Genomic DNA, 230,686 nt, shown 5'->3' on the forward strand with positions numbered 1-230,686 from the left:
ATGGAAGCCTGGCCCCGCTGCCTCGAACGCCTCGAAGCCGAATTTCCGGTCGAAGACGTACACACCTGGTTGAAACCGCTGCAAGCCACCCAGCGCGATACCGTGACGGTGCTTTATGCGCCGAACGCGTTCGTAGTCGAGCATGTGCGCGAGCGCTACCTGGGCCGGATCCGCGAACTGCTGTCGTATTTCGCCGGCAGCGAGGAAGTCAGCCTGGAAGTGGGTTCGCTGCCGCGCGTGGTCACCGCGCCCGCGCGCGAGGCCGACATCACCGTCGCCGCGCCGCGGCCGGTGGCGCCGCCCGAACCCTTCCAGGGCAATCTCGACAATCACTACACCTTCGATAATTTCGTCGAAGGCCGCAGCAACCAGCTCGGCCGCGCCGCCGCGCTGCAGGCCGCGCAGAAACCCGGCGAACGCGCGCACAACCCGCTGCTGCTGTACGGCGGCACGGGCCTGGGCAAGACCCATCTGATGTTCGCCGCCGGCAACGCCATGCGCGAGGCCAATCCGGCCATGCGGGTGATGTACCTGCGTTCGGAGCAGTTCTTCAGCGCGATGATGAAGTCGCTGCAGGACAAGACCATGGATCAGTTCAAGCGCCAGTTCCAACGCGTGGACGCGCTGCTGATCGACGACATTCAGTTCTTCGCCGGCAAGGACCGCACCCAGGAGGAGTTTTTCCACACCTTCAATGCGTTGTTCGACGGCAAGCAGCAGATCATCCTGACCTGCGACCGTTACCCGCGCGAAGTCGAAGGCCTGGAGCCGCGGCTGAAATCGCGCCTGGCCTGGGGCCTGTCGGTGGCGATCGAGCCGCCGGACTTCGAAACCCGCGCCCAGATCGTGATCTCCAAGGCCAAGGAACGCGGCGCCGCGATTCCCGAGGAAGTCGCCTTCCTGCTGGCCAAGAAGATGCGTTCGAACGTGCGCGACCTGGAAGGCGCGCTCAACACCCTGACCGCGCGCGCCAACTTCACCGGCCGCGCGATCACCGTCGAGTTCGCCCAGGAAACCCTGCGCGACCTGCTGCGCGCGCAGCAGCACGCGATCGGCATCCCCAACATCCAAAAGACCGTGGCAGACTACTACGGCCTTCAGATCAAGGACTTGTTGTCGAAACGGCGTACGCGCTCGCTCGCCCGTCCTCGTCAGGTCGCCATGGCGCTGACCAAGGAACTGACCGAGCACTCGTTGCCGGAGATCGGCGATGCCTTCGCCGGCCGCGACCACACGACCGTGCTGCACGCCTGCCGCCAGATCCGCACCTTGATGGAAACCGACGGCAAGCTGCGGGAAGACTGGGACAAGTTGATTCGCAAGCTCAGCGAGTGAGGCCGGTCGGGTTGAGGGCGTTGGGTGATTCGGAAAGAACGAAAGACGAGTTGATCCGCGAGCTCAGCGAGTGAAGCTGGCTGGGTTGAAAGTGTTGGGTGATTCGGAAAGAACGAAAGACAAGTTGATCCGCGAGCTCAGCGAGTCATGACGGCTGCATCGCTGCCAGTCAGTGATTCGGAAAGAACGGTGGATAAGTAAGCTCAGCGAGTGATCGGCTTCAGGCCAGAGCGCTGCTGTGGTTGTACAAGTAAGAATGTAAAAGCACGTCGATTCGATAGTCTGAGGCCGAAGCCTGCGTTCGCTGAGAACTGCGGCGTCGACCCGGAAACGAAACGACGGTGTTGCGGCATGTTGGAACGGTGGCTCGGACGCTGCGTTTGCGCTCACCCATCGGGATCGCAGGACAGCAGCGGTTGAGGTTCGTTCGCGATGTTGTTTGGTGGTACGCGGCGACCCGTGGTTCGCGATAAGACCGGATGCCCGTCATCCGTTGCCCATTCGCCGAACCGATCGCTGCGCCGCGGTTCGCCGATGTCGCTCGTTCGCCGCGGTGGTCCAGCGCGACGAGGGACAAGGTAATCCGTAAGCTGCGCTGGCGAAAGGCACAACTTGGGGGATCAAACTCGTACAAACTGTGGACAACTTTGAGGCCGCCGCGAGGCGCGCAATCTATCCACAGGTTGCACCCGCCCTACCAAGCCAGTTCTACCCGCTTTTGAAGTACCGAAAAAACCATATAGATCAAAGGTTTAAGGCAGTTCTCCAACGATTTTCGCTGCTCCACCGCCACTAAGCTTTTGATTTATACATCTCTTTAGTAATTGGGTTTGAGCCCACCGATGGGTTTGCGCCCACAGACGGCCAAGGGGTCCGCATGCGTTTCAGTCTGCAACGCGAAGTCTTTCTCAAGCCGTTGGCCCAAGTGGTCAATGTCGTCGAACGCCGGCAGACCTTGCCGGTCCTCGCCAATCTGCTCGTGCAGGTCAAGGACGGGCAGCTTTCGCTGACCGGTACCGACCTGGAAGTCGAAATGATTTCCCGCGTTGCGGTCGACGATGCGAAGGACGGCGAGACCACGATCCCGGCGCGCAAGCTGTTCGAGATCATTCGAGCCCTGCCCGACGGCAGCAAGGTGACCGTCAGCCAGGCCGCGGAAAAGATCACGGTTCAGGCGGGGCGTTCGCGCTTCACCCTGGCCAGCCTGCCGGCCAACGACTTCCCGTCGATCGATGAAGTCGAAGCCACCGAGCGCGTGCGCGTGCCGGAAGCGGCGCTGAAGGAACTGATCGAACGCACCGCGTTCGCGATGGCCCAGCAGGACGTGCGCTATTACCTCAACGGCCTGTTGTTCGATCTGCGCGAAAACAGCCTGCGCTGCGTGGCCACCGACGGTCACCGTCTGGCGCTGTGCGAAGCGGCTTACGAGGGCGGTTCGCAGACCAAGCGCCAGATCATCGTGCCGCGAAAGGGCGTGCAGGAACTGCAGCGCCTGCTCGAAGGCGGCGATCGCGAGATCGAGATCGAGATGGGCCGCGGCCACATCCGGGTCAAGCGCGATGATGTCACCTTCACCAGCAAGCTGATCGACGGCCGTTTCCCGGATTACGAAGCGGTGATTCCGATCGGCGCCGACAAGGAAGTGCGGATCGAGCGCGAGGTGCTGCGTGCTTCGCTGCAGCGCGCAGCGATCCTGTCGAACGAGAAGTACCGCGGCGTGCGCATCGAGGTGACCCCGGGTCAGCTCAAGATCAGCGCGCACAACCCGGAACAGGAAGAAGCGCAGGAAGAAGTCGAAGCCGACACCAAGGTCGACGACCTGGCGGTGGGCTTCAACGTGAACTACCTGCTCGACGCCCTGACCGCGTTGCGCGACGAGCATGTGGTGATCGCGCTGCGCGACGCCAACTCCTCGGCGCTGGTTCGCGAAGCCTCGAACGAGCGTTGCCGCCATGTGGTGATGCCGCTGCGGCTCTGATCCACGGCATCGGACTGGGTTTCACGACCCGGTTCCACGTGGAACATCACACGCCCGGCTTGTCCGGGCGTGTTTGTTTTTCGGGAACGGGTCGCGACAGCTTGTCTGCCGGCTACGCAGACCTTTGCCGGTCGCTGCGGCGACGACGGGACCAGTTTCTGCCGCCGATTGGTCTGTTTGCTGGGCTCGTGATCGGGCGAGTGTTCGCACGGGCCAGCGTTCTTGCATGGCGACGAACCTGGCCGAGAGAGCTTTTGGCTCTCGGGTCGGCCCCAGTCGGCCTTCCGCGGTTTGCGAATAACGACTCGGTCGGCGGAGCTTTCGCCCGACCGCCCGACGTAGCAACGCATCAGTCGGCTCCAATACACCGGATTGGCCGGTATCGGCGTCGCCTAGCGCCTTGGCGACCCCGGACACGGCTTTTCTGCGATGATCCTGCTCCGCTCCCGCCCCCGAAATTCCGCCGAATCGTGGTTTTCGGGGTGTCTGGCGCGGTCCGCGCCCTTCCCCGAGCCCTTCTGCGATGATCCCGCGATGCATGTAACCCGCCTGGACCTGCGCGGATTCCGGCGTTTCGCCGACGTCAGCCTGTCGCCGCAGCCCGGGATCAACCTGATCACCGGCGAAAACGGCGCGGGCAAGACCAGCCTGCTCGAAGCCCTGCACCTGATGGCTTACGGACGCAGTTTCCGTGGGCGGGTCCGCGACGGGTTGATCCGCGCGGGCGATCCGGCGCTGGAGGTTTTCGTCGAATGGCAGGAACTGCGCCGCGACCAGAAGCGCAAAGCTGGGATGCGGCATTCGGGCCAGGATTGGACCGGGCGGTTGGATGGATCGGCGGTCTCCCAGCTTGGCGAACTGTGCGCCGCCCTGGCGGTGGTCAGTTTCGAGCCCGGCAGCCATGCCCTGATCACCGGCGCGGCGGAAATTCGCCGCCGTTACCTGGATTGGGGTTTGTTCCACGTGGAACCGGACTTCACTCCGCTGTGGCGGCGTTATACCCGGGCGTTGAAACAGCGCAACGCCCTGCTCAAGGCGCGGGCTCGCGACGGCCAGATCGATGCCTGGGATCATGAGCTGGCCGAGGCCGGCGAGCCGCTGACCCGGCGCCGTCAGCAATATCTGGATCAGTTGCAGCCCAGATTCGCCGCGTTGGCGACGGATCTGGCGCCCGCGCTGGGCGAAGTGCGCCTGGATTACCTGCCCGGCTGGCGCCGCGAGGAGTTTCCGCTGGCCGATGCCCTGCTGCTGGCCCGGGATCGCGATCAGTTGGCCGGTTACACCTCGGTCGGCCCGCACCGGGCCGATTGGCGGATCGGATTCGGCGGTTTGCCGGGTCGCGAGGCTTTGTCGCGCGGCCAGGCCAAGTTGACCGCGTTGTCGGCCTTGTTGGCCCAGGCCGAGCATCACGCGGCGGTGTTGGGCGAGTGGCCGGTGGTGGCGCTGGACGATCTGGCCTCGGAGCTGGATCGCAATCACCAGCGGCGGGTGTTGGAGCGGTTGTTGGCGTCGCAGGCGCAGGTGTTCATCACCGGGACCGACGATCCGCCGGCGTTGGCGGGAATGCAGGTTGAACTGGCTAGGTTCCACGTGGAACACGGGGAGTTGGTGGATCGGTAAGCGTGGGAGTTCCACGAGCGGTTTCACGAGCGGCGGTCGGGAATGGGTTCTTGCCTCGCTTCCCGCAGGATTCGCGAGTCGAAGCCTTGCGTCTGTTCCACGTTATCTAGTGGTGCTTCCTAAAGCCGCATGGGTAGCGCCGGTAGGGACGTGAGGTGGCGTGGTTCTCCCGCTTGCAGCCGGTGGCTTCATTGGCGGGCATAGCCAGCCTGCGAAGTCGCTTGATTGGCGCGGTCGCGGCTCGCGCCGCTCCTACAGAAGGCTGTCGTGTTCCACGTGGAACACGGGCGGGCGACGGGTTTAAAACGGCGTTTGCAGGCCGCATCTATGGGGTGGGACCGAATCGCCGGCCCGGCCTTGCGCGCAGCGCCTGCAGCGCGTTCCAGGCCGCCATCCGGCCCCTTTCGACGGCTCGGGACCCCCCGCCCGCCTGCTATACTTCAATCACTTATCTTCTGTGTCTCGACGCACCCGGCGGCCCCGCCGGAGCCCGCGTCGATCGGAGCCTGTTGACGCAATGACCAACACCGAGCACGACCCCTCGACTGAATCGGCCACCGGTTCGACCCCGCCGCAAAGCGCGCAAACCCCGCAGACCTACGACTCGAGCAAGATCACCGTCCTGCGCGGCCTCGAGGCGGTGCGCAAGCGCCCGGGCATGTACATCGGCGATGTCCACGACGGCACCGGCCTGCATCACATGGTCTTCGAGGTGGTCGACAACGCGATCGACGAGGCCCTCGCCGGCCACGCCGACGATGTGGTGGTGACCTTGCACGAAGACGGTTCGGTCTCCTGCTACGACAACGGCCGCGGCATCCCGGTCGATATCCACAAGGAAGAAGGCGTGTCGGCGGCCGAGGTGATCCTCACCGTGCTGCACGCCGGCGGCAAGTTCGACGACAACAGCTACAAAGTCTCCGGCGGCCTGCACGGCGTGGGCGTATCGGTGGTCAACGCGCTGTCCGAGCACCTGTGGCTCAACATCTGGCGCGACGGTTTCCATCACCAGCAGGAATACGCGCTGGGCGAGCCGATCTACCCGCTCAAGCAGCTGGAAGCCTCGACCAAGCGCGGCACCCTGCTGCGCTTCAAGCCGGCAGTGGAAATCTTCACCGATGTCGAGTTCCACTACGACATCCTGGCCAAGCGCTTGCGCGAGCTGTCGTTCCTCAACTCGGGCGTCAAGATCACCCTGGTCGACGAGCGCGGCGAAGGCCGCCGCGACGTGTTCCAGTACGAGGGCGGCATCCGTTCCTTCGTCGAGCATCTGGCTCAGGTCAAGACGCCGCTGCACCCGAACGTGATCTCGGTGTCGGGCGAAATGAACGGCATCACCGTCGACGTGGCGTTGCAGTGGACCGATTCCTATCAGGAAACGATGTTCTGCTTCACCAACAACATCCCGCAGAAAGACGGCGGCACCCACCTGATCGGTTTCCGCGCCGCGCTGACCCGCACGCTGGCCACCTACATCGAGAAGACCGGCGCGGCCAAGCAGTCCAAGATCGCGCTGTCGGGCGAGGACATGCGCGAAGGCATGATCGCGGTGCTGTCGGTCAAGGTGCCCGATCCGAGCTTTTCCTCGCAGACCAAGGAAAAACTGGTCAGTTCCGAGGTGCGCCCGGTCGTTGAGAACACGTTCGGTACACGTTTGGAGGAGTTCCTGCAGGAACACCCCAACGAAGCGCGTGCGATCACCAGCAAGATCATCGAGGCGGCGACCGCCCGCGAAGCCGCGCGCAAGGCGCGCGACCTGACCCGCCGCAAGGGCGCGCTCGACATCGCCGGCCTGCCCGGCAAGCTCGCCGACTGCCAGGAAAAAGACCCGGCCAAGTCCGAACTGTTCATCGTCGAGGGCGACTCCGCGGGCGGCTCGGCCAAGCAAGGCCGTAATCGCAAGACGCAGGCGATCCTGCCGCTCAAGGGCAAGATCCTCAACGTCGAACGCGCGCGTTTCGACCGCATGCTCGGCAGCGCCGAGGTCGGCACCTTGATCACCGCGCTGGGCACCGGCATCGGCAAGGACGAGTACAACCCGGACAAGCTGCGTTATCACCGCATCATCCTGATGACCGACGCCGACGTCGACGGCTCGCACATCCGCACCTTGCTGCTGACGTTCTTCTACCGGCAGATGCCCGAGCTGATCGAGCGCGGCCACATCTACATCGGCCTGCCGCCGCTGTACAAGATCAAGCAGGGCAAGAACGAAATTTATCTGAAAGACGACGCGGCGCTGGACCAGTACCTGGCCAACAACGCGGTCGAAGGCGCGGCATTGATTCCGGCGACCGGCGAGCCGCCGATCGAAGGCGCGGCGCTGGAAAAACTGCTGCTCGCCTACGCCGGCGCGCGCGAGACGATCGCGCGCAACTCGCATCGCTACGATCCCAACGTGCTGCAGGCGCTGATCGATTTCACTCCGCTCGATACCGAACACCTGCTGGCCAACGTCGATGAGCGGCACGAACTCGACGCTCTGGAAAAGCGCCTCAATCAGACCGGACTGGGCAAGCCGCGCTACGCGCTGCAGCTGCATCCGGCCAACGAGACGCGTCAGGCGGCGCTGCTGGTCACCCGCACCCACATGGGCCAGCAACTGATCCAGGTGCTGCCGTTGTCGGCGTTCGAAGGCGGCGAACTGCGTTCGCTGCGCGAGGCCGCCTCGATGCTGCACGGCCTGGTGCGCGAAGGCGCGCAGATCATTCGCGGCAATCGCGCGCAGCCGATCAACAGCTTCGCCCAGGCGCAGGCCTGGTTGCTCGAGGAAGCCAAGAAGGGCCGCGCGATCCAGCGCTTCAAGGGCCTGGGCGAGATGAACCCCGAGCAGCTGTGGGACACCACGGTCAATCCCGAAACGCGCCGTCTGCTGCAGGTGCGCATCGAGGACGCCGTGGCGGCCGACCAGATCTTCAGCACTCTGATGGGCGATGTGGTCGAACCGCGCCGCGAGTTCATCGAGGACAACGCGCTCAAGGTCTCCAATCTCGACGTCTGAGCCCGCCGCGGGTCAGGACACCGGCGACGCGCGCGAGCGCGTCGCCTCCGCGCCGTCGTCGGCTCTCGCGCCGCCGACCGCGCCATCGGCGCGAAAAAACGCCTCCACCCCACTCCCGCGGTTTGCCGGAGTTGGCGGTTTCCTTGTCGATCTTTTGCTATCCATCGTTCTGATGGCGGCCTTGTCGCTGCTCGGCACCGCGCTGTGGGGTTTCGCGCAGGGTCTGGGCGGGTCGAATTCCGCGCAAATCGGCGCCGACTCGGGCGCGATGATCGTCATCAGCCTGATCGCGACCGCCGCCAGCGCGCTGTTGGTCTACTACTTTCGTCGAAGGTCCAGCGCCGCCGAACGGGCCGCGTCGTGGCGCGCGCTGTGGCGGATGTCGACCTGGGGCTGGATCGCCCTGGCGGTGATCGCGTGCCTGACGTTCAACGCGCTGATCGGCGGGTTCGCGCAACAGCGCGGCATCGAAATGACCCCGACCAACATGGTCCTCGGCGACGCGATCCGCGCCTATCCGGTGGCGTTGCTGATCTTCGCGGTGGGGCTCGCGCCGGCGTATGAAGAATTGTTGTTTCGCCGCGTGCTGTTCGGACGCCTGTGGGCCGCGGGCCGGCCCTGGCTCGGCCTGGCGCTGAGCTCGGCCGCGTTCGCGCTGCTGCACGAACCGCCCGGACTGAGCGCGAGCCACGGCTGGAGCATGCTGCTGCTGTGGGCGGTGTACGGCTTCATGAGCCTGTGTTTCGGCTGGGTTTATTACCGCAGCGGCAGCCTGTGGGCGGCGTATGCGGCACATGCGATCAACAATTTGATCGCGGTGGCGGCGGTGCTGGCGAGCAGCTGAGTCACAGGCGCGAAGCGGTTTCGCGGCGGCCGGTTCGCCGGGCGAAAACCGGAATTGACGAAGTGTTAATCCACGCGGCGCTACAAGGTCTGATTGCTACGGGGAAAGCTCGCATGAAACGTATCCTGCTCGGGGTGTCGATCGCGCTGATCGCGACCGCCTGCGCCACCACCATCTCGCCGACCGGGCGAACCCAGCACGTCGGCGCGGTCTCGCAGGCCCAGCTCGACCAGATGGGCGCGCAAGCGTTCGCGGATGCCAAAAGCAAGCAGAAACTCAGCACCGACGCGCGCAAGAACGCCTACGTGCGCTGCGTGGTCAGCTCGATCACCCAGCAGCTGCCGCCGAACTGGCAGGCGAACTGGGACGTGGCCGTGTTCGTCGACGAATCGCCCAACGCCTTCGCCCTGCCGGGCGGAAAAGTCGGCGTGAATACCGGCATTTTCACCGTCGCCAAGAACCAGGATCAGCTCGCGGCGGTGATCGCCCACGAGATCGGCCACGTCGTCTCGCGCCATCACGACGAGCGCATCACCCGGCAGATGGGCGCGCAGACCGGCCTCAACATCGTCGGCAGCCTGCTCGGCGCGCGTTACGGCGAAGGCGCGGCCAGCGCGACCGGGCAACTGGGCGGCGCCGCGCTGCAGACCGCGTTCCTGCTGCCCGGATCGCGCACCCAGGAAAGCGAGGCCGACGTGGTCGGCCAGCGGCTCATGGCGCAGGCCGGTTACGACCCGCGACAGGCCGTGAATCTGTGGCAGAACATGATCGCGGCCAGCAGCTCGCGCCCGCCGCAATGGCTGTCCACCCACCCCGACCCGCAATCGCGCATCCAGGAACTCAATGCCCGCGCCGGCGCCCTGATCCCGGTTTACGAACAAGCCCGCGCGGCCGGCCGTACGCCGAAGTGTGGATGAAAGCGAATTACTGAACAGTGGTTCAGACCCGTATCGCGTCGACCCGAGTTTCTGTTAGGTTGGCGGCCCCTTGGCCTTGCGCCGTTCCGCCGCAAGGCCCCCGGTCCGCGGCCGCTGAGTCTCTTAGAGGTGAGTCCATGAACAAGCAACCCACCCGCAACAGCACCCTGCTCGCCGCCGCTATCGGCGCGGTGCTGGTGTTCGGTGCCGTGTCCCAGGCCACCGCCCAGACCGCCTCGGAGCGTTCGGCCCAGCGCCGCGCGGCACGCGAAAGCAACAAGACCGCCGGCGCGCCGGCCAAGGTCGAGAACCAGTACCCGAACGCGACCCGCACCGCGCCGGACGCCAAGGCCTCGTCCAAGGGCGGCGCCAAGCTGCAGAAGATGATGGACGCGTTCGACAAGGAGAAAGCCGCCGATGCGCGCGCCCAGGCCGACGCGATCATCGCCGACACCTCGCTCAACGCCTACGAGCGTTCCTTCGCCGCCCAGATCGGTTTCCAGGTCGCCTACGACGCCGACGACAACAAGGCCGCGATGGAGTACCTGAAGAAGGCGATCGAGATCAACGGTCTCGACAACAACAGCCACTTCGACCGCATGTTCGTGCTGGCCCAGTTGCAGCTGCAGGAAGAGCAGTACGCCGAGTCGCTGGTCACCATCGACCGCTTCCTCAACGAATCCAAGAGCACCAAGCCCGAGCACCTGATCATCAAGGGCAACGTGCTGTACCGCCTGGAGCGCTACCCGGAAGCCGCCACGGTGATCAAGCAGGCGATCGACGCCTCGCCCGAGCCGAAGCCCGAGTGGCAGAACCTGCTGATGGCCACCTACGTGGAAGGCAACCAGGGCGCCGAAGCGGCCAAGGTCGCCGAGCAGATCGCGGCCAAGAACCCGAACGACAAGCGCGCGCAGATGAACGTCGCCGCGGTCTATTCGCAGGCCGACATGCTCGACAAGGCCGCCGCCGTGCTCGAGAAGATGCGCGCCGCCGGCCAGTTCACCGAAGACAAGGATTACCGTCAGCTCTACTCCACCTACCTCAATCTGGAAGGCAAGGAGAAGCAGGCGGCCAGCGTGATCACCGAGGGCCTGGAAAAGGGCATCCTCAAGCCGGATTACCAGGCTTACGTCGCGCTGGCGCAGTCGTACTACTTCTCCGAACAAGCGGGCAAGTCGATCGACGCGTACAAGAAAGCAGCCCCGCTCGCACCCGACGGTGAGACGTATCTGAATCTCGCTCGCGTGCTGTGGTCGGAGGACCGCATTCCAGAGGCTAAGGAAGCCGCCAAGCAGGCGATCGCCAAGGGCGTTAAAAAGCCCGACGACGCCAAGAAGATTCTCGCGCTGAAAGGCAAGTAATTTCGGCAAAGAGAGCCTGACCGCGCTTGGAACCTGTGACGCGGTTTGGTATATGCTAGGAGGTTCGCGCGACTGGAAACGGTTGCACGAACCGAACGATGGCCCGAGGCGCCCCGGCGTCCGGAAACACCTCCCGAGCTGACGGCATGACGCAAGACCTCGAACTCCAAGTTAGGAATGATGACGACCGCGAAGGTTTGAACTGGGCACGTATTGCCGGTATCACCTGTGCGATCGCCGTGCATGCCGCGGCGCTCCTGCTGTTGCTGGCCCCGATGACGCCGCCCGCACAGCAGCAGGAAGAAGAGCAGGTGACGATGGTCAACATCATCAAGCCGCCGCCGCCGCCCCCGCCGCCGCCGCCGCCGCCGCCGGACCCGCCGAAGCCGATCACGACGCCGCCGAAGGAACTGTCGCCGCCGCGACCGACTCCGACGCCGCCGCCGCCGGATCAGCCGCCGGTCGAGAATCTGGACCCCAGTCCGATCGATCCGCCCGCGCCGCCGCCGGCTCCGCCCGCGCCGCCGGCCGCCGCCAGCGATATCAATTCGGGCGTCGATCCGTCTTCGCGCCGCCTGAACCCGCCTAAGTACCCGCCGACCGAAGCCCGCCAGGGCGTGGGCGGCACGGTGGTCCTGGTGATCAGCATCGATGCCCAGGGCAACGTGCTGGACGTGCAGGTCGAGAAATCCAGTCGCAACCGCAACCTGGACCGCGCGGCCATGGATGCCGCACGCAAGTGGCGCTTCAACCCGGAAGTGCGCAACGGTCAGCCGATCGCCAGCCGCGTCCGAGTGCCCGTCGATTTCGTCCCGCCGAACTGATCGGGTTCCACGGACAGTTGTAAGTCGCATTAAGTAATACGTACTACCTTCTTTCCTTTCCACGACATTCAAAGGTAAGCGTCATGCTGCAGCAAACCACCACCGCCGCCGCCGGAGGCTCTAACGCTGAAGCACTTCAGCAGATGAGCTTCTCGCATCTGTTGCAAAACTTCGACGCCGTTGGCTGGATCGTGTTCATCACGCTCACGCTGATGTCGGTGTTGTCGGTCTATTGGATCGTCATCAATTTCGTCAAGAACCTCCGCCTGCGCGGCAGTTCCGACCGCGTCGTCAGCACGTTCTGGGAAACCCCGAACGCGCAGGACGCCATCCGTTACATGGAAGAGCAGTCGCGCAGCGAGCCGTTCTCCAAGATCGCGCTCGATGCCGCTCAGGCCGCCGCGCACCACCAGCGTCACGAAGGCTCGCGCCTGGTCGAGTCGCTGAACCGTTCCGAGTTCGTCGACCGCGCCCTGCGTCAGGCCGTCACCCGTGAGAGCTCGCGTCTGGAAGCCGGTCTGACCGTGCTCGCCACCGTCGGCTCGACCGCTCCGTTCGTCGGTCTGCTCGGCACCGTGTGGGGTATCTACCACGCCCTGCTGCGCCTGGGCGCCAGCGGCGAGTCCTCGATTCAGGCCGTGGCCGGCCCGGTCGGCGAGGCGCTGATTATGACCGCGATCGGTCTGTTCGTCGCGATCCCGGCGGTGTTGGCGTACAACTTCTTCGTCCGCCTGAACCGCGTCACGAACAACAAGTTCGACACCTTCGCGCACGACCTGCACGACTTCTTCGCCACCGGTTCGCGCGTCGGCGAAGTGGCGAGCAAGCGCTAAGCAACACACGCCTTCACTTTTAGCGTAGTTGGAGTTCGGACATGGCCTTCAGTACAGGCAACGACAACGGCCCGATGGCTACCATCAACGTCACGCCCCTCGTGGACGTGATGCTGGTGCTGTTGATCATCTTCATGATCACCGCACCGCTGATGACCCATAAGGTCGAGATCAAACTGCCCGAAGCCACCCTCGCCAAGCCCGAGGAGCCGTCCAAGGTCACGCCGATCACCGTGGCCATCCAGGACAGCGGCGCGATCTACTGGAACGATGAGCCGGTCACCATGGATCAGCTCGAAAGCCGTTTGTCGGTTGAGGCGCAGAAAACGCCGCAACCGCCGATCAACGTCCGCGGCGACCGCACCACGAAGTACAAGGTCGTCAATTCGGTGGTGACGGTTGCGCAGCGGCAAGGCATGCGCAAAGTCGGCTTCGTCGCGATCAAAGAACGTTAATCGGAGAACAGTCCCATGGCTTTCAGTAACAACTCCGATAGCGGCGCGATTTCCGACATCAACGTGACCCCGCTGGTCGACGTGCTGCTGGTGCTGCTGATCATCTTCATGGTCACGGCACCGACGGTGTCTTACCCGATCGACGTCAACCTGCCCCAACCGACCAGCGTTCCGCCGCCCGTGACGCAAGAGCCGCCGCCGCCGATCCAGCTGCGGATCGATGCGACCGGTCAGGTGTTCTGGAACAACAACCCCACGCCCATCGCGGCGATCCCGGGGATGATGAAGGAAACGGTGCAGCGCGATCCCACCAATCAACCTCTGCTAGAAATCGACACCAACGAGGATGCCGAATACGGCACGCTCGCCAAGGTGCTGGCTTACGCCAAAAACGCAGATATGAAAAAGATCGGTTTCGTCCAGAAGTAATTCCGTCCGGAACCGACGCTTACCGTCGTGAGAACGCCGCCCATTGGGCGGCGTTTTTTTATGCGTGCCGGCTTCGTGCCCGTGGAGCGGATCGCCGACGTGCGGGTTACGTCTTGCGCGGATAACTGTGACGGGATTAACGTAAAGCCGGGCACCCCGCCCATGGAGGGAGATGCATATGGCCGGCTCCACCTACTCCGCTTCCGCCTATTCCGGCGACGCGCCTGTCGCCGAGATCAACGTCACCCCGCTGGTCGATGTGCTGCTGGTGTTGCTGGTGATCTTCATGGTCACCGCGCCCGTGCTGACCGGCAATTTGAACCTCGGCTTGCCCGTTCCCGGGCCGCAACGCGACACGCCGCCGCCTCGGGCCGAATTGATGGTGCAGGCCAGTGGCGCTTTTACCCTCGATGGCCAGACCCTGACCCGCGCGGAGTTGCCGGTGGCGCTGAAGGCCTTGGTGCAGGCGGCGCCGAACACGGTGGTCGAGGTCGGTGCGAATGCCGATGCCGACTATCAGGCGTTCGCGCACGCGCTGTCGGCGGCGCGCGAGAGCGGGGTGCAGAATATTTCCACTCGCTGATTGATCGCGGTTTGCGAGGCAGCGGCCGTCCCGGTGGGGCGGCCGTTGTCGTCTGAGGCGACGCGATGGAGTGGGGTCGAGGGTTGCGCGGCGTTGAAGGCAAACCCCTGCCCGCTTTTCAATGCAGCAAGCTTCGGTTCGGGGTGGCTCGCGAAGGATTGCGCTCGGTTGTAGTCGAAGGCAGGGGCCACGACTTCGTCGCTTGCGTCGTGGTTGTGGTGGCGCGGTCGCGGCTTGCGCCGCTCCTACAGGGAGGCCATGGGGCTCTCACACGAGCTTGGATTTCTGCGCGGTGGTGTTTCGCGGTGTAGTCGGCTTAAGCGCGGGAGCTGCCGGGATGATGGATGGCATGAATGCCGCGATCGTCGAAGTTCGGCGTGGAACATGCGCTCGACGTCGACGACGAAAAACCCTGGAAATCCAGGCATTTCAGCGATAGCGCCGCGAGTGCGGCGAGCCGATCAGCGCCGCGGCAAGAGCTCGACGTTCAACCCGCTTTCGCGATCACGTCCAGATACGCGCGCACCGTCGCGTCGAGGCCGGCGTACAGGGCTTCGCCGATGAGCGCGTGACCGATCGATACTTCGAGCACGTTCGGAACGCCATGCAGGAAGGCGCCGAGGTTGGCCTGACTCAGGTCGTGACCGGCGTTGACGCCGAGGCCGACGGCCTGGGCGCGGCGCGCGGCGGTCGCGAAGGCTTGCAATGCTGCGTCGATATCGCCGTGAGCGAAGGCGTCGGCGTAGGGACCGGTGTACAGCTCGACCCGGTCGGCGCCGAGTTCGGCCGCGCGCTCGATGCCTTCGCGGTCGGCGTCGGCGAACACGCTGACCCGGCAGTCCAGTTCGTGCAGTTGCGCGATCAAGGGACGCAGCGCGTCGGCATCGCGTTCGAAATCGAAGCCGTGGTCGGAGGTGAGTTGATCGTCGCCGTCGGGGACCAAGGTGACCTGCGCGGGCCGGGTGCGCCGGCACAGTTCGATCAGGCCCGGATAGCCGGCGCGCGGCGGCGCGAACGGATTGCCTTCGATGTTGAACTCGACCGCGCGCGCCTGGGTGAGTTCGGCCAGCGCGTACACGTCGTAGTCGCGGATGTGCCGCGCGTCGGGCCGCGGATGCACGGTGATGCCGTGCGCGCCGGCGTCCAGGCAGGCCTGCGCGGCGCGCGATACATCGGGTTCGCCGCCGCCGCGCGAATTGCGCAGCACGGCGATCTTGTTGACGTTGACGCTCAGGACGGTCATGGCTTCAGCCTAACCCGCCGGCTTGAATGCGGCGAGTGCGCAGTTTGGCCGCGCGCGAGGGCACGACCGACGAGTGATAGCGACGGGAAAAAGCAGGCGGATCGATCGCGGCCGGAGCGCGGCCGTGCGCTCAGCGCTGGGTCGGTTCGGACTGCGACGAGGCGGCGAGCTTGCGCGCCTCGGCCTGCTCGCGCAGACGGCGCAGTTCGACCGGATCGATGATCACCGAGACATCGCGGCTGGTGTTGTCGAGGCGACGCGCCAGCAGGCTCATGACGCCGGCGATCATCAGGCCGAGCGCCGCCAGCAGGCCGACGGCCATCAGTCCCGGCGAGGTGGTCTTCAGCGCCAGGCCGAAGGCGGCGATGGCCAGCAACAGGTAAACCCAAGGCATTGCGGCGTGCTCCCTGACGAATTCGATGACCGCTCTGCGCGCCCGCCCGCTTCGCTGCGAGCCCGGCGCGTGGACCTCGGCGGGCCCGGTTCGAGTGTAGCGCGGCGCGGTGGCGGCGGCAGCTGGGGCGATCCCCGGCTGCGACGGTCGGCACAACGGCGGGTAAGAGCGGTTTGCCTGAACGGCCCGGACCGGGACCGGCGGGCGCGAAACCGGTTCGCGGGTACCGCGTCGCCGGGGCTGTCTCGCCCGCGGTCCGCCTTATCCGAACCGTGTTGGCGGGACGCGGCGCATCCCTGTGTAGATATCCACAAAGGCGTCTATCGGTTCGACCTACGGATCCACACCGGGAAATTGCCGGCCGAATAATCCACAGCCCCGGCTTGCGACGAAGGTCAGACCGCCGGATGCTTTTCCCGAATCCCGAATCCCGAATCCCGAATCCCGAATCCCGAATCCCGAATCCCGAATCCCGAATCCCGAATATCAAAGCAACGGCGACACCAACCGGGCCAACGCCTCGGGCAAGCGCGTACGCCACAGCGAGCGCTCGCGATCGCTGCGCGCCCGCGGCGCGCGCGAGCATTCCTGCTCGATCAGCGCGGCCAGTTCGCCGGCCAGGGTCGCGTTGTAGAACATCACCGAGATCTCGAAGTTCAGGCGGAAGCTGCGGTGATCGAAATTGGCGCTGCCGATGATCGCCATCTCGTCGTCGCACAGCAGCGCCTTGGTGTGCAGCATGCGCGGGCCGTACTCGTGGATCTTGACCCCGGCCTCGAGCAATTCGTCGAAGTACGAACGCGCCGCGTAGGTCACCAGCCGGCTGTCGCTGAGCTTGGGCACCAGCAGGCGCACGTCCAGGCCGCCGAGCGCGGCCGAGGTCAGCGCCATGCGCGCGGCTTCGCCGGGCACGAAGTACGGTGTGACCAGCCAGACCCGCTTGCGCGCGGCGTGGATCGCGCCGACGTGGACGCGATGGATCGCTTCCCAGCTCGAATCCGGCCCGGAACTGACCACCTGCGCGGCGATCGTGCCCTGCACCGGCGCGGCGTTGACGTGGCGGATCGGCGGCTCGCCGGTGGCGTAGCACCAGTCCTCGGTGAACACCAGTTCGAGCTCGCGCACCACATCGCCCTCCAGGCGCAGATGCAGGTCGCGGTAAGCGTCCTCGCGCAGGCGTTCGTCTTCCTCGTCGGTGATGTTGATGCCGCCGGTGTAGCCGACCCGGCCGTCGATCACCACGATCTTGCGATGCGTGCGCAGGTTCAGCCACGGCCGCCGCCACAGCCAGCGCAGCTTCATCGGGTGGAACCAGGCGACCTGCGCGCCGGCATCGATCAGCGGCTGGATGAAGCGCTGCTTGGTCGCGCCCGAGCCGACCGCGTCGAGCAGCAGCCGCACCGTGACCCCGGCGCGCGCGCGTTCGATCAGCGCATCGCGCAGCGCGGTGCCGGTGCGGTCGGGTTGATAGATGTAGTACTCCAGATGGATGCGCTCGCGCGCCTGGGCGATGTCGGCCAGCAGCGCGGCGTACTTGGCGCCGCCGTCGATCAGCAGACGCGCCTGGGTCGCGGTGGTCGGCGGCAGCCCGGTGGTGGCCTGGCCGAGCCGGGCCAGTTCGATCGCCTCCGGCGACGGGGTCAGCCCCGGCGGCGGCGCCGGCAGCGCCGCGCGCGCGCGCACCCGGCGCATGCGCTGGCGATGGATGCGTTGCGGGCCGAAGAAGTAATAGATCAAAAAGCCCAGGTACGGCAGCGCGGCCAGACTGATCAGCCAGCTGATGGTCGCGACCGGCTCGCGCTTTTGCAGCACGATCCACAGCCCCAGCCAGACCAGATAGAGCGCCCAGCCGGCGGTGAGGTACACGCCCAGGTAGGGAATGCTGACCAGGGTTTGCCACAGCTCGGACACGTCGGGCTCCATCGGGGCGATCGCTGCGGCGGTCGCCGGCGTGGGCTAAGGCTAGCCCGCCGGGGCATGAGCGCAAAGTGTGCAATCGGGCCGTGCAACTCCGGGCGCGCGTGGCCGCTCGGGATGAGCGCCGCGAACGATCGCAATGGCGACGGCGCGGGGCCGGTCTCGCGGGCGATCCAGGCGCGGCATGCCGGGATCGCAACTGCCTCCGCGCCGGTGCGGACCGACGATCGCCCGCGTCGCCACGCCACGGTTCGATCGCGTTCGTCGGCCGGGCTCGCGTCCACGCGTCGCTGCGACTACTGTTGCGTCCATCCCGTCCGCGCCGCTTGCCGGCGCACCCACCCATGGAAGGCCGTCATGAAATACCGTCTGCTGTTCGTGCTCGCCCTGGCCGCGTTGCCCGCCCTGCCCGCCTTCGCGCAGAAACCCAATCGCAGCATCAGCGTATCGGGCGCGGCCGAAATCAAGGTCGCGCCGGACGAAGTCCTGCTCAATGTCGGGGTCGAATCGCGGCACCCGCGGCTCGAGGAGGCCAAGCGCCAGAACGACGAAAGCATCGCCAGCGCGCTGGCCTTCCTCAAGCGCAACGGCGTGCCCGACAAGGACGTGCAGACCGACTTCATCACCATCGAGCCCGAGTACGAACGCGACGATTCCAGCCGCTCGGCGCTGGAGCGATCGCGGGTGGTGCCGCTGCTGTACACCGTGCGCAAGAGCATCGGCATCCGCCTGACCCGGGTCGGCGATTTCGACACCTTGCTGTCGGGCCTGCTCGGCAACGGCGTGCAGTACATCCACGGCATCGAATTCCGCACCTCGCAGCTGCGCAAGCACCGCGACGCCGCGCGCGCGCTGGCGATCCGCGCGGCCAAGGAAAAAGCCGATGCGCTGACCTCCGAACTCGGCGTCCGCCGCGGCGAGGCGCAGACGATTTCGGAATCGTATTCGGGCGGTTGGTGGCGCAGCGGCGCCGGCTGGGGCGGCGGCGGCGGGCAATTGATGCAGAACGTGGTCCAGAACGCCGGCGGCACCAGCGGCGACGACGGCGCGACCTTGGCGGTCGGGCAGATCAGCGTGAATGCGTCGGTGGATGTGACGTTTGCTATCGAGTGATTGCGGTCGCTCGCCATCGCCTTCGCCGCATCGATTCATCGTCGCGACTTCGTTCAAATGCGACACGTCGTCATTCCCGCGACGGCGGAATCCACGAGTCTCGTCGATAGCTTCAAGTCGTCATTCCCGCGAATGCGGGAATCTACGAGTTTCGTCGACAGTTTCAATTCGTCATTCCCGCGAACGCGGGAATCCAGGGGCTTTCGGGCGAAAGGGTCTGGTATTTCGACAGTCGCGATGATCGCGATGTCGCATGCATATCGTGCGGTCTGGCGCCATGCATGCGTCCGAGACTTCACGGGTTTTCGCTCGAAAAGCCCTGGATTCCCGCCTTCGCGGGAGACGGTCATGGGGACGCTCGGCATTCAAGGCGCCGTAGCGCTGATCTACGCTTTTGCGCGCGCGGGCGACAGCGTCGGCATCGATTTCGGGACCGACCGTTCAATGCAGAGAGCTGAAACGATCCGGCCGCCTCGCTACTGTGTACGGGCGGTCAGCCGAGCAGGCCGCAATCGATCCACCCGGTCATACTTATCCACATCCACGCATCTACCATTCACCCATCCCCCGCTCGTTCGCCCCGCATCGCCTCGCACCCCACGTCGCACCCGCTGAGACACCCCCGCCCTACCCTGCGCTCATGGATTCGGCTCGCAAAACCCAGGTCTCGCTCCAACCCACCGCGTTCAAGGGCCGCGGCTCGGCGTCCTACGTGCCGGGGCGGTATGCCGTCACCACCGCGCACGGCGAGGACGACGGCTGGGGTTCGGTGTACGTCGACGACGGCACCAGCGCCCGCCCGGAAACCCAGGTCACCGAAGAAACCGCGCGCAGCATCATCAGCCGCAACGATTCGCCCGATATCGCCTTCGGCCAGTCGATCAATCCCTACCGCGGCTGCGAGCACGGCTGCGTCTACTGCTTCGCCCGGCCCTCGCACGCCTATCTGGAACTGTCGCCCGGGCTGGACTTCGAAACCCGTTTGTTCGCCAAGGTCAACGCCGCGGAGCGATTGCAGAACGAACTCGCGCGCCCGGGCTATCGCTGCGCGCCGATCGCGCTGGGCATCAACACCGATTCGTATCAGCCGATCGAGCGCCGCTTCCGCATCACCCGCGGGGTGATGGAAGTGCTCGACGCCTGCTCGCATCCCTTCAGCCTGATCACCAAGAACGCATCGATCGTGCGCGACGTCGAACTGCTCGCGTCGATGGCGAAGCGCGGCCTGGTGTCGGTGTATTTCTCGGTCACCACGCTCGACAACCAGCTGTCGGCGAAGATGGAGCCGCGCGCGTCGGCGCCGCACTCGCGGCTCAAGGCGATGCGCACCCTGGCCGAGGCCGGCGTGCCGGTCGGGGTGATGGTCGCGCCGACGATTCCGATGATCAACGACGGCGAACTCGAACACATCCTCGCCGCGGCGCATGAGGCCGGCGCGCGCGCCGCGGGCTACGTGGTGCTGCGCCTGCCGCACGAACTCAAGCAGGTCTGGCGCGAGTGGCTGCAACTGCACTACCCCGATCGCGCCGCGCACGTGATGAGCCTGATCCAGCAGATGAGCGGCGGCAAGGACTACGACAGCCGTTTCGGCCAGCGCATGCGCGGCGAAGGGCCGTTCGCGCAACTGATCGCGCAGCGTTTCCAGAAAGCCTGGCGCCGGCACGGATTCGGCCGTCTGCCGGCGCTGGACACCAGCCGGTTCGTCGCGCCGCGCAAGCCGACGCCGCAGCTGGAGCTGTTCTGACGATTCAACCTGTTGCCGCGCGCCGTCGTTGCGCGCGCGCGGCGGCGACCGCGGCATCGCCACGGCAAGCGCGATCTACCCCGACTTCGCCCCGCCGTCGGCAGGCGGTTCCGGGCGCTGATCACCCGCGTCGCTGATGCCCGGCACGCAGCGTCGCGCGTAGCCGAGCTGGTCGGCCAGCCGTCGCGCCCAACGCCGCGTCGGATCGGCGCCGCCGACGTGTTCGGCGAATCGGGCCGGCAGATAGTCGTGGTGTTCGAGCTCGGACAGCGCGACCCGCGTGCTCGCCGCGCAATCGCTGCCGGGCCCCAGGTGGCGTTCGCAATACGCCAACTGCTGGCCCAGCAAGGTCAGCGTCTGATCCTTGCGGCACGAGCTCAACGCGTAGGAAGCGCGATACAGCAACGCCTTGCTGGCCACCGAATGCATGGTCGGGCGGATGTGGTCGCCGCGCTCGATGTGCGCGATCACCTCGGCGAACAAGCCATCGGCCTGGGCGTCGCGCCGGCGCCGGACGAGCAACTGGGCCAGGGCGAAATCGCTGACCAGTCGGATGTTGGCGTGAGGCGGGAAATATTTACGGTTCTCGATCTGGCCGTCGATCAACAGGCGCTCGGCATGCTGCTGCGCGGCCTCGCCCGGTTGTTCGGCGAAGGCCAGGGCCAGCTTGGTTTTCTCCAGCGGCATCGGGATGTCGGTTTCCTTGCCGGTGCGGATCACTTCTTCGAGCATGCCCACGCCTTGCTTGAACGACTCGGTGTCGCTGGCATCGCCGCTGAAGACCAGTTTGATCGCCAGGTTGTACTTGGCGCGCAAGCTGCGCTCGTGGGTCGGGCCCAGCGTCGTTTCCAGCAAGGTGTTCGCCGCGCGCGCCTTGGCGATGGCGGCGCGGCCATGCCCGAGCACGGCATCGTTCTGCGATTCCTGGCGCAGCAGTTCGGCGTACTCGGGATGCTGCTCGCCGTAGGTCGCCACGATGATCGCGCGCGCGCGCGCCGCCGACTGCACCGCGGCGGACAGGTCGCCGCACAGGTACTGGGCTTCGGACGCGAGCACCCAGGCGCGACCGGTTTCCGGGTGCCGTTCGCCGAAGGCGCGGCGGCGATACGCCAGCAACTGTTCGGCCTGCGCTCTGGCCTGCAGGTCCAGATCGTTTTTCAGCAGCGTATGCACCAACTGGAAACGCGCGGCGTCGGCGAGCAGGGGATTGCCGCGTTCGGTCATGGCGATGGCCTGCTCCAGATCGCGCTCGGCGGCCCGAAGCTGGTACTCGCGCGTGCGCCATTCGCCGCGCAAGGTCAGCAGTTCGGCGACCGAATCGCGCGCGGCCGGGCCCAGCGCTCGCGCGTCGGCCAGGGCCGATTCCAGCATCGCCATCGCGCCGTCGTCGTCGGCCAGCCCCCATTTGGCGCGCGCCAGCTCGGTCTGCAACGCCAAGCGGCGCATGCGCGTGGCGGCGTCGCGCGCGTTCTGCAACGGCCGCAACGCTTGACTGGCGAGCACTTCGGCGCGGTCGTAGCGCGCCTGCAGATTGAGCAGCGAGGCCGACGCGGCGTCGACGCCCGGATCGTCGATGCCGTGTTCGCGCAACAGCCGTTCGGCCTCGTCGATCAACGCTTGCGCATGCGGGTAGTCGCCGATCACCGTATAGCTGCGCGCGAGCACGGCCAGGCCGCGCGCGCGCACCGCCGGTTGATCGTGCGGGCACAGACGGCGCAATGCGGCTTCGGTCGCGATCAGGTTCGCGCGCGACACGAACGGCAAGCGGCCCAGGCCGGAGGTCGAGGCGATGCCGAGGCGCGATTCGAACAGGCGGTCCAGGGCCGCGGTCGCGCGCGCCGTTTCCTGTGCGCGCTGTTCGCGCCAATGTGCGTAAGCCCAGCTTGCGGCGAGCGCGAGAATCAGCAACGCCAGCGCGACGGCGATCGTTCGCCGATGGCGCGGCGATCGCGGCGCGCCGCCGTCGTCGCCGGCGGAATCGCCCGCGTCGGGCTCAGCGCGCGCGTTGCGCACAAGGATCATGCATGCCGCCTAATGCAGTGACTTCGACAGACGAATCGAAGATCCGACGTTGATCGATCCGATCGCGTTCGATCCGGCCTGGATCGATCGAACCATCGCAGAGCGAACATGCGGGCGAACGCATGGAGTGGTTTTAACATGCATACAGAAGAACTCAATTTGGCACGCATGCCTTGAAACGGCTTTCTTATGCTGGATTCGCGCGACTGAAACGGCAACCACTACCAAAGAATGGGGTTCGATTTCACGGCGACATCGCCAATACCGAGGCCCGCTGTCGTAGGTATCGAGCCGCATGCGGATGGGAGGACATCGCGGCGAACGATGGCGCCGCATCGCGATGCGGCGTCATCGGTCATCGGGTCGAATGTGTTCGCCATCGATGCATCGGCAGGCATCGCGCGAATCGGCGACCGATCCGCATCAACCCGCGCAATCAGGCGTGAGTACAGTTTCGTTCGTTACCGTTTCGCGAGCGCCGCTGTCGGTCGCATCGTTGCGGATCGTCGGCATCGCCGGCTCATGCGCCGAAGCATTGCCGAGCAACGCCAATACCAGTGCGGCGATCGCCGCGGTCGCCGCGGCCAGGCCGTACATCAGCCAGGCGAAGGCCTGGTCGTAGCCGCGGACGAGTTCGGCCGGATCGAGTTGCGGCAACAAGCCGTGAGCGCGCAGTGCATCGCCGGTGGCCAGACGCTGCGCGGCTTGTGCCAACACCGCGCCATCCACCGTCGTCGTGCCGCCCAGGCGCAGTTGCAGCAGACCGGCCAGGGCGGCGGCCACGACCGCGATCGCGATGCCTTCGCCCGACACCCGGCTGGCGCCGAATACGCCGGCGGCCATGCCGGCGCGTTCCTTCGGCACCACGCTGATCGCCAGGCCGTCCATCAAGCCCCACGGCACCGCCGAGCCCGCGCCGATCAACAGCATCGGCGCGACCAACCCGGCGACCGAGCCATCGGCTGCCTGCAGGCCCACCCAGACCAGACCCGCCGCGGCCATCAGCAAACCGATCGCGCACAAACGCCCGGCGGCGATGCGATGGCTCAACACCGCGGCGATGAAGGGCACGACCAGCATCGGCGCGGACAGCGCGATCATCATCAGGCCGGCGTCGAGCGCGCTGAGTCCGTGGATGCCGATCAGCCGCACCGGCAACACAATGATCAACGCCAGATAGCAGAACCCGGTGCCGATCGGCAGCAACTGCGCGCCGACGAAGCGCGGGTACTTGAGCAGGCTCAGGTCGAGCATCGGCCGCGCCGCGCGGGTTTCCACCCGCACGAACAGCGCCAGCATCGCGGCCGAGCCGAGCAGGGCGGCGAGCACCCACGGATCGCTCCAGCCGCGTTCGGGCGCTTCGAGCACGCCGATGGTCAGCAACGCCAGCATCGCGGTCGAGCTCAGGCTGCCGGGCAGGTCCAGTTTTGCCGCATCGGGGTCGCGCGATTCGCGCATGCGCGGCACGCCGAACACGGTCGCCAGCACCGCGATCGCCAGACTCGACAGGAACACCGCGCGCCAGCCCTGGGTCTGGACCAGCCAGCCGGCCAGGCTGGGGCCGAACGCCAGGCCCAGCCCGAACGCGGTGCCGAGCAGGCTGAACGCGCGGATCCGCGCCGGCCCGTGGAATTCCTGCGACAGCGCGGCATTGCCGCCGGCCAGCGCCAGCGCCGCGGCGACGCCTTGCAGCACGCGCAAGGCATTCAACGTGAGTAGGTTCGGTGCCAGCGCGAGCAGCAGCGACACCACCGCGTAGGCGACGATGCCGATCGAGAACACCCGCTTGCGGCCGTAGGTGTCGGCCAGGGTGCCGGCCGCCATCAGGCAGCTGCCGAAGGCCAGCATGAAGGCGTTGGTCATCCAGTTCAGCGCGATCGGGCTGCCGCCGAGTTCGGCGGCGATGGCCGGGATCGCGACCGGCGGCGCGGTGAAGCTCAGTGGCAAGACCAGGCCGGCCAGGCACACGGCGCCGAGGATCAGGAAACGGTCGTAGCGGCCGGGCAGGGCGGCCGCGGGGAGCGGGGAGGGCATGGGAAGGTCGCGTCGGGGGCTGGAAACCAGGGTAGCCGCGCCGCAATCGACGAAAAACACCGGCTTGGGCCGGTCTTTGTGGAATGATTGGATGTAATGGGCGGGAATCGGGAATTGGGAATCGGTAGAGCCAAAGCCGACCTGACCCGACCCGTCGCCGCCGCTCTCCGATTCCCTACTCCCGATTCCCCATTCCCGGCCCCATGGACAAACTAGCCAGCCTGCAAGCCTTCATCCGCACCGCCGAGACCCGCAGCTTCGTCGCGGCCGGGCGGCTGATCGGGGTGTCGTCCTCGGCGGTGGGCAAGAGCGTGGCCAAGCTGGAACAGCAGCTCGGTGTGCGCCTGCTCCAGCGCAACACCCGCAACGTGCGCCTGACCGAGGAGGGCCGCCAGTTCTACGAGCGCTGCCGGCCCCTGCTCGATGAGCTGGCCGAAGCCGAGGCGATGCTGACCCACGCCATGCAGGCGCCGCGCGGACGCCTGCGGGTCAGTCTGCCCAACGCGGGCTATCGCTTCCTGCTGCCGGTGCTCGGCGAATTCCGCCGGCGCTATCCCGAGGTCGAGCTGGACCTGGACTTCAACGATCAGCTGGTCGATGTGATCGAAGGCGGCTTCGACCTGGTGATCCGCAGTGGCGACATGCCCGACTCGCGCCTGCGCGCGCGCCGGCTGGGGCCGTTCTGTTTCATGCTCGTCGCCTCGCCCGAGTACCTGGCGCGGCGCGGCGAACCGCGCGCGCCGGCCGATCTGGAAGCGCACGACTGCATCCATTTCCGCTTCGCCAACAGCGGCAAGGTGCAGGAATGGTCGCTGCGCCTGGAGCCGGGCGAAGCGCCGCCGCATCTGCCGGCCTCGCTGGTGTGCAACAACAGCGAAGCCGCCGTGCTGGCGGCGCTGCACGGCTGGGGCATCGTCTACTCGGTGGATTTTCTCGTGCGCGATTACTTGGCCTCGGGCCAGCTGCGCCGGGTGCTGCCGGGGTTCGAAACCCAGCGCGGGCAGTTCTGGGCGCTATGGCCGGCGCACCGGCACGTGTCGCCGAAGCTGCGGGTGTTCGTGGATTTTCTCGATGAGCATTTGTTTGTGCAGGGGGCGGTGGTTTGAGGGGACGGGCTTCGGCGTCGACTCATTGCGCTTATCGGTATTTGCCATGAACGTACCCACGGCCTTGCGATTCGCCCGCGTTCCCCCCAGCCGTCATTCCCGCGAACGCGGGAATCCAGCGACTTTCGTGCGAAAGAATTTGAAGTCGAGTCTGTGTTGCGTATGCCGGTGCCTTGCGCAAGTCCACAAAACGCATCGGCATCGCAGGTTCGCGAAAGTCACTGGATTCCCGCGTTCGCGGGAATGACGGCTGACAGAGGCGAGGGCAGGCGAGAAGGCGACTATCGCCGTGAGGATGCGGTTGCCAACAAAGCCCAGGGCCTGTCATCGCAACGACAGCGGCGCGGCCATATGACGAATGTAGTAACGACATTGATGCCGTCGCATCGTCACCAAGCGGTTACCCGCAACGCAGCGCGCACCTTCACCGCAACCTCCGCTCCGCCTCTTCCCCAAACCCCCGCCGATACGACGTCGGGTTGGTTCCCACCGAGCGCGCGAAACGATCGCGGAACGTCGTCGCCGAGGCGAAGCCGACCTGCATCGCGATCTGCTCGACCGACAGGTCGGTGGTTTCCAGAAACTGTTGCGCGCGGCGGATGCGCGCGATCAGCAACCACTGCAAGGGCGTGGTGCCGGTCTGTTCGCGAAAACGCCGGTTGAGCGTGCGCGTGCTGATCGCCGCGCGCCGCGCCAGCTCGTCGATCAGCAACGGCCGGTCCAGGTGCTGCTCCATCCAGCGCAGCAACGGCGCCAGCGACGCGTCCGATTGCGGCGCCTCGTGGACCACCAGCGGCGAGTGATCGGCGCCGCGTTCCATCGGCATCACCGCCCAGCGCGCGGCGGCGGCCGCGGCGGCCGCGCCGCAGTCGCGCCGGACCAGGTGCAGGCACAGGTCGATGCCCGCCGCCGATCCGGCCGAACTGAGAATCCGGCCGTTGTCGACGAACAACACGTCCGGATCGACCCGCACCTGTGGATAACGCTCGGCGAGTTCGACCGTGGTCGACCAATGGGTGGTCGCGCGCTGATCGTCGAGCAGGCCGGCCTCGGCCAGCACGAAGGCGCCGGTGGAGATCGAGGCGACCCGCGCGCCGCGTCGCGCGGCCGCGCCGATCGCGCTCAGGGTCGCCGGCGAGATCGGCGCGCGCCAGTCCGACAGGCCCGGCACGATCACGGTGTCGGCTTGATCGAGCGCGGCCAGGCTGTCGGCGAGGATCAGCTCCAGCGAGCGCGTCGTGATCCGTTCGGTTTCGGCGCAGATCCGCACCTCGTACGCCGGCTCGCCGTCGGCGCGGCGAACCGAGGGAAACACCAGGCCGGGAATCGACAGCTCGAACGGCAGGACACCCTCTACAGCAACGACAGCGATCCGATGCATTAACGGCGACTTCGTGGGGTGGGGGATGCCCCGATTCTAGCCACGGCTCCGCGGCCGCACCGGGGACCGCGGCCGCAGCTTGGGCGATGGCCGGAAGCAGGCGCAATCTGGCGGTTTCGACGCCATCGGCGCGGCGCCGGCTGGTGCGCGCGCGCGGGCTCGACCACAATGCGGCGTGTAGGCACAAGCGCGCGACACCGCGCCGCCGTCAGGAAGACCCGTCAAGGCCCGGATGCCGCAACGCCGCCGTCACCCACTTATCCACCGCCGCTGCCCGCGCCTGTTCTGGGTCCCGGCTGCTGAAGCCACATTCGTGTGCGAGGTGGGATCGCGCCATTCCAGCGATGCCGCCGCGCCGGTTCGAGCCGGCGCCAGGCGATCGCCGCCGCGCGCGCCCTCCGGGTCATCCCACTTCGTCCCGATCGATGCGGCCGCCGCGCCGCGAGGAATCCTCATGCCTTCCCGTTCCGCCGCGATCCGCCGCCTGTTCGCCCTGGCCCTGACCGGTTTCGCCCTGCTCGCCGGCAGCGCGCAGGCCGCCGGCTTCGACTGCAAGCGCGCCCGCACCACGGTCGAAATCAGCATCTGCGCCGATCCCGGGCTGTCGCGCCTGGACAGCGAAATGAACGAGCTCTACCGCCAGATCCAGTCCGAGACCGCCGGCGTCGACGGCGAAACCGGCCGCCGTATCGATCCGATCGCCGCCGAGCAACAACGCTGGCTCGCGCGCCGCAACGCCTGCGTCGACCGCGCCTGCCTGGATCGCGCCTACCGCGATCGCCTCGCGCAGATGAAGCGCGACTGGTCCGACGCGCTGCAACCCTCGGCCAGCGCGCCCGGCCCGGCGGTGTACCGCTACGAGCGTCATGGCGACTTCAAGGTCTTCATCGCCGATTTCCGCCGCGCCGTCGCCGCCGGCGATCGCGCCGCGGTGGCGAAGATGACCGCGCAGCCGTTCCTCGACTACAGCCAGGGCGAGAGCTGCCTCGACCGCCCTGAACCCTGCGACGCCGAGCAGCGCAGCCACGACGCCAGCGCGAGCAACGAACGCGAAGTGATCGGCCTGTACGACCGCATCATCACCGCCGCGGTGCGCTCGGCCCTGCAGGCCAACAAGATCCGCGCGTACTCGCAGCGCATCGACGCGGCCAAGGACGAAAACGGCGAGGTGCAGGTGCCCGGGCCGATCGGGCCGGGCGAGTACCTGCTCGACAGCGAGGACGTGTACGCGCAGCGCGTGTTCAAGAAAGTCGGCGGCGTTTACAAGTTGCAGCGCGTGCCGTTCTATTCGTAAGCCGAACGCCGCTTCGCGCGCCGCGCCGCTTCGCGCGTGATCGATTTCGTTTTTCACCCAATGATTTCCAACGAGCCCGCCATGTCCGCAACGCCGAACCCGATTCGCCTTCGATCGCTTCTGAGCACACGTGCCGCGTCGCTGGCGCTGTGCCTGAGCCTGTGCGGCGCCGCGCAGGCCGCCGCGCCCGCCGCGACGACGTCGCCGTTCGACGGTTACTGGCAGACCTGCGAGCGCTACCAGGGCGAGGAGTACTGCGAAAGCCTGCAACTGAGCCAGCAAGGCGCGACGATCCGCGCGGCCTGGAACTGGCGCGCCAGCCAGACCGGCGGCACCGACCTGCTCGTCGGACGCATCGAAAATGGCCGCGCCGTGTTCGACACGCCCGGCTGCGAAGTTACCTCCGACAATGAATGCCGGCCGAAGCAACAGGCGCGGCCGACGTTGATGGTATTGCTGCGTTGCGGGCGCGACCTGTACTGGGTCCACGATCGCAAGCGCGGCTGCGCCGAGGTGAAAGCGAGCGAGCGCTATCGCCGCGTCGAGCCCAAGGCGCTGGCCGCGGACGTGGTCGACTTCGCCGGCTACGACTTCTTCCGTCAGCCTTGATCCATTACCGCGCTCGCCGACGCCCAGTCCAAGGACCTCTACGCATGCGTTTGAACCGTACCGCTTTCCGCCTGACGACCCTCGTCGCCCTCGTCGCCTTGCACGGCGCCGCCCAGGCCGCGTCGCCCGCGCCGCGGCCTTCGTTCGATTGCGCCCGCGCGGGCAGCGAAGTCGAACGCGCGATCTGCGCCGATCCGCGACTGGCGCGCGCCGATGCCGAACTGGCGCGGGTCTACCGCGACAGTCTGGCCGGTCTGGATGCGCCGGCCGCCGCCGCTTTACGCGATGAGCAGCGCTGGTTCCTGCAGATACGCGACGCGGGTTACGCCGATGCGGCGGCGCCCGAGAAAGCCGAGGAGTTGCGCAGCACGCTCGACTATCGCAGCAAGTATCTGGGTCAGATTCAGGCGCATCCGGCGCCGGGTTTGGCCGGCCGCTGGCGCAACATCGCCGGCGAAATCGAAATCCGTCGCGACGCGAAAGGCCGCTGGGACGTGCAGGCCAACGCCGCGCATCCGCTCGACGGCCGCTGGGTCTGCGACGCCGCCGGCCGCGACCGCGGCGAGGCAGACGCGGCGAGCGTGCATGTCGACGACGACGACAGCGTGCTGAAGCTGGAGCGCGCGGGCGCGACCTTGCAGGTGACCGCGCTGAATGCGAAGGGCGAGCGCTTGACCACGCCCGATTACTGCGGCCACAACGGGTCGCTGGAAGGCACCTACTTCGCGATGCCGCCCGCCAAACGCTGAGCCGCCTTCACCGCGCGCGGCCGCTGTCGGCGCCGCGCCGCATGCATCGATGCGTGAATCTGCAATGCCGGTTGGCGGCCTGGAGCGAGGCCGCGTGCGAGATCGACGCACCGCTGCGCGAGGCGCGGATCGTGCGATGCGGACCGAGGCGGCGCGGTATGTGGAGAGCGAAGCCGTCGAGGCTCGATCGGTCGCGCAGGCTTACCCGTAGAGACCTGCTCGATCGCGCAGGCCCACAAGCTACGCGTGCAGGTCACGCAATCCTCCTGTAGGAGCGGCGTGAGCCGCGACCGCGGACGCATGCGGGGTTTCGCGGTCGCGTCTTACGCCGCTCCTACAGTCGCTTTCGGCCGCATCTCGGTGTCTGATTTCATGGATGGTCGATGCGGCCCCAACGCGCGCAAACAAAAAGCCCCCACGCCATTGAGACTTGCTTAATCGCGCCGACTTACAAGCTACGCGTGCAGGTCACGCAATCCCCCTGTAGGAGCGGCGCGAGCCGCGACCGCGACCTCGCGGCATCGACGCATGCAGGTTTCGCGGTCGCGGCTCACGCCGCTCCTACAGTCGCCTTCGTCCGCATCCCCGCGTCTGACGTCATGGATGGTCAATGCGGCTCCAACGCTCGCAAACAAAAAGCCCCCCACACGCCGTCAAGACTTGCTCGATCGCGCAGGCCCACAAGCTCCGCGTGCAGGTCACGCAATCCCCCTGTAGGAGCGGCGCGAGCCGCGACCGCGACCTCTCAGCAGCGACGCATGCGGAGTTTCGCGGTCGCGGCTCACGCCGCTCCTACAGTCGATTTCGGCCGTATTCCCGGCACCTGACATCATCGTTGGTCGATGCGGCCTCAACGCGCGCAAACAAAAAGATCCCCACGCCGTTGAGGCTTGCTTGATCGCGCAGGCTCACAAGTACCGAGTGCAGGCCACGCAATCCCCCTGTAGGAGCGGCGTGAGTCGCGACCGCGACCTCGCGGCGACGACGCATGTGGGTTTCGCGGTCGCGGCTCACGCCGCTCCTATAGTCGCTTTCGGTCGCATTCCCCGCGTCTGACGTCATCGATGGTCGATACGGCCCCAACGAGCGCAAACAAAAAGACCCCCGCGCCGCAGCGCGGCGCGAGGGTCGAACAACCACCAAGCCGGCTTGGGACAAGCCGGCTCAAATCAGAGCACGGGTAACGCTCAGTTCTTGCAACGCGCCGCGGTCGAGCCTTCCGGCAGACCGACGTTGACCGCTTCCCACGCGCACGCCACGGTCTTGACCGCGCTGGCCTTGAGCAGGCCGCGATCGACCAGGTCCTGCGCCGCGGTCTGGGTCGCCACGCGCGCATCCGGGTAGCTGGCCTGCGAGGTCAGGTACAAGGTGTTGGCGCGGTACCAGATCTGGCCGGCGACGGTCGGGGTCAGGCCCTTGAGCCCGGTCGCGCCGTTGCACACCAGATCGGAGGGCAGCACGGTCTTGCGATGCGACTTGGGCACCTTCTGGCCTTCGGCCAGCAGGTAGAAGAAGTGATTGCCCACGCCCGAGGTGTAGTGCGGATCTTCCTCGGTGAAGCCGCCGGCCGGATAGCAGTCGAACGAACCGTTGCCTTCCTCGTCGGCGTCCAGGCTCGGCTTGAACATGTAGCGCAGCGGCACGCCGCTGAGCATCACGTTCTCGCCGATCAGGTAATCCGGCGGATCCTTCGGGCTGTTGTCGAAGAACTCGACCAGGGTGCCGTGGATGTCGGAGGTCGCTTCGTTCAAGCCGCCGGCGTCGCCCGAGTACATCAGGCCCGAGGTCGCCTGGGTCACGCCGTGCGACATTTCGTGGCCGGCCACGTCGAGCGCGACCACCGGATTGGACAGGCCGTAATCGCCGTTGCCGTAGACCATGCGCTTGGCTTCGCCGTCCCAGAACGCGTTGGTGCCGCCCACGTCGATGAAGAAGAAGTAGGTGAAGGTGACATTGACGAAGCTCTGCACGCCGAGGCTGTCGCCGAAGATGCCGACGCGGTCGTAGAACTTCTTGTAGTAGTCCCAGGTCTTCGACACGCCGTAATGCGCTTCCACGCCGGTGCGCTCGATGTTGGTCATCTGCTCGTTGCCCCAGACGTTGTCGGCATCGAACATCGGCGGCGCGGTGAAATCGCCGCCGCCGAACACCAGATCGACGACGGTGCCGCCGGTGTTGTGCACGGTGCCGCCGCCGCGCTGGTCGTCGCGCAGCAGATAGCCCGCGCCGCGGCCGTCGCTTTCTTCCGCGCCGACCTTGCTGGTGGAGATCGGCACCTTGCCGCGGGTGATGGTGAAGCCTTCGCCCTGCGCCGCTTCGGCGGTGTAGATGCGGCTGTCGCGGCCGAGCAGGCCGCCGTTGTCGGCATCGACGTAGATCAGATCGTGGACCGGACGCTGCGCCTTGTTGAGGCCGCGGAAGGTCACTTCATAGGCGAGCTTGGGCTCGTTGTTCTGGGCGAAATACACCATGCGCGAGGACGGCTTGTCGATGAAGCGGCCGGCGAAATGCACGCCGGCATCGGCGATCGCCTGCGCCGACGACAGCTTCGGCGTGGCCGCGCCGCCCTGGCCGAGCTTGAGGTCCATGGTCTTGCTGACCGAGGTCAGCAGGCCGCCCTTGAGATGCGCGACCAGATCGCCGCCGATCACCGGCAGGCCCTGGTAATCGCGGTTGAACCGCACGTGCTGGCTGCCGTCGGCTTCGACGATCAGATCGCGCGGCACATAGCGCTCGGCTTCGATCGCGGCGCGATCGGCGCCGGCCAAGGCCTGCGCGCCGGCGCTTTGCAGTTTCTGCGCCTGCAGCAGTTCGCGCGCGCGGGCCACCGCCGGGCTGAGTTCGAGCTGCGCCGACGGCGTGCTGCCCGAGGCGGTCGCATAGGCGCTGCGCGCCGCGCTCGACGAGGCGGTGTTGGCGTTGGCGTGCGATGCGGTCTGCGCGGCGGCGTCGCCGCGATCGTGCGCGCTGGCGTTGGCGGTGCTGGCATTGCTGTCGCGTTGCGCGGTGACCAGCGCGGTGGCGGTGGTGCCGGTGATCGCCAGCAGGATCGAGGCGGTCAGGATGCGTTGTTTCATGGACATGCGTAGCTCTCCGAGTCATGCAACAAAGAATAAAAAGAGAAGCAAATCGCCGCGGCGCGATCGTGGTCGCGAACGGCGTTACTGCACAACGGCAGGGATATCGATGCGACTGCGACGATGCGATCGACCGCGGACTTCGCTGTCGCTTCGTCAGCATTCCCCATGCATCCGAACGCTGCCCGACCGCACACCCCCCACCTTTTCCACACGCGATGTGGTCATGGAATGTGCGAAATGGGATGCGCGTCAGAAGTCGTCGAACGCTCGCATGCGCGCGGATGAAACTTAGTAACAAGTCTCGATGCGCGATGTGCGGCGATGGATTGCGCGCGGATGCGCGCGTGTGCGCGCGAGCGCGAGGAGCGCGGCGCGTGGCGTCGCGTAAAGAATGCTTAAGACGCCGGGTAAAGGCTGCTTACGGCGACAACCAGCCGCGTACGTCCGCGGAGTTCGCCAGTTTCAACGCACCGATCGGCGTGTTCCAGGCGAAGTCGTCAGCGCGACTTGGAAAAGCGCGCACCGCTCAAGACCGCGGCAGGGATTTGCGGGCGGTTCGTGCAAGCTCGGGCAGTGCCGCTTTCAGCAGCGGGTGAGGGCGCTCATGTCGTTGCGATGCGAGCAAAGCGAAGAACATCGGGGCCGAATGCCTTGCCGACAAATCTTCGCGGCGCTCATCTGCAACGCCGGCGCGCAGGCCTTGGCCGTGCGCCTTAGCGCGGCGGCGCCGGCATGATGTGCGACAGGTAGATGCGGCTGTCTTCGAAGATGCGGATCGCCACCGGCAGGCCGAGCTGCACCGACAGATGGAAGGCTTCGCTCTTGGCCGCGGCCGACGCCGCGGCCGGGTTGTCGAAACGTTCGTCGGCGACGTCGCACGACAAGGTGCGTCCGAGGTAGGTGGATTCGTTGAGTTGCACGGTGTACGGCATCACGGTGACCAGCCTTGTCGGACGAATCGGAGTTGCCCCGGCCCAGCTTGACCGCTTGCTCAAGGCGGCGACCCATTCCTTTGCTGAGCGGCGTCCGTTGCCGGCGCATAAGTCGTGCTGCCGGGGCGGAGATAAGGTGACTTAACCGTTCATGGTTTGCCCTAGGGGGACCACGAGATGCGGCGTAGGAAATTTCCTACGCTGGGGTAGGGCGTTGTGTGGCGTTGCGGGAGGGTTGTATGCGCGGGTAGCCGGTGGTGACGCCGCAACGTGCGGCTTCGCGGTCGCGACTTGCGTCGCTCCTACAGGTCGCCCAGGTGGGAGCGGCGCGAGTCGTGGCCGCGCCACTCGCATGAACCGTGGCTGTAAGCCGCCGGCCACCCACGACTTTCGACGGATTCTGGCGCCCGATCGATCGCCTAGCGTCGCAGCTCGTTCTCACGCGACCGCGACCAGGACGGCGCCGATGCCCGCCATTGCCAGCACCCAGCCGGTTTCGCGCCGCCTGCCCGCGTTGCGCGACCGCATGCGCGGTTCGCGCCGGTGGCGGGGCTGGCGCGTGCGCTTCGCCTGCGCCGCGCTGCTGTGGTCGGTCGGCTGCGCGGGCATCGCCATCGCCCGCGAAACGCCCGCGTCGCGATCCGCGCCGAAGTCATCGCCCGCGTCCGCGCCGAAGCTTCACCCGGGTCGCGACCCGGGCCGCGCGATCCAGCGACGCCCGAGCGTCGCGCCCGCTCCTGCCGCCGCGGCGCGACGCGAATCCCTGCATTGCCCCGGCCTGTCCTCGCGCAGCAGCGAAACCCAGCGTCAGTCGCGCCGTGGCGCCTGCCTGCGGCGGGCGCAGGCTCAGGAAAAGGCCGGCCAGAACGGACCGTCAAGCCACAGCCAGCGCGCCATCCAGGCGCTGACCAAGGCGATCAGCGTGGTCAGGGGCAAGCCGATGCGCAGGAAATCGCCGAAGCGGTATTGACCCGGACCGAGGATGAGCAGGTTGCCGTGATGCCCGATCGGAGTCAGGAACGCGACCACCGCGCCCAGCGCGGTGCACACCACGAACGGCGTCGGCGGCAGGCCCAGCGACTGCGCCAGCGAGATCGCGATCGGCCCGAGCAGCACCGTGGTCGCCGCGTCCGACAGGATCTGGGTCAGCAGCGCGGCGGCGGTGAACATCACCAGCAGGATCATCAGCGGCGACCAGCCCGCGATCACGTGCAGCATGCCCTGCGCCAGCAATTGCGCGGTGCCGGTCTGCTCCATCGCCACGCCCAGCGGGATCACCCCGGCGATCATCACGAAGATGCGCACGTCGATCTCGCGATAGGCCTGTTCGACATCGACGCAGCGGGTGGCGACCATCGCCACCGCGCCGAGCAGGAACGCCAGCGGCGCCGGCAGCCATTCGGTCGCGGCGGTGAGCACGGTCAGCGCCAGGATCGCCAGCGCCAGCGGCGCGCGGATGCGCCGGCGCGCTTCGCCGGCGAACGGCACCAGCATCAGGAAGCCGTGGTGCGCGGCCAGTTCGGTGAAACGCGCCGGCCGGCCCCACAGCACCAGCAGATCGCCCTCGCGCAGGCGCGCGTCGGACAGGCGCGGCGCGACCGCGCCCTGCTGCCGCCACAGGCCGGCGATCACCGCATGGAAGCGGCGGGCGAAATCCAGTTCGCGCACGCTGCGGCCGATGAACTCCGAACCCGGCGCGACCACTGCCTGGACCAGCTGCGGCTCGCCGTCGCCGTCGGCGTGTTCGCCGAAACGCTTGATCGCGTTGAGATCGAGGCCGGCGTCGTCGTGCAGCGAGGCCAGCGCGTCGGCCGAGGCCTCGACCAGCAGGATGTCGCCGCTGATCAGCGGGCTGCTCGGGCCCAGGTCCTGACGGCGCTGGCCGTCGCGCAGCCAGCCGGTCATCACGAAGCGGTCGCCGAGCGCCTTCTGCAATTCGGCCAGCGGCCGCGTGCTCCAGCGCGAGCCGTCCACGATCACCAGTTCGGTGCGGTAACGGTCCAGGCGCAGATAACCGTCGTCGCCGTGCTCGCCGCCGCGCTTGGGCAGGAACCAGCGCGCCGCCAGCATGTACAGCACGCCGATCGCGATCAGGGCCAGGCCGATCGGGGTGATCGAGAAAATGCCCAGGCCCGGCGAACCGGTGCGTTCGAGCAGGTTGTCGGCGAGCAGGAAGGCCGGCGCACTGACCAGGGTCAGGGTGGTGCCGAGCGAGGCCGCGAACGACATCGGCATCAGCAGGCGCGAGGCCGACAGCCCGCGCGACTTCGCGAACCGGGTCAGGATCGGCAGCATCATCGCCGTGACCATGACGTGGTGGGTGAACGAGGACAGCGCCGCGACCGCCGGCATGGTCACCGCGATCGCGCGGCCCTCGCCGTGCCCGGCGGCGCGACCGATCCACTGGCCCAGCCGCTCGGTGATGCCGGTCGCGGCCAGCCCGCCGGAAATCACGAACACCGCCGCGACGATGATCGCCGGTTCGCTGGCGAATCCCGACAGCGCCTGCTTGGAATCGAGCACGCCGGTCAGCACCAGCGCCAGCAGGGTCAGCATCGCCGTGACGTCGACCCGCAGCCGCTCGCTGACGAACAAGTACAGCGCTGCGCCCAGGATCAGCAGGAAGGCGATTTGCGAAAAGTCCATCGCCGCATTGTGCAAGACTTGGCCGTGTCGACGCCGTATGCGCCATCCACCGGGCCGTCACGACGGGTTTGGGTACACTCCGCGGTCACCCCGCCCGAGCCATGCCGCACTACGCGATGAGCCTGCCGCACGCCCCGAGCAACGCCCCCAAGGCCGGAGACGACCGTTTCCGCCAGGCGATGACGGCATCGAACATCGGCATGGCGATCGTGTCCATCGACGGGATCTGGCTGGAGGTCAATCCGGCGCTGTGCGCGATGCTCGGTTACCGCGTCGACGAACTGCGCGGCCACCACTACAGCGAAGTCACCCATCCCGACGATCTGGCGATCAGCCAGCATCTGGTCGCCGCGCTGGTCAGCGGCGCGCTGGCCTCGGTCGACGAGCACAAGCGCTACGTGCATCGCGACGGCAGCGACGTGTGGGTGCAGCTCAACGTCGCGGTGATGCGCGACGAAGACGGCACCGCGCAATATTTCATCTCGCACATGCGCGACATCCGCGGCGAACGCGAGGCCGGCATGAAGTTGAGCGCGCGCGCCGAGGAACGCAGCGCGCAGCTCGACGCCTCGCACCGGCAGCTGCAGTTGTTCGCCGATGCGGTCGCTCACGACCTGCGCGCGCCGCTGCGCTCGATCGAAAGTTTTTCCGCCCTGCTCAACGAACGCGCGGCCGAGCGCCTCAACGAAACCGACCGCGACTACCTGGCGCGGATCCGCGCCGCGGCCTCGCGCATGACCGGGCTGCTGGCGGCGTTGACCGAGCTGTCGCACGTGACCCGCACGCAGATGCGGATCGCGCCGGTCGACCTGAGCCTGCTCGCCGACTGGGTCGGCGCCGAGCTGCAGGACGCCGACCCGCATCACCGCGCCCAGATCAGCGTCCAGCCCGGCCTGCAGGTCGAGGGAGATGAGCGCCTGCTGAAGCTGATGCTGAACCAATTGATGCACAACGCCTGGAAATTCACCTGCGAACGAAGTGCCGCCCGGCATGCTGCCGCGCAAGCTTCAGCCCAGCCGGCCGGCGAGCCCGAACCGGTCCGCATCGAGGTCTTCGGTGAACGGTCCGGCGACCGGTTGGTGCTGTCGATACGCGACCAAGGCACCGGATTTGACATGCGATATGCTCACAAATTGTTCGAACCGTTCCAGCGCCTGCACGGGCCGGATCAGGGCGGCGGTCACGGCCTCGGGCTGGCGATCGCCTGGCGCGTCGTCGAGCGCCACCGCGGTCAGATGCGCGCCCATTCGCAGCCCGATGCGGGCAGCACGTTTACCGTAGAACTGCCCGTCGTGTCCGCGGGCGAGGACATCCCGAATGCATAAGGAAATCCTGCTGGTCGAAGACAACCCCGACGATGTCGAGCTGACCCGGCTCGCCTTCGACGAGGCCAAGATCGCCAACAGGCTGGTGGTGATGGGCGACGGCGCCGAGGCGCTGGACTACCTGTTCGCCCGTGGCCGCTATTCCGATCGCGATCCCAACGATCTGCCGTCGATCGTGCTGCTCGACCTCAACCTGCCCAAGGTCGACGGTCGCGAAGTGCTGCAGGCGATCCGCGCGCACGAACCCACCCGCACCCTGCCGGTGGTGGTGCTGACCACCAGCACCGAGCCGTTCGACGTCGAGGCCAGTTATGCGCTCGGGGTCAACAGCTATATCCAGAAGCCGGTGGATTTCGAGCAGTTCGTGTGGGCGGTGAAGCAGGTCGGGTTGTATTGGCTGGTGTTGAATCATCCGCGCAATCCGTGAGGACGGGGCGGGGCGCGGAAGCTTTAAGAGCAAAAGCTAAGAACAAAAGCTAAGAACAAAAGCTAAGAACAAAAGCTAAGAACAAAAGCTAAGAACAAAAGCGAATCCCCCCTGGCCCCCCTTTTGCAAAGGGGGGAACCCCTTGCGGCGAAAGCTCGGCGACCGGAGCCTTTTACGATTCCCGATTCCCGATTCCCGATTCCCGATTCCCGATTCCCGATTCCCGATTCCCGATCGGAATCGCATCGATAAGACGCCTTCAAGCGCGTGAACGAACGCCACCAAGCGCGGCAATGAGCCCACTTTGAAAAAGGGGGCGGGCGCCCGGCGAAAAACCGTCGCGGCGACAGCACCCTCAGCGCCGGGGGATTTGCTTCACCCCAGCGCGCGCCTCATCCCACGCATCCCCCGCGCGCAATCACCCCGCGTACAACCGCTCGGCGCGCTGAAACAAAATCCAGCTGGTCGCGATGTACTTATCCCCACCCTTGGGCCGATTGCCGCGATGGGTGTGGGTGAACGCCGCCGGCGCGATCAGCAGGTCGCCCGCGCGCGGCGCGATCTTGCGGCGCTGATAGAGGAATTCGGTTTCGCCTTCCTCGAAGCCGTCGTTCAAGTAGATCGTCCACAGCACGTGCCGGTGCAGCGTCTCCGCGCTCTGATCGCGCGGGTACAACTCGCAATGCCAGTACGGATAGCCGCCGCGGTTGGCGGTGTACCGCTGTAGGTTGATCGCGCCGGGACGGAACACGGTCTGCGCGATCGGCGACAAGGCGTTGTCGTCCATCTCGGCCACGCGTTCGGCGGTGAGCCGGTGACGCTTGCCGTCGGCGCTCGGCGCTTCGAGCATCAGCGGCGCGATCATCGTGTGGGGATAGCGGCGCAGGTACTGCAACAGGCCGCGGAACACCGCCAGGTTCAAGGCGAGCTCCATGTCCTTCCAGCCTTCGCGGCCGGTGATGGTGAGATCGCGGCTGTCCTTGAGGTCGGGCATCACCCCGCCGCCGACCCGGCCCGGCTCGCTGTCGCGGCTGGCGTCGAAGCGCTGCACCAGCGTCGCGCATTGCTCGCGCGTCAGCGCCTGTGGATAGACCTCGATGAAATCGGCGGCGCTGGAGTCGGTGGTCGATGACATGGCGTTGATGGCTGGAAGAGGGCGCCCCGGGCCGGGCCCAGGGGAAGGCGGGCATCGTCGCACGCGCGCCCCGGGTTGCAAAAACGCAACGCCACGGCACGTGAGCGCAAGAACGGTCAACCAAACCGCCAAAGGCCCGACGCAGCAAGCCTGAGCGGTGAACGGTTCATCCGTTGACGCTGCGCAGCATGTCCGCGTTCAGCGCCGCGCTGCGTAACCGCGGCGCAACGTTTTATCGCCCAAGTCGCCGAAGTGTTTTCGGGATTCGGCCGAAAAACCAGAAATTTCAGCCACTTGGAAGCTTGGCACGACTCTCGCGTAGGTCCTCTCGCGCCGCTTCGACTGCCCCCGAAGCGCACGCCCTGAGTCCTCGCTTCGGAGTACGTCGTCATGTTCGCCATCCCCCGTCGGTTCGACCGCACCGCGCTGCAGCGGGCGATAAGCGCCGCTTTGCCCCGTGCCGTCGCGGCGCTGTTCGCGCTCGCCGGTCAAGTCCACGCCCAGGACGCCGCGCCGAACGCGAACCCGAGCGAGGACCCGAGCGAGGACCCGAGCGTGGTGATCGCCCGCACCGTCCACCCGCGCATCGCCTACCGCGCGCTGCCGGCGCAGGACAATCCGGTACGCACCCAGGCCACGACGTTCCCGGCGCAGATCTTCCACGGCACCCTGGAACGCTCGCTCGCACCGTTGATCGGCGACGCCGAACTCGATCAGCACGGCTCGGCCGGCCTGAGTCCGGCGACCGCCACGCAGGCGTTGACCGGCCTGCTGGTGCCGGCCGATGCGATGGGCGCGGCCAATCCGAATGCGATGCTCGGCGGTTCGGCTTCGGCGCCGCCGATGGGCCCGACCATGAGCGTCGGCGGCGCGGTGAAAAGCGCCACCGCCGGGATCGGCGACCTGGTCACGGGCAGCGTCATGCAGGCCCTGGCGCCGCAAGTCGCGCCGACGCAGGGGCCGGGTCGATGAGCGCGCGGCTGCGTCCACAGCGGCTGACGCCGTTCGGCTTGGCGGCGTGCCTGTTGGCGACCGCGATCTGCAGCGACGCGCGCGCCGCCGAGCCGACCGCGCCCGCAGGCAGCGACCGCGCCCGCATCGCCGATGCCGCCCGCGGCCTCGACGGCCGCGCCGCGATCAACCAGACCGCCGGCGCCGGTAACGCGCAAGCCAATCTCGCCGCGTTCGCGCTCTCGCCCGATGGCCTCGCGCTGGCATCGCTGCATGCCGACCAGCGCATCGGCGAGACCGACATCGATATCGATGCTGACGCCGCACACATCGCCTCCGGCCGCGCCGCATCCGCGCGCATCGACGCGCACGCCGTCGCCGACAGTCGCGGCCTGCTGCAGTTGAACCAGAGCGCGGGCACCGGCAATCGCCAACTCAATGCGTTCGCGCTGAGCAACGGCCGCATCGCGACCGGCATCGTGGTCGCCGGACTCGACGATGCCGCGCTGGCGTCGGTGGCCGGCGCGACGACCGACGACGCCTACAGCGCGAACGCCGCGCCGAGCCTGCGCGAGGCGGTCATCGCCGACGACGCCTTCCGCGGCGGCCAGGGCGTGCTGCAACTGAATCAGACGGCGGGGACCGGCAACGCGTCGGTCAACGCCATCGTGCTCCAACTGCCCGGGGGCGTTCCATAGAAAAAACGGCAGATCGCAAGGTCCAAACCACCACTACCAGGAGTCCGACCCATGAACGTTCAATTCACTCTGCTGGCCCTCGCCCTGAGTCTGACCATCGCCGCGCCGGCCTACGCCGAAGGCGACGATGCGCAGATCCACAGCTCGACCCGCATCGGCAACAGCATCGACGTGTCCGGCAAGGTGCATGTGAAAGGCAAGATCCGCGTCGCGTCCGAATCGGCGGCGACCGTGGATCAGGATCAGATCACCGACAGCAACGAATCGTGGGGCGACGGCGATCACACTGCGCACCTGGGCGGCAACGCCTTGTCGGATGCGCAGGGCAACATCGGCGCCAACGTCGCCGCCGGCGTGGGCAACGCGCAGGCCAACGATACGGCCCTGTCGGCGGTCGACGGCGAGAAGGTGTTCGCTTCGGCGATGACCTTCAACAGCCAGGGCTCGAGCTACAACTACGCGTACTCCTCGCAGCAGGACACCGAATACCGCGCGACCCTCAACGGCGACGCGCTGTCCAACGCCAAGGGCAACATCGGCGTCAACGTCGCCGCCGGCGTCGGCAACGCGCAGAGCAATGCGATGGCCGCCTCGGTCAACAGCTCCGGCACGATCGCCAAGGCCGCCTCCGACAGCGAACAGGATGCGTGGTTGAACGAACTGGCCGCCAATTGCGACCTCGACACCTTCGCCACTCTGTCCGGCAATGCCTTGTCCGGCGCGCAGGGCAACATCGGCGCGAACGTCGCCGCCGGTGTCGGCAACCTGCAGCACAACGGATTGTCGATCGCCACCGCGTCGTGCGGCAGCTGCCAGTGATGCGTGCGCGGCCGCGGCCCGCGCCGCGGCCGCGAACGTCCCGCATTGCATCCGCTTCCCTGAGGAGAACGCACATGAAACTGCACACCACGTTGCTGGCGATCGCGCTGGCCTCGGGCATCGCCCTGCCGGCCCTGGCCGAAGGCGACGATGCCGTCATCGACAGTTCCACTTACGTTGCCAACCAGATCGACGTATCGGGCCGGGTCAAGGTCCGCGGCAAGATCCGCGTCGCATCCGAATCGGCGGCGACCGTCGATCAGGACCAGACCACCTTGCTCAACAGTTCGCTCGGCGACGGTGATCACGACGCGCACTTCGGCGGCGATGCGCTGTCGGATGCGCAAGGCAACATCGGCGCCAATGTCGCCGCGGGTGTCGGCAACGCCCAGGCCAACGACACCGCGCTGTCGGCGGTGGACGGCGAAAAAGTGTTCGCCTCGGCGATGGTGTTCGGCAGCCAGGCCAGCCTGGGCAACTACGCCACCACCAACACCGATCACACCTATTACGACGCCACCCTCGACGGCAACGCGCTGTCCAACGCCAAGGGCAACATCGGCGTCAACGTCGCCGCCGGCGTCGGCAATGCGCAAGGCAACGGCATGGCCGCATCGGTCAACAGCTCCGGCCGCCTGGCCATCGCGACCGCCGACAGCGAACAACTGGCGATCTCGAACCTGCTCGACAGCGACGGCCGTCGCCTGAGCCTGGACCTGTACGCCTCGCTCGACGGCAACGCGCTGTCCGGCGCGCAGGGCAACATCGGCGTCAACGTCGCCTCCGGCGTCGGCAACCTGCAACACAACGGCCTGTCGATCGCGACCGCGTCGTGCGGCGCCTGCGCGCCACCGCCGCCGCCGACCTGCGGCAGTGGCTGCGGCGACTGAATCGCGTTCCACCGCAACCACCACGGTGGCCGTGACGCGGCCACCGTAGTTCCCGCTTCGATCGCGCAACGTCCAGGTGCCGTCCCGCCATGACCGTACATCGAGCCTCGCTGATCGCCGCTGCCATCGCCATCGCGACCCTCGCCGCGCTACACAGCGGCGCCGTTCGCGCGCAGCGCCCGGACGACAGCCGCGCCACGGTCGACCTGACCCGCCTGACCGGCAACGGCGGCATGCCGGTGTTCAAGCCGATGCGCACGCTGCGCGATCTGCGTTACCGCGAACTGCTGCGCCAGCGCTACGACTTCAGCTGCGGCTCGGCGGCATTGGCGAGCCTGCTGCATTACGGCTACGGCCTGGACGTCAGCGAGCCGGAGCTGATCAAGAAGATGATGGTCGGGGTCGATCCCAAGGAAGTGGTGCGCAACGGTTTCTCGATGCTCGACATGAAACGCTACGTCGAGAGCATCGGCATGCGCGCGCACGGCTTCCGCATCGACGCCGATGTCTTGTACCGCTTGCAGATGCCGGTGATCGCGCTGCTCGATCTCAAGGGCTACCGCCATTTCGTCGTGGTCAAGGGCGCGGCGGGCGGGCGGGTGTTCGTCGCCGATCCCGCGCTCGGCCACCGGGTCATGCAGGAAGCCGATTTCGTGCGCGGCTGGAACGGCATCGTGCTGGCCGTGGTCGGCGACCAACCCATGCGCGCCGATTCCTATCTGGTCAACAGCCGCAGCTCGCCCGCGCTGCAGCGACGCGTGGACGCGCTCGATCGCGTCACCGCGCCGCCGCGCGTGGTCGAGTTCGGGCTGGTGATCACCGATCTTTTTTGACGTCGTTTCGCACGTTTCGAGGTGTCCGATGAACTGTCCACGACTCCCCCCGACGCTGTTCTCGGCCCTCTTGGCAGCGGCGGCCGCGTTGCAACCCGCGGCCGCCCTGCCACCTTTGAAAGCTCATGCGGTGACCGCCCATGTCGTCGATGACGCCACCCTGGGCACGATCAGCGGCAAATACTTCGGCGCGCAGATGCTGGTCGGCCTGCGCGTGGACCTGGTGTCCAGCCTCAACACGCCGCAGCACGGCACCGCCTTCGCCAGCGGCTCGTTGCTGGTCGAACGTCGCGGCGGCGGTTTCGAGGTTCAGGTCGATGCGCGCAGCGGCGCCGATGCCGGCAACGCGACGGTCGCCGCGGGCGCGGCCGACGCGAACGCGAGCGGCGCCGAGTCGGTGCAGGTGCGCGGCATCGGTCAGATCGCGCAGATCGCCGGCGACGACAATCGTTTGGGCAACCTGACCTCGATCGGATTCGTCGATCGCGTCGATGCCTCCGGCTTCAACGGCCAGTCGCACAGCCAGGCCAGCGCCGGCGCGATGAGCGCGCGGGTGACCTTCCTCGATGGCGGCGCGCGCATCGCCGTCGACGGCCCCGGCGCATCGCTGCAACAACGCCTGGATCCCGGCGCCAGCGGCGGCATCGCCCAGCTCGGCCGCATCGCCGGCAACGGCGTGGACGCGAGCAATCGCATGCAGCTGCAGATCGTGACCTCGGCGATCACTCCGGAACTGAGTCGGCAACTCGGCTTGCAGCAGGCGTTGGACAGCCTGCGCGCAGTGCCGCGCTGATCGTCTTCCCTCCCTCTTGTCACGGACGCCGAGACCATGCGCCCTCTGCTCGCCCCACTGTCCGTCGCCCTCGCGCTCGCCCTGAGCGCGCCGGCCCACGCCGACGAAGCCGCCACCGATTTCAAGTCGCTGCACCAGCGCATGCTCGACATGAGCCGCGAACTGGCCGCGCAGAAAGCCGAGATCCAGCGGCTGCGCGGTCAGGTCGACGAGCTCGAACTGACCCAGCGCGGACGTGGCCTGAGCGGCGCGCCGCCGTCGCCCGCGCAGCAAAATGAGGCGACCGACAACGCGCGCGATGTGGCCGAACAAGCGCAACGCAAGGCCTCGGCGACCGTCGCGCGCGACGAAGACGACGACGCGCCGGTGCAGGTCGGCCAGACCCAGCGCGCCGAGGACGCGCAGCGCCGCGAACAGGAAAAAGCCCTGGTCGTGCGCGAACACGCGCCGCTGTTCGAACGCAAGTTCACCCTCGACACCGGTTTCAGCTACAGCTATTACGACCGCCGGCAACTGGCGTTGAGCGGCTTTCTGGCGCTGGACGCGATCTTCCTGGGCAGCATCAACCTGGACCAGACCAAGGCCAGCGTCGGCACGTTCGAGCTCAGCGGCCGCTACGGCCTTAGCGACCGGCTCAGCATCGAAGCCAGCCTGCCGTACGTCTACCGCGACTCGCGTTTCGTCAGCGGCGGCGCCGGCGGCGCGTCCAGCGTGGTCAGCGAAGTGCGCATGCGCTCGCAGGGCATCGGCGATGCCAGCATCGCCGCGTACTACCAATGGGTGAAGGAATCGCAGCGCTGGCCCGACATCGTCACCAGCCTGCGCGTGCGCGCGCCGACCGGACGCGACCCGTTCGGCCTGAAACTGATCCAGCCCGACGGCGACAACAACAACCTCAACATCCCCGAGGATCTGCCGACCGGTTCGGGCGTGTGGGCGGCGACGGTCAACGTCTCCGCGCTGCGCACCTACGATCCGGTGATCCTGTTCGGCAACATCGGCTACACCTACAACCAACCGACGAATTTCGACGACATCTCGCCGGTGGCCGAGCAGGTTTCGCCCGCGCGGGTGGAACTGGGCAACAGCATCCAGCTCAGCGGCGGCCTGGCGATCGCGCTCAACGATCGCTCCGCGGTGAGTTTCGCCGTCGCCACCGCCGTCACCGGCGCCACCCACCTGACCGCGCCGGGCGGCGAAAAACGGCGCGTGCCCGGCAGCTCCAGCAACTCGACCACCTTCAATATCGGCGCGAGCTACGTGCTGCCCTCGGGCTGGACGCTCAACGGCCAACTCGCCGCGGGGCTGACGCCGGATGCGCCTAACTTCGTGTTTTCGATGCGCGGGTCGCGGTCGTTTTGAGCGAAGCCGCCCGCATGCGCGCAAGCGCGGGCGGGTGAGCGGTGGCTAGGAGCAGGCCCGGGTGAAATACACTAGGCACAAGGACAACGTAAGGACGCGAAATGCCGAGCGAAGCAAGAATTGCGCTGGACAAGAATCTGGAAGACATCAAAAGCCTACTGTCGCTTCATGGCAATGGAAAAGACGCGGTCGATACGAGCGCGGACGGGATCGAGGTGCTCAATCGCTCGGCCATCGTGCTCCTGACGTCGTTCTGGGAAGCCTATTGCGAAGATATCGCCGCCGAAGGGCTGCAATGCATCGTGGACAACGCGAAGAACGCCGATGCCCTGCCGAAGGAAATAAAGAAAGTCATCGCCAAAAAGCTCAAGGAAGATGCCAACGAACTGGCGCTGTGGTCAATCGCCGACAAGAAATGGCGGGATGTTCTTGGCAGCTACATGGCGGAGCTTAAAGAGGCCAGAGACCGAAAGCTCAATACGCCAAAGTGGGAACGGATCGATGATCTGTTTCGGTCGGCGGTGGGACTGTCGGATATTTCCAAAAACTGGAAAGTGGACGGAAAGCTCAGCGTCGAGGATGCGCGCAAGCAACTGAATGCGTATGTCGAGCTTCGCGGTGAGATCGCGCATCGGGGAAACACGAAAACGGCCGTTTCGAAAAAACAGGTGACGGACTATCTCAGTCTTGTGAAGACCATCGCGTCAAAGACCGGCGGAGCCGTCAAGAAACATGTCTATGCTGCCTGCAAGGTGAAGCTTTACTGAGAACAAGCGATCGTAAGATCCGCAGCGATCCGGATCTCCGATTATGGTTTGAGGTTCGACGGGTGTCTGGCGGTCACGCGCTACGCAGCCGCGGCCAAGCCAGCGTTCGACGATCGAGAAGATAACCAAAAAGCAACGGGCTCACCGCGAAATCGAGCCCGTTGCTTTTAGTTGGCTCAGCCTCGGGACGCGAACGGGCCTCTCATACTCCGAACCACCGATCCTTGATCTCCTCGCAAGCCGCGCCCAGATCGCCGAGCCGGCGCTTGTTGGCTTTCGGCGCGCTCAGAATGCTGCGCGTGGCGATATCGACGACGTAGCAACGATCGGGATTGACCGTGCCGGGCGCCGACAGGTTGTGTTCCAGATGCGCGCGCAGCGCGGTGGCGACGTAGGCGGCGCTGCGGCCGTCCAATGGCTGGGTGCGGGAGAAGTGCAGCTTGACGCAGCCGACGACCTCCTGCGTCGCCGGGTCCAGCAGCAGCGCTTCCGGACGCATCACCACTTTTACTCCGGCCAGTTCGAGCCCGTCGCTGGAAAAGGTGTCCACGCGCACCGCGGTCAGCGCGCCGAGCTTGATGTCCTCGCAGATATCCAGGAACGCGGTGATCGCATGCGCCGAATGTATGCGGTCCTGGACCGCGAAGTCGCCGCCGTCGGTGTTCTCGCGCAGCGCTTCGGCCGCGGCCAGCGCGGCCGCGTCGTCGACCATGTTCGAGGCGATGTGCTCGGCGATCACTTCGCGCGCGTCGCGGTAGCGGGTGGATTTGAACAGCGGCGGGTTCTTCTGGTCCTTGACGATCTGCCGCCGCCGCGTCGGCGTGGCCATCATGTATTCGCCGAGTTGATTGACCGAAATCCTTGGCTTCATCCCTGACTCCCCAGTCTTGGTTAGTCCGGAAATTATGGGTGATCGCCGTCACACGGCCTGAGATTCCTCATCGGCTTCGTCCTCGCTGCCGCGCATGCCCAGACGTTGCATCAGCCGGTACAAGGTCACCCGCGACACGCCCAGTTCGCGCGCCGATTCGCCCAGGCGACGGCGGTTGCGGTGCAGGGCGCGTTCGATCGCTTCGCGGGTGGCGGCGTCGCGAGCTTCCTCCAGGGTGACCGGCAGGCCGTCGCCGGCATCGTCGATGTGCAGGTCGGCGGCGGTGATGTAGCGGCCTTCGGCCATGATCACCGCCTGGCGCACGCGGTTGATCAGTTCGCGCACGTTGCCCGGCCACGGGTGGCGGTGCAGGGCCTGGCGCGCGCACGGCGAGAAGCCCTTGATCCCGCGCGAGGTTTCCTGGGCGTAGCGCTGCAGGGCGTGGTCGGCGATCAGGTCGATGTCGCCGCCGCGTTCGCGCAGCGGCGGTTGTTCCAGACGCAGCACGCACAGGCGATGGAACAGGTCGGCGCGAAAGCGCCCGGCGGCGATGGCGTCGTCGAGGTCGTGGTGGGTGGCCGAGACGATGCGCACGTCGACCGGAATCTGTTCGTGGCCGCCCAGGCGCTCGATCGAACCTTGCTGCAGGAACCGCAGCAGCGAGGCCTGGCTGTCCATCGGCAGGTCGCCGATCTCGTCGAGGAACAAGGTGCCGCCGTTGGCCATCTCGATGCGGCCGAGCTTGCGCTGCTGCGCGCCGGTGAAGGCGCCGCGTTCGTAGCCGAACAGTTCGGACTGGACCAGGTTGTGCGGGATCGAGCCGCAGTTGATCGCGACGAAGGGATGGCGCTGGCGGTGCGAGTGGCGGTGGACCGCCATCGCGGCCAGTTCCTTGCCGGTGCCGGTTTCGCCGGCGATGAACACCGGCGCGTCGGTCGCGGCGGCCTTGTGCAGGCCGCGGCACAGGCTGCGGATGGGCTGGCTCTCGCCGATCATGCCGTCGACGCCGCCGGCGCCGATGCTGTCGGCGTCGTGGCCGCAGGCCAGCGCGGCCATGCCGTAGGCGTGGCCGATCACCGTGTGCAGCACCGCTTCCGGGCACGGCAGGGTGACGTAGTCGTAGCAGTAGTCGCGGATCAGCCGGCGCGCGTGTTCGTCGTCGAGCTGGGCCGCGGCGATGCCGGCGATCCAGCCGGCGTTCTGGGTCGCCAGGGCCGGGCCGAGTTCGTCCAGATCGCGGGCGTCGAAGCCCTCGCGCAGGTCGATCAGCACCGCGTGCGGCAGCTGCGGCTGGGACTGCAGCATGCGCAGGGCGGTGCGCGCGTCGGCGGCGCGGCGCAGGGTCCAGCCCAGGGTCTGCAGCGGCGCCAGCGCATGCATGCGGCCGGCCCCGCCGGGGCTGAGGTAGATCAGCTCGCGCGCGCCGTCGCCGCGCGAGGCGATCGAGCGGGCGGCGGCATGACGGCTGTTGGTACGACGACTCCCCAAGTCGCCGCGAGTGGTGTTGGACATTGGAGCTTCCCCGCCGGCGCAAATGCGCCAGCACCTGCAAGTCCTTAGGCAAACGCGGGGCGCGGCAAAAGCCGGTCATCGGCGGCCGGTGCGGCGGGCGCGGCGCGTTTAAGCGACCGCGCCCGGGTCCGGGACGCACCGTACGCGCGCGAACAGCGCGCTTCGTCTTCAGTCGGCCGGTGGCGGGTCAACCGGTTGGGCGCGCGCGAGACATCGAGGTCCCGCCGGGACGGCCCGATAGCGCGCGCCACGAAAGCGCGATCCGGCTCAGCCCTGCCCGGCGTCGTACTCGTGGTGGTAACGCACCGCGGTTTCGACCTCGCTCTTGCTGCCCAGGAACACCGGCACGCGCATGTGCAGGCCGGTCGGTTCGACCTCGAGCATGCGCTGGCGTCCGGTGCTGGCCGCGCCGCCGGCCTGTTCGACCAGGAACGCCATCGGGTTGGCCTCGTACATCAGCCGCAGCTTGCCGCCCTGGGCCGCGCACTTGGCGTCGAGCGGATAGCTGAAGATGCCGCCGCGGGTCAGGATGCGATGCACGTCGGCGACCATCGAGGCCACCCAGCGCATGTTGAAGTCCTTGCCGCGCGGACCTTCCTTGCCGGCCAGCAGATCGCCCACGTAGGCCTGCATCGGCGGCTGCCAGTGGCGCTGGTTGGACATGTTGACCGCGAATTCCTTGGTGTCCTCGGGGATCCGCATGCCGCGCGTGGTCATCACGAAGCTGCCGACTTCGCGGTCCAGGGTGAACGAGTGGGTGCCGTTGCCGATGGTCAGCACCAGCATCGTGCTCGGGCCGTAGGTGGTGTAGCCGGCGCAGACCTGTTCGCTGCCGGGCTGCAGGAAGTCCTTGTCGGCGGCCTGGGTGACGCCGTCGGGGCAGCGCAGCACCGAGAAGATCGTGCCGACCGAGATGTTGACGTCGATGTTGCTGGAGCCGTCGAGCGGATCGAACAGCAGCAGGTAGTTGCCGCGCGGGTAGACGTCGGGGATCGGGTGCGAGGTGTCCATTTCCTCCGAGGCCAGGCCGGCGAGGTGGCCGCCCCAGGCGTTGGCTTCGAGCAGGATCTCGTTGCTGAGCACGTCGAGCTTCTTCTGCGCCTCGCCCTGGATGTTCATGCTGGCCTGTCCGGGCGTGCCGGCCTCGCCGAGCACGCCGCCCAGCGCGCCTTTGCCGACCGCGATCGAGATGGTCTTGCAGGCGCGGGCGACCACTTCGATCAGCAGGCGCAGGTCGGGGTTGATGCGCCCGGCGCGCTGTTCTTCGATCAGGTAACGGGTCAGGGAGATGGGGCTGGTGCTGGGATTGAGAACGGCGGACATGGCTCGGGGCGGTGGCGGCGAGGGCCGCCATTGTCGCCGATGCGGATGACCGGCCGGGCGGCCGCCGCGCGACGCGTTCAGTTTTTTGCGGGTGCGAGCGAGGCCGGGTGGGCCGGTTGCGCGCCGGGGCGGCCGCCGCGTTCTGGCTTGGCCTGGACGGCGTGCTGCTCGCGGTGGGGCCGCTAGGGCCTGCCCCAGACTGAGCGCACGGCGCATCGAAAACGCCGGTCGTGCTGTCGGGATGCTGCTGTGATCGGAGCATCCTGATTGCGATCACGACCTGGCCTGCCCGGCATGCGAACCGAAACGTGTCGATAGCGGCGGTTGCCTTCTGCACTGCTATCTTGCAGCCATCGAACCGCACAGGCCCCACGGGACCTTGGACGCATGAAACTGGCGGAGTACAACCGGCTGAGGGCGCCCACCGATTCCGGTCCGCTGCTTGCCTGGATCGCGATTGTCATCGCCCTGCTGGGCAGCCTCGCGCAGTCGACCATCGTCGTCGTCGCTTCGGTAGCCATCGCGATCTTCATTCTGGTGGGGCTGAGCGTGCGCTCGGTTCGGCGACTCAACAGCGCCGATCAATTTCGCTGCCCGACCTGTGGCAACACGCCGCACCAATGGGTGGCCCCCGACCCGTCCGACGACAGGGTATGCACCAACTATCAGACCGACGTGTGTCTCCACTGCCGATCGGATCTGCGCCGGCCCGAAGATAGCAGTGCATGACATCAGGCGGCGGGCCTGTGCTTGAAGGGGATGCGGAGGGGACGCGCGCCGGGTGGAACGCGATCGCCGCGCGGCCGTGAACGCGCGCGGCGGGCCGCGCTCAGTTCTTCGGCCCGCAGGTGGCGTCGTCCGGGTCGGCGGCGGGGCGGTCGGCCAGCTGGATCGAATCGGCTTCGCGGCGCAGGTGGCGTTCGGTCACGCCGAAGCTCTGGGCGACCTCGCGCTGGCTGCGCCCGGCGCGCACCGCGGCGCGGATCGCGACCCGGCGCAGGCCGACGAACACGCCCCAGGCCGAGGGGATCTCAATGGTGCCGGCGGCGCTGGCGCGGTCGAGCAGGCGCCGGTGGGTGGGCGCGTCCAGGGCCACGCCCAGGCGCACCGAACACGCGGTGCGCCCGCGCGGCAGGTACAGCCGGCGGCCGCCGTGGCGGCGCACCAGCCGCAGCATCGCGGCGAACCCGCCGAGCGCGGCGACCTCGGCGGCGACCCACGGCAGCGAGGCGAGCACGGTGATGCGGTGGTCTTCGCAGAACCGGCACAGCGATTCGAAATCGGCCGAATCCGGCGACGGCAGTCCGGCGAAGTAGGGATGGGCGAGGGCGGTGGTATCGCCGGCGTCGGTCCGCGGGCTGGGGGGATAAGTCATGCCAGTCAGAACGCGGGGTCGGGGTGGCCGTGAAGGGGCGCGGCCTCGCGCGGCGTGGGAATGTCTGGTTCGATCCGGTTGCGATGGCGTGGGCGATGAATCGCCGCATCGGTCGGGCAACGGTGGCGCGATCGCGATGAAGTCGCGACGGATGCATTGCGCGCCTCGGCCATCGCGACCATCGCAGCCTCCGGCTTGAGGCGCCGGCCCGATATCGCGATCCAGCCGACACCGGGGCCTGCGTTCAAACACGTCGGCGATGTACGGCGCGCGCGGTCGTCGCGCCGCGCGCGCGCCTCGGCCGCGGATTCACGAACCCGCTCGCGAAGCGTTTGTACAGGCAACCCGGTTCGCAGCGCGGGCCGGTCCCGCCTCGTGTTTCCATTACCTCATTGGAGTCCGCCATGATCCACGCCGCCTCGCGTCGCGTCCCCACCGTCCGCCGCGTCCTCGCCGCGCTCGCCGTCCCGCTGGCCCTGTGCGCCGCGCCGGCGTTCGCGCAGGTCGCCTGCACCAACATCAACACCGTGCAGATTTCGTCCTCGCCGCTGATGAACAACGAATACGGCGGCCATCTCAACGCCCACATCCGCGGCCAGGTCCCGCCGCAGGGTTTCACTCAATACAACCGCACCCTGTTCCGCGACGCGCAGGACTGGAACGAGGCCTACAACACCCTGGCCGCCCAGAACCCGCCGCTGTACTGCGCGCAGAATCCGCAGCCCGACGCCGAGGCCGCGCGCGATCTGCCGATCCAGTTTTTCTCGTACCAGTGCACCGCCGCCAACGCCGCCGGCGTATGCACCGCCGGTCGCGAAATCCAGACCAATACGGTGCGCGTGGTGATGCGCTTCATCAACCGGCGCTGGGTGCTTTACACCGCGTATCCGATTCCGCGCTGAGGCTCGTGCCCGCGCGACCGGGCGTTTGACCACGCACCCGCGCGCGGCGTCCTGCCGCGCGAGGGCGCGTCGGCGCCCGACGCGAGCGACACGCAGGACCGCGCGCGGCGCGAATCCACCCGCGCCGGCAACGGCCGCCGCGCGGCCAGGCGCTACCATGCACGCACCCGAGCTTTCGCCGATCGTGTGCCCGAGTCCGCGCCCCGCCGCAAGATCCTGCATGTCGACATGGACGCGTTCTACGCGTCGGTGGAGCAGCGCGATGCGCCGGAACTGCGCGGCCAGCCGGTGGTGGTGGCCTGGCGCGGCGCGCGCTCGGTGGTGTGCGCGGCCAGTTACGAGGCGCGCAAGTTCGGCGTGCGTTCGGCGATGCCGGCGGTGCGCGCCGAGCGTTTGTGTCCGCATGCGGTGTTCGTGCCGCCGGACTTCGTGCGCTACAAGGCGGTCTCGCGCCAGGTGCGCGAAATCTTCGCCCGCCACACCGACCTGATCGAGCCCTTGTCGCTGGACGAAGCGTATCTGGACGTCACCACGACCAAGACCGGATTGCCGTCGGCGACCGCGACCGCCGAGGCGATCCGCGACGCGATCCGCGAGGAAACCCGGCTGACCGCATCGGCCGGGGTGGCGCCGAACAAGTTCGTGGCCAAGATCGCCTCGGACTGGAACAAGCCCGACGGCCTGTTCGTGGTCAAGCCGCATCAGGTCGAGGCGTTCCTGGCGCCGCTGCCGGTCGGGCGTTTGCCCGGCGTGGGCAAGGTCATGGAGGCCAAGCTGGCCGAACTGGGCGTGAGCATCGTCACCGACCTGCGCGCGCTCGGCGCGCTCGCGCTGGAGCAGCGCTTCGGCCGCTGGGGCCGGCGCCTGCACGAACTGGCGCACGGCATCGACGAGCATCCGGTCGAACCGGAGCGGCCGACCCTGCAGATTTCCTCGGAAGACACCTTCGAACGGGATCTGCCGCTGAGCGAGGTCGAGACCGACATCCGCCGCCTGGCCGGCAAGACCTGGGCCGGCTACCAGCGCGAACTGCAGCGCAACCCGGGACGGATCGCGCGCACGGTGGTGCTCAAGCTCAAGACCTCGGACTTCCGCATCCTGACCCGCAGCCTGACCGCGCCGCACCCGCCCAGCGGCGAAGCCGAGCTGGCCGACCTCGCCAGCGCCCTGCGCGCGCGGGTCGATCTGCCGGCGCAGACCTTGTACCGGCTGGTCGGCGTGGGCCTGTCGGGTTTCGTCGATGAAGACGAGGACGCGGCGATGTTGCAGACCGATCTGTTCGATGGCGAAGACGACATCGACGATCAGTAACCCGACACGCCGCGAATACCGCCGAAAGCGACTGTAGGAGCGGCGCGAGCCGCGACCGCGACCTCTCGACGACGACGCATGCGAGGTTTCGCGGTCGCGGCTCGCGCCGCTCCTACAGGGAGATTGCGTGACCCGCACGCGCGGCGTGTAGGCCTGCGTGACCGATCAAGCCTGGGCGACGTCGCTTTCCATCCGCATCACATACCGCACCGCCTCGATCCGCACCGCCTCGATCCGCACCGCGCGCAGCGGCGCATCGAGTTCGCGCGCGGCTTCGCTCCAGGCCGGCGACTGGCATTGCAGGTTGAGGCAGCCGAAGCGCTGGGCGGCGTCGAGCGCATGGCGCAGCAGTTCGGTCTCCACGCCGCGATCGCGGCCGGCCGCGCGCAGGTAGGGCTCGTCCAGATGCAGGCAGTAGGCGCGTTCGAGCATCGAGAAGCCGGCGGTCGCGCTGGCGTAGCCGACCACCGCGCCGTCGATTTCGGCGATCCAGGCCCAGGCGCCGAACGGCGGCTCGAACAGCACCTCCAGCAGTTCCAGCGGCTGCGCGCGCGGCGGGCCGTAGGGACGGCGCTCGAGCGCGCGGTTGCCGGCGTGCTCTTCGCACAGGGCGATCAGGATCGGCGCATCGGCGCGGACGACGGGACGCACCACCAGCCCGGGGGCGGGTAAGAGGTGGACGGCGGCGGTTTCGGATACGGCGAGCGGGGCATTCATCGCGGAGGTCCGGGACAGGGGAGGAAGGGGCTGCGCCACGGCGCATAAGCGCCGTGACGGGATCGATCGCCGGTACGGCCGCATGCCGGCCACAGGCGTAGCATCGACGCCGCGGACCGGTGGCCAGGCCAGAGCCCGCCAATGCGCGACGGCGCGGCGGCGGCGCGGTCGGCGGCGATCATGGCAACGGCGTCGGAGCGAGCATGCGGGACATCGTGCGCGCCGGCTTTTAAGAAGTTTTTAATCGTGCGTGGGCATTGTGCAAACGACGATGCGACCAGGTGACGCAGTACTGGGTATGAACATTTTGTTGGTGGAAGACGACGCGATGCTGGCCGAAGCGGTGCGCGCGGGACTGACCCACGACGGCTGGTGCGTGGAGTGGGTCGCCGATGCGCCCTTGGCCAAGACCGCGCTGGTCGATCACAACTTCGACGCGGTGGTGCTCGATGTCGGCCTGCCCGGCGGCTCCGGCCTGGGCGTGTTGGCGACCCTGCGCAACCGCTACGACGCCACCCCGGTGCTGATCGTGACCGCGCGCGACAAACTCAGCGAACGCATCGCCGGGCTCGATGCCGGCGCCGACGACTACATCGTCAAACCGTTTCAGCTCGACGAGTTGTGCGCGCGCCTGCGCGCGGTGATGCGGCGCAGCCAGGGCCGGGTTTCGCCGGTGCTCAGCTGCGGCGCGGTGGTGCTCGATCCGGCGCGGCGGCTGGTCACCCGCGACGGCGAGCCGGTCGCGCTCAGCGGCCATGAATTCCGCACCTTGATGCTGCTGCTCGAACGCCAGGGCCGGGTGGTCACGCGCGAGCAACTGGAAGAATCGGTGTACGGCAGCTCCGGCACGATCGAGAGCAACACCATCGCGGTGTACGTGCATCAGCTGCGGCGCAAGCTCGGCGAGCAATTGATCGTGACCGTGCACGGTTACGGCTATCGGATCGGCGGAGTGTCGGCATGAGCGCGATCGGCGGCGGCGGCACGCCGACGACGAACGACGCCGGCGCGCCCTCGGCCAGCGAGCACGAGGAAAGCCGCCGCGCGCGCTGGTGCGAACTCGAAGCGCGCCACCGCGCCTGGCACGAGCGCCACGACGTGCGCTTCGACGGCGGCCGTTCGCTGCGCTGGACCCTGACCTGGGTGCTGATCAAGACCGTGCTGCTGGCGTGGTTCGTATGGTTGGCCTGCCAGGTGTGGCAACTCAGCCGCGAGCATTCCGGGATGCTCGACAACTCGCTGCGCGAGATCGCCGAACAGGTGCTCGCCTCGATGCCCGAAGGCCTCGAACGCCTGCCCTCGCGCGATCCCAAGCGCGCCATCGTGCCGGTGAGGGCGGACCAGAAGATGAGCTTCCAGGTCTGGGCGCAGGGCCGCAACGTGGTGTATTCCGCGTCGGCGCCGTTGCAGCCGTTGAACCCCGCGTTCAAGGACGGCTTCGCCCGGCGCATGATCGATGGCGAGCGCTGGCAGGTGTATACGCTCAGCGATGCGCGTCGCGGCCTGATCGTGCAGGTCGGCCGCACCAAGCGCATGGCGATCCAGGAACTGCAGGGCTGGATCATCGGCAGCCTGTTCGCCGCGGCGCTGATCCTGGTGTTGTTCGGATTGGCGACGTGGAAGGTGATCGGCATGGCGCTGCGCCCGATCACCGCGCTGCGCGACACGCTGAAGGGCCGGCCGCCGCTGGACCTCACCCCATTGCCGACCCAGGCCCTGCCGGCCGAGTTCCGGCCGCTGGTCGACGCGTTCAACGATCAGCTCGAACGCGTCGACGCCGCGGTCCAGCACGAGCGCCGCTTCATCTCCGACGCCGCGCACGAGTTGCGCACGCCGCTGGCGGTGCTCAGCACCCATGCCGAACTGGCGCTGCGCGCGACCACATTGGAAGAGAAGAACGCCGCGTTGCTGCGGCTCAACGCCGGCGTGCAGCGCAGCGCGCGCTTGTCGGAGCAGTTGCTGGACCTGGCCCGGCTCGACGCCGGCGCGGAGACGGTGCGGCTGGCGCCGCTGGATCTGTCCGACCTGATCGTGCTGGTGATCCGCGATTTCGAAACCCTCGCGCGCGAACGCCGCCAGCGCATCAGCCTGCGCGCCGGCCCGGCGCGATTGCTTGGCGATGTCGATCAGCTCGGCATCCTGCTGCGCAATCTGATCGACAACGCGGTGCGCCATGCCGGCGCCGACGGTCAGGTCGCGGTGTCGTGCACCGCCGAAGCCGACGGCACCGTGGTGCTGCGCGTGGCCGACAACGGCATCGGCGTGGCGCCGGAGGATTGCGAGCGCATCTTCGACCGTTTCTACCGCGCGCCCGGCAGCCCCGAGGGCGGCAGCGGCATCGGTCTGTCGCTGGTGGCGCGGATCGCCCAGACCCATGGCGCGAAGATCGAATGCGGGCTGGGACTGGAGCGCGGCGCCGAGGACCCGCGCGGGCCGGGGCGCGGGTTTGAGGTGTGTGTGCGGTTTCCGGCTGCGCCTTTGGTGGCGTAGCGATCTGACTGCAAAAGCAAATCCCCCCTAACCCCCCTTTTTCAAAGGGGGGAACGCATTGCGGCGATCTGCCACGACATCGCGCAACCTTCCTATCGGTTCCCCCCTTTGAAAAAGGGGGGCCAGGGGGGATTTGCTTTTAGCCGCAATCGCGACGTTATCCCGCAATTGCGATTCCACGCCCCGCCCCATCCCTACTGACAACAAGCTGGCAGCAGCCCCCGCCCACCATGCCTGCGTGCGATCGGCACAGTGGGGAGCGCGCGATGGACCGGCAACGACGAACAATCCTGCAACTGAGCGCCGGCGCGCCCATCGCCGCGCTGGCCTCGCGCCTGCACGCCGCGGCGCCGAGCCCGGCCGCCGCCGGCCAATCAGCAGCTGACGCGAACACCGCGGCCATCGACGGCCCCCACGACTTCGATTTCTATTTCGGCCGCTGGCAGGTCCACAACCGCCGCTTGGCCAAGCGCCTGGCCGGCAGCAACGATTGGATCGAATTCGACGCCACCGACGAATGCCGCCCGGTGCTCGGCGGCCTGGGCAGCGTCGATCGCTACCGCACCGACTGGAACGGCGGCATCGAAGGCTTCGCCCTGCGCCTGTACCGGCCGCAGACCCGGCAATGGCTGGTGTATTGGGCCAGCGACCGCGACGGCGTGCTCGAAGCTCCGCTGACCGGCGGCTTCCAGGGCGGCGTGGGCGTGTTCGAAGGGCTGGAAGCGCACGACGGCGCGATGTTGCCCTCGCGCGCCACCTGGTCGCGGATCCAGACCGATAGCGTGCACTGGGAACAGGCGCTGTCGCCCGACGGCGGCCGCAGCTGGGAAACCAACTGGGTCATGCGGATGACCCGGATCGCATGAAACGCCGCGCACAACCGCATCGCCACGAGACCGACGCCATGAACGACACCAGCGCGCGCCACGACGGCCGCCACGATTTCGACTTCCTGCACGGCCGCTGGCAGGTGCATAACGAACGCCTGAGCCAACGCCTGGCGGGCTCGGACGATTGGGAGATCTTTCCCGCGCAGCAGACCTGCGAGCCGGTGCTCGGCGGCCTGGGCAACGTCGACGCCTTCCTCAGCGACTGGAACCGGCCCGGCGCGCAGGACACCTTCCAGGGCATGACCTTGCGTCTGTTCAATATCGAACAGCGACAGTGGAGCATCTGGTGGGCCGGCAATCACGACGGCGTGCTGGAACCGCCGGTCAGCGGCGGTTTCGAACGCGACAACGGCGCGCTGCGTGGCGTATTCAATGGCGAACTGGAGCACGACGGGCGTCCGGTGATGGCCCGCTTCGTCTGGAGCGACATCAGCGCCAACACCGCGCACTGGCATCAGGAATTCTCCGCCGACGGCGGCAACAGCTGGGAAACCAACTGGCATATGTGGATGCGCCGCAGCGACGAACACGGCCGCCTGCTGCACGAGGACGCGGTGATCGAGCTGCGCCAGTACCGCATGCAGCCGGGCCGCCGCGACGACCTGATCGAGTTGTTCGAAAACGAATTCATCGAATCGCAGGAAGCGGTCGGCATGCACGTGATCGGCCAGTTCCGCGATCTCGACCACGAGGATCGCTACACCTGGGTGCGCGGGTTTCCGAATCAGGCATTGCGCGCGGCCTCGCTGAGCGCGTTCTACTTCGGGCCGACCTGGAAGCGTCATCGCGATGCGGCCAATGCGACCTTGCTCGACAATGACGACGTGCTGATGCTCAAGCCGGCGTGGCCGGGCGCGGAGTTCGCGGCCGCGGCGCGGGCGCGCGAACCGCGCGGCAGCCGCGCGCTGCCCGATGCGGTGGTCACGATCGGCATCTGCGCCTTGAATGCGCCGGCGCAGGACGGGTTCGCCGACCTGTTCCGTCAGCGTTTCGCGCCGTTGCTGAGCGAACACGGCGCGCGCTTGCACGGCGTGTACGTGACCGATGCCTCGCCGAACGGATTCGCGCGCCTGCCGGTGCGCGAGGGCGAGTCGGTGCTGGTGTGGTTCGCCGGTCATGCAGGCGCCGATGGCATCGCGCGCGTGCAGGCCGATCCGCGCTGGCGCGCGCTGCTGGCCGACGCCTTGCTCGGCGACCTCAAGCAGGCGCCGCAATGGCTGCGTCTGTCGCCGACCGCGCGCTCGGAGTTGCGCGGATGAGCGCGTGGCGGGGATCGCGACGTTCTGCGCGCCGCAACGGGGCCGGGACGGACTGGGACGAGCGCGCGCCAGCGCTTGAGCCGGCGCGCGCGGCGCGGGATCATGCCGCATGCGCCGCGCCGACCGACTGTTCCTGCTGATCCATGCCTTGCGCGGCCGCCGCCATGCGATCACCGCCCAGCAATTGGCGCAGACCCTGGAGGTCTCGCTGCGCACGATCTACCGCGACGTCGCCGACCTGCAACGCTCCGGCGTGCCGATCGAAGGCGAGGCCGGGGTCGGTTATCTGCTGCGCAAGGGCGCGGACATCCCGCCGCTGATGTTCAGTCCCGACGAGCTCGAAGCCCTGGTGGTCGGCAGCCGTTTCGTGCACGCCTTCGGCGGCGAGCGCCTGGGCCGCGGCGCGACCGCGGCCCTGCTCAAGATCGAAGCGGTGCTGCCGGCGGAGCTGCGCGCGCGCAGCGAACGCACGCGGATCTTCGCGCCGCAGCTGGGCAACCGGATCGAATCCAGCGGCCTGATCGATGCGCTGCACGGCGCGGTGCTGGAGCAGCGCGTGCTGCGATTGCTGTACCGCGACGGCGAAGCGCGCGCGAGCGAACGCGACATCGAACCGCTGTGCCTGTCGTTCTGGGGCGGCAGCTGGACCCTGGGCGCATGGTGCCGACTGCGCGAAGACTTCCGCAGCTTCCGGCCCGATCGCATCGTCGAGTACGCCGCCACCGGCGAGGCTTTCGTCGAAACCCGCGAACGGGGCCTGCACGGGTATTTGCGTTCGGTCGGGGCGCAGGGGTTGGACGCTGGGTAAGTCGAGGTATGCGGCGGGGTACGATCCGCGATGTGCGATCCACGATGTCGTTACCAGCCAGCCATCGATGCGGTCGCCTTTATCGCCATCGCCATCGCCATCGCCATAGGCCATCCGCGATCGGCGACCGCCAACCCGTCGAGTCGCAAGCGCCGAATCCCGATCGGCACGCGTCAATCAGCCCACTTTGAAAAAGGGGGCGGCGCGTTGCGTCGGCTGGATGTCCAGCAATAACCAGCCGCGCGGGGGATTCGCTTTTCGCGCGAAGTGGCATCGATCAAGCGAATCAACCCACCCTCAATCAAAACTGATGTACCTGTCGCATAGATACTGAAATGCATCGCGATCCGGTGTGAGGGGACGACCTCAGCGCCAACCCCCACCCTCACCGAATCGCCACCGCCTCCAGCCGCGCCAGCTTGTCGGGATTGCGCATGATGAAGATGTCGCGCAAACGATCGTCCTCGTCGTAGCCGAAACTCACCGCCGCCTCGATCTTGCCGGCGCGTTCCAGGATCACCCCGCGCGAGCCGTTGAGGTCGACAAAGGTCCAGCGGTCGTCGCGGCAGGCCGGATGCAGCACCTGCTCGATGAAACCCAGCACCGCGTCGCGGCCGTGCAGCGCCTGCGCCAGCGCGGTGACCTTGCCGCCGCCGTCGGCGCGCAGGGTGATCTGTTCCGACAGCAGCGCCGCCAGCGGCGCGGTGCGGCCCTCGCTGAGCGCGGTTTCGAACGCGGCCAGCAATTGATCCTGCTGCTCGGCCGGGGTGACGTGGCGGACCTTGGCCTGTTCGACATGGCCGCGCGCGCGTTGCACCAGCTTGCGACAGGCCGCTTCCTCGATATCGAGGATGCGCGCCACGTCCGGATAGGGCTGATCGAAGATCTCGTGCAGCAGATAGGCCGCGCGCTCCTTCGGGGTCAATCGTTCGAGCAGCAGCAGGAACGCGGTCGACAGCGAGGACGCGAGCGACAGTTGCTGCTCGGGCTGGCCGGCGGCTTCGGTGTGGATCGGTTCGGGCAGCCACGAGCCGACGTAGTCCACGCGCGTGCGGTGCGCCGAGCGCAGCAGGTCGATGCAGCGGCGGGTGCAGGCGGTGGTCAGCCAGGCGCCGGGGTTGTCGATGGTGTCGCGATCGGCCGCCTGCCACTTCAGGAAGGTGTCCTGCACCGCGTCCTCGGCGTCGGCGCGCGAGCCGAGGATGCGATAGGCCAGGCCGGTGAGCATCGGCGCGGATTGGGCGAACAGGCGGGCGTCGTCGGAGGCGGTCATGGTCGGTGCGGTGGGGGAGCGGGGGAATGATAGGGGTTGGGGTGTGGGGCGTTTGAGTGCGTGGTCGGTGTTGTGGATGTCCGACGGGTTGGGCGGATCGCTGTTTGCTTGATCGGGGATGAAGTTGCGCGGCGATTGCGGCCCTCACCCCAGCCCTCTCCCGCTTGCGGGAGAGGGAGCAAGGCGGTGCTCAGTGCTTGGAGACCTGCAGGCGGTTCCACAGGTTGATCATCATCACCACCGAGGTGATCGTGCCGATCTGCTTGTCGTCGTAATGCGCGCGCAGCTCGCCGCGCAAGTCGCCGTAATCGGCGCTCGCATCGATCGTGGTCAGCGCTTCGGCCCAGGCCAGGGCGGCGCGTTCGGCGGCGCTGAAGTCCTCGACGTGGCGCCACACGATCAGGCGGTCCAGGCGGTCGTTGCTCTCGCCGTCGGCGCGCGCCTCGCGCAGGTGCATCTTGATGCAGTACGCGCAGCCGTTGATCTGCGAGGCGCGCAGCTGGATCAGGTGATAGATCGCGCGCGGCAGGCTGTTGGCCTCGATCGCGCCCTGGATCGCGGTGTGGACCTTGCCCAGCTGGGTCAGGATCTCGGGGATTTCGCGTTCGTACTTGACCGCTTCATTGGTGCTCATGGTGATGTCCTCTCGGGGTTGGGATTGCCTACACCCTGAGTGACGATCCACCCCGCCGGCCCGTGACATGCCCGGCGAAAAAATTTCGCGGCGACCCGCTCCGCGCCCTCACCCACCCCAGGCCGGGCGGCCCAGCGCTCAGATCACCCGCAAGGTGATCGCCTTCAACACCGCGCGGGTGCGATCGCGGGTGTCGAGTTTTTCCAGGATCACCGACACGTAGTTCTTCACCGTGCCCTCGGCCAGGAACATCGCCCGGGCGATTTCCTTGTTCGAATAGCCGCCGGCCATCAGCCGCAGCACCGACACCTCGCGTTCGGTGAACAGCGCGCGCGGCGCGTCGTCGGCATGGTAGCGGTAGCGCGCGCGCACCGGCTCGGTGCTGACCGGCTGCAACAGGGTTTCGCCGGCGGCGACCCGCGCGATCGCGTCGCGCAGGTCCTCGGGCGCGGCGTCCTTGAGCAGAAAGCCCTGCGCGCCGGCTTCGGTCGCGCGCAGCAGCAGGTCGCTGTCGTCGAAGGTGGTCAGCAGCAGCACCGGGGTGCGGTCGCCGCGTTCGCGCAGTTTGACCAGCGCCTCGATGCCGTCGAGGCCGGGCATGCGGATATCGCTGAGCACCACGTCGACCGGTGTGTCGGCCAATTGATCGAGCAGCGCCTGGCCGTCGTCGGCCTCGAACGCGATCGTCAGGCCCAGGCGTTCTAGCAGCGCGCGCAAGCCCGCGCGGACCAGCATCTGATCATCGGCCAGGGCCAGGCGGATCGGCGTGGAAGGCGTCATGCGGGGCTCGTGGCGGTGCGGGCGGTCAAGGGAAAGCTCGCATCGATGTGCAGCCCGCCGCGCGGGCCGACCTCGATGCCGGCGCGGCCGCCGGCTTCGGCGATGCGTTCGCGCAGGCCCGACAGGCCGTTGCCTTCGCACAGCGCGCCACGCACCCGGCCGTCGTCCTCGATCCGCAGATGCATCGCGGTCGCATCGCGATCGATCCGCACCGTGACCCGCTCGGCCTCGGCGTGGCGCGCGCTGTTGGTCAGCGCTTCCTGCACCACCCGCAGCAGGGTTTCGGCCAGCGCCGGGTCGGTGATTTGCACGTCGTCGGCGATTTCCAGCTGCAGTGTCGGCTTGGGGATCGGCGCGGCCAGCGCGCGCAGCGCGGTCGCCAGGTCCAGCCCGCGGGTGTCGCGCAGCGCCTGGACCACGCCGCGGATGTCGCCGAGCAGTTCGCCGGCCAGTTGCTGCGCGAGCAACACCTCGCGGCGTTGCGCGAAATCGTCTTCGGCGGCGAGCACGCGCAGGTTCAACATCATCGCGGTGAGTTTATGCCCGGCCACGTCGTGCAGCTCGCGCGCCATGCGCAGGCGCTCGGCGTCGCGCGCGCTGTCGGCCAGCAGGGCGCGGGTCGCGAGCAGGTCGGCGTTGACCAGGGCCAGGCGGTCGCGCGCCTGTTCGGCGCTGCGCGCGTAATGCGCGATCAGCGCGGAGAAGGATTGGAAGCCGGCGAAAATGATGGTGATCACCACCGGCGCGGGGCTGCCTGCTTTCAGCAGGATCAAATACAGCGCCAGATTGATCGCGATCGCCAGCGCGATCAGCACGCGCGGCGGATACACCATGGCCAGCTGCGCGACCAGGATCACCAGCAGCGCCGGCGCGGCGCCGCCGCGCGAGGCGAACAGGCACACGGTCAAGGCGCCGGCCGTTTCCAGCGCGAACAGCAAGGCCCGCCAGCGGGCATGGCGGGCCTTGAACGCATCGTGGGCGAGAAAGCAGATCGCGAACACGATCATCGCCGTCCACAGCACCGGCGAACCCTTGTCCTCGTTGAAGCGCAGCGACAACGCCACCGCCAGCCAGGTCAGCACCGCCGGCAGGTTCATGGGTTGCAGCAGGGTCTGGCGCAGCAGCGAGGTCATGCCGGGCATGCTGCGGCGCGGCCACCGCGCTGGCAATGGCTCGCGCGCCGAAAGTGACTTCCGGCAGGTGCAGGTGGTGACCGCCGGGACCTGCCGCGGCGCCGCGTCCGGCCGAGCATGAGCCTGCCCCGGCCCGGTCCGCCGGGTTGGGAATGGATGACATGGAATCGGCTTACGCAATCGTTAAATACCTGCACATCGCGATCGGCGCGGCGGCGCTGATCGGCTTCTGGACGGCCGGCCTGGCGCGCAAGGGCGGCACGCTGCATCGCCGCGCGGGGCAGGTGTTCCTGCTGGCGATGACCGGCATCGTGATCACCGCGGTGCCGATGGCGCTGTACACGCTGCATCGCGGCCATCCGAACACGGCCGCGTTCCTGGGCTATCTGACCGTGATCACCGCGACCGGCACCTGGGCCAGTTGGCGCGCGATCGTCGACAAGCGCGACGTGTACCGCTACACCGGCGCGGTGTTCACCGCGCTGGCGGTGCTGTCGATCGCCTCGGGCGCGGCGATGCTGGCGCTGGGCACGAGCATCCGCGCGCCGCTGTTGATCGGCTTCTCCGTCGTGGGCCTGTATACCGGCTCGGACATGCTGCGCAAACGGCGCCGGCGCGAGCAACTCGCCGCGCGGCCGCGCTGGTGGTTGGTCGAGCATTACACCGCGATGATCGGCAATGGCATCGCCGTGCATATCGCTTTTCTTGGCATCGGCCTGCCGCGCTTGTTGCCGATGGTCGATGGCGCGGCGCTGCATTACCTGGCGTGGTTCGGCCCGCTGGTCACCGCGATCGGCGCCAAGCTGTGGGCCGATCGCCGCTGGGGCCGCGCGGCGACCGCCAAGCCTGCGTCCGACAAAACCGCGCCGCGTCCGGCGCCGGCGCGCGCGAAGACCGAGCCCGCGTAAACGCGGTACAACCCGCGCGGCATCACCGGCGAAGCACATCCCGCGCGAAAGCGACAGTGGCGACGGTTGTGCCGATGGCCGTGTCGAAGTTGCAACCGTTGCGGCGAAGCTTGCATCACAAAGGCAGTCCTCCCGTCACGGCCCACGATATGAACCGAGTCATCGTTCGTCCCGCCCAATGGCTGACCGCGCCGCTGCTGGCCGGCGCCCTGTTCAGTGCGCATGCGGCCGAACCCGCCGCGACCGCCGCCACTACCGCCGCGGCTTCCGATCAGCGTTGCCACGTCGGCGCCTACCGGCTCGACGACGGCAGCGTGGTCGCGGTCACCCAGATGGACAAGCCCACGCAGTTGCGCTGGCGTGCGTTCGACGGCCGCGTCGGCAAGCTGAGCTGGGAAAACGGCCGCTGGGTCGGCACCCGCGGCTGGACCGATCAGCCCGACCCGGTCGCGGTGTCGTTCGGCGATTGCAGCGACGAAGGCATCCGCTACGACGGCCACGCCGGCAAGAAACTCAAGTTCGACATCGTCGACACCAAGTTCGAAGGCAAGGGCGTGAACCTGCGCGGCCGCTTGGTGCTGCCGCAGGGCAAGAGCAAGGTGCCGGTGGTGGTGCTGGTGCATGGTTCGGAAAACTATTCCGGCGTGGATTCGTACTTCCAGCAGTACATGTTCCCGGCCGAAGGCGTGGGCGTGTTCGTCTACGACAAGCGCGGCACCGGCGGTTCCACCGGCAAGTACTCGCAGAATTTCCACGACCTGGCCGACGACGCGTCCTCGGCTCTGCGCGAGGCGCAACGCCTGGGTAGCAAGCGCATCGGCCGGATCGGTTTCCACGGCGGCAGCCAGGGCGGCTGGGTCGCGCCGCTGGCGGCGAGCAAGACGCCGCAGGCGAGCTTCGTGTTCGTCGGCTTCGGCCTGACCGACGGTGTGCTGGCCGAGGACCGCGACCAGGTCGCGCTGGACCTGCGCGCGGCCGGTTTCGGCGATGCGGAGACCTTGCGCAAGGCGCGCGAGGTCAGCGACGTCACCGGTTTGATCGCCTCGACCAGCGGCAAGCGCGGATACGACCAACTCGATGCCTTGCGCAAGAAGTACCAGGGCGAGCCGTGGTGGAAGGCGCTCAAGGGCGAGTACAGCGGCTTGATCGCCTCGCACACGCGCGAGGAAGCGCTGGCCGAACTGGCCAAGTTCGATTTCGAAGTGAGCTGGGATTACGACCCGATGCCGGTGCTGCGCAGCCTGAAGACGCCGCAGCTGTGGATCGTCGGCGGCGACGATGTCGAAGCGCCGTCGGCCGATACGCAAAAGCGCCTGACCGAGCTGGGCGAAGCCGGCCGTCCGATCACCTCGGTGGTGTTCCCGCAGGCCGATCACGGCATCCTGGAATTCGAAAAGGACGCCAAGGGCGAGCGTAAGTACACCCGCATCGCGGAGGGGTATATCCGCATGCAGCTGGATTGGATCAAGCACGGGACGTTGAAGGGCTGGCCGTATGGGCAGGCCAGGCAGTTGGCGGGGCCGAAGTAATTTCGATCAGCAACACCGCTTGTCTCCCTCTCCCGCTTGCGGGAGAGGGCTGGGGTGAGGGCAAGCACGAAGCGTGATCGCAACGACGCGCCGATGGCGCCCCTCACCCTAACCCTCTCCCGCAAGCGGGAGAGGGAACTGTTCGCGGCGATTGGATAAACCCCAACCCCCGTTACAGTTTCACGTCACCCATCATGCCGATTCGTCATGACGAAGTTCCGCTTCGTCAGCGCCGCTTTACGAAGCGGTAACCCCGCCTTTACGCATGCACTCACGCGATCCACTAGAACGGTGACTCCTCAATCGCGTCGCGGAGCCCAGTCATGCGGATCACCATCGTCGGAGCGGGTTTCAGCGGCAGCGCGCTCGCCAGCGAACTGGCGCGGCAAGCCGGGCCGGGCGTCGAGTTGTGTCTGGTCGGCGTGGCCGACAGTTATGGTCGCGGCGTCGCCTACGGCGAAGCGCGGCCCGAGCATCTGCTCAACGTGCGCGCCAGCGATCTGGGCGCGACGCCCGATCAGCCCGGCGGTTTCGCCGATTGGCTCAACCTGACCGATCGCGCGCGCGGCAGTTATCTGCCGCGTCTGTTGTACGGCGAATACCTGCACGCGCAATTGCAGACCGCGGTCGCCGGCAGCACCGCGGGCTTCAGTCAGATCCGCCACGAAGCGATCGCGGTGGAACGCGCGTCGGCCGGGTTCCGCGTGCATCTGGCCGACGGCAGCGATTTCGTCAGCGACCGGGTGGTGCTCGCGGTCGGCGCGCTGCCGCCGCAACCCTTGCCCGGGGTCGGCCCGCGTCTGGCGATTCATCCCAGTTACCTCGGCTGGCCGTGGCAGGACGGGGCGATCGATGCGATCGCGCCGGATGCGCGGCTGCTGATCGTCGGCACCGGCCTGACCATGGCCGACGTGGTGGTGACCTTGCAACGGCGCGGCCATCGCGGGCCGATCGTCGCGCTGTCGCGGCACGGCCTGTTGCCGCGCGCGCACGGCGAGTATCCGCCCGAAACCATCGCGCTGCCGCCAGCGGTGTTGCAGGCGCTGGAGACGCACGCGCCGCGCGAACTGCTGCGCGCCTTGCGCACCTTGTCGCCGGTGGTCGCCGACTGGCGCAGCCTGATCGACGCGCTGCGGCCGCACCTGCAATCGTTCTGGCACGGTATGCCCACGCCGCAGCGCGCGAGTTTTCTGCGCCATCTGCGTTCGTACTGGGAGGTGGCGCGACATCGGATCGCGCCGCAACTGGCGCAGGAGTTGCAGGCGCTGCAAGACAGCGGGCAGTTGCGGATCCGCGCCGGCCGCCTGCTGCGCGCGCGCCGCGGCGACGACGCGGTCGAGGCGCTGATCCGCGAACGCGGCGGCACCACCCTGCGCAACGAGCACTACGACCTGTTGATCCGCGCCACCGGCCTGGACACCGATGTCGAACGCAGCACCCATCCCTTGATCGCGCATTTGCGCGAATCGGGTCTGGTCGCGGCCGATCCGCTGGGCCTGGGCCTGAAGACCTCCGATCGTTTCGAAATCCTCGACGCCAAGGGCGGCGCGGTGCGCGGGTTGTTCGCGATCGGGCCGCTGCTGCGCGCGCAGCTGTGGGAGATCACCGCGGTGCCCGAGCTGCGCAAGGCGGCGCGGGATCTGGCCACGCAGTTGCTGGCGAGCTCGTCGTCGGTGCGCGCCGCGCCGCGGGAGCGCGCGGCGATCGCCTGATGCGGCGGTTCGCGCGCGCCGCGATCGGTCGATAAGGCGCCGATCGCGTCGTATCGCACGGACCTTGTACGGGCCGGCGCCCACGCGCACCGGCCGCGAGTGACTTCCGGCAGGTCGAATCGGTGACCGCCGGGACTGGGGCGCGGGCGTCGCGCGAACGAGCATGGTCGACATACAGCAGCGAGTCCTCGTCCACCGCATCCGCGCCGGACGCGGACTTGCCGCTACCGCCGCCACGCTCCGCCGCCGAGATCCCGCCATGAACGCCATCCTGCAAGGAACCCCGGTCTGGGTGTTCGCCCTGTTCTTCGTCCTGGTCTGGCTCGGCGCCAAGCGCCTGCGTCCGCACACCACGCCGCTGGCGCGGGTGTGGACGGTGCCGGCGATCTTCATCGTCTGGGGCTTGTCGGGATTGGCCGCGCACAACGGCGCATCGCTGCAGATCGCCGCGCATTGGCTGCTCGGCGCCCTGGTCGGCGCGGCGTTGGGGGCGTGGTCGCTGTCGCCCGGGCGCCTGCAGTTCGATCATCGCAACCGGTTGGTGCGCCAGCCCGGCAGCGCGCTGCCGTTGCTGCGCAATCTGGCGATCTTCTTCGGCCATTACGCCTTGCAAGTGTTCGCGGCGACCCATCCGCAGATGCGCGACAGCGCGATGAGCTGGGATCTGTACGTGTCGGGCTTCAGCGCCGGCTTCTTCATCGGCTGGGCGATCCGCTTCGTGCTGGGATTGCGGCGTGCGCCGCAGACGGATCTGCTGGTCGGCGCGGTTTGAGATCGGGCTGGCGCCGGCCGGCGATGTGATTTCGTCGATGTCGGAACGAACCACGTCGTAGTCGACGCCGCCGCCGCAAGCCCCCGCGATTGCGCAACAACGCAAACGTCAGCGTCGCAGTTCGTGCTTCGCAAAGACTGCAATGCGATGCATGTCGCGGTGAACAGGCGTGGCCCCGACACGCTTTGCTCACAGCGCCGCAGCGCTCACGACCGGACCCACAAGCGCGCCATCAAACCTCGACCGTCGCCGCATACGGCCGTTCCACCGGCAGCAGCGCCTTGGCCTCGTCCAGGCGATCGGCCTGGACCAGCGCATGAATCCGATGCGCCAGCGGCGTCACCTCTTCGATCCGGCGAGTCCATTGATCGGCATACCGCGGCACCGCCTCGCCGCTGAGGCCGATCTGGATCGCGCGGTACGGCAGCGCGCCCAGGCGCAGGCTGCGTTCGGGGTCCCATTGGATGCGCACCGGCGTGGCCTCCTTGTAGCGCTTCCATTCCGAAGCGCTCATCGACGGATCCGGATGCGAGGGGCAGCTGTGGGCCAGCGCCCATTCGAAGCCGGCGCGGTCGAGGTCGATGGCGAGGATGCGGCGCTGGTTGTCGTCTTTGTAGCCCCAGCCGGCGCGGTACATCATCCACAGGAACGAGGGCTTGATCCAGGTCATGCGCGAGCGCGAGAACGGCGCGACGAAGCGGCCGTGGGCGAGCGCGGCGTCGGCGATCTGGTCGCAATAGGCCTGGTAGACGCGGATCGTGGTGTCGTCGTGGACGGCGCGGATCTGCTGGTAGGGGATCTGTTGATCGGGAGCCGCGGTGTCGCCGCGGGTTGAGGCCGCACCCATGTGCGGGGTCTTGCTCGGGTTGTCGTCGTTCATTGCGCGAAAGTCTAGCGCGCATCAACCGAATGTAGGAGCGGCGTAAGCCGCGACCGCGACATCGCCCCTACATCGGTGCCGACGTCGTAGCTGCGATGTCGCGGTCGCGGCTTGCGCCGCTCCTACAGAGGGAAACGGGACTAGACGTCGCCGTCCTGCAGCCAGCCTTCGCCGTTGCCGCGCTGGAACACGCTGTCGGTCGCCAGCACGTCGCCGGCCGGGATCGAATCCTGCGTGGCCAGGCGCTGATAGATCGGGGTGAAATCCGGCTCGGTCGCGCGCATCAGCTGTTCGAAGCTGTCGATGACGAAGTAGGTCTTCTGGAAGGTGTCGATGCGGTAGCGGGTGCGCATGACCCGCTCGAGATCGAAACCGATCCGGTTCGGTGCCGGCGATTCCAGGCTGTGGATCGATTCGCTCTTGGACGAGACGATGCCGCTGCCGTAGATGCGCAGCCCGTCGGCCTGCTTGATCAGGCCGAATTCGACCGTGTACCAGTACAGCCGGGTCAGGTGCACCAGCGCTTCGGGATCGATGGCGTGCGCCTTCACCCCGCCGCGGCCGTAGGCTTCCATGTAGTCGGCGAAGACCGGATTCATCAGCAGCGGCACGTGGCCGAACAGGTCGTGGAACAGGTCCGGTTCGCTGAGGTAGTCGATCTGTTCGGGCTTGCGGATCCACCAGGTCACCGGGAAACGGCGGTTGGCCAGGTGATCGAAGAAGGTCAGCTCGGGCAGCAGGCCTTCCACGCCGATCAGCTCCCAGCCGGTGTGCGCGCGCAGCACCCGGTTGAGGTCGTCGAACTTCGGAATGCGGTCGGGCGTCATCTGCATCGCGCGCTGCGCGGTCAGGAACTCGTCGCTGGCGCGGCCGATCAGCACCTGCTGCTGGCGCTCGAACAGCTGCGCCCACACCGCATGGTCCGCGCTCGAATACGACGCCCACGGCTGTTCGACCACGGCGGTCGTATAGACCGGCACATAGCCCTTGTCGGTGAGTTGGTGTTCGACGCGTTGCGGGGTGGCGGGGTTCATGGCGGTGTCGCTCCTGGGCCCGGGCAGTGACAGGCCGGGGTCTATCGACTTTAACCGCGCTCAGGCGCAATTAGCTTGCGTTGTTGCGTGTCCTGGCCGGTCTGGCGCAAGATTGTTGCGTCATAATCCGAAAGGGCGCTGAAAATGGCCACCGTCGAACTGGACCGTACCGACATCGTCGTGCTGGCCGAATTGCAGCGCAACGGCCGCCTGACCAATGCCGAGCTGGCCGAGCGCGTGCACCTGTCGGCCTCGGCCTGCCTGCGCCGGGTGCAGCGGCTGGAACGCGAAGGGGTGATCTCCGGTTACCGCGCCGAGGTCGACCCGGTGCGGCTGGACCTGGGCCTGCAGGCCTTCGTGCGGGTGCGCCTGGGCCGCCACGACAGCGAGGCGGTCGGCGCCTTCGCCGAGTTCGTCGAAACCTGGGACGAGGTGGTCGCCTGCTACGCGCTGACCGGCGACATGGACTATCTGCTGCAGATCGTGGTGCGCGACCTGGAGCATCTGTCGCGCTTCCTGCTCGACCGCCTGCTCAACCAGGCCGGCGGCGCCGACATCAATTCCAGCCTGGTGCTGCGCACGGTCAAGGCCTTCAAGGGCCTGCCGCTGCCGTCGCGCTGACGGCAGCGGCGGCGCCGGATCAGCCCGCGTGGGCGCTGCGTTCGGGCGCGGTTTCGCTGGGTTGTTCGTGCTCGGGTGCGTCGGCGGGTTCGGAATGTTCGACCGGCGGCTGGTCGATGTCGAGCGGGACTTCCAGGCGATCGTTCGTGTCCTGATCCGATTCGCCCGCGGCGCCGGCGCCGCCGAGCAGATCGATGCGATCGCCGCTGGCGTCGATCGCCAACTCGATCAGCGAGTACGTCCAGCGATCGGCCTCGCGCTCGCCCTTGATGTAGACGCGGCCGCTGCCCTTCGGGCCCTTGAGCGGCATCGACAGATCGGCGTGGCCGCTGGAATTGTCGGTCTGCAGGGTGCCGTTGATCATCATGCCCGGTTCCAGCGGCGTGCCGAGCGCGGCGACCGCGGCCGGATTGGCCTGCGCCAGCGCGATCGCGTGGCGGACCGGTTCGCTGGAGCCCATCAGGCTCGACACGCCCTTGATGCCCAGACCGATCAGGCCGAACAGCAGCAGCCCGGCGAGCAGGATCACGGTCAGGCAGCCGGTGGGCACGAACCATTTCCAGTTACGACTCCACCAGCCGGGGTTGGGACGGTCGTTCATCGCGGACTCCTTGTGATCGATAGGCGGGCAGTGTCGCTGCATGTGGGGTGGGATGCCACCTTTGGGGAATGGGGAATGGGGAAACGGGGAACGGGTGACGGGCGAACGATGCGTGCATCGGCCTGAGTGGCGTGGCGAAACGCGTTGATGCAGTTAGGCGCGGAAGTAACGCTTGGTGCATCGACACCGCCAAGCGCGACATCACCGCATGCGCTAACAACTCCACCCGAAGGATTCCCCCCTTTGAAAAAGGGGGGCAGGGGGGATTTGCTCTTGCTCGCACGTCGCCGTTGACCATCAAGGCGACAGCAACAGCAACAGCAACAGCAACAGCAACAGCAACACCAACAGCAAATCCCCCGCGCTACCAACAGCATCGGTTCTTCGACCTACGCCGGGCGCTGGCCCCCTTTGTCAAAGGGGGCGAAAGACCGTGGCTTCGTTGTTCGGGCCCGCACATCGCGTGGCCGTGCGATCGCTCACGACCGGTCAAGACATTTCGCTATTGATCGAACGCGGTGAAAAATCGTGGCTCGTGGCTTAGGCACGTCTGGGACGTCTGGGTCGCTGATGCATTGAGACTTTCGACCATTAGACACCGATGGTGACGTCGTTTCGCTAGCCCGAAAATTGTCAGATCGTCATTCCCGCGAACGCGGGCTCTGCTTTACTTCGGCGGAGCCGAACATCCAGTGACTTCGAGCGTTCTCGCACGAAAGGCCGTGGATGTTCGGCTCCGCCGAAGTAAAGCAAAGCCCGCTTTCGCGGGAATAACGGTAGGAGGTACGTCGGCGCGTGGAAGTACGTTACTTCGGATGACTTGCGTAACCAACAGGAGGGAGCGCTACGCTCTTCCCGATTCCCGATTCCCGATTCCCGATTCCCGATTCCCGATTCCCGATTCCCGATTCCCGATTCCCGATTCGCCCAACTCAACCAATCGCCGCCAACGCCGCCGCCCGCGCATGCAGCGCCGTGGTATCGAACAACGGCACGTCCACATCCGCCGGACCGATCAGCAAGCCGATTTCGGTGCAGCCCAGGATCACGCCCTGCGCGCCGCGCGCGGCCAGTTCGGCGATGATCCGCCGGTACGCGGCGCGCGATTCGTCGCGAATCCGGCCCAGGCACAGCTCTTCGTAGATCACTTTATGCACGAGCTCGCGACCGTCGTCGTCGGGCACGATCACGTCCAGGCCGTGCCGCTCGATCAGCCGCTGCCGATAAAACGCCTGTTCCATGGTGAAGCGCGTGCCGAGCAAACCGATCTTGGTCAGACCGGCCGCGCGGATCGCCGCGCCGGTCGGGTCGGCGATGTGCAGCAGCGGCAGGCCGCTCGCGGTTTCGACCGCGTCGGCGACCTTGTGCATGGTGTTGGTGCAGATCACCAGCAGCTCCGCGCCGCCGTCGCGCAGGCTGCGCGCGGCGCGGCCGAGCAGGGCGCCGGCCGCGTCCCAGTCGCCGGCATGCTGCAGGCGTTCGACTTCGGCGAAATCCACGCTGTACAACAGCAACCGCGCCGAATGCAGACCGCCGAGGCGTTCGCGCACGGTTTCGTTGATCACGCGGTAGTACGGCAGGGTCGATTCCCAGCTCATGCCGCCGAGCAGGCCGAGGGTTTTAGTGACGGTCGCAGTCATGGCGCGAGTATAGCCACGGCGTGCGAATGCCGATGCGCGGCGCGACTTCGCCGATGCGGCGTCATCGCGACGGCGATGCGGCCGGTGTCGCTTCGGCGTCGGGTTTGCCCGCATCCAGTCCGCCGAAGCGCTGGCCGAAGAAATCGCCGGGGTTCCAGCGCGGCCGCTGCGGCGCGTCGGCGATCAGTTGGCCGATGCGCGCGTTGAGTTGCGCCAGACGCGCGGCGTCGGCGTACTGGATCGGTTGTTCGGCATCGTCGTCGGGCTGATGGTAGTGGTCGGCGAGGAAGGCGCGGAACTGCTGACGCGCATCGACGCCGGCATCGCGCGCGACCATGCCGCCGGTCAGATACACCGCCGGCACGCCGGTGCGGATGAAGGCGTACTGGTCGCTGCGGATGAAGATGCTTTCCTCCGGCGACGGGTCGGGCGTCAGGTCGACGCCGACTTCGGCCGCGGCTTGATCGAGCACCGCCTGCAGGCTGGAATGCTCGACCCCGATCGGCACCACGTCGCGGGTCGGCACCCGCATCACCGGCATGTCCATGTTGATGTTGGCGACCAGCGAATCGCGCGGCACGCTCGGGTTGCGCGCGAACCACTCCGCGCCGAGCAGGCCTTTTTCCTCGGCGGTGACCGCGACGAACAGCAGCGAGCGCTTGGGCGGTGTTTTCGCCAGCGCGAGCTGCTGCGCGGTCTCGAGCATGATCGCCACGCCCAGCGCGTTGTCGAGCGCGCCGTTGTAGATCGCATCGCCCTTGACCGGCGCGCCGATGCCCAGGTGATCGAGATGCGCGCTGAACACCACGTGCTCGCGCTTGAGCGCGGCGTCGGTGCCGGGCAGCAAGGCGACCACGTTGCGCGACTGGGTCTGCTCGATCCGATTGCGCGCCGACAGGGTGATCGTGCCGGGCAGATCGAAGCCACGCAGCGTGCCTTCGCGCGCGTCGCGGAACAGCTCGGCCGCGCTGTGTCCGCCGGCGGTGAGCACCGCGTCGGCGCTGGCCGCGCTGACGTTGGCGACTACCGCCAGTTGCGGAAAGGTGTCGATCGCGCGGCCGTCGCTGCCGCGCAGGCGCATGCCCGGCCGCGCCCAGTTCTGCGCGCCGCGCGCCCACGGCTGGCGTTTTTCTTCGTCTTGCGTGGCCACGATCACCGCGCCGACCGCGCCGCGTTCGACCAGGGCGCGGAATTTTTCGCGGAACGAGCTGTAGAACGCGCGCCGGTCGGTATCGAAGCGCTTGGGCGCGCCGTGCATCAGCACCGCGATCTTGCCGCGCAGGTCCAGGCCGATGAAATCGTCGTGATCGAGCTCGGGCGCATGCACCGCCTGACCGACGAACACGGCCGGCGCGGTCACTTGCGACTGGGCGCGATCGAAATCGAGCTGCGGCAGGAACTGCTCGCGAAATTTCAATTCGACCGTGCCGGTGTCGCGCTGCACGATCACACTGCCGCCGCCGTCTTCGCGACTGGCGCGAAGCAGCGGCACGCGCTGGAAATAGCCGCCGTCGTCGCCGGCCGGGCGCAGGCCGATCGCGCGCAGGCGCTGGGCGACGTACAGCGCGGCCAGGTCGAACCCGCGCGTGCCCGCTTCGCGGCCTTCGAGCAGGTCGTCGGCGAGAAAGCGCACGTCGGCCTCGATCCGGCGCGCGTGCGCGCTGGCGGTTGCGTCGAAACCGTCGGCCGGCGGCAGCAGCGGCGCCGGACGCTGGCAGGCCGCGAGCAGCAGCGCGAGCGCCATGGCGGCGGCGCGGTACGAACGGCGGTGCAGACAACGGTACTGGAACGGCGTGCGCGGCATGCGGCGGCTCCCGGCGATGGCTGGACGCCCTGGCGCGGGCGCGCAGCGACGCTAGCACGCGGCGCGGGCGGTGTGCCTGGGTGTGGCCGATTCTTCGATGGACGGCGCCGACACCGGGCGCAGTGGACCACCGTGCCGGCGCAGTTCGCCGCGAACGGGCGTGCCGTCGGCACCCAAAAGCACGGTTTGAGCCCGGCGTTACATTCGCTTACACCGCGTTACAAAACTTTGTCGCGGGCGGGCGGGGGTGACCGAGAAATCCACGTACGTGGTGTGGTTTTTTTCGGCATTACCCTGCGCCGCGAATGAATGCCGATTCACGATCGGCCGGAAAATAACGGAATAACTATGTAAATAAGCCACCAAGATCGGCCCGCAATGCCGTGGCTTATCTGTTCCTTAACTTGCAATGTTTCGCGCCTGCCTAGTGTCCGCGATCAATCGACACCCGGCCCGCGACACGATGCGCACTCCATCCCCCGACACCCCGCTCGCCACGCCATCGCGCACCGGTCCGGGGTGGCGCGTGGCGATGCTGGTGCTGGTCAGCGCGGCGACCACGGCGCTGTTGCTGCTCGACGATCGCCTGCAGCAAGCGGTCAGCGCCAACAATCGGGCGGTGCTGCAACCCGGCTGGGTCGCGGGCTTGATGACGATCGTGACGTGCCTGTGGCTGGGCGGCAGCCGCTGGGTCGCGAACGCGGTGATCGGTGCGTTCGCGGGCATGCAGTTGTTCCAGCTGTGCCATATCGCCGCGATCGGCCGCGCGCTGACGCCGCTGGACGTGGCGATGATCCCGCATGAGTTGAGCGACATCGCGCAAGCGGTGCGGGCCGGCGCCGGCGCTCATTGGCCGACCTTGTTCGCCGGCGGCGTGCCGTATGCGCTGGCGTTCGCGATGTTCAACCTCGGCCTGCCGCGGCTGCGGCTGCCGCGCTTGCGCTGGGCCTTGTTGATCGTGGCGCTGGTGTTCGCCACCCAGTTCTACAACGCCAGCCGCTACACCATGAAGCGCTTCATGCCGCGGCCCGAGCGCAGTTCGCTGCACAACTCGCTGTTGGCCTTCAGCTATTGCGCGGCCAATCTGGTCGGCAAGTCGGTGCGGCGCAATGCCTTGAGTTACCGCGCCTACACCGTGGTCGCCCGCGACGATCCCGACGCGGCCCGCGAGCGGCCGCGCGATGTGTGGCTGGTGATCTTCGATTCGACCCGCACCGATCACTGGGGCCTGGCCGGCTATGCGCGAGCGACCACGCCCACCATGTCGCGCTGGGTCGCGCAGGGCCGGGCGCGCTGGCATCGCGGCCTCGCCGGGGCGGTCTCGACCCGCGCCTCGCTGGGTCTGTTGTTCAACGGCGTGCGCGAGCCGGGCAACATCGCGCAACTGCGCTCGCACGAGGCCAATCTGCTGCGCCTGGCCAAGCGCGCCGGTTACCGCACTTATTGGCTGTCGACCCAGCACGGCGATCTGCTCGACGAGATCGACGCGCCGAGCATCGACGTGATCCGCACCCGCGACAGCGACGAGGCGCGGATCGCCGCGGTCGGCGACGACGCGGTGCTGGACATGCTCGACGCGGTCGACCCCAACGCGCCGCGGCTGGTGGTGATGATGCTGCGCACCGCGCATATTCCCTACGACGATGCCTATCGCCGCCACGGCGGCCGCTATCGGCGCTGGCCGGACGGCGAGGGTCTCACCGAGGGCGCGCGCCTGCTCAATGCCTACGACAACGCGATCGTCTATCAGGACGCGCTGGTCGAGAAGCTGTATCGGCGGTTCGAGCGCGGCGGCGGCGACGGTCTGTTCGTGGTGACCTCCGATCACGGCCAGATGCTCGGCGAGGACGGAGTGTGGGGGCATAACGTGCTGACCCCGCAGATCGCCCAGGTGCCGATGCTGGTGCGCACCCGCGGCGCGGCGCAGATGCCGCTGGCCGGCAACGGCGACTGGCTCAGCCATCACGATCTGGCGCGCGCGCTGGCATGGCGGATGGGGTTTTCGATCCACAATCCCAACGCGCGCGCCGGGGTCGATTATCTGCAGGGTTCGGATCTGTTCGGCGACAACCTGTTTCGCGAGCTGCGCATCGTCGATGGGCATCTGCAGTTGGGCGAGTTGTCTGGGCTCGGGCATTCGCATGAGGGGCATGCGCACGGCGCGGGCGATCGCGAGAGCGATTGAGTCGTCGCAGCTTCAGCCCAGGCTGACATTCATGACGAAGCTTCGCGCAGTTTCTTCTCGGCCTCGACCAACGGCGGCGCATCGGCTTCCAGGTTCAGCCGCATCAGCGCGATCGCCTGTTCCAGCAGATTGCGCGCATCCGGGCGCCGGCCCTGGCGCAATGCGACGTCGGCGGCGACCAGTTGAATCTTCGACAGCATCACCGGGTTTTTGTAGGCCGGGCTCTGCGCGGCGCGTTGCAGCGCTTCGTCGGCGAACACCGCCGCCTGCTTGAGATCGCCGCGGCCCATCGCGACCTGCGCGGCCAACGAGGCGATCCCGGGCAGGAAGTTGATGTCTTCGGGCCGGGTCGCCAGGTTCACTTCGGTGCGCGCCTGATCCAGATTGGCCTGGGCGCGATCGAACAGCTTGTTCATGACCAGGGTCTGGACCAGGCGCAGTTGCGTGCCGATCGCGCCGTCGCCGTCGCCGGCCTGGCGCTGCAGGGCGATGGCGGCGTCGAAATCGGCGTAGGCCTGATCGAAACGCCGCAACCGGCTGTAGGCCACCGCGCGCACGATGTGGGCGCGCGCGCGCCACGGCAGCGCGATCGGCTCGTGCTGGTCGCGCAGGCGCTCGAGCGCTCCGGTTTCCATCTCGATCGCGCGATCGTACTGGGCGAGCGTTTCGCCGTAGACGCCGCCCATGTTGATTTCCAGCATCGCCACGGTCTGCGGATCGAGCCCGATCGCCACGGCGATCGCGCGGCCGCGTTCGAAGTGCTCGATCGCCTCCTTGCTGCGCCCGAGTGCGTTCAAGGTGGTGGCGATGTCGTTTTCGATTTCGAAGGTGTAGCGGCTGCGTTCGCCGTAGACCCGGTAGGCGATGCGCAGCGCCTGCTCGCCCGCGGCCAGCGATTCGGCATAGCGCACCTGTTCCTGGCGCAGGCTCAGGGTGACCCGGTACAGCTGATACCAGCTCAGGTGGTCGGGATCCCAGGCGGTCTTCGCGGCGCGCTGGGCGGCCTGCAGGCGGCGGTCGGCCTCGTCGAGCGCGCCGGCGCGCAGCGCGGGCGGGACAAGTGCGAGCAGCAGATTGGCGTACTGCTCGGAACGTGTACCGCCGGTCGCCGCGAGCAGCGCCAGACCGCGCCTTGCATAGGTTTCGACCTCGTCGTCGCGGCCGGCCTGCACGGCGACGGCGATGTAGTCCAGGTGGGCCTGGGCCCGATCCAGCGGGTCGGCGCGTTGGCGTTCGCGCAGCACGACCAGCTCGCGCAGGGTCTTGAGCGCCTCGTCATGGCGCTCCAGTGCGCTGAGCAGCGAACCGCGCACGCTGAGCAGGCGCGCATGCAGTTCGGGGTCGATCGGCGGGTGTTTGACGAGCACGGCGCCGGCGCGTTCGGCCGCAGCCAAGCCGGGCCTGGGGTCGTGGGTGGCGTCGTAGACCTCGGCGATGGTGAGCCAGGCGACCGCGCGGGTGGCGTCGTCCTGGTGGCTGTCGGCCTGCAACTGCTCGGCCGCGCGCGCCAGCAGCGCCGAGACCGTGATCGGTTCGCCGCGCAGTGTGTCCGGCGAGGTCTGCGCGAGCACCGAGGCCAGGAACTGGCGCGAGGCCTCGGTGTAGCCGGCTTCGCGTTCGGCGCGCAGGCGCGAGGCCTGGGCGACGCGCTCGGCGGCGAGCGCGCGTTGCCGCTCGACCTCCAGCCGCCACACGAACGCGCCGGCGGCGATCAGCGCGAGCAGCGCCGCGGCGGTGGCCAGGCGGTGGCGGGCCACGAACTTGCGCAGCCGGTACAGCGGGCCGCCATTGGCGACCGAAATCGGCAGGCCGTCGAGGTAACGGCGCACGTCGTCGGCGAGCGCGGCGGCGGTGGCATAGCGCTCGCCGGGGTCTTCGGCGCAGGCGGTCAGCACGATCCGGTCGAGGTCGCCGCGCAGGCCGCGGCGCAGCGCGGCGTCGTCGGTCTGGCGGCTCGGCGCGGGCACCGGGCCGTCGCGGCCGCGCAGGTCCGACAGCTTGCGGCCGGTCGTCAGGTCGAACAGCAATGCGCCCAGACCGAACACGTCGGTCGCGGTGGTGGCGGCCTCGCCGCGGCGTTGTTCGGGCGCGCCATAGCCCGGGGTGAAGGCGACGGTGGCGGTCTGGGACGGATCGGCGCCGTCGATCAGGGTGGCGATGCCGAAATCCAGCAGCGCCGGCCGGCCGTCAGGGCGGACCACGATGTTCGACGGCTTCAGGTCGCGATGCAGCACCAGCCGCTGGTGCGCGTGCTGGACCGCCTCGCACAGGCCCAGGAACAGCTGCAGGCGTGAGCGCAGCGAGCCCGGCGCGTCGGCCAGGTGCTGGTGCAACGGCACGCCTTCGACATAGTCCATGACCAGATACGGCTGGCCGGCCTCGGTCAGGCCGCCGTCGATGTGACGCGCGATCAGCGGATGGTCCAGGCTCGCCAGCAGGCCGCGTTCGCGCGCCATGCGCCGGATCGCGGACTGGGTCGGCAGGCCGTGCAGCAGTTTCAGCGCGGCCCGCTGCACGCCGTCGCCGGCTTCGCGTTCGGCCAGGAACACCGTGCCCATGCCGCCGGCGCCGAGTTCGCGCAACAGCCGGTACGGGCCGATCGTGGAGGGCGTGCCGGCGGCGGCCTGGGCGGCGAAGGCCGCGGCCAGCCGGTCCGACAGCGGATCGGCCGGTGCGTCGGCGTCGGCCTCGCCGTCGTGCGCGGTGACGCGATCGAGCAGGCGCCGCACCGCCGCGCGCACCTCGGGGTCGGGTTCGGTGTCGAGCAGGTACTGGCCGCGTTCGCCCGGCGGCCGGGTCAGCGCCGCATGGAAGGCGTGTTCGATCCGGGCGAACTGCTCCGGGGTCATGGCGCGAGCTGCTCGCGCAGCCAGGCCTTGGCGAAACGCAGGTCGCGTTCGACCGTGCGCACGTTGATCGCCAGGGCGTCGGCGATTTCCTGCTGCTTGAGCCCGACCAGGAACGCCAGCTCGATCACCCGGCACTGGCGCGGGTAGGGTTTGTCGAGCGCGACCAGCGCGTCTTCGACTTCCAGCCAGCGCTGATCCGGGGTCGGGCCGTGCGGCGCCGATTCGCGCGCCGGATCGAACGCGGTGATCACCACGTCGCCGCCGCGCTTCTCGGCCTGGCGCTGGCGGATCACGTCGATCAGGGTGCAGCGGATCGCGGTCGCGGCGATGCGGAAGAAATGCTGGCGGTCCTGCGCCTGGATGCGGTCGCCGAGCAGGCGCAGCAGGGCTTCGTTGACCAGTTCGGTCGGGTCGATGATCGAACGGCCCATGCGCGCCAGGCGGCGGATCGCGATGCCCTTGAGCTCGCCGTAGACCAGGGCGTACAGCGCGTCGCGCGCGGATTCGTCGCCGGCGCGATAGGCCTGCAACAGACGGGTCACGTCTCCTTTCGTTTGCTCGTCCGGCAAGTCGGGTCCTCCTGACCACCCAAGCATACGACGGTCACGCTATTTGCGCCTACCGACACGATAGTTGTGACGGTCAGGCCGAAGCGGTCCGCTGCGAGCACGATTCCGCGTCGTGCGAGGGCTTCGACCCCCAGCCTTTCGATCCGGGTATCGCTCAGCAAATCCGCCGGGCGATGTCGGGTTTTCGGATCGGTTTACGAACTGGGGAATGCGGCTTGCCCATGCAGCGCGCGCGGCGCGCCTACCCCGGCATGGACGCCAACGCCGTGTCGTGCATGGGCAGGACGCGCACGCCGAAAATCCAAGAGAACGTCCGCATGAACACGCCCGATCCCGCAGCGCCGGCCGAACTGGCCCAGGGCAAGGACGCCGGCCGTGACGAAGCTGCGCCGTCGATCCCGGCGGCGCGCGCCGAACCGGGCGACACGGCCGGCGCGAACCGCGATGCCGGCCCGCAGTCGGGCGAGAACGCACGCGACGAGAACGCGCGCGCCACGCCACCGGCGAGCGAGCGTGATTTGCGCGCGGGGCTTTTCTTCGCGCCCTACCGCTGGTGAATCGCGACGGCGCGAACGACTTCGCCATCGCAGCCGCGCTGCCGTCGATGCCACGCCGTCCGCCGGCTACTTACGAGCTCGACGTCGATCCGGGAATCGCCGCATCGACGCCGTTGTCCAGACTGAAGCCGAACGCCGCCGCCACGCCCAGCAGGATCAGCAGCCACAGCACCGCGCCGATCGCGATCCAGGCGTAATTCGCCACGGTCAGGCGCGCGTTGGATTCGCCGCGTGGATCGCCGCAGGCGGCGTTGGCCGCGCGCTGGATCCGCAGCAGGCTCCAGCCCACCGGCAGCAGGGCCAGCACGCCGAGCAGGTCGGTGTGGGGCGAGCCGATGCCGCGCGCGCTCAGCTGGTCCAGCACGGCGTTGCCGATGGTCGCGATCACGTACACGGTCGCCATCGCGCCCGGCGCCCACGCATGGTCGCGCCCGGTCTTGCGCAGGACTGCGTCGATGCGCGCGGTCAGGGCATGGGTGTAGAAGATCGCGAACAGCGTGCGCACCAGCGGCCACAGGTACTCGCCGCTGGCGGCGCGGTAGCGCGCCCAGTGCATGTACGACCAATACAACTGGTATACGCCGAAGGTGGCGAAGAACAGGATGCAGAACTTGCGCGCGGAGACGATCAGGAATTCGTCGCCGCGGTCGGCCGGCCCGGCCGGCTGGGTCACCGCGGCGGTCGGCGGGGCGTAGAGGTTGGGTTCCATGCGTTGTCGAAGCGCTCCTGCAAACCAACGGGGTCGATCAGTCGAACAACACGGCCACGCCGATCCCGCCTTGCAGGTCCGGACTGTCGCGGTCCAGGCCCCAGTCCAGCGACGCGTCGAGCTGCACGCGCGAGGTCGCCATCCAGGTCACGCCGGCGCCGGCGACCGAGGTCGTCGATTGGTGATCGATATGCGAAATGCCGGCTTCGATATAGGCCCCGACCGTGTCGCTCAGGGCGACGCTGAGGCTCGGCGACCAGGTCCAGGTGTCCTCGCCGTCGCTGCGGTCAAGGTTGAAGTACAGCGCGCCGGACACGCGCTCGCTGAAGTCGTAGCCCAGGGTGGTGCCGAGCGTGTATTGCGTAGCGCCGTTGCTGAAATCGCGCGCGCCGCTGGCGGCGGTGACGGCGCCGAGCACGGCCCAGGAAAACTTGTCGTGCGAAGAAGGCAGCGCGACCTTCAACGCCAGCCCGGTGTCGCCGGCGCCGTGGCGCGAGCGGCGGCCGCCATCGTCGTTACGTTCGCGCAGATAGTTGTACGGCGAGGTCGCCAGTTGCAGCTCGACCGTGTCGCTCAGGCCCAGGCGCAAGGTGGTGTTGGCGTTGTACTGGGTGCTGCGGGCGCCGCCGTCGTCGTCGCGCTGGAAATCGGGCAGGCCCTGCTCCCAGGCGAAGCGGCCCTTGGGCAAGGTGCCGGTGGAGAACGCGATGCCGGGACGGTCGAACGACGGCGCGTCGTCGGCGTGGGCCGGCGCGGCCGTGCCCAGGCCGATCAACGCGGCCATGCACAGCGGGATCGAACCCGGCTTCATGCGCATGCTCGCGTCCGCCGCCGATGACGATCGCTCGACGCGTCCAGGCGCAGTTTCCCTTCCCGCATTGCTTTACTCCCTTCGTTCCGGGCAGCGGCGCCTTACCGCCGCGCGCGCTTACAGCTTCTTCCAGCGGCCGCGCTGGTTTTCGCAGGCGGCCTGCAAGGCGGCGAGCTGATCGGGGGTGCGCTGGTAGTAGTAGATCTGCGCCGGCGCGCCGCGCGGCGAATCGCACACACCGCCGGCGCCGCTGGGGCACGACGGAACCAGCCGCATGTCGACCTGGCCGCCCATGCCCTCGAGTCCGGGCGCCTGGCCGCTGCACTGCACCTTCTGCTGGCCTTCGGACAGGTTCATCTCGGTTTCGGTGCACTCGTTGATGACCTGACCCATGATCTGGCCCTGCATCATGCAGGCGCTCTTGGCGTAGGCGAGCGGGCAGGCGAGCAGCAGGGCGGCGAAAGCGAGCGGTGCGGTAAGACGGCGCATGGCGAGGGCTCCGGAGGCGACGGGAAACCGCGGCCCCGAGGGGCGCGGCAGTCAGGAGACGAAGCGCGTGACGCATCGAGGCGCCGAGCGGTCCATCCCCATGGACACCACATCACTCTAGCGCGCCTGGATGACCGGTGGCACACGTTCGGCTCGGACCAGCCGCTGCCCGCGTTGCGAAGCGTGAAGCCTCAGCGCGTGGATACCGGCGCGCCGCACTGCGTATTGCGATGAACGCAGCCGGCGGTTGCGCGACTACTCTTCCTGCCCGTTGCGCGGCGGAAACCGCAGCACCACGCCGGTCTGGTGCTCGGGGCGGTTCCACAGCACCGGCACCTCGCGCGGGCTCGGCGGCTCGAGTTCCTCGTGCGCCGGGACCATCGATTCATCCTCGTCTTCCCAGCTGTAGCGCTTGCGCGGCGGCAGCGGGTCGCGCAGGCGGAACACGAAGGCGGCGATCACGCCGGCCACCGCGCCACCCAGGTGGGCCTGCCAGGACACGCCGATCTCGCGCGGCAGCACGGTCAGCAGCATGCCGCCGTAGAGCAGGAACGCGATCATCGCCGCGGCGATCGAAGGCCGGTCGCGGCGCAGCAGGCCCAGGGTCATGACCAGGAACATCAGGCCATGGGTCACGCCGCTGGCGCCGAGGTGATAACTGCCCGGATCGCCGAGCAGCCACGCGCCGATGCCCGAGCCGATCCATACGATCGGCAGCGCCCGCACCGTCGCCTTGGGATAGACCGCGCCGGCCAGGGTGCCGAGCAGCAGCAAGGACGTCGCGTTGGCGGCCAGATGCTCGACCGAGCCGTGCAGCAGCGGCGCGGTCAGCAGCCCGATCAGGCCGTGCAGCGACCACGGCTGGACGGTGAAGGCGCGCACGTCGAAGCTGCTCTGGGCGGCGAACACCGCCACCAGCAACAGCACGAACGCCAGGCTGGCGTTGAGCGCGCGCAGCAGGCGGCGGCGGTCGGCCTTGCGCTGGGCCGGGGTGTCGGGGACGGGGGCTTCGGTGGGCAGTTGCATGCAAACCAGATTGGCACCGCCGGCGACCTTTGCAAGCCGGCCCGGGCGGGCTTCTTTGTCCCACCCACGGGAATGTGGCCGCGGTCAACAACCGGCCCGGCCCCGCCCGCGCGGGCGTCGACGGCCACCCAGTCCGGGAGGAACCGCCCGGCCCCGGTAGAATGGGCCGATGAATAACGAAATCCCCACCGTACGCCTCAAGAACGCCTGGAAATCCACCCACCCCTGGATCTTCCAACGCCTGGTCGACAAGCCCGCCCAGCGGCCCAAACCCGGCGCCATCGTCAACGTGGTCGGGGTCGACGGCGTCTGGATCGGCCGCGGCTTCTACAACGGCCATTCGCGCATCGCCCTGCGCATGCTCGAAAACGACCCGGACGTCGAAGTCGACGCCGAGTGGTTCGCGCGCAAGATCGCCGCCTCCGTGTCGCTGCGCCGCGACGTGCTCAAGCTCGATCAGGTCAGCGACGCCTGGCGCGTGGTGCACAGCGAGGGCGACGGCATCAGCGGCCTGGTCGTGGACCGTTACGGCGATCTGTTGGTGGTCGAATACTTCAGCGCCGGCGCGTTCCGTCATCGCGAATGGATCTACGACGCGCTGCGCGCGCAGTTCCCGGGCTGCCGCTTCTACGCCTTCGCCGACGAGCACGTGCAGAAGCAGGAAAGCTTCGACTTCCGCGGCACCGAACCGGTCCCGCCGTCGACCATCACCGAATACGGCATCAAGTTCCGCGCCGATCCGGCCGGCGCGCACAAGACCGGTTTCTTCGCCGACCAGCGCGAGAACCGCGAATGGTTGTCGCAGCAGGTCGCCGGCAAGCGCGTGCTCGACCTGTGCTGCAACACCGGCGGCTTCGGCGTCTACGCCAAGGCGCGCGGCGCCGAGGAAGTGATCGGCGTGGACATCGATGCCGACGTGCTCAACATCGCCAAGGGCAACGCCAAGCTCAACGGCGCCAACGTCAAGTTCGTCCAGGCCGACATCTTCCCGTACCTGCGCGACATGGGTAACGCGGGCGAGCAGTTCGACGTGGTGATCCTCGATCCGGCCAAGATGACCCGCGATCGCGAGCAGGTGATCGCCGCGCTGAAAAAGTATCTGGATATGAACAAGCTGGCGCTGGGCGTGGTCAAGCCGGGCGGTTTGTTCGCGACGTTCTCGTGCACCGGTCTGGTCAGCGAAGACCAGTTCCTCGACATGCTGCGCCGCGCCGCGTTCTATGCCGGCCGCACCGTGCAGGTGCTGAAGGTGTCGGGCGCCGGCGCGGACCATCCGTGGCTGGCGCAGGTGCCGGAGTCGCGGTATCTCAAGGCGGTGTTTTGCCGGGTGCTGGATTGAGGTGAGGTGGGTTGCGCGTCGGCATTCGCGCAGCCATCCGCCTACGACGCAAATGTTCCCTCTCCCGCTTGCGGGAGAGGGCTAGGGTGAGGGTATGAGCGCCGAAGGCGCGAATGCTTTTGGTTTTCGCCAGACCTCGCGCCCCCTCACCCCAACCCTTTCCCGCAAGCGGGAGAGAGAGCGGTACGCGGTGAGAGGAAATAGAACGATCAATCGGGCGCCCGAAACCCCGCCACATGCCGCGCCTTGTAGCTATCGGGCCGATACGCTACCTCGCGCGCCAGCGCATCCACAAACCCCGGCTCCCCGATCCGCGCACGTTCGCCGGCATCGAGTTCGAGCGTGAGTTCGTAACTGGCGATCGTGCCGCACAGCACCGACAGATAACGGCGCTCGCCGTCGGCGTACAGCGTCCAGGCCCAATCGCGTTGGTCGATGAGTTGCATTCCGGTTTCGCCCACGCGTTCAGCCGAATATGGTTTGCACATAACCGATGACGCCGACGAACTTCCACTGCCCTCGCTGGAGCGCGAACAATTCCATTCGACCGTCCTGACCCGAGTTGCGATACGTCGTCTGGACATACACCAGGGCGTGATCGCCGCGCGCCGACACGACCGGCCGGCTGATCCGGAGGATGCCGTTGGCCTGCGGATAGGCTCGGTAGAAGGCCGGCGGAATGCCGCAGTAGAACACCGGCGGGTCCTCCTGCATCGAAAGAATGGCCGTTACCCGCTCGCGGTCGACCGGAACGATGCCGGGCACCGAGCGTGTGTCCAGCGGCTGTTGCCGGACGTTGAAGCGCCGCAAGGCATCGACCAGCGTCTCGGACAGATTCCGATCGATCAGGTGGATGGAGCGATCCGGGGAATTGCCAGGATCTTCGTACCATTCCGGTGTCAGCTCGCTGCAACGCTCCTGACTCTGCGGAGGCTTGCCGCAAATGGATACGGTGGCGTTTTCCAATGCGAGGCGACGTTGCGATCCATTGGCGTCGAACGTCGGCGACCGTTCGGTGATCTGCTGATGTTCGACGACCGCAATCAGAATCGCGCGCTGCTCCGCGGCCGTCGCCACGCGCGGTTTTCCGACCGGTGCGACGAACAAGTTCGTTTTTGAAGAATTGGGCACGATGACCAGCGCCACCGCCACCACGATGCAAGCGGCATACAGCAGCGACGTGAGCAGCGACGGAGCACGCGCGCCGTGGCCGTGGCCATGAGAACCATCGCTCGATGAACGGGAAGACGATGCAGTCATGGTCGAGCGTCTCTGCGCGCTTGCGCGATCGCGGCAGCGTAGGCGCAGGCGCGGCCGGCGGGCAATACGTTCAGCCGATCGAAGGCCCGCGTCGGTTTCCGGCTCAGGCCTTCCACCACAGAATCGTCGGCGGGTCCTCGGGACGGGTCTGCTCCAGGCGCTGCAGCGCGCCCACGTCCAGGCCGGGCAGATGCACGCTCATCGCCATGGCGACTTCGCGATAGCCCGGCCAATCGGTACGCAGCTCCAGGCGCTCGCCGGTCGCGGTGCCGACCTCGACGAAGATCAGCCGGCGCTCGTTCGCGTCGATCGCGTAGCCGTCGATGCCGTCGATGTCGGTCCAGCGGATGCCGTGGATGCGTCCGGCGCCGTCGTCGCGCCAGACGCCGCGCGGATCGGCGTACAGCCTGGGATCTTGCGGGTTCATGCGAACGGTCCTTGCACGGACGGGGCGGCTGCTGCCGAACCGGTGGGCAGGCAAGATTGGCACATTGGATATGCGCAATCGGGTGCCGTACGGAACACAGGAGGCATGGTCGAGTGGTCAAATGTGATTGTCGTCACGCTTACTCCGGGCATCGGATCGGTCGCCCAGCCTCGCCTGCGCGCTACGCACCGGTTGCGACGGCAGCCACGACCGCCCCCCTGTAGGAGCGACGCAAGTCGCGACCGCGACCCCGCGCCCGCGGCGCAGGCAGCATGCCGCGATCGCAGCCGGCGACCGAAGCAAATCCCCGTGCGCGGCAGCTCCCGCATCGGGAATCGACGCCATCGCAGTGCGACCACCTGAAGACCACCCCACCCACACCGACGCGCTCCGCCCCTCGCCGCCCCCGCGTCGCAGGAACTGAGACTCACCCGCTTAGACTGGCGCCGTAAACTGGCGGTCCCAGGCGCCCGATCGGTGCCCGCCCCCGCCCGGCGGACCCCCGCCGCGCCGCGCCGGCCGCGCCGTCGCCTCCCTTCCCGCCTTGCAGAGACCCCATGCCCCTGACCGCCGCCCTGTTCGCCATCGTGTTCGCGTTGCTGATCGGCGCCGCGCTCGCCTGGCTGCTCGCGCGCGCCGGCGCCGCGCGCGCGCTGGAGGCCGCGCGCGGCGAGCTGGGCGCGCAGTTGAACGCGGCCAACACCGAGCGCGCGCAGTTGCTCGAGCGCAGCGCGCGCATTCCCGAACTGCAGGGGCGCCTGGACGAACTCGAGGACCTGCGCGACCGCCTGATCCACGACAGCGGCCAGCTGCGCGAGGCCATCGGCCGCGCCAGCACCGAGCTGGAAAAGGAACAGCAGGCCCTGCACCGCCTGCGCGCGCAGCTGGAGGACGCCGAACGCCTGCGCGACGCGGCCAATGCCGAGCTGCAGCGGCGCAGCGTCGAACTCAGCCGCATGAGCACCCAGCTCGATGCCGAGCGCAGCCAGTCGCAGGAAAAGATCGCCCAGCTCAAGGACGTGCGCGACGAACTGACCACCCAGTTCAAGAACCTCGCCAACGACATCCTGGAAGAAAAGAGCAAGCGCTTCACCGAACAGAACCGCAGCCACCTGGGCCTGCTGCTCGATCCGCTGCAGCAGAAGCTGGCCGAATTCCAGACCCGGGTCGAAACCGTCTACGACAACGAAACTCGCGACCGCACCGCGCTGGGCGAACAGGTGCGCCAGCTGATGGCGCTGAACCAGTCGCTCAGCGAAGACGCGAAGAACCTCACCACCGCGCTCAAGGGTTCCAGCAAGACCCAGGGCGCGTGGGGCGAGTTGATCCTCGAACGCGTGCTCGAATCGGCCGGGCTGCGCAAGGGCGAGGAATACGACGTCCAGGAAAGCCACGGCACCGAGGACGGCGAGCGCCGCCCCGACGTGACCATCCACCTGCCTGAAGACCGGCATCTGGTGATCGATTCCAAGGTCTCGCTGCTCGCCTACGAGGAGTACGCCAGCGCCGAGGACGAGGAGCAGCGCGGGCGCGCGATCAAGCGCCATCTCGACTCGGTGCGCGCGCACATGCGCGGCCTGTCGGACAAGCGCTATCAGGAGCTGTACGGCCTGCGTTCGCTGGATTTCGTGCTGATGTTCGTGCCGATCGAACCGGCCTTCATGCTCGCGGTCACCCACGACCGCAACCTGTTTATGGACGGCTGGCAGCGCAACGTGCTGGTGGTCAGCCCGTCGACCTTGCTGTTCGTGCTGCGCACCGTCGCCCATCTGTGGCGGCAGGAGGCGCAGAACCGCAATGCCCAGGAAATCGCCAAGCGCGGCGCGCAGCTGTACGACCGCTTGTGTTCGTTCGTGGCCGACCTGGAGAAAGTCGGCGACCGCATCGACCAGGCCAAGGTCAGCTTCGACAGCGCGCGCGACAAGCTCAGCCGCAACAAGGGCAGCGTGATCCGCCAGGCCGAGATGCTGCGCGACATGGGGGTCAAGCCGATCCGCGCGTTGCCGGCGAAACTGGTCGAGTTGTCGGCCGACGATGCATCGACCGACGACGGCATCGAACCCGACGGCCCGCGGCCGATCGAGGGCGCGGCGGGGCTGCTGAGCGCGGAATCCGACAGCCCGGACGATGCAGGCGAGCGGGTGGAGGCCGAGGAAAACGGCGGCGACGGCGGTGAGGATCGCGGCGAGGCCTGATCGATCGGTCGAGCCTGGTCGCGAGCGGGTTTCAGCCCGACTTGCTCGCTCCGCGGCGAGCGAATTCGAGTCGATCCGAAACCGCAGCGTCGGGACTCAAGCCCCGCCTGAGAGACCTCGACGCCAGGTATCAGGGTTGTTCGACCCACTGCGCAAAACCGGCCGCATCGAGCCGATCGCGCACCGCGGACGAAGGCGCCGGGTCGATGAGAACGCGCAATACGTCGTTGTAGCCCGAGCCTTCGTGGTTGCTCCATACATCGGCCAGCAGCGCGAGATTGCTCTGGCTCATGTGCTCGGCCAGCACGCTCAGCAGCGGCAGATAGTCGGCGGAGGGAATCCCGTGCGGGTAGGCGCGCGCCACCAGCTCGGCCGTGCCGCGCAGGTGATCGGGAACATCGGATGAGGTCATGGCGTGGGCCGAGTCGGACGGTGGCGGTCGCGGATTCTTATCATCCCGCGCGGACAAGACGACGCCGGCCGCATCGCGGCAGGCTTGCCAGCGCGAGTCGGGCCGGCGATTTGCGACGGCGGCGCGGGCGGCCACTTACAGCGCCCGTATCGCCTCCTCCCAATCGCAATGAGTGGGCAAGTCGATAACCGTTCCATCGCGCTCGACCAGAATCGGCCCGTTGCCGGCCAACATGGCGCTGGTGTTGCCGGTCTCGACGAATTCGCGGCTGTTGTAGAAAAACACCCAGCCGCGCGCGGTCTCCCGGGTGTGCTCCGGTACGAGTACGAACTCGTCTTGCCCCAAATGCGCGTGGCTCGCGATCCTGGTTTGCGCCAGATGCCGCGCCGCTTCGAAATCGATCGCCGCCATGCCTGATTCCCCAAGTGGAACGATGTCCGATCTTGTCGGCTCGGACGGGACAGATCGCATCGCCGCCGCGCAAAACAAAACGGCCCGGATTCGCATCCGGGCCGTTCGTGGATTCAGGCGTGCAGCGACGCTATGCGGCGCTCAGCGTCCGCCGTCGGTCGGCATCACCGGCATCGCATCGGCCGGGACGCTCGGGTTGCTGTCGTCCTGCAGATAGTCGGGCAGCTGCTCGTCGCTGTTCTTGTCCATGCGGTCGCCGAAGATCTGGTAGTCGCGGCGCTGGGTCCACGAATCGCGCACCAGCGCGTATTCGTCCTCCGCGCCTTCGCGCAGGCTGTCCAGCGGCAGCAACTGGGCGCGCACGTCGACCAGTTGCAGGCCCTGCAGCGGGATGCGGATGCGGTCGCGATCGACCTGGCGCAGCGGGCTCAGCGGCGCGTCGCCGAGCGCGCCGAACGCATCGCGCACGGTGCGCGGCCCGAACAGCGGCAGCTCGAGATAGCGCGAACGCTTCCAGCCCCACACGCCGAGGGTCTGGCCGAAGTCTTCGCTGCGGTTGGGCAGCTTGGCGTCGCTGGCCGGATCGAAGATGCCGGCGATGCCCAGGGTGGTGTTGAGCGCGAACCGGCCCAGCGACTGCGCGGCCTGCTTGGGCTTGCCCTGCAGCAGCGCGTTGAGGGCCGACACCGGCTGGCCGAGGTTGCTGAAGAAGTTGCTCACGCCCAGGCGTATCGGACGCGGCACGACCTTGGTGTAGGCGCGCGCCAGCGGCCGGGCGATGCCCTTGTCCACCGCCATGTTGAAGCGGTGCATCTTGCGGTTGTACTTCTCCCACGGATCGTAGGCGCCGGGCACGTTGGCCGGCGTCGGCAGGGTGGGATCGGCGACCGGGTCGTAGCCCTGCGCGTTGCCGTAGATGTCGTCGAAGTCGCGTTCGGCGTCGGTGCGCGGGTCGGCGACCGGGTCGGTCGGCGGGGCCGCGGTCGGGTCGAGCGCCGGCGGCGCGGGCGGATCGACCTGAGCCAGGCTGTAGTCCAGATCCAGCTCGAGCGGCACCACGGCGAAGTCGTCGCTGTGCGCGGCCGAGGCCTGCTGCGGCGACGAAGCTTCGGCGGTCGCGGTGGCGGTGGCGTCGGCATCGACCGGCGCGCTCGCGGCGATGCCGGCCGCGGACAGCGCGCTCGCCGAATCGGTCTGCACCGGGGCCTGCGTTGAGGCCGCGATCTGCGCGGATTCGGCCGGGGCGGGTTCGATAGCCACCGGCGGCGAAGCCTCGGCCATCGCATCGGCGGCGACCATCGCCGTGGCCGGCGCGGTCAAGCCGGAGGCCGGGCTCGCGTCCTGCGCGAGGGCCGGTGCGGAGTGCAGCGCGGCCAGGATCAGGCCGAGCGCTAAGGGGAGTGCGTGGGGGCGCATGGTTGCAGTCTAGTCTTCCGTTACATCGGTGGGGGCGGCCAGGCCACGTTCGTGGGCGTCGGCGACCGCAACTGTGAACGTGTACGTATGCGGTGCGATCAGCCGCCGAAGCCGAGCGAGGCGTCGAGCCGGTAGGCCGCGCGCAGCTCGGCCAGGCCGGCCGGTTCGCCCTGCACGTCCACGCCGGGCGCCTGCCCGGCCAACTCGGCCAGCAGCGCCAGCCCGGCGCTGTCGACCGAACTGACCGCCGACAGGTCGAACCGGCGCGCGCCTGCGACCAGCGCGCGCGCCTGCGGCCACAACGCGGCGGCCGCGTCGCGATCGAGCTCGCCCGCGAACACCAGGGTGTCGCCGTCCTTGCGCAGGCTGGCCGCGGCCGCGCTCATCTCAGTTGCCGCTCGCCTGGGCCTGCAGCTTGCCGGCCTTGATGTCGGCGGCGACCTGGGCGATCGACTTCTGGTTGAGCGGGGTGTCGAACTGGTTGCGGAAGGTCTGCACGAAGCTGACGCCTTCGACCATCACGTCGAACACCTTCCACTGCGCGCCGTTCTTGCGCAGCAGGTAGTCCACCGGCACCGGCTCGCCGCCCTGGCGCAGGAACTCGCTGGACACCTTGACGATGGCGCCGCCGCGCAGCGGGGTTTCGGACTTGATCCGGACCTGCAGGCGGGTGTTGAAGTCGAGCAGGGCCGAACCGTAGCGCTGCATCAGGCTGCCGGTCAGGGCATCGGCGAACAGGCCGACATCGGCGTCGGACGCGCCGCGGCCGTGGGTGCCCAGGACCAGGCGCGCGGCGTAGTCGCGGTCGAACACCGTGTTGAATTCGGTGGTGATGAACTGGCTCAGCGCGGCGCGGTTCTTGCTGAACTCGGCGCGGCGCGATTCCAGGGTCGACAGGATGCGGGTGCTGTTGGCCAGCACCATCGCGCTGGGCGAACCGGCGGCGGGCGCGGCCTGGCCCGGGGCCGCGGTGGCCTGGGCGAACGCGAACGAGGGAGCGCCGGCGATCAGGGCCGAGGCGAGGACGGTAACGATCAGGGAACGCTTCATTTCTTGGTCTCGTCGGAGGGGGCGGCTTGTTCGCCCTGGAGGTAATCGGGAACGCCGGCGTCGGCGGGCTTGGCCGCGGCCGCGCCGCCGCCATTGCCGCCTTGTGCGCCACCGCCGCTGAACATGTACTTGCCGACCAGCTGGATCAGGTCGACCGCCGGCTGGGTCAGGAAGATCTGGTCGCCGGGCTTGAGGTTTTCCGGGTCGCCGCCGGGGCTCAGCCCGACATAGCTCTCGCCCAGCAGGCCGCTGGTGAGGATGCCCGCGGAGGTGTCGGCCGACAGCGTGTAGCGCTTGTTGATCGCCAGGGTCACCACCGACTGGTACTTGACCGGGTCCAGCGAGATATCGGTCACCTGGCCGACCGTCACGCCGCCGATCTTGACCGGCGCGTTCGGGCGCAGCGGGCCGATCGTAGTGAATTTGGCGGTGATGTTGTAGCTATCGCCGCCGAAACCGAACTTGCCGTTGGTCGAGGCGATCGCCAGCACCAGCAGCGACGCCAGGGCGAGGAGCAGGAATGCGCCGACGGCGAATTCGATGCGGGGACTGCGGATGGACATGGCACCACCTTGGGGATAAAGCCCGCGTGGATCAACGCGGCTGTGGGAACGGTATGCATGGAACGGTGTGGATGCTGCGAAGGGGGCGGCCCCGTCGCGGCGTCGAAGCCCCTCTCCCGCGGGCGGGAGAGGGGTTGGGGTGAGGGCGCGCTTCGCGCTGCAACCTCGCCGTGTCCCTCATCCGCCCTTCGGGCACCTTCTCCCGCTTGCGGGAGAAGGAAGATCGAGCACTCCTCCCGCGAGCGGGAGAAGGGATTACTTACCTGAACAAGAACGCCGACATCACGAAATTGAACATCAGCACCAGCAGCGAGGCGTTCACCACCGCGCGGGTGGTCGCCACCGAGGTGCCTTCGATGGTCGGTTCGGCATGGAAACCGACATAGGCCGCGACCAGCGCCGCGGTCCCGCCGAACACCGCCGACTTCACGAACGCCATCAGGAAGTCGTTCTGGAAATCGACGCTGTCCTTGAGCACCTGCCAGAACGTGCCGGCCTCCAGGCCGATCACGTGGACCGACTCGAAATAGCTCGCGCTAATCGCCAGGCTGCAGAAGAACCCGGTCAGCAGCGGCACGCACAGCACCGCGGCCCAGAACCGCGGCGCCACCGCCTTGCCGATCGGGTCGATCGCCATCAGGCCGAGCGCTGTGATCTGGTCGGTCGCGCGCATCAGGCCCAGTTCGGCCGCGATCGAGCTGCCGGCGCGGCCGATGAACAACAGCGCGGTCAGCACCGGGCCCAGTTCGCGGTACAGGCCCAGGCCCAGCATGGCGCTGACCTGGTTGGCGGCACCATAAGTATCGAGTGCGCGATAGCCCAGCAGGGTCACCGAAAGGCCGACGAACGCGCCGCCAACGGCGATGATCGGCAGCGAACGTGCACCGATCTTGTAGATTTCACGCACCAGCTCGCGGAAGAAGTCGGCGGTCGGCTTGGACGCGCGCAGCACCGACAGCGAGAACAGGCCGGCGCGGCCGAGCGAGCGGGTGGCTTCGATGAAAGGCATCACGCGGCCTCCGAGGTGCGGGGGGCGGCGTCGAAGCCGATCGGGCCGTCGGGCTCGCCGCGCAGGAACTGGCGGACCAGCGGGTCGGTGCTGTGTTCCAGCTCGGCCGGGGTGCCGGAGAACACGATGCCGCCGTTGGCGATCACGATCGCGTGGTCGGCCACCGGCAGGGTCTCGTGGACGTGGTGGGTGACGATGATGCTGGTCAGGCCCAGAGTGTCGTTGAGCCGGCGGACCAGGCTCATGACCACGCCCGACGCGATCGGGTCGAGCCCGGTCAGCGGTTCGTCGTAGATCATCAGCGGCGGGTCCAGCGCCAGCGCGCGGGCCAGCGCGACCCGGCGGGCCATGCCGCCGGACAGCTCGCGCGGATACGCATCGGCGGCGGCGCGCAGGCCGACCGCGTGCAGCTTCATCAGCACCAGCCGGCGGATCAGCGCGGGCGGCAGCTTGGTGTGCGCGCGCAGCGGCAGGGCCACGTTCTCGGCTGCGGTCAGATCGGTCAGCAGGCCGTTGCCCTGCAGCAGCACGCCGATGCCCTTGCGCAGCTCGAGCAGGTCGCGCTGGTTGTGCGGCACCGCTTGGCCGAACACTTCGACCGTGCCGGAGGCCGGCGCGAGTTCGCCGGTCAGCGCCGACAGCAAGGTCGACTTACCGCTGCCGGACGGGCCGAGCACCGCGACGATGCTGCCGGGCGGCACCGACAGATTGATCCCGCGCAGCACGCTGCGGCCGCCGCGGTCGAGGCGCAGGTCGGTCAGGCGGACGATGGGCGTTGGCGTCGTCATGCGGGCAGGCTATCCGTGCGGGGAACGGGCGAACGGCGGAACGCGCCGACGGTCAGGGCCGGCGAAGCGGCGCAGCTTGGCCCACTGCGGCTGAACGGGGGTGGAGCGTCGGACATTGTCGCAGCTTAGCCGGCCGGGCCCGTGCCTGTACCGCAACGGGGTGTTCGACCGGTGGGGTCGGTGGCTGGGGCGATGGTGATGGGGGGCGATTAAAACGGTTTTAAGTGGGCGTGGGTGTGGGGTGGGTGGGAGCAAAAGCGAATCCCCCTCGGTCCCCCTTTGCAAAGGGACGGGTCGCTGCGCATCAAGCGTGCGCGGCTTGTCGCAAGCGCGCCCACTTCCTGCTTCGTCTGTGCGGCGCAGGCTTTGCCAATCCGTCCCGTCCCGTGCCTTTGCAAAAGGGGGACCGAGGGGATTCGCTTTTCGCTCCCAAGCCACACCCCAATCGCCACACCGTCTCCAGGCGTCCTGGCACCCATTCCGGCAAGATGGCGCAATGCCTGCGCGTCCCGATTTCCGTCTCTACCATTCCAATGCGCTGGACGTCCTCGCCGGTCTGCTGGCGCAGGAACTGCGCACGCCCGCGCCCGGGCAGGCGCTGCTGACCCCCGACACCATCCTGATCCCGCAGGTCGCGATGCGCCGCTGGCTGCAGGCGACGCTGGCGCAGGCGTACGGGATCGCGGCCAATCTGGAGTTCCTGACCCCGGGCGAATTCGTCCAGCGCGCGCTCGACGCCAACGAACCCGACATCGATCCGGCCGAGCGCGGCGACGACCTCGACGCCGCGGCGATGCGCTGGCGCCTGTACGGCGTGCTGTCGCAGCCGGCGCAGCTGCGCGAACCGGCGCTGGCGCCGCTGCGCGCGTACCTGGACGGCGACGACCCGATCAAGTCGTGGTCGCTGTCGGGCGAGCTGGCCTCGCTGTTCGAGAAATACCAGGCCTGGCGCCGCGACTGGCTGCTGGCCTGGGACGCCGGCCGCGACCGCAACGACGCCCAGGCCGCGCTGTGGCGACGCATCGCCGCCGGCCGCCGCTACCGCGCGCGGCGCATCGACGATTACCTGAGCCGCTTCAACGACGACGGCGGCGAGCACGGCCCGGCGCGGATCCCGCGCGGCCTGCCCTCGCGGCTGTTCGCCTTCGCCACCCTCAATGTGTCCCCCGACGTGCTGCGGGTGATCGCGACCCAGGCGATCGCGGGCACCCTGCATTTCTATCTGCCGACCCCGACGCGCAAGTACTGGGGCGACCTGGGCACCCTGGCCGAGCGCCTGCGCCAGGGCGAGGACGCCGCGTTCGGCGAGGACGACAACCCGCTGCTGCAGGCCTGGGGCACGGCCGGGCGCGACTTCATGGCGGTGCTCGGCGGCTACGAGGTGGTGCATCCCTCCGGCGAGATCGCCGCCTACGCCGATCCGGAGGACAGCCGCCACGACGACCCCTCGCGCGACACCTTGCTGCAACGCCTGCAGCGCGACCTGCTGCATCGGCGCGCGCTGCCGGCGACGCCGTGGCGCGCGCAGGTCGACCGCCTCGACGCGAGCGTGCAGGTCCACGCCTGCCACACCCGATTGCGCGAAGTGCAGGTGCTGCACGATCAACTGCAGGGCCTGCTCGACCCGCAGTCCGAACAGGGCCGCCGCTTCGACCCGCCGCTGCAGCCGCGCGAGATCGCGGTGCTCGCGCCCGACATCGACCCGTACGCGCCGCATATCGCCGCGGTGTTCGGCGGTCTGGCCGGGCGGCCGGGCTTCATCCCGTATGCGCTGGCCGACGTCAGCCCGCTCGCGGCCGAGCCGCTGGCCGAAGTGTTCCTGCGCCTGCTCGCGCTGCCGGTGTCGCGTTTCGGCCTGAGCGAAGTGCTGGACCTGCTGGCGACGCCGGCGATCGCCGATCAGGCCGGGCTCGACGCCGCCGGCCTGGAACGGCTGCGGCTTTGGCTGGGCCAGGCCGGCGCGCGCTGGGGCATCGACGCGGCCCATCGCAGCCGCCACGACGCGCCGGGCGATGACGCCTATACCTGGGCGTTCGCGCTCGATCGCCTGCTGATCGGCCACGCCGCCGGCGACGGCGAGGCCGCCGACAGCCTGGTCGCCGGGATCGCGCCGTACGCCGAACTCGAAGGCGCGTCGTTGGACGCGCTGGATGCGTTGATCCGTTTGCTGCGCGTGCTCGCGCGCTTCGAACGCGGCCTGGCCGGCGACCTCACGCCGGCGCAATGGGCCGACCGCCTGCTCGGCCTGTTGCGCGCGCTGTTGCCGGAACGGCCGCGCGACCACGCCGACCAACGCACCCTCGAACGCCTGCGCAGCCTGATCGAACGTTTCGCCAGCGACGCCGACCACGCCGACTTCAACGCCACCGTGCCGCCGGAAGTGATGCGCGCGCATTTCCGCGCGACCCTGGCCGAGGCCGACACCCGCGCGCCGCTGCTGAGCGGCGGGGTCAGCTTCGGCCGGATGGTGCCGATGCGGCTGATTCCGTTCCGGGTGATCTGCCTGCTCGGCATGAACGACGGCGACTACCCACGTCGCGACCCGGCCGGCGGCATGAACCGGCTCGCCGCCGAACTGGGCACCGCCGCGCGCCGCCACGGCGACCGCTCGCTGCGCGACGACGACCGCTTCTTGTTCCTGCAGCTGTTCGCCGCCGCGTCCGACGCGTTTTATCTGAGTTATCTCGGCGCCGATCCGCGCGACGGCAGTCAGCGCGAACCCTCGACCCTGGTGTCGGAATTGCTGGATGTCGCCGCGCGTTATCACGCCGACCCGGCGCGCGCGCGCGGCGAGTTCGTGGTGCGCGAACCGCTGCAGCCGTTCGCGCCGGCCGCGTTCGGCGCCGATCCCGACGGCCGCGGCGGCGAGATCGACCCGCGCCGCTTCAGCTATCGCAGCGAATGGCGACCGGCCGCCGATGCCGGCGGCTACGGCCCGCGCACGCAACTCGGCCCGTGGCTGGAGGACGCGTTGCCGCCGATGCCGGCCGATGCGGATCAGGCCACGCTCGCCTATCAGGACCTGCGCGCCTTCCTGCGCGATCCGCCGAGCGCGTTCCTGCGCCAGCGCCTGGGCCTGCGCCTGCCCGACGAAGTCGAGAGCGGCGAAGACGTCGAACCGCTGGTGTTGCCCGGCCCGGGCCTGATGCGCCAGCAATTGCAACGCGCGGTGTTCGACGATCTGATCGCCGGCGACGGCCGGATCGATCGCGATCGCCTGCAGGCGAGCCTGCGCGCGCGCGCGCTGCTGCCGACCGGTCCGTTGGGACGGCGCCAGCTCGATGCCTTGCTCGGTCAGGTGCGGCCGTACGCGGACGCGTTCGCGCGCTGGCGCGACGGCGAGGGCCAGGCGCTGCCGTTCGAACTCGATCTGGGCGGCACCCAACTGCGCGGCCGGCTCGACGATGTGTATGCCGGCGGCCTGGCGCGACTGCGTTTCGACAGCCTGCACGGCCCGTCGCAGATCGCGCATGGGCTGGACTGGCTGGTGCTGTCGGCGCTCGGCGATCCGCGTCCGCTGGCGCAGTTCGCCCACACCGCCGAAGGGCCCGGCCCGCATCTGCGCAATGCGCTGTCGCCGCGCGAGGCCAAGGCCGCGCTGCGCGCGCTGCTGCGTCTGCGCGACTACGGCCTGCGCATGCCGCTGCCGTTCCTGCCGCGCGCCGGTTGGCTGTGGTACGAAGCCGCGGCGCAGGACCCGAACGCCTGGAACAAGGCCGGCTGGAACAAGGCCGAAGCGCAATGGCACGGCAGCGCGCGCAGCTGGGGCGAGGCGAGTTCGGCCGCGGTGCGGCTGGCATTGCGCGGACGCGATCCGTTTCTCGATGCCGATTCGGGCGAGCAATTCCGCGACATCGCCAAGCTGGTGTTCGACGCGGTCGTGCACGGTCGCGACGAAGGCGGGCCGGCATGAGCGCCGTGCGCGATCCCTTTCTCGACCTGCCGCTGGACGGCCTGCGCCTGATCGAGGCCAGCGCCGGCACCGGCAAGACCTATACGTTGGCGACCTTGGTCACCCGTCTGGTGATCGAACGCGGCCTGCGCATCGGCGACATCCTCGCGGTGACCTTCACCGACGCGGCCACCCAGGAACTGCGCGAGCGTTTGCGTCGGCGCCTGCTGCTGGCCGCGCGCATCGCCGCCGACGATCCGGCGCTGATCGCCGCGCAAGACGACGGCGAACGCGCGATCACCCGCGAACTGGTGCGCGCGCAAGCCGAGCATGAAGGCGCCGCGGCCTTGCGCACGCGCCTGCAACGCGCCGCGCGCGAGATCGATCTGGCCGCGGTGGTCACCATCCACGGCTTCTGCGCGCGCGTGCTCGCCGAGCATGCTTTGGAAACCGGCCAGCCGTTCGCCGCGCCGGAGATGATCGGCAGCGAGCGCGAGCTGATCGACGAGATCGCGGTCGACCTGTGGCGCGCGTTCGGCAACGATGCCGGTCAGGCCGAACTGCTGTCGCTGCAATGGCCCGCCGGCCCGCGTGCATTGGCATCGGACCTGGGCGCGTTGATGCGCGCGCCGGTGTTGCTGCCGTCGGCGCCGGAGCCATCGCCCGATCCGTTGCCGGCCTTGCAGGACGCGGCCGAATCGCTGCGGCTGGCCTACGAACAGCATGGCGCGCAGGCCTTCGACGCGATCGAAGCGGCGATGGCGGCCAAGGTCCTCAACGGACAGACCTGGCGCGCGACCCTGCCCGGACAACTGCGCCAGGCGCTGGATCGCTGGTGCGCGAACGGCGATCCGGTCGAACCGATCGAGCCCCGCATCGATCGACTGACCCCGGCGGTACTCGCGGAAAAGACCAACAAGGGCAAGCAGGCGCAGACGCCGTCGTCGCCGTTGTTCGTCGCGGTCGAGCGCTATCTCGATGTCGCCGCGCAGCGCGCGCAATGGCTGGCGCGGCAGGCATTGCGTCTGGTCCACGATATCCGCGACGCCGGACGCGTGCGTCTGGCCGAACTCAAGCGGGTCCGGCGCGTGCAGAGCTTCGACGACTTGATCGCCGATGTCGCGCTGGCGCTCGACGGGCCGCACGGCGAGGCCTTGGCGCAGCGTTTGCGCGAGCAATACGCGGTGGCGCTGGTCGACGAGTTCCAGGACACCGATGTGCGCCAGTGGCGGATCTTCGAACGCGTGTTCGGCGAAGCCACAGTGATGGAATCGGGCCTGGGCGAACCCGCGCGGGCCGCCGGCCTGTTCCTGATCGGCGATCCGAAGCAGGCGATCTACGGCTTCCGCGGCGGCGACGTTCACACCTATCTGTCGGCGGCGGCGCTGGCCGAAGCCGCGCCGCCGCTGGATCACAATTTCCGTTCGCGGCCCAGTGTGCTGCGCGCGATCTCGGCGCTGTACGCGCAGGCCGGCGACACCGCCTTCGTCGATGCCCGCATCCGCTTTCGCGAAGTCGCGCCCGGCGGCGCGGTCGCCGATGCCGATCTGCAACGCGACGGCGCGATCGCGCCGGCGTTGACGATCCGGCGTCTGCCGGCGCCCGACGACGATCGCAAGAAACCCGAATGGAGCGCGCCCGAATCGCGCGACCTGGCCGTGCGCGCCTGCGTCGCGTCGATCCACGCCTGGCTGCGCGATGCGCGCGAGGGCCGCGCGAGCATCGACGGCCGCGCGCTGCAGCCGGGCGATATCGCGGTGCTGGTGCGCAGTCACGACGAAGCCGCGCGCATCCAGCAGGCGCTGATCGCCGCCGGTATCGCCGCGGTCGCGGCGGGCCGGCGCAGCCTGTTCGCGACCGAGCAGGCGATCGAATTGCTGACCGTGTTCGATGCGGTGCTGCATCCGGGCGACGGCGGGCGCTTGCGCGCGGCGTTGGCGACGGTGTTGATCGGGTTGGATGGGGAACGCATTGCGGCGTTGGGGCTGGATGAGGCGGAGCAGGCGGTGTGGCAAGCGCAGGCCTTGGTTTGGCGCGAGCGGTGGCAGCGGCACGGGCCATTGGCGTTGGTCAGCGACTTGTGCGCCGAACACGCGCCGCGCCTGCTCGCGCTGGCCGATGGCGAACGCCGCCTGACCAATCTGCTGCAACTCGGCGAAACCCTGCAGGAAGCCGACACCCGCTCGCTCGGCTTGCACGGTCTGCGCGACTGGCTGCATCTGCGCATCGCCGAAGCCGACGACAGCGACGAAAAGCAGCAACTGCGTCTGGAATCCGACGCGCGCCGGGTGCAGATCCTGACCCTGCACAAGAGCAAGGGCCTGGAGTTCGCCCTGGTGTTCCTGCCGTTCGTCGCGATCGGACGCGAGCCGCGCGGCGGCCGTTTGTGCGAATACCCCGACCCGCTGCACGGTCGGGTGCTGCAGGTGCAAAGCGAGGTGTTCGATCCGAACGCGCCGGATTGGGACAGCGCGCGCGAACGCGCCGCGATCGAAGCGCGTTCGGAAGACGCGCGCCTGCTCTACGTCGGCCTGACCCGCGCGCGCCATGCCTTGTGGCTGGCGAGCGGGCCGTTGTACCTCGCGAACGCGTCGCCGCTGCAGGCGATGCTGGCCGATGCCGACGCGCTCGCGCATCAACATCCCGACGCGATCGTCATCGACGACGCGCCGCTCGAGCACCCGCCCGCGCCGCTGCCGCCGCCCGCGGCCGGCGCGGTGCCGCCGGCGCGTCGCGCGCGCCACAGCGTGCCGCGCGACTGGTGGGTGTACAGCTTCACCCAGTTGACCAACGAGGACGACGGCGCCGGCCAGGGCGCGCTGGTCGCCGACGAGCGCGGCGCCGAAGACGAGCCCGACATCGCCGCGGTCTTGCTGACGCCCGGCGACGCGCGCTACTCCGGCAGCCGCTTCGGCAACGTGGTCCACACAGCGTTGGAACGCGTGGATTTCGGCGCGTGGCGCGAATGGACCGCCGACGCGCCCGCGCCCGACGGCGAAGCCGCGTGGCTCGCGTCGGCGTTGCGCGGCGAAGGCTACACCGATGCCGATATCGACGACGGTCTGCCGCTGCTGACCTCGCTGGTCGGCCTGACGCTCACCGCGGCGCTGCCGGAAGGCACGCGCCTGTGCGAACTGCCCGAGCGCGAGCGGCGCAGCGAGATGGAGTTCCATTTCGCCCTGGAGTCGGTGCCGGTCGATCGCTTGCTGGCGACCCTGCACGCACACGGCTGGCTGCGCGAACGTCAGGCCTTCGGCCTGCGGCGCCGCCTGGAAGGCCTGATGACCGGCAAGATCGATCTGGTCTACGCCTTCGAAGGCCGCTACTACGTGCTCGACTACAAGACCAACCGCCTGCCGTCCTACGATGCGATCCAGGTCGACCGGGCGATGGGCGAAAGCGAGTACACCCTGCAATCGCTGATCTATACCGTCGCCCTGCACCGCTGGCTGCGCTTCCGCCTCGGCGATGACTACGACTACGCGCGCGATTTCGGCGGCGTGCGCTATCTGTTCTGTCGCGGCCTCGACCCGGCCGATCCCGCGGCCGGCCTGTACGCGCACCAACCCGCGCGCGAACTGGTCGACGCGGTCGATGCGCTGTTCGCCGGAGGCGCGGCATGAGCCTGCTCGACGCGCTGCATCGCGAAGGCAGCCTGCGCACGGTCGACCATGCGTTCGCCCAGGCCTTGCGCCGGCTCGATCGCGACACGCCCGACGCGGTGCTCGCGGCCGCCGCGCTGGCTTCGCAGGCGATCGCGCGCGGGCATGCCGCGTTCGACCCGCGCAGCCCGCAGTGGCTCAGCGAAGCGACCACCGACTGGCCCGATCCGGAGCAGTGGCTCGCGCTGCTGGCCGATTCGCGCTGGGTCGCCACACCCGCGCCCGGCATCGCCGCGAGCGCGCATGCGCCGTTGGTGCTGGAGCGCGGCCTGCTGTATCTGCGTCGTTACCGCGAATACGAACGCCGCCTCGCCGACGGCCTGCGCCGGATCGCCGCGTTCGCGCCGCCGCCGACCGATCTGGCCGCGCTGGCGCCGTTGTTCGCCCTCCTGTTTCCGAACGCGCGCGATGACGACCGCCAGGCGCGCGCGGCCGCCTTGGCCTTGCTGCAGTCGCTGCTGCTCGCCACCGGCGGCCCCGGCACCGGCAAGACCACCACGATCGCGCGGGTGCTGCTGTTGTTGATCGCGCAGGCGCGCCTCGATGGCGTCAGCGCGCCGCGCATCGCCCTGGCCGCGCCGACCGGCCGCGCCGCCGAGCGCATGGCCGAAAGCCTGCGCGCGGCCGCGCTGCGATTGAGCGCGCTCGACGGCATCGACCCGAGCCTGTGCGAGGCCTTGCCGACTCAGGCCAGCACCTTGCATCGCCTGCTCGGCAGCGTGCCCGACAGCCCGCGCTTCCGTCACGACGCGCGCAATCCGTTGGCGTTCGACGTGATCGTGGTCGACGAAGCTTCGATGATCGACCTGCCGCTGATGTGCAAACTGGTCAAGGCGGTGCCGGCCGGCGCGCGTCTGATCCTGCTGGGCGATCGCGATCAACTGCCGTCGGTGGAAGCGGGCGACGTGCTCGCCGCGATCGTCGATGCGGCCGGCGACGACGACGGCCTGCCCGCGGCGTTGGCGCAATCCTTGCGGCCGCTGCTCGGCGAGATCGCGATCCAGGCCGACCCGGCGCCGCTGAGCGCTTACCGCGTGCATCTGCGTCGCGGCTACCGCCAGGCCGAAAGCCTGGAACTGGCGCCGCTCGCCGAGGCCACCCGCGCCGGCGACGCCGACACCGTGCTCGCGTTGCTGCGCGGCGGCGAATTGGCCGGCGTGCAGTTCCACGAAGACGTGCACGACCCCTTGGCCGGCGCCGGCCGCGACTGGCTGTTGCCGGCCTGGCGCGCGCTGGCCGCGATCGACGATCCGCTCGAAGCGCTGCAGGCCGCCGCGCGGCTGCGCCTGCTGACCGCGTTGCGCGACGGCGGTCAGGGCGCGGCGCCGTTGAACGCGCGTATCGAAGAAGCGCTGGCCGGCGCGCACCGCCCGGCGTACTTCCACGGCCGCCTGCTGCTGATTACCGAAAACAGTTATCGCCACGGCCTGTTCAACGGCGACATCGGCATCTGCCTGCGGCCGCGCGACGCCGACGGCCGCGAACTGGCCAACGCGGCGACTGTCGCCTGGTTCGCCGGCGGCAGCGAAGGCGTGCGTCCCTTCCATCCCTCGGCCTTGCCCGCGCACAGCGGCGCGTTCGCGATGACCGTGCATAAGGCGCAGGGCTCGGAGTTCGACGCGGTCTGGCTGCAACTACCGCGCCAGGACGCACGCCACCTGTCGCGCGAACTGCTCTACACCGGCATGACCCGCGCCCGCCGCGAGCTGCACATCGCCGGCAGCGAAGCGGTGCTGCGGTTGGCGCTGTCGCGGCATGCGGCGCGGGTGTCGGGCTTGTCGTGGCGGTTGGCGGAGCGCTGAGGTCGGTATCTCCCTGTAGGAGCGGCGCAAGCCGCGACCGCGACATTTCGGCTGCGTCGAAACTTGCGCCGTAATCGAAATGTCACGGTCGCGGCTTGCGCCGCTCCTACAGGGTGCACCAAAAAAAACCGGCCGTCGTGAGACGGCCGGGATGGTGAATCGCAGGTTGGGATCGCGCGGATTTACACCAACGCCGCATCCTCATCACTCGGCGTATCGTCCTTGCGTTCCACCTCGTCGCCACGCTTGCCCACGCGCGCGGGCGTTTTCGCCGCGCGCTTGTCGACCGCTTCGGTGATCGCTTCGATCGCTTCGACCACCGGCACGGCGATGGTGCGCGGTTCGCTGGCCGCTTCCTTGGCCAGGCCGTGGGCCATCGCCGCTTCGGCTTCCTCGGAGGCCTTGCGGAAGCGCTTGGCGTCCGGGCACAGCACCTGCATGTAGTCGGCGTCGAAGTTCAGGCGTTCGACCAAAAAGTCGACGAACGCGCGCACCTTCGGCGATTGCACCTGGCCGCGCGGGAACACCGCGTTGAATTCGTACTCCGGCCCGGTCCAGCCGGCCAGCACGCGCTGCACATAGCCTTGTTCGGCGAAGGCCTTGACGGTGACGTCGGCCGCCAGCATCAGCGCTTCGCCGCACAGCAAGGCGCCGCGCAGCGGGCCGGGGTCGTTGGCGACCATGACCGGGTCGATCACGTAGTCGACATTGCGTTCGCCGTCGCTGAGCGTCCACACGTACTCGTTGTTGCGCCGCGACTTGGGCATCGCCAGGGTGCGGTGATGGCGCAGGTCGTCGGGGTGCAGCGGTTCGCCGTGACGCGCGAGGTAGTTCGGGCTGGCGTAGATCTGGGTGCGGAAGATCGCCAGCCGGCGCGCGACCAGGTTGGAGTCGGGCAGGTCGCCCACGCGCAGGGCGACGTCGATGCCCTTGTCGATCATGTCGACGGTTTCGTTGCTCAGGTTCATCTCCACCCGCACTTCCGGATGGCGCGCGTGGAACTCGCCGAGCAGCGGCGCGATCCAGGTGATGCCCACCGAGTACGGCGCGGTGATGCGCAACCAGCCGCGCGGGCCGCCCTGCAACTGGCCGACCGCGCTTTCGGCCTCGGCCAGTTCGCGGGCGATGCGCTGGCAATGTTCGAAATACAGATTGCCCGCTTCGGTCAGGCCGAGCTTGCGGGTCGTGCGATGCAGCAGCTGCGCGCCCAGGCGGGTTTCCAGTTCCTGCACCTTGCGGCTGACCGTGGTCTTGGGCAGGCGCAGCGCGCGCGCGGCGGAAATGAAACTGCCGGCTTCGACCACCTTCACGAAGATCAGGGTGTCGTTGAGATCGTGAGCCATGGGCAATGGCCTCCTTGGTAAAGATCGAAACGCAGCGGCGCGAGTCGGGGACGGCTGCGCAGGTTCGCTTCGAAGGCGGAACGAAAGTGGGGTCGGGTGCGGGAACGGCGGAGCGGAAGCGGTGTACGAGGGCGGCAAGCCAGTGAGTCGGTAAGCGAGAGCGGCGGAACGGATCAGAAGAACAGATCGGAAGAATTCGGATATCGCGCCGGCGCGGCCGCCGGTTCAATGCATGGCCTGGGCGATGGCTCGCTGTCCGTGGCGTGGCGCTCGCCGGTTCCGACCGGCCTGGTGATGGGTGACGCGTGTCATCGGTGTCGGCTGATCCCGGCCACTGCCGCCGCGGCCGGCGCAGGCCGACAGTGAGGCGGTCGATGGTATCGATGGCTCTCGATCGCTCCGGTTTCCTTCTAGATCCCCTTCTGGTTAGGGGGCCGTGCCGGGGCTTTCAAGGGGGCGTTCGGGATATTGGACCGTTGCCGGGACAATTATTCCCTTAATCCATGGCTAATCAAGTGCCATTCCCATCTCTACTCTGTGCCGCAGATCGATGGAGTCCCCCGCCATGTTGACCCCCCGCCAAGCCCGTTTCGCCTTTCTACCTTTGATGCTGGTGGCCATGTCCGCCCTGATCGGGCTGGCCGTGGTCGTTTTCCGACAGGGCCTTTCCCAGGGCCCGGAAGAAGCCTGGATGCTGGCCTGGGTGCTGGCCTTCACCATCGCCCTGCCCGCGGCGATGCTGCTGATGCCGGCGATCAGCGCCGTGCTCGCGCACTACACCCGGGATGACAAGCGTCACGCGATCATCCCGCGAGTGGGAGAAAAAGTCCCAGGAGCGGGACAATGAAAGCTCCACTGGTTGTACTCGGTGCCACCGGCGGCGTCGGCCGCGGGGTCGTGCAGGCGGCGATCGACAGCGGTCGCCCGGTGATCGCGGTCGCCCGCCAGGCCAGCGAACTCAAGGCGCTCAAAGCCGGCTACCCCCACGCCGACCTGACCACGATCGCCGGCTCGGTCAGCAGCGACGCCGCCGGCGCCAAGCTCGCGCGCGCCCTGCGCAAGCTCGACCGGCCGCTGGCCGGCGTGGTCGCCGCGGTCTGCGGCGGCGCCGAGCGCGGCCGCCTGCTCGACAACCCGGCCGACTTCCTGCGCCGCAAGCTCGACGAGGATCTCCTCCCCCACCTCGCCGCGGCGCGCCACCTGTTGCCCTTGCTGGCGCAATACGACCGCGGCGGCACTTACGTGCTGATCGGTGGTCCCGGCAGCGAGCACCCGTGGGCCGGTTACGGCCATCGCTCGATCGGCGCGGCTGCGTTGCGCATGCTCGCGCGCGTGTTGCACGACGAGGCGCGCCAGCTGGCCGTGCGCGTGCAGCTGCTCGCGGTCGACTCGCCGGTGTGCACCGAGTTCAACCAACGCCATTCCTGCCCCGAATGGCCCAGCGCGCTGTCGGTCGGCCAGCGCGTGATGGCGCTGATCGATCACGAAGTCAGCGGCGAGCCGCCGCGCGCGATCGTGCCGTACGCGCTGCGCCAGCCTCCACCGCAGCTGCCGCCGCGCAGCGCCGCGCGGCTCCCCCCTTCGCCCGCCAGCGCCACCGCCAGCCCGCCCCGCTCCGCCGCCGATTCGTATTCCACCACTACCAGCCGCACCAGCACGCCCAAGACGATCACGGCCACAACGGCTTCCAGCGATGCGTGTCCGCAAGATCCGGGCAGCCCCGCCGACGAAAAGACGCAACGCTGTCTGCAGGACGCGCGCGCATTGCTCAAGTCGTTGACCTCGAATAATCCCAAACAGGAACCCACCCCCCGATGAGCACTCGCAACTCTCCCGCCCGCTCCGGCCGACCCGGCCTCGGGCTCTCGCTGCTCGCGTTGACCGCGAGCGTCGTCATCGCCCTGGCCGCCGTCGGTTGCGGCAGCCAAGCCGCCACCCCCGAAGGCGGCGCGCCGCCGCCGCCGGAAGTCAGCGTCGCCCAGGTGCTGAGCAAGCAGGTCCGCCAGTGGGACGACTTCACCGGCCGCGTCAGCGCGGTGGAATCGGTCGAACTGCGCGCCCGCGTCAGCGGCTACGTCGATCGCGTCGCGTTCAAGGAAGGCCAGGAGGTCAAGAAGGGCGACCTGCTGTTCGTGATCGACCCGCGCCGTTACCGCGCCGAGCTCAACCGCGCCCAGGCCCAGCTGGAACAGGCGCGCGCCGAAGCGCGTCTGGCCAAGACCCAGGACAAGCGCGCGCAGACCCTGGTCGAGGCCAAGGCGATCTCGCGCGAAGAAGCCGAGACCCGCCGCGCCGCCACCACCCAGGGCGACGCCGCGGTGCGCGCGGCCGAAGCCGCGGTGGCCTCGGCGCAGCTGGACCTGACCTTCAGCGAAGTGCGTTCGCCGATCGACGGCCGCGCCGGCCGCGCCATGGTCACCGTCGGCAATCTCGCCTCGGCCGACCAGACCGTGCTGACCACGGTGGTGTCGCAGAACCCGATGTACGTCTACTTCGAAAGCGACGAACAGACCTACCTGCGCTACAACGAACTGGCGCGCAAGGGCCAGCGCGAGGGCAACAAGAACCCGGTCCGCATCGGCCTGGCCAGCGAAACCGGCTACCCGCACGAGGGCACGGTCGACTTCACCGACAACCAGGTCGATCCGACCACCGGCACCATCCGCGCCCGCGCGGTGGTCGACAACGCCGATCGCGTCTTCACCCAGGGCCTGTTCGCGCGCGTGCAGCTCGAGGGCAGCGCCGAGTTCAAGGCCATGCTGGTCGACGACAAGGCGGTGCTGACCGATCAGGACCGCAAGTACGTGTACGTGCTCGGCCCGAAGAACGAGGCGGTGCGCAAGGACGTGGTGCTCGGCCGGATGATCCAGGGCCTGCGCGTGGTCGAATCGGGCCTGGCGCCGACCGACAAGGTCATCGTCCACGGCGTGCAGAAGGTGTTCTTCCCGGGCATGCCGGTGTCGCCCAAGACCATCGCCATGGGCGCGGCGGCGCCGTTGCCGGCGGCGCCGGGCGCGGCGGCCGGAGCTTTGTAACCACCGATGACGGACGCGCCGCGGCTTGAACGCCGCGGCGACGCTCGAACAGCAAGAAACCGCGAAGCCCCGCCCCGTCGTTCCCGCGAAAGCGGGAATCCAGGGCCTTTCGGGCGAGAACGTTTGAAGTCTCTGGATTCCCGCGTTCGCGGGAACGACGGGCCAAGGCAAACGCACTCACAAGGTTTCCGTAATCAAGGCCCGCGTCCCCACGGCGCAGGCCGGGGACTCATGCGGCCAAACACCGCACCAAGGAATCCGTCATGGACTTTTCCAAATTTTTCATCGATCGACCGATCTTCGCGGCGGTGCTGTCGATCGTGATCTTCGCCGCCGGCCTGATCGCGATACCGATCCTGCCGATCAGCGAATATCCCGAAGTCATCCCGCCGTCGGTGATGGTGCGCACGGTGTACCCGGGCGCCAACCCGAAGGTCATCGCCGAAACCGTCGCCACGCCGCTTGAAGAAGCGATCAACGGCGTCGAGGACATGATGTACATCAAGTCGGTCGCCGGTTCCGACGGTGTGCTGGCGATCACCGTCACCTTCCGCCCGGGCACCGACCCGGACGACGCGGCGGTGCGCGTGCAGAACCGGGTCAGCCAGGCGCTGGCGCGACTGCCCGAGGACGTGCGACGGCAAGGCGTGACCACCCAGAAGCAGTCGCCTGTCTTCCTGATGGTGGTGCATCTGACCTCGCCCAACGGCAAGTACGACACCTTGTACCTGCGCAACTACGCGCGACTGCACGTCAAGGATCAGCTCGCGCGCCTGTCGGGCGTCGGCGATGCGCAGATCTTCGGCGGCGGCGATTACGCGATGCGGGTGTGGCTGGATCCGGACAAGGTCGCCTCGCGCGGCCTGACCGCCGGCGACGTGCTGCGCGCCATGCGCGAGCAGAACGTGCAGGTCTCGGCCGGTCAGCTCGGCGCCGAGCCGATGCCCAACAGCGAGTTCCTGACCCTGATCAACGCCAAGGGTCGCCTGCAGAGCGAAGAAGAGTTCGGCAACATCGTGGTCAAGAGCGGCGAAGGCGGCGAGATCGTGCGCCTGTCCGACGTCGCGCGTCTGGAACTGGGCGCCGGCGACTACAGCCTGCGTTCGCAGCTCGACGGCAAGAACGCGGTCGGTATCGGTATCTTCCAGTCGCCCGGCGCCAACGCGCTGGACATCCAGGAACAGGTGATCGCCAACATGGATCGCCTGTCCAAGAGCTTCCCGGAAGGCATCAAGTACGAGGCGGTCTACGACACGACCATCTTCGTGCGCGACTCGATCAAGGCGGTGGTCACCACCTTGCTCGAAGCGATCCTGCTGGTGGTGCTGGTGGTGATCTTGTTCCTGCAGACCTGGCGCGCGTCGATCATTCCCCTGATCGCGGTGCCGGTCTCGATCGTCGGTACGTTCTCGGCGTTGTATCTGCTCGGTTTCTCGATCAACACCTTGAGCCTGTTCGGCCTGGTGCTGGCGATCGGCATCGTCGTCGACGACGCGATCGTGGTGGTGGAGAACGTCGAGCGCAACATCGAGGAAGGCCTGAGCCCGCTGGAAGCGGCGCACCAGGCGATGAAGGAAGTGTCCGGCCCGATCGTCGCGATCGCGTTGGTGTTGTGCGCGGTGTTCGTGCCGATGGCGTTCCTGTCGGGCGTGACCGGCCAGTTCTACAAGCAGTTCGCGGTGACCATCGCCATCTCCACGGTGATCTCGGCGATCAACTCGCTGACCCTGTCGCCGGCGTTGGCCGCGCTTTTGCTCAAGCCGCACGGCGCGCCGAAGGATGCGCCGACGCGTCTGATCGATCGTCTGTTCGGCTGGCTGTTCCGTCCGTTCAACCGCTTCTTCGCCTCCAGCTCCGAGAAGTACCAGAAATCGATCTCGGGCATCCTCGGCAAGCGCGGCGCGGTGTTCGTGGTGTATGCGGTGCTGCTGGTCGCCACCGGCTTCATGTTCAAGATCGTGCCGGCCGGCTTCATCCCGCTGCAGGACAAGCTGTACCTGATCGCCGCGGTGAAGTTGCCGGAAGGCTCGTCCATCGCCCGCACCGACGTGCTGCTCAAGAAGGTCACCGACATCGCCGGCAAGATCGACGGCGTGCAGAACACCATGGCCTTCCCGGGCTTGAACGCAGTGCAGTTCACCAACACGCCCAACACCGGCGTGGCGTTCCTGCCGCTCAAGCCGTTCAGTCAGCGTAGCCGCAGCGCGGTGGAAATCACCGCCGAGCTCAACCAGAAGATCGGCGGCTTCCAGGAAGGCTTCACCTTCGCGTTGATGCCGCCGCCGATTCTCGGCCTGGGCAACGGCGCGGGCTATCAGATGTTCATCGAAGACCGCAGCAACCTGGGTTACGGCGCGCTGCAGAACGCGGTCAGTGCGTTCCAGGGCACGGTCATGCAGACCCCGGGCATGGGCTACGCCAACAGCACCTATCAGGCCAACGTGCCGCAGCTCGACGCCGAAGTCGACCGCGTCAAGGCCAAGGCGCAGGGCGTGCCGCTGACCGAATTGTTCGACACCTTGCAGACTTATCTGGGTTCGGCCTACGTCAACGACTTCAACCAGTTCGGCCGCACCTGGCAGGTGATCGCCCAGGCCGACGGTTCGTTCCGCGACAGCGTCGAGGACATCGGCAACCTGCGTACCCGCAACGAACGCGGCGAGATGGTGCCGATCGGCTCGATGGTCAGCATCAAGCAGACCTTCGGTCCCGACCCGGTGCTGCGTTACAACGGCTATCCGGCCGCCGACATCGCCGGCGACGTGGATCCGCGCGTGATGTCCTCGGCTCAGGCCATGGACGTGGTCAGGGACGTGGCCAGCAAGGTGCTGCCGCACGGCATGGAAATCGAATGGACCGACCTGAGCTATCAGCAGGACAGCCAGGGCAATGCCGCGTTGATCGTGTTCCCGCTCGCCATCCTGCTCGCGTTCCTGGTGCTGGCGGCGCTGTACGAAAGCTGGACCCTGCCGCTGGCGGTGATCCTGATCGTGCCGATGTGCATGCTGTCGGCGCTGATCGGCGTCAAGCTGACCGGCGGCGACAACAACGTGTTCGTGCAGGTCGGTCTGGTGGTGCTGATGGGCCTGGCGTGCAAGAACGCCATCCTGATCGTCGAGTTCGCCCGCGAACTGGAACTGCAGGGCAAGGGCATCGTCGAAGCCGCGCTGGAATCGTGCCGCCTGCGTCTGCGTCCGATCGTGATGACCTCGATCGCCTTCATCGCGGGCACCGTGCCGCTGGTGCTGTCGCACGGCGCCGGCGCGGAAATCCGCTCGGTCACCGGCATCACCGTGTTCGCCGGCATGTTGGGCGTGACCTTGTTCGGTCTGTTCCTGACCCCGGTGTTCTACGTCGCCCTGCGCAAGATGGCCGGCACCAAGCTGGTCTCGCACGGCGACCACCACAACGCTACGGAGAAAGTCCATGCGTAATTTCAAACTCCCCGCGATCGCCGTGCTGAGCCTCGCGCTGGCCGCCTGCGCCGTCGGTCCGGACTATGTCCGGCCGACCCTGGCCACGCCGGACGCGTTCGCCCGCGCCGATGCCGAAGCGGGCACTGACGGCACCGCCGCGCCGGAACCGGGCGCCGAGTTCTGGCGCGGGTTCAACGATCCGCTGCTGACCCGTCTGGTCGAGGAATCGCTGACCGCCAACCACGACCTGCGCATCGCCCTGGCCAACTACGACCGCGCCAATGCGCTGTTGCGCGGCGCCAAGTTCGATCGTTTCCCGACCATCACCGGCAGCGCGAGCGGCAGCGACACGCGTTCGAGCTCCGACCAAATGCCGGGCGTGTCCAACAACGGCCGCGACAACGAAAGCTACAGCGCACAGGCCAACGTGAGCTGGGAACTCGATCTGTTCGGCCGCGTGCGCCGCAACGTCGAGTCCGAGCGCGCCGAAACCTGGGCCAGCGCGGCCGACCTGCAGGCGATGCAGGTGTCGATCGTCGGCGAAGTGGCGCGCAGCTATGTCGAGCTGCGCGGCCTGCAGGAACGCCTGCGGGTCGCGCGCGAGAACGCCGAGAACCAGACCGAGACCCTGCGTCTGGTGCAGGCGCGCTTCGACGCCGGCCGCGGCACCGAGTTCGACACCTCGCGCGCGCGCGCGCAGCTCGAGGCGACCTTGGCCCGCGTGCCCAATCTGGAAGCGCAGGTCGCGGTCACCGAGCATCGCCTCGCGGTGCTGACCGGGCAGACGCCCGATGCGTTGATCGCCGAGCTCGACAAGGCGGTGGCGTTGCCGTCGCTGCCGCAGCGCCTCGACGCCGCCACCCCGGGCGAACTGCTGCGCCGTCGTCCCGACGTCGCCGCGGCCGAGCACCGCCTGCACGCGGCCACCGCGCGCATCGGCGTGGCCACCGCCGATCTGTTCCCGCGCTTCACCCTGAGCGGCCTGATCGGTTCGCAGGCGATCGACACCAGCGCCTTGTTCGAACGCGCCAGCGAAACCCGCCTGGTCGCGCTCGGCATCGACTGGTCGTTCCTCGACATCGGCCGGGTGCGTTCGCGCATCAAGGCGGCCGACGCGAGCGCCGAGGGCGAACTGGCGCGCTATCAGCAAAGCGTGTTACTGGCGCTGGAAGACACCGAGAACGCGCTGGTGCGCTACGCCCGCGCGCGGGTCGAAGACCAGCATCTGGAACGCGCCTCGCAGGACAGTCTGAAGGCCGCGAAACTCGCGCGCGTGCGCTACGAGGCCGGCGCGACGGATCTGTTCGAAGTGCTCGACGCCGAACGCACCCAACTGCAGGCGCAGGACGCCTTCGCCGACGGCCGCACCCGCAGCGTCACCGGCGCGATCGCGCTGTACAAGGCGATGGCCGGCGGCTGGCCGGACCGCGAGCCGGTGCGGGAGGGTGTGGCCAGCAAGTAGCCGGGAATCGGGAATCGGGAGTAGGGAATCGGTAAAGCCGGCTTCCGATTCTCGATTCCCCATTCCCCATTCCCGTTTCTTGACCGACGACCCACGGCCACGGCGACGCTCGCTCCCCCTCTCTTTCGCCGTGACCGTCGTCGGTCCTTTTCATAGCAATCGAAGTGCGCGAGGCAGTGCGAAGGGTTGGTGATGCGCGGTCGCCTTCGGCGGCCGGGATGTCCGCATCGCACCGCGCCGTCCCCGCGGCTTCACACCCACCCGACGGACCGGTCGCGAAGCCATCGCGGCGTGGTACTGGGTTCCGCTGCCTGCGGACCGTCGGATGCGCGACCTGGTAGCGCGCATCCGGCGTCAGGCGGAACGGCCGGCCCGTCGGTCTTCTTGCGGCATGGACGCTGTTCGCCGTTACAGGCGAACAGCCACTCCCCGACGCCGCGCGTCGCACCAGGCTCGGCGCGCTTGGGTTGCGAACTTAGTTCTCCGCTTCGTCCCCAAGACGCCATCCCGCTTCGAAGGCGGTGATTTCGCATGCCCCCGGTTGGAGCATCGGACCTCGAAACAACCTCAAGTCGCCGCCGGCGTCATCGCTGGTGTCGGTGTCGAAGTGAAGTCGAAGCCGGCAGCGGCAACGGCGATAGCATTGGCACTAGCACTAGCACTAGCACTAGCACTAGCACAGGCACAGGCACAGGCACAGGCACAGGCACTGGCACTGGTATGAAGCCTGACACCCGGCGCTGTTGCTGTTCCCCCCTTTGCAAAAGGGGGGCTGGGGGGATTCGCTTTTGCTCCAGCTTCCGCTCCCCAACTCCGCGCACCCCAAGCCACAACCGCGCCACACCGCCGCCGTCATCGCCCGTCGCGCATCACCGATCGCAACGACCAACCGAACGCCCGCGCGCGATGGCTCGCCTTCCGCTCAAGCCCCGACCTGAGCCACCCAATGCTCGAGGTTGTAGTAATTGGTGACCCGCTGGATCTTGCCGTCGCGAATCTCGAAGAACGCGCCGCCGGGCAGTTCATAGCGTTGGCCGCGCGCTTGCGGCAGACCGGCGTCGGTGACCAGGTATTCGCCATGGACCACATACTCAGCGGCCGCGCGCGTCCCATCGGGCGACACCATCACCACGATGTCGCGCAACTGTTCGCGGTAATGCCGCGCCATGCGTTGCAGGAACGCCGCGAACGCCTCCACGCCGGTTTCGCGCGCGCCCTGATTGAGGTCGTGCACGACCTGCGGGCCGAGCGTGGCGAGCATGCCGTCCCAATCGGCGCGGTTGAATGCGGCGTAGTAGGACAGCACCAGTTCGGTGGCGCGGTCGTGGCTGCGGGTGCCGTCGATCTTCATGGGCTGGGTCCTGCGCGATGGGCGGGGCGGGGACATGATGGCGCATTCGGGTGATGGCGAGAATGTCGGCGGCGTTGGGTGGGTTGATGTGGGCGCGGCGCTGGCCGGCTGAAGCCGGGCGGATCTGACTTCGCGCGCATCCTGCCAAACCGTCATTCCCGCGAACGCGGGCTCTGCCTTACTTCGGCGGAGCCGAATATCCAGCGACTTCAAGCGTTCTCGCACGAAATGCCCTGGATTCCCGCGTTCGCGGGAATGACAGTCTGAGAGAATGCGTCGCCTGTTGGATTCCAAAGCAAGGGTCAGATATCGAACCATCGCCCATACCAAGCCAACCACCCATCCCAAAAGAAAAGGCCCGCACTCGGCGGGCCTTTTCCAGATCAGGCGAACCTATCCCGCCACGCCCACCGCATTACCGGCAAGCGCCCACCAGCAAACTCAGATCCGCACCATCGACCGCTGCCGCTGACGCAGCAGGCTGATCGTCAGCACCGCCGCCAGCAGCGCGGTGGTGACCACGAAGATGCCCACGCCCAGGTAACCGCCGCTGACGCCGCCGGCGACCAGCGAAGCGCGCGCCTCGTTCGGCACGAAACTCGCCGCGAGCATGCCGGTGTAGTGCATGCCGCACACCGCCACGCCCATGACCAGCGCGCTGCCGAGCATCTGGCCCCAGCCGCGCAGGTTGAAGGCCAGCCACAGCGCCACGATCGAGGCGACGATCGCGATCCCGGCCGAGGCCATCACCAGGGTGCTGTTGTAGACCGTGTCGGCCGCCATCAGCATCGCCGACATGCCGGCGTAGTGCATGCCGGTCACGCCCAGGCCCATCAGCACGCCGGCGATGATCAGCTTGCCCCAGTTGAACAAGCCGGTGCCGGCGATGGCCAGGCCGGCCATGCACGACACCACCGCGACCACCGCCGAGCCCAGCGTGATCGGCAGGTCGTAGGTCACCTCCACGTTCATCTGGCAGGCGAGCATGGCGATGAAATGCATCGCCCAGATCGCGCCGCCGCCCATCGCCAGACCGGCCGCGGCGACCGCGCGCCAGCGATGCGCCGAACTGGTCGCGTTCGGAATCGCGATCGCCAGCTGCAGGGCGGTGAACGAGCCCAGCACCGAGACGACGTAGGACAGGATGACCAGCAACGGGTCATGGATGCATTGAATGGCTGGATCGTGCGGCATGGCGAACCCCCTGGGTGGATGGGTTGAAGTGGCAATGGGCCGCAACGGCGTCGTCCCGCGCCGCGTCGGCGTCGCACGTCGGCGCATCCCGGCGTGCCTTGCGCCACGGCGATCCCTGCCATGGACGACCGGAATCGGACCGGTCAGGCTTCGAATTCGAACCGGCAGCTTTCCGCGCCGGTGTTGCGGCACTGGCTTTCGACCACGCGCACGCCGTCGGCGCCATGCTGGCCCTCGAGCAGACCGCCGAGCATGCCGCGCAGGAAGTGGCAGCACTCGCCGGTTTCGCCGCGATGGCAAAAGGGGCTGTTGCGGACCTTGAGCACGTCCTCGTGCAGTTCGGCCTGGACCAGCTGGCGCATCGCCGGCAGCGCGATGCGGCGCACCGAATCGGCCAGCGGCAGCTGTCCGCCCAGGGCGAAGTCGCGCTTGTAGACCCAGGCGCCGACGCGCTGACCGATATAACGCAAGGTCGCCTCGCGCTGGGTCGGCGGCAGCTCGCGCTCGAGCGCGACCAACTGCAGCAGGATGTTGGGGTAGTTGCGCGCCAGTTGCGGCAGCAGGGTTTCCACCCGCTGGGTATCGATCGGCGCGGCGGTGGCGGCTGCGGAGGGCGCGGCGTACGAGGCCGGCGCGGTGTTCGCGCTCGGCGCGGCGGCGGCCGGGGCATGGGTGGACGCGCCGTTGCGCGCGGCCGGAGCCGGGGTCGGCGCGGCGGCGGGCGCCGGTTCGTACGGCGAGGCTTCGAAACTCTGCACCAGATGGTGGGTGCCCAGACGTTCTTCGAGCATCAACAAGGCTTCGGCCGGGCCGCGCACGACCATGACCAGCACCACGCCTTCCTCGCTGTTGAGCATGCGCTGACGCAACAGAGTGAAACCGTTGGCGATGACCACTTGCCCGAGCGCGAGCAACAAGCCATCGCGACGATCGGACACCACGCGAAATTCGACATCCACCATGTTGCAACTCCCTGGCCTGTGCGCTGGTCCGGTCCCGACTCTTATAACGAGCCGCGCGCATGGCTAGGGACTGGCGCGCGATGGCGCAGCGTGCCAGCTGTGGTCACAAAAAACACAAACGAAGATCACAGAAAATGCCGGGTTTTCTGCGGCTTATGCGACTAAAAGCGCAGCTTCGAAAACGCGTCGCATAACAAACGCAAAGCAGCTCGCCGACCGGTCACCTCATGCGCGCGCGAACCATTGCGCGATCAGATCCAGATCGACGTTGCCGCCGGACACGATCAGACCGATGCGACGATTTGCGAATCGTTCGCGATTGGCGAGCACGACCGCGAGCGGCACCGCGCCGGACGGCTCGACCACCAGCTTCATGCGCTCCCAGATCAAGCGCATCGCCGCGATCACCTGCGGATCGTCGACCAACAGAATGTCGCGCAGATGTGAGCGAAGGATAGGAAAGGTGAGCGTGCCCAGTTCGGCGCGCAGTCCGTCGCAGATGGTGTCGGGCTTGCGGCCGGTGATGCGGCGGCCTTCGCGCAGCGAGTCGTGGGCGTCGCGCGCGCCTTCGGGTTCGGCGCCGTAGACCTCGATCGCCGGGTTGTAGCCGTGGGCGGCGATCGCCGTGCCGGACAGCAGTCCGCCGCCGCTGACCGGCGCGATCACCGCGTCCAGGGTCGGCGCGCTGGCGAGCAGCTCCAGGGTCGCGGTGCCCTGGCCGGCGATCACCCGCGGATCGTTGAACGGATGCACCAGCACGCCGCCGGTCTGCGCCAGCACCTGCGCGGTGGTCGCGTCGCGCGAGGCCTGATCGGGTTCGCAATGGACGATTTGCGCGCCGTAGGCGCGGATCGCGGCGAGCTTGACCTGCGGCGTGTTGTGCGGCGCGACCACGGTCGCGGTGGCGCCGCGCAGGCGCGCGGCCAGCGCGATCGCGCCGCCGTGGTTGCCCGAACTCTGGGTGACGATGCCGCGCGCGACGTCCTCGTCGCTCAACGAGAACACCGCATTGCTGGCGCCGCGGAACTTGAACGCGCCGCCGCGTTGCAGGTTCTCGCATTTGAAGTGCAGCTCGCAGCCGGCGAGCTCGTCGATCGCGCGCGAGCGCAGCACCGGCGTGGCGTGCGCGAGCGGCGCGATGCGCGCGGCCGCGGCGAGGATGTCGGAATAGGTCGGCGCGACCGGCTCGGCCGAGGTCGTGTGCGGGTTGGCGGAGGCGGACTCGACGCCGTGCGGAGCGGAGAGATTGTTCATGGCCCAAGCGTAGCGCAGCGACGGGCGGGCCGGGGTGCGGGGCTTGGCCGGTTGGGGCGGGTTTTGCGCAGGCCTTGGGAGGCGGGAATGGCTTGGGGACGATGAGAAACGAGTTCGGAGCAGTGAGAAACGAGTAAGGGCCGCGGTTACTCGTTTATCGCTGCTGCATGCTTGTTCTTGGGCCAAGGCGGCGGATGGGAGCTTCGGTACGAAGCGAGGGGCAGCCGACCATTGAAGGTCAGTGGTCAAGCGCCCGCTCAAATCGGGTGCGCACAGCCTCCTTCAAACAAAGCGAGAAAACCAGTGCGCACTTTTGCAATAGGGAGAACGCATTCGGGAGAGCCCAAAGAATCCGCTCTTGCTTCAAACAACGAAGCGAGCAAACCGGTGCCCACTTTGTAAAAGGGGGCAAGCGCCCGGCGTAACCTCAGGATGCGGAAAGCCACAGCGCGGGGGATTCGCTTTCGCTTTTTTGCTTTCGCTCGGCTTCAAGAGAAAAACGAATCCCTGACCACTTTATTTCAAAGGAGAACTCATTCGAAATATCGCGATGAGTCCGCTTTGCTTCAAACGAAGCGAGCAAACCGGCGCCCACTTTGTAAAAGGGGGCAAGCGCCCGGCGTAGCGTCAGGATGCGGAAAGCCACAGCGCGGGGGATTCGCTTTTGCTTTTGCTTTCGCTCGGCTTCAAGAGAAAAACGAATCCCTGGTCACCCTATTTCAAAGGAAAACTCATTCCAAATAGCGCGAAGAGTCCACTTTGCTTCAAACGAAGCGAGCAAACCGGTGCCCACTTTGCAAAAGGGGGCAAGCGCCCGGCGTAACCTCAGGATGCGGAAAGCCACAGCGCGGGGGATTCGCTTTTGCTTTGCTTTCGCTCGGCTTCAAGAGAAAACGAATCCCTGGTCACCCTATTTCAAAGGAGAACTCATTCCAAATAGCGCGAAGAGTCCAGTTTGCTTCAAACGAAGCGAGCAAACCGGTGCCCACTTTGCAAAAGGGGGCAAGCGCCCGGCGTAGCCTCAGGATGCGGAAAGCCACAGCGCGGGGGATTCGCTTTTGCTTTTGCTTTCGCTCGGCTTCAAGAGAAAAACGAATCCCTGGTCACCCTATTTCAAAGGAGAACTCATTCCAAATAGCGCGAAGAGTCCACTTTGCTTCAAACGAAGCGAGCAAACCGGTGCCCACTTTGCAAAAGGGGGCAAGCGCCCGGCGTAACCTCAGGATGCGGGAAGCCACAGCGCGGGGGATTCGCTTTTGCTTTGCTTTCGCTCGGCTTGAAGAGCAAAAGCGAATCCCCCCTGGCCCCCCTTTTCCAAAGGGGGGAACCCATCCGGTGGGAACGAAAAGGATTTGCAGCGATGCTCGCTTCGAGCCGGTTGGACGACTCAGTCCCATCACCAATGACTCATTCGTGCGCCGCTATCAACTTAGCCGTGCCGCAACCGACTCAGTCCGCCGCAGCTACCTCAGTCATGCCGCAACGCCGCGATCGGATCCAACCTAGCCGCCTGTCGCGCCGGATACACGCCGAAAGCCAGCCCGACCGCCGCGCAGAACAGCGCCGACAGCAGCACCGGAATCGGAGCCCAAGCCACCTGCCAGCCGGCGAAGGTCGCGATCAGATAGGCCAGCACGATGCCGAACACCAGCCCCAGCGCGGCGCCGGACACGCAGATCACCGTCGCCTCGCGCAGGAACTGCGCGATCACGTCGCGGCGGCGCGCGCCCAATGCGCGCAGCAGGCCGATCTCGCGGCGCCGTTCGAGCACGTTGGCCAGCATGATGTTCATGATGCCGATACCGCCGACCAGCAGGCTCACGCCTGCGATCGCGCCCATCACCACGCGAAAGATGCGCTGGGTCTTCTGATGCTGCTGGAACAACTGTTGCGGCACCACCAGGCGGAAATCGGCCATGCCGGCGTGGCGCTGGTTGAGCACGGTCGACAGCACCCGCGCGCCGGTCGCCAGTTGCGACGGATCGCGCAGCCGCAGCAGGAAGCGGTCGATCTCGTCCTCCTGCGGCTGGAACTTGAAGCGCGCCCGCGCGCTCGCCAGCGGCAGATACACGCGATTGCTTTCCAGCCCGAGCTGCACGCCTTCGAACTGGTCCTTGCTCAGGTCGCGATCGGCGAGCACGCCGATCACTTCCAGCCACACGTGATTGACCTTCAGATAGCGACCGACCGGATCGACGCCGGGAAACAGATCGGCCGCGGCCTGATGCCCGAGCACCGCGACCGCGGCCAGCGCGCGATCGTCGGCATCGGTCAGGCCGCGGCCCTTGGCGATGCGCAGCGACGACAAGGCGAAATAGTCCGGGCTCACGCCGCTGGCCTGGGCGTCGCTGCGTCCGTTGTCGCTGAACACCGAGTGGGTGCGGATCGGTTTCTCGGCGGCGTAGCGTTCCGCGCCGGGCACCACCGCCAGCGCGGCGTCGGCGTCGGCCAGGCTCAGGCCGAGGCTGCGCGCGCGGGTTTCGCGCAAGGTGTTTTCGTCTTGCGGCTTGGCCTCGGCGATCAGGTTGTTCAAGCCCAGGCTCTCGACCAGATGCAAGGCTTCGCGCCGGCTGCCTTCGCCGACCGCCTGCATCGCGACGATCGCGCCGACGCCAAAGATCAGCCCGAGCAAGGTCAGCAGGGTGCGCAGGCGCCGCCGCCACAATTCCTCGATCGCTTCGCGCCAGATCGTCGGCAACCACTGCAGCGCGCGGTTCATCGGCGCACCGCCGGGCCGGCTTGGGTGGGAGCGGGCTTGGCGTCGTCGGCCGTCGCCGGTTTGCCCGCAGCCGCGTCCTCGCCCGGTTCGCTCGGCGTGGTGATCGCGGCGACCACGCCGGGCTCGGCCAACAGCACTTCATCGCCCGCGCGCAGGCCCGACAGCACCTGCGAGCGCGCCGGTCCGCGCACGCCCAGTTCGATCGGGCGGCGCAGGAAATCGGCGCCGTTGCGCACCCGCACGTACTCCTTGCCGTTGTCGCTGTCGATCGCCACGTTGGCCACGCTCAGCGCCGGCGCGTCGAACAAGATCACCCGCGCCTGCAGACGCTGGCCCGGGACCAGCTTGTAGCGCGCGATCGCCTCGGCCGGAATGCGCGCCTTCATCGTCAGATACTTCACCGGGCTTTCCTGGCTGCGCACCTTGGCCGCGCTGGCCACCCACGACAGCTTGCTGACGATCTTCTGCTCGGGCCGGCCGACCGGGAACATCTCCACCGCATTGCCGACCTGGATGCCCTGCGCCTCGATCTGCGGCAGGCTCAGTTCCAGTTCCATCGCCGACGCGTCGGGCAGGCTGCCGTAATCGAAGCCGGCGCGCAGGGTCGCGCCGACGTTGGGTTTGTCGCCGGACCAATTGGTCGACAGCATCAGCACGCCGTCGTTGGGCGCGCGCAGTTCCAGCGCGTCCAGATCGGACTGGCGCGCCTTGGCGGTGATGTCGAAGGTCGCGCGCTGCGCGTCGAGCACGCCGAGTTCGGCTTGGCCGCGCACCCCGGCCTGGCCGCGCTGCCATTGCAGGGTGTCGCGTTTCTCGCTGAGGAAGCGCTTGTCCTGGACCGCGTCGAGCACTTCGTTGCGCGCCATCGTGCTCAGGTCGGCGGTGGCGTAGCGCTCGGCGATGCCCAGTTGCACCGCGACCTGGGCCAGGTCGACCGCGACCTTGCTCTGTGCGGTTTCCAGTTCGCCCTGCTTGGCCGCGCGCGCCAGTTCGTTGCGCTGCAGGTCGATCAGGGTCTGGGCCAGTTCCTGCTTGCCCTGTTCGGCGGAGAAGCGCGCGATCAGATCGCCTTTCTTGACCGCGCTGCCCTCGGGCAGCATCCATTCGACCTGGCGCGCGGCCCAGTTGCGTCCGGGCACGTTGAGCGGGGTCGACTTGGCCGATTTGAGTTCGCCTTCGCCGCGCACGCTCAGATTCAGCGGCGCGCTGGCGACGGTTTCGGTCGCCGCCGGCGCGACTTCGCCGCCGCAGGCGATCAGCATCGCCGGCAGGCACAGCAACGCGCCGTAACGCAGGGTGTTTCGACAAGTCATTGCGAACCGCATCGGTTTCATCGCGCCGCCTTCCGTGCCGCCGCGCCGGCGGCCGCCGGCGGCTGGATCTCGACCCGCACCGCCTGCCCGGGCCGCAGCGGCGCGCGCGGGTCGTCGAGCTGCACGTCCAGATCCAGCACCGGCACCGGCTGCACCTGCGATTTGCTGCGGATCGCGCGGCCGATCGAGGCGATCTTGCCGCTCAGCACGCTGCCGGCGCCGCCTTCGACCACGATCCGCACCGGCACTCCGACCGCGACCCGCTGCAGATCGCGCTCGGCCAGTTCGGCGCGCACCGCGAGCGTGCTCATGTCGGGAATCTCCGCGACCGTCTGGCCGACCCAGACCTGCGAGCCGACATCGTATTTTTCGCCTTCGAAATTGCTTCGATGCATCATCAAGCCGTCGCGCGGCGCGATCACGTTCAAGGCCGCGAGCGAACGCTGCAGGCGATCGACATCGGCCTGCAACTGGCCCAGCTCGGAGCTGAGCAGGCGCCGTTCCTGGCGCCGCTGCTCGGCCGACAACACTTCGCGTTTGCGCGCCAGCGCCATCTTGCGTTCCATCTGGGTGCGCTTGACCAGCAGCTTGCGGTACTCGATGCCGGCGATCAGCTCGACCGGCTGCTGGGTCTTGCGCTGGGCTTTTTCCAGCTCGGCCTGGGCCTCGGCGGTGGCCAGGCGTTCGCTGCGTTCGCGTTCGGCCAGTTCCAGGTCGAGCTTGCCCAGCTCGCTTTGTTTTTCCTTGAGCTGGCTGCGTTTTTCGGTGAGCTGCTTGATCACGTCGTTGCTGTCGAAGCGGATCACCGGCTGGCCTTTCTTGACCGGGGTGCCGTCGGTGGCCAGTTCGGTGATGTTGAACTGCCACATGCGTTCGACGCTCGGCGGCATCAGCGGCGAACTGCGCCGCGCGTACACCTCGCCGTCGACGCGCAGCGGCGCGGCCGCGAACGCCGGCGCGGTCGCGAGCAACACTAGCAAGCACCACGCGCGGCTCATCGTTGCGCTCCGCTGCGCGCCGTCGCGCCCGTCGCGGCGGCGGCCGGCGCCGGCGGCGTGGCCGCGGTCACCCGCACGCTCATGCCCGGCAGCAGGCGCAGCCCGTGCGCGGCCGGCAGATCGATGTCGACGCTGAAGTAACGGCCTTCGCCCCATTCGGATTTGCGGTCGGGCGCGCCGGCGATGTTGCGGATGCGGCCCTGCACGCGTTGCTTCGGCAGGGCATCGAAACTCAGCTGCACGTTCTGGCCCACGCGCAGGCCGCGGCGGTCGGGTTCCAGCGCCCAGGCGCGCACTTCCATGCGGCCGCCGTCGACCACCACCGCGCCGGCCTGGCTGCCGGGCATGGTCGAACTGCCTTCGTCGATGCGCCCGCCGATCCAGTTGTTGTTGAAGCCGTGGACGACGATGCCGTCCTGCTGCGCGCGCACCTCGGACTGGCGCAGCAACACGCGGTAGTAATCGCGCTGCACTTCCAGCTTGCCGACTTCCAGCTCGCCGTCGCGCTTGCGCCGGGCGACCGCGGCGCGCGCGGCGTCGAGCTGTTCGCGCTTGAGCTTGCTTTCGCGCTGGGTCTTGTCGAGTTCGCCCTGGTGGCGGTCGTAATCCAGCGCCGAGATCAGCGCGCGCGGAATCGCCGCTTCGATCCTGGCCGTGGCCAAGGCCGCATCGGCCTCGGCGAGCGCGACCTCGGCGTCGACCTCCTTGACCTCCAGCTCGGCCAGTTCCTTGGCGGCCTTGGCGTGGGCCTGCTCGATCTTGGCTTCCAGGTCAGGTATCTGGGTGCCGGCCTGGCCCGGGTCGATCCGCAGCACCACGTCGCCGGCCTTGACCGGCTGGCCTTCGGGCACGAAATAGCGGATCGCGACCGGCGCGCTGTTGGATTGCGGCGTATAGATGGTCTGGCCGCCGACCGAACGCACTTCGCCGGTCAGCACCACCGCCGCGGCCGGCAGCGCCGCCATCGCCAGTGCGAACATCGCAAGCCGCATCGCGAGCACCTCAGGCCGCCGAATCATGATCGACCTTGCCGTCGTGCAGGCGCACCTCGCGCGGCGCGCGCGCGGCGAGGTCGCGGTCGTGGGTCACCAGCACCACGGTCTGGCCGCCGGCATGCACTTCCTGGATCAGGTCGAGCACGTCGCCGGCGCTTTTCGAATCCAGGTTGCCGGTGGGTTCGTCGGCCAGCAACAACGCCGGCTGCAACAGCAGGGCGCGCGCGATCGCCGCGCGCTGCTGCTGGCCGCCCGACAACTCGCTGGGCCGGTGGTTGCTGCGTTCGCCCAGGCCGACCCGCTGCAGCAACGCCAGCGCGCGATCGTGGGTGCCCGGCGGCGGCTCGCGGTGAAAGCGCAGCGGCAGCAGCACGTTCTCCAGCAGGCTCAGCCGCGGCAGCAGATGGAAGCTTTGGAACACGAAGCCGATGCGGCGGTTGCGGATGTCGCTGGCGGCCTCGTCGTCCATCGCCGCGACGTCGCGGCCTTCGATCAGATAGCGGCCGCGGGTGGGCCGGTCCAGGCAACCGAGGATGTTGAGCAGACTGGATTTGCCCGAGCCCGAGGCGCCGGTGATGGCGACGAATTCGCCGCTGGCGATCTTCAGGTCCACCCCGGCCAATGCATTCACCGCCTGTCCATTCATCTCATAGCGACGATGGACCGCATCCAGTTCGATCATCGACAACAGCCACAGGTGATAGGGAATATCCGGCGGAGCGGCGCGTGCGGACCGCTGCGTTCCTCATGCAATCGACCCGGCGCTGACGCCAAGGTTCCCGCCGCGGCCCCGCCGCGGGCCGGTGAGGCGAGCCGGTGCATGGGTCGTGCCGAGCGCGGACCGTTCCATGGCCGGGTGCCGCCGTTCGTGGGCTAGCTTACCTCGCAGCCGGCGCGGTCAACGCGCCGCTGTCCCTGCGATGGATGTCATGCACGAGGCGTTTTGTGAGCCCGTACCGCTATTGCGGTTTGCGCGACCGCTAGCTTATGCACAGGGTCATGGAAGATTTCAGCGCCAAATACCTACTTTCGGTGCACGTAGCCATACGGATGGCTGCCTGTCGGGTTTCGCGCATAGGATGTTCCACGGTCGAACCGCCGCTTCAGGGCCGGACCCGACACGCTCGCGGCCGCGGTATTCGCGGCCGCACACCACAAGGCGCGGTCGTATCGACGCCCACCACAGGGGAATATTCCATGCTCCGCAAACTCTCGGTATGTCTGCTGATCGTTCTGCTCACCGGCTGCATGCCGCCGCCGCGCTTTATGCCCGACGAGCTGAGCCAGGCGCCTCACGCGCACGCGACGGCGAACAGCGCCAAGTCCTGAACCGTATAGGCTCCGGCTGGCTGAGTTAAGCCCGAGTTCAACGCATCAGGCAGAAGCTGAATCCCTACTCGGGGGGTCTGCCCATGATCCGCAAATTGATGATTCCACTGGTCGCGGCCAGCCTGTTGGCGGGCTGCGTTTCCGACTATTCGCTGCGTGGCGGCGGTGGTTCGTATTACTACGGCCGCCCCAGCGTCGACTACAACTATTACGGCGGTTACGGCGGCTATTACGGCCCCGGTTACGGCTATCCGTATGGCGAGGCCTATCGCTACCGCGGCTACGGCTATCCGGGCTATTACGGCGGCGGCTATTACGGTGGCTATCCGTATGGCTACTACCCGCGCCCGTACTATCCGAACCGACCGGGCCGTCCGCACAACCCGTCGCGGCCGCCTAACCCGCCGCGTCAGGACGGCGGCGTGCCGTGGCGCGACACGCATCGGGTCAACGGCGGCACCTGGGCGCCGAACAACCCGGTTCAACAGCAGCCGCAGCCGCGTGCCTACTCGACCCCACAACCGCGCAGCTTCTCGCAGCCGCAGATGCAGCCGCGTATGCCAACCGCTCCGGCGGCCCGTCGCGATGGCGGCCGGGCGTGGAAGGACGTCGAGCGCTGAACCGTCTGCCCGGCATCTGGTCGAACGCCGCCCCGGTTCGGGCGGCGTCAGCCTGAACCGTTTCTAGCCGGTCGTCCGACCGGTGGTCGGCTGTGCCGAAAGTGGAACGGGGCGCACTTGCGTTCACGCCGAAGTGACAGCAATCTACCGCTACTGACCGCTTGCGTCGCATTTGGACGTTTTCGGTAAGCACAGGCTTCTATGTCGGCGCCTGGCGAGGAATCACGGATCCCCCCTGTTCCGTCCTTGTCAGGCGTCGGCGCCCATTCCCTCGGCGACGAGGCACGGCGAAAAAACGCGCGCATCGACGCGCGTTTTTTCGTTTCCGGTCAATGGCTTGGTGATTTGCCCGAGCGGCCGCGCCAGCTCGGACGCCTGAGCCGCACAGGGCCTGATGGCCGCACGGCCCGCCCAAACGCCAGGCAATAAAAAGGGGCCGAATGTCCCCCGACATTCGGCCCCCCGGCTTCCCCCGCGAGCGCTTGGCCAGCCCCTGTTCCAATTCCAGCCGGCGTCTAGCGCCTGCCCCGCAAGGTGCATGAGTAGCTACGCATGATCCGTGCCAACCGATGAGGCCGGGAATCGGGAAAGGGGAATCGGGAATGGGCAAAGCGCGGCGCCGTGAGACCATATGTCTGCGGGAGCCGCGGCTTTACGCTGTTGATTCCCGATTCCCGATTCCCGATTCCCAGCACCCAAGCCATGAACGACTCCTTCTATCGCTACGACGTCATCGTGATCGGCGGCGGCCATGCCGGCACCGAGGCCGCGCTGGCGTCGGCGCGGGCGGGCGCGCGCACCTTGCTGCTGACCCATTCGGTCGAGACCGTCGGCGCGATGAGCTGCAACCCGGCCATCGGCGGCATCGGCAAGGGCCATCTGGTCAAGGAGATCGACGCGCTCGGCGGGATCATGGCGCGCGCGGCCGATGCCGCCGGCATCCAGTGGCGCCGGCTCAACGCCAGCAAGGGGCCGGCGGTGCGGGCGACCCGCTGCCAGGCCGATCGCGGCCTGTACCGAAGCTTCATCCGCCGCGCGGTCGAAGCGCAGCCGGGCCTGACCCTGTTCCAGGCCGCGGTCGACGACATCGTGTTCGACGCCGGCCGGGTGAGCGGCGTGCTGACCCAGACCGGCCTGCGTTTTCACGCGCCGGCCGTGGTGCTGACCGCCGGCACCTTCCTGGCCGGCAAGGTCCACGTCGGCCAGACCACTTACGCCGCCGGCCGCGCCGGCGACCCGCCCGCGACCGCGCTGGCCGCGCGCCTGCGCGAAGGCCCGTTCGTGGTCGACCGGCTCAAGACCGGCACCCCGCCGCGCATCGACGGGCGCAGCCTGGATTACTCGGCGATGGAGGAGCAGCCCGGCGATGATCCGCGTCCGGTCATGTCCTTCCTGGGCACCCAGGCCGACCATCCGCGTCAGGTCTCGTGCTGGATCACCCATACCTCCGAGCACACCCACGAGATCATCCGCGGCGCGCTGGACCGCTCGCCGTTGTACACCGGCCAGATCGAAGGCATCGGCCCGCGCTACTGCCCCTCGATCGAGGACAAGGTGGTGCGCTTCGCCGAGAAGGCCAGCCACCAGATATTCGTCGAGCCCGAGGGCCTGGACGTGGCCGAGATCTACCCGAACGGGATCTCGACCTCGCTGCCGTTCGACGTGCAGCTCGATCTGGTGCGCAGCATCCGCGGCTTCGAGAATGCGCACATCACCCGCGCCGGCTATGCGATCGAGTACGACTTCTTCGACCCGCGCGGGCTCAAGAGCACGCTCGAGACCAAGGCCGTCGCCGGCCTGTTCTTCGCCGGCCAGATCAACGGCACCACCGGCTACGAGGAAGCCGCGGCGCAGGGCCTGCTGGCCGGCGTCAACGCGGCGCGGTTCGTGCGCGGCAACGAGGGCTGGAGCCCGCGCCGCGACGAGGCCTACCTGGGCGTGCTGGTCGACGACCTGATTACCCACGGTACGCTCGAGCCGTACCGCATGTTCACCTCGCGCGCCGAGTACCGGCTGCAGCTGCGCGAAGACAACGCCGATCTGCGCCTGAGTCCGACCGGCCACGAGCTGGGCTTGGTCGACGAGGCGCGCTGGTCGGCGTTCGAGCGCAAGCGCGAAGCGATCGAGCGCGAAAGCGCGCGCCTGGCTGGCGTGTGGGCGGCGCCGAACAATGCGCTGGGCCGCGAGATCGCGCAGACCCTGGGCATCGAGGTCAGCCGCGAATGCAGCGCGCGCGATCTGCTCAAGCGACCCGAGCTGGACTACGCCAAGTTGATGCAGGTGCCGAGCCTCGGCCCGGCGGTGGATGCGGCCGAAGTGGCCGAGCAGGTCGAGATCGGGGTCAAGTACGCCGGTTATCTCGATCGCCAGCGCGAAGAGATCGAGCGACAGCAGCGCAACGAAAGCACCGCGATCGCCGAGGATTTCGATTACGCCGCCGTGCGCGGCCTGTCGCTGGAAGTGCAGCAGAAGCTCGAGCGCGTGCGGCCGCAGACCGTAGGCCAGGCGCAGCGCATTCCCGGCATGACCCCGGCGGCGATCTCGCTGCTGCTGGTGCATCTCACGCGCGCGCGGCGTTCGCGGGTGGCGTGAGCGCGGAGCGCGCGCGGTGCCGCGATTGCGACTGTAGGAGCGGCGCGAGCCGCGACCGCGACATCACCGTTACGACGGAACTCGCGGCGCAGTTGTATTGGCGCGGTCGCGGCTTGCGCCGCTCCTACAGGGTTTGCCGTGAAATCGCAGCGCGTTTGCAAGCGGGCGGCTGTGACGCCACACCGCGCTTGCAATGACCTCAGTACACCTTGCGTTCGCTCTTCGCCGGCGGCGACCACTGATACAACCAAGTCTCGCTGAGCGCGCCGCTGGCGTCCTTGAGGAACAGCCGCAGATCGATCTGTTCGGTCGAATCGCCCGGCGGCACCGCGTCGAACATCACCCGGTAGCCGTCGATCTCGTGCAGCGGCCGGCACGACACGGTTTCCAGTTTTCCGCCGCCGCCGATCTGCAGCACCGGTTCGACCGTGGCGTCGCGCCTGGCCAACGCGGCCAGCGGGCCGCCGGCGAAATCCACCGCGAAGCGCCAGGAAAAATAATCGCGCTTGAAGCCGATGCGCCCGCCCAGGCCGGTGCGGGTGGCGACGCAATGCGCGAGCTTGGGCACCGCGGGCGGCTGCGCGCCCCAGTACAGCCGATAGCCGTACAGCAGTTCCTGCCCGGCCTGCGGTTTGTCGCGCGGGTTCCAGAACGCGACGATGTTGTCGAAGGTTTCGTCCAGGGTCGGGATCTCGACCAACTGCACCGAGCCCGCGCCCCAACCTTGCTTGGGTTCGACCCAGAGGCACGGGCGCTTGTCGTAGAACACGCCGTCGTCCTGGTAATGATCGAAATTGCGGTCGCGCTGCAGCAAGCCGAAGCCGCGCGGGTTGTCGTCGCTGAACATGTTGAAGCGCAGGTGCTCGGGATTGCACAGCGGACGCCAGATCCATTCGCCGCTGCCGCTCCACATCGCCAGGCCGTCGGTGTCGTGGATCTCCGGGCGCCAGTCCCAGTCCATGCGGCGGTCGTTCTCGCCGGTCTGGTACATGCTGGTGCACGGGCCCAGGCCGAGGCGCTCGATGGTCTTGCGCGGGTACAAGGCGCAGTCGATGTCCATCAGCAGCACCTCGCCGGGCGTGATCGCGAAGCGGTAGGCGCCGGCGATGCTGGGCGAGTCGAGCAGGCCGTACACGACCACGGTGTTGGATTGCGGCGACGGGCGTTCGAGCCAGTAGGCGACGAAATCCGGGAACTCCTCGGCGTGGCCGGTGCCGGTGTCGATCGCCAGACCGCGCGCGGACTGGCCGTACTGGCCCTCCACGCCGACCGCGCGGAAATAACTGGCGCCCAGGAACGCGGCGAAATCGCGCTCGGGGTCCTGACGGGTATTGAGGCGGAACCCGGCGAAGCCCAGATCGGCCGGCAGCGGCTTGCCGTCCAGGCCGCTGCGCTTGCGGTCGAACATGCCCGGGTCGTAGGCGATTTCGCGCGCCTGGCCGGCGTCGACTTCGTACATGCGCACCGGCGATTTGAAGAACAGGCCCAGGTGGAAGAACTGGGCGAGGAACTTGCCGTCGCCGCCGCCCCACAGGGCGTGATCTCGATTGAAGCGGATCGACTGGTACTGGTCCCAGTTCATCGCCGCGACCGGCGCCGGCAAGGTGCTGCTGCGCGGCGCGTAGGCGCGTTGGGCGAGCGCGCGGGCCTGGCCCTTGAGCGCGGCGAAGTCGAACGGCTGGGCCGGCCCGAGCTGGGTCGCGGCGGGGCCGGTCAGGGCCAGCGCGGGCAGGGGCAGGCCGAACGAGGCCAAGGCCGCGGCCGCGGATTTGAGGAACTCGCGTCGGATCATGGGGCAGGCGACGGGGTAGCGATGGGGGTTGAGCATGCTAGCCAATCGCGGCGCGGCGTTGGTTAGGGGTTTGTCTAGGTGGGGGAGTGGGTCGCGGTTGCGGGCGTGCGGCCCTCATCCGCCCTGCGGGCACCTTCTCCCGCAGGCGGGAGAAGGGAGCGAAGCATCGCTTGCGTCTCAGGTGGCGTCGCCTCCTGGACTCCCTCTCCCGCTTGCGGGAGAGGGCCGGGGTGAGGGCACGCGCAAGCGCGGTGCTGGCGACGACGACCGCCAAAAAACCACCCACCCACGAAGCCTCTTAGAATATCGCCATGCTTCGAATCACCGACCTCCGCCTGCCGCTGGATCATTCCGAGCGCGCACTCACCGATGCCGTGCTCGCGCGCCTGCGCATCGACGCCGCCGACCTGACCGGTTTCACCGTCGCCAAGCGCAGCTACGACGCGCGCAAGCGCGGCGGCATCGTGCTGATCTATTCGCTGGACGTGGATACGCCGCGCGAGGCCGAGCTCCTCGCGCGCGAACAGGCCGGCGTGGAACCTGCTCCGGCGAAGAAACGCGACAAAGGCCCGGCCGACACCAGCAAGGTGCTGCGCACGCCCGATACCGAATACAAATTCGTCGCGCGCGCGCCGGCCGCGTTGCCGCTGCGGCCGATCGTGATCGGGATGGGCCCGTGCGGCCTGTTCGTCGGTCTGGTCCTGGCGCAGATGGGCTTTCGCCCGATCATCCTCGAACGCGGCAAGGCGGTGCGCGAACGCACCGTCGACACCTTCGGCCTGTGGCGCAAGCGCGTGCTCAATCCCGAATCGAACGTGCAGTTCGGCGAAGGCGGCGCGGGCACGTTTTCCGACGGCAAGCTCTACAGCCAGATCAGCGACAAGCAGCACCACGGCCGCAAGGTGCTGACCGAATTCGTGAAAGCCGGCGCGCCGGAGGAAATCCTCTACGTCAGCAAGCCGCACATCGGCACGTTCCGGCTGGTGTCGATGGTCGAGAACATGCGCGCGACGATCGAGTCGCTCGGCGGCGAAATCCGCTTCTCGCAGCGGGTCGAGGACGTGCTGATCGAAGACGGCAAGGTGCGCGGGGTAAGCCTGGCCGACGGCCAGCAACTGCGCGCCGATCATGTGGTGTTCGCGATCGGCCACAGCGCGCGCGACACCTTCGCGATGCTGCACCAGCGCGGCGTGTTCATGGAGGCGAAACCGTTCTCGATCGGCTTTCGCATCGAACACCCGCAGTCGCTGATCGACGCCGCGCGCTTCGGGCCGCAGGCCGGGCATCCGATCCTCGGCGCGGCCGACTACAAGCTGGTGCATCACTGTCGCAACGGCCGCTCGGTGTACAGCTTCTGCATGTGCCCGGGCGGCACCGTGGTCGCCGCGGCGAGCGAGCCCGGCCGCGTGGTCACCAACGGCATGAGTCAGTACTCGCGCAACGAACGCAACGCCAATGCAGCGATCGTGGTCGGGATCACGCCGGATGACTACAAGGCTTACGACGACAGCGGCTCGCCGCTGGCCGGCGTGGCCTTGCAGCGGCATTGGGAAGCGCAGGCGTTCGCGCTCGGCGGCGGCGAATACGAAGCGCCGGGCCAGACCGTCGGCGATTTCCTCGCCGGCCGCGCCTCGACCGCGCTCGGCGCGGTGCAGCCGTCGTATACGCCGGGCGTGCGATTGAGCGATCTGAGCGCGTCGCTGCCCGACTACGCGATCGCCGCGATCCGCGAAGCGCTGCCCGCGTTCGACAAACAGATCAAGGGCTTCGCCCTGCCCGACGCGATGCTGACCGGGGTGGAGACGCGCACGTCCTCGCCGGTGCGCATCACCCGCGGCGCCGACGGCCACAGCCTCAACACCCGCGGCCTGTTCCCGGCCGGCGAGGGCGCCGGTTACGCCGGCGGCATTCTGTCGGCGGCGGTGGACGGGATCCGCACCGCCGAGGCGGTGGCGTTGAGCATCCTCGGCGACGCGGCTCGCGCGGCCTGAGCCGCCACGCGGCCTGATCGGCGGCGCGCGGCATCGGCGCGCATCGCGATGAGGCGAACGCCGACCTGACTTCTGGCCATGTCGCCGGCGCGCGTGGCTGGTTAAGGTCGGGGTCGTTTCCCTGCACAGGATGTGGCGCATGCGCGTCTGGATGTCGCTGGCGCTGAGCGCCGGTCTTTGTGTCGCGCCGTCGCCGCGCGCGTTCGCGGCCGAGGCGGCCGCCGCCACGATGGTGCAACCGGCCTCCGCGGTCGAGGTCGGGGCTTACGCGCGGCAACTGCTTGCCGACAACGCCGCCGCCGACGGCCCGGGCATCGCGATCCTGGTCGCGCGCGGCGATCAGGTGCTGTTCCGCGGCGCGCGCGGCCTGGCCAACGTCGAACTCGGCGTGCCGCTGGCCCCGGACCAGGTGTTCCGCATCGGTTCGGTGACCAAGCAGTTCGCCGCGGCCGGCGTGCTGAAACTGGTCGAGGCCGGCAAGGTCGGTCTCGACGATCCCTTGTCCAAGTACGTCAAGGATTATCCGAACGGCGGCGCGATCAGCGTGCGCCAGTTGCTCAATCACACCTCCGGGGTGAAGAGCTACACCGGCATCGACGGCTACATGACCGAATCGATCAAGCGCGATCTGAGCACGCAAGCCTTGATCGACGTGTTCAAGGACCTGCCGGTGGATTTCGCGCCGGGCCAGGGTTATGCCTACAACAACTCGGGCTACGTGCTGGTCGGCGCGGTGATCGAAGCGGCCAGCGGAAAACCCTGGCATGCCTACCTCGACGAAGCCTTGTTCAAGCCGCTCGGCCTGACCCAGACCCGCTACGGCGACGTGCACGCGCTGATTCCCGGTTACGTCAACGGCTACACCCGCATCGACGAGCGGGTCGCGCCGATGGGCCATCTGGACATGAGCCAGCCGCACGCGGCCGGCGCGCTGGTGTCCACGCTCGACGATCTGCTGCGCTGGAACCTGGCCTTGCATCAGGGCAAGGTGCTGCAGCCGGCGAACTACCGCGCGATGACCTCGCCGCAAGGCAAGGCGGCGCAGAGCGATTACGGCTACGGCATCAGCCGTATCACGGTGCGCGGACGCACGGGGTATGCGCATGGCGGCGGGATTTTCGGTTTCGCGTCGTACCTGCTGTACCTGCCCGAGTCGAAGACGACGGTGGCGGTGCTGACCAACACCGATACCGGTCTTCCGGACCGGCCGGGCCTGGACAAGCTCAGCCGCACGCTCGCCGCGGTGGCGGTGGGCGACGCCTATCCCGTTCCCGTCGCGGTGCCGGTCGCCGCGTCCTCGCTGCAGCAGGCCGAAGGCGTGTACCGGCAATCGGCGCAACGCGCCTGGGTGCTGCGGGTGGTCGATGGCGCGCTGACCGTGCAGCGCATCGGCGGCAAGCCGATCGCGCTGACGGCGGTGGCGCGCGATACCTTCGTTTATCCCGATCGCATCGCGCGCATGACCCTGGAGCGCGATGCGAAGGGCGCGGTGACCGGGATGCGGTTCTTCCCCGATGGCAGCGGCAAGAGCGAGTTCACCGCGCGCAGTAGTGGCGAAGCGATGCCTTGATTCGGGATTGGGGATTCGGGATTGGGGATTCGGGATTGGGGAAGCGGGAGGTAACCGGCCGGTGCGCCGAACTGGCCTGGCCATTGTCCCGATCCTGCGCCGCCGCTTTGCCCAATCCATCGCCCCGGACCGGCGGCGCGCGTCCATGCCCAATGGCAGGGGGCAAGCCCGGCGGCATGGTTAGGATGCTCAATCCAGTCCCAGGCCTTGCCGGAGCCCTCATGCGTCGACTCACTCTCGCCCTGTTGCCCGCGATGCTCGCCGCGGCGCTGCCCCTGTCGGCCGCGCACGCGCAGACCGCGGCGCCGCGCGATACGCCGTATCCGGGCACCCTGCAACTGGAGGTCGACGCCACCGACATCGCCCGCCGGGTGTTGCACGCGCGCCAGCGCATCCCGGTCCAGGCCGGGCCGCTGACCTTGCTGTTTCCGCAGTGGATCCAGGGCAACCACTCGCCCAGCGGCCCGATCGACAAACTCGCCGGCCTGCGCATCCGCGGCAACGGCCAGACGATCGGCTGGACCCGCGATCCGCTCGACGTTTACGCCTTCCAGCTGACCGTGCCCGACGGCGTGAGCGAGATCGAACTCGACTTCGACATGCTCACCCCCACCGGCAGCAACCAGGGCCGGGTGGTGATGACGCCGGACATGCTCAACGTGCAGTGGAATCAGGTCGCGCTGTACCCGGCCGGTTATTACGCGCGCGGCATCCAGATCGCGCCGACCCTGAAACTGCCGCCCGGCTGGCAGGCCGGCACCGCGCTGGACCTGGACTCGCGCCAGGGCGACACCCTGCGTTATCGCGCGGTGCCGTTCGATACCTTGCTGGATTCGCCGGTGTACGCCGGCCGCCATTACAAGCAGATCGATCTCGACCCGGGCGCGAAAGTCCCGGTGCGGATCAACATCGTCGCCGACGCGCCCAAGTTCCTCGAAGCCAAGCCCGAACAGATCAAGCTGCACCGCGAACTGGTCAGCCAGGCGTACAAGCTGTTCGGCTCGCATCACTACGACCACTACGATTTCCTGTTTTCGCTGTCCAGCCAGATGAGCGGCAATGGCCTGGAGCATCACCGCTCCAGCGAAAACGGCGTGGACCCGGACTATTTCACCGGCTGGGACGGCGCCAGCATCGTCGGCCGCGATCTGCTCGCGCACGAGTTCGTGCATTCGTGGAACGGCAAGTACCGCCGCCCGGCCGGCATCACCTCGAGCAACTTCAACCAGCCGCTCAGCGACGGCCTGCTGTGGGTGTACGAAGGCCAGACCCAGTACTGGGGCTATGTGCTGACCGCGCGCGCGGGCCTGTGGAAACCCGAGTTCGCGCGCGATGCGCTGGCGATGGTCGCGGCGCGTTACACCGACGACCGGCCCGGCATGAGCTGGCGTTCGATCCAGGACACCACGCTCGACCCGGTGATCGCGATGCGCCGGCCCAAGTCGTACGGCAGTTATCAGCTCAGCGAGGACTACTACAGCGGCGGCCAGCTGGTGTGGCTCGCGGTCGACGCCAAGCTGCGCGCGCTCAGCGGCGAGAAGCGCTCGCTCGACGATTTCGCGCGCGGCTTCTTCGGCGGCGAGAACGGCGATTACCAGGTCAAGCCGTATCAGTTCGAGGACGTGGTCGCGGCCTTGAACCAGGTCGCCGCCTTCGACTGGGCGAGTTTCCTGCGCGAACGCATCGATGCCAAGGCGCCGCCGCTGGACGGCCTGGCCGCGAGCGGCTGGAAACTGAGCTACACCGACACGCCCAGCGACTTCATGAAGTTCGCCGAGGCCGATCGCAAATACACCGACCTGACCTATTCGCTGGGCCTGAACCTGTCCGGCGACGGCGCCATCACCACCGTGCGCTGGGACGGCCCCGCGTTCAACGCCGGCATCGCCCCGGGCAGCACCCTGCTCGCGGTCAACGGCTACACCGCCAGCGGCGAGCGGCTCAAGGACGCGGTCACCGCGGCCAAGGACGGAAAGCATCCGATCGAACTGATCGTCAAGAACGCCGACGTGATCAAGACCGTGCGCATCGATTACCGCGACGGCCTGCGCTATCCCAAGCTCGAACGCATCGACGGCACGCCCGATCGCTTGAGCAAGATCTTCGCCCCCCGCTGACCGCGTGGCCATGCCTCCCTCTCCCGCGACGCGGGAGAGGGCCGGGGTGAGGGCCCGCGCCCGAAAACCCGCATGGCATACTTCGCCCATGAATAAAGGAAGCACCACCGGCGCGGAGCCCGCCCACTACCTGCTGATCGATTTCGAGGCCACCTGCGCCGACGACCAATCGATCGCCCGCGCCCAGATGGAAATCATCGAGATCGGCGCGGTGATGGTCGAGACCGAAACGCTGAAGGTCATCGACGAATTCCAAAGCTTCGTGCGTCCCGTGCGGCATCCGCGCCTGACCGCGTTCTGCACCCAGCTGACCTCGATCCGCCAGGCCGATGTCGACGCGGCGCCGTCGTTCGCGCAGATGCTCGACGCCTTCAAGCCTTGGTTGTACCGCTATCGCGATTTCGTCTGGGGTTCGTGGGGCGATTACGACCTGCACCAGTTGCGGCAGGACTGCGATTTCCATCGCCTGCCCAATCCGATCGGCGCGGCCCATCGCAACATCAAGCAAGCCTTCGCGCAGGCGCAGGGCCTGACCAAGAAACCCGGGCTCGGCGGCGCGGTGCGCATGGCCGGGCTGACCTTCGCCGGCACCCACCATCGCGGCATCGACGATGCGCGCAATATTGCCCGGCTGATGCCGTACGCGCTCGGCCGCGAGACCCTGCCGTCGCGCTGAGCCGTCGCGCTGATCGCCGCGTCCGCATGTTCCGGTCGGCGTGCCTCGATCTGTCCTTGTGGCGGTCCGCGATCGGGCGCTAGAGTCGGCGCGCACTCGCCCGCCCCAGACCCGCATGCCGTTCTACCGACGCCAGTTCATCGTCCTCACCGGCGTGGCCGCGCTCGCGTTGGCGCTGCCGGGGCATGCCGCCACCACGGAGACCCGAACCATGTACGGATTGATCGGCAAGATGAAAGCCGCCGCCGGCCAGCGCGACGCCCTGATCGCGATCCTGCTCGACGGCATCGATGCGATGCCCGGCTGCCTGAGCTACATCGTGGCGCGCGACCCCAAGGACGCCGATGCGATCTGGATCAGCGAAGTCTGGGACAGCCAGGACAGCCATCGCGCCTCGTTGACGCTGCCGTCGGTGAAGGCCGCGATCGTCAAGGCCAAGCCGATGATCGCGAGTTTCGATGAGCATCATGAGATCGAGCCGGTCGGTGGGCACGGACTGACGAAGACGCGTTGATCGCGTCGGTCGTCTGCGTCGCATGTAGGTGATTGCCGTGGCGATCGTCGTTTGTGCGGTGTCGCGGTCGCGGCTCGCGCCGCTCCTACAGTCGGAGCCGTAAGTCACGTATCTACCTGTAGGAGCGGCGCAAGTCGCGACCGCGAACCCCGCCAACCGGCGCACCCCAAACGCAGCCCCGATCTCAACGCACGGACGCATCCTTGACAGACGAGGTACCCGCCTCGTCCGATGCAGGCGGCAACGCGCCGTCATCGCGCACCCCACGCCGCCACACCATGCTGCGCAACACCCCATCGCGTCGAATCAATCCGTGATACAGCGCCGCCGCCAGATGCAGCAGCACCGTCGCGAACAACAGGTAAGCCAGCGTGCGATGCAGCCAACGCAACAGCGCGAATACGCTCGGGTCGAACGGCGCGATCGGCGGCAGCACGACGCCGGCGCCGAGGCTGACCGGATAACCGCCGGCCGACAGCATCGCCCAGCCGATCAGCGGCAGCGCGAACATCAGCGCATACAACAACCAGTGCGAGGCGTGCGCGGCGAAACGCTGCGATAGTGGCAAGTCGACCGGCAGCGGTGGTGGCTTGCGCAGCAGACGCAGCGTCAGGCGCAGCACCGCCAAGGCCAGGATCGAAATCCCCAGCGGCTTGTGCAAGGCGAGCAGCCAGGTGTGCTTGTCCGACACCGTCGCGACCATGCCGGCGCCGATGAACAGCATGCTCACGATCATCAACGCCATCAGCCAGTGCAGTACGCGCGCCGGCCACCAGAACACTTCGTCATTGCGGTTCATCGCGGCAGCTCCTTCGGCGGATGGCCGCCGGCCCGCGCTTCTTCGGCGGTGCGGCGGCGGTAGGATTCGGCGTACGCGGACGAGCGCGCGGCCAGCAGCGGATCGTCGGAGCCGGCGATGCCGTCGGGCAGGATCAGCGGGTCGTAGTTGATGTCGCGGCATGCGCCGGCGTCCTGCGCTTGCGCGCGCGCGAGCACGATGCGGCCTGCGTCGATTTCGCGTCGGTCGGATGGCCACACGCGGGTGGCGTCGGCGGTTGGATCGCCCGGCGCGGCCAGGGTCACCCACAATCGCCACTGCAGCGGCCCCTGTGCCAGGCGCCGATCGAGTTCGTCGGCGAGCACGTCGTGATCCTGCGCCGTCAGCGGCGCCGTCGCCGCGCCGTTATCGGGTTCCACTCGCCAGCGCACTGCCTGACGCGCACCGGCGGCGTCGATGAAATAGAACGCGTTGAGGCCGTAATAACGTTCGGTGGCATAGCTCGCCGAGGGCTTGCGGTCTTTCGCCCAGGCGCGAAATGCCGCGGTTTCCGGATGCGCGGCGAAGAACGCTTTCTGTCTGGCCGGATCGGGTTTGCCGGTGGCCGGGTCGGGCGCGCCGGCCCGCAGTTGCTCGAAGAACGCCTGAGGCGTGGCGACCGGAAACACCGGCATATTGTTCATGCCGGTCCGCCACTGCTGGCCGTCGGCCTGGGTGAAGCGCAGGGCGAAACTGCGGATCGGCACGCCGCCGTCGGGCGCGTAGGGGTTGCCGCCGGGCAGGGCGAAGCGCCCGACCACCGGCGTGCGTCCGCGCGCGAACACGCCGGCCTTCGAATACGCCGCGGCCGCGCCGTTGCTGTCGAAATAACCGATCACGCACACGCCCTTGGCGTGGTTGCGGCGATACCTCGGATGCAGGCCGCCGTTGGCCTGCAGATGATCGACGATGCGCTCAGGGGTGAGCCGCTGCGGGTCGAGCGGGCCGGCGACATAGCCGAACGCGGCGGCCGCGGCGCTGATCACGAAAGCGATCAGGGCATAGCGGCCGAGCGGCGCGGGCAACCGCGAGGGCGCGGACGAAGGAACGGTGGAATCGTTGGCTGAGTCGGGTTCGGACGGCGACATGGCGGGGTCTCGGTGGGGGCGCGATACCGGTACGACGCCCGGCCGCGCGGTTTATTCCCGCCTCGGCGGATTAATCGGCATAACGACCCGACCGAAGCGACGGAATAAACTGCGGGCTGCGGCGTCTCACCCATGACGTCCTCTCCGAGCGCCCGCTCCGTCCGCCATGCCCGCCCACGAGCTCGACACCGCCCTGCGCGAACAACTGCCGTCGTTGCGGCGGTTCGCGCGTTGGCTCGCGCGCGATCCGCACGCGGCCGACGATCTGGTCCAGGCCGCGCTGGAGCGCGCGATCACCCGCTGGCACAGCCGCCACGACGATCAGGCGCTGCGGCCGTGGTTGTTCGCGATCGTCTATCGCCAGTTCCTCGATGCGCAGCGGCGTTCGCAGCGCTACGCCGGGTTGTTGTCGCGCCTGGGCCTGGCCGGCAACGAGCATCAGCCTTCGGCCGAGCGCGAGTTCGTCGCGCGTTCGGCGCTGGAGGCGATGCAGCGTCTGCCGGTCGAGCAGCGCAGTCTGTTGCTGTGGGTTTCGGTGGAAGGGCTGAGCTATCAGGACGTCGCCGACATTCTCGAAGTCCCGATCGGCACGGTGATGTCGCGGCTGTCGCGCGCGCGTCAGGCCTTGCGCCGGCTCAGCGAAGGCGAGACGCCGGGACCGGCGTTGAGGTTGTTGAAATGAAGTCAGGCCGCGAAGTTGTTCGAATGAACCCGCCCCATCGTTTTCCATCGCATTGCGCGAGCGCCATCGAATGAACATCCCCAGCGAACACGATCTGCATGCTTACGTCGACGGACGGCTCGACGCCGCGCGCCGCGCCGAAGTCGAGGCCTGGCTCGCGCGTCATCCCGAATCGGCCGAGGAGTTGCGCGCATGGCAGCGCGATGCGCAGCAACTGCGCGCCGCGCTGGCCGGCGACGCGCTGAGCGCGCAACCTGAGCTCGATCCGGCGCGCGTGCGCGCTGGCCTCACCCGCAAGCGCAACGCGCGTTACGCGATGGCCGCGGCGATCGTGCTGAGCATCGGCGTGGGCGGCCTGGGCGGTTGGCAGGCGCGGACGTGGTCGCAGTCGGCCGACGCGCCGTCGTTGCAGGCGCAAGCGCGGCCGTTGCCGATGGCCGATGCGATCGCCGCCCATCGTTTGTTCGCGGTGCGTCACGATCTGCGCCTGGATCGCACGGACGGTGCCGGCGACCTGCAGTCCTGGCTCGACGCCAACTTCCGCGCGCCCATGCGGCTGCCGGATCTGAGCGCGGCCGGCTTCCGTCCGTCGGGCGTGCGGATGCTGTCGACTGAACAGGGCGCGGCGGCGCTGGTGGTGTATGCCGACCCGTCCGGCAACGCGATCAGCTTCTACATCCGGCCGCCCGGGCCGCGGCGCCATCTGCTGCCGCGCGGCGACCGCCGCGACGGCGATCTGTTCGCGCAATACTGGTCGCGCGGCGACTACAACTATGCGATGGTGAGCCGTGGTGATTCGGCGAACGTCGTCAGGCGTGCGCTGGCAGGCGCGATCTGATCGCGCACGGTTCGATTTCGAGGAAAACGGTCATGACGGCGGTTTCGAAGGAAACGCAGCAGGCGCACGACGGGTTCGCTGATTTTCTGCACTCGTTGGCCGAAGGCTCGGCGACGCAACAGGACTGGCGACGCCACGCCATCTCGCACAATGCCGACGCCGCGCTGGAAACGGCGCGGATGGAACTGATCAAGGTGTCGCAAACCGATTCGCGCATGCCGACCGATTCGGCCAAGGTGCGCGACGCCGCCAGCGAGATCATCCGTCGCCTGGCTATCTGAGCGCCGCGTCGCGGCGGGATTCGGTCCGCGCAAGGCGTCGGGGCCGACGGGTTTTTCGAGGTTTTTTGATCCGCAGCTTAGCGCACTGCGATGCGATTGGATCGGGTTGGCGTGAATCTGTCCGATATCGGTCTGAGTCGATCGGATTTGGCGGTGTTCGGGGCTGCTTCGTCGGCGCGACTGGCTTGCGCGTTTCGCAGCGATCTCACTCGGCGCTTTAAAAGCAAATCCCCCCTGCCCCCCTTTTTTAAAGGGGGGGGGAACAGCACGGGAGGATCTGGTCGAAATCGAAGCGACGTCACCCACACGACCTGAAATAACCCTTCTGGGGATTCCCCCCTTTGAAAAAGGGGGGCAGGGGGGATTTGCTCCTGCCCTTAGCCCATAAAAAAACCCCGCTTTCGCGGGGCTTTTTATTTCAACCAAGCAACCCTCAAGCCGCCTGCACGATCCGCAGCGGATTGCGGTATTCCTTCAGCAACTCCGCCTCACGCGCCTTGGCCTTGTGCAGGTGCTCTTCCTTGACGTGGCCGTAGCCGCGGATGTGCTCGGGGATGCCGGCGATCTCGGCGGCCAGGTCGACGTTGCCGCCGTCCAGGGTCGGCAGCAGGTCGCTGATGGTCTGCTCGTAGTCGGCGATCAGCTGGCGCTCCATCTTGCGTTCTTCGGTGTAGCCGAAGATGTCGAAGGTGCCGCCGCGCAGCTTGCGCAGTTTCGCCATCCACTTGAACGCGGTGAACACCCACGGGCCGAATTCCTGCTTGATCAGGCGGCCTTGCGCGTCCTTCTTGGCCAGCAGCGGCGGCGCGAGGTGGAACTTGAGCTTGTAGTCGCCCTCGAACTGCTGCTCCAGCTTGCGCTGGAAATCGCCGCTGGTGTACAGGCGCGCGACTTCGTACTCGTCCTTGTACGCCATCAGCTTGAACGAATAGCGCGCGACCGCCTCGGCCAGATCGGTCGAACCCGGCGCCTTGGCCTGCTCGGCGCTGCGCACCTTGGCGACGAAGTCCGAGTAACGCTTGGCGTAGGCGGCGTCCTGATACTCGGTCAGGAACGCGACGCGGCGCGCGATCAGTTCATCGAGCGAACGCGACAGGCGCAGGTCGTCGAGCGGCAGGAAGGCGACATTGTCGCTGTCGGCTTGCGACGGCACATGACGCAGTTCGTCTTCGTTGCGAGTCGCGCGCGGCGCCGAGGTGGCGCCCCATTCGTTGCCTTCCCATTCGCCCGGCGCCAGATGCGGCAGGTCGCGCGGGGTGGCTTCGGCCGCGGTCGGCACCTTGCGGGTCACGCCGGCGGCTTCGGCGACCGATTGCGGATCGATCGCGGCCAGGCGGCCCCAGGCGAACGCGGTCTTGTTCATTTCGATCGCCGCGCCGTTGAGCTCGACCGCGCGCATCAGCGCATCGAAAGTGATCGGCACCAGCGCGCGCTGCCAGGCGTAGCCCAGGATGAACAGGTTGGTCGCGATCGCATCGCCGAGCAGCGCGGTGGCGAGCTGGGTCGCATCGACGATCAGCGGATCCTGGCCGCCGAGCGCCTGCTTGATCGCGGCGACGATGTCGGTCGCCGGGAACTGCATGTCCGGACGGGTGGTGAACGTGCCCGGCATTGCTTCGTAGCTGTTGAGAACGACCTGGCTGCGGCCGGCGCGCACCTTCGACAAAGCCCAGTAATCGTTGACCACGACCATGTCGCAGCCGAGCACGAGGTCGGCCTCGCCCGCGGCGATGCGCACCGCGTGGATGTCGTTCGGCGTCTTCGCGATGCGGATGTGGGTGGTGACCGCGCCGCCCTTCTGGGCCAGACCGGTCTGGTCGAGCACGCTGGCGCCCTTGCCTTCCAGGTGTCCGGCCATGCCGAGCAGCGCGCCGATGGTGACCACGCCGGTGCCGCCGACGCCGGTGATCAGGATGTTCCACGGCGTGTCGAGCGAGGGCAGCGTCGGCATCGGCAGATCGGCGAGGCGATCCTTGGCCGAGCCCTTCTTCTTGCGCACACCGCCGCCTTCGACGGTGACGAAGCTCGGGCAGAACCCGTTCACGCAGGAATAGTCTTTATTGCAGTTGGACTGGTCGATCTCGCGCTTGCGGCCGAACTCGGTTTCCTTCGGCAGCACCGACACGCAGAACGATTTCTTGCCGCAATCGCCGCAGCCTTCGCACACCAGCGTGTTGACCATGACGCGCTTTTGCGGATCGACCATCTTGCCGCGCTTGCGGCGGCGACGCTTCTCGGTCGCGCAGGTCTGATCGAAGATCAGCACGCTGGTGCCCTTCACTTCGCGCAGGCGCTTTTGCACCGCGTCGAGTTCGGAGCGGTCGTAGAACTCCATGTCGCTCGGGAAGATTTCGCGCTTGTTCCACTTGCCGATGTCGTCGGACAGCAACACGATCGTGTGCACGCCTTCCGAACGCACCTGATGCGCGATCTGCGGCACCGACAAGGTCCCGTCGACCGGCTGGCCGCCGGTCATCGCGACCGCGTCGTTGTAGAGAATCTTGTAGGTGATGTTGACGCCGGTCGCGACCGACTGGCGGATCGCCAGCGAACCGCTGTGGAAATAGGTGCCGTCGCCGAGGTTCTGGAACACGTGCTGGGTTTCGGTGAACGCCGCCTGCCCCGACCAGGTGACGCCTTCGCCGCCCATGTGGGTGAAGGTGTTGGTGTCGCGGTCCATCCAGGTCACCATGTAATGGCAACCGATGCCGCCGAGCGCGCGCGAGCCTTCCGGCACCACGGTCGAGGTGTTGTGCGGACAGCCCGAGCAGTAATGCGGCACGCGCGGGAACGCGGCGCGCGGCAGGGCGAGTTCGCTTTCCTTTTCCTCCATCCAGCGCAGCACGTCGCGGATGTGCTCGCTGTCGTGGAAGCGCTGGATGCGACGCGCGATCACGCCGGCGATGCGCGCCGGGGTCAGCTCGCCGGTCGAGGGCAGAATCCACTCGCCGCTTTCGTCGTACTTGCCGACGATCGACGGACGACGCTCGCCGTCCCAGTTGTACATCGACTCCTTCATCTGGCTTTCGATGAAGGCATGCTTTTCCTCGACCACCAGGATGTCGTCCAGGCCGCGCGCGAACGCGCGCAGGCCGACCGGTTCCAGCGGCCAGGTCATGCCGACCTTGTACACGCGGATGCCCAGGTCCGAGCACGCGCGCTGATCCAGGCCCAGATACTCCAGCGCCTGCAGCACATCGAGGTAGCTCTTGCCGGTGGTGATGATGCCCAGGCGCGCGTTCGGCGAATCGATGACGATGCGATCGATCTTGTTGGCCCGTGCGAACGCCTGCGCGGCCTTGACCGCGTACTGGTGCAGGCGCATTTCCTGATCCATCGGCGGATCGGGCCAACGGATGCTCAGGCCGCCCGGCGGCAGAACGAAATCGTCGGGGGTGATGATGTTCAGCGCGAGCGGATTCACGTCGACCGACGCCGAGGATTCAACCGTCTCGGCGATGGTCTTGAAGCCGACCCAGCGGCCGGTGTAACGCGACATCGCCCAGCCGATCAGGCCCATGTCGAGGATGTCCTGGACGCCGGCCGGGTTGAGGATCGGCATCATCGCGCTGGTGAACTCGCCCTCCGAGCCATGCGGCAGGGTCGAGGAGCGGCAGGCGTGGTCGTCGGCGGCCAGCGCCAGCACGCCACCGTACTTGCTGGTGCCGGCGGCGTTGGCGTGCTTGAGCACGTCGCCGGTGCGGTCCACGCCCGGGCCCTTGCCGTACCACATGCCGTACACGCCTTCGACCTTGGCGCCCGGGAACAGATTGGTCTGCTGGGTGCCCCAGACCATGGTCGCGCCGAGGTCTTCGTTGAGGCCGGGGGTGAATTTCACCCCGGCCGCTTCCAGGTGCTTGCGCGCGCGCCACAGCTCCAGGTCGAACCCGCCCAGCGGCGAGCCGCGGTAGCCGGAGATGAAGCCGGCCGTGTTCAGGCCCGCGGCCTGGTCGCGCAGGCGCTGCATCAGCGGCAGGCGCACCAGCGCCTGCACGCCGGACAGGTAGATGCGGCCTTCCTGACGGGTGTACTTGTGCTCCAGCCCGTAATCCGGGTCGAGGACGCTGTTGGTCAGGGAGGTATTCGCCGACGAGGGCGAGCTGAGTTCTGCGGTGCTGGTCATGGCGGGCTCTCGCGGCGGTGCCGCGGGTTGGCTGGCGGGGGCGTTCGGCGGACGGTGCAGCGGCGGGCCGGGCCGGCGGTGGCGCGCCGGGGACCGAGCAAAGACTCGGAATTATAGCAATCGCGGGGATTGGGGCCGAAAGGCGGACCGGGTGTGCCGCGATGCGGGCGCCCTGGCTGCGGCCGACAGGGACGTGCGCTACCGTGTGGTCCGCAAGCGCGTGGCTCGGAACCGTGCGGCGGTCTGGTCGTAACACGGCGGCGCGGCGAGCGCATTGCCGCTGCACACAAGCGAAGACAACACGATGCCGTCAGCCTCCAATCAACGCCCCGCCGATGCACGAGTGCTGTTCGAACTGCTCGCGCCGGAGCAGGGTGGGCGAACGAACGCGGTCCTCAGCGGTTACTCGCCGGCCTATGCGGTGCGTGCGGACTACTGGACCTCGGTGCGGCATGAGTTCATCGATGCCGATACGGTCGAACCGGGCGCGCGGGCGCAGGCATTGGTCTGGTTCGTCACCCCCGAGGTCTATCCGGGCAGTGTGTGGCCCGGTCGCGTGTTCGACGTGGCCGAAGGCGAGCGGCGCGTGGCGACCGCGACCGTTGTCGAGGTCTTCAATGCGGTGTTGGCGCGGGGTTCCGCGTCGGCGCAGCGATAGCTCGCGACGCGGCGACGCGGCGTTTTTTGCCGGTTCGTTGCGGCCGAGCCTTGTCCGTAGCCGTCGCCTGATTCGAGCCGGTCATGTCTCGCCCGATTCGGGGCGAGACCCGCCGGCTCCGATCCACCGCGCCGGCGTTTCCGCCGACGCCATCTAGCCGATCGAGCGCGCTCCGCGCGACGGCGCATCCGGCTGCACCGCTTGTTGAGTCTCGGGCGCTTGCGCCGCCTGCTGCTCCTGGCGATCGACGGCGGCCACCGCCTGCCGGCGCATCTCCTGACCCGCGGGCAAGTTGCGCGCTGCGTCCAGGGCGTTGCGGTCGCCGGTCATCAATCCATGGATCAGCGCGTTCGGGTCGTCGGTGGCCGATGCGGTACGCGGGCCCGTCGGCGCGCGACCCTCGACAGGCGTCGACGGCTCCACCGCGCTGCGGCGGTCGGGCAGGTGATCCCTGGACGGGGCCGGCGAGCGCGAGCCGCCGCCGAACGGGAAGGTCAGATCGAACCCGATATAGCCCTGCGGCCGTCCGTCGGTCACCGAACCGCCCGCGCGCACGCTGAAAGGGCTGTCGGGCATCCGATAGCGGAAGTCGGCGCCGGCGGTGAACGAGTCGCGTCCGCTCAGGTCGCGCTCGAACCGGGCCTGGCCGGTCGCGGTGAAGCCCGGCGCGAGGGTGGCCGAAACCGTGGGGCCGTAGCTGTGCGCATCGCCCGGCCCGACCGAGCCGGCCAGGCCCACGCGCAGCCAGTCGTTGGTTCCCAGCGGCGCGTTGGCGGCGCCTTCGATCCGGGTGCCCTGCGGACTGAGCACGACCGCTCCGTTGAGATTGAAGCCCTGCGGCCCGCCGGTGTAGGCGGCGTTGAAGCGGGTGGTGTCGGTCGCGCCGTTGTAGTTCACGCCGGCGCTGAGCGAAGCCCCGCCGCCGAGGTCGCGCGCGGCGCCCAGCGATGCGCTGGCCCCGGCCGGCGATTGCGCGTACTGCACGGTCCACTGGTTCACCCCGAGCTGCAGGCTGCCGAAGCCGGTGTAGGTCTGGGTCTGCAGGTTGCCGGCCACGCCCAGCGACAAGGTGTCGACGCCGTTGGTCTGGCTGCCGGCGACCACGAAGCCGTTCTGGTTGCCGCCGATGGCCAGGTTGAAGGGGCCGGTACTGCCACCCGCGAACCCCGACACCGCGCCGGTACGCGGATCGGTGAGAGTGGCGCCGATCGAGGTCACGCTGCCGTCCGCGCCGGCGATCGTCTGCCGCTGAAAGTGCCCGAGCAGCGGGATGTTGCCCGACCAGGTGATCCCCGATCCTTCCGACCGTCCGGGCAGGGTGACCGGCGCCGTCAATCCGGCCGCCCCCAGGCCCGGGCCGAGCACGCTCAGCGGATCTTGCGAGGGCGGTATCCGGAAACCCGGCACCGTGCCCGGTGGCGACGCCGGCGGCAGCGGCCAAGGCCCGGTCGCGGACATGTCCGGCCACTGCGGCTGCGGTAATGGAATGCCGAATGGCTGCAGGCGCACGTCCGGCGGTGGCGGGGTCGGTGTACCGCTCGGCGGCGGTGTCTGTCCATTGCTGGGACCGGTGGGCTCAGCCATCGTGCATCTCCGTTTGCTAGACCGTATGCGTACTGTGCTATCAGCGGCGCCGACAGGTATAAAAGTTGTGTGAAATGGACGGATTTTCAGGATGAAAGGCGATCGTGGCCGGGTCCGTTCCGCGCCGTCACCGCGCCTGTTTCACCGACGCTTGGTTCGACCGATGCGGCGTCCGCCCACCCATGCCAGGAACACAATCCACATGCACCTGATGCTGCACCTGCGCACGCTCGACCCCGGCATGGCCGAGGCGTGGCGGGCGGTTTTCAGCGAATCCGAAGCGACGGTCGAGGTCGGCGACATCCTCGACGCACCGGCCGACGCGATCCTGAGCCCGGCCAACAGTTTCGGCTTCATGGACGGCGGCATCGACCTGCTGTATTCGCGCTACTTCGGCTGGGAGCTGCAGGACGCGGTGCAGGCGCGAATACGCGCCGAACATGGCGGCGAACTGCCGGTCGGCCAGGCGATCGTGGTCGCGACCGGTCACCCGAAGTTCCCGTTCCTGGTCAGCGCGCCGACCATGCGCGTACCGATGCCGGTGGACCGCACGGTCCATGTCTATCTGGCCTTCCGCGCCGCGCTGATCGCGATCGACGCGCACAACCGCGGCCGAACCGACACGATCGCGTCGCTGACCAGCCCCGCGCTCGGCGCCGGCATCGGCGCGATGCCGTTCGATCGCGTGGCGCGGCAGATGCGCGCGGCCTACGCCGATGTCGTGCTGGGCGACACCGACTGGCGCAACAGCGCGCGCGGGGTGTTGGCGCAGCATGCGGGGTTGATGCGGTGATGCTGGCGGCGGATGTGCGGACAGGCCCGTTGCCATGGCGTCATTGGCTCGATCGCCATTGACGCGAATCGAAAAACAAGAATCCAACGCAAGGACGCACCCACGTGGCGAAAAATCTGCACTGCTGGCGATGCAAGACGCTGATCCCGATGCTCGACGAGCGCGAATGGGCGTTGATGTCGCCCGCGTTGAGCAAAACCATCGAGGACATCCAGGCCTATCGCAGGAAGACCGGCGCCAGCCTGTCGGAATGTCCGCCGCAGACCTCGGCATGCCATCTCTATGCCCGCCTGACCGGATTCGTCGAGACCAATCCCAACGCGATATGGCATCGCCGCGCCGCCGACTGCGGTCCATTCTGCCGACACTGCCGACGCCCGTTGCGCACGGCGCGCGCGAGTTTCTGCGCCGGCTGCGGAACAACGGTGGATCGAGAATCCGCCGTGGATGACACGCCGAACTTATCGTGGTCGGTAGAACATGGCGTCGACGCGCGTGTGTTCGGCGCAAGCCATCATCAGGTGTTGGCGGCGGTGAGCCAGGCGATCGGTCCGCTGATCGCGCAGACCCGCGACGCGGGCGATCCTCACACCTATCTATGCGCCGACGCGCATGTATCGGTCGTCACGCTGGAAGGCGCGCAGATCGGCGTGAGTGTCTATCGATCCGGACGCTGGGCTAGGTCGGCGGATTTCGGCCGTTTTCTGGCCCAGACGCTGGTCTGCCGGGTGTATTGCGATGGCGGCGATGAGGCGCCGACGGTCAGCGACGGGTATAAGTTGCTGGAGATCGAAGGCGGGCAGGAGCGTTGGGCCATGCAGGTTCCAAAATCGGAGGCGCAGGCATGAGCGCGACGACGCCTTCCAACATGCGCGCGCCGCGATGCGGTTTGCTCGCGATGCTGCTGTTTCTTTGCGCGATCAGCGCGGCAAGGACATCGGGTGGAGACGCCGATCTGCCCGCGGGCTGGCGCCTGCCCACCGATAAAGAATCGAGTGATCCCGCGCGCGAGGATTCGCGCTCGCGCTATACCGAAGTCCGCGCCGACTTCAATGGCGATGGCGTCGAAGATCTCGGCCGGATGCTCAAAACCCGTACTGGCGGCGGCGAAGCCTTGTGGGTCCGACTGTCGCAAGCCCGCCAGGGCCCGGCCTGGATCAAGCTGGACGAAATCCCCCGCAGTGAGCGCGGCAGTGCGGACCTGATCATGGCCATCGACACCGTCAAGCCGGGACTGATCGCCTACGCCTGCTTCGACATGGCGCCCGATTGCAACTTCGGCGCCGATGCGCAGCGTCCGAAGCTGCGCCTTGCCGATGCAAGCCTGCTGTACTTCAGGCCCGAAAGCGCTGCCTCGTTGTTTTTCTGGAGCAACAAGCATCGCAAGTTCATGCGGGTCTGGCTCAGCGATTGATTCGCGAAGCGGCACTGCATCGGCGCCCGGCCCCCCCGCACACGCCAAGCACGGACAAATGCCGCGGCGGCGGAACGCTGATACTGCGGAGCGGACGCGCTACGCGGGCCGTCGTCGTTTCGTTCGCGGTGGATCATCCGCCGCAGGCTGGGGAGCCGTCATGAACTTGAGTCGTTCGATCGTGTTCGCGTTGTCGTTGTCGTTGTGCTTGTCCGTGGCCGCCGGCGCGGCCGAGCCGCCCAAACCCGCGGCCGCGCCGGCCGCGGCGAAGGCGCCGGCCCAATCGCCGTTCCTGGCCTATGAGCAATCGTTGCTGGCCTTCACCCATGCCGATGTGGTCGACGGCACCGGCGCGCCGATCCGGCGCGATCAGACCTTGCTGATCGAAAACGGAAAAATCCGCGCGCTGGGCGCGAGCGGACGCATCGCGATTCCGAAGCACGCGACCGTGATCGATGCGCGCGGCAAGACTTTGTTGCCGGGTCTGGTGATGATGCACGAGCACATGTTCTATCCGACCGGGCACGGCAACTATTCGGAAATGGTGCACAGCTTTCCGGCGCTGTATCTGGCCGGCGGCGTGACCACCCTGCGCACCGCCGGCGCGATGCTGCCGTATGCCGATCTCAACATGCGCGCGCAGATCGCAGCCGGCGCGATCGCCGGGCCGGACATGGACGTGACCGCGCCGCTGCTCAACGGCCCCGGATTGGCGGTGCTGGCGGTCAAGGTGGTCAACGGCGCGGACGATGCCGAACGCGCGGTGAGTTACTGGGCCGACGAAGGCGTGGATTCGTACAAGGCCTACATGCACATCCGCCGCGATGAGCTGCAACGCATCATCGAAGTCGCGCACCGGCGTTCGCGCAAGGTCACCGCGCACCTGTGTTCGGTGACTTTCGCCGAAGCCTCGGCGATGGGCATCGACAATCTTGAACACGGCTTCGCGTTCGCCTCGGACTTCGTGACCGACAAGCAGGCCGATGCCTGCCCGGCCGCGATCACCCGTTCGCTCGCCGATCTCGATGTGGATTCGCCGCGGATGCGCGCGCTGATCGATCTGCTGGTCGCGCGCAAGGTCGCGCTGACCTCGACCCTGCCGGTGTTCGAGACCCTGGTGGCGCAGCGGCCCAAGGTGCCCGAGGCGGTGCTGTCGCTGCTGTTGCCGGAAGTGCGCGAGCAGTACGAGGCGGGTTGGGCAGCGATGCAGGCCAAGCCGGCGGATTGGGAATGGGTGCGCTTGTTTCCCAAGCTCGGCCAGTGGGAGAAGCGCTTTGTCGACGCCGGCGGATTGTTGCTGGCCGGCACCGACCCGACCGGTTACGGCGGGGTGATTCCTGGCTATGCGAGCAAGCGTCAGATCCAGTTGATGATCGAGGCCGGTTTCACGTTCGAACAGGCGGTGCGGGTGGCGAGCTTGAACGGCGCGCGCTATCTGGGTCGCGATGCGAGCATCGGCAGCCTGGAAGTGGGCAAGCGCGCGGACGTGGTGATGATCGATGGCGATCCGACCCGCGATGCCGGCGCGATCGAGCGGATGCCGTTGGTGTTCAAGGAAGGCAAGGGCTACAGGACCGACGCGATCTTCGAGGCGATGCAGGGGAAGGTGGGCTTGCATTGATCGCGCTTGGTCTGTCGTTACCGCGACTATTCGTGGGCGCGCAGAGTAGTGGTGCGTTCGTAATGTCGATAACGTTGTTCGGACAGGCGCATTGGATTGCCCCCTTTGAAAAAGGGGCGGGCGCCCGGCGTTTATTCGGTAGCGAGGTGGGCGTTTGCGGCGCGGGGGATTTGCTTTTTTCCGGGCTGTTGCTGCGATCTGAGCGAAAAGCGAATCCCCCTGCCCCCCTTTTCCAAAGGGGGGGGACAGCAAAAGCGCGTGCGTTACTTCATCCCTGATGTCTCACCGCCGACATCGCCGACCCCACCGACATCGCCGACATCGCCGACACCATCGGTACTGTCATAGCCGTCGTTGTCGCATGCAGACAGCACGCGCAATCACATAGCCCACTTTGGAAAAGGGGGCGAGCGCCCGGCGCAAGTTCGAAGCGAGATCGTCTGCATAGCGCGGGGGGATTCGCTTTTCGCTGGGATGTCGCAGCGATTTGAGCGAAAAGCGAATCCCCCCTGCCCCCTTTTCCAAAGGGGGGAACAGCAAAAGCGCGTGCGTTACTTCATCGCTGATGTCTCACCGCCGACATCGCCGACCCCACCGACATCGCCGACACCGTCGATGCCATCGATGCCGTCGATGCCGTCGATGCCGTCATAGTCGTCGTTGTCGCATGCAGACGGCACGCGCAATCACATAGCCCACTTTGGAAAAGGGGGCGAGCGCCCTGCGTAAGCTCGAAGCGAGATCGTATGGATCGCGCGGGGGATTCGCTTTTCGCTGGGATGTCGCAGCGATTTGAGCGAAAAGCGAATCCCCACAGCCCCCCTTTTTCAAAGGGGGGAACAGCACGAGCAGGTGTTGCAATGCGCGGGATTTCAACGAGCAACGGCTTGAACGATCGCGCGACGCGAAGCGCTCAGCGCAAGCCGCCGATCCAGCTACCGGTCACCCGCAAACCATCGTCCAACGCCACCAGATCGGCGCGATACCCCGGCGCGATGCGGCCGAGTTCGTGGCCCAGGCCGATGAAGTCGGCCGGGTAGGCCGAGGCCATGCGGCAGGCTTCGTCCAGCGGCAGGCCGAGCCGCTGCACGGTGTTGCGCACCGCGGTCGCCATGTCGAGCGCGGAGCCGGCGAGGGTGCCGTCGGCGGTGGTGCATTTGCCGTTGCGGCAGGTCATGGTCTGGCCGTACAGCGTGAAGTCGTCCTGCTCGCCGCCGACCGGCGGCATCGCGTCGGTGACCAGGAGGATCTTGCCGCGCGGTTTGGCCGCGATGGCGATGCGCAACGAGGCGTCGTGGACGTGTTCGCCGTCGACGATCACCCCGCACCACGCGTTCGGATCTTCGATGCACGCGCCCACGCCGCCGGGTTCGCGGCTGCCGAGCGGGGTCATCGCGTTGAACAGATGGGTCACGCCGCTGACGCCATGAGCGAACGCGTCGCGCAGACGGTCGTAATCGGCGGCGGTGTGGCCGGCGCTGAGCACCACGCCGCGCGCGGCCAACGCCTGCAAGGTGGCGTTGTCGAAACGCTCCGGCGCCAGGGTCAGCAGGGTCTTGCCGACCTCGAGCGAGGCGATCTGATCGAGTTCGGCCTCGCTGGGCGTGTGAAACTTGTCGGGGTTGTGCACGCCCTTGCGCGCGGCGGCCAGGTACGGCCCTTCCAGGTGGATGCCGAGAATGCCGGGCACGTTCTGCGCGATCGCCTCGCGCACCGCGTCGATCGCGCGCAGCATCACCGACACGTCGTCGCTGATCAGGGTCGGCAGCATCCCGGTGGTGCCGAAGCGGCGGTGCGCCTGGGCGATGCGGCGCAGGCCGTCGACATCCGGCGCATCGTTGAACAACACATCGCCGCCGCCGTTGACTTGCGTGTCGATGAAGCCGGGCACGAGGTACTGACCGCGCAGATCCACGACCTCGACGCCGTTCGGGGCGGGCCCCGGCAACACCGCGACGATATGCCCGTCCTCGACGATGACGCTCAGATCCGATTCGAACCCGCGTTCGCTCAGAACGCGGCCGTTGACGAAGGCGAGGGCGCCGGCGGTGACGGACATGGCGATGCGTTCCTCAGACCGTCTCGGTGACTTTGTTGAGATGCGGCGGCAGATCCGGGTTGTAGCCGCGCGCCACCGCGAGCGCGTTGACCGCCTGGTAGAAGCTCGCCACGGTGATCAGCGGCGTCATCGCCGGATGCGAGGAACGCGCCAGCGGCAAGGCGTCGCCGCCGTGGATGCCCGGCGCGGCCAGCCACACCGGCGCGCCGCGCGCGCGGAACTCGCGCGCGACCGCGACCGTGCCGTCGCCGGTGCCGTCGTCCTGGGCGAAGGCGAGCACCGGAAAACCGGGGCCGACGATCGCCATCGGCCCGTGCTTGACCTCGGCGCTGCTGAAAGCCTCGGCGTGCAGGCCGCAGGTTTCCTTGAACTTGAGCGCGGCTTCCTGCGCCGCGCCCAGGCCCAGACCGCGGCCGATCACGAACAGATTGCGCGCATCGGTCAGGCCTTCGACCAGCGGCGACCAATCCTGCCGCGAGGCTTCGCGCAGCGCATCGGGCAAGGCATGCACGGCGTTGAACAGCGCCGCGTCGTTGCTCCAGCGCGCGGTCAGCTGCAGCAGCGCGGCCAGCGAGCACAGATAACTCTTGGTCGCCGCGACGCTGGTTTCCGGGCCGGCGTGCAGGCCCAGCACGGTGTCGGCCAGCTGCGCCAACGGCGAATCGATCACGTTGACCAGCGCGACCACATACGCGCCGGCGGCTTTGGCGATCTCGGCGTTGCGCAGCAAATCCGGACTCTTGCCCGACTGCGAGATCGCCACGAACAGCGCGCCTTCAAGCTTGGGCCGGATCGCATACACCGAACCCACCGACGGCGAGGCCGACGCGGTGACCAGGCCCAGCTGAGTTTCGAACAGGTATTTGCCGTAGGTCGCGGCGTGATCGGAGCTGCCGCGCGCGCAGGTCACGATGAAGCGCGGCGGTTGTTTCTGCAGGCGTTGCGCCAGATCGTCGACGCTGTCGGCGTTGGCGGCGAATTGGCGCGCGACCGCGTCGCCGGCTTCGTGCGCCTCGGCGTACATGCGGGTGCTCGTCGGGTCCAGCAGGGTGTGGGTGCTCACGGCGTGGGTTCGCTCTGCAGTTCGGCGACGAAGTCGTAAGCGTCGCCACGGTAGAAGGATCGGGTGAACTCGACGACACGACCGTCGTCGAGAAAAGTGCGGCGTTCGATGAACAATCCCGGTGCGCCTTCGGGCAGATTCATCAGCCGCGCCTGTTCGGCGTCGAAGGCGATCGCGCGCAGCCGTTGCAGGGCGCGCGCGGGGCGGATGTCGAGTTTGGCGAAGGCTTCGTACAGCGAGTTTTCGACCAGGGCCGGATCGGGCAGCACCGCCAGCGGCACCACCGTGCGCTCCAGCGCGAGCGCCACGCCGTCGGCGGTGCGCAGGCGGTAATAGCGGATCACCGCCGCGCCCGGCGACAGGTTCAGCGCCATCGCTTCTTCCGGGGTGACCTCGCCGACGCCGCGTTCGAGGAAGGTCGAGCGCGGATCGAGCCCGCGCGCGCGCAGGTCGTCGGTGAAGCTGGTCAGGCGCGAGAACGATTTGACGATGCGTTCGGCGACGAAGGTGCCGGCGCCCTGGCGCTGCACCAGCAGCCCGTCGGCGACCAGGCCGGCGATGGCCTTGCGCACGGTCACCCGCGACAGGTCGAGCAGCTTGCCGAGCTCGCGTTCGCCGGGCAGGGCCTGGCCGGCGGTCAGTTCGCCGTTGTCGATCGCGTGCTGCAGGGTCCGGCGCAGGTGTTGATAGGCCGGTGCGCGGCGCGCGTCGGTCTGGCGGCGGAACTCGCTTTGCAAATAGGACTGCATGGTAAAAAGATACCAGTCGTAGACCACTGGCGGCAACAAAGCCGTGATAAACCTAGATAAATCGTTGATTTATTGTCTATTTGTCGAAGTGGTATCTTACTGGTATCTTTACTGGTATGGTTAAACCCAGACCTGTCCGAGCCCGTCCATGAGCGTCTACACCGTGCCGAACACCTCCCAAGCGCCGCATCTCGCCCCGTTGGCCCCGTTCGACCTGGTGATCTTCGGCGGCACCGGCGACCTGGCCCTGCGCAAGCTGCTGCCGGCGTTGTTCCACCGTTATGCCGACGGCCAGATCGTCGCCGGCACCCGCATCGTCGCGATCGCCCGCGACACCCAGAGCGACACGGACTACCGCGGCCGGGTGCGCGAGGCGCTGGCCAAGTTCGCCAATCTCGATGCGCGCGAGTCGGCCGCGATCGACGGGTTTCTGGATCTGCTGCTGTACCGCCGGCTCGACCTGAGTTCGGACGGCGGCTGGCCGGAGTTCGCGGCCGAGTTCAGCGGCGACGAACGGGTGCGGGTGTTCTACCTCGCGGTCGGCCCGGACCTGTTCGGCATCGTCGGCGACCGTTTGCAGTCGCACGGGCTGGTCGGGCCGAAGACCCGGGTGGTGGTCGAAAAGCCGCTCGGCAAGGACGGCGCCAGCGCGAATGCGATCAACGATGCGCTGGGCCGGGTGTTCAATGAGACCCAGATCTTCCGCATCGACCATTACCTGGGCAAGGAAACGGTGCAGAACCTCACCGCGCTGCGCTTCGGCAATGCGCTGTTCGAGCCGCTGTGGAAGGCCGAGCACATCGACCACGTGCAGATCACCGTGGCCGAAACGGTGGGCGTGGAATCGCGCGCGCCGTACTACGACAAATCCGGCGCGCTGCGCGACATGGTCCAGAACCATCTGCTGCAGCTGCTGTGTCTGGTCGCGATGGAGCCGCCGTCCTCGCTTGCCGCCGATGCGATCCGCGACGAAAAATTGAAGGTGCTGCGCGCGCTGCGCCCGATCGTCAACGGCAACGCGGCGCAATCCACCGTGCGCGGCCAGTACAAGGCCGGCGCGGTCGACGGCGCCGCGGTGCCGGGTTATGCGCAGGAACTCGGCGCGCAGTCGCTCACCGAAACCTTCGTCGCGATCAAGGCCGAAGTGAAGAACTGGCGCTGGGCCGGCGTGCCGTTCTACCTGCGCACCGGCAAGCGCCTGGGCGAGCGGGTGTCGGAGATCGTGGTGACCTTCCGCCAGGTGCCGCATTCGATCTTCGAAGAACTGACCGAACAGGACCCGTCCAGCCGCCTGGCGCCGAACAAGCTGGTGCTGCGCCTGCAGCCCGATGAAGGCGTGAAGCTGTGGCTGATGAACAAGGTGCCCGGCCCCGGCGGCCTGCGCCTGCGCCACGTGCCGCTGGACATGAGTTTCGCCGCGGCGTTCGGCGGCCGTCAGGCCGACGCGTACGAGCGTCTGCTGATGGACGTGGTGCGCGGCAATCCGATGTTGTTCATGCGCCGCGACGAAGTCGACGCGGCCTGGAAGTGGATCGATCCGATCCGCGCCGCCTGGGCCGCGAGTGCCGACGCGCCGCGTCCCTACACCGCCGGCAGCTGGGGCCCGAGCGCCGCGGTTGCCTTGATTGAACGCGACGGGAGAACCTGGCATGAAGATGCAGGCTGAGCGACTGACCGTGATCGAACCCTTGCCGCTGCCCTTGCACGAGCGCCTGTTCGACGACGGCGAACAATTGGCGCAGGCGCTGGCCAAGCAGGTCGCCGCCGATCTGCGCGGCGCGCTCGCCCGTCACGGCGAAGCGAGCATCGCCTTGTCGGGCGGCAACACGCCGAAACGTTTCTTCCAGGCGCTGTCGACGCAAACGCTGGATTGGGCGCGGGTGACCGTGCTGCCGATCGACGAGCGCTGGTTGCCGCCGGAGCATCCGCGTTCCAACGAACGCCTGCTGCGCGAGAACCTGTTGCAGCACAACGCCGCGGTCGCGCGCCTGTTGCCGCTGTACCGGCCGACGGAAACGCCGGAGATGGCGTTGATGCCGGTGCTGACCAAGATCGCCAACGAAGGCCTGCCGCTGGATGTCGCGGTGCTCGGCATGGGCGACGACGGCCACGTGGCCTCGTTGTTCCCGGACCTGGGTTACGACAACCCGGCGCTGCGCGAGATCGGTCTGCAACCGCGCGGCCGCGCGCCGGTGATGTCGGTGCGCACCGCGGCGATGCCCGAGCCGCGCATGACCCTGACCCTGAGCGCGATCTTCACCGCGCCGGCGCTGTACCTGCATATCGAAGGCGACAAGAAGCGCGCGGTGCTCGATACCGCGCAGCGCGATCCGCGTTGCAGCTTGCCGATCCGTTCGGTGTTGAGCGGCGCGCCGTCGGCGCCGACGCTTTATTGGAGTCCGTGATCCGTTCGAATCGAAGATCCGCAATCGTTTCCAAGTGTTTCATTTGACGCCCGCGACCTGATTGGGTGTCTCGACAGCCAGGCCAGAGTTCCCTCCCCTCCCACTTCGGCCTTTGCTGTCGCCCCCTTTCAACAAAGGGGGCCACGCCGTTTATCGGCGTGGGGGGATTTGCTTTTGCCTTTGCTTCTGCGGAAGGTGTAGGAAGAGCAAATCCCCCTAACCCCGCTTTTTCGAAGGGGGGAACTGTTCGGCCTCTTCGGAAGGGGCCTCGCACCGAACGAGTAAACGTGAATACCCCATTGCATCCCGTCGTCGCGCAAGTCACGCACCGCATCCAGGAACGCAGCCGCGCGCGCCGCACCGCCTACCTCGCCCGCATCGATGCGGCCGGTAGCGGCGGCCCGCATCGGCGACGCCTGTCCTGCGGCAATCTCGCCCACGGTTTCGCCGCCTGTTCGAGCGGCGACAAGGCCGCGTTGCGCAGCGGTTACGCGCCCAATCTGGGCATCGTCACCTCGTTCAACGACATGCTCTCGGCGCATCAGCCGCTGGAGCGCTATCCCGATCTGCTCAAGGCCGCCGCGCGCGATTGCGGCGCGACCGCGCAGGTCGCCGGCGGCGTGCCGGCGATGTGCGACGGCGTGACCCAGGGCCGCGAAGGCATGGAGCTGTCGCTGTTCTCGCGCGACGTGATCGCCATGTCGACCGCGATCGCGTTGTCGCACGACATGTTCGACGCCGGCCTGTACCTGGGCGTGTGCGACAAGATCGTGCCGGGCCTGCTGATCGGCGCGCTGCATTTCGGCCATCTGCCGGGCATCTTCGTGCCGGCCGGGCCGATGACCTCGGGCCTGCCGAACGACGAGAAATCGCGCGTGCGCCAGCGCTACGCGACCGGCGACGCGACCCGCGACGAACTGCTCGAAGCCGAGGCGCGCAGCTACCACGGCCCGGGCACCTGCACTTTCTACGGCACCGCCAATTCCAACCAGATGCTGATGGAACTGATGGGCCTGCACCTGCCCGGTTCCAGCTTCGTCCATCCCAACACGCCGTTGCGCGATGCACTGACCGCGCTGGCCGCGCAACGCGCCGCGCAGATCACCGCGCTCGGCGACGACTACCGCCCGATCGGCCGCATCGTCGACGAGAAGGCGATCGTCAACGGCGTGATCGGCCTGCACGCGACCGGCGGTTCGACCAATCATCTGCTGCACCTGATCGCGATGGCCGCCGCGGCCGGCATCGATCTGCGGCTGGAGGATTTTGACGCGCTGTCCTCGGCGATTCCGCTGCTGGCGCGGGTGTATCCCAACGGCAGCGCCGACGTGAACCATTTCCACGCCGCCGGCGGCCTGGCCTATCTGATCGGCGAGTTGCTCGATCACGGCCTGCTGCACGGCGATGTCGAGACCGTGGCCGGGCATGGCCTGGCGCGCTATCGGGTCGAAGCGCGACTGGGCGCCGATGGCCAGGTCGAATACGTGCCGAGCACGCCGACCAGCTGCGACACCGCGGTGCTGCGGCCGGTCAGCGAACCGTTCCGCGCGGACGGCGGGCTGCGCGTGCTCAGTGGCAATCTGGGCACCGCGGCGATCAAGGTCTCGGCGGTGCCGGAGGATCGCTGGGTGATCGAAGCGCCGTGCCGGGTGTTCGTCGAACAGCAGGAGGTGAAGCAGGCGTTCGAGCGCGGCGAGCTCGATCGCGACGTGATCGTGGTCGTGCGTTTCCAGGGCCCGCGCGCGAACGGCATGCCCGAACTGCATCAGCTCACGCCGACCCTGACCGTACTGCAGAAACGCGGCCATCGCGTCGCGCTGGTGACCGACGGCCGCATGTCCGGCGCGTCGGGTCAGGTGCCGGCGGCGATGCACATCACGCCCGAAGCGATGGCCGGTGGGCCGTTGGCGAAGTTGCGCGACGGCGACGTGCTGCGGCTCGACGCGATCGAAGGGACCTTGAACGTGGTCGAGCCCGCCGATTGGGGTGCGCGCGAGAGCGTGACGGCCGATCTGTCCGGGCATCACGTTGGCATGGGCCGCGAGTTGTTCGCCGCGTTCCGCGATTACGCCGCGCCGGCGGATCGCGGCGCGGGGGTGTTTGGGTCGGTGACGCTTTGATTGGATTGGTCTGATTTGATTCGATTCGATTCGTTTCGGTTTGGTCTGGTTTGCCCGATTCGATTCGGAGATGGAGAAGTAGCCGATGCCGTTGCTCTGTATGCCCACGAATCCATCCAGCCGTCATTCCCGCGAAGGCGGGAATCCAGAGACTTCAGCGCCATTCCACCAGAACGTCATTCCCGCGAAAGCGGGAATCCAGTGACTTCAAGCGTTCTCGCACGAAAGGCACTGGATTCCCGCTTTCGCGGGAATGACGAATCAAAAAGTCGTCGCAACCCGTAGCCTTTTCCGAATCCCGAATCCCGAATCCCGAATCCCGAATCCCGAATCCCGAATCCCGAATCCCGAATCCCGAATCCCCGGACGCCCCCATGCCCGCCCCCGCCCGCACCACCTTCCTGTTCGACCTCGACGGCACCCTGGTCGACAGCGTCTATCAGCACGTGCTCGCCTGGAAGCAGGCGCTCGACGCCGACGGCATCCCGCTGTCGGTGTGGCGCATCCATCGCAAGATCGGCATGAGCGGCGGCTTGTTCACCAACATCCTGCTGCGCGAGACCGGGATCGACATCACCCCGGAGCGGATCGAGCGCCTGCATCGCCTGCACGCGGAAGCCTACGGCCGCCAGGCGACCCAGATCCGCCCGTTGCCGGGCGCGGTCGAACTGCTCGCTTATCTGACCGCCAACGACATTCCCTGGGCGATCGCGACCAGCGGCCGCATGGAAACCGCGCGCCACAACCTGGTCGCGCTCGGTGTCGATCCCGAGCAGCGGGTGGTGATCACCCGCGACATGGTCAAGTACGCCAAGCCCGATCCGGACCTGTTCCTCGCCGCCGCCGACAAACTCGGCGCAGACATCGAGCATTCGGTGGTGGTCGGCGACAGCATCTGGGATCTGCTTGCGGCGCGCCGCGCGCGGGCGCTCGGGGTGGGCTTGTTGTCGGGTGGCTATGGCCAGGAAGAGCTCGAGCGTGCGGGTGCGTTTCGGGTTTACGAAGATCCGGCGGATCTGCTCAAGCACATTGATGAAGTGGCTGCGCGGCCGTGAGAGGCACCGCGAATTTTTTACTTACTATTCCTGCGAGAGCGAGTCGGTCTTATTTCGGCGGAGCCGGACGTGCAGGCACTTCAGCATCTCCCCTTCCAGACCATCCTTCCCATGAAGACGGGCGCCGTCCCACTTAGGCGGATTAGAGCGTACGGAGACTTCAGCGTGATACTTCCAGACCGTCATTCCCGCGAACGCGGGAATCCAGCGACTTTCGTGCGAGAACGTTTGAAGTCACTGGATTCCCGCGTTCGCGGGAATGACGGTTTGAAAGAGTCGCGAAGATTCATGAGCGCATCGTGTGCGCGGTTGAATGGATCGCTTTCCACAAACCCAAGCCCCACCGTCCCAACCCAACCGGAGCCAAGCAATGAGTTCGATGCAGGATCTGCAAGCGCGCGTCGCCGCGGTATTGGCGCTCGCGCCGGTGGTGCCGGTGCTGGTGATCGACGATCTCAAGGACGCGGTGCCGCTGGCGCGCGCGCTGGTCGCCGGCGGCTTGCCGGCGATCGAAGTGACCTTGCGCACGCCGGTCGCGCTGGACGCGGTGCGCGCGATCGCGGCTGAAGTCGAAGGCGCGGCGGTCGGGGTCGGCAGCGTGCGGCGGCCGTCGGATTTCGTCGATGCCTTGAAGGCCGGGGCGACCTTCGCGGTGTCGCCGGGCAGTTCGCCGGGCTTGATCGCGGCCGCGCGCGAGGTCGATCTGCCGTGGCTGCCGGGCGCGGCGACCGCGTCGGAAGCGATGGCCTTGCTCGAGCACGGCTACACCCAGCTGAAATTCTTTCCGGCCGAATCGATCGGCGGCGCGACCGCGCTCAAGGCCTTGGGCGGCCCGTTGCCGGAGCTGCGCTTCTGCGCGACCGGCGGTATCGGCGCGAACAACGCGCACGAGTATCTGGCGTTGAAGAACGTGCCCTGCGTCGGCGGTTCGTGGGTGGCGCCCGCGGCGGCGGTGAAGGCGGGGGATTGGGCGCAGATTGAGGCGTTGGCGCGTGCGGCGGTGGGGTTGCGTGGTTGAGCGGGCGAGTGACTGAGTAGCTGCGTCATCGAGTAGCTGCGTGGTCGCGGAGTAGCTGCGTGATTGCACGACTAAGCAAGAGTCGCGGCTGTTGCCCATGCTGTTGCTGTTCCCCCCTTTGGAAAAGGGGGGCAGGGGGGATTCGCTTTTGCTTTGCGCTTGATCTTTTCAAGTAACGAATGCGCCGCAGCCAGAGTTGAAGCCAAAGCCAAAGCCAAAGCCAAAGCCAAAGCCAAAGCGAATCCCCCCTGCCCCCCTTTTCCAAAGGGGGGAAAAGCAACGGCAACAGCGGAGAAGCTGCGGACTCGCTACAGGCGGAGTCGAGGCGGCGGAAGCGGCGGACATTGCGCGAGCATCGCGCATATCAATCGATGTCGACCCGATCGATACTGGATTCGAGCGTCGAGCGTCGAGCGTCGAGCGTCGAGCATCGAGCGTCGAGCGTCGAGCGTCGAGCGTCGAGCGTTGAGCGTCGATGCATCGAGCATCGAACCGACCCCACGCTCAGCGCAACTCAAGCCCCCGCAAGCGGCCGCGGCGGCGCGGTCGAGCCGCGCACCACCAGGATCGGGCTGAAGCCTTCGTTCGCCGGCATCTCGGCCTGTTGGTCGCCGTCGCGACGCAACTCGGCGATCAGGCGATACGCCGCATGCCGCGCGATCTCTTCGGTCGCCTGGCGCGCGGTGGTCAGGGTCGGCCAGGACTGCTTGGAGAACGGGCTGTCCTCGAAGCCGGCGATCGACAGGTCGTAGGGCACGTGCATGCCCGAGGACTTCGCCGCCGCCAGCACGCCGGCGGCGATTTCGTCGTTGCTGCCGAAGATCGCGGTCGGCCGGTCGGGCAGCGCGAACAATCGGCGCGCGCCGCGGAAGCCGTCGTCGAAGGAATAGTCGCCGGGCAGGACCAGGTTTTCGTCCTCGACGATGCCGTAGTCGGCCAGCGCCTGGGCGTAGCCCTTGTAGCGCTCCCAGCTCGACAGATGCGACTTGCCGCCCCACAGGAAACCGATGCGCTGGTGGCCGAGCTGGATCAGGTGCTCGGTGATGTCGTAGGCGGCGTCGCGGTCGTCGACCCAGACGCAGGGCGAGCCGTCCTTCGGGTCTTCGGCGGCCGAGACGATGCGGACCAGGCGGATGCCGTGGGCGACCAGTTCGGCGACCAGTTCCTTGCGTTCGGACATCGGCGGCGCCAGCACCAGGCCGGCCAGGCGCGCGCCCTGGACCAGGTCGATCAGGTCGGTGGCGAGCAGCGGCGAGGACGAATCGCAGGGATGGATCTGCAGGCCGTAGCCGGTCTCGCGGCAGGCGGCGAGCACGCCGTTCTGCACGCTGATGATGTAGTACGGATTCGGGTTGTCGTAGACCACGCCCAGCGCATACGGCTGGGCGCTGCGCAGGCTGCGCGCGGACGGGTCGGGGCGGTATTCCAGTTCGGCGATCGCCTCGTGCACCCGCGCGCGGGTGCGGGCGCGGACGCCGGATTCGTCGTTGATCACGCGCGAGACGGTCTTCAGCGAGACCTGGGCCAGCTCGGCGACATCTTTGATGGTGGGTCGGCGCACGGAGCCTCGCGGTGGGCGCGGTGCCGGCGCGCTGAACGTGCCGGACGGGACCTTAGCCTACTCGCCGCTTCAGATCTTGGGTACCACGGCCAGGGTCAGGCGCGAAATGCAGGCGAGCTTGCCGGCCTCGTCCTCGATGCGGATGTCCCAGACCTGGGTGCTGCCGCCGACATGGATCGGCCGGGCGGTGCCGGTGACCGTGCCGCTGCGCACGCCGCGCAGGTGGTTGGCGTTGATCTCGATGCCGACGCAGACCTTGCCTTCGGCGCAGCACAGGTTGCCGGCGCTGCTGCCCAGGGTTTCGGCGAGCAGGACCGAGGCGCCGCCGTGGAGCAGGCCGTAGGGCTGGTGGGTGCGGGCGTCGACCGGCATGGTGCCGCGGACGTAGTCCGGGCCGATCTCGGTAAAGACGATGCCGAGCGGTTCCATCGCGGTGTTGCGCGAAAGCCGGTTGAGGTCGTCGACGGTGGTCGTGCCGCGGAACAGTGGACGCGCGGCGGTGGATGCGGGGTCTGATGGGTTCATCGCTGCACGATAGCGGCGATGGCCGGTCCGGGCCAGTCGTGGCCGGTCGGTCGGTGCTTCTGAGGTGCTGCGAAGGTGATGCGGTGCTGCCGGAACGGTGATTCGGGGACGTCCTGGTCTCAGTGGACCCGGAACGGCGCGCGGGGGAGGTCGGGGGTGCGCGCCGGTCCGGGTGAGAACGAGAGGGAAGAGGTCCTTGCCGGAATCAGCCGGTCCATGGACGGTCAGTCCGCGATCAAGCGAAACGGAAGCGCGGCTGGACCCAGTTGCTGGCGTAGCTGCGGTTGCTGGCGTAGCCGCTGCTGTTGCCGTAGCCGACGCCGAAGTCGCGCTGGCGGTGCATGTGGCGGGCGACCGGGGCGGTCGGGGCGGCGGCCGGAGCGGTGGTCGCGGTGGTGGTGGTGACGGTGTTGGCGGTCTGGGTGTTCATGGTGGCTTCCTGTGTCGTGGGGTTGTAGTGCTTCGGTGTGTTGGTAATGTACAACACCTAGGTAGAAGTAACTATGTGCCGGAAGTCATATCCCCCTTTAGTCATGCCCCGGTGGTGGGTGTTGCCGGGGGTACCGCGGGTGGGTGGAGCGTGGCTGCCGGGTTCGGTAATAGAGATGTGGCGGGGGCGGCAACGGTTGCAATCGCGCACCCATGACTGAAGACCTAGGTGGGGGGCGGGATGTGACCGCGAGGTCGCCGGCGGCTTGTTTGCTTTTGTCTTGAGCCGCCCAGGCGGGGGGGCCGTCGCGACGACCTCGCCGCTCGCGTCGTGGCTGTGATGTCGCGGTCGCGGCTTGCGCCGCTCCTACAGGGAGGCCATGCAGCTTCGGCTTGAGTCTGAAGTCGCGCAGTTCATCCAGCGCTGCGAAGCCACTATCTCGCGAGAACAACGGCACACCCGAAGGGCGGCGCACATGGATGTGCGCCGTGCGCCACCGAGACAGGATGTCTCGTGTGGCGCATGCCCGCGAATGCACCGCACGCGCGGGCCCTTGATTCAAAGAAAAGCGTTTTTCTTTGGTTACCTTTCTTTTGTCGCTTTTGACAAAAGAAAGTAACTCGGCCGCTTGCGGACGAAAGCTGTTGATCTTGCCTCTGACTTCAAGAGCTTTAGAGCTTCAAAGCTTCAAAGCTTCAAAGCTTTCAAAGCTGCAAGCAGGATCAAAAGCGTTCCGCCGCTGAAGCGGCGGGTCACTTTCTTTTGTCTAAAGCAACAAAAGAAAGGTAACCAAAGAAAAATGCTTTTTTGTGAATCAAGAGCCCGCGCGTGCGGAGCAGACGCAGGCATGCGCCACACGGGACATCCTGTCCCGGTGGCGCACGGCGCACATCCATGTGCGCCGCCCTTCGGGTGTGCTCTTGTTCTCGCGAGTTCCGAGCTTCGCAGCGCTGGATGAACTGCGCGGCTTCAGGCACGAGCCGGACCTGCATGGCCTGTAGGAGCGGCGCAAGCCGCGACCGCGACATGACGACAACTGCGCAACCGGCACCGCAGCCGCATTGCGCGCCCGCGATGTTGCGGCGACGATGCAACAACGTGGTTGCATTCCCGCGTCGCGACTTGTGATCGAAGAAAATCCCCGTGGAACGGCGCTCCCGCCGCCGCCGCGATGCGGCCGCGTCGTTCGCCTGCAACGGCGCGAACAAAAAATCACCGCAACGCGCATCAGACGAACGAGCCGCCACGGCGGCAAACCCACGCGCCGCGCACCCCTCAAAGAATCGGCGCCAACCCCGCCCCGAACGCGGTGAATATGCGCGTGGTCAGACTCTTGACCCCGAGGTTGACCTCGGGAAAATCGCCGACCGGTTTGTAGCAGGCGCGAAAGCCCGGGTCGGTGCGGTACAGCGGCGACGGGCAGTCCGGGCCGGGCACGAATTCGTAACTGGTCGCGTAACGCACCGGCCACAGGTCGAACAGCGGCAGGTGCTCGGAGATCTTCGCGATCGAATACTCCAGCCCGGAGAAGATCGGCGGCTTGTCGCGGCGCGCGATCACCCAGGAATTGGCCGGCGCGATGTCGCGGCGGATGCTGTCGGCCAGCGCGCGCGCGAACACCGGATCGTCGATCACCACCGCGCTCTCGGTGTTGTAGTGGTCGCCGCGCGGGTCGAAGTTGTGGGTGCCGATCACGCCGATGCGTTCGTCGATCACCATCGACTTGGCGTGCATGCCGATGCGCACGCCGGCGCGCTTGAGCGGCACCGGTTCGTTGCTGCGCCGGCGCGCGTAGCGGATCGCCGCGTACTCGCGCGCCAACGGCTGGCGGTAGCGCTGGCGGTAGATCACGCTGTTGCGGTCGGGTCCGTCGCCGCGCCGGGATTCGGCCAGGCCGCCGCCCTGCACGGAATTCGGATGGGCGCGGTCGTCGCGTTCCACCAGCCCTTCCAGGCCCAGATCGGGCAACGAGGCGCCGGTGGCGGCGATGTCGATCGGCGCATCGGCCGGGAACGGTTTGTACTCGTAGATGTTGAAGCCGAATTCGCGCAGGTAGCGGCGCTTGTACTTGTACGACAGCGCGTAGGCGATGAAGGCGTCGGTCGCGGCCAGGCTGTTGGTCGAGACGATCACGCGCGGCGGGTCGGGGCGGTCGTGCAAACCGCGGAACAACTGCTGCGCGGATTTCGACAGCACCAGGTACGGCGTCTGCAGCATCACCTCTTCGCGTGAGTGGGTGATCAGGTTGCGTAGCGAATCGGAGGCGAGCGCGTTGTTCTCGGCGTTCTCGCGATGCTTGTCGGGCGTGTCGGAGATGTAGCGCACCGCGCCGACCTGGATCGCGTGCGCGACCAGGCGTTCTTGAATTTGCGCGTTGTCGGCGGCGGCGTCGCGCATGGCCTGGGCGCGCTGCGGGCGCTCGAATTCGATCGGCGGGAGCGCCGGCACGCCGTCGTCGATGATGCGCTGGCCGACGTCGGCCAGGCGTTCGACCGGGACGCTGCGGCGATCGCTCCAGAACACTTCGAAGTCGGTGCCCATGACGTCGGCGACCGGGCCGGCGACCAGCACGTCGCGGTCGCGGAAGTTGTACTCGTCGTCCCAGTCGTAATAGTCGTCCTGGTAGTTGCGCCCGCCGGAGATGCCGATCTGGCCGTCGGCGAGCAGCAGCTTGGTGTGCATGCGCTGGTTGAGCCGGCGCCAGCAGCAGGCCGCGGCCAGCACGTAGCGCGGGTAGGTGATGCGGGCGCGGTGCAGCACCGGGTTGTACAGCTTGACCTCGAAATTGACGTGCACGCCCGACAGCGCGGCCAGGGTGTCGATATGGCGCAGCGCGGCCAGCTGATCGAGCAGCAGGCGCACGCGCACGCCGCGGCGCGCGGCGGCGAGCAGTTCGTCGAGCACCAGCTTGCCGGCGTCGTCCTCGTCGAAGATGTAGGTCTGCAGGTCCAGGCTGTGGGTCGCGCTGCGGATCAGGTTGATGCGCGCGAGCAGGGCGTCGGGGCCGCGGTCGAGGATCACCGCGTAGTGCCGCGGCTGCTCGGGCGTGGACGCGGCCAGCGCCTGGCCGCCGAGCGCGTGCAGCGGCGAGGCCTGGGCGCAGGCGTCGGCGGCCGCGCAATCGATCTGCTGCGAACGCGCCGCCGCGGCGATCGCGCTGGCGCGGTCGCGCTGGGCCGGGCTGAGCGAGGCGCAGGCCGACAACGTCAGGGCGAGCAGGGCCGCAAGGCCGCGCAACACGGGGTTCAACGGGGTGACTCCTTAACGCTCCGCGGGCTTGGCCGGAACAGGGTCCGGATTCCTCGACGGCGCGGGCTTGGGAACCGCGGATTTCGGCGGCGCGAGCTTACTTTGTGTGGATTGCAGGCGTACCTGCATGGTGAAGCGTACCCGGTCCCCGAGCGCGAGTTGCCATCCGTCGAGCCCGTAGTCGTCGCGGCTGACGCTGCCGTGGGCGATGCCGTCGCAGTCCTCGCCGGGTTTGGCGCAGGTCGCCGGGGCCAGGATGAAGGTTTCCATCCGGCTCACCCCGTGCAGGGTCAGCCGGCCGCGCAGCGGGCCGCCGGTGCGGGCCAAGTCGGGCGAGTGCGGCTCGGACAGGAATTCGATATAGGGATAGCGCGGCGCGTTGAAGAAGCGCTCGCCGCGGGCGAGCCGGGTGTAGCGCTCGGAATCGCCGACCACGACCGCGCCGGCGGCCAGGCGGATGCGCACCTGATGGCGGCCGTCGGCCAATACGGTGAGTTCGCCGTCGTAGCGCGGAAACTGGCCGGCGACCTTCTGGCCCCAGCGGGTGCGCAGTTCGAAGCTGAAACGGGTGTGCTCGGGGTCGAAGGTCTCGATCGAGCGGGCCTCGCCGGGGCGCTGTTCCAGCGCATGCGGCGGGCCGGCGGCCGGCGGCGCGGCGACTGCGACGGCCGATGCCCAGGCCAGGGTCGCGACGGCCGCGACCCGATGGCGCAGCCGCCACCCGGGCGACCGCGCCGTCGCCGCTGGGCTCACGGCCACCAAAAAGCGCTGAGCTGGGCCGAACCCGGCTCCAGGCTGACGCCGGCCGGCACCGTGAGCACGGCGACGCCGCCCGGCGGCATGCCGCGGTAATCGCCCGACTGGCCGCTGTGCAGCAGCGCGGCCAGGCGTTCCAGGCCGGGGTTGTGGCCGACCAGCATCAGCCGCTCGGCCTCGTGGTGGGTGTCGGCCAGGGCGATCAGGGTGCCCGGGGTGGCCTCGAAGATCGACGGCTCGATGCGCTGTTCGACATAGCCGATCGCGCCGAGCACCGCTTCCAGGGTTTCGCGGGTACGCCGCGACGGCGAGCACAGCACGCAGTCGGGGATCAGTTTGTTCTCGGCCAGCCAGCGGCCGGCGGCTTCGGCCTCGGCCAGGCCTTCGGCGGACAGCGGGCGGTCGAGGTCGGCCTGGCCATTGGCGGCTGGCTCGGCGTGGGCGTGACGCAGCAGGATCAATTCGCGCATGGGGGACCGATTACGAGTGATGAAGGGAGGTGCGCGAACGCAAGCGAAGGATGCCTGTCGGGGCGGCGGATGGGTAGCGGGGCGATGTGAAGGGCGGGCCGACGCCCGGCTTCACTTCTTCAGCCACTTCAGCAACGGCTGCCAGTCCGCCTGATGCTCGCGGATCTGCTGGGAGTGGTAGTCGAACAGGCTCTTGCCCAGCGCGGTCATGACCACGTAGGCCTGGCTGTCGCGGATCTGCGCGACCACCGGGTAGGGCCATTCGCGCAGCAGCTCGATCGCCTGCTGGGAGGCGTTGGTCCACGGCTTGAGCTTGTTGCCGATCAGGCCGACCCGCAGCTGGCCGCGGCGGACCCGCGGGTGCTGGGCCAGGGAGTCGAGGAACGGCACGGTGGCCTCGATGTCCAGGGTCGAGGGCTGGATCGGCACGACCACGGCGTCGGCGAACTCCAGGAAGCTCTCCAGATCGTCGGCCATGGCCCCAGCCGGGGCGTCGATCACCACCCGTTGGGTGTCCTCGGGCAGCTGCTTGCGCCAGGCCTTGCGGCGGGTGCCGTCGAGCGCCAGCACCGCGCTTTCGAGCACCGAGCGGCGCTGCGCCCAGCGGGTCGAGGAGCCTTGCGGATCGGCGTCGATCAAGGCCGTACGCAGGCCCTCCAGAGCCGCCTGCGCGGCGAGGTGGGTGGCGATCGTCGTCTTGCCGACGCCCCCCTTGGAACTGGCCACCAGCACGGTCTTCATGCGAGCTCCCTCCGGATGGAAGCCGCAGCGTACACCGGGGCTGTGGACCGGGTCATCACTGGATGGGCGGCGGCGGCCGGGGGCCGGGCCGGCGGGGTGCCCGCGGGGATGCTCGGTGTGCCGCGTGCCCGTCGGGTGTCTGGCCTTGCGAACGCGGGCGCCGCATTCGGCATCGATGCACGCGAGCGACGCGGTTACATCGCGGCCCCTGTAGGAGCGGCGTGAGCCGCGACCGCGCCACTACGACAACCTCGAACCCGCGTCGTAACCGTAATTCGCGGTCGCGGCTCGCGCCGCTCCTACAGGTAGGCCATGCAGGTTCGGCTCGGGCCAGAAGCCGCGCAGTCCTTCCAGCGCTGCGGTGCTTGGAACTCGCGAGAACAACAGCACACCCGAAGGGCGGCGCACATGGATGTGCGCCGTGCGCCACCGGGACAGGATGTCCCGTGTGGCGCATGCCCGCGTCTGCATCGATCGCGCGGGCTCTTGATTCAAAGAAAAGCGTTTTTCTTTGGTTACCTTTCTTTTGTCGCTTTTGACAAAAGAAAGTAACTCGGCCGCTTGCGGACGAAAGCTGTTGATCTTGATCTTTCTTCTGCCTTAAAGGCATTGAAGCTCAAGCTTTTAAAGCTTGAAGCAACATCAAAAGCTTCCGCCGCTGAAGCGGCGGGTCACTTTCTTTTGTCATAAGCAACAAAAGAAAGGTAACCAAAGAAAAATGCTTTTTTGTGAATCAAGAGCCCGCGCGTGCGGTGCTTCCGCGGGCACGCGCCACACGGGACATCCTTGTCCCGGTGGCGCGCGACGCGCATCCATGCGCGTCGCCCTTCGGGTGTGCTGTTGTTCTCGCGAGTTCCAAGCGTCGCAGCGCTGGAAGTGAACTAAGACTTGAGGCTTAAGCCAAAGCAAAAACCGCATGGCCTACCTGTAGGAGCGGCGCAAGCCGCGACCGCGCGACCACGACGACCTCGCAACCTGGGCGCAGCCGCATTCCGCAATCGCGGCAACGAACCATCGCCAGCCACGCCCACAACGGCAAGATCAACGACACCCCATGCGCGTCGTAGTCGGCACCATTGCACCGCCAAACCGACGAACGATTGTCAGCACCGTCGTGCGATCGAAGTCAGGTCTCCGGCTGCCCAGTCGCCGTGTCCGGCAACGGTATGCCGGAGAGAATCAGAGCCCGGGCGCGCGGATTCTCCGGTAGCCAGTCCGATGGCGGCCGATCCAGGCCTGCGTGCTTCAGCCGCGCGACCAGGGTCACGACTTCGCCTTCGCGCCAGGCCCGTTCTAGATCGCGGCTCAAGGCCGGATGCGCGCTTATCTGCGCGCTCTGCCAATGCAGGATGCGCATACGCTCGCGCCACGCCGCGCCGCCGGCCGTATTTGCGGTCAATTCCGCCATCAACGCCAGACCGAACATCCGGCCGATCAGCGTGTCCGAGTCGGCCAGCAAGGTGGCGGTGGCGATACAGTCGGTCCGGCGTTGCGCAGCGGTGTCCGCCGCGGCGGCGCGGCAACTACGTTGGAACACCAACGGCGAAGGCAAAACGAAGGCCCATCCGGCAAGGGCCGTGCGTGCATCCTTCAAATTTGCGTCCGCGAGTTGTCCGCTGGAATCCAGGACGGTGAGCGCCTGCGCATCCAGGGCCGGCAAGTCCAGTCGTTCGAGCGCGCGCATCGTTGGAATCGCGCTCGCGCCGTAGCGGATATCGTAGCGACGGGCTTTCGCGGCTTGCGACAAGGCGGCGTCGACGCCGGCCCGATCGCCTCGCGCGGAGGCCGCCTCGGCCATCATCAGCCACACGGCGGCATTCTCCGGATCGCTGCGTTGCAGATGGGCCAACGCCGAGTCCGGATCGCATCGGTTTTCGGCGAAGGATTCGACCCGAGCGCAGATCGCCGCCTCGTACCAGAAAGCCGTGTCGTCGTCGGGATCGGCCAGCGCTTGAGCGCGGCCCAGCGCGCGCGCCCTTTCGCGACGCAGATCCGTCGGCAGTGCGGCGGTGTAGTAGCCGTCCAGCAACGGCTGCAGCCGCACGATATCGAGTTGACTGGTCGCGTCGTCGCGCTGCGCCAGAGTCTTCAGGCGATCACGCAATGCGTGTTGGTAGGCACGATTCCACTGCGGCGCGGCCTCGGGCAGCGACAGCGGAAACGACAGCTGCGCCGAATCGGTCTCTTCGGGCGTGGCAGCCGGTTCAAACGGCGTGCATCCCACGAGGCTTGTGGCCAAGCATAGCCCTGCGATCAGCGCAGTCCGGCGTAGACCTGATTTGTGGGTCATTCGAACTCGCCTTTCCGGTCGCGGTCCTTGCTCGACGGCCAGCATACTCGGCGGTTCAAGCCACTCCCACCCGCGCCCACAACGGCAAAGTCAACAACGACAACAGCAACCCATACCCCACCATCGCCGCGGCCAGCCGCGGCGCCAGTTGATGCGCGATCGCCAGCGCGCCGGCGGTGACCATCGACGGCATCGCCGCTTCCAGCACGGTGGTGCGCGCCATCTCGCCGTGCAGGCCCAGCAGCGGCACCAGCGCCCAGGCCAGCGCAGGCATCAACGCGAGTTTCAGCGCCAGGCCGCAGGCCAGCGGCTTGAGCTCGTCGCGCGGCAGCGCCAGTTTCACCGACAGGCCGATGGTCAGCATCGCCAGCGGCAACAAGGCGTCGGACAGGCGTTGCAGCGCGCCGGCGATCGCGCTCGGCGGATCGGCCGGCATCACGCTGAAGCCGATCAGCAGCGCCCACAGCGGCGGGAATTTGACGATCCGCAACAGCATGTCGCGCGCGCTCGGCCGGGTGTCGCTGCCGTAGCGCGCGAGCACCCACAGGCCGAAGGTCGACAGGATCAGGAACGCGCCGAACTGGTCGTAGACCACCGCATACGGCAAGGCGTGCTCGCCGATCAGCGCGCGGGTCAGCGGATAGCCCAGGAAGCTGGTGTTGCCCAGGGCGACGGTCAGCAGCAGCACCGCGTGTTCGTCGCGGCGGAAGTTCAGCCAGCGCGACAGCGCGCCGACCACCAGCACGGTGGCGCCGAGCAGCAACCACGGCACCGCGGCCACGCCGAGCAGCGCCGGTTCCAGGTGCAGGCGTGGCGCGTAACGCAACACCGCCGCCGGCAGGCACACGTACAGCACCACCAGATTCAGGGTCTGCGCGGCGTTGTCGGGCAGGACCCGCAGCCGTTGGAACAGGTAGCCCAGGACCAGCATGGCCAGGACCAGGGCGAAAGCGTCGAAGGCCATGGGGGTCGCGATCGCTTGAGGGGGATTAGGGGGGATGGTCGCGGTTGGCGGGCGCGGGCTCAAGACGGCTTTGGGTGTAGGCGGAAAAAGCACAAGGCAAAAGCGAATCCCCCCTGGCCCCCCTTTTGCAAAGGGGGGAACCCGGTAGGTAGGGGCGTAATCGTCGGGGTGGCGCGGCTTTTGCCGTGTTTCCTCTAAAAGTGAGCGATGCAGAAACGAGTGCAGGGGACTTCGAACAAGCGGCCACCCCAATCTCACTCCTCACTCCTGTGAACTCACTCCTCTTATGATGTGAACACCAAGGAAGACCCAGCCCCATGAGCGACCTGCAAGACCTGACCGCGCTGATCCGCGCCAATACCCCGCTGATCGTGATCGAGACCCGCGACGAATCGCGGGTGGTCGAACTGTTCCGGCAGGCGCTGATGAACGTGTGGCGCGCGCTGTACCGCTGGTCGATCACCGAAGGCCTGCGCCGGGTCGATCTGGACCGCGAGGAAGGCACCGACGTCGCGCCCGACATCTCGACCACACTGCAGGCGATCCGCGACGCCGACCAGCGCGGCATCTACCTGTTGTTCGACGCCCATCCCTACCTGAGCTACGCCAGCACCCAGCGTCAGTTGCGCGAGATCGCCCAGCGACGCGACTGCGAGCCGCACGTGCTGGTCCTGATCGGCCACAAGCTGGAACTGCCGCCGGACCTGGATTCGCTGGCGGTGCGCTACACCCCGCGCCTGCCCGACGCCAACGCGCTGCTGAAACTGGTGCGCGAGGAAGCCGAGAACTACGCGCGCGAAAACGGCGGCCGCCGGGTCGAGGTCGACGGCGAAGCGGTTCAGCAGATCGTGCGCAACCTGCGCGGCATCGACCCGGTCGATGCGCGCCGCATCGCGCGTCATCTGATCTTCCGCGACGGCGCGCTCAACGCCGACGACCTGCCCGAACTGGCCAAGCTCAAGTTCGAACTGCTCAACCGGTCCGGCCATCTGCATTACGAATACGACAGCGCGCGCATGAGCGAGGTCGCCGGCGCGCGCCGGCTCAAGCGCTGGGTCGAACAGCGGCGCGCGGTGTTCGTCAGTGGACAGGCGCCGCCCGGGCTCGATCCGCCCAAGGGCATTTTGCTGCTCGGCGTGCAGGGCTGCGGCAAATCGATGATCGCCAAGGCGGTCGCGGCCGGGTTCGGGGTGCCGCTGGTGCGCCTGGATTTCGGCACCCTGTACGACAAATTCCACGGCGAGACCGAGAAGAACCTGCGCGCGGCGCTCGCGTCGGCCGAGCAGTTGTCGCCGGCGGTGCTGTGGATCGACGAAATCGAGAAAGGCCTGGCCGGCGACGGCAGCGATGCCGACGGCGGCGTGTCGCGGCGCGTGCTCGGTTATCTGCTGACCTGGATGGCCGAACGCAAGTCGCGGCTGTTCCTGGTCGCGACCGCGAACCAGATCGACGCCTTGCCGCCGGAACTGCTGCGCAAGGGCCGCTTCGACGAAATATTCTTCGTCGACCTGCCGGTGGCGGAGGTGCGCGGCGAATTGTTCGCGACCCATCTGCGCAAGCGCGGCCTGACGCCGGAACACTTCGATCTGAACGCGCTGGCGAGCGCCAGCGACGGGTTTTCCGGCGCCGAGATCGAGCAGGCCATAGTCGCTTCGATGTATGCCGCGCTCGCCGCCAACACGCCGTTGTCGGATTTCCAGTTGCGCGCCGAACTCAAGCAGACCCGGCCGCTGTCGGTGTTGATGGCCGAACAGGTCGAATCGCTGCGCGAATGGGCGCGCACGCGCACGGTGGCGGCGGACTGAGCGCGGCGCGGGCGCTGCCCAAGAGTGCGCGTGCCTAGGCCTCGCGCTTCACGTACACCCACGCGCGCCGTCCCGAGGCGAGCGCCGCTTCGACGCGTCGGTAGTCGTCGACCTCGTAGGCGTCGGCGCGCGCGAGTTCCCCGGCGCTGATCGCGAACACCGTGCCGGCCACGGTGTCGTGCGCATCGCCGCTGGCTTCGACGATGGGATGCCAGGCCTCGCCGCTGGTCGCGACCACGTCGGCATCCTCGATCCTGACCATGCCGCGGCGATAACCGACCAGGGCGTCGGCTTCGCCGTGCAGCAGGCGGCCGAAGGTGGATTGCTGCACCGCCGGCAGTTGCAGAGTGCCGTAGGAAAACAGGCGTTCGCCATGATCGGCTTCGGCGCCGGCTTGATCGACGTCGGGCCGATCGGATTGCGGGGTGATTCGGTGTCCTCGATTAATTGAAGCGGCTCGCGCCGCGCCGCCGGATCCGGCGACGCGGGCGAGAGGACGCGCTCAGGTGGCCAGTGTGGCCGGCGCGCGCAGGGCCTGCCAACGTCGCGCCAGTTGCGCGGCGAACAAACCCGCGGCCGGCGGATGCGCGGCGAAGTGCAGGAACGGTTCGATGAATTCCAGTTCCATGACCCGGAACACTCCATCGTCGACCACGCCATCGACGCGCACATAGGCCTGATCGCGATAACCCAGCGTCGTCACCGCCTGCAGCGCATGCCGCGCGGCGGCGAGGATCGACGGACCGGGTTCGGTCAAATCGGCGGTGCCGCCGAAGTAGGTCTGCACGCGGTAATCGTCGGCGCCGGGTTTCTTCAGCACCGCGTGGCTGTAGACGCCGCCGAAGAACAGCAGCGACCACTCGCCCTGCTCGACGATCTGCGGCATGAACGGCTGGATCAGATAGTCGAGCTCACGCGGCAATGCGGCCAAGGCCTGATCGAATTCGCCGCTGCCGATGCGGCCGCGCACGGTATGCCAGGCGCCGCCGCTGACGCTGGGCTTGACCACGACCTCGCCGCTCATCGACGCCAGCGTCGCTTCGAGTTCGTCGCCGCGCGCGTGAGTGGTGGCGATGATCGGGACATTGAGTTTCGCCAGTTCGAGCAGATAGCGCTTGTCGCTGTTCCAGATCAGCAGCGGCAGCGGATTGACGATGGCGACGCCGAGCTCGGCGATGTGCGCGTACCAGCGCAGAAACTCGGTGTAGTGCTGGAAATAATCCCAGGTGCTGCGCACCAGCAGGGCATCGAACGCGGCCCAGTCGACCGACGGGTCGTTCCACATGCATGCGCTGGGCTCGATGCCGTACGCGCGCAGCGCGACGACCAGGCCTTCGTCGTCGGGATCGATGTCGGGATGGACTTGCGAGGTGACCAGGGCGATCGACAAAGGTGGATCGAAGCGCGGGATCGGCGAGGCCTGCGCGGCATCGGGCGATGCGGCGTCGGTGGATGTGGCTTGCTGGGCGGCCGACGGATGGGTCGGAGAATCGAGTGATGCGGAACGGAACGCAGGCATGAGGCCTCCTTGATCGGGAGGGCGCCCTTGCTTCGGCATCGCGGATCGAGCGTGGCGGAGCTTCGGCCCCGTCGCAGCACCCCTCGGTCCGGACTGCGCGGCCTTGGTAGGGCGGCTGCGCAACTGGAATGCATCGTGGTCATCGCGATGCGTGGGCAGTGTTCTGCAGGGGCTTGCAGGCTGTCAATACGATTGGCTGGGCAATCGGGTGTGAGGCACGAATTTGCGAAAGCTTCGCGCCAGGGTTTGGGTGGGTGCAAGAATTTTTCGGTGTTGGTGTTGGTGTTGGTGTGGCGCGGGTATTGGGAGCCGCGACGCAGAAGTAGTAGCACTGCTTCTACGCCGTCTACATCCAGAGACTTCAGCGCGACCCCATCAGAACGTCATTCCCGCGAAGGCGGGAATCCAGAGACTTCAGCGCCATCCTTCCAAACCGTCATTCCCGCGAACGCGGGAATCCAGCGACTTCAAACGTTCTCGCACGAAAGGCACTGGATTCCCGCCTTCGCGGGAATGACGAGCAAAAACAACAGCGAAAGCAACAACAACAACGACAGCAACAACAACGATCCAGGCAAAACCAACCGCAAAACCAAACCTAAGCCGCCATCAGACCAAACCTCACCTCAATACCCAGCCGCCTGCCCATCCTTACGCGACTCACTCGCCCCGATATACCCCCCGTTCGGATTGACCATGATCGCCTGATACCCACCATAAGGCCCATGCGCGAAGCGCACGCTGTGCCCGCGCCGCATCAGCTCGCGAATGGTCTCGTACGGATACCCGGTCTCCAGATCGAGTTCGCCGCCATCGCTCATCACCTGCGCCTGCCCAGCTGGTTCGGTCGAGCCGTCGTGCTGGATGCGCGGCGCGTCGCCGGCTTCCTGCAGGTTCATGCCGAAATCGATCAGGTTCATCATGATCTGCGCATGCCCCTGCGGCTGCATGCCGCCGCCCATCACGCCGAACGACAGCCACGGCTTGCCGGCCTTGGTCACGAACGCGGGAATGATGGTGTGGAACGGCCGCTTGCCCGGCGCGAACGAGTTGGGATGGCCTTCCTTGAGCACGAACTGCTCGCCGCGGTCCTGGAAGATGAAGCCCAATCCCGGCGCCGCCATGCCGCTGCCCATGCCGCGGTAGTTGGACTGGATCAGCGAGACCATCATGCCGTCGGCATCGGCCACGGTCATGTAGATCGTGTCGCCCTGGTCGAGCTGCGCGGGCGTGGCCGGCTGCACTTCCTTGAGCGCCTTGTCCATCGAGATCAGCTTGCGCCGTTGCTTGGCGTAGTCCTTGGAGATCAGCTTGGCGACCGGCGAGGATTTTTCGAACGCCGGATCGGCGTACCAGCGCGCGCGGTCGGCGAAGGCGAGCTTCTTGGCCTCGGTGAACAGATGCACGTGCTCGACGCTGCCGAAACCGTACGACTTCAGGTCGTAGGCTTCCAGGATGTTGAGGATCTGCAGCGCGGCAATGCCCTGGCCGTTCGGCGGCAATTCCCACAGGTCGTAGCCGCGGTAGTTGCTGCTGACCGGCTCGACCCACTCGCCGTGGTGCGAGGCCAGGTCGTCGTAGCTCAGGTAGCCGCCGTTGGCCTTGAAGTAGGCATCGATGGTGCGGGCGATATCGCCCTTGTAGAACGCATCGCGTCCGCCCTTGGCGATCTGTTCCAGGGTGTTGGCGAGGTTCGGGTTCTTCCACATCTCGCCGACCCGCGGCGCGCGGCCGTCGACGGTGAATTGCTCCTTGAAGCCGGGCCACTTCGACAGCCTGGGCACCGAGGCGTTCCAGTAGTACGCGATCACCTCATGCACCGGATGGCCTTCGCGCGCGTAGCGGATCGCTGGCGCGAGGTCGTCGGCGATCGGTTTGCGGCCGAAGCGTTCGTGCAAGGCGAACCAGCCGTCGACCGTGCCGGGCACGGTCACCGGCAACGGGCCGGTCGGCGGGATTTCCTTCAAGCCGCGCTTCTGGAACTCGGCCAGGGTCAGCGATTTGGGCGAACGGCCCGAGCCGTTGTAGCCGTAGAGTTTTTTGGTCTTCGGGTCCCACACGATCGCGAACAGATCGCCGCCGACGCCGTTGCCGGTCGGCTCCATCAATCCGAGCGCGGCGTTGGCCGCGATCGCCGCATCGACCGCGCTGCCGCCGCCCTTCATCACGTCCAGGGCGATCTGGGTGGCGAGCGGATGCGAGGTCGCGGCGATCGCGTGCGGCGCGTACACCTCGCTGCGGGTCGCGAACGCCTGGCCGCTGATGCGATCGGCCGCGTTGGCCGCGCTCGGCAGGGCCAGGGCGCAGGCCAGCGCGAGCACGGCATGCAGGCAGGGACGAAGGGCGCGGCGAGGCGCGTGGGTCGAAGACGGCATTGCGATTCTCTCCCGTGTGACAGCCGAAGATAACGCAGCGGCGGCCGGTCATGCCCGGGCCGGAGGTTGCGCGATCGGTTCGCTCGCCGGCGCGATCGCGGTCGCGACGCGCGCAACTGAATGCGCCGGCCTCGGGTCCGCCCCAGTTGTGGCGTTTGCGTACGGCCGCGTAGGTTCGACCCAACGACTCCGGGAGTAGGGCCAGATGAGCGTGCAACTGCAGCCGAGCCAGCTTCAGCCGAATTGGCAGAACCCGTCCGAGGCGTTGCCGCCCGCGGCGCAACCGGTTGCTTTGGCCCAACCCGAGGCCGGCCCGTACACGCTCGAAGCGAGCTATCACCCGCAATTGCTCGGCGTGAACGCGCAGCAGCGGCCGGCGGCCAACGCCGCGCCCGATCCGACTTCCTTCGATCAGCAACTGCGCGGCCAGGACGCGCAGGCGATCGACCTGCAGATGGCGCAGATCGCCGAGGCCGTCTACAACCCCGCGACTACCAGCGTCGCCGGCTGGAACCGCCTCGACGATGCGCAGCTCAGCGCGGCCGGCATCGACCCGGCCTCGCTGGAGAATTCCGATACCGGTTTCCGCGCCGGCATCTTCACCGACGGCAACGGCAAGTACGTGGTCGCCTACGCCGGTTCCAACGATGTGCAGGACTGGATCAACAACGCGCGCCAGGGCATCGGCTGGGATTCCAAGCAGTACGACCAGGCCGTGCAACTGGCGCGCGACGCGCAGGAAGCCTTCGGCGAGAACATGGTCATCACCGGCCATTCGCTCGGCGGCGGCCTGGCCGCGACCGCGGCGCTGGCGACCGACACCGCCGCGGTCACCTTCAATGCCTCCGGCGTCCACGACGACACCTTGCGCGGGCTGGGGCTGGACCCGGGCACGGTCAAGGACGACGCACAGAACGGCCAGATCCGCCGCTACAACGTCGGCGGCGAAATCCTCACCGCCGCGCAGGAGGACGTGCCGCTGTTGAACGGCATCCCGGATGCGCCGGGCCACGAGATCACCCTCGACGACCCGCATCCGCCGCAGGCGCCGGACTTCACCTGGAACCCGATCGAGATGGCCCGCCGCACCGCCGAGTACGTCGCCGACAAGGCCACGCGTCCGGGCGAACTGCATGCGATCGGCCCGCTGATCGAGGCGATGCAGACCCAGCAGCCGTGGAACTGACGGCATCGGCGCGGGTGCTGATTGCCTGCGCCGGGCCCTCATCGCGACCGTGGTAAAACCCCTCGCATGCGCGCCGCCACGCTTCCCGCGTTGACGATCTGCCTGGCCCTGGTCGGCGCGGCGTGCTCAGGAGACGCGATGGACGCCAAGCAGGCCTTTCCCGATCCGCGCAGCGCCGAACTGGCGCAGGCCGTCGCCGACGGCGACGCCGCGCGCGTCCGCGCGCTGGTCGCCGCGGGCGCGGACCCAAATGCGCGCGGCGCGCGCGAGCTCACCCAGTTGCAGTACGCGATGCTGGCGCAAAGCCCGCGCGGGCTGCAGGCGTTGCTCGACAACGGCGCCGACCCGGCCCGACCGGGTCTGGGCGGCAGCACCGCCGTGCATGGCGCGGCGATCGCCAACGATCCGCAATACCTCGACATCCTGCTGGCCCATCGCGCCGATCCGAACGCGGCCCACGCCGAGACCGGCGAGACGCCATTGTCGGAAGCCGCCGCGCCGCGCTACCAGGCCCAGTTCGATGCCTTGCTGCGCGCCGGCGCCGACCCCGATCGCGCCGACCGGATGGGCAACACGCCCTTGCATCAGGCGGCCAAGCTCAACGCCTCGGGGCAGGTGCTGGCCTTGTTGAAGGCCGGGGCGAATCCGAACGCGCGCAATCAGCGCGGCGCGAGTTTTCAGACCTTCCTGTTCAAGTTGCCCGACGACAAGCTCAACCCGCAGGCGCGGGCTGAGCGGGAGGCGGTGGTGGCCTGGTTGAAGGCGCATGACATTGCGGTGGAAGACGCTGCGCGTTGAATGTTTTGCCGGCGCTACGCGCATCCTCGTAGCCGCTGCCGCTGCCGCTGCCGCTGCCGCTGCCTCGCTGTTTCCCTGTGCCTTGCCTTGAGCCTGAAGCCGCGCAGTTCATCCAGCGCTGCGAAGCCACTATCTCGCGAGAACAACAGCACACCCGAAGGGCGGCGCACATGGATGTGCGCCGTGCGCCACCGGGACAGGATGTCCCGTGTGGCGCATGCCCGCGAATGCTCCGTACGCGCGGGCCCTTGATTCAAAGAAAAGCGTTTTTCTTTGGTTACCTTTCTTTTGTCGCTTTTGACAAAAGAAAGTAACTCGGCCGCTTGCGGACGAAAGCTGTTGATCTTGCCTTTGGCTTCAAAAGCTCTAGAGCTTCAAAGCTTTAAAGGCTTCAAAGCTTTGAAGCCTTTAAAGCTTTGAAGCTTTGAAGCTTTGAAGCTTTGAAGCTTTGAAGCTGCAAGCAGGATCAAAAGCGTTCCGCCGCTGAAGCGGCGGGTCACTTTCTTTTGTCTAAAGCAACAAAAGAAAGGTAACCAAAGAAAAATGCTTTTTTATGGATCAAGTGCCCGCAAGATCGGAACAGACGCGGGCATGCGCCACACGAGACATCCTGTCTCGGTGGCGCACGGCGCACATCCATGTGCGCCGCCCTTCGGGTGTGCTTTTGCTAACGCGAGTCAGCGACTTCGCAGCGCTGGATGAACTGCGCGGCTTCCGACTTGCTAAGTCTTTGCGGATGCGGACAACAAAAGCGGACAGCAAAAGCGGATGGCAAAAGCGGACGGCAAAAGCGGACGGCAAAAGCGAATCCCCCGCGCCGTTGGATTGGTCTGGCTTCGTGCCAACGCAAGGCGCGCGCCCCCTTTTACAAAGTGGGCGATGATCTATCTATCCTCGCCGCTGTCTCCACGCCCGAATCCGGCACCCCGCACTCGCCACCCGGCACTCGGCACTCGGCATCCGCCACCCAAATCCCAAATCCCGGCCCCTAGGGCAAACCCTAGCTCGGGCACCCACCAGCTGTTTCCAGACATTCGCCACCCATACCCTACCGTCAAGCACAGGAGACGGCACCGATGAGCTGGAGCGATTTCACCAACCCCGTACTGCGTTTTGCACAGTTGCCCAGCGTCATCGACAACCTGCTGCACGCACAGCCCCAGCCGGTGGTGCCGCCGCCGCAGGTCGTCGCGCCGCCGGTCACGCTCGCCGCGCCGGTCGAACTGCCGTATTCGCCGCACGTGCCGGTGCCGGCGCAGGTCAAGCCGGAGCAGCCCTTCAGCGAACAGCTCGCCGGCCAGCAGCCGCAGAAAGAAATCGACACCGCGCTGGCCGAGCTGTCCAGCGACGTGTACGAAACCACCAACACCGGCGCCGCCGGCTGGACCCGGCTCACGCCCGATCAGCTGACCAACCTCAAGGGTCCCGACGGCAAGCCGGCCGGTATCGACCCGGCGAGTCTCGACGTCGACGGCAGCGGCTTCCGCGCCGCGGTCTACACCAACGGCGACGGCCAGTACGTGGTCGCCTTCGCCGGCACCAACGGCTTCAATCCGCTCGGCGACGGCGACATCGCCAACGACGTCGGCCAGGGCCTGGGCTTCAACACCAGCCAGTACAAGCAGGCGGTGGCGCTGGCCAAGGAAGCCGAGGCCGCGTTCGGCGACAACGTGGTGTTCACCGGCCACTCGCTCGGCGGCGGCTTGGCTTCGACCGCCGCGCTCGCCACCGGCAATACCGCGGTGACCTTCAACGCCGCGGGCCTGAGCAACGACACCCTGCGCGACCTGGGCTTCACCCCGCACGAAGCGCGTTCGCAGGCCGAGGACGGCCAGATCCGCCGCTACAACGTCGACGGCGATCCGCTGACCGGCGCGCAGCAGGGCGTGGAACTGATCAACGGCATGCCCGACGCGGTCGGCTATGAACTCAACCTCGCGCACCCCGGCGGCTGGGCCAACCCGGCGACCGCGCACGGCACCGACACCGTGATCGAGGCGATGAAGACCCAGACCCCGACGCCGACCCCGAGCATCGAAGACGATGAGCTGGGTCTGCTCGACAATGCCGCCGAGACCGTGTCGGAAACCGGCATGGATCTGTTGGGCGACGGTCTGCAGGAAGTGGTCGATCTCGGCGTGGATGCGTTCAATGTCGGCTACGACTTAGGCGGCGATATCGATGGCGTGATCAACAACGAATACGCCAACGGCCGCTATCTCGACGGCACCTTCAAGCTTGCCGGCGACGTCACCGAGGGCGCGCTGAATCTGACCGGCGACATCGTGGACGGCGCGTTCAACCTGGCCGGCGACACCTTGCAGGGCGCCGGCGAACTGACCGGCGGGCTGATCCGCGACGTCGGTGAATACGTGGGCCTGGAAGGCGCGAGCGACACCGTCGCCGGTTGGGTCGAGAACAGCGGCGAATGGCTCGGCGCGCGCACCGACGACCTGGGCAACCTGGCCGAAACCGCGATCGACGGGCTGGGCACCGCCGCCGAAGCCACCTTGGACTTCGCCGGCGACGTGACCGAAGGCGCGGTCAACGTGGCCAAGGATGTCGGCAGCTTCCTCAATCCGTTCGATTGAGTCGGCGCGGGGCTGTAGGCGCTGGACTTAGATTCGACGCTTGATTCTGGTCATGATGGCGCTGTGGTCGAAGGCGCCGGATGAGCGAGGCGCTCGCGTCGAGTGGCATGGCTTGAATGAGCGCGATTCAATCGCGCTCGTTTGGGACGCGCGATGCAAGCGTGTTGCTTCGCATACATGTCGCCCGACTGTCGGAGCATTGAGCCCCCAAGCCAAGCCAAGCCAAGCCGATCCGGACCAATTCGCTGCACGCGATACTCGCGATAGCTGCGCTTTCGCGAAGGCTGCATCCTGCAAGGCATGAGCGACCCTCCAAGCTGTCATCCCCGCGAAGGCGGGAATCCGGGGCTCCATCGCGACGAAACCTTCCGCGCGAGCCTTTGCCGCGCTGCGTTGCCGTCATGCCGCAGCGTCCCTCGCATGCCTGTCACCTCTCCAGGCCGCCAGCCCCGCGAACGCGGAAATCCAGCATCTCACCGCGACCCATTGCAGGATCGTCCGCCACCCCTTCGCGCCCGCCATGCCGCCTCAACCCCGAAAGCCGCGACCGTTCGCATCCCCGTTCCCGCCGCTGCGCTAGGATCGAACGACGCTGACTCCGCAGGCGCCCGCATGACCCCGAGCCTCGCCCAGCCGCATCGCACCACTTCGCGCGTGATGGCCGCCGCCGTCTTGCTTATGCTGTCGGTCTGCACGGCGTGTGCAGGCCCCGGGAACCGATCGATGCAAGCCAGCGAAGCCTTCACCGATGTGCGCACCGCCGAACTGGCGCAGGCCGCCGCCGACGGCGATGCCGCGCGCGTGCGCGAACTCGCCGCGGCCGGCGCCAATCCCAACGAGCGCGGCGCCAAGGGCGTCACGCCGTTGCAGTGGGCGCTGTACCACCAAAGCACCGACGGCATGAAGGCCTTGCTCGCCGCCGGCGCCGATCCGGCCCAGGGCAGCGACGACGGCATGACCGTCGTGCATCTGGCGGCGATGGCCGATCACCCGCGCTACCTGCGCGTGCTGCTCGATCACGGGGTCAGCCCGGACACGCCGAACACGGTCACCCAGGCCACGCCGCTGGCGGCGGCGCTGATGGGCGAACGCGCGGACAATTTCGAGGCCTTGCTGAAGGCCGGCGCGAAGCCCGACCTGCCCGACCGCATGGGCAACACGCCGTTGCATCAGGCGGCCAAGGTCAACGAATTCGGCCATGCGCTGGAACTGCTGCGGGCCGGCGCCAGCCCGAACACGCGCAACGTGCAGGGCGCGAGCTTTCAGCGTTTCATGTTCATGACGCCGGAGAAGATCCTCAACGCGCAGACCCGACGCGATCGCGAAGCGGTGATCGAGTGGTTGCGGGAGCATCAGATTCCTATTGAGGATGCGCAGGCCAAGTGAGGCGGTAGCAACCGCAACGGCAAAAGCAAAAGCAAAAGCGAAAGCGAAAGCGAATCCCCCGGCGCAGCGGGATCGTCGTTTGGACTGTAGTGGCGCAGGCGCCTGCCCCCTTTTACAAAGTGGGCTATTTGTCGCGGTGGGGTTTTAGAGGTGCTGGCGATGCTTCGCTCGTGTCGGACGCGCGCTTGATGGGCGTCGAATCTTTGGTTCGTTCGGACTGCGTCGGCGTGGGGCTTGAGCAACGACGAAAGCAAAAGCGAATCCCCCGGCGCAGCGGGATCGTCGCTTGGGTGTAGTGGCGCAGGCGCCTGCCCCCTTTTGCAAAGTGGGCTGTTTGTCGCGGTGGGATTTTCGGGTGGGGCGATGGTTCGCTGGTGTCGGACGCGCGCTGGATGAGCGGCGAATCTTTGGTTCGTTCGGACTGCGTCGGCGCGGGGCTTGAGTAACGGCAAAATCAAATGAACTTGCGTCGACGATCTGCCCAGACGCTTCCAGCGAAACACTCAGGTATCCGACGAAACCACCCCGCCACCGCGCCGCGGTCCCCCTCTTTGACAAAGAGGGGTTAGGGGAGATTTGCTCTTCGCCCGCCAAGCCAATTCGGGCACGCGCGTAAAAACCGTTGCGCGACAATCCCCCGCTGCCGCTGCCGCTGCCGCTGCCGCTGCCGCTGCCGCTGCCGCTGCCGCTGTCGCCACCGCGAACCGCAAACCACTACCGCGGCAATCGCCGCAACCGCTCCACCGCCGTTTCCACATCGCTGAGCAACGGCAACGCCAGATTCCAATCCTGCGCGCGCGCCGCCTGCTCCAGGGCGTCGGCGGCTTCGCTCAACTCGACCGCGCCGATCAGCTGCGCCGCGCCGCGGATGCGGTGGGCCGCGTGCTGCAGCACGCTCAGGTCGCCGTCGCGGTGCGCGCGGTGCAGGTCGGCCAGGTCCTGCGCGGTCGCGGTCAGGAAATCGTCGAGCACGTCGCCCGCTTCGCTGTCGCTGTCGTCGAGCAGGCGCCGCAGCACCTCGACGTCGAGCACGCGCATGCGGTCGTGGCCTTCGAGCAGGTTCGGCGGCGGCGGTTCGCTCGGCGCGGTATGCGGCAGCCACTGGCGCAGGCTCGCGGCCAGGCGCGCGACCGCGATCGGTTTGATCAGGCAGTCGTCCATGCCCGCGGCCAGGCAGGCCTCGGCCTCGCCCTTCAGTGCGGATGCGGTCAGCGCCAGGAGCGGCGTGCGGCGCGGGTCGCCCAGGCCGATGCCGGCGCGCGCTTCCTCCTCGCGCAGCGCGCGCGCCAGGCCGTAGCCGTCGAGCCCGGGCATGTGGACGTCCGACAGCAACAACGCGTAACGGCCGCTGCGCCAGCGTTGCAGGCCTTCTTCGCCGCTGGCGACCGCTTCGCAGGCGTAGCCGGCCAATGCGAGCTGGCGCGCGATCACCAGGCGGTTGGTCGGGTGGTCGTCGATCAACAGGATCAGGCTGCGTTCGCGCTCGGCGGTGGCGAGGTCGGGCAGCGGTCGCGGCACCAACGTCAGATGGGTCGGCAACGCCGCCGGCGCGGCGTCCAGTTCGGCCTGCGATGCGCGCGCCAGGGCCACGCGCAGGCGCAAGGTGGTGCCGATGCCCGGTTCGCTGTGCAGGCTGATCTGCCCGCCCATCAATTCGGCCAGGCGCTTGCAGATCGCCAGGCCCAGGCCGGTGCCGCCGTAGCGGCGGGTGGTATCGCCGTCGGCCTGGTTGAACGGTTCGAACAGGCGCTGCTGCTGTTCGGCGCTGATGCCGATGCCGGTGTCGGTGACGCGCAGGCACAGCAGGTCGCGCGCGGGCGGCGGCGTGACGCCCGATGCTGAATGTCCCTTCGCGCCGGAGGCCGGATCGCTGCTGTCGGTAGCCGTCGAATCCGCGTCGGCAGCGTCCGTATCCAGGTTCGTCAGCTCTCGCCCTTCGTATTCCAGCGCGACTTGAATCACGCCGCGCTCAGTGAACTTGACCGCGTTGGACAGGAAGTTGCCGACGATCTGGCGCAGCCGCAGCGCATCGGCGTGATGCGCCGGCGCGATCCGCGGGTCGATGTGGCAGCTGAGTTGCACGCCGCGGCTGGAGGCCGCGCCGAGGAAGCCGGCGACGGTGGTGCGCAGCAGCGCCGGCAGGTTGACCGCGTCGGTCGCCAGTTCCAGCCGGCCGGCCTCGATCTTCGAGAAATCCAGGATGTCGCCGATGATCTGCAGCAGCGATTGCGAGGAATGCTGGATCACCTCCAGCGCGTGCCGCTGCTCGGGGTCGAGCCGCGAATGCGACAGCACTTCGATCATCCCGGTCACGCCGATCATCGGCGTGCGGATCTCGTGGCTCATCGCCGCCAGGAACGAGGACTTGGCCCGGTTGGCGTCCTGCGCGCGCGCTTCGCTGGCGCGCAGCGCGCGCTCCAGCCGCTTGAGCGCGCTCAGATCGGCGGCGACCACCAGCAGGCCCGGCGCGTCGTCCTCGCCCTCGCGCGTGAGCGAGACCGCGAGCAGCGCCGGCACCCAGGTGCCGTTGCGATGGCGCAGACGGGTTTCGCGCGGCGCGGCGTGGCTGCGCGCGAGTTCGCGCAGCGCGGTCCAGTCGGCGAACACCGGTTGCTCGAGTTGGTTGCTCAGCTCGGCCGCCAGGGTCTTCAGCGCGCGCGGTTCGAACACCGCTTGCAGCGATTCGTGTCCGACCAGATCGGCCTCGCGCACGCCGAGCAGGCGCTCGGCGAAAGGATTGACCAGGGTGAAGCGGCCGTCGCCGTCGACCGCGAGGATCGCGGTCTGCGCCGAATCCAGCAGCGAAGCCTGGAAGCGTTCGCGGCGTTCGAGTTCGGCGCGGGTGCGTTCGTTGCGGATCAGCTGGCCGGTCAGTTCGGTCTCGAAGCCGAGCACGTCGCGGCGCATGTCGATGAAGGCCTGCATCACCGCGCCCAGTTCGCCCGACGGCAGCTCGCCGGGTTCGGCGGTGTAGTCGTGATCGCGCATGCGCCGCGCCAGCCAGGTCAGCCGGTCGATGCCGCGCGAGGCGTTGCGCAGCACGCGCCGGCCGATCAGCGCGGCCAGCCCGAGCGCCAGCAGCGAGACGATCAGCCGCAGCAGGCTGACTTGTTCGCTGCGCACCAGGTCGGCGCGCACCACCGCGTCGGTCTGGGTGAGTTCCAGGTCCGACAGGATCTGCAGGCGCTGGGTCAGCGGATCGATCGCCGGGTACAGGCGGGTGTCGGCGAAGCGGCCTAGCGCCGGCAGGTCGCGGCGGCGCAGGATCGCGCGCAGCTCGGCCGCGGCCGCGTCGGCGGTGCGGCGGGCCAGCGCGGCGGCGTGCAGCTGTTCGGTTTCCTGCGCGGTATGCGGCAGGGTCTGCAGCCGCAGCCAAGCCTGGTCGATGCGGCGCTGCGCGCCCTCGACCCGGGCCAGCCCCTCGTCCCAGCCGACCAGGTCGTTGCGCACGCGGAAGGTGGTGTCGACCACGTCCAGGCCGTAGCCGTCGGAGATGGTCTTGATCAGGCGCAGGCCGAGCAGGGCGTCGTCCTGCAGGGTCTGCAGGGTGCGGCGCGCGCGCTGCTGTTCGATTTCGTCGATCACCAGCACGCTGGCGCCGGCCAGCAGGAACAGCGCGAACAGGCCCCACAGTTGGCGGCGGATGCTGAAACGATCGAGCCAGGCGAACACGGCGGCTCAGTGCTCGGGCCGGCGCCAGCGGCTGAGCATGGCCGGCAGTTCCTCGCCGGGCACGGCGTCGCCGATCAGCCGGCCCTGCGCGGTGGTGCAGCCCAGTTCGGCCAGCATCTGCCAGTCCTCGATGGTTTCCACGCCCTCGGCGACCGCGTCCAGGCCGAGCTTGCGCGCCAGGTCCAGGCTGGCCTCGACCACCGCGCGCTTGCGCGGCTGCTGGCTGGCGCCGGCGACGAATTCCTGGTCGATCTTCAATTCGGTGAACGGCACCTGCGACAGCTGCGACAGCGACGACCAGCCGGTGCCGAAATCGTCGATCGACAGGCCGAAGCCCTTGAGCCGCAGCCGCGCCAGCACCGCCAGGCCGCGCGCGGCGTCGGCCATCAGCGAGCTCTCGGTGAGTTCGAGCACGATCTCGGCCGGATCCACCCCGGCCTCGCGCACGATGCGCTGGTAGCGGTCGGCGGCGCCGGTGTCGTCCAGGGTCGAGGCCGAGACGTTCACCGACAGCTTCAGCCGCAGCCCGGCGCGGTCCCAGTCGCGCTTCCAGCGGCAGGCCTGGGCGAGCATGCGTTCGGTCAGTTCGTCGAGCAGGTGATCGCGCTCGAGCACCGGCACGAAATGCTGCGGCAGGATCACCCGGCCGTCGCCGCGGCGCCAGCGCGCGAGCGCTTCGACCCCGATCACCCGGCCGTTGCTCAGCTCCACCTGCGGCTGGAACCACGGCACGATGTCGCCGCCGGCCAGGGCGGCGCGGACGGCCTCGGTGGTGATCTCGCCGGGCGAGTCTTCCTCCACGTCGGCCGTGGTTTCGCGCAGGCTGCCCAGGGCCGTCGCCAGTTTGGCTTTGGTCAGCGGCTTGGCCACCGCGTCGAGCACGCGCAGGCCGCAGGCGCGGGCCATGGTCTGCACGGTATGCAGCAAGGCCGCGTCGAGCGCGCTGACCACCAGCACCGCGCGGGCCAGATGGCGCTGGGCGAGGTGGTCGATGAATTCGATCCCGTCCATGCCCGGCATGTCCAGGTCGACCATGACCACGTCCGGCGGTTGCGTCATGGCCTCCAGCAGGCGCAGCGCGCTGGCGCCGTCGGCGGCCTCGAAGGCGCGGGCGACGCCCAGTTCCGACAGCAGGCGCAGCGCCATGCGGCGCTGGAAGCCGTGGTCTTCGACCACCAGGACGCTCAGTGCCGATATGGACATCAGTTCCCCGGCCGCGCAACGCAACCACAGGCCGACCGCGTCGGCCGCGTACGGCGACTTTAGCCGTGTAGGGAGTTCAACGGGAACAAGCAGCGCGAACGGCCGGTGCGGCGCGCGGCGGGCGTGATCGGCGACCGGCGCCGCAGTGGCCGCCGGTCACGCTATCGGTGTCTGACTGGGTCGGATCGCGATGGCGGCACGCGCGTGTCGGCGAGCGCCGCGGCGAGGCACACGTTGCATGCACCTGAGCCCGCGCGATTCAGCCGATCGGGCTCAGGGCCACTTCGGCGGTTTCGCGGCCCAGGCCTGCTGCACTTCGGCCAGGGTCGCGCGCTCGCTGTCGCGCCATTCCGGCAGCAGCTCGGCGTAACGCGCGCTGGTGCGCCACTGGTCGGGCTCGGTGCGCACCGCGGCGGCGTACCACTGCACCGCTTCGTCCTTGCGGCCCAGCGTCCACAGCACCAGGGCGTAGGTCGGCGGCATCCACGAGGCGTTGACGGTGCGCGCGTTGTGGATCGTGGCCCACAGCCTGAACGCGTCTTCCGGCGCGCCGGCGCGGAACTGATCCCAGGCGTAGTTCCAGTTGATCGAACGCCAGAACGTGCTGCCGCCGTCGACTTCGCGCAAGGCGCGGCCGTACAGCTGACGGCCCAGGTCGTTGCGGCCGGCCTGCATCGCCAGATGGGCGAGCTGGGCGGCTTCGTTGGGCGCGTGCGCCTTGCGTTCGAGGATCTTGGCCAGGCGATCGGTCGCCGCGTCGCCGGTTTCGCGCACCGCGATCACCGGCTTGGTGGTCTGCGCGTCGGCGTCGAAGTAGAACTCGTTCGGCTTGGGCAAGGTCTGGGCGCCGGCGGCGCCGGCGAACAAGGCCGCGGCGAGTGCCGTGGCCAATAACAATTTACGCGTGAACATGTACGTGGATCCCCCTGTAGGCGCTCATATGCTAACCGTTCGAATGCCGGTTCCATGAACGGGCGCACATACTTCGCCCAATTACGCATAGTCGGTACGTAGAAAGCATGCTCTCGCGTATGTTAAACGCGAGGCTTGGCCGCCTCACTGCAGGAGCGGCGCGAGCCGCGACCGCGACAACGCAACTACGACGTGGGCCATCGTGATCGCGTTATCGCGGTCGCGGCTTACGCCGCTCCTGCAGTCAGGCAGATGAATCACTCCGGCGGATGCAGGGTTACCGCGTCCAGCGCCCACAACGGATCGTGCGCGCCGCTGGCGAACACGAAGCACAGGTCGTGGCGACCGCTGTGCGCCGGCAGTCTGGCGCGCAGCGTGGTGATGCCGTCGGAGCGTTTGGCCGCGGCCAGCGGCAGGCGCGCGATCGGTGCGCTCTTGCAATCGTCGAGGCGGACTTCCATCGCGCCGCCCTGCACCGCCTTGCGGGTCACGATCTTGTCGGTGTCGTGCCAGAGCTGAAAGTTGTACGGCAGCTGGCCGACCTGGACTTCGATCGCGCCGACGCCGTCGAGCGCGGCGGCCGGGTAGATCCAGCACGGATCGATCAGGTTGACGGTCAGCGCGGCGCGCTCGCCGTCGCGGCCGCCATCGCGCGCGGCGTCGTCCTCCAGGCGCAGGTTGTAGCCCTCGCGGCAAGGCCGCAGGCCGGCGCTGGTGCGACGGCTCAGGCCGGCCAGATCGCGGGCGCTGAAACGGCGCGGCGCGGCCAGCGCTCGGCCGTCGAAAAACGGGGTGGCGACGAGGTCGAGCGGCGGCGTCGCCGGCAGCGGCTGCCGATAACGCGGCGACGCCGGGTCGGGGTCGCCGCCGTCGCTGCGGTAGTGGATCTCGCCGAAGCCGGCCTGGTTCGACAGGCTCAGTTGCGGTTGTCCGTCGGCGCCATCGATGACCTTGAACGACACCGCATACGCGACATCGCTGACCAATACGTCCTGGGCGCGGTAACGCGCGAGCTGCGGCGCCAGGCGTTGCTGGAAATCGTTCCAGTCGCGGCTGGACGGCGGCGACCACACCACTTCGGCCAAGGCATCCAGGCGCGGATACAGCGTGGTCTGGATGCGATCGAAGCTGCGTCGGTGCTCGCTCCACAGATTGGCCTGCGCGCCGATCACGTGCTTGCTCTGCTGCGCGGTGAGTTCGGCCGGCACGATCGAGAAATCGTAGAAGTTGCGCAGGGTGCTGGCCGGGAAGCGTCCGGGCGGCTCGTCGTCGCGATCGCTCTGCACGTAGTCCAGGTACAGCTGCCGATCGGGCGCGACGATCACATCATGACCTTCGCGCGCGGCCTCGACCGCGCCGGCGGTGCCGCGCCAGGACATCACCGTCGCGTTGGCCGGCAGGCGGCCGCCTTCGAGGATTTCGTCCCAGCCCAGCAGGATGCGGTCGTGTTTGCGCAGGTGTTGGCCGATGCGGCCGACGAACCAGCTCTGCAAGGCCATCTCGTCCTTGAGCCCGAGCGACTTGATCCTGGCCTGCACTTTTTTGGACGCGATCCATTGGTCCTTGGCCGCTTCGTCGCCGCCGATGTGGATGTACTTCGACGGGAACAGCCCAGCGACTTCGTCGAGCACGTTTTCCAGGAACGTGAAGGTCGAATCGTCGACGCCGAACAGATAGGTATGCACGCCCCAGTCCGGCGACACCCGCGGCGCCTTGCGCACGACATCGGTCACGCCGAGGTTCGGATACGCCGCGATCGCGGCTTGCGCATGCCCCGGCATCTCGATTTCCGGCACCACGGTGATGTGGCGCGCGGCGGCGTAGGCGACGACGTCGCGGATCTGTTCCTGGGTGTAGTAACCGCAATACGGTTGCGGCTTGCCCTGCGCATCGCGGCCGTTGGCGCCGGCGAGGATGCGGCAGCCGCCGACCTGGGTCAGGCGCGGGTATTGCTTGATCTCGATGCGCCAACCCTGATCGTCGGTGAGATGCCAGTGGAAGGTGTTGAGCTTGTGCAGCGCCATCTGGTCGATGACCGACTTGACCTCGTCGACGCCGCGAAAATGCCGCGCCACGTCCAGCATCACGCCGCGCCACCGATACGCCGGCGCGTCTTCGATGCGCTGCGCCGCGATCCGGGTCGCGCCCTGGCCGCCGTCGGCGGTGAGCAATTGCCACAGGCTGACCGCGCCGTAGAACAGGCCGGCTTCGGTGCGCGCGCGGATGCGCACGCCGTCGGACTGGATGTCGAGCACATAGGCTTCCTCGCCGATCGCCAGGTCCGGCTCGAGGCTCAGCGCGATCGCGTTTCGCGTGTTCTTGGATTCGGTTTGAGTTTCGGCTACGGACGGCGCGAAGCCGCGCAGCGCCCGCACCTTGGCGGCGAAGTAATCGGCGACGCGACGTTCGCCGGCTTGTCCGGCATGCACTTGCACGGGCGTGTTCGCGCCGAATTCGAACTGGCCGCGCTGGGCCTGGGTCTTGAGCGGACGCGGGATGATCGCGGTGCGATGGGCGGCGACGGTGTCGGTGTCACGCGCTGCGCTGGCCGGTTCGCCGTTGTGCGCGGCCTGCACATGCGCGGCGGCCTCGCGTGGCGCGGCGCCGTGGCAGGCGGTCAAGGCGGCGGCCAGAGCGGCGGCGGCGAGCAGGCTGCGGGTCGTGCGCGTCTTCATCGGGGGCCTTGGGTTTGGAATCGGGATTCGAGATTTGGGATTCGGGATTCGAAAATTGGGGGCTTGCGGGATCGCCGGTGAATGGGAGCCTCGGCTCACATACGCTCGTACCCAGCCCGAATCCCGAATCTCCAATCCCGAATCCCCAAATAAAGAAACCCGACACGCAAGTGCCGGGCTTCGGGTGTCAGCGGCGGGGCGATTGCGCCATCGCCCGACCGTTGCCGCGCGCCGGCCTTGCGGCCGACGCGCGCTTACCGCTTCGATCGCCGAACGGGCCGATCAGAAGTTGAACCGGAACGCGGCCATGTAGCGGCGACCGCTGTGGTACTTGCCGACCGGCTTGTCCTGGTTGCCCGAGTACTGCACGTACTCTTCATCCAGGATGTTCATCGCGTCGAACGACAGGCCCATGTTGTCGTTGAACTTCCAACCCACGCTGGCGCCCAGCTCGGAGTAGTCGTCCACGCTCGCCGGCGCCGCGCCGGCCACGTAGCCGCCGGCCAGGTAATGGCTGCGCCAGTTGTACGACAGGCGCACGCTCAGCGGGCCCTTCTCGTAGTACGGGCTGATCGCGACGCTGTCGCGCGACTGGTACGGCAGCGGATCGCCGGTGTTGTTCTCGCCGTCGGCGTAGGTGTAGTTCGCGGTCATGCCGAAGCCGGTGTCGGCGAACGGCTGCTGGTAGCTGACGTTGAAGCCCTTGACCTTGCCCTTGCCGGCGTTGCGCGGACGCTGGATGTCGTAATCGCAATAACCGTCGGCGGTGCAGCCGTGGAAACCGACCAGGGTGGTGTCGAACACCACGCGGTTGGTGTCGCGGATCGAGTTGTACTGACGCTCGATCCGGGCCGCGCTGTCGATGTAGTTGTCGATGTCCTTGTAGAACACCGAGGCGGCCAGCACCGACTGCTCGGCGAAGTACCACTCGGCCGACAGGTTGAAGTTGGTCGACTCGTACGGCGACAGTTCGGCGTTGCCGCCGCTGCCGGTGTAGGTGGTGTCGTTGAGGAAGGTGTTGTTGACCATCTGGTTGTACGGCGCCCAGGCGATCACCTTGGCCGCGGCGAAACGCAGCAGCACGTCGTTGCCGGTGTCGTAGACGACGTTGAACGACGGCAGGAAGAAATCCTCCTTCCTCGACTTGGTCTGCCACTTGCTGGCCAGATCGGTCAGGCTCGGCGCGCCGCCGTAGACGAAGCCGCTGGCGTCGGTCTTGGACTCCACGTACCGCACGCCGAAGTTGCCGCGCCAGGCGCCGGCCGAGAAGTCGGCCTGCACGTAAGCGGCGGTGTTGGTCTGTTCCAGCGCCCAGCTGTTGTTGAGGTAGCCGGCCGCGTCGGGGTTGTTGAAGTCCAGCGGGCTGCCCTTGACCCAGTCGAGCACGTTGCCGCGGCCGACCTGGATGTGGCGGCCGTGGTCGCCGGTGAAACCGCGGATGTCGGTCAGGCCGATGGTGCCCACGTCGGCCAAGGTGCCGCGGTTGACCGGGCCGTAGATGTTGAGGTCGAACGACTCCTCATGCTTGGCGCGACGCACGCCGAACTGCAGGTTGTTGATCGCGCTGTCGAACTCGACATTGAAATCGACCTGGCCGTAGGTGTCCTTGCTCTCGGTGGAGAACACGCCGTTGTTGCCCATCCAGCCGTTGGCCACGCCGCCGGCGGGACCCCAGTTGGCCGGATTGCGCGCGGCGTCGGGGTTGTCGAACTTGATGCCGCGGTTGATGTCCCAGCTGAAGCCGCCGTTGTAGACCGGCTCGATGAAGTACTGCGCCAGGTTTTCGTTTTCCGACTTGCTGCTGCCGATCTGGCCCTTGAAGCCCCAGCCCTCGCCCTTGAACGAGGTACGCAGGTCGATGCCCTTGGTGACGACTTCCGACTCGCGCACGTTGTTGTCGTAGATCACCGTGCCGCCGAGCGGATCGGCGTTGGCGTTGGAATGACCGCTGGTGACCACGCCGTTCTTGGCGTCGCCGAGCTGGTTGACCGCGCCGACGGTGCCGTCGTTCCAGGTCAGGAAGCTGTACAACGACTGGTTGTAGTTGTCGAAGTTTTCCTTGATGTACAGGCCCTGCAGATCGATGTTCCACTGATCGTTGGGCTGGAACTGCAGATTGACCACGGCGCTGTCGCGCTTGCGGTGCTGCTGGAACCAGGCCGCGTTGATCGAGTTGGGCACTTCCGCGTTCGGGTCGAGCCCGGCGCGCGCGGCGTTGGTGAAGGTCGAGGCCTTGGCGTAGCCGAAGATCTCCAGGCCCTGACGGTCGACCTGTTCTTCGTAGTGCTGCGCGGCGACGGAGACGCCGAAGTTTTCCTGCGGGTTCTTCCAGCTGTACAGCACCGAGGCGCTCGGGCGGCCCTTGCTGCCCTGATCGCTGTAGTTGTAGCTGACCGAGCCGGCGACCGAGTTGGCGTCCAGGTCCAGCGGCTTGCGCGTGTGCATCAGCACCGTGCCGCCGAGGCTGCCTTCGGTGATGCGCGCTTCCGAGGACTTGATGATTTCCAGTCGGCCGAGGATTTCCGGCGCGAGCAGGGTGTAGTCGAAGCCGCGGTTGGGCTGTTCGCCGTACAGCCAGATCGCCTGCGCGACCGGATGGCCGTCGAGGAACGACAGGTTGAGGCTCGGATCGGTGCCGTCGATGCTGACGCGTTCGCCCTGGCCGAAGCGACGATCCAGGGTCACGCCCGGAATCTGCGACATGGCTTCGGCGACGTTGGTGCTGGCGAACTTGCCGATGTCCTCGGCGGTGATCGCTTCGGACACGGTCACGTTGGCCCGCTTGGTGTCGAGCGATTTTTCCAGGCTCGCGCGGATGCCGGTGACCACGACGGTGTCGAGATCGGTGGCTTGCGAGGCGGCGGCCGGGGCCGCGTCCTGGGCGAACGCCAGGCCAGGACCCATCAACAGGGCCGTGACGATGCTGGCAGACAAGATGGTCTTGCGCGCTTTCATTTTGTTCCTCCCTCGGGCGGTGATGGCTGTGCGATCGTCCGGGGAACCGGTTCGTCGCCAAGTCCGGTGTTTTGACTGCGGGTACGTTGATGCGATCCGGCCGCGGCGAACGCCGCGTCCGGGGTGTTGCGGTACTGCCGCCTTCGATGCGAATCCGCGATGTCGCGCGCGCCGTGAGCGGCGCGCGCGGCGGCCTCGCATTTACTGCATGGGGTGCCGCGGCGCGGGCTCGGCGTCGGCCGCCGTCTGCGCCAGGTGCTGCAGGTACCAGCTCGCCGCGCCGATCACGCCGAGCCGTTCGTTTTCGATCAGCCGCACCGGCACGCGTTCGAGCACCGGCCGCATCACGCCCTTGTCGAGCATGCGGGCGTGGAACTGGCTGTCGGGCACGAAGTCCTTGAGTTGCGGCAGGATGCCGCCGGCGATGAACACCGACTTGGCGCCGCTGATCACGGTCAGATCGCCGATCACGCTGCCTAGCAGCGCGCAGAAGGTCAGCACCGCTTCGCGCGCGATCGCTTCGCCGCGGCGCGCGGCGTCGGTGATCGCCGCCGGCGCGCGCAGCGAGGCGTCCGCGCCGCTGAGCGTGCACAGCGCGCTGTACAGATTCACCAGCCCGGGGCCGGAGACGAAGTATTCGGTCGGTACGTGGGTCTGGCCGCGTTGCTGGGCCAGGCGCAGCATGTCGGCTTCGCGCGCGTTGCCCGGCGCGAACGCGGTGTGGCCCGATTCGGTCGGCAGCACCACGGTGCTGTTGCCGTGCGGAATGCGCACCGCCGCGCCCAGGCCGGTGCCCGGGCCGATCACCAGCACCGGGCCGGCGGTGGCGTCGGAGTCGCCGACACCCGGGGTGAGCAGGGTGGAGTCGGCCGGCGCCATGCACTGCGCGGCGTTGGCGTTGGCCTGGAAATCGTTGATGACCAGCACTTCGTGCAGGCCCAGTTCGCTGCGCAGCTGCGACAGCGAGATGCGCCAGGGAAGATTGGAATTGACCACCTCGTCGTCGAGCACGACGCCGGCGGTGGCGATCACCACCCGGTCCACGCCCACGCCGTTGCCGGCGATGAACTCGGCCAGGATCGCGGCCAGCCCGGGGTAATCGGCGCACACGTACTTGCGGTGGGCGAGCACGGCCACGGTCGCGTCGCTACCCGGACGCACCAGGCCGACGCGGGTATGGGTGCCGCCGACATCGGCGGCGATGAAGCTGCCCTCGGACGCATTCACGGCCGCGGTCAGCCTGGGCGCGGCGCTCATGCGCATCCCTTCGAACGGCGCGGCGCGACGCGCGGCGCTTGCGCGTCGATCGGTCCATTCGCGATGCGTCCCCGCGACACGGTCGTCGTTGCGACCCGTGCCCCTAACAGCGTGTCCCACTGCATGCGCCCTCCACGGCTGCCCATCGGTTTCCCCTGGCGGCGCCGAGAGTGCTCCGGGTTTGACAACGTTGTCAACAGCGCCGTCAGAAACACCCATCCGGTCGCGCAATGGTGGATTTAAAGCGCCATTTTCTTGTGCGTCGCAACATGCGTCCGCGCGTCGTGGATCACGGTATGACGGGGGTTTCAGGGCTTTTTTACCGCTCGCGCTGGCGTGGGCCGCGGACTTGTGACAACGTTGGGCGGTCGTTTGTCGTACCGGTCAAGCCGGATGACTGCGAGACGTGGCGGGCGGTCCCCGCTGCTCTGGGAGGGGAGTCACATGTCGGTTTCCAACGCCAACGTTCAGCCGCGGTATCTGGGCTCGATCGCGATCATCGGCGCGCTGTTCTTCGTGTTCGGTTTCGTCACCTGGCTCAACGGGCCGTTGATCGCCTTCGCCCAGCTCGCCTTCGATCTCGACGAGGTCGGCGCGTTCCTGGTGCCGATGGCCTTCTATCTTTCGTACTTCTTTCTCGCCGTGCCGTCCTCGGCGATCCTGCGCCGCACCGGCATGAAACGCGGCATGGCGCTGGGCCTTCTGGTGATGGCGATCGGCGCGGCGGTGTTCGGCGAGTTCACCACCCAGCGCTGGTACCCCGGCGCGCTCGGCGGTCTGTTCGTGATCGGCGCGGGCCTGGCGGTGCTGCAGACCGCGGTCAATCCCTACATCAGCATCCTCGGCCCGATCGAGGGCGCGGCGCAGCGCATCGCGGTGATGGGCATATGCAACAAGATCGCCGGCATCCTCGCGCCGATCGTGCTCGGCACGATGGTGCTGCACGGCATGGGCGACCTGGCCGAGCAGGTCAAGGCGGCCGATCCGGCCACCAAGGCGCAGTTGCTCAATACTTTCGCCTCCAGCATCCACGGGCCGTATCTGCTGATGGCCGGGTTGCTGGCGCTGCTCGCGGTCGGCGTGCTGTTTTCGCCGTTGCCCGAGTTGCGCGCGGCCGAGGCCAATCGCTCCGCGTCCGACGGCGCCGGCGACAGCCGCAGCCTGCTGCGCTACCCGCACCTGTGGCTCGGCGCGCTGTGCATCTTCGTCTACGTCGGCGTGGAGGTGATGGCCGGCGACGCGATCGGCACCTACGGCCACAGCTTCGGCCTGCCGCTGGACAAGACCAAGTTCTTCACCTCGCTGACCCTGGGCGGGATGCTGGTCGGTTACGTGGTCGGTCTGATCGTGATTCCGCGCTTCATCTCGCAGGAGCGCTATCTGAGCCTGTCGGCGGTGCTCGGCGTGGTGCTGACGATCGGCGCGTTCGCGACCCACGGCTATGTGTCGGTGGGGTTCGTGGCGGCGCTGGGGTTCGCCAACGCGATGATGTGGCCGGCGATCTTTCCGCTGGGCATCCGCGGGCTGGGCCGGCACACCGAGGTCGGTTCGGCGGTGATGATCATGGGCATCGCCGGCGGCGCGGTGGTCCCGCAGCTGTACGCGGTGCTCAAGCAGCACCTGGATTTCCAGCTGGTGTTCCTGCTGCTGATGGTGCCGTGCTACCTGTACATCCTGTACTTCGCCCAGGCCGGGCATAAGGTCGGCCTGCGCGATCGCCGCGGCGCGGCGGCGGGCGCGGTGGCGGCGTCTTCTTCGAATTGAGGTTGTCTGGGGGATAGCAAGAGCGAATCCCCCCTGGCCCCCTTTTTCAAAGGGACGGGTCGCCGCGTTCTGGCGTGCTCGGGTTTCGGTCGAGCGCCAGTACGCGGCCTTGCGCCTGACCTGCGTGAGCATTGCTGCCATGTCCCGCCCCGTCCCTTTATAAAAGGGGGCAGGGGGGGTGCTCTTGCCGCCTTGCTCAAGCCGTCCTCCTCGTTCAGCCTCAGCCCCGAACGAGCGGTCAACTTTTCACCAAATCGTTTTAAACGCCGTCCGCGTCGCAATCGCCGCTGGTCGCTGCGACTGCGCTTCGGTATCGTGCACGTAATGAATGCGCCGCCTCCCCACGCCGGCGCGGTCGCGCCTACCGGCGCGCAGACCGCGCGCGCGCTGCGTTACCTCGTCCGTGTGCCCCTGCTGCTGTGGCATGTGCTCATCCACCTGCCGCTGTTGCTGCTGCTCACCTCGCCGCTGACCGCGCAATTGCCGATCGGCGCCGAAACCCTGGAACATCGTCTGATCCGCGCCTGGTCGGCCGGGTTGATGCGGATCTTCGGCTTCCGCCTGCGCCGGGTCGGCACGCCGCTGGCAGGGGCGACGCTGTTCGTGGCCAACCACGTCAGCTGGGTCGACATCGAGATCCTGCACAGCCAGCGGATGATGGGCTTCGTCGCCAAGCGCGAGATCGCCAGCTGGCCGGTGGTCGGTTGGCTGGCCGCGCGCGGCGAGACCATCTTCCATCACCGCGGCAACACCGAATCGCTCGGCGGCGTGCTGCACGAAATGCTCGCGCGCCTGCGCGCCGGGCGCTCGGTCGGCGTGTTCCCCGAGGGCGGCACCCGCGGCGGCGGCGAGATCGGCCCGTTCCATGCGCGCATCTTCCTGGCCGCGGTCGAGGCCGGCGTGCCGGTGCAACCGGTGGCGCTGCGCTACGGCGAGCACGGCGATGCCCAGGCGGTGGTTGCGTTCCAGGACAAGGAAAGCTTCTTCGCCAATTTCCTGCGCCTGCTCGGCGAACCCGGCCGGCTGGCCGAAGTGCATTTCCTGACCCCGATCGCGCCCGGCGAAGCCGATGGCCGCCGCCGTATCGCCGAACTGGCGCGGCAGCGCATCGTCGAGGCGATGGCGAGCTGAGACCATGCTGACCGCCGCCGACTACGCGCCACCGCGCTGGTTACGCAATGCGCACGTGCAGTCGGCGCTGGGATCGAGCCCGCTGCGCCGGCGCCACGCGGAGCGGCGTCTGGCGCAGGTCGGCGCGCACACCCAGCCGCATCTGATCGAAACCGGCGACGGCGTGCGCCTGCACGGCCTGCACAGCGCGATGCCGGGAGTGAAGGCGCGCGGCCTGGTGCTGCTGCTGCACGGCTGGGAAGGCAGCGCCGATTCCAACTACATGCGCCTGACCGCGGCGCGGTTGCTCGAGAGCGGGTTCGAAGTGTTCCGGCTGAATTTCCGCGATCACGGCGACACCCATCACCTCAACGAAGGCCTGTTCCACTCCAACCGCATCGACGAGGTGGTCGAAGCCACCGCCGAGATCGCCCGGCGTTTTCCGCTGCGGCCGTTGTCGGTGGCGGGGTATTCGCTGGGCGGCAATTTCGCCCTGCGCCTGGCGCTGCGCGCGCCGCAGGCCGGCCTGCCGCTGACCCACGTGGCCGCGGTGTGTCCGGTGCTCGATCCGGGCCGGACCATGGCCTCGATGGAGTCGGGATTGCCGCTGTACCTGTGGTACTTCGAGCGCAAGTGGCGCGAATCCCTGTCGCGCAAGCGCAAGTTGTTTCCGGGCGTGCACGATTTCGACGATCGCACCCTGGGCCTGAGCATGCGGCCGCTGACCCAGTGGATGGTCGAGCGGCATACCGACTTCGGCACCCTGGAGCGCTATTTCGAAGGCTATTCGGTCGCCGGCTCGCGCCTGGCGCAGGTCCAGGTGCCGGTGAGCATCCTGATGGCGGTCGACGACCCGGTGATCCCGGTGGCGGATTTCAACGATCTGGAGTTGCCGGCGCATTCGCGGCTGGAGGTCGCGCCGTGGGGCGGGCATTGCGGGTTCCTGGAGAACGCGCATCTGGATGGGTTCGCCGAGCGCTGGATCGCGGATCGGATGGAGTCGATGGCGTCGGGGTGAGGCGCGGCGCGATCCCGGTCGCGGTCCGACGCTTGCCGGCAGGGCCGCATGTATCTTGCCCTCAGTCGCCTGCGCCCAGGCCTGCGCGCAAAGCACAGGCAGGGCGACAAGTCCGATGATCCGTTCAGTCGTGGGGAACACGCCGATATGCGAATCGATGCTCCGAAGTGCCTGCTGTCGGCGGGTCTGGTGACGATGCTCGCGAGCGCGGCGGTCGCCGCCGCGGAACTTGCGCAAACGCCGGCCGAACGGGCCAAGCTCTACGCCGAGGCGGTGGCGCAGGCGCAACAGCGTTACGCCGAATCGGTGCGGGCGCAGCCGCTGCTCAAGCCGCAGCCGCGTCCCTGCGACTTGTCGTTGGTCGCGACGATGCCGTCGCAGGACACCCAATGGAGCTGGAGCGGCGCGTGCAAGAACGGCGCGGCGCAAGGCACGGGCATCGCCGACGTCTACTTCGATGGCAAACACAAATGGCGCTATGTCGGCGCCATGTCGGCGGGCGAACGCAGCGGCGCCGGCGAGATGCTCAGCGCGTCGGGCTATCGGGTCAAAGGCGAGTACGCCAACGACGAGTTGAACGGCCAGGCCTATGTGGTCGACGTCGATTGGCAGACGGTCGGCACGATCACCTATGTCGACGGCACCCGCGAAGGCCCCGCCTGGTACGCCAGCGGCGACGGCAGCGGCTCGCAAGGGCGCTATCGCGACGGCACCCAGGTCGATGGCGTGCGTTATTCGTCCGAGGGCGAAGTCGAAACACTCGGCAAGTAAGGCGTGCTCGCCCAGGAGCTGTCGGCTCTCAGCGCCGGTCGGGGCCGTCGATAGAACCGTCCCGTCGGGCCAGCAGCGCCGTGCCCGCGGGCCTTGGCGCCGAAGCCGGAAAAGGCGCAAATCCGCGCGCGCGCCTACAATCGCCGCTCTTATTCCCGCGCGAAGCATCTCTCATGTACGAATCCATCCTCGATGCCCTGCGCCGCGGCGCGGCGGATCAGGCGCTGAGCGCCGCCGAACAGGCGCTGGCGGCCGACCCGCAAGACGCGACCGCGCACCGCCTGCATGCGGCCGCGCTGCGCCTGAGCGGCGATCGCGAAGGCGCCGTGGCGGCGCTCGACCGCGCCATCGGCATCACCCCGGAGGACGCGCAGCTGTACCTGGAACGCGCCGGCGCCCAGCTCGACGGCCGCCAGCTCGACGAGGCCCAGGCCTCGCTCGCGCGCGCGATCGGGCTCGATCCGAACCAGTTCCCGGCCTACATCATGAAAGCCCAGCTGGCGATCGTGCGCGGCGATCTGGACGAGGCCGAGCGCCTGGGCCGCACCGCCGCGCGGATCGCGCCGGAGCACCCGCAGGTCAGCACCATCGAAGGCGTGCTCGCGCTGCGCCGCGGCGACGCCGACCGCGCGCTGGCGGTGCTCAGCCACGCCTCGACCCTGGCCCCGGACGACCCGCAGGTGCTGCACGGCCTGGGCTTCGCCTACCTGGCCAAGGGCCATCTGGCGTTCGCCGAACAGGCCTTCACCACCCTGGCCGAGCGCCATCCCGAACAGCCGACCCTGCAGTTGCTGATCGCCGATCTGCTGCGTCTGCAGCAGCGCTTCGGCGATGCCGCCGACCGCATCGCCGACCTGGCCCAGCGCGACGATGCCGGCTTCGGCGTCAAGCGCTGGGCCGGTGAGCTGGAACTCGACGCCGGCCGCCCCGAGCGCGCGCTGCCGCTGCTGCGCGCCGCGTTCGACGCCCATCCCTACGACCCGCGCACGCTCAACGGCATCATCGCCGCCTGGCGCAGCCTGGACGACGCCGACGGCGCGCGCGAGGCGCTCGAAGGCGCGCTCGCGCGGCATCCGCAAGCCGCCGACCTGTGGCGCGCGCGGCTGGTGCTGGAGCCGTTCGGCGACGCCGCCGCGCTGGCCGTGATCGACCGCTGGCAGCAGGCCATGCCCGGCCATATCGCCGCGCTGGAAGCGCGCGCGGCGGTCCACGACCAAGCCGGCGAACACGAGCAGGCCGTCGCCATCGCCCATCGCATCGTCGAACTGAGCCCGGGCGACGTGCGCGCCGAGATGCGCATCGTCCAGGACCTGGCCGAGCGCGATCCCGACGCCGCCGCCGAGCGCATCGAGCGCCTGATCGGCATGGCGGTGGACCCGCAGGTCAAGCGCGAGCTGCGGCAGATGCTCGGCCGCAGCCTCGATCTGGCCGACCAGCCCGAGGCCGCCGCGGCGACCTGGGCCGAGTTGCATGCCGAAGTCGTCGACCAGCGCCTGCCGTTCAACACGGTCAGCAAGCGCGGCGGCGGCGAATGGCCGGCGTTGGCGCCGGTCGCCGACGGCACCCGCGGCATCCTGCTGCTGTGGGGCGCGCCGGGTTCGCGGGTCGAACGCATCGGCCAGGTGCTCGGCGCGGTCGGCGCGCCGCTGCTGATCGACCGCTTCGGCGGACAGCCGCCGAGCGATCCGCTGCAACGCTACGGCTCGGTCGACGAACTGCTCAGCGGCGCATTGGACCCGGCGTTCCTGGTCAAGATGTACCGCGCGGCGCTGCCCGCGCGCGGCGTCGGCGACGGCCCGGTGTTCGACTGGCTGCTGTGGTGGGACAACGCCCTGCTGCGGGCGATGCGTCCGTATCTGTCCGAAGCCTTGCTGCTGATCGCGGTGCGCGACCCGCGCGACATGCTGCTGGACTGGCTGGCCTACGGCAGCCCGACCCCGTACGCGCTGCCCTCGCCCGAACAGGGCGCGCGCTGGCTGGCGCAGACCCTGGAGCAGGTCGCCGACCTGCACGAGGGCGATCTGTTCCCGCACAAGCTGGTCAAGCTGGACGAAACCGGCGACGAGCCGACCGCGATCGCCCAGGTCCTGGCCGACGCGCTGCGCGTGCAGGTGTCGCTGCCCAACGGCCTGAGCCTGCCGCAGCGCTTGCCCGACGGCCGCTGGCGCCAGTACGCCGAGCCGTTGGCCGAGGCGTTCGCGCTGCTGGCCCCGGTCGCGCGTCGCCTGGGTTATCCGCATACCTGAGCGCGCCGTCGCGGCCGTATCGCTGCAACACAGCGATGCGGCCGGTCGCGATCCACGGCCATGCGCGGATGCGATGCTCGCGCTCCGGGCCGATCCGCGAGCCACCCGGACCGTATCGCTCAGACCCGATCGCCCCGCTCCGATCCGAACCCATCGAAGGACTCTCCCGATGCGCATCCACAGCAACAGCTTCCAGCACCGCCAGCGCCTGCCGGCCGAGTTCGCCGCCGGCCAGGCCACCGCCGACGGCTTCGGCTTCGCGCCCAACCGCAATCCGCATCTGGCCTGGGACGAAGTCCCCGAGGGCACGCGTTCGTTCGTGCTGCTGTGCATCGACCCGGACGTGCCGACCGTGCCCGAACTGGTCGGCCGCGCCGACGTGCAGATTCCCGAGCATCAGGTGCGCGCCGACTTCATCCACTGGGTGGTCGCCGACATCGCCGCCGAGGTGCGCGAGATCGCCGCGGGCAGCTGCAGCGACGGCGTCACCGCGCACGGCAAGCGCGATCCGGCCGGGCCGCAAGGCGCGCGTCAGGGCATCAACGATTACACCGGCTGGTTCGCCGGCGATCCGGACATGGCCGGCGACTGGTACGGCTACGACGGCCCGTTCCCGCCGCCCAACGACCTGCGCCTGCACCGCTATTTCTTCCGCATCTTCGCCCTGGACGTCGAGCGCCTGCCGCTGGACGCGCGCTTCACCGCCGCCGATGCGCTGCATGCGATGCACGGCCATGTGCTCGGCGAGGCGTCGATCTATGGCACCTATTCGCTCAATCCTTCGGTAAAGGGCTAAGCCCATGAGCGCGGACCGCGTCGCCATCGTCACCGGCGCCAGCCGCGGCATCGGCGCGGCGATCGCGCGCGAGTTGTCGGCGCAGGGCCTGTCGCTGGCGCTGACCGCGCGTTCGCGCGCCGAACTCGACGCGCTGGCCGCGCAATTGCCGCGGCCGGCGTTGGCGATCGACGCCGACCTGTCCGAGCCGGCCGCCGCGGCGCGCATCGTCGAGGCCACGCTGGCGCATTACGGCCGTCTCGATGCCGTGGTCAACAATGCCGGCGCGACCCCGCGCGGCGATTTCCTCAAGTTTTCCGACGCCGACTGGGACGCGGGTTTCGCGCTCAAGTTCTTCGGCGCGGTGCGCCTGTGCCGCGCGGCGTGGCCGGCGCTGGTCGCCAGCGGCGGCGCGATCGTCAACATCGCCGGCATCGGCGGACGCACCGGCAATGCCGAGTTCGCGATCGGCGGTTCGGTCAACGCCGCGCTGCTGAACCTGACCAAGGCGCTGGCCGATCGCGGGGTCGGCGACGGCGTGCGGGTCAACGCGGTCAATCCCAGTTCTATCGCGACCGAGCGCACCCAGGTGCGGATCGATGCGATCGCCCGCGAGCGCGACCTCGACCCCGCCCAGGCCGCGCACGAACTCGCGCGCAAACTCGGCGTGGCGCGCTTCGGCGAACCGGCCGAAATCGCCCGGGTGGTGGCGTTCCTCGTCTCCGACGCGGCCAGTTACATGCAAGGCGCGATCGTCGATGTCGACGGCGGCCAGACCCGCACTCTGTAAGCGTCGCCGCGCTCGTCCGCCTGCGCGCGCGCTGGCCCGATGAGGCGCTGGATTAGAATCGACGCCATCGACGAGGAACCGGCGCAATGGACGACAACCAGAACCCTTATCACGCGCCACAGGCCGAAGTGCGTCGGGCCGAACGCGTCGCCCGTTTGGTCACCGCCAGCCGTGGGCAGCGCTTCATCCACTACCTGATCGACACCCTGGCCTGCTACGCGATCATGTTCGCGGCGATGCTGGTCTACGTCGGCATCGGCGGCGAGGCCGTGGTGACCGCGCTGCAGGAACCCAATCCGCTACGCAACGTGCTGATCAGCGTGACGATGATCCTGGTGTATTACGTGCCGTTGGAAGGCATGTTCGGCGTCACCCTGGGCAAATTGGTCACCGGCACCCGCGTGGTCGACGAACAGGGCCGTCCGCCGAGCTGGGGTCAGGTGCTCGGCCGCACTTTCGCGCGGCTGATCCCGTTCGAAGCGTTCTCGCTGCTGTTCTCGCGCGAGGACCGCGTCTCCGGCTGGCACGATCGCCTGCCCAAGACCCTGGTTGTGCGCATCCGCTAAGTGGTGTGTGCCACCGCGTGTCGGTGGCGGCACGCAGCCGGTCTGATTGCCGCCAAGGCCCCTTCGACGTCGCCGGTTTTGCGCGTATAACGCTGTCTGCATGGAGCGAAGACCGGCCATTCGCCGAGGGGCGTCGGTTGGCTTCCCGAGCCATCCCCGCCGCGTAAACCGACCCGCGTACAGCAAGGAGAGCGACGCTTGAACGACAACCACAACCCTTACCAGGTGGTCCCGCGCAGCGTCGATCCGTACGCGGCGCCGGGCTCGTCGGTCGTCCACGAGGTCGAGCTGGAGCCGGCCGGGCTCGGCCTGCGCTTTCTCAACTACCTCATCGATTCGCTGGTGTTCGGTTTCGTCTACGGCTTCGTGCTGGGCCTGCTCCACGCAGTCCCGCGCGATCCGATCGCCTATATGTTCCTCAGCATCGGCGCGACCATCGCGTACTACACGATCATGGAAGGCGCGTTCGGCGTCACCCTGGGCAAACTCGCCACCGGCACCCGCGTGGTCGACGAAAACGGCGATCCGCCCGGCCCGGGTCAGGCGATGATCCGCTCGCTGTGCCGGTTCATTCCGTTCGAACCGTTCTCGCTGCTGTTCTCCGGCGAACGCCGCACCGGCTGGCACGACAGTCTGGCCGGGACCATGGTGGTCAAAAAGAGTTGAACGTCATGCACCCGCGTCCACTGAGGACGCGGTGACCTTGCGCTTCAAGCACGATCGTGTGGACAGCATCGAATGGGTGCCTTGGAACGATGCCTGAGCCTGCGGGGCCCAGGCATCGCGCGCCGTATCGTCAAATCGTCAGCGGGGCCGATCAGGGCGCCGGCACCATCTCGCTCTCGACCACCATGTCCAGCACATACGCCACCGACGGCGCGTCGGCCGGCGGATTCTTGACCTGGAACTTCTTCACCCGCACGACGTTGCGTATGCCGGCTTCGTGCTTGTAACCCTCGATGTCCTGGTACAGGAAATGCCACTCGTCGCTGGGCTTGAGCGCCACGCCGTTGGCGTCGTAGCTGCGCTCGCGCACCCACAGGCACTGGTGATCGCGGATCAACGGATGCGGGCAGGCGCGGCGTTGCGCGTCGACTTCCAGGAACACGGTCGCGCCAGCGCCGCCGTAGCGGGTTTCCGCGGTCGCTTCGCCGCTGAGGTTCAAGCTGCCGCCCGCGGCGGTGGTCAGGCGCAGACGCGGCTGCGAGGCATCGCCTTCGATAGCGAAAGTGTTGCGGCCTTGCAACTGCTCCGAGATCGCCGCGTCCATCTGCATCAGGCGCGGGTCCTGGCAGGCCATCAGCGTGGTCTGGAATTCCTTCACCTCGAGCTGCGCGCCCTTGATCGCGTACTGCGCGCCGACGTGATTGCAGCCGCCCGACACGCCGAGGCGATCCTTGACGAAGCTCAGCGTAAGCGCGTACTTGCCTTCGCGCTGCAGCACCGCGATCGGCTTGCCGGCTTTGTCGGTCGCGGTTTCCACGGTCCAGCGATAGCCGCCCAGGTCGATCGAACCGTTCGAGGCGGTGGCGGCGGGCGCGGCCGGTTCGCTGGGCATGGCGCTGTCCTTGGTGGTGGCATCGCGGTTGTGCGACGGCGCGGCGCAGGCGGCGAGCAGCGCGGTCGAGAGAGCGGCGGCGGCCCACAGGGCGGCCGGACGGCGAGGGGAAAGGCGCGAGGTGGTCATGAGCGAGGATGATCCGTGCTGCGTTGCGAAGACTGGATCAACGTACCGGAACGAGCGATGGGGTCGAACGCATTCAGCCGCGAGCCAGCGCGAGATTGATGTGCGATGCGGCGCGCGTCGCGGTGTCGACGCAGGTCACGGCTCGCGCGGCTTGGCGAATTTCTGCGCCAGTTCCCGCTGCGCGCGTTCCAGATCCAGTCCCGCATCCGGGCCCGGTTCGGCCGCTGCGTCGTCGTCTTCGCCGTCGAGCTCGCCCTCATCGGCCAGCACATCGTCCAGATGCGCGAGCAACTGCGCGACATCGACCGCGGCGCTGTGCATGCGCTCGTTCGGAAACACGCCGACCACCACGCCGGCCTCGCGCATCGACGCGGCGGCGCGATCGCGCCACGCGCTCAGCTCGCGCTCGGCCGGCGCGTAGGCCTGCAACTGCGGCGCGCGTACCAGCGAGGCGCGCGCGGTCGCCGCCGACGGCCAGGCCGGCAACAGTTCCTGGCCGTCTTCGTCGAACAAGGTCAGCACGAATTCGCCCGACACCGCGACCCAGAACTTGCCGGTGCGCGCGACCGATTCCAGGAACGCGGCGTAACGTTCGGCGCCGGACAACTGCACGTACTCGAGCAACTGCTGTTCGGCGAGACGGTCTTGTTCGTTCATCGATGCGGTTCCGGTGCGTGGATCGAAGGCGTCGTACTCAACTGCCCGACGGCATCAGCAGCAACAGCGCCGCGCCGAACGCGACGCGATACACCGCGAACGCGGTGAAACGATGGCTCTGGATATACCGCAACAGCCACTTCACCGCGATGAAGGCGGTCACCGCCGAGGCGATAAAGGCCACCGCCAGCGCGCTCCAGTCTTCGTTGGCCGCGGCCGGCGTGCCGATCACGTGCATCAGCTCATAGCCGCTGGCCGCGAACATGGTCGGGATGCCGACCAGGAACGCGAACTCGGTCGCCGCCGCGCGGCTGGTGGTGCCGGCGAGCAAGGCGATGAAGATCGTCGCGGCCGAGCGCGAGGTGCCCGGGAATACGCCGGCCACGACCTGGGCGATGCCGACCAGCGCCGCCACGGTCCAGGTGATCTGGCTGCGCTCGCCCAGGGCGGCGGCGCGCTTGGCCGCGAAGTGCTCGGCCGCGACCATCCACACACCGCCCAGCACCAGTGCCCAGGCGATCGGGGTGACGTGGTCGGGCAAGGTGAAGCCGGCCTTCTTGACCGCGATGCCGAGCACCGCGGTGAGCCCGAAGGCCAGGCCGAGCTTGAGCAGGTAGTCGAGGTTGTCGCGCTGGGTGAAACCGGTCGCCAGCCCCCACAGGCGCTTCCAGTAGATCACCACCACCGCGAGGATCGCGCCGGCCTGGATCGAGATGTTGAACAGGTCCGAGCGGGCGCCGAGCCAGTGCTGGGCGATCAGCAGGTGGCCGGTGCTGGAGATCGGCAGGAATTCGGTGATGCCTTCGATGATGCCCAGGAGCAGGGCGGCTAGCAGGTCGGTCATTGGGGGCCGGGATTCGAGATTCGGGAGTCGGGATTCGCCGCGGCGAGGGCGAGTCGGCGGGCAGGATAGCCGAAATGATGTTGGTCAAAATTGGTGCTAAATGAATTTGTCGTGCACCAATATGGATCATTGCTGCGCCGCGTCACAGCTTTGCCTCATATAAATCAGGCGCTTAAGGGTCGATAAAACTTGGCACGCAGTTTGCATTCAATAACGGCAGGCGGCTCCAATGCCCTCGCGTTGCACGAATCCCCCTTCCCGACTCCCCAATACCGGAACAACCATGTCCCTCGAACACGTCGAAAAGCTCGTCAAGGACCACAAGGTCGAATTCATCGATCTGCGTTTCACCGACATGCGTGGCGTCCAGCACCACGTGACCTTCCCCAAGTCGATCGTCGAGCCGGCGCTGTTCGAAGACGGCAAGATGTTCGACGGCTCCTCGATCAGCGGCTGGAAGGGCATCAACGAGTCGGACATGATCCTGCTGCCCGACCCGTCGACCGCGTACCTGGATCCGTTCACCGCCGATCCGACGATCGTGCTGACCTGCGACATCCTCGACCCGGCCACCATGCAGGCCTACACGCGCGATCCGCGCGGCGTCGCCAAGCGCGCCGAGGCCTATCTGAAGTCCAGCGGCGTCGCCGACCAGGCCTTCTTCGGTCCGGAGCCCGAGTTCTTCATCTTCGACTCGGTGCGTTACGCCAATGACATGGGACACACCTTCTTCCATGTCGATTCCGAAGAAGCCGCGTGGAACTCGGGCAAGGAATACGAAGGCGGCAACAGCGGCTACCGTCCGGGCGTGAAGGGCGGCTATTTCCCGGTTGCCCCGCTCGATTCGCTGCACGACATCCGCGCCGAGATGTGCAAGACCCTCGAGCAGGTCGGCATCGAAGTCGAAGTGCATCACCACGAAGTCGCCAACGCCGGCCAGTGCGAGATCGGCACCAAGTTCAACTCGCTGGTCGCCAAGGCCGACGAGCTGTTGACGATGAAGTACATCATCAAGAACGTCGCCCACCGCAACGGCAAGACCGCGACCTTCATGCCCAAGCCGATCGTCGGCGACAACGGCAGCGGCATGCACGTGCACCAGTCCTTCGCCAAGGGCGGGGTCAACCTGTTCTCCGGCGACGGCTACGGCGGCCTGTCGCAGCTGGCGCTTTGGTACATCGGCGGCGTGTTCAAGCACGCGCGCGCGATCAACGCGTTCACCAACTCGGGCACCAACAGCTACAAGCGCCTGGTGCCGGGCTTCGAGGCGCCGGTGATGCTGGCGTACTCGGCGCGCAACCGTTCGGCGAGCTGCCGCATTCCGTACGTGGCCAACCCGAAGGCGCGCCGCATCGAAATGCGCTTCCCCGATCCGATCCAGTCGGGCTACCTGACCTTCGCCGCGCTGATGATGGCCGGCCTGGACGGCATCAAGAATCAGATCGATCCGGGCGCGCCGAGCGACAAGGATCTCTACGACCTGCCGCCGGAAGAAGAGAAGGGCATTCCGACCGTCTGCCATTCGCTCGACCAGGCCCTGGAAGCGCTGGACAAGGACCGCGAGTTCCTCAAGGCCGGCGGCGTGTTCACCGACGACTTCATCGACGGCTACATCGCGCTGAAGATGCAGGAAGTGACCAAGTTCCGCGCGGCGACCCACCCGCTCGAATACCAGATGTACTACGCCGTCTAAAGCGGCCGCGACCGCGCGATGGGCGACACCCGCCCATCGCGTCGTCCTGCAACAGGAGAGCAGCGTTCGATGCATATCCGTTCCGGCGAACTCGACCATCCGCAAGTGATCGCGCTGCTGCGCGAACACCTGCGGGGCATGGCCGAACTGTCGCCGCCGGAAAGCGTCCACGCGCTCGACCTGGACGGCCTCAAGCGCCCGGATGTCAGCTTCTGGAGCGCTTGGGACGAGGACGATCTGCTCGGCTGCGGCGCGCTCAAGCAGCTCGACGCCGAGCATGGGGAAATCAAGTCGATGCGCACCGCCACCGCGCATCGCCGTCGCGGCGTGGCCGCGGCGTTGCTCGAACATCTATTGGGCGAAGCCGGCCGGCGCAGATACCGGCGGCTGAGTCTGGAAACCGGCTCGATGGAGGGATTCGAGCCGGCGCGCAGCTTGTACGCGCGTTACGGCTTCGACTACTGCGGGCCCTTCGCCGACTATCGCGACGATCCCAACAGCGTGTTCATGAGCAAGGCGTTGTAACTCAGCACGGCCCGCGGCGCACGCCTCGGGCCGTTTTTGTTTCCACCCACAACCACGAGGACTCGAACGACGGGCCAAGCCCGCCGCGGGGCGGCTTGTTTCCGAAAAACAGCGAGAGCGACATCGAAGCGCTCCGCGATAACCGCGCACCAAGCAGCAATGACCGGGGAGGGGCCACCGCTTATGAGGAGCCTGCGTCATGTCGTCTCATCTCAAGACTGAAACCGTCCGCACCGTCGCTTACGCGACGACACGCGCACATGCCGAATCCGCGGGCCTGAGCGTCATCGGACTCAAGGCCGCGCTCGTCGCCGCGCTCGCGCTGTCCGCCATCGCGGCCGGCAACGCGCAAGCCGGCACCACCGGCTCGATCAGCCTGACTTCGGACTACCTCTTCCGCGGGGTCTCGCAGACCAACCAAGAGGTTGCTCTGCAAGGCGGTATCGAATACGCGCACGACAGCGGTTTCTACGTCGGCGCTTGGGGAAGCAACATCAGCTGGCTGTCTGACACGGTCGTCGTCGGCGACGACATCTCCAGCAGCCTGGAACTCGACGCCTATCTGGGCTATCGCGGCAAGGCCGGCGAGATTTTCTCCTACGACGTCGGCGTGCTGACCTATTACTACCCGGGCGACTACCCCGGCGGCTTCAACAGCCCCAACACCACTGAGATCTACCTGGGCGGCACGCTCGCGCCCAGCGACACGGTGTCGGTCGGACTGAAGTACTCGTACGCGGTCACCGACTTGTTCGGCTACGCCGATTCCGACGGCAGCGGCTACCTCGACGCCAACCTCAACTGGACCTTCCAGCCGACCTGGACGCTCAACCTGCACGGCGGCAAGCAGTGGATCGAGCACAACGAGGATTTCGAATACACCGACTGGAAGCTCGGCGTGACCAAGAGCTTCGAAAGCGGGTTCTCGATCGCGGCCGCCTACAGCGGCACCGACGCCGAAGAAGCGCTGTACACCAACGCCCACAACAACTTCCTGGCCGACGACGCCTTCACCTTGACGCTGAGCAAGGCGTTCTGACCGCGCCGGCTCCTAAACCGTATTCACCCATCACCCATCACGGAGCTGCGAGATGAAACTGATCATTGCGATCATCCGCCCGTTCAAGCTCGACGAGGTACGCGAGGCGCTGACCGAAGTCGGCGTCTCGGGCATCACCGTCACCGAAGTCAAGGGCTTCGGCCGCCAGAAGGGCCACACCGAGCTGTACCGCGGCGCCGAATACGTCGTCGATTTCCTGCCCAAGCTGAAGATCGAATGCGCCGTGCCCGACAGCCTGCTCGACGCGGCGCTGGAGGCGATCCAGAACGCCGCGCGCACCGGCAAGGTCGGCGACGGAAAGATCATCGTCCTGCCGGTCGAGAACACGGTGCGCATCCGCACCGGCGAACTCGACGACGACGCCCTTTGACTCCACGCCTGCGAGAGACGACATGAAATACGAAACGATGCTCGACCCCCGCTCGCGCGAGCGGGCGTTGCGAACCCTGGCCTGGAGCGCGCTGCCGTTCGCTGCGTTGCTGGCGCTGGGCCCGGCGCATGCGCAGGAGGCCGCGGCCGCCGCCGAAGCGGCCAAGCCCGTCGTCGACAAGGGCGACGTGGCCTGGATGCTGACCTCGACGTTGCTGGTGCTGTTGATGACCGTTCCCGGCCTGGCCTTGTTCTACGGCGGCCTGGTGCGCTCCAAGAACGTGCTGTCGGTGCTGATGCAGGTGCTGGCGGTGTTCTCGCTGCTGGTATTGCTGTGGGTGGTCTACGGTTATTCGCTGGCGTTCAACGGCGGCAACGCCTTCATCGGCAATCTCGACAAACTGTTCCTCAAGGGCGTCAACAAGGAATCGCTGGCGGCGACGTTCAGCGCCGGAGTGTCGCTGCCCGAGTACGTGTTCATCGCCTTCCAGTCGACCTTCGCCGGCATCACCGGCGCGCTGATCGTCGGCGCCTTCGCCGAGCGCATCAAGTTCTCGGCGGTGCTGCTGTTCTCGGCGCTGTGGTTCACCTTCGCCTACCTGCCGATCGCGCACATGGTCTGGTACGGGCCGGACGGCTTCCTGTTCGCCAAAGGCGCGATCGATTTCGCCGGCGGCACGGTGGTGCATATCAACGCCGGTGTCGCCGGTCTGGTCGGCGCCTACTTCGTCGGCAAGCGCGTGGGTTACGGGCGCGAAGCGATCAAGCCGCACAACGTCACCTTCACCATGATCGGCGCGTCGCTGCTGTGGGTGGGCTGGTTCGGCTTCAACGCCGGCTCCAACTTGGAAGCGACCGCGGGCGCGGCGCTGGCCTTCCTCAACACCTTGCTGGCGACCGCGGCCGCGGCGTTGGCGTGGAGCCTGGTCGAGAAGGTGATCAAGGGCAAGCCGTCGATGCTCGGCGGCGCGTCGGGCGTGGTCGCTGGTCTCGTTGCGATCACTCCGGCTTGCGGCACGGTCGGTCCGTTCGGCGCGATCGCGATCGGCGCGATCGCCGGCGCGGTGTGCGTGTGGGGCGTGCACGGGCTCAAGCGTCTGCTGCGCGCGGACGATGCGCTCGACGTGTTCGGCGTGCATGGCCTGGGCGGCATCATCGGCGCGCTGCTGACCGGTGTGTTCAGTTCGCCGTCGCTGGGCGGCTTCGGCCTGGGCGCGGGCAACGACACCATCGCCGCGCAGGTCGGCGTGCAGGCGCTGGGCATCGGCATCACCGTGGTCTGGTCGGGCGTGGTGTCGGTGATCGCGTTCGCGCTGGTGAAGCTGGTGGTCGGCCTGCGCGTGCCGGAGGAAGCCGAACGCGAAGGTCTGGACATCACCACGCATGGCGAGACGGCGTACGAAAACTGATCGCCGCGAGATAAGTCACGCATGCCGCATCAAAGCCCCTCTCCCGCGTGCGGGAGAGGGGTTGGGGTGAGGGAATGCGGGAAGCCGGCAAGCCGCAACGCAGCCGCGAACTTCCCTCAACCCATCGCATCGAACCGCAACTCGCCGTCATAGCCGCAACTGAGCAGCCGCCCGTCGGCGAGTTCGATCGCATCGGTCGCAAAGTTCGCATGCCGGCGCTCAGCCATCGCCCCGTCGTGTTCGAGCGACCACAGCCGCACGCGTCCGTCCTCGCCGCAGCTGACCAGACGTCCGTCGCCGAGCCAGCGCACCCGCCGCACTGCCGCATCGTGCGCCTGCCAGTCGCGGAGCGCGACGAAGCGATCGCCATGCAGCTCGAACAAGCGCAGCCGCCCGTCGATGTCGCCGATCGCGATGCAATGCGATCCGGCCGATGCCGGATGGAGCCGCGCATCGACGCTGCGCAGCGGCGTCGCTCCGCTCCACAGGTCCAGACAGTTCCGAGACTGCGCATCCCACAACCGCAACTCGCCGTCTTCCGACGCGCTGAGCAAACGATGCGCATCGAGCCTGCACAACGACCACACCCAGCCGCGATGCCCATGCAGCTCGCCGACAGGCTCACCGTCTTGCGACCACAACGCGATCCGCGCGTCGGCGCCGCCGCTGGCGAGGCGCCCGTCGTCAAGTCTTAGCAGCGACAACACCGCCGCATCGTGCGCGACGACTTCGCGAACGCATTCGCCGCTGCGCAGATCCCACCAGCGCAGGCAGTGGTCGCGCGACACCGACGCCAATCGATCGCGACCGACTTCGCACACGCCCAGCACCGATTGCCGATGCCCCAGCAGACGCGCCTGCGGCACGCCCTCGGGCGACCACAGCCGGATCGCCGCGTCGCGCCCGCTGCTGACGATGCGGCCGTCGCGCAGCCGCGCCAGGCTCCACACATAGCCCTCATGTCCCGGCGAGAACGCGGCCGGCGCAGCGAGCGGCGCCGGCGTCTCGCGCCGGTACAACAGATCGCTGCGCAGGATGTGCTTGACCCCGCGCGTCACCGCTTCGCCGGCATGCCACAGCGCATGATCGAATACGATCAGCAGGCCGGCGCGCGGCCGCACGCGCGCGACCACCGGCGGCGCGTCGTCGATGCCACCTTGCGACCCCTGCGCGTAGAACACGGTATCGCCGCCGTCGAAGGCATCGCCGTCGGTCAGATAGATCATGAAGGTCAGGCGGGTGCGCTCATCGGCGCCGCGATGATGCACGCCGTCCTGATGGATGTTGAAGCGCTGACCCGGCCGATAGCGGCACAGGCGCAGGCGCTCGTTGAGCGCGTGCAGACGCCAGCCCGCGCCGTCGGCATCGACCAGCCGCTCGGGCGCGTACGCGCGCAGGCGTTCGAACAGACGCCGCGCGAGCGCATCGTCGTCGAGCACCTGGCGATCGTTATTGCGGTACGACGGCGGGTAATCGCTGCCGGCGCCGACGAAGCCGCGCGCCTCGGCATCGTCGATCAGCGCCGCGCATTCCTCGGCGTCGAGAAAGCCGTGGACCAGCAGGCAATGGCCCATGGCCGCGGGCAGCGGATGCTCGGTATCCAGCTTGGCGAGCTGGGCATCAAGCTCGCCGACAGGCTCGTTATCTTGGGCAGACAAAGGCCTGCCCGCCCGCGAGGGCTGGAGCGGTTGGACTGCGGCGTTCATGACTGGACTCGATAAGGCGGCGAACCAACGGGTTCGCCCGGCCGCGGCGATGCGCTCGCCGCCGACCTTACTCCGGGCCGCGGCGGCCGTCGAGCACGGGCCGCGATGCAGGCGCATCGACGCATGCGGAAGCGAATTGCAATCGCAAACGGCATATCGATGCTCGAGGCGTCGAACGCCCCGATCGATGCCGCGCGCGATTGCCGCGCCACTATCGGTTGCATCGGCGATCGCGTGCGCGATCGCGCGGTCCGCGCATTTCACACCCGCCGTCGCAGTTAGTTTTATCGATGCGAAGCATCGATCCGTGTCGCGCGCGGCGAAGATGGCGAGTGCGTTCATACGAAAGAGGCGCAGTCAATGCACACGCCGAATAAAACGAAGTGCAATCCATGACCCGCATCAACGAATCGCTTGTGACGAATAACGGTTTATCCGTTGTCGAATAAATATTCCTCTCTAGGCTGCGTAACGCGGACATAGCGCTGTCCGCCGACACGTCCGGACGCACTCGCGTAAGACAGTCATCGAGCTCTATCGCGAGATGGGGACCAGGACGGTTCCGCCGCAACCCGCGGCCAACGAAACCTCACGGGAGTTTCGCAATGACCTCGCAACTCAAGCCTCGCCCGCACCTGCTCGCGCTCGCCACTGTCGCCGTGCTCGCCGCCGCGCCGGCGTTCGCCGCCGATCGCGTCAATCTCAGCAGTCTCGATCCCGACCGGCCGGTGGCCGGTTTCATCGTCGCCTACAAGTCGGGCACGCCCAAGAGTCTGGACCTGCAGCGCCAGCTCGATACCGCCGTGCGCACGCTCGGTCAGAAGGACCTGAGCATCAAGCACGTGCGCCCGGTCGCGACCGGCGGCGAACTGATCGAAGTCAACCGGCCGCTCGACGTGGTCGCCGCGACCACGCTGATGCAGCAGATCGCATCGAATCCGGACGTGGACTACATCGAACCCAATTCGTGGTTCACCGTCGCGTTGACGCCGAACGATCCCAGCTATCCCTCGCAGTACGGCCTGGGCGGCACCTGGGGCATTCGCGCCAACACCGCCTGGGACAACACCTATCAGGGGCAGGGCACGATCATCGCGGTGGTCGACACCGGCATCACCAGCCATCCGGATCTGGCCGCGAATCTGACCTCGCCGCTCGGTTACGACTTCATCACCAACGTCACCGCCGCCGCCGACGGCAACGGCCGCGACAACAACCCGACCGATCCGGGCGATTTCTGCAGCCCGAATCCGTCGAGCTGGCACGGCACCCACGTGACCGGCATCGCCGCGGCGGTGACCAACAACGCGGTCGGCGTCGCCGGCACCGCGTTCAAGTCCAAGGTGTTGAGCGTGCGCGTGCTCGGCAAGTGCGGCGGCAGCCTGGCCGATATCGCCGACGGCATCACCTGGGCGTCGGGCGGCACGGTCAGCGGCGTGCCGGCGGTCGGCGCGAACAAGGCCACCGTCATCAACATGAGCCTGGGCGGCAGCGGCGCGTGCAGCTCGACCTTCCAGACCGCGATCAACGGCGCGGTGTCGCGCGGCGTGACCGTGGTGGTCGCGGCCGGCAACAGCAACGCCAACGCGGCCAACTTCCAGCCGGCCAGCTGCGCCAACGTCATCAACGTCGGCGCCACCACCTCGGCCGGCGTGCGCGCGAGCTTCTCCAACTGGGGAGCGTCGGTGGATCTGGCCGCGCCGGGCCAGAGCATCCTGTCGACGCTCAACAGCGGCAGCACCACGACCGGTTCGCCGACCTATGCGAACTACAGCGGCACCTCGATGGCGGCGCCGTTCGTGGCCGGCGTGGTCGCGCTGATGAAGTCCAAGCCCGGCGGCGCTGCCCTGACCCCGGCGCAGATCGAAACCATCATCAAGGCGCCGGCGAACATAACGCCGTTCCCGGTCGTGCAGAACCCGGTGATCGGCTCGGGCATCCTCAACGCGGACAAGGCCACCGACGCGGTTCCGTAAGCACGGTCCATGCTCGCGTGGAGCACTCAGAACCCCGGCTTCGGCCGGGGTTCTTTGTATGTCGCGCATGTCGCATCGGTTGCCGGCGTTGTCGCGAGTCTCGCCGCATGGCGCTGTCGCGCCCGCGTATACGATTCGCGCTCGCGCAATCCCTTGATGCATTGCGCCATCGCGCACGGTGAATCCAGCCGATGCGACGACGATGACGAGGTCCCGTCGCGCTCATCGACGCCCGACTTTTCGCCGCGGGCACCGGCGCTTGCAACGCGTTAAAACGCACCGCACGCGCATGAACGCGCATCGCGCGTGATTGGCGTCACGCTCCGCCAGCACTCGGGTCGCTGCCGCGTCGCGCAAGCGATTGTTTCGCCCCGTCATGCTGCATTGCCGCATTGGTGTCTTTCGGTTGACAGCGCTGTCATAGCCGCGCTACAAGCTTCCCGCATGACGGCCGGCCGCGCCGCGCATGCTTCGGTCTGGGGTCGCTCTCAAGCCTGACAACACGTCGGTCTGCAGGCCGACCCCGGGGAGGGGACGTTTCGATGAAGGTATCCAGGCAAGCCCGCGTCCGCGGTTCGAGCGTGAGTTTCGCGATCCGCGCCGCGCGGTCCGCCGAACTGTCTGCTCGCCGCCCGCGGGCGTCCGTCTTCGCCGCTCCGATTCGCGCACGCCCCCACGGTGCGCGGGTCGGGGTGGCGGGGGGGGTGTTGTTGATGTTGTCGTTCTGCGTGGCGGATCTTGTGAAAGCCGGATCGGCGTTGCCTTGTCACAGTGGCGGCGACGACGATGGTTGCGGTGACGATGGCGACGTCGCGCCGAACCAGCCGCGTCCTGGGAGATGCGAAGTGACAGCCGGTAAGCAAAAAGCCACGTAATACAAGCGGCGAAAAAATCCACATACGCCAAGCACCGAAACACCCCACAACACCGCCCACACCCCGCGGAGTTCCATGAAACTTCCCTTGCTCGACACCCTCATCGTCCTGGTCTACCTCGCCGGCGTGTTCGCTCTCGCGCAATGGGTTTCGCGCGAAAAGGCCGGTCACGAGAAAACCGCCAAGGACTATTTTCTCGCCAGCAAGTCGCTGCCGTGGTGGGCGATCGGCGCGTCGTTGATCGCGGCCAACATCTCGGCCGAACAGATCATCGGCATGTCGGGTTCGGGCTATGCGCTGGGGCTGGCGATCGCGTCCTATGAATGGATGGCGGCGGCCACGCTGTTGGTGGTCGGCAAGTTCTTCCTGCCGATCTTCCTGCGCAACGGCATCTACACCATGCCGCAGTTTCTGCAGGAGCGTTACGGCAACCGCATCCGCACCTTGATGGCGGTGTTCTGGCTCGGCCTGTACGTGTTCGTGAACCTGACCTCGATCGTGTGGCTGGGTTCGCTCGCGGTCGCGCAGGTCACCGGCATGGACCAGATGCTCGCGCTGGCGCTGCTCGGATTGTTCGCGCTCGCCTATCAGCTGTACGGAGGGCTCAAGGCGGTGGCGTTGACCGATATCGTGCAGGTCGCGCTGCTGGTGCTCGGCGGGCTCATGGTCGCCGGCCTGACCTTGAGCAAGATCGGCGACGGCGCCGGCGTGCTGGCCGGTTTCAACAAGCTCATGGCGACCCATCCGGATCACTTCAAGATGATCCTGTCGCCGGACAATCCGCACTACAAGGACCTGCCCGGCATCGGCGTGCTGCTCGGCGGCCTGTGGGTGATGCACGTGAGCTACTGGGGTTTCAACCAGTACATCATCCAGCGCGCGCTCGCGGCCAAGGATCTGCGCGAGGCGCAGAAGGGCATCGTGTTCGCGGCCGGGCTCAAGATCATCCTGCCGATCATCGTGGTGCTGCCGGGCATCGCCGCGCTGATGCTGGCGCCGGGCCTGCAACGTTCCGACGACGCATATCCGGCGATGATGTCGCTGTTGCCCAGCGGCGTGCTCGGCCTGGTGTTCGCCGCGCTGGTCGCGGCGATCGTCGCTTCGCTCGCGTCGAAGATCAATTCGGTCGCGACCATCTTCACCCTGGATTTCTACGCCAAGTACAAACCGCAGGCGAGCGAGAAGCAGCTGGTGCGGATCGGCCGCATCGCCGCGGCGGTGTCGATCGCCATCGCGATCGTGACCGCGCGGCCGTTGATCGGCGGTTTCGATCAGGGCTTCCAGTACATCCAGGAATACACCGGCTTCTTCACCCCGGGCATCGTGGTGATCTTCGTGCTCGGCCTGTTCTGGAAGCGCGCCAACGAAGCCGGCGCCTTGGCCGCGGCGCTGGGTTCGTTCCTGTTGTCGCTGGCGCTGAAGTTCGCCTGGCCGGAGCTGCCGTTCGTCAATCGCGTCGGCGTGGTGTTCCTGCTGGCGGCCGCGCTGGCGGTGATCGTGTCGCTGGCGACGCCGTCTGGCGCCGGCCGCGACCGCATCCAGGGCGACGGGGTGAGCTTCGCGACCTCGCCGTCGTTCAATATCGCCGCGGTCGGCGTACTGGCGATCCTGATCGCGCTGTACGCGCTGTTCTGGTGACCTCGGCGGCGCGGACAGCTGCGTCCACGCGGCTCGCGTCCCGGCGCGCCGCGCCCGCGCGATGCTTGTCCGTCACCCGCGCGTTTCGCCGACGCGACGCCTCAGCGTCGGCGCGAAGCGCGGCCCTTGCCGATCGGGCCGGTCGACTGGCGCAGCTGCAATTCGTAACCGGCGGTGATCATCTGGCCGCCGTCGGGCGCCTTGATCCGCTTGAACAGCTCGTGCGTGGCCAGGCGCCCCATTTCGCGGGTCGGCTGGCGCACCGTGGTCAGCGGCGGATAGATCTGGCGCGAGATCGGCGTGTCGTCGAATCCGCACACCGATATGTCGCCGGGAATCGACAAGCCCATTTCGCTGGCGGTGCGGATGGTGCCGGCGGCCATGTCGTCGTTGGCGGCGAAGATCGCGGTCGGCGGGTTGTCCATCAGCAACAGGCGCTGGGCGCAGATCGCGCCGGTGTCGTAGTGGAAGTCGCCTTCGATCACCAGGCTGGGGTCGTATTCGATCCCGGCCGCGGCCAGTCCGTCGCGGTAGCCGTTCAAGCGCCACTGGCTGGCGCCGTGCTCGGGATGGCCCTTGATGTGGGCGATGCGGCGATGACCCAGCGACACCAGGTGCGCCATCATCTCGCGCACCGCGCGCTCTTCGTCGAGCACCACGCCGATGCGGCCGCCGCGCAGCTTGGGCGAGATGTTGGCGTAGGGAATGCCGAGCTGGCCGAGCCGCTTCATCAATCCCGGGTGATCGGTCAGCGGCGGCGTCAGCACCAGGCCGTCGGCGCGCGAGTGCTGGATGACCTCGTCGACATGGCTCACGAACTTGCGCTCGCCGTAGGTCACCGGCGCGAGCATCAGGTTGTAGTGGTGCGCGATGCAGGCGTCGAGCATGCCGGCCTGCACTTCCATCAGGTAGTTGCTCGACGGGTTGTCGTAGAGCAAGGCGACCAGGTACGAGCGCTGGCCGGCGAGGCTGCGCGCGGATGGGTTGGGCCGGTACTGGAGCTTGCGCGCCGCGGCTTCCACGCGCTTGCGCGTGTCCTCGCTGACGTTGGGTTCCTGATTGAGCACGCGCGAGACGGTCTTCATCGACACGCCCGCCGCTTCCGCCACATCCTCGATGCGAACCCGCATAGCCGGTCGTTTCCCTTGTCGCGTGTTCTGCGTATTTTGCCAGATCGCGCGGCCAATACTGCCATCCATCGCGCAACGCCGCATCGGCGTCGCGCGCATATCGTCATTACGGTCACCAGGAGCACTGCATGAAGGCATCCACCCGCGGCCACGCGTCCGCTGTCGTTCCATCGATCCAAAGCCGCTGGCCGGCGCGCCGGCGGCTGTCCGGATGCCTGGCCCTGGCCTTGCTGTGCGGGCCGGTGGCGGCCGCCGACGGGGTCAAGGCCGACGCGGCGACGATCGACCCGGCCCACTGGCCGGCGCTGAAGGCGCCGATTCCGCGCGACGCCCGGCTGGAAGCGCGGATCGCCGCGCTGCTGGCGAAGATGAGCGTGGAGGAGAAGGTCGGCCAGATCGTGCAGGCCGACATCAACAGCGCCACGCCCGAGGATGTGCGCAAGTACCACATCGGCTCGGTGCTGGCCGGCGGCAATTCCGAACCCGGCGGCATCTCCGAGCCGGGCGGCAACTACGCCGCCGCGCCGCAGGAATGGCTGGACATCGCCGACAAGTTCTACAACGCCTCGATGGACGACAGCGACGGCAAGGTCGCGATCCCGATCATCTTCGGCATCGACGCGGTGCATGGTCACAACAACCTGATCGGCGCGACCTTGTTCCCGCATAACGTCGGCCTGGGCGCGACCCGCAACCCCGAGTTGATCCGCCGCATCGGCGCGGCGACCGCGGCCGAGGTGCGCAGCACCGGCATGGAGTGGACCTTCGCGCCGACCCTGACCGTGCCGCGCGACGATCGCTGGGGCCGCACGTATGAAGGCTATTCGGAAGATCCGCGGGTGGTCGCCAGTTATGCGGCCGCCGCGATCGAGGGCCTGCAAGGCAAGGTCGGCACGAAGCAGTTCCTCGACGGCTCGCACGTGATCGCCTCGGCCAAGCACTTCCTCGCCGACGGCGGCACCTTCGAAGGCCGCGATCAGGGCGATGCGAAGATCGGCGAAAACGAGCTGCGCGACGTGCATGGCGCCGGTTATCCGCCGGCGTTGAAGGCCGGCGCGCAGACGGTGATGGCCTCGTTCTCGAGCTGGCAGGGCCGCAAGATGCACGGCAACGCCGATCTGCTGACCGGCGTGCTCAAACAGCGCATGGGCTTCGACGGCTTCGTGATCGGCGACTGGAACGCGCACGGCCAGCTCGACGGATGCAGCAACGAAAATTGCGCGGCCGCGTTCAATGCCGGCGTCGACATGCTGATGGCGCCCGACAGCTGGCGAGGCTATTACGACAACGCGCTCAAGCAGGTAAAGAGCGGCGAGATCAGCATGGCCCGGCTCGACGACGCGGTGACCCGGATCCTGCGGGTCAAGCTGCGGCTGGGCCTGTTCGAGGCGGGCGCGCCGTCCAAGCGCCCGCTCGGCGGCAAGTTCGAACTGCTCGGCAGTCCCGAGCATCGCGCGATCGCGCGTCAGGCGGTGCGCGAGTCGCTGGTGCTGCTCAAGAACGACAATCGCGTGCTGCCGATTTCGCCCAAAGAGCGCGTGCTGGTGCTCGGCGACGGCGCCGACAACATCGCCAAGCAATCGGGCGGCTGGACCTTGAACTGGCAGGGCACGGGGCTCAAGCCATCGGATTTCCCCAATGCGCAATCGATCTGGACCGGCCTGCGCGAACAGATCGAAGCCGCCGGCGGCCACGCCGAACTGGCGGTGGACGGCAAGTACAAGGACAGGCCCGACGTCGCGATCTATGTCTACGGCGAAGACCCGTACGCCGAATTCCAGGGCGATCTGCGCACGCTCGCGTTCCGTCCCACGCGCAATCCCGAGCTGGAGACGATCAAGCGGCTCAAGGCCGACGGCATTCCCGTGGTGAGCGTGTTGTTGTCGGGGCGGCCGTTGTGGGTCAATCGCGAGATCAACGCCTCCGATGCGTTCGTCGCCGCGTGGTTGCCCGGTTCGGAAGGCGCCGGCATCGCCGATGTGCTGCTGCGCAACGATCGCGGCGGTATCGCCCACGACTTCAAGGGCAAGCTGTCGTACTCGTGGCCGCGCACCGCGGTGCAGGTGGCGAACGTCGGCGACAAGGACTACTCGCCGCAGTTCGCGTTCGGCTATGGCCTGACCTACGCCAAGGACGCGAAGGTCGGCGTATTGCCGGAAGACCCGGGCACGGCCGATATCGACCAGCGCGCGATGCAGTTCCTCGGCCGTGGCGCGTTGCCGCGCGGCTGGAACCTGCGGGTGGATTCCCAAGGCAAGCCGGCGCAGGCGATCAAACCGCCGCTGGCGTCCGCGGACGGCGCGATCGCGGTGTCGGCGGTCGACTACAAGGCGCAGGAAGACGCGTGGCGGGTCGATTGGAAGGGCGACGCCAAGGTCGAATGGGTCGCCGATGCGCCGCTGGAACTGATACGCGAGACCAATGGCGATGTGCAGTTGTTGATCACCCTGAAGGTCGATGCGGTCGGCGCCGGCGACGCCAACCTGCTCGCCGCGTGCGGGCCCAAGTGCGAAGCCAAGCTGCCGTTCGGCGAGATCCTGCGCGGCTTGCCGCGTGGGCAATGGCAGCGCATCGGCGTGCCGCTCAAGTGCGTGCGCGCGGCCGGCGCGGACATGGGCAAGCTGATCGTGCCGTTCGGTCTGCAGGCGTCGAAGGGCACGTCGATCACCCTGCATGAGGTCGCGTACGGAACCGATGCGGAGCAGGTGGTGGACTGCAAACGGCAGTAACCAGCGCCAGCAACGCGCGCCAATAATTCGGCAAGCGCATCACCCGCGCATCGCCGAACCACCGCGCATCCTCCCCCTCTCCCGCTTGCGGGAGAGGGCCGGGGTGAGGGCCCACGCCAACCACACCCTTGGACACTTTGTCCTGGGGCAGTTTGCCGCAGTGCCGCCGCGCGCCCGCGGGTTTAGGATGCCGCGCATGAACGCATCGATCTTTGCCCGACCCGTTCTCGGCGGCGCGACCGCCAGCGGTTTGATCGTCGACGACGACGCGGCCTACGCCGCGACCTTGCAGCGCAGCCTGGCGCGGCGCGGGATCGAGGCCCGCACCGCCGCCGACGTGCGCCAGGCCCTGGACCTCGCCCTCGCGCAGCCGCCGGGGTTCGCCCTGATCGACCTCAAGCTCGGCGCGGAATCGGGCCTGCAACTGATCCGTCCATTGCGCGAGTTGCGCGCCGACATGCGCATCGTGCTGGTCACCGGCTACGCCAGCGTCGCCACCGCGGTCGACGCGATCAAGCGCGGCGCCGACGACTACCTGCCCAAGCCGGCCAGCGTCGCCGCCATCCTCGCCGCGCTGGGCCTGGAGCCGCACGACGGATCGGCCCTGCCGATCGCGCCCGACACGATGACGCCGCTGCGGCGGCTGGAGTGGGAGCACATCCAGCAGGCGCTCAACGACACCGGCGGCAACATCTCGGCGACCGCGCGATTGCTCGGCATGCATCGGCGTTCGCTGCAGCGCAAGCTCGGCAAGCGGCCGGGGCCGGAGCGCAGTTCGATCGGTCTGTAAGTCGCCCGTCTTGCGCGGTTGCTCGCTAGTCGCTGCGCAACTCACCCGATGCGTCGTCGCGACGGAGGCTACCTGTAGGAGCGGCGCAAGCCGCGACCGCCATGCAGCCGGTTGCGTCGCCGCCGGCCGAAGGCGATTGCCACGATTGCCCGGTAGCAGCTTGCGCCGTGGTCGCGGATTCGCGGTCGCGGCTTGCGCCGCTCCTACAGGTAGCGATCGTCGCAACGAGGGTCGGCGAAGATCTGTTTCGATTTGACGGCAATCGGCCACAACGAACGGAGTGCGTTTCGATCGGTTCGTAAGTCGACGGTGTCGCGCCTTGCCGTCGCGCAACCCACCCGATCCGTCGTTGCCACGGAGGCTACCTGTAGGAGCGGCGCGAGCCGCGACCGCCATGCAGCCGGTTGCATCGCCGCCGGCCGAAGGCGATTGCCACGATTACCTAGTAGCAGTCTGCGCCGTGGTTGCGGATTCGCGGTCGCGGCTTGCGCCGCTCCTACAAGTAGTGACCGTCGCAACGACGGCGAACTCGACGACTACGGCGCGCCCGCGCCCAGCGGCCGTACCGGCGCCTGCACGGTCTGTTCGCTGCGTTTGCCGCCCGCGTCTTCGAATACCAAGGTCAGCGTCACCTGCTCGCCCGCGCTCAGCGGCCGCTTCAGGCCGATCAGCATCACGTGGTAGCCGCCGGGCGCGAGCGCGACCGCCTGCCCGCGCGGCAGCGGCACGGCGGCCACTTCGCGCATGCGCATCATCTGGCCCTGCATCGCCATCTCGTGCACTTCGGTGTTCTGGGCGACGTCCGAACGCGCGCCGATCAGGCGCAGGTCGCGACTCGCGGTCAGGCGCATGAAGGCGCCGGTGGCGGTCTGCTGCGGCACGCTCGCGCGCACCCACGGCGCGTCCACCGCGACTTGCGCGTGGGCGACGCCGGCCAGGGCCAGCGACAGGATCAACGCGGCGATCGGTTGGCTCATCGTCATAGGCGGGCTCACAGAAGTTGGCGGAGGTCGTGCACGCAGTCGGGCGCGCTCTGTTCGTGGCGCAGGGCCAGGCGCAGCACGCCGTCGGCGTCGTAGACGTAGCTCAGCGCGGAATGGTCGACGGTGTAGGTCGATCCGGTCGGCACCTTGGCGTAGATCACGTGGAAGGCCTTGGCGGTCTGCGCGATGCGCTCGGGGCTGGCGGTCAGGCCGAGGAAACTGGGGTCGAAGGCCTGGGTGTAGGCGCGCAGCACCGGCGGCGTATCGCGTTCCGGATCGAGGGTGACGAACAGCACCTGCAGGCGTTCGGCATCGCGACCGAGCAGTTTGCGGATCTGCACCGCGCGGGTCAGCGCGGTCGGGCAGACATCGGGACACAGGGTGAAGCCGAAGAACAGCAACACCAGCTGGCCGCGAAAATCGGCGAGCGTGCGTTCGCGTCCGTCGGGATCGAGCAGGCGGAAGTCCTTGCCGAAGTCGCGTCCGCTCAGGTCGATGCCGTGCAGGGACAGCGGCTTGCGGCCGCCGCAGGCCGACAGCACGGTCGCGGCGGCGAGGCCGGCCAGCAGGCGCCGGCGCGCGAACGAACGCGGCCGGGGGGCGAGAGCGGTGGGGCGGTCGGGCACGAGCCACCTCGTCGATGCGGAAAGCGGCATTGCAGCATCGGCGCGGGATCGGCGGATGTGGCCGAGTGTCGCAGGCGTTTCGGTGGCGGTGTTGCGACGGGGCCGGCGCGGGTGATCGATGGCTCGGGCTGCGCCTTCGTTCGCTCAACGTGCTCGCATCGCTGGATCATGTCGATGCGAGCGATGCGTCAATGATTCATGGGTATCGCGATCGTGAACATCGGTATCGATAAAGCGCGCCGCTTACACGCCGAGCCATTCGCTTCAAGGGTCATGCACCACTCAAGCGTAGGGATGCAACGCATCCTCGGTATCCAGCGCCATCATGGATATCGATAATTCACGCCGCTTACACACCGCGCCGATTCGCCTCAAAGATCGCGCACCACCCAACCGCTGGGATGCGGCGCATCGTCGGTATCCAGCGCCGCCTGCGCGACCGCGTCGGGCGATTTGCCGTCGCGCCAGGCGGCGGCGATCGCGGCGAGGCGTTCGCGGGTGGCGCGGGTGTAGGCGCCCTCGAGTTCGTTCTGCGCATCGGCGGCGAGCTTTTGCGGGTACAGCGTGCGCGCATCTTCGCTGCGGTTGAGCAACGCGACCAGATGCGACAAGGCGCTGCGGAAGGTCGCCGCGCCCAATGCGGTGCGCTGGGTGCGTTGCAGATGCCACACCGTCAGGTACTCGACCGGGCCGAGCAGCCGCCGCGGCGTGGCGCCGAAGAAATGCCCGGACAATGCGCTGACCGCGACCGGCCCGCTCGCGTCGGGCAGGCGGGTCGCGCCCCAGGAACTCAGCGCGCCGCCGGGCAGGTCCATGCGCCGCAGCGCGGTACCGAAGGTGTCGGCCAGCAGGCGCTGGGCGCGCGCGTCGTCGCTTTCGGCGACCACGCCGAGCAGGCGGATGAACAAGGGATAGCGGTCCTCGCCGAGGCGACGCACGACCCGCTTGAGCACGGTCAGGCGGTACTCGGGGTCGCTGTGCGCGGCCAGCGCCGAGATCAGGCGATCGGCACCGGCGCGCAGGGCTTCGGCGGAGGGAGCGGTATCGTTCACGGAACAACGCGGGTGGCGGCGATGACGGCTAGCCTAGCGCAGGCGAGCGGATCGATAGCGTGCAGGGGGCGTTCGCGCGGATGAGACGGGTGCCGCGCCGGACTCAGGCGGTCAGCGAATCCAGCACCGCGTCGGCGCCGCGATCGGCGGCGGCGGACAGGTCCATCGAGCCGAGTTCGCGCTCCAGGCCGCTGTCGCCCGAGAGCAGGCGCTCGCCGGCGGGCACGTCGCGCCAGGCATCGGCGTTGAGCACGGTCTCGCCCGCATCGACCGCGGGCGGGGCATAGGCCTGAACCGCTTCGGCGACTTGCGAGGCCTGCTGGATCGGCTGGCCCGGCGTCGTCTCGCGCCCGCGCAGGGCTTCGAGCGCGGCCTGGCTGTCCAAGCCGGTGCGGTCGATGCGCGAGTCGGGGCCGATGCTGCTCATGCGGGGCGGGTCACGGGTGAAGTCGGGGGGATGGAAGGAATGTAGCGCCGGGGGGTGACTCGGCCAACTCGGGGTGACCCTAGGTGGGCCGGGGGTGGTTCATGTCCCGCTTCACGGCAAGCGGCCAGGGCGGCGCGATTCGCGGCCGGGACGGCCTGAGGATACCCCGCCGCGCGCGGCCCGCGGTTTGCTGACACTCGCCACTTCCGCCTTGCGCGACGCGTGCTAGCCTCGTTCTCCCCTCGCTGCAAGGGCCGCGCATGGCGAAGGACCAGGGCGCCGACAAGACCGAGCCGCCTACCCAGAAAAAGATCCGCGACGCGCGCAAGGAAGGCAACGTCGCCAAGAGCAAGGAGCTGACCAGCACCGTGCTGATGCTCGGCTGGGTGGTGTGCGGCTGGATGATGCTCGACTTCATGCGCGCCAAGATGATCCTGTTGTTCGACACCAGCCTCAAGGCGATCAACCAGCCCTTCGGCGACGCCCTGCGCGAGGTCGGCGGGGCCGCGTTCGACACGCTGCTGTGGCTGTCGTTGCCGCTGTTGGGGATGGCGGTGTTCCTGGGCGTGGTGATCGAGTTCCTGCAGGTCGGGCCGGTGCTGAGCCTGGGCAAGGTCAAGCCCAGCATGGACAAGATGAACCCCGCCGAGGGGCTCAAGAAGATGTTCTCGGTCGACAACCTGGTCGAGCTGGTCAAGTCGGTGATGAAAAGCTCGGCGCTGATCGGCATCGGCGTGTTCGTGATCTACAAGATGCTCGCCCAGCTGATGATGCTGCCGTACGCGCCGGCCGAGGCGATGGGCTCGGGCATCTGGTACGGGCTGGTGCGGATCGTGATCTGGACGATCTTCGTGTTCTTCTTCGTCTCGGCGATCGACGTGTGGTACCAGAAGTTCTCCTACACCAAGCAGTTGCGCATGAGCCGGCGCGACATCCAGCAGGAGGTCAAGGAGAGCGAGGGCGACCCCTACGTGAAGAGCCGGCGCCGGCAGTTGCATCAGGAGTGGTCTCAGCAGAGCATGCTCAATGCCGTCCGCCAATCCAATGTCGTCGTGACCAATCCCACCCACATCGCCATCGCCCTGCAGTACGAGCACGGCACCACCGACCTGCCGGTGGTGGTGGCCAAGGGCGAGGGCTATCTGGCCGAAGAGATCAAGCGCGCGGCCACCGAGGCCGGCGTGCCGATCCTGCAGAACGTGCAACTGGCGCGCGGGCTGCACGAGCATGTCGAACTGGACGACTACATCGGCAACGAATTCTTCGAAGCCGTGGCCGAGGTGCTGCACTGGGCCGAGACCGTGCGCCGTCTGCGCGACGGCGATACCAGCGCGCCGGAGTTGCCGCCGCCGTTGGAGTGATGAGTAACGGGGCTGGTCGTTTCCTTAAGCTCGCGAAGCCGCGCCAACCGAAGTGGTGCACCATCCCGATCTGAGTTTCCCCAACCGAAGGGGTTCCCCCTTTGCAAAAGGGGGGCCAGGGGGATTTGCTTTTGCTCTTCCGCTTTTATCTCGGAACAGTAAAAGCAAAAGCGAATCCCCCACGTCCGCTTCGCGGCCGTTCGCCCCCTTTTCCAAAGGGGGCAAAAGCCGAAGCCAACTGGGCCGACAAAAAAAGCGAAGCGTGAAGGCGACTCGCCGCTAGCGCGACCGATCAGCCGCCGAACACCCGGTTCAAGGCATCGAGCAGCCCGCGATTGCCGGCCAAGCGATCCAGCACGATCTCCACGTACACCCCAAGCATCAACAGAATGATCCACGTCGCCAGCCACGCCTTGATCGGCATGGTGATGGTGAACACGTTGAGCTGCGGCGCGAAGCGGTTGACCAGGCCGAACGACAGGTCGATCAGAAGCAGCACCACCATCACCGGCGCGGCCAGCACCAGCAGCGCGG

General features: G+C 67.8%; 189 protein-coding genes, 2 pseudogenes and 1 riboswitch (1 of these 192 cut by a window edge). Of the genes and pseudogenes, 99 read left to right on the forward strand and 92 right to left on the reverse strand.

All coding sequences use genetic code 11. The annotated features are described in order from the left end of the window. The 12 genes from dnaA (at position 1) to IEQ11_RS00060 (ending at position 14,180) form a co-directional block, all read left to right on the forward strand. On the forward strand, positions 1-1,335 hold the full coding sequence (gene dnaA, locus IEQ11_RS00005) for a chromosomal replication initiator protein DnaA (RefSeq protein ID WP_036103300.1): 1,335 nt from the start codon (positions 1-3) through the stop codon (positions 1,333-1,335). An 877-nt stretch (positions 1,336-2,212) separates the two neighbouring features. Next, positions 2,213-3,313 carry a DNA polymerase III subunit beta gene (gene dnaN / locus IEQ11_RS00010; RefSeq protein WP_046658564.1) on the forward strand — a complete coding sequence of 367 codons (1,101 nt, stop codon included), beginning with the start codon at positions 2,213-2,215 and terminating at the stop codon, positions 3,311-3,313. A gap of 534 nt (positions 3,314-3,847) precedes the next feature. Continuing rightward, complete coding sequence (gene recF, locus IEQ11_RS00015) at positions 3,848-4,933, forward strand: DNA replication/repair protein RecF (protein ID WP_191823232.1); 1,086 nt, start codon at positions 3,848-3,850, stop codon at positions 4,931-4,933. A 517-nt stretch (positions 4,934-5,450) separates the two neighbouring features. Further along, positions 5,451-7,934 carry a DNA topoisomerase (ATP-hydrolyzing) subunit B gene (gyrB, locus tag IEQ11_RS00020; RefSeq protein ID WP_046658566.1) on the forward strand — a complete coding sequence of 828 codons (2,484 nt, stop codon included), beginning with the start codon at positions 5,451-5,453 and terminating at the stop codon, positions 7,932-7,934. A gap of 172 nt (positions 7,935-8,106) precedes the next feature. Next, positions 8,107-8,778, forward strand: coding sequence for a CPBP family intramembrane glutamic endopeptidase (locus IEQ11_RS00025; protein WP_046658567.1), 672 nt, complete (start codon positions 8,107-8,109; stop codon positions 8,776-8,778). Positions 8,779-8,891: 113 nt separating this feature from the next. Beyond that, positions 8,892-9,695 (forward strand): M48 family metallopeptidase, encoded by an 804-nt coding sequence (locus IEQ11_RS00030; RefSeq protein ID WP_036103311.1) that lies wholly within the window; start codon positions 8,892-8,894, stop codon positions 9,693-9,695. Between the two features lie 137 nt (positions 9,696-9,832). After that, positions 9,833-11,056, forward strand: a complete 1,224-nt coding sequence (locus IEQ11_RS00035) for a tetratricopeptide repeat protein (protein ID WP_191823231.1) — start codon at positions 9,833-9,835, stop codon at positions 11,054-11,056. A gap of 146 nt (positions 11,057-11,202) precedes the next feature. Continuing rightward, a complete protein-coding gene (locus IEQ11_RS00040; protein ID WP_191823241.1) occupies positions 11,203-11,880 on the forward strand; it encodes an energy transducer TonB in 678 nt (225 codons plus the stop codon). 83 nt (positions 11,881-11,963) lie between these two features. Beyond that, entirely contained in the window at positions 11,964-12,713 is a 750-nt protein-coding gene (locus tag IEQ11_RS00045; RefSeq protein ID WP_036103316.1) for a MotA/TolQ/ExbB proton channel family protein, read from the forward strand. Between the two features lie 41 nt (positions 12,714-12,754). Continuing rightward, positions 12,755-13,168: an ExbD/TolR family protein gene (locus IEQ11_RS00050; RefSeq protein WP_046658571.1), complete on the forward strand. Its 414-nt coding sequence runs from the start codon at positions 12,755-12,757 to the stop codon at positions 13,166-13,168. Between the two features lie 15 nt (positions 13,169-13,183). After that, a complete protein-coding gene (locus IEQ11_RS00055) occupies positions 13,184-13,597 on the forward strand; it encodes an ExbD/TolR family protein (RefSeq protein ID WP_036103323.1) in 414 nt (137 codons plus the stop codon). A gap of 178 nt (positions 13,598-13,775) precedes the next feature. Continuing rightward, the gene (locus tag IEQ11_RS00060; RefSeq protein WP_191823230.1) at positions 13,776-14,180 is read left to right on the forward strand and encodes an ExbD/TolR family protein; all 405 of its coding nucleotides are present in this window, start codon (positions 13,776-13,778) and stop codon (positions 14,178-14,180) included. A gap of 487 nt (positions 14,181-14,667) precedes the next feature. On the opposite strand, the gene IEQ11_RS00065 is transcribed toward IEQ11_RS00060, so the two are convergent. From IEQ11_RS00065 to cls, 3 genes are all read right to left on the reverse strand, one after another. Continuing rightward, on the reverse strand, positions 14,668-15,423 hold the full coding sequence (locus IEQ11_RS00065; protein WP_191823229.1) for a pyridoxine 5'-phosphate synthase: 756 nt from the start codon (positions 15,421-15,423) through the stop codon (positions 14,668-14,670). A gap of 130 nt (positions 15,424-15,553) precedes the next feature. Then, entirely contained in the window at positions 15,554-15,817 is a 264-nt protein-coding gene (locus tag IEQ11_RS00070) for a hypothetical protein (protein WP_036103330.1), read from the reverse strand. Between the two features lie 486 nt (positions 15,818-16,303). Then, the gene (cls, locus tag IEQ11_RS00075) at positions 16,304-17,740 is read right to left on the reverse strand and encodes a cardiolipin synthase (protein ID WP_096411401.1); all 1,437 of its coding nucleotides are present in this window, start codon (positions 17,738-17,740) and stop codon (positions 16,304-16,306) included. A gap of 351 nt (positions 17,741-18,091) precedes the next feature. On the opposite strand from cls, the gene IEQ11_RS00080 reads away from it, so the two are divergent. Then, a complete protein-coding gene (locus IEQ11_RS00080; protein WP_036103336.1) occupies positions 18,092-18,847 on the forward strand; it encodes an SIMPL domain-containing protein in 756 nt (251 codons plus the stop codon). 640 nt (positions 18,848-19,487) lie between these two features. After that, positions 19,488-20,591: a PA0069 family radical SAM protein gene (locus IEQ11_RS00085; RefSeq protein ID WP_036103339.1), complete on the forward strand. Its 1,104-nt coding sequence runs from the start codon at positions 19,488-19,490 to the stop codon at positions 20,589-20,591. A gap of 75 nt (positions 20,592-20,666) precedes the next feature. On the opposite strand, the gene IEQ11_RS00090 is transcribed toward IEQ11_RS00085, so the two are convergent. After that, positions 20,667-22,613 (reverse strand): hypothetical protein, encoded by a 1,947-nt coding sequence (locus tag IEQ11_RS00090; RefSeq protein ID WP_191823228.1) that lies wholly within the window; start codon positions 22,611-22,613, stop codon positions 20,667-20,669. 423 nt (positions 22,614-23,036) lie between these two features. Beyond that, positions 23,037-24,647, reverse strand: a complete 1,611-nt coding sequence (locus IEQ11_RS00095; RefSeq protein WP_191823227.1) for an MFS transporter — start codon at positions 24,645-24,647, stop codon at positions 23,037-23,039. 203 nt (positions 24,648-24,850) lie between these two features. On the opposite strand from IEQ11_RS00095, the gene IEQ11_RS00100 reads away from it, so the two are divergent. Beyond that, positions 24,851-25,753, forward strand: a complete 903-nt coding sequence (locus IEQ11_RS00100; RefSeq protein WP_036103344.1) for a LysR family transcriptional regulator — start codon at positions 24,851-24,853, stop codon at positions 25,751-25,753. A 424-nt stretch (positions 25,754-26,177) separates the two neighbouring features. Here IEQ11_RS00100 and IEQ11_RS00105 read toward each other — a convergent pair whose 3' ends face one another. Next, a complete protein-coding gene (locus IEQ11_RS00105; RefSeq protein WP_046658577.1) occupies positions 26,178-27,134 on the reverse strand; it encodes a GlxA family transcriptional regulator in 957 nt (318 codons plus the stop codon). Between the two features lie 454 nt (positions 27,135-27,588). On the opposite strand from IEQ11_RS00105, the gene IEQ11_RS00110 reads away from it, so the two are divergent. The 3 genes from IEQ11_RS00110 (at position 27,589) to IEQ11_RS00120 (ending at position 29,786) form a co-directional block, all read left to right on the forward strand. Beyond that, positions 27,589-28,428 (forward strand): lysozyme inhibitor LprI family protein, encoded by an 840-nt coding sequence (locus IEQ11_RS00110; protein WP_191823226.1) that lies wholly within the window; start codon positions 27,589-27,591, stop codon positions 28,426-28,428. 81 nt (positions 28,429-28,509) lie between these two features. Continuing rightward, on the forward strand, positions 28,510-29,037 hold the full coding sequence (locus IEQ11_RS00115; RefSeq protein WP_191823225.1) for a hypothetical protein: 528 nt from the start codon (positions 28,510-28,512) through the stop codon (positions 29,035-29,037). 44 nt (positions 29,038-29,081) lie between these two features. Next, positions 29,082-29,786 (forward strand): lysozyme inhibitor LprI family protein, encoded by a 705-nt coding sequence (locus IEQ11_RS00120; protein WP_191823224.1) that lies wholly within the window; start codon positions 29,082-29,084, stop codon positions 29,784-29,786. Between the two features lie 1,187 nt (positions 29,787-30,973). Here IEQ11_RS00120 and IEQ11_RS00125 read toward each other — a convergent pair. The 4 genes from IEQ11_RS00125 to IEQ11_RS00140 form a co-directional block, all read right to left on the reverse strand. Next, positions 30,974-32,869 (reverse strand): M4 family metallopeptidase, encoded by a 1,896-nt coding sequence (locus IEQ11_RS00125; protein ID WP_191823223.1) that lies wholly within the window; start codon positions 32,867-32,869, stop codon positions 30,974-30,976. 710 nt (positions 32,870-33,579) lie between these two features. After that, a complete protein-coding gene (locus IEQ11_RS00130; protein ID WP_148650124.1) occupies positions 33,580-33,801 on the reverse strand; it encodes a hypothetical protein in 222 nt (73 codons plus the stop codon). Positions 33,802-34,236: 435 nt separating this feature from the next. Beyond that, positions 34,237-34,407: a hypothetical protein gene (locus IEQ11_RS00135; RefSeq protein WP_157753705.1), complete on the reverse strand. Its 171-nt coding sequence runs from the start codon at positions 34,405-34,407 to the stop codon at positions 34,237-34,239. 237 nt (positions 34,408-34,644) lie between these two features. Beyond that, positions 34,645-36,444, reverse strand: a complete 1,800-nt coding sequence (locus IEQ11_RS00140; protein ID WP_191823222.1) for an SLC13 family permease — start codon at positions 36,442-36,444, stop codon at positions 34,645-34,647. A gap of 116 nt (positions 36,445-36,560) precedes the next feature. Here IEQ11_RS00140 and IEQ11_RS00145 point away from each other — a divergent pair, with 116 nt between their 5' ends. Beyond that, a complete protein-coding gene (locus IEQ11_RS00145; RefSeq protein ID WP_198338939.1) occupies positions 36,561-37,769 on the forward strand; it encodes a sensor histidine kinase in 1,209 nt (402 codons plus the stop codon). Next, positions 37,762-38,196 carry a response regulator gene (locus IEQ11_RS00150; RefSeq protein WP_031374300.1) on the forward strand — a complete coding sequence of 145 codons (435 nt, stop codon included), beginning with the start codon at positions 37,762-37,764 and terminating at the stop codon, positions 38,194-38,196. The genes IEQ11_RS00145 and IEQ11_RS00150 overlap by 8 nt, the downstream gene beginning before the upstream one ends. A gap of 418 nt (positions 38,197-38,614) precedes the next feature. Here IEQ11_RS00150 and IEQ11_RS00155 read toward each other — a convergent pair whose 3' ends face one another. Further along, positions 38,615-39,331 carry a 2OG-Fe(II) oxygenase gene (locus tag IEQ11_RS00155; protein ID WP_057920290.1) on the reverse strand — a complete coding sequence of 239 codons (717 nt, stop codon included), beginning with the start codon at positions 39,329-39,331 and terminating at the stop codon, positions 38,615-38,617. Between the two features lie 390 nt (positions 39,332-39,721). Between IEQ11_RS00155 and IEQ11_RS00160 the strand changes: the two genes are divergently transcribed. The 8 genes from IEQ11_RS00160 (at position 39,722) to IEQ11_RS00195 (ending at position 46,444) form a co-directional block, all read left to right on the forward strand. Continuing rightward, positions 39,722-40,303 (forward strand): hypothetical protein, encoded by a 582-nt coding sequence (locus tag IEQ11_RS00160; RefSeq protein ID WP_191823486.1) that lies wholly within the window; start codon positions 39,722-39,724, stop codon positions 40,301-40,303. Next, the gene (locus IEQ11_RS00165) at positions 40,300-40,980 is read left to right on the forward strand and encodes a hypothetical protein (RefSeq protein ID WP_191823485.1); all 681 of its coding nucleotides are present in this window, start codon (positions 40,300-40,302) and stop codon (positions 40,978-40,980) included. Before IEQ11_RS00160 ends, IEQ11_RS00165 begins: the two co-directional genes overlap by 4 nt. 51 nt (positions 40,981-41,031) lie before the next feature. Continuing rightward, positions 41,032-41,799 (forward strand): cell surface protein, encoded by a 768-nt coding sequence (locus IEQ11_RS00170; RefSeq protein ID WP_096411428.1) that lies wholly within the window; start codon positions 41,032-41,034, stop codon positions 41,797-41,799. A 74-nt stretch (positions 41,800-41,873) separates the two neighbouring features. After that, positions 41,874-42,689 carry a cell surface protein gene (locus IEQ11_RS00175; RefSeq protein WP_191823484.1) on the forward strand — a complete coding sequence of 272 codons (816 nt, stop codon included), beginning with the start codon at positions 41,874-41,876 and terminating at the stop codon, positions 42,687-42,689. Positions 42,690-42,778: 89 nt separating this feature from the next. Beyond that, positions 42,779-43,522, forward strand: coding sequence for a C39 family peptidase (locus IEQ11_RS00180; RefSeq protein ID WP_191823483.1), 744 nt, complete (start codon positions 42,779-42,781; stop codon positions 43,520-43,522). Between the two features lie 130 nt (positions 43,523-43,652). Next, on the forward strand, positions 43,653-44,315 hold the full coding sequence (locus IEQ11_RS00185) for a hypothetical protein (RefSeq protein WP_191823482.1): 663 nt from the start codon (positions 43,653-43,655) through the stop codon (positions 44,313-44,315). Positions 44,316-44,351: 36 nt separating this feature from the next. After that, complete coding sequence (locus tag IEQ11_RS00190; RefSeq protein WP_191823481.1) at positions 44,352-45,677, forward strand: transporter; 1,326 nt, start codon at positions 44,352-44,354, stop codon at positions 45,675-45,677. A gap of 101 nt (positions 45,678-45,778) precedes the next feature. Beyond that, positions 45,779-46,444, forward strand: coding sequence for a HEPN domain-containing protein (locus tag IEQ11_RS00195; RefSeq protein WP_057920297.1), 666 nt, complete (start codon positions 45,779-45,781; stop codon positions 46,442-46,444). Between the two features lie 202 nt (positions 46,445-46,646). On the opposite strand, the gene IEQ11_RS00200 is transcribed toward IEQ11_RS00195, so the two are convergent. The 3 genes from IEQ11_RS00200 to IEQ11_RS00210 form a co-directional block, all read right to left on the reverse strand. Further along, a complete protein-coding gene (locus IEQ11_RS00200; protein ID WP_046658580.1) occupies positions 46,647-47,315 on the reverse strand; it encodes a hypothetical protein in 669 nt (222 codons plus the stop codon). A 48-nt stretch (positions 47,316-47,363) separates the two neighbouring features. Further along, positions 47,364-48,827 (reverse strand): sigma-54 dependent transcriptional regulator, encoded by a 1,464-nt coding sequence (locus IEQ11_RS00205; protein WP_198338941.1) that lies wholly within the window; start codon positions 48,825-48,827, stop codon positions 47,364-47,366. Between the two features lie 267 nt (positions 48,828-49,094). Further along, positions 49,095-50,150 (reverse strand): class 1 fructose-bisphosphatase, encoded by a 1,056-nt coding sequence (locus IEQ11_RS00210; RefSeq protein ID WP_191823480.1) that lies wholly within the window; start codon positions 50,148-50,150, stop codon positions 49,095-49,097. Between the two features lie 387 nt (positions 50,151-50,537). Here IEQ11_RS00210 and IEQ11_RS00215 point away from each other — a divergent pair, with 387 nt between their 5' ends. Next, positions 50,538-50,879, forward strand: a complete 342-nt coding sequence (locus IEQ11_RS00215) for a hypothetical protein (RefSeq protein WP_191823479.1) — start codon at positions 50,538-50,540, stop codon at positions 50,877-50,879. Positions 50,880-50,979: 100 nt separating this feature from the next. On the opposite strand, the gene IEQ11_RS00220 is transcribed toward IEQ11_RS00215, so the two are convergent. Together IEQ11_RS00220 and IEQ11_RS00225 are read right to left on the reverse strand one after the other, a co-directional pair. Beyond that, the gene (locus tag IEQ11_RS00220) at positions 50,980-51,525 is read right to left on the reverse strand and encodes a hypothetical protein (protein ID WP_036103382.1); all 546 of its coding nucleotides are present in this window, start codon (positions 51,523-51,525) and stop codon (positions 50,980-50,982) included. Between the two features lie 5 nt (positions 51,526-51,530). Beyond that, a complete protein-coding gene (locus IEQ11_RS00225) occupies positions 51,531-51,707 on the reverse strand; it encodes a hypothetical protein (protein ID WP_191823478.1) in 177 nt (58 codons plus the stop codon). 222 nt (positions 51,708-51,929) lie between these two features. On the opposite strand from IEQ11_RS00225, the gene IEQ11_RS00230 reads away from it, so the two are divergent. Together IEQ11_RS00230 and dinB are read left to right on the forward strand one after the other, a co-directional pair. Further along, positions 51,930-52,427: a hypothetical protein gene (locus IEQ11_RS00230; protein ID WP_157753708.1), complete on the forward strand. Its 498-nt coding sequence runs from the start codon at positions 51,930-51,932 to the stop codon at positions 52,425-52,427. Positions 52,428-52,613: 186 nt separating this feature from the next. Continuing rightward, positions 52,614-53,738, forward strand: coding sequence for a DNA polymerase IV (gene dinB, locus IEQ11_RS00235; RefSeq protein ID WP_281439898.1), 1,125 nt, complete (start codon positions 52,614-52,616; stop codon positions 53,736-53,738). A gap of 165 nt (positions 53,739-53,903) precedes the next feature. On the opposite strand, the gene IEQ11_RS00240 is transcribed toward dinB, so the two are convergent. Beyond that, on the reverse strand, positions 53,904-54,455 hold the full coding sequence (locus IEQ11_RS00240) for a GNAT family N-acetyltransferase (RefSeq protein ID WP_191823476.1): 552 nt from the start codon (positions 54,453-54,455) through the stop codon (positions 53,904-53,906). Positions 54,456-54,753: 298 nt separating this feature from the next. Here IEQ11_RS00240 and IEQ11_RS00245 point away from each other — a divergent pair, with 298 nt between their 5' ends. The 6 genes from IEQ11_RS00245 (at position 54,754) to IEQ11_RS00270 (ending at position 60,136) form a co-directional block, all read left to right on the forward strand. Then, positions 54,754-55,419 carry a response regulator transcription factor gene (locus tag IEQ11_RS00245; protein ID WP_036103392.1) on the forward strand — a complete coding sequence of 222 codons (666 nt, stop codon included), beginning with the start codon at positions 54,754-54,756 and terminating at the stop codon, positions 55,417-55,419. Further along, a complete protein-coding gene (locus IEQ11_RS00250) occupies positions 55,416-56,945 on the forward strand; it encodes an ATP-binding protein (RefSeq protein ID WP_191823475.1) in 1,530 nt (509 codons plus the stop codon). Before IEQ11_RS00245 ends, IEQ11_RS00250 begins: the two co-directional genes overlap by 4 nt. A 266-nt stretch (positions 56,946-57,211) precedes the next feature. Continuing rightward, positions 57,212-57,811, forward strand: coding sequence for a hypothetical protein (locus IEQ11_RS00255; RefSeq protein ID WP_191823474.1), 600 nt, complete (start codon positions 57,212-57,214; stop codon positions 57,809-57,811). A gap of 38 nt (positions 57,812-57,849) precedes the next feature. Then, positions 57,850-59,094: an NIPSNAP family protein gene (locus IEQ11_RS00260; RefSeq protein WP_191823473.1), complete on the forward strand. Its 1,245-nt coding sequence runs from the start codon at positions 57,850-57,852 to the stop codon at positions 59,092-59,094. A gap of 109 nt (positions 59,095-59,203) precedes the next feature. After that, positions 59,204-59,902: a helix-turn-helix transcriptional regulator gene (locus IEQ11_RS00265; RefSeq protein WP_191823472.1), complete on the forward strand. Its 699-nt coding sequence runs from the start codon at positions 59,204-59,206 to the stop codon at positions 59,900-59,902. Positions 59,903-59,932: 30 nt separating this feature from the next. After that, positions 59,933-60,136, forward strand: a complete 204-nt coding sequence (locus tag IEQ11_RS00270) for a hypothetical protein (RefSeq protein WP_191823471.1) — start codon at positions 59,933-59,935, stop codon at positions 60,134-60,136. Between the two features lie 151 nt (positions 60,137-60,287). On the opposite strand, the gene sigJ is transcribed toward IEQ11_RS00270, so the two are convergent. From sigJ to IEQ11_RS00290, 4 genes and pseudogenes are all read right to left on the reverse strand, one after another. Continuing rightward, positions 60,288-61,175 carry an RNA polymerase sigma factor SigJ gene (sigJ, locus tag IEQ11_RS00275; protein ID WP_036103399.1) on the reverse strand — a complete coding sequence of 296 codons (888 nt, stop codon included), beginning with the start codon at positions 61,173-61,175 and terminating at the stop codon, positions 60,288-60,290. A gap of 190 nt (positions 61,176-61,365) precedes the next feature. Further along, positions 61,366-61,809, reverse strand: coding sequence for a carboxymuconolactone decarboxylase family protein (locus IEQ11_RS00280; RefSeq protein ID WP_191823470.1), 444 nt, complete (start codon positions 61,807-61,809; stop codon positions 61,366-61,368). Between the two features lie 138 nt (positions 61,810-61,947). After that, a complete protein-coding gene (locus tag IEQ11_RS00285; protein WP_191823469.1) occupies positions 61,948-62,589 on the reverse strand; it encodes a response regulator transcription factor in 642 nt (213 codons plus the stop codon). Further along, positions 62,586-63,885 (reverse strand): annotated as a pseudogene (locus tag IEQ11_RS00290) (sensor histidine kinase). The gene IEQ11_RS00285 and the pseudogene IEQ11_RS00290 overlap by 4 nt, the downstream one beginning before the upstream one ends. Here IEQ11_RS00290 and IEQ11_RS00295 point away from each other — a divergent pair. From IEQ11_RS00295 to IEQ11_RS00310, 4 genes are all read left to right on the forward strand, one after another. Continuing rightward, the gene (locus tag IEQ11_RS00295; protein ID WP_191823467.1) at positions 63,884-64,630 is read left to right on the forward strand and encodes a hypothetical protein; all 747 of its coding nucleotides are present in this window, start codon (positions 63,884-63,886) and stop codon (positions 64,628-64,630) included. The pseudogene IEQ11_RS00290 and the gene IEQ11_RS00295 sit on opposite strands and share 2 nt — an antisense overlap. Before the next feature lie 149 nt (positions 64,631-64,779). After that, positions 64,780-66,159, forward strand: coding sequence for an alpha/beta hydrolase family protein (locus tag IEQ11_RS00300; RefSeq protein WP_191823466.1), 1,380 nt, complete (start codon positions 64,780-64,782; stop codon positions 66,157-66,159). Positions 66,160-66,482: 323 nt separating this feature from the next. Further along, entirely contained in the window at positions 66,483-67,871 is a 1,389-nt protein-coding gene (locus IEQ11_RS00305; protein WP_191823465.1) for an FAD/NAD(P)-binding protein, read from the forward strand. 163 nt (positions 67,872-68,034) lie between these two features. Beyond that, the gene (locus IEQ11_RS00310) at positions 68,035-68,643 is read left to right on the forward strand and encodes a DUF6622 family protein (protein WP_343226517.1); all 609 of its coding nucleotides are present in this window, start codon (positions 68,035-68,037) and stop codon (positions 68,641-68,643) included. A gap of 232 nt (positions 68,644-68,875) precedes the next feature. Here IEQ11_RS00310 and IEQ11_RS00315 read toward each other — a convergent pair whose 3' ends face one another. Together IEQ11_RS00315 and phhA are read right to left on the reverse strand one after the other, a co-directional pair. Further along, complete coding sequence (locus IEQ11_RS00315; RefSeq protein WP_051546975.1) at positions 68,876-69,490, reverse strand: DUF4291 domain-containing protein; 615 nt, start codon at positions 69,488-69,490, stop codon at positions 68,876-68,878. A gap of 173 nt (positions 69,491-69,663) precedes the next feature. Beyond that, positions 69,664-70,557, reverse strand: coding sequence for a phenylalanine 4-monooxygenase (gene phhA, locus IEQ11_RS00320; RefSeq protein WP_046658592.1), 894 nt, complete (start codon positions 70,555-70,557; stop codon positions 69,664-69,666). 144 nt (positions 70,558-70,701) lie between these two features. On the opposite strand from phhA, the gene IEQ11_RS00325 reads away from it, so the two are divergent. Continuing rightward, a complete protein-coding gene (locus IEQ11_RS00325) occupies positions 70,702-71,178 on the forward strand; it encodes an Lrp/AsnC family transcriptional regulator (protein ID WP_046658593.1) in 477 nt (158 codons plus the stop codon). Positions 71,179-71,197: 19 nt separating this feature from the next. On the opposite strand, the gene IEQ11_RS00330 is transcribed toward IEQ11_RS00325, so the two are convergent. The 3 genes from IEQ11_RS00330 to IEQ11_RS00340 form a co-directional block, all read right to left on the reverse strand. Next, positions 71,198-71,779: a cytochrome c oxidase assembly factor Coa1 family protein gene (locus IEQ11_RS00330; protein WP_191823463.1), complete on the reverse strand. Its 582-nt coding sequence runs from the start codon at positions 71,777-71,779 to the stop codon at positions 71,198-71,200. Positions 71,780-72,711: 932 nt separating this feature from the next. Beyond that, entirely contained in the window at positions 72,712-73,419 is a 708-nt protein-coding gene (locus IEQ11_RS00335; RefSeq protein ID WP_191822307.1) for an aspartate/glutamate racemase family protein, read from the reverse strand. A 61-nt stretch (positions 73,420-73,480) separates the two neighbouring features. Continuing rightward, a complete protein-coding gene (locus IEQ11_RS00340; RefSeq protein ID WP_191822306.1) occupies positions 73,481-75,223 on the reverse strand; it encodes a M20/M25/M40 family metallo-hydrolase in 1,743 nt (580 codons plus the stop codon). 463 nt (positions 75,224-75,686) lie between these two features. Here IEQ11_RS00340 and IEQ11_RS00345 point away from each other — a divergent pair, with 463 nt between their 5' ends. Beyond that, the gene (locus tag IEQ11_RS00345; protein WP_191822305.1) at positions 75,687-77,408 is read left to right on the forward strand and encodes a phosphoethanolamine transferase; all 1,722 of its coding nucleotides are present in this window, start codon (positions 75,687-75,689) and stop codon (positions 77,406-77,408) included. A gap of 29 nt (positions 77,409-77,437) precedes the next feature. On the opposite strand, the gene IEQ11_RS00350 is transcribed toward IEQ11_RS00345, so the two are convergent. Continuing rightward, positions 77,438-80,257 (reverse strand): serine/threonine-protein kinase, encoded by a 2,820-nt coding sequence (locus tag IEQ11_RS00350; RefSeq protein ID WP_191822304.1) that lies wholly within the window; start codon positions 80,255-80,257, stop codon positions 77,438-77,440. Next, on the reverse strand, positions 80,254-80,799 hold the full coding sequence (locus IEQ11_RS00355) for an ECF-type sigma factor (RefSeq protein ID WP_157753719.1): 546 nt from the start codon (positions 80,797-80,799) through the stop codon (positions 80,254-80,256). Before IEQ11_RS00355 ends, IEQ11_RS00350 begins: the two co-directional genes overlap by 4 nt. A 242-nt stretch (positions 80,800-81,041) precedes the next feature. Between IEQ11_RS00355 and IEQ11_RS00360 the strand changes: the two genes are divergently transcribed. Next, positions 81,042-81,383: a hypothetical protein gene (locus IEQ11_RS00360; RefSeq protein WP_191822303.1), complete on the forward strand. Its 342-nt coding sequence runs from the start codon at positions 81,042-81,044 to the stop codon at positions 81,381-81,383. Between the two features lie 70 nt (positions 81,384-81,453). On the opposite strand, the gene IEQ11_RS00365 is transcribed toward IEQ11_RS00360, so the two are convergent. The 4 genes from IEQ11_RS00365 to IEQ11_RS00380 form a co-directional block, all read right to left on the reverse strand. After that, the gene (locus IEQ11_RS00365) at positions 81,454-82,092 is read right to left on the reverse strand and encodes a hypothetical protein (protein WP_191822302.1); all 639 of its coding nucleotides are present in this window, start codon (positions 82,090-82,092) and stop codon (positions 81,454-81,456) included. A gap of 37 nt (positions 82,093-82,129) precedes the next feature. Further along, on the reverse strand, positions 82,130-82,909 hold the full coding sequence (locus tag IEQ11_RS00370) for a transporter (protein ID WP_228464744.1): 780 nt from the start codon (positions 82,907-82,909) through the stop codon (positions 82,130-82,132). Between the two features lie 111 nt (positions 82,910-83,020). Beyond that, positions 83,021-83,392, reverse strand: coding sequence for a hypothetical protein (locus IEQ11_RS00375; protein WP_036103434.1), 372 nt, complete (start codon positions 83,390-83,392; stop codon positions 83,021-83,023). 255 nt (positions 83,393-83,647) lie between these two features. Next, a complete protein-coding gene (locus IEQ11_RS00380) occupies positions 83,648-84,418 on the reverse strand; it encodes a rhomboid family intramembrane serine protease (protein ID WP_046658600.1) in 771 nt (256 codons plus the stop codon). Between the two features lie 169 nt (positions 84,419-84,587). Here IEQ11_RS00380 and IEQ11_RS00385 point away from each other — a divergent pair, with 169 nt between their 5' ends. Then, a complete protein-coding gene (locus IEQ11_RS00385; protein ID WP_057920317.1) occupies positions 84,588-85,757 on the forward strand; it encodes a class I SAM-dependent rRNA methyltransferase in 1,170 nt (389 codons plus the stop codon). Between the two features lie 209 nt (positions 85,758-85,966). Here IEQ11_RS00385 and IEQ11_RS00390 read toward each other — a convergent pair whose 3' ends face one another. The 3 genes from IEQ11_RS00390 to IEQ11_RS00400 all read right to left on the reverse strand — a co-directional run bounded on the left by IEQ11_RS00390 (position 85,967) and on the right by IEQ11_RS00400 (position 87,444). Next, entirely contained in the window at positions 85,967-86,203 is a 237-nt protein-coding gene (locus IEQ11_RS00390) for a hypothetical protein (RefSeq protein ID WP_191822301.1), read from the reverse strand. A gap of 19 nt (positions 86,204-86,222) precedes the next feature. Next, entirely contained in the window at positions 86,223-87,017 is a 795-nt protein-coding gene (locus IEQ11_RS00395) for a hypothetical protein (RefSeq protein ID WP_191822300.1), read from the reverse strand. 103 nt (positions 87,018-87,120) lie between these two features. Beyond that, a complete protein-coding gene (locus tag IEQ11_RS00400) occupies positions 87,121-87,444 on the reverse strand; it encodes a hypothetical protein (protein ID WP_036103448.1) in 324 nt (107 codons plus the stop codon). Positions 87,445-88,001: 557 nt separating this feature from the next. Here IEQ11_RS00400 and IEQ11_RS00405 point away from each other — a divergent pair. After that, positions 88,002-89,639 (forward strand): DNA recombination protein RmuC, encoded by a 1,638-nt coding sequence (locus IEQ11_RS00405; protein WP_228464742.1) that lies wholly within the window; start codon positions 88,002-88,004, stop codon positions 89,637-89,639. Positions 89,640-89,769: 130 nt separating this feature from the next. Here IEQ11_RS00405 and IEQ11_RS00410 read toward each other — a convergent pair whose 3' ends face one another. The 8 genes from IEQ11_RS00410 to IEQ11_RS00445 form a co-directional block, all read right to left on the reverse strand. Further along, positions 89,770-90,051, reverse strand: a complete 282-nt coding sequence (locus IEQ11_RS00410; RefSeq protein WP_191822299.1) for a DUF3349 domain-containing protein — start codon at positions 90,049-90,051, stop codon at positions 89,770-89,772. A 135-nt stretch (positions 90,052-90,186) separates the two neighbouring features. Beyond that, the gene (locus IEQ11_RS00415) at positions 90,187-90,462 is read right to left on the reverse strand and encodes a YrhB domain-containing protein (protein ID WP_191822298.1); all 276 of its coding nucleotides are present in this window, start codon (positions 90,460-90,462) and stop codon (positions 90,187-90,189) included. Between the two features lie 141 nt (positions 90,463-90,603). Further along, on the reverse strand, positions 90,604-91,743 hold the full coding sequence (locus IEQ11_RS00420; protein WP_191822312.1) for an MlaA family lipoprotein: 1,140 nt from the start codon (positions 91,741-91,743) through the stop codon (positions 90,604-90,606). Between the two features lie 233 nt (positions 91,744-91,976). Then, entirely contained in the window at positions 91,977-92,264 is a 288-nt protein-coding gene (locus tag IEQ11_RS00425) for an STAS domain-containing protein (protein ID WP_046658605.1), read from the reverse strand. 1 nt (position 92,265) lies between these two features. Beyond that, positions 92,266-92,928, reverse strand: a complete 663-nt coding sequence (locus IEQ11_RS00430) for an MlaC/ttg2D family ABC transporter substrate-binding protein (protein WP_046658606.1) — start codon at positions 92,926-92,928, stop codon at positions 92,266-92,268. Continuing rightward, positions 92,925-93,491 (reverse strand): outer membrane lipid asymmetry maintenance protein MlaD, encoded by a 567-nt coding sequence (mlaD, locus tag IEQ11_RS00435; protein ID WP_036103457.1) that lies wholly within the window; start codon positions 93,489-93,491, stop codon positions 92,925-92,927. Before mlaD ends, IEQ11_RS00430 begins: the two co-directional genes overlap by 4 nt. A gap of 259 nt (positions 93,492-93,750) precedes the next feature. After that, positions 93,751-94,500, reverse strand: coding sequence for an MlaE family lipid ABC transporter permease subunit (locus IEQ11_RS00440; RefSeq protein WP_036103460.1), 750 nt, complete (start codon positions 94,498-94,500; stop codon positions 93,751-93,753). Continuing rightward, complete coding sequence (locus IEQ11_RS00445) at positions 94,500-95,288, reverse strand: ABC transporter ATP-binding protein (RefSeq protein WP_191822297.1); 789 nt, start codon at positions 95,286-95,288, stop codon at positions 94,500-94,502. Before IEQ11_RS00445 ends, IEQ11_RS00440 begins: the two co-directional genes overlap by 1 nt. 496 nt (positions 95,289-95,784) lie before the next feature. Between IEQ11_RS00445 and recC the strand changes: the two genes are divergently transcribed. From recC to recD, 3 genes are read left to right on the forward strand one after another with little or no spacing between them, the layout of a single operon-like run. Then, entirely contained in the window at positions 95,785-99,201 is a 3,417-nt protein-coding gene (recC, locus tag IEQ11_RS00450; protein ID WP_191822296.1) for an exodeoxyribonuclease V subunit gamma, read from the forward strand. Further along, a complete protein-coding gene (locus tag IEQ11_RS00455; RefSeq protein ID WP_191822295.1) occupies positions 99,198-102,803 on the forward strand; it encodes a UvrD-helicase domain-containing protein in 3,606 nt (1,201 codons plus the stop codon). Before recC ends, IEQ11_RS00455 begins: the two co-directional genes overlap by 4 nt. Continuing rightward, complete coding sequence (gene recD, locus IEQ11_RS00460; protein WP_191822294.1) at positions 102,800-104,644, forward strand: exodeoxyribonuclease V subunit alpha; 1,845 nt, start codon at positions 102,800-102,802, stop codon at positions 104,642-104,644. Before IEQ11_RS00455 ends, recD begins: the two co-directional genes overlap by 4 nt. Before the next feature lie 383 nt (positions 104,645-105,027). On the opposite strand, the pseudogene IEQ11_RS00465 reads toward recD, so the two are convergent. After that, positions 105,028-105,987, reverse strand: a pseudogene (locus IEQ11_RS00465) (LysR family transcriptional regulator); the annotation flags it as partial. Positions 105,988-106,552: 565 nt separating this feature from the next. On the opposite strand from IEQ11_RS00465, the gene IEQ11_RS00470 reads away from it, so the two are divergent. The 5 genes from IEQ11_RS00470 to IEQ11_RS00490 all read left to right on the forward strand — a co-directional run bounded on the left by IEQ11_RS00470 (position 106,553) and on the right by IEQ11_RS00490 (position 113,900). Then, the gene (locus IEQ11_RS00470) at positions 106,553-106,834 is read left to right on the forward strand and encodes a DUF2798 domain-containing protein (RefSeq protein WP_046658611.1); all 282 of its coding nucleotides are present in this window, start codon (positions 106,553-106,555) and stop codon (positions 106,832-106,834) included. Continuing rightward, complete coding sequence (locus IEQ11_RS00475; protein ID WP_057920325.1) at positions 106,831-107,805, forward strand: SDR family NAD(P)-dependent oxidoreductase; 975 nt, start codon at positions 106,831-106,833, stop codon at positions 107,803-107,805. The genes IEQ11_RS00470 and IEQ11_RS00475 overlap by 4 nt, the downstream gene beginning before the upstream one ends. After that, on the forward strand, positions 107,802-109,022 hold the full coding sequence (locus IEQ11_RS00480; RefSeq protein WP_082648219.1) for an efflux RND transporter periplasmic adaptor subunit: 1,221 nt from the start codon (positions 107,802-107,804) through the stop codon (positions 109,020-109,022). The genes IEQ11_RS00475 and IEQ11_RS00480 overlap by 4 nt, the downstream gene beginning before the upstream one ends. A gap of 263 nt (positions 109,023-109,285) precedes the next feature. After that, entirely contained in the window at positions 109,286-112,456 is a 3,171-nt protein-coding gene (locus IEQ11_RS00485; protein ID WP_096411512.1) for an efflux RND transporter permease subunit, read from the forward strand. After that, positions 112,449-113,900 (forward strand): efflux transporter outer membrane subunit, encoded by a 1,452-nt coding sequence (locus IEQ11_RS00490; protein WP_191822293.1) that lies wholly within the window; start codon positions 112,449-112,451, stop codon positions 113,898-113,900. The genes IEQ11_RS00485 and IEQ11_RS00490 overlap by 8 nt, the downstream gene beginning before the upstream one ends. Before the next feature lie 922 nt (positions 113,901-114,822). On the opposite strand, the gene IEQ11_RS00495 is transcribed toward IEQ11_RS00490, so the two are convergent. From IEQ11_RS00495 to IEQ11_RS00540, 10 genes are all read right to left on the reverse strand, one after another. Next, positions 114,823-115,251, reverse strand: coding sequence for a ketosteroid isomerase-related protein (locus IEQ11_RS00495; protein WP_036103481.1), 429 nt, complete (start codon positions 115,249-115,251; stop codon positions 114,823-114,825). A gap of 441 nt (positions 115,252-115,692) precedes the next feature. Continuing rightward, positions 115,693-116,445 carry an MHYT domain-containing protein gene (locus IEQ11_RS00500; protein WP_046658613.1) on the reverse strand — a complete coding sequence of 251 codons (753 nt, stop codon included), beginning with the start codon at positions 116,443-116,445 and terminating at the stop codon, positions 115,693-115,695. Positions 116,446-116,588: 143 nt separating this feature from the next. Next, positions 116,589-117,407 (reverse strand): V4R domain-containing protein, encoded by an 819-nt coding sequence (locus IEQ11_RS00505; protein WP_191822292.1) that lies wholly within the window; start codon positions 117,405-117,407, stop codon positions 116,589-116,591. A 225-nt stretch (positions 117,408-117,632) separates the two neighbouring features. Then, positions 117,633-118,661 carry a pyridoxal-phosphate dependent enzyme gene (locus IEQ11_RS00510; protein WP_191822291.1) on the reverse strand — a complete coding sequence of 343 codons (1,029 nt, stop codon included), beginning with the start codon at positions 118,659-118,661 and terminating at the stop codon, positions 117,633-117,635. Between the two features lie 427 nt (positions 118,662-119,088). Then, a complete protein-coding gene (locus IEQ11_RS00515) occupies positions 119,089-119,307 on the reverse strand; it encodes a hypothetical protein (protein WP_247024679.1) in 219 nt (72 codons plus the stop codon). Between the two features lie 822 nt (positions 119,308-120,129). Further along, on the reverse strand, positions 120,130-121,380 hold the full coding sequence (locus IEQ11_RS00520) for an ABC transporter permease (protein WP_191822289.1): 1,251 nt from the start codon (positions 121,378-121,380) through the stop codon (positions 120,130-120,132). Next, entirely contained in the window at positions 121,377-122,693 is a 1,317-nt protein-coding gene (locus IEQ11_RS00525) for an efflux RND transporter periplasmic adaptor subunit (protein WP_191822288.1), read from the reverse strand. The genes IEQ11_RS00520 and IEQ11_RS00525 overlap by 4 nt, the downstream gene beginning before the upstream one ends. A gap of 17 nt (positions 122,694-122,710) precedes the next feature. Then, positions 122,711-123,691: an HlyD family secretion protein gene (locus IEQ11_RS00530; RefSeq protein WP_191822287.1), complete on the reverse strand. Its 981-nt coding sequence runs from the start codon at positions 123,689-123,691 to the stop codon at positions 122,711-122,713. Next, positions 123,688-124,710, reverse strand: coding sequence for an HlyD family secretion protein (locus IEQ11_RS00535; RefSeq protein ID WP_082723637.1), 1,023 nt, complete (start codon positions 124,708-124,710; stop codon positions 123,688-123,690). Before IEQ11_RS00535 ends, IEQ11_RS00530 begins: the two co-directional genes overlap by 4 nt. Continuing rightward, positions 124,694-125,368, reverse strand: a complete 675-nt coding sequence (locus tag IEQ11_RS00540) for an ABC transporter ATP-binding protein (RefSeq protein WP_046658616.1) — start codon at positions 125,366-125,368, stop codon at positions 124,694-124,696. The genes IEQ11_RS00535 and IEQ11_RS00540 overlap by 17 nt, the downstream gene beginning before the upstream one ends. Positions 125,369-125,883: 515 nt before the next feature. Between IEQ11_RS00540 and IEQ11_RS25840 the strand changes: the two genes are divergently transcribed. The 3 genes from IEQ11_RS25840 to mnmG all read left to right on the forward strand — a co-directional run bounded on the left by IEQ11_RS25840 (position 125,884) and on the right by mnmG (position 129,227). Beyond that, positions 125,884-126,015: a hypothetical protein gene (locus IEQ11_RS25840; protein ID WP_269769272.1), complete on the forward strand. Its 132-nt coding sequence runs from the start codon at positions 125,884-125,886 to the stop codon at positions 126,013-126,015. Positions 126,016-126,098: 83 nt separating this feature from the next. After that, the gene (locus IEQ11_RS00545; protein ID WP_228464740.1) at positions 126,099-126,635 is read left to right on the forward strand and encodes a hypothetical protein; all 537 of its coding nucleotides are present in this window, start codon (positions 126,099-126,101) and stop codon (positions 126,633-126,635) included. A gap of 702 nt (positions 126,636-127,337) precedes the next feature. Beyond that, complete coding sequence (mnmG, locus tag IEQ11_RS00550; RefSeq protein WP_191822286.1) at positions 127,338-129,227, forward strand: tRNA uridine-5-carboxymethylaminomethyl(34) synthesis enzyme MnmG; 1,890 nt, start codon at positions 127,338-127,340, stop codon at positions 129,225-129,227. A 199-nt stretch (positions 129,228-129,426) separates the two neighbouring features. Here mnmG and IEQ11_RS00555 read toward each other — a convergent pair whose 3' ends face one another. Beyond that, positions 129,427-131,019, reverse strand: coding sequence for an OpgD/OpgG family glucan biosynthesis protein (locus IEQ11_RS00555; RefSeq protein ID WP_191822310.1), 1,593 nt, complete (start codon positions 131,017-131,019; stop codon positions 129,427-129,429). A 311-nt stretch (positions 131,020-131,330) separates the two neighbouring features. On the opposite strand from IEQ11_RS00555, the gene IEQ11_RS00560 reads away from it, so the two are divergent. The 5 genes from IEQ11_RS00560 (at position 131,331) to IEQ11_RS00580 (ending at position 137,887) form a co-directional block, all read left to right on the forward strand. Beyond that, positions 131,331-133,010, forward strand: a complete 1,680-nt coding sequence (locus IEQ11_RS00560) for an NAD(P)/FAD-dependent oxidoreductase (protein WP_191822285.1) — start codon at positions 131,331-131,333, stop codon at positions 133,008-133,010. A gap of 139 nt (positions 133,011-133,149) precedes the next feature. Then, positions 133,150-134,580: a serine hydrolase domain-containing protein gene (locus tag IEQ11_RS00565; protein ID WP_191822284.1), complete on the forward strand. Its 1,431-nt coding sequence runs from the start codon at positions 133,150-133,152 to the stop codon at positions 134,578-134,580. A 221-nt stretch (positions 134,581-134,801) separates the two neighbouring features. Further along, positions 134,802-136,697: a M61 family metallopeptidase gene (locus tag IEQ11_RS00570; RefSeq protein WP_191822283.1), complete on the forward strand. Its 1,896-nt coding sequence runs from the start codon at positions 134,802-134,804 to the stop codon at positions 136,695-136,697. Positions 136,698-136,785: 88 nt separating this feature from the next. Then, on the forward strand, positions 136,786-137,373 hold the full coding sequence (locus IEQ11_RS00575; RefSeq protein ID WP_191822282.1) for a 3'-5' exonuclease: 588 nt from the start codon (positions 136,786-136,788) through the stop codon (positions 137,371-137,373). Between the two features lie 115 nt (positions 137,374-137,488). Further along, entirely contained in the window at positions 137,489-137,887 is a 399-nt protein-coding gene (locus IEQ11_RS00580; protein WP_228464737.1) for a putative quinol monooxygenase, read from the forward strand. A 184-nt stretch (positions 137,888-138,071) separates the two neighbouring features. Here the strand turns inward: IEQ11_RS00580 and IEQ11_RS00585 are convergent, their stop codons facing one another. Continuing rightward, a complete protein-coding gene (locus IEQ11_RS00585; protein WP_191822281.1) occupies positions 138,072-138,686 on the reverse strand; it encodes a cytochrome b in 615 nt (204 codons plus the stop codon). Next, positions 138,683-139,792 (reverse strand): catalase family peroxidase, encoded by a 1,110-nt coding sequence (locus IEQ11_RS00590; protein ID WP_191822280.1) that lies wholly within the window; start codon positions 139,790-139,792, stop codon positions 138,683-138,685. Before IEQ11_RS00590 ends, IEQ11_RS00585 begins: the two co-directional genes overlap by 4 nt. A 166-nt stretch (positions 139,793-139,958) precedes the next feature. Between IEQ11_RS00590 and IEQ11_RS00595 the strand changes: the two genes are divergently transcribed. The 3 genes from IEQ11_RS00595 to IEQ11_RS00605 all read left to right on the forward strand — a co-directional run bounded on the left by IEQ11_RS00595 (position 139,959) and on the right by IEQ11_RS00605 (position 141,593). Further along, the gene (locus tag IEQ11_RS00595; protein ID WP_036103502.1) at positions 139,959-140,474 is read left to right on the forward strand and encodes a sigma-70 family RNA polymerase sigma factor; all 516 of its coding nucleotides are present in this window, start codon (positions 139,959-139,961) and stop codon (positions 140,472-140,474) included. Between the two features lie 70 nt (positions 140,475-140,544). Beyond that, positions 140,545-141,312: an anti-sigma factor family protein gene (locus IEQ11_RS00600; protein ID WP_191822279.1), complete on the forward strand. Its 768-nt coding sequence runs from the start codon at positions 140,545-140,547 to the stop codon at positions 141,310-141,312. A 32-nt stretch (positions 141,313-141,344) separates the two neighbouring features. Then, positions 141,345-141,593, forward strand: coding sequence for a hypothetical protein (locus IEQ11_RS00605; protein WP_036103507.1), 249 nt, complete (start codon positions 141,345-141,347; stop codon positions 141,591-141,593). A gap of 433 nt (positions 141,594-142,026) precedes the next feature. Here IEQ11_RS00605 and IEQ11_RS00610 read toward each other — a convergent pair whose 3' ends face one another. Further along, a complete protein-coding gene (locus IEQ11_RS00610; protein WP_191822278.1) occupies positions 142,027-145,716 on the reverse strand; it encodes an indolepyruvate ferredoxin oxidoreductase family protein in 3,690 nt (1,229 codons plus the stop codon). Positions 145,717-146,020: 304 nt separating this feature from the next. On the opposite strand from IEQ11_RS00610, the gene IEQ11_RS00615 reads away from it, so the two are divergent. Next, positions 146,021-146,374 carry a hypothetical protein gene (locus IEQ11_RS00615; protein ID WP_191822277.1) on the forward strand — a complete coding sequence of 118 codons (354 nt, stop codon included), beginning with the start codon at positions 146,021-146,023 and terminating at the stop codon, positions 146,372-146,374. Positions 146,375-146,527: 153 nt separating this feature from the next. Here IEQ11_RS00615 and IEQ11_RS00620 read toward each other — a convergent pair whose 3' ends face one another. Continuing rightward, entirely contained in the window at positions 146,528-147,958 is a 1,431-nt protein-coding gene (locus tag IEQ11_RS00620; protein ID WP_191822276.1) for a hypothetical protein, read from the reverse strand. A 202-nt stretch (positions 147,959-148,160) separates the two neighbouring features. Between IEQ11_RS00620 and IEQ11_RS00625 the strand changes: the two genes are divergently transcribed. From IEQ11_RS00625 to IEQ11_RS00640, 4 genes are all read left to right on the forward strand, one after another. Then, a complete protein-coding gene (locus IEQ11_RS00625) occupies positions 148,161-148,751 on the forward strand; it encodes a macro domain-containing protein (RefSeq protein ID WP_228464734.1) in 591 nt (196 codons plus the stop codon). Between the two features lie 104 nt (positions 148,752-148,855). After that, positions 148,856-149,599 carry a hypothetical protein gene (locus IEQ11_RS00630; protein WP_191822274.1) on the forward strand — a complete coding sequence of 248 codons (744 nt, stop codon included), beginning with the start codon at positions 148,856-148,858 and terminating at the stop codon, positions 149,597-149,599. Further along, complete coding sequence (locus tag IEQ11_RS00635) at positions 149,596-150,165, forward strand: hypothetical protein (protein WP_247024681.1); 570 nt, start codon at positions 149,596-149,598, stop codon at positions 150,163-150,165. Before IEQ11_RS00630 ends, IEQ11_RS00635 begins: the two co-directional genes overlap by 4 nt. Positions 150,166-150,325: 160 nt before the next feature. Further along, positions 150,326-151,786 carry an amidohydrolase family protein gene (locus tag IEQ11_RS00640; protein ID WP_191822272.1) on the forward strand — a complete coding sequence of 487 codons (1,461 nt, stop codon included), beginning with the start codon at positions 150,326-150,328 and terminating at the stop codon, positions 151,784-151,786. A 551-nt stretch (positions 151,787-152,337) separates the two neighbouring features. On the opposite strand, the gene IEQ11_RS25845 is transcribed toward IEQ11_RS00640, so the two are convergent. The 4 genes from IEQ11_RS25845 to IEQ11_RS00655 form a co-directional block, all read right to left on the reverse strand. Next, positions 152,338-152,472 carry a hypothetical protein gene (locus tag IEQ11_RS25845; protein WP_281439899.1) on the reverse strand — a complete coding sequence of 45 codons (135 nt, stop codon included), beginning with the start codon at positions 152,470-152,472 and terminating at the stop codon, positions 152,338-152,340. 227 nt (positions 152,473-152,699) lie between these two features. Then, the gene (gene nagA, locus IEQ11_RS00645) at positions 152,700-153,845 is read right to left on the reverse strand and encodes an N-acetylglucosamine-6-phosphate deacetylase (RefSeq protein WP_191822271.1); all 1,146 of its coding nucleotides are present in this window, start codon (positions 153,843-153,845) and stop codon (positions 152,700-152,702) included. Positions 153,846-153,858: 13 nt separating this feature from the next. Next, on the reverse strand, positions 153,859-154,869 hold the full coding sequence (locus IEQ11_RS00650; protein ID WP_046659670.1) for an SIS domain-containing protein: 1,011 nt from the start codon (positions 154,867-154,869) through the stop codon (positions 153,859-153,861). A 35-nt stretch (positions 154,870-154,904) separates the two neighbouring features. Beyond that, positions 154,905-155,657 (reverse strand): GntR family transcriptional regulator, encoded by a 753-nt coding sequence (locus IEQ11_RS00655; RefSeq protein ID WP_036103525.1) that lies wholly within the window; start codon positions 155,655-155,657, stop codon positions 154,905-154,907. Positions 155,658-155,805: 148 nt separating this feature from the next. Between IEQ11_RS00655 and zwf the strand changes: the two genes are divergently transcribed. From zwf to eda, 5 genes are all read left to right on the forward strand, one after another. After that, positions 155,806-157,323, forward strand: coding sequence for a glucose-6-phosphate dehydrogenase (zwf, locus tag IEQ11_RS00660; protein ID WP_191822270.1), 1,518 nt, complete (start codon positions 155,806-155,808; stop codon positions 157,321-157,323). Continuing rightward, a complete protein-coding gene (pgl, locus tag IEQ11_RS00665; protein ID WP_148650133.1) occupies positions 157,307-158,062 on the forward strand; it encodes a 6-phosphogluconolactonase in 756 nt (251 codons plus the stop codon). The genes zwf and pgl overlap by 17 nt, the downstream gene beginning before the upstream one ends. A gap of 287 nt (positions 158,063-158,349) precedes the next feature. After that, positions 158,350-160,182, forward strand: a complete 1,833-nt coding sequence (edd, locus tag IEQ11_RS00670) for a phosphogluconate dehydratase (RefSeq protein WP_191822269.1) — start codon at positions 158,350-158,352, stop codon at positions 160,180-160,182. Positions 160,183-160,556: 374 nt separating this feature from the next. Further along, on the forward strand, positions 160,557-161,237 hold the full coding sequence (locus IEQ11_RS00675; protein WP_057920352.1) for an HAD family hydrolase: 681 nt from the start codon (positions 160,557-160,559) through the stop codon (positions 161,235-161,237). 379 nt (positions 161,238-161,616) lie between these two features. After that, positions 161,617-162,255, forward strand: a complete 639-nt coding sequence (eda, locus tag IEQ11_RS00680) for a bifunctional 4-hydroxy-2-oxoglutarate aldolase/2-dehydro-3-deoxy-phosphogluconate aldolase (protein ID WP_191822308.1) — start codon at positions 161,617-161,619, stop codon at positions 162,253-162,255. Positions 162,256-162,769: 514 nt separating this feature from the next. On the opposite strand, the gene IEQ11_RS00685 is transcribed toward eda, so the two are convergent. The 10 genes from IEQ11_RS00685 to IEQ11_RS00730 form a co-directional block, all read right to left on the reverse strand. Then, entirely contained in the window at positions 162,770-163,816 is a 1,047-nt protein-coding gene (locus IEQ11_RS00685) for a LacI family DNA-binding transcriptional regulator (RefSeq protein WP_191822268.1), read from the reverse strand. Between the two features lie 69 nt (positions 163,817-163,885). After that, positions 163,886-164,245 (reverse strand): hotdog fold thioesterase, encoded by a 360-nt coding sequence (locus tag IEQ11_RS00690; protein WP_411921048.1) that lies wholly within the window; start codon positions 164,243-164,245, stop codon positions 163,886-163,888. A 331-nt stretch (positions 164,246-164,576) separates the two neighbouring features. Beyond that, the gene (locus IEQ11_RS00695) at positions 164,577-164,771 is read right to left on the reverse strand and encodes a hypothetical protein (RefSeq protein ID WP_036103540.1); all 195 of its coding nucleotides are present in this window, start codon (positions 164,769-164,771) and stop codon (positions 164,577-164,579) included. Positions 164,772-165,523: 752 nt separating this feature from the next. Further along, the gene (locus tag IEQ11_RS00700; protein WP_247024683.1) at positions 165,524-166,018 is read right to left on the reverse strand and encodes a hypothetical protein; all 495 of its coding nucleotides are present in this window, start codon (positions 166,016-166,018) and stop codon (positions 165,524-165,526) included. A 28-nt stretch (positions 166,019-166,046) separates the two neighbouring features. Further along, positions 166,047-168,020 (reverse strand): phospholipase D-like domain-containing protein, encoded by a 1,974-nt coding sequence (locus tag IEQ11_RS00705; RefSeq protein WP_191823906.1) that lies wholly within the window; start codon positions 168,018-168,020, stop codon positions 166,047-166,049. 12 nt (positions 168,021-168,032) lie between these two features. Beyond that, on the reverse strand, positions 168,033-168,779 hold the full coding sequence (locus IEQ11_RS00710; protein WP_191823907.1) for a YceI family protein: 747 nt from the start codon (positions 168,777-168,779) through the stop codon (positions 168,033-168,035). Continuing rightward, entirely contained in the window at positions 168,770-169,246 is a 477-nt protein-coding gene (locus IEQ11_RS00715) for a SixA phosphatase family protein (protein WP_036115859.1), read from the reverse strand. The genes IEQ11_RS00710 and IEQ11_RS00715 overlap by 10 nt, the downstream gene beginning before the upstream one ends. A gap of 111 nt (positions 169,247-169,357) precedes the next feature. Next, positions 169,358-169,987 carry a ParA family protein gene (locus tag IEQ11_RS00720; RefSeq protein ID WP_036115858.1) on the reverse strand — a complete coding sequence of 210 codons (630 nt, stop codon included), beginning with the start codon at positions 169,985-169,987 and terminating at the stop codon, positions 169,358-169,360. Positions 169,988-171,113: 1,126 nt separating this feature from the next. After that, the gene (locus IEQ11_RS00725) at positions 171,114-172,277 is read right to left on the reverse strand and encodes a hypothetical protein (protein ID WP_191823861.1); all 1,164 of its coding nucleotides are present in this window, start codon (positions 172,275-172,277) and stop codon (positions 171,114-171,116) included. A 55-nt stretch (positions 172,278-172,332) separates the two neighbouring features. Next, entirely contained in the window at positions 172,333-173,241 is a 909-nt protein-coding gene (locus IEQ11_RS00730) for an AEC family transporter (protein ID WP_191823860.1), read from the reverse strand. A gap of 317 nt (positions 173,242-173,558) precedes the next feature. Between IEQ11_RS00730 and IEQ11_RS00735 the strand changes: the two genes are divergently transcribed. Next, positions 173,559-175,046, forward strand: coding sequence for an AAA family ATPase (locus tag IEQ11_RS00735; protein ID WP_191823859.1), 1,488 nt, complete (start codon positions 173,559-173,561; stop codon positions 175,044-175,046). A gap of 34 nt (positions 175,047-175,080) precedes the next feature. Here the strand turns inward: IEQ11_RS00735 and IEQ11_RS00740 are convergent, their stop codons facing one another. The 3 genes from IEQ11_RS00740 to ggt form a co-directional block, all read right to left on the reverse strand. Continuing rightward, complete coding sequence (locus IEQ11_RS00740; protein WP_191823863.1) at positions 175,081-175,476, reverse strand: gamma-glutamylcyclotransferase family protein; 396 nt, start codon at positions 175,474-175,476, stop codon at positions 175,081-175,083. 72 nt (positions 175,477-175,548) lie between these two features. Then, a complete protein-coding gene (locus tag IEQ11_RS00745) occupies positions 175,549-176,565 on the reverse strand; it encodes an ATP-grasp domain-containing protein (protein ID WP_228465060.1) in 1,017 nt (338 codons plus the stop codon). Positions 176,566-176,577: 12 nt separating this feature from the next. Further along, positions 176,578-176,656: riboswitch (S-adenosyl-L-homocysteine riboswitch) on the reverse strand. Positions 176,657-177,191: 535 nt separating this feature from the next. Then, a complete protein-coding gene (gene ggt / locus IEQ11_RS00750; protein ID WP_191823858.1) occupies positions 177,192-178,940 on the reverse strand; it encodes a gamma-glutamyltransferase in 1,749 nt (582 codons plus the stop codon). A 205-nt stretch (positions 178,941-179,145) separates the two neighbouring features. On the opposite strand from ggt, the gene IEQ11_RS00755 reads away from it, so the two are divergent. From IEQ11_RS00755 to IEQ11_RS00770, 4 genes are all read left to right on the forward strand, one after another. Then, a complete protein-coding gene (locus IEQ11_RS00755; protein ID WP_051547947.1) occupies positions 179,146-180,126 on the forward strand; it encodes a Tle-like phospholipase domain-containing protein in 981 nt (326 codons plus the stop codon). 66 nt (positions 180,127-180,192) lie between these two features. Then, on the forward strand, positions 180,193-180,924 hold the full coding sequence (locus IEQ11_RS00760) for an ankyrin repeat domain-containing protein (protein WP_191823857.1): 732 nt from the start codon (positions 180,193-180,195) through the stop codon (positions 180,922-180,924). A 1,076-nt stretch (positions 180,925-182,000) separates the two neighbouring features. Further along, positions 182,001-183,515, forward strand: a complete 1,515-nt coding sequence (locus IEQ11_RS00765) for a Tle-like phospholipase domain-containing protein (RefSeq protein ID WP_191823017.1) — start codon at positions 182,001-182,003, stop codon at positions 183,513-183,515. Between the two features lie 723 nt (positions 183,516-184,238). Continuing rightward, complete coding sequence (locus IEQ11_RS00770) at positions 184,239-184,901, forward strand: ankyrin repeat domain-containing protein (protein WP_191823018.1); 663 nt, start codon at positions 184,239-184,241, stop codon at positions 184,899-184,901. Between the two features lie 714 nt (positions 184,902-185,615). On the opposite strand, the gene IEQ11_RS00775 is transcribed toward IEQ11_RS00770, so the two are convergent. The 6 genes from IEQ11_RS00775 to IEQ11_RS00800 form a co-directional block, all read right to left on the reverse strand. Then, complete coding sequence (locus IEQ11_RS00775; protein WP_191823019.1) at positions 185,616-188,573, reverse strand: ATP-binding protein; 2,958 nt, start codon at positions 188,571-188,573, stop codon at positions 185,616-185,618. 6 nt (positions 188,574-188,579) lie between these two features. After that, positions 188,580-189,776 carry an EAL domain-containing response regulator gene (locus IEQ11_RS00780; RefSeq protein ID WP_046659686.1) on the reverse strand — a complete coding sequence of 399 codons (1,197 nt, stop codon included), beginning with the start codon at positions 189,774-189,776 and terminating at the stop codon, positions 188,580-188,582. Between the two features lie 273 nt (positions 189,777-190,049). Continuing rightward, positions 190,050-190,688, reverse strand: a complete 639-nt coding sequence (locus IEQ11_RS00785; RefSeq protein ID WP_096411607.1) for a tetratricopeptide repeat protein — start codon at positions 190,686-190,688, stop codon at positions 190,050-190,052. Positions 190,689-190,945: 257 nt separating this feature from the next. After that, on the reverse strand, positions 190,946-193,363 hold the full coding sequence (locus IEQ11_RS00790; protein WP_191823020.1) for a family 20 glycosylhydrolase: 2,418 nt from the start codon (positions 193,361-193,363) through the stop codon (positions 190,946-190,948). Positions 193,364-193,645: 282 nt separating this feature from the next. Further along, the gene (locus IEQ11_RS00795; RefSeq protein WP_057920367.1) at positions 193,646-196,318 is read right to left on the reverse strand and encodes a TonB-dependent receptor; all 2,673 of its coding nucleotides are present in this window, start codon (positions 196,316-196,318) and stop codon (positions 193,646-193,648) included. A 201-nt stretch (positions 196,319-196,519) separates the two neighbouring features. Beyond that, complete coding sequence (locus IEQ11_RS00800; protein WP_046659688.1) at positions 196,520-197,575, reverse strand: glucokinase; 1,056 nt, start codon at positions 197,573-197,575, stop codon at positions 196,520-196,522. Positions 197,576-198,019: 444 nt separating this feature from the next. Here IEQ11_RS00800 and IEQ11_RS00805 point away from each other — a divergent pair, with 444 nt between their 5' ends. From IEQ11_RS00805 to IEQ11_RS00845, 9 genes are all read left to right on the forward strand, one after another. After that, the gene (locus tag IEQ11_RS00805) at positions 198,020-199,339 is read left to right on the forward strand and encodes a sugar MFS transporter (protein ID WP_191823021.1); all 1,320 of its coding nucleotides are present in this window, start codon (positions 198,020-198,022) and stop codon (positions 199,337-199,339) included. 324 nt (positions 199,340-199,663) lie between these two features. Next, complete coding sequence (locus tag IEQ11_RS00810; RefSeq protein ID WP_082124645.1) at positions 199,664-200,470, forward strand: lysophospholipid acyltransferase family protein; 807 nt, start codon at positions 199,664-199,666, stop codon at positions 200,468-200,470. Positions 200,471-200,477: 7 nt separating this feature from the next. Then, complete coding sequence (locus IEQ11_RS00815) at positions 200,478-201,467, forward strand: YheT family hydrolase (RefSeq protein ID WP_057923367.1); 990 nt, start codon at positions 200,478-200,480, stop codon at positions 201,465-201,467. 147 nt (positions 201,468-201,614) lie between these two features. After that, entirely contained in the window at positions 201,615-202,238 is a 624-nt protein-coding gene (locus tag IEQ11_RS00820; RefSeq protein WP_191823022.1) for an MORN repeat-containing protein, read from the forward strand. A 173-nt stretch (positions 202,239-202,411) separates the two neighbouring features. Further along, the gene (locus tag IEQ11_RS00825; RefSeq protein ID WP_191823023.1) at positions 202,412-204,484 is read left to right on the forward strand and encodes a tetratricopeptide repeat protein; all 2,073 of its coding nucleotides are present in this window, start codon (positions 202,412-202,414) and stop codon (positions 204,482-204,484) included. A gap of 169 nt (positions 204,485-204,653) precedes the next feature. Continuing rightward, the gene (locus IEQ11_RS00830; protein ID WP_036113340.1) at positions 204,654-205,280 is read left to right on the forward strand and encodes a YbhB/YbcL family Raf kinase inhibitor-like protein; all 627 of its coding nucleotides are present in this window, start codon (positions 204,654-204,656) and stop codon (positions 205,278-205,280) included. A gap of 4 nt (positions 205,281-205,284) precedes the next feature. Beyond that, the gene (locus IEQ11_RS00835) at positions 205,285-206,049 is read left to right on the forward strand and encodes an SDR family oxidoreductase (RefSeq protein ID WP_191823024.1); all 765 of its coding nucleotides are present in this window, start codon (positions 205,285-205,287) and stop codon (positions 206,047-206,049) included. 86 nt (positions 206,050-206,135) lie between these two features. After that, the gene (locus IEQ11_RS00840; protein WP_191823025.1) at positions 206,136-206,615 is read left to right on the forward strand and encodes an RDD family protein; all 480 of its coding nucleotides are present in this window, start codon (positions 206,136-206,138) and stop codon (positions 206,613-206,615) included. A 198-nt stretch (positions 206,616-206,813) separates the two neighbouring features. Beyond that, entirely contained in the window at positions 206,814-207,281 is a 468-nt protein-coding gene (locus IEQ11_RS00845; protein ID WP_157753730.1) for an RDD family protein, read from the forward strand. Positions 207,282-207,432: 151 nt separating this feature from the next. Here IEQ11_RS00845 and IEQ11_RS00850 read toward each other — a convergent pair whose 3' ends face one another. The 3 genes from IEQ11_RS00850 to IEQ11_RS00860 form a co-directional block, all read right to left on the reverse strand. Next, on the reverse strand, positions 207,433-208,302 hold the full coding sequence (locus tag IEQ11_RS00850) for an META and DUF4377 domain-containing protein (RefSeq protein WP_191823026.1): 870 nt from the start codon (positions 208,300-208,302) through the stop codon (positions 207,433-207,435). A 135-nt stretch (positions 208,303-208,437) separates the two neighbouring features. Next, positions 208,438-208,959 carry a DUF2750 domain-containing protein gene (locus IEQ11_RS00855; RefSeq protein WP_096411628.1) on the reverse strand — a complete coding sequence of 174 codons (522 nt, stop codon included), beginning with the start codon at positions 208,957-208,959 and terminating at the stop codon, positions 208,438-208,440. 37 nt (positions 208,960-208,996) lie between these two features. Continuing rightward, entirely contained in the window at positions 208,997-209,803 is an 807-nt protein-coding gene (locus IEQ11_RS00860; protein ID WP_191823027.1) for an undecaprenyl-diphosphate phosphatase, read from the reverse strand. Between the two features lie 283 nt (positions 209,804-210,086). Between IEQ11_RS00860 and glnA the strand changes: the two genes are divergently transcribed. The 5 genes from glnA (at position 210,087) to IEQ11_RS00885 (ending at position 214,859) form a co-directional block, all read left to right on the forward strand. Further along, positions 210,087-211,496 carry a type I glutamate--ammonia ligase gene (gene glnA / locus IEQ11_RS00865; protein ID WP_036113357.1) on the forward strand — a complete coding sequence of 470 codons (1,410 nt, stop codon included), beginning with the start codon at positions 210,087-210,089 and terminating at the stop codon, positions 211,494-211,496. 69 nt (positions 211,497-211,565) lie between these two features. Then, positions 211,566-212,021, forward strand: a complete 456-nt coding sequence (locus tag IEQ11_RS00870; protein ID WP_096411631.1) for a GNAT family N-acetyltransferase — start codon at positions 211,566-211,568, stop codon at positions 212,019-212,021. A gap of 199 nt (positions 212,022-212,220) precedes the next feature. Further along, on the forward strand, positions 212,221-213,060 hold the full coding sequence (locus IEQ11_RS00875; RefSeq protein WP_191823028.1) for a TorF family putative porin: 840 nt from the start codon (positions 212,221-212,223) through the stop codon (positions 213,058-213,060). Between the two features lie 52 nt (positions 213,061-213,112). Next, on the forward strand, positions 213,113-213,451 hold the full coding sequence (locus tag IEQ11_RS00880) for a P-II family nitrogen regulator (protein ID WP_036113360.1): 339 nt from the start codon (positions 213,113-213,115) through the stop codon (positions 213,449-213,451). 37 nt (positions 213,452-213,488) lie between these two features. Continuing rightward, a complete protein-coding gene (locus IEQ11_RS00885; RefSeq protein WP_222837773.1) occupies positions 213,489-214,859 on the forward strand; it encodes an ammonium transporter in 1,371 nt (456 codons plus the stop codon). Positions 214,860-214,975: 116 nt separating this feature from the next. Here the strand turns inward: IEQ11_RS00885 and IEQ11_RS00890 are convergent, their stop codons facing one another. Then, positions 214,976-216,907 (reverse strand): 2OG-Fe(II) oxygenase, encoded by a 1,932-nt coding sequence (locus IEQ11_RS00890; protein ID WP_247024687.1) that lies wholly within the window; start codon positions 216,905-216,907, stop codon positions 214,976-214,978. 263 nt (positions 216,908-217,170) lie between these two features. On the opposite strand from IEQ11_RS00890, the gene IEQ11_RS00895 reads away from it, so the two are divergent. Beyond that, positions 217,171-218,541, forward strand: coding sequence for a S8 family peptidase (locus IEQ11_RS00895; protein WP_191823030.1), 1,371 nt, complete (start codon positions 217,171-217,173; stop codon positions 218,539-218,541). Between the two features lie 950 nt (positions 218,542-219,491). After that, positions 219,492-221,054 (forward strand): sodium/sugar symporter, encoded by a 1,563-nt coding sequence (locus IEQ11_RS00900; RefSeq protein WP_046658652.1) that lies wholly within the window; start codon positions 219,492-219,494, stop codon positions 221,052-221,054. A gap of 101 nt (positions 221,055-221,155) precedes the next feature. On the opposite strand, the gene IEQ11_RS00905 is transcribed toward IEQ11_RS00900, so the two are convergent. After that, positions 221,156-222,184, reverse strand: a complete 1,029-nt coding sequence (locus IEQ11_RS00905) for a LacI family DNA-binding transcriptional regulator (RefSeq protein ID WP_036113371.1) — start codon at positions 222,182-222,184, stop codon at positions 221,156-221,158. A 128-nt stretch (positions 222,185-222,312) separates the two neighbouring features. Between IEQ11_RS00905 and IEQ11_RS00910 the strand changes: the two genes are divergently transcribed. Both IEQ11_RS00910 and IEQ11_RS00915 read left to right on the forward strand, forming a co-directional pair. Next, positions 222,313-224,913 carry a glycoside hydrolase family 3 protein gene (locus IEQ11_RS00910; protein ID WP_191823031.1) on the forward strand — a complete coding sequence of 867 codons (2,601 nt, stop codon included), beginning with the start codon at positions 222,313-222,315 and terminating at the stop codon, positions 224,911-224,913. A 196-nt stretch (positions 224,914-225,109) separates the two neighbouring features. After that, positions 225,110-225,703 carry a response regulator transcription factor gene (locus IEQ11_RS00915; RefSeq protein WP_228464918.1) on the forward strand — a complete coding sequence of 198 codons (594 nt, stop codon included), beginning with the start codon at positions 225,110-225,112 and terminating at the stop codon, positions 225,701-225,703. A gap of 536 nt (positions 225,704-226,239) precedes the next feature. Here the strand turns inward: IEQ11_RS00915 and IEQ11_RS00920 are convergent. From IEQ11_RS00920 to IEQ11_RS00935, 4 genes are all read right to left on the reverse strand, one after another. Further along, the gene (locus IEQ11_RS00920) at positions 226,240-226,680 is read right to left on the reverse strand and encodes a copper chaperone PCu(A)C (RefSeq protein WP_228464920.1); all 441 of its coding nucleotides are present in this window, start codon (positions 226,678-226,680) and stop codon (positions 226,240-226,242) included. Between the two features lie 14 nt (positions 226,681-226,694). Next, the gene (locus IEQ11_RS00925; protein WP_247024689.1) at positions 226,695-227,312 is read right to left on the reverse strand and encodes an SCO family protein; all 618 of its coding nucleotides are present in this window, start codon (positions 227,310-227,312) and stop codon (positions 226,695-226,697) included. 371 nt (positions 227,313-227,683) lie between these two features. Beyond that, positions 227,684-228,364 (reverse strand): hypothetical protein, encoded by a 681-nt coding sequence (locus IEQ11_RS00930; protein WP_046658655.1) that lies wholly within the window; start codon positions 228,362-228,364, stop codon positions 227,684-227,686. 103 nt (positions 228,365-228,467) lie between these two features. Then, complete coding sequence (locus IEQ11_RS00935) at positions 228,468-228,791, reverse strand: hypothetical protein (protein ID WP_036113379.1); 324 nt, start codon at positions 228,789-228,791, stop codon at positions 228,468-228,470. A gap of 260 nt (positions 228,792-229,051) precedes the next feature. Between IEQ11_RS00935 and sctU the strand changes: the two genes are divergently transcribed. Continuing rightward, the gene (gene sctU / locus IEQ11_RS00940) at positions 229,052-230,152 is read left to right on the forward strand and encodes a type III secretion system export apparatus subunit SctU (RefSeq protein WP_036113382.1); all 1,101 of its coding nucleotides are present in this window, start codon (positions 229,052-229,054) and stop codon (positions 230,150-230,152) included. A gap of 292 nt (positions 230,153-230,444) precedes the next feature. Here sctU and sctT read toward each other — a convergent pair whose 3' ends face one another. Then, positions 230,445-230,686, reverse strand: the 3' portion of a protein-coding gene (gene sctT / locus IEQ11_RS00945) for a type III secretion system export apparatus subunit SctT (protein WP_036113385.1). It continues 544 nt past the right edge of the window; 242 of the gene's 786 nt are visible here — the last part of the coding sequence; its start codon lies off the right edge, out of view — the gene reads right to left on this strand; the stop codon is at positions 230,445-230,447.

Source organism: Lysobacter capsici (assembly GCF_014779555.2).
GTDB lineage: Bacteria > Pseudomonadota > Gammaproteobacteria > Xanthomonadales > Xanthomonadaceae > Lysobacter > Lysobacter capsici.

Coding starts and splice junctions, on each gene's coding strand:
- IEQ11_RS00905 (WP_036113371.1), bottom strand. CDS start 222,184: ATGCGGGTTCGCATCGAGGATGTGGCGGAAGCGGCGGGCGTGTCGATG.
- IEQ11_RS00790 (WP_191823020.1), bottom strand. CDS start 193,363: ATGAAGACGCGCACGACCCGCAGCCTGCTCGCCGCCGCCGCTCTGGCC.
- IEQ11_RS00240 (WP_191823476.1), bottom strand. CDS start 54,455: ATGAATGCCCCGCTCGCCGTATCCGAAACCGCCGCCGTCCACCTCTTA.
- glnA (WP_036113357.1), top strand. CDS start 210,087: ATGTCCCTCGAACACGTCGAAAAGCTCGTCAAGGACCACAAGGTCGAA.
- IEQ11_RS00150 (WP_031374300.1), top strand. CDS start 37,762: ATGCATAAGGAAATCCTGCTGGTCGAAGACAACCCCGACGATGTCGAG.
- IEQ11_RS00500 (WP_046658613.1), bottom strand. CDS start 116,445: ATGCCGCACGATCCAGCCATTCAATGCATCCATGACCCGTTGCTGGTC.
- IEQ11_RS00695 (WP_036103540.1), bottom strand. CDS start 164,771: ATGAACACCCAGACCGCCAACACCGTCACCACCACCACCGCGACCACC.
- IEQ11_RS00900 (WP_046658652.1), top strand. CDS start 219,492: ATGAAACTTCCCTTGCTCGACACCCTCATCGTCCTGGTCTACCTCGCC.
- IEQ11_RS00480 (WP_082648219.1), top strand. CDS start 107,802: ATGAGCACTCGCAACTCTCCCGCCCGCTCCGGCCGACCCGGCCTCGGG.
- IEQ11_RS00720 (WP_036115858.1), bottom strand. CDS start 169,987: ATGAAGACCGTGCTGGTGGCCAGTTCCAAGGGGGGCGTCGGCAAGACG.
- IEQ11_RS00390 (WP_191822301.1), bottom strand. CDS start 86,203: ATGCAACTCATCGACCAACGCGATTGGGCCTGGACGCTGTACGCCGAC.
- IEQ11_RS00120 (WP_191823224.1), top strand. CDS start 29,082: ATGCGTTTGAACCGTACCGCTTTCCGCCTGACGACCCTCGTCGCCCTC.
- IEQ11_RS00220 (WP_036103382.1), bottom strand. CDS start 51,525: ATGACTTATCCCCCCAGCCCGCGGACCGACGCCGGCGATACCACCGCC.
- IEQ11_RS00525 (WP_191822288.1), bottom strand. CDS start 122,693: ATGACTTGTCGAAACACCCTGCGTTACGGCGCGTTGCTGTGCCTGCCG.
- IEQ11_RS00875 (WP_191823028.1), top strand. CDS start 212,221: ATGTCGTCTCATCTCAAGACTGAAACCGTCCGCACCGTCGCTTACGCG.
- IEQ11_RS00410 (WP_191822299.1), bottom strand. CDS start 90,051: ATGACCTCATCCGATGTTCCCGATCACCTGCGCGGCACGGCCGAGCTG.
- IEQ11_RS00540 (WP_046658616.1), bottom strand. CDS start 125,368: ATGATCGAACTGGATGCGGTCCATCGTCGCTATGAGATGAATGGACAG.
- IEQ11_RS00210 (WP_191823480.1), bottom strand. CDS start 50,150: ATGTCCGCCGTTCTCAATCCCAGCACCAGCCCCATCTCCCTGACCCGT.
- IEQ11_RS00785 (WP_096411607.1), bottom strand. CDS start 190,688: ATGTTCACGCGTAAATTGTTATTGGCCACGGCACTCGCCGCGGCCTTG.
- IEQ11_RS00795 (WP_057920367.1), bottom strand. CDS start 196,318: ATGAAAGCGCGCAAGACCATCTTGTCTGCCAGCATCGTCACGGCCCTG.
- IEQ11_RS00105 (WP_046658577.1), bottom strand. CDS start 27,134: ATGCATCGGATCGCTGTCGTTGCTGTAGAGGGTGTCCTGCCGTTCGAG.
- IEQ11_RS00070 (WP_036103330.1), bottom strand. CDS start 15,817: ATGCCTTGGGTTTACCTGTTGCTGGCCATCGCCGCCTTCGGCCTGGCG.
- IEQ11_RS00400 (WP_036103448.1), bottom strand. CDS start 87,444: ATGAACCCGCAAGATCCCAGGCTGTACGCCGATCCGCGCGGCGTCTGG.
- IEQ11_RS00755 (WP_051547947.1), top strand. CDS start 179,146: ATGAGCGTGCAACTGCAGCCGAGCCAGCTTCAGCCGAATTGGCAGAAC.
- IEQ11_RS00535 (WP_082723637.1), bottom strand. CDS start 124,710: ATGATTCGGCGGCCTGAGGTGCTCGCGATGCGGCTTGCGATGTTCGCA.
- IEQ11_RS00850 (WP_191823026.1), bottom strand. CDS start 208,302: ATGACCACCTCGCGCCTTTCCCCTCGCCGTCCGGCCGCCCTGTGGGCC.
- IEQ11_RS00895 (WP_191823030.1), top strand. CDS start 217,171: ATGACCTCGCAACTCAAGCCTCGCCCGCACCTGCTCGCGCTCGCCACT.
- IEQ11_RS00690 (WP_411921048.1), bottom strand. CDS start 164,245: ATGGAACCGCTCGGCATCGTCTTTACCGAGATCGGCCCGGACTACGTC.
- IEQ11_RS00095 (WP_191823227.1), bottom strand. CDS start 24,647: ATGCCCTCCCCGCTCCCCGCGGCCGCCCTGCCCGGCCGCTACGACCGT.
- IEQ11_RS00730 (WP_191823860.1), bottom strand. CDS start 173,241: ATGGCCTTCGACGCTTTCGCCCTGGTCCTGGCCATGCTGGTCCTGGGC.
- IEQ11_RS00745 (WP_228465060.1), bottom strand. CDS start 176,565: ATGCCTGCGTTCCGTTCCGCATCACTCGATTCTCCGACCCATCCGTCG.
- IEQ11_RS00625 (WP_228464734.1), top strand. CDS start 148,161: ATGCACCTGATGCTGCACCTGCGCACGCTCGACCCCGGCATGGCCGAG.
- IEQ11_RS00595 (WP_036103502.1), top strand. CDS start 139,959: ATGCCCGCCCACGAGCTCGACACCGCCCTGCGCGAACAACTGCCGTCG.
- IEQ11_RS00205 (WP_198338941.1), bottom strand. CDS start 48,827: ATGTCCAACACCACTCGCGGCGACTTGGGGAGTCGTCGTACCAACAGC.
- IEQ11_RS00885 (WP_222837773.1), top strand. CDS start 213,489: ATGCTCGACCCCCGCTCGCGCGAGCGGGCGTTGCGAACCCTGGCCTGG.
- IEQ11_RS00140 (WP_191823222.1), bottom strand. CDS start 36,444: ATGGACTTTTCGCAAATCGCCTTCCTGCTGATCCTGGGCGCAGCGCTG.
- IEQ11_RS00430 (WP_046658606.1), bottom strand. CDS start 92,928: ATGAAGCGTTCCCTGATCGTTACCGTCCTCGCCTCGGCCCTGATCGCC.
- IEQ11_RS00345 (WP_191822305.1), top strand. CDS start 75,687: ATGCGCACTCCATCCCCCGACACCCCGCTCGCCACGCCATCGCGCACC.
- IEQ11_RS00585 (WP_191822281.1), bottom strand. CDS start 138,686: ATGAACCGCAATGACGAAGTGTTCTGGTGGCCGGCGCGCGTACTGCAC.
- IEQ11_RS00600 (WP_191822279.1), top strand. CDS start 140,545: ATGAACATCCCCAGCGAACACGATCTGCATGCTTACGTCGACGGACGG.
- IEQ11_RS25840 (WP_269769272.1), top strand. CDS start 125,884: ATGCTCCGCAAACTCTCGGTATGTCTGCTGATCGTTCTGCTCACCGGC.
- IEQ11_RS00580 (WP_228464737.1), top strand. CDS start 137,489: ATGCCGTTCTACCGACGCCAGTTCATCGTCCTCACCGGCGTGGCCGCG.
- IEQ11_RS00615 (WP_191822277.1), top strand. CDS start 146,021: ATGCCGTCAGCCTCCAATCAACGCCCCGCCGATGCACGAGTGCTGTTC.
- IEQ11_RS00315 (WP_051546975.1), bottom strand. CDS start 69,490: ATGGGTGCGGCCTCAACCCGCGGCGACACCGCGGCTCCCGATCAACAG.
- IEQ11_RS00365 (WP_191822302.1), bottom strand. CDS start 82,092: ATGGAACCCAACCTCTACGCCCCGCCGACCGCCGCGGTGACCCAGCCG.
- IEQ11_RS00510 (WP_191822291.1), bottom strand. CDS start 118,661: ATGAACAATCTCTCCGCTCCGCACGGCGTCGAGTCCGCCTCCGCCAAC.
- IEQ11_RS00060 (WP_191823230.1), top strand. CDS start 13,776: ATGGCCGGCTCCACCTACTCCGCTTCCGCCTATTCCGGCGACGCGCCT.
- IEQ11_RS00380 (WP_046658600.1), bottom strand. CDS start 84,418: ATGCAACTGCCCACCGAAGCCCCCGTCCCCGACACCCCGGCCCAGCGC.
- IEQ11_RS00820 (WP_191823022.1), top strand. CDS start 201,615: ATGCGAATCGATGCTCCGAAGTGCCTGCTGTCGGCGGGTCTGGTGACG.
- IEQ11_RS00770 (WP_191823018.1), top strand. CDS start 184,239: ATGCAAGCCAGCGAAGCCTTCACCGATGTGCGCACCGCCGAACTGGCG.
- IEQ11_RS00395 (WP_191822300.1), bottom strand. CDS start 87,017: ATGACTGCATCGTCTTCCCGTTCATCGAGCGATGGTTCTCATGGCCAC.
- IEQ11_RS00920 (WP_228464920.1), bottom strand. CDS start 226,680: ATGAGCCAACCGATCGCCGCGTTGATCCTGTCGCTGGCCCTGGCCGGC.
- IEQ11_RS00310 (WP_343226517.1), top strand. CDS start 68,035: ATGGTCGACATACAGCAGCGAGTCCTCGTCCACCGCATCCGCGCCGGA.
- cls (WP_096411401.1), bottom strand. CDS start 17,740: ATGGAGCCCGACGTGTCCGAGCTGTGGCAAACCCTGGTCAGCATTCCC.
- IEQ11_RS00045 (WP_036103316.1), top strand. CDS start 11,964: ATGCTGCAGCAAACCACCACCGCCGCCGCCGGAGGCTCTAACGCTGAA.
- IEQ11_RS00640 (WP_191822272.1), top strand. CDS start 150,326: ATGAACTTGAGTCGTTCGATCGTGTTCGCGTTGTCGTTGTCGTTGTGC.
- IEQ11_RS00530 (WP_191822287.1), bottom strand. CDS start 123,691: ATGAGCCGCGCGTGGTGCTTGCTAGTGTTGCTCGCGACCGCGCCGGCG.
- IEQ11_RS00080 (WP_036103336.1), top strand. CDS start 18,092: ATGAAATACCGTCTGCTGTTCGTGCTCGCCCTGGCCGCGTTGCCCGCC.
- sigJ (WP_036103399.1), bottom strand. CDS start 61,175: ATGACCGCCTCCGACGACGCCCGCCTGTTCGCCCAATCCGCGCCGATG.
- IEQ11_RS00135 (WP_157753705.1), bottom strand. CDS start 34,407: ATGCCCGCGCAGCCGACCGACCACAGCAGCGCGGCGCAGGCGAAGCGC.
- IEQ11_RS00880 (WP_036113360.1), top strand. CDS start 213,113: ATGAAACTGATCATTGCGATCATCCGCCCGTTCAAGCTCGACGAGGTA.
- IEQ11_RS00470 (WP_046658611.1), top strand. CDS start 106,553: ATGTTGACCCCCCGCCAAGCCCGTTTCGCCTTTCTACCTTTGATGCTG.
- IEQ11_RS00715 (WP_036115859.1), bottom strand. CDS start 169,246: ATGCGCGAATTGATCCTGCTGCGTCACGCCCACGCCGAGCCAGCCGCC.
- IEQ11_RS00260 (WP_191823473.1), top strand. CDS start 57,850: ATGAACGACACCAGCGCGCGCCACGACGGCCGCCACGATTTCGACTTC.
- IEQ11_RS00250 (WP_191823475.1), top strand. CDS start 55,416: ATGAGCGCGATCGGCGGCGGCGGCACGCCGACGACGAACGACGCCGGC.
- mnmG (WP_191822286.1), top strand. CDS start 127,338: ATGAACGACTCCTTCTATCGCTACGACGTCATCGTGATCGGCGGCGGC.
- IEQ11_RS00505 (WP_191822292.1), bottom strand. CDS start 117,407: ATGGTGGATGTCGAATTTCGCGTGGTGTCCGATCGTCGCGATGGCTTG.
- pgl (WP_148650133.1), top strand. CDS start 157,307: ATGAAGATGCAGGCTGAGCGACTGACCGTGATCGAACCCTTGCCGCTG.
- IEQ11_RS00830 (WP_036113340.1), top strand. CDS start 204,654: ATGCGCATCCACAGCAACAGCTTCCAGCACCGCCAGCGCCTGCCGGCC.
- IEQ11_RS00230 (WP_157753708.1), top strand. CDS start 51,930: ATGATCCACGCCGCCTCGCGTCGCGTCCCCACCGTCCGCCGCGTCCTC.
- IEQ11_RS00145 (WP_198338939.1), top strand. CDS start 36,561: ATGAGCCTGCCGCACGCCCCGAGCAACGCCCCCAAGGCCGGAGACGAC.
- IEQ11_RS00335 (WP_191822307.1), bottom strand. CDS start 73,419: ATGACTGCGACCGTCACTAAAACCCTCGGCCTGCTCGGCGGCATGAGC.
- IEQ11_RS00370 (WP_228464744.1), bottom strand. CDS start 82,909: ATGCGCATGAAGCCGGGTTCGATCCCGCTGTGCATGGCCGCGTTGATC.
- IEQ11_RS00520 (WP_191822289.1), bottom strand. CDS start 121,380: ATGAACCGCGCGCTGCAGTGGTTGCCGACGATCTGGCGCGAAGCGATC.
- IEQ11_RS00225 (WP_191823478.1), bottom strand. CDS start 51,707: ATGGTCGCGATGGCCGAGGCGCGCAATGCATCCGTCGCGACTTCATCG.
- IEQ11_RS00620 (WP_191822276.1), bottom strand. CDS start 147,958: ATGGCTGAGCCCACCGGTCCCAGCAATGGACAGACACCGCCGCCGAGC.
- IEQ11_RS00870 (WP_096411631.1), top strand. CDS start 211,566: ATGCATATCCGTTCCGGCGAACTCGACCATCCGCAAGTGATCGCGCTG.
- IEQ11_RS00050 (WP_046658571.1), top strand. CDS start 12,755: ATGGCCTTCAGTACAGGCAACGACAACGGCCCGATGGCTACCATCAAC.
- IEQ11_RS00200 (WP_046658580.1), bottom strand. CDS start 47,315: ATGAAGCCAAGGATTTCGGTCAATCAACTCGGCGAATACATGATGGCC.
- IEQ11_RS00375 (WP_036103434.1), bottom strand. CDS start 83,392: ATGCGCCGTCTTACCGCACCGCTCGCTTTCGCCGCCCTGCTGCTCGCC.
- IEQ11_RS00420 (WP_191822312.1), bottom strand. CDS start 91,743: ATGGCCGAGGCTTCGCCGCCGGTGGCTATCGAACCCGCCCCGGCCGAA.
- IEQ11_RS00565 (WP_191822284.1), top strand. CDS start 133,150: ATGCGCGTCTGGATGTCGCTGGCGCTGAGCGCCGGTCTTTGTGTCGCG.
- IEQ11_RS00555 (WP_191822310.1), bottom strand. CDS start 131,019: ATGATCCGACGCGAGTTCCTCAAATCCGCGGCCGCGGCCTTGGCCTCG.
- IEQ11_RS00765 (WP_191823017.1), top strand. CDS start 182,001: ATGAGCTGGAGCGATTTCACCAACCCCGTACTGCGTTTTGCACAGTTG.
- nagA (WP_191822271.1), bottom strand. CDS start 153,845: ATGTCCGTCACCGCCGGCGCCCTCGCCTTCGTCAACGGCCGCGTTCTG.
- IEQ11_RS00385 (WP_057920317.1), top strand. CDS start 84,588: ATGAATAACGAAATCCCCACCGTACGCCTCAAGAACGCCTGGAAATCC.
- IEQ11_RS00040 (WP_191823241.1), top strand. CDS start 11,203: ATGACGCAAGACCTCGAACTCCAAGTTAGGAATGATGACGACCGCGAA.
- IEQ11_RS00265 (WP_191823472.1), top strand. CDS start 59,204: ATGCGCCGCGCCGACCGACTGTTCCTGCTGATCCATGCCTTGCGCGGC.
- IEQ11_RS00215 (WP_191823479.1), top strand. CDS start 50,538: ATGAAACTGGCGGAGTACAACCGGCTGAGGGCGCCCACCGATTCCGGT.
- IEQ11_RS00340 (WP_191822306.1), bottom strand. CDS start 75,223: ATGCCGCGCACGCCGTTCCAGTACCGTTGTCTGCACCGCCGTTCGTAC.
- IEQ11_RS00405 (WP_228464742.1), top strand. CDS start 88,002: ATGCCCCTGACCGCCGCCCTGTTCGCCATCGTGTTCGCGTTGCTGATC.
- dnaN (WP_046658564.1), top strand. CDS start 2,213: ATGCGTTTCAGTCTGCAACGCGAAGTCTTTCTCAAGCCGTTGGCCCAA.
- IEQ11_RS00155 (WP_057920290.1), bottom strand. CDS start 39,331: ATGTCATCGACCACCGACTCCAGCGCCGCCGATTTCATCGAGGTCTAT.
- IEQ11_RS00810 (WP_082124645.1), top strand. CDS start 199,664: ATGAATGCGCCGCCTCCCCACGCCGGCGCGGTCGCGCCTACCGGCGCG.
- IEQ11_RS00030 (WP_036103311.1), top strand. CDS start 8,892: ATGAAACGTATCCTGCTCGGGGTGTCGATCGCGCTGATCGCGACCGCC.
- IEQ11_RS00195 (WP_057920297.1), top strand. CDS start 45,779: ATGCCGAGCGAAGCAAGAATTGCGCTGGACAAGAATCTGGAAGACATC.
- IEQ11_RS00455 (WP_191822295.1), top strand. CDS start 99,198: ATGAGCGCCGTGCGCGATCCCTTTCTCGACCTGCCGCTGGACGGCCTG.
- eda (WP_191822308.1), top strand. CDS start 161,617: ATGCAGGATCTGCAAGCGCGCGTCGCCGCGGTATTGGCGCTCGCGCCG.
- IEQ11_RS00255 (WP_191823474.1), top strand. CDS start 57,212: ATGGACCGGCAACGACGAACAATCCTGCAACTGAGCGCCGGCGCGCCC.
- IEQ11_RS00605 (WP_036103507.1), top strand. CDS start 141,345: ATGACGGCGGTTTCGAAGGAAACGCAGCAGGCGCACGACGGGTTCGCT.
- IEQ11_RS00545 (WP_228464740.1), top strand. CDS start 126,099: ATGATCCGCAAATTGATGATTCCACTGGTCGCGGCCAGCCTGTTGGCG.
- sctU (WP_036113382.1), top strand. CDS start 229,052: ATGGCGAAGGACCAGGGCGCCGACAAGACCGAGCCGCCTACCCAGAAA.
- IEQ11_RS00165 (WP_191823485.1), top strand. CDS start 40,300: ATGAGCGCGCGGCTGCGTCCACAGCGGCTGACGCCGTTCGGCTTGGCG.
- IEQ11_RS00805 (WP_191823021.1), top strand. CDS start 198,020: ATGTCGGTTTCCAACGCCAACGTTCAGCCGCGGTATCTGGGCTCGATC.
- IEQ11_RS00780 (WP_046659686.1), bottom strand. CDS start 189,776: ATGTCCATATCGGCACTGAGCGTCCTGGTGGTCGAAGACCACGGCTTC.
- IEQ11_RS00090 (WP_191823228.1), bottom strand. CDS start 22,613: ATGATCCTTGTGCGCAACGCGCGCGCTGAGCCCGACGCGGGCGATTCC.
- IEQ11_RS00860 (WP_191823027.1), bottom strand. CDS start 209,803: ATGACCGACCTGCTAGCCGCCCTGCTCCTGGGCATCATCGAAGGCATC.
- IEQ11_RS00570 (WP_191822283.1), top strand. CDS start 134,802: ATGCGTCGACTCACTCTCGCCCTGTTGCCCGCGATGCTCGCCGCGGCG.
- IEQ11_RS00325 (WP_046658593.1), top strand. CDS start 70,702: ATGGCCACCGTCGAACTGGACCGTACCGACATCGTCGTGCTGGCCGAA.
- IEQ11_RS00180 (WP_191823483.1), top strand. CDS start 42,779: ATGACCGTACATCGAGCCTCGCTGATCGCCGCTGCCATCGCCATCGCG.
- IEQ11_RS00735 (WP_191823859.1), top strand. CDS start 173,559: ATGAGCGACCTGCAAGACCTGACCGCGCTGATCCGCGCCAATACCCCG.
- IEQ11_RS00295 (WP_191823467.1), top strand. CDS start 63,884: ATGGAATCGGCTTACGCAATCGTTAAATACCTGCACATCGCGATCGGC.
- IEQ11_RS00655 (WP_036103525.1), bottom strand. CDS start 155,657: ATGCAGTCCTATTTGCAAAGCGAGTTCCGCCGCCAGACCGACGCGCGC.
- ggt (WP_191823858.1), bottom strand. CDS start 178,940: ATGCCGTCTTCGACCCACGCGCCTCGCCGCGCCCTTCGTCCCTGCCTG.
- IEQ11_RS00495 (WP_036103481.1), bottom strand. CDS start 115,251: ATGAAGATCGACGGCACCCGCAGCCACGACCGCGCCACCGAACTGGTG.
- IEQ11_RS00490 (WP_191822293.1), top strand. CDS start 112,449: ATGCGTAATTTCAAACTCCCCGCGATCGCCGTGCTGAGCCTCGCGCTG.
- IEQ11_RS00910 (WP_191823031.1), top strand. CDS start 222,313: ATGAAGGCATCCACCCGCGGCCACGCGTCCGCTGTCGTTCCATCGATC.
- IEQ11_RS00840 (WP_191823025.1), top strand. CDS start 206,136: ATGGACGACAACCAGAACCCTTATCACGCGCCACAGGCCGAAGTGCGT.
- IEQ11_RS00635 (WP_247024681.1), top strand. CDS start 149,596: ATGAGCGCGACGACGCCTTCCAACATGCGCGCGCCGCGATGCGGTTTG.
- IEQ11_RS00100 (WP_036103344.1), top strand. CDS start 24,851: ATGGACAAACTAGCCAGCCTGCAAGCCTTCATCCGCACCGCCGAGACC.
- IEQ11_RS00915 (WP_228464918.1), top strand. CDS start 225,110: ATGAACGCATCGATCTTTGCCCGACCCGTTCTCGGCGGCGCGACCGCC.
- dnaA (WP_036103300.1), top strand. CDS start 1: ATGGAAGCCTGGCCCCGCTGCCTCGAACGCCTCGAAGCCGAATTTCCG.
- IEQ11_RS00025 (WP_046658567.1), top strand. CDS start 8,107: ATGGCGGCCTTGTCGCTGCTCGGCACCGCGCTGTGGGGTTTCGCGCAG.
- IEQ11_RS00300 (WP_191823466.1), top strand. CDS start 64,780: ATGAACCGAGTCATCGTTCGTCCCGCCCAATGGCTGACCGCGCCGCTG.
- IEQ11_RS00065 (WP_191823229.1), bottom strand. CDS start 15,423: ATGACCGTCCTGAGCGTCAACGTCAACAAGATCGCCGTGCTGCGCAAT.
- IEQ11_RS00305 (WP_191823465.1), top strand. CDS start 66,483: ATGCGGATCACCATCGTCGGAGCGGGTTTCAGCGGCAGCGCGCTCGCC.
- IEQ11_RS00245 (WP_036103392.1), top strand. CDS start 54,754: ATGAACATTTTGTTGGTGGAAGACGACGCGATGCTGGCCGAAGCGGTG.
- IEQ11_RS00125 (WP_191823223.1), bottom strand. CDS start 32,869: ATGTCCATGAAACAACGCATCCTGACCGCCTCGATCCTGCTGGCGATC.
- IEQ11_RS00270 (WP_191823471.1), top strand. CDS start 59,933: ATGTGCGATCCACGATGTCGTTACCAGCCAGCCATCGATGCGGTCGCC.
- IEQ11_RS00475 (WP_057920325.1), top strand. CDS start 106,831: ATGAAAGCTCCACTGGTTGTACTCGGTGCCACCGGCGGCGTCGGCCGC.
- gyrB (WP_046658566.1), top strand. CDS start 5,451: ATGACCAACACCGAGCACGACCCCTCGACTGAATCGGCCACCGGTTCG.
- IEQ11_RS00590 (WP_191822280.1), bottom strand. CDS start 139,792: ATGTCGCCGTCCGAACCCGACTCAGCCAACGATTCCACCGTTCCTTCG.
- IEQ11_RS00890 (WP_247024687.1), bottom strand. CDS start 216,907: ATGAACGCACTCGCCATCTTCGCCGCGCGCGACACGGATCGATGCTTC.
- IEQ11_RS00285 (WP_191823469.1), bottom strand. CDS start 62,589: ATGACGCCTTCCACGCCGATCCGCCTGGCCCTGGCCGATGATCAGATG.
- IEQ11_RS00330 (WP_191823463.1), bottom strand. CDS start 71,779: ATGAACGACCGTCCCAACCCCGGCTGGTGGAGTCGTAACTGGAAATGG.
- IEQ11_RS00115 (WP_191823225.1), top strand. CDS start 28,510: ATGTCCGCAACGCCGAACCCGATTCGCCTTCGATCGCTTCTGAGCACA.
- IEQ11_RS00675 (WP_057920352.1), top strand. CDS start 160,557: ATGCCCGCCCCCGCCCGCACCACCTTCCTGTTCGACCTCGACGGCACC.
- IEQ11_RS00055 (WP_036103323.1), top strand. CDS start 13,184: ATGGCTTTCAGTAACAACTCCGATAGCGGCGCGATTTCCGACATCAAC.
- IEQ11_RS00440 (WP_036103460.1), bottom strand. CDS start 94,500: ATGCCTTTCATCGAAGCCACCCGCTCGCTCGGCCGCGCCGGCCTGTTC.
- IEQ11_RS00760 (WP_191823857.1), top strand. CDS start 180,193: ATGCGCGCCGCCACGCTTCCCGCGTTGACGATCTGCCTGGCCCTGGTC.
- IEQ11_RS00935 (WP_036113379.1), bottom strand. CDS start 228,791: ATGAGCAGCATCGGCCCCGACTCGCGCATCGACCGCACCGGCTTGGAC.
- IEQ11_RS00650 (WP_046659670.1), bottom strand. CDS start 154,869: ATGTACGCCGAGGCGCACGAAGCCGGCGACGCGGTCGCGCGCCAATTC.
- IEQ11_RS00855 (WP_096411628.1), bottom strand. CDS start 208,959: ATGAACGAACAAGACCGTCTCGCCGAACAGCAGTTGCTCGAGTACGTG.
- IEQ11_RS00280 (WP_191823470.1), bottom strand. CDS start 61,809: ATGAGCACCAATGAAGCGGTCAAGTACGAACGCGAAATCCCCGAGATC.
- IEQ11_RS00170 (WP_096411428.1), top strand. CDS start 41,032: ATGAACGTTCAATTCACTCTGCTGGCCCTCGCCCTGAGTCTGACCATC.
- IEQ11_RS00610 (WP_191822278.1), bottom strand. CDS start 145,716: ATGACCAGCACCGCAGAACTCAGCTCGCCCTCGTCGGCGAATACCTCC.
- IEQ11_RS00160 (WP_191823486.1), top strand. CDS start 39,722: ATGTTCGCCATCCCCCGTCGGTTCGACCGCACCGCGCTGCAGCGGGCG.
- phhA (WP_046658592.1), bottom strand. CDS start 70,557: ATGAACCCCGCCACCCCGCAACGCGTCGAACACCAACTCACCGACAAG.
- IEQ11_RS00085 (WP_036103339.1), top strand. CDS start 19,488: ATGGATTCGGCTCGCAAAACCCAGGTCTCGCTCCAACCCACCGCGTTC.
- recF (WP_191823232.1), top strand. CDS start 3,848: ATGCATGTAACCCGCCTGGACCTGCGCGGATTCCGGCGTTTCGCCGAC.
- IEQ11_RS00425 (WP_046658605.1), bottom strand. CDS start 92,264: ATGAGCGCGGCCGCGGCCAGCCTGCGCAAGGACGGCGACACCCTGGTG.
- IEQ11_RS00190 (WP_191823481.1), top strand. CDS start 44,352: ATGCGCCCTCTGCTCGCCCCACTGTCCGTCGCCCTCGCGCTCGCCCTG.
- IEQ11_RS00415 (WP_191822298.1), bottom strand. CDS start 90,462: ATGGCGGCGATCGATTTCGAAGCGGCGCGGCATCTGGCGCAAACCAGG.
- zwf (WP_191822270.1), top strand. CDS start 155,806: ATGAGCGTCTACACCGTGCCGAACACCTCCCAAGCGCCGCATCTCGCC.
- IEQ11_RS00560 (WP_191822285.1), top strand. CDS start 131,331: ATGCTTCGAATCACCGACCTCCGCCTGCCGCTGGATCATTCCGAGCGC.
- IEQ11_RS00800 (WP_046659688.1), bottom strand. CDS start 197,575: ATGAGCGCCGCGCCCAGGCTGACCGCGGCCGTGAATGCGTCCGAGGGC.
- IEQ11_RS00445 (WP_191822297.1), bottom strand. CDS start 95,288: ATGACGACGCCAACGCCCATCGTCCGCCTGACCGACCTGCGCCTCGAC.
- IEQ11_RS00825 (WP_191823023.1), top strand. CDS start 202,412: ATGTACGAATCCATCCTCGATGCCCTGCGCCGCGGCGCGGCGGATCAG.
- IEQ11_RS00835 (WP_191823024.1), top strand. CDS start 205,285: ATGAGCGCGGACCGCGTCGCCATCGTCACCGGCGCCAGCCGCGGCATC.
- IEQ11_RS00485 (WP_096411512.1), top strand. CDS start 109,286: ATGGACTTTTCCAAATTTTTCATCGATCGACCGATCTTCGCGGCGGTG.
- IEQ11_RS00035 (WP_191823231.1), top strand. CDS start 9,833: ATGAACAAGCAACCCACCCGCAACAGCACCCTGCTCGCCGCCGCTATC.
- IEQ11_RS00175 (WP_191823484.1), top strand. CDS start 41,874: ATGAAACTGCACACCACGTTGCTGGCGATCGCGCTGGCCTCGGGCATC.
- IEQ11_RS00110 (WP_191823226.1), top strand. CDS start 27,589: ATGCCTTCCCGTTCCGCCGCGATCCGCCGCCTGTTCGCCCTGGCCCTG.
- recC (WP_191822296.1), top strand. CDS start 95,785: ATGCCTGCGCGTCCCGATTTCCGTCTCTACCATTCCAATGCGCTGGAC.
- IEQ11_RS00725 (WP_191823861.1), bottom strand. CDS start 172,277: ATGACCCACAAATCAGGTCTACGCCGGACTGCGCTGATCGCAGGGCTA.
- IEQ11_RS00350 (WP_191822304.1), bottom strand. CDS start 80,257: ATGACCCCGGAGCAGTTCGCCCGGATCGAACACGCCTTCCATGCGGCG.
- IEQ11_RS00575 (WP_191822282.1), top strand. CDS start 136,786: ATGAATAAAGGAAGCACCACCGGCGCGGAGCCCGCCCACTACCTGCTG.
- mlaD (WP_036103457.1), bottom strand. CDS start 93,491: ATGTCCATCCGCAGTCCCCGCATCGAATTCGCCGTCGGCGCATTCCTG.
- recD (WP_191822294.1), top strand. CDS start 102,800: ATGAGCCTGCTCGACGCGCTGCATCGCGAAGGCAGCCTGCGCACGGTC.